At 34.9% G+C, this 230,686-nt stretch carries 192 protein-coding genes, 3 tRNA genes and 1 pseudogene (2 of these 196 only partly in view); 111 read left to right on the forward strand and 85 right to left on the reverse strand.

Annotation, left to right across the window (positions count from 1 at the left end; genetic code table 11):
* The 4 genes from proS to rpsT all read left to right on the forward strand — a co-directional run.
* A protein-coding gene (gene proS, locus BW936_RS07195; RefSeq protein WP_076547659.1) for a proline--tRNA ligase crosses the window boundary here: on the forward strand, positions 1–881 show its 3' portion. It extends 595 nt beyond the left edge of the window; the window shows 881 of its 1,476 coding nt (coding positions 596–1,476); the start codon falls outside the window, past its left edge; it ends in the stop codon at positions 879–881.
* 78 nt (positions 882–959) lie between these two features.
* Positions 960–1,031 (forward strand) — tRNA-Glu (locus tag BW936_RS07200).
* 39 nt (positions 1,032–1,070) lie between these two features.
* Positions 1,071–1,142 (forward strand) — tRNA-Glu (locus BW936_RS07205).
* A 48-nt stretch (positions 1,143–1,190) separates the two neighbouring features.
* Positions 1,191–1,442, forward strand: a complete 252-nt coding sequence (gene rpsT, locus BW936_RS07210; RefSeq protein ID WP_076547660.1) for a 30S ribosomal protein S20 — start codon at positions 1,191–1,193, stop codon at positions 1,440–1,442.
* A gap of 220 nt (positions 1,443–1,662) precedes the next feature.
* Here the strand turns inward: rpsT and BW936_RS07215 are convergent, their stop codons facing one another.
* From BW936_RS07215 to rho, 3 genes are all read right to left on the reverse strand, one after another.
* Positions 1,663–2,346 (reverse strand): hypothetical protein, encoded by a 684-nt coding sequence (locus BW936_RS07215; protein WP_076547661.1) that lies wholly within the window; start codon positions 2,344–2,346, stop codon positions 1,663–1,665.
* Between the two features lie 9 nt (positions 2,347–2,355).
* Positions 2,356–3,033: a hypothetical protein gene (locus BW936_RS07220; RefSeq protein WP_143744064.1), complete on the reverse strand. Its 678-nt coding sequence runs from the start codon at positions 3,031–3,033 to the stop codon at positions 2,356–2,358.
* Between the two features lie 190 nt (positions 3,034–3,223).
* A complete protein-coding gene (gene rho, locus BW936_RS07225) occupies positions 3,224–4,870 on the reverse strand; it encodes a transcription termination factor Rho (RefSeq protein ID WP_076547663.1) in 1,647 nt (548 codons plus the stop codon).
* 196 nt (positions 4,871–5,066) lie between these two features.
* Between rho and BW936_RS07230 the strand changes: the two genes are divergently transcribed.
* The 3 genes from BW936_RS07230 (at position 5,067) to BW936_RS07240 (ending at position 7,200) form a co-directional block, all read left to right on the forward strand.
* On the forward strand, positions 5,067–5,477 hold the full coding sequence (locus BW936_RS07230; RefSeq protein WP_076547664.1) for a DUF4293 domain-containing protein: 411 nt from the start codon (positions 5,067–5,069) through the stop codon (positions 5,475–5,477).
* Between the two features lie 264 nt (positions 5,478–5,741).
* Entirely contained in the window at positions 5,742–6,221 is a 480-nt protein-coding gene (locus tag BW936_RS07235; RefSeq protein ID WP_076547665.1) for a DM13 domain-containing protein, read from the forward strand.
* Between the two features lie 118 nt (positions 6,222–6,339).
* Entirely contained in the window at positions 6,340–7,200 is an 861-nt protein-coding gene (locus BW936_RS07240) for a hypothetical protein (protein WP_076547666.1), read from the forward strand.
* Positions 7,201–7,244: 44 nt separating this feature from the next.
* Here the strand turns inward: BW936_RS07240 and BW936_RS07245 are convergent, their stop codons facing one another.
* Entirely contained in the window at positions 7,245–7,739 is a 495-nt protein-coding gene (locus BW936_RS07245; RefSeq protein WP_076547667.1) for a metallophosphoesterase family protein, read from the reverse strand.
* Positions 7,740–7,873: 134 nt separating this feature from the next.
* Between BW936_RS07245 and truA the strand changes: the two genes are divergently transcribed.
* Complete coding sequence (truA, locus tag BW936_RS07250; protein ID WP_076547668.1) at positions 7,874–8,623, forward strand: tRNA pseudouridine(38-40) synthase TruA; 750 nt, start codon at positions 7,874–7,876, stop codon at positions 8,621–8,623.
* Positions 8,616–10,382, forward strand: coding sequence for an ABC transporter ATP-binding protein (locus BW936_RS07255; RefSeq protein ID WP_076547669.1), 1,767 nt, complete (start codon positions 8,616–8,618; stop codon positions 10,380–10,382). Before truA ends, BW936_RS07255 begins: the two co-directional genes overlap by 8 nt.
* A 215-nt stretch (positions 10,383–10,597) precedes the next feature.
* Here BW936_RS07255 and cdaA read toward each other — a convergent pair whose 3' ends face one another.
* Entirely contained in the window at positions 10,598–11,383 is a 786-nt protein-coding gene (cdaA, locus tag BW936_RS07260) for a diadenylate cyclase CdaA (RefSeq protein ID WP_076547670.1), read from the reverse strand.
* 54 nt (positions 11,384–11,437) lie between these two features.
* Complete coding sequence (gene folP / locus BW936_RS07265) at positions 11,438–12,262, reverse strand: dihydropteroate synthase (protein ID WP_076547671.1); 825 nt, start codon at positions 12,260–12,262, stop codon at positions 11,438–11,440.
* Between the two features lie 103 nt (positions 12,263–12,365).
* On the opposite strand from folP, the gene BW936_RS07270 reads away from it, so the two are divergent.
* From BW936_RS07270 to BW936_RS07290, 5 genes are read left to right on the forward strand one after another with little or no spacing between them, the layout of a single operon-like run.
* Positions 12,366–12,917, forward strand: coding sequence for a DUF1599 domain-containing protein (locus BW936_RS07270; RefSeq protein WP_076547672.1), 552 nt, complete (start codon positions 12,366–12,368; stop codon positions 12,915–12,917).
* 5 nt (positions 12,918–12,922) lie between these two features.
* A complete protein-coding gene (locus tag BW936_RS07275) occupies positions 12,923–14,020 on the forward strand; it encodes a BT_3928 family protein (protein WP_076547673.1) in 1,098 nt (365 codons plus the stop codon).
* A 39-nt stretch (positions 14,021–14,059) separates the two neighbouring features.
* Positions 14,060–14,809 carry a triose-phosphate isomerase gene (gene tpiA, locus BW936_RS07280; protein ID WP_076547674.1) on the forward strand — a complete coding sequence of 250 codons (750 nt, stop codon included), beginning with the start codon at positions 14,060–14,062 and terminating at the stop codon, positions 14,807–14,809.
* Positions 14,810–14,824: 15 nt separating this feature from the next.
* Complete coding sequence (prmA, locus tag BW936_RS07285; RefSeq protein WP_076547675.1) at positions 14,825–15,661, forward strand: 50S ribosomal protein L11 methyltransferase; 837 nt, start codon at positions 14,825–14,827, stop codon at positions 15,659–15,661.
* Between the two features lie 20 nt (positions 15,662–15,681).
* Complete coding sequence (locus BW936_RS07290) at positions 15,682–15,957, forward strand: ATP-dependent Clp protease adaptor ClpS (protein WP_076547676.1); 276 nt, start codon at positions 15,682–15,684, stop codon at positions 15,955–15,957.
* Between the two features lie 110 nt (positions 15,958–16,067).
* Here the strand turns inward: BW936_RS07290 and BW936_RS07295 are convergent, their stop codons facing one another.
* Positions 16,068–16,289 (reverse strand): hypothetical protein, encoded by a 222-nt coding sequence (locus tag BW936_RS07295; RefSeq protein ID WP_076547986.1) that lies wholly within the window; start codon positions 16,287–16,289, stop codon positions 16,068–16,070.
* Positions 16,290–16,814: 525 nt separating this feature from the next.
* Between BW936_RS07295 and uxaC the strand changes: the two genes are divergently transcribed.
* The 7 genes from uxaC (at position 16,815) to BW936_RS07320 (ending at position 23,355) form a co-directional block, all read left to right on the forward strand.
* Positions 16,815–18,233 carry a glucuronate isomerase gene (gene uxaC / locus BW936_RS07300; protein ID WP_076547677.1) on the forward strand — a complete coding sequence of 473 codons (1,419 nt, stop codon included), beginning with the start codon at positions 16,815–16,817 and terminating at the stop codon, positions 18,231–18,233.
* 151 nt (positions 18,234–18,384) lie between these two features.
* On the forward strand, positions 18,385–19,362 hold the full coding sequence (locus tag BW936_RS07305) for a TRAP transporter substrate-binding protein (RefSeq protein ID WP_076547678.1): 978 nt from the start codon (positions 18,385–18,387) through the stop codon (positions 19,360–19,362).
* A 6-nt stretch (positions 19,363–19,368) separates the two neighbouring features.
* Positions 19,369–19,827, forward strand: coding sequence for a TRAP transporter small permease (locus tag BW936_RS07310; RefSeq protein WP_076547679.1), 459 nt, complete (start codon positions 19,369–19,371; stop codon positions 19,825–19,827).
* The gene (locus BW936_RS07315; protein ID WP_076547680.1) at positions 19,827–21,122 is read left to right on the forward strand and encodes a TRAP transporter large permease; all 1,296 of its coding nucleotides are present in this window, start codon (positions 19,827–19,829) and stop codon (positions 21,120–21,122) included. Before BW936_RS07310 ends, BW936_RS07315 begins: the two co-directional genes overlap by 1 nt.
* 196 nt (positions 21,123–21,318) lie before the next feature.
* Entirely contained in the window at positions 21,319–21,453 is a 135-nt protein-coding gene (locus BW936_RS20050; protein WP_262493993.1) for a hypothetical protein, read from the forward strand.
* Between the two features lie 123 nt (positions 21,454–21,576).
* Positions 21,577–21,729, forward strand: a complete 153-nt coding sequence (locus BW936_RS19615; protein WP_159439007.1) for a hypothetical protein — start codon at positions 21,577–21,579, stop codon at positions 21,727–21,729.
* Positions 21,730–21,738: 9 nt separating this feature from the next.
* Positions 21,739–23,355 (forward strand): UxaA family hydrolase, encoded by a 1,617-nt coding sequence (locus BW936_RS07320; RefSeq protein ID WP_076547681.1) that lies wholly within the window; start codon positions 21,739–21,741, stop codon positions 23,353–23,355.
* A 13-nt stretch (positions 23,356–23,368) separates the two neighbouring features.
* Here the strand turns inward: BW936_RS07320 and BW936_RS07325 are convergent, their stop codons facing one another.
* Both BW936_RS07325 and BW936_RS07330 read right to left on the reverse strand, forming a co-directional pair.
* Positions 23,369–24,397, reverse strand: coding sequence for a LacI family DNA-binding transcriptional regulator (locus tag BW936_RS07325; RefSeq protein ID WP_076547682.1), 1,029 nt, complete (start codon positions 24,395–24,397; stop codon positions 23,369–23,371).
* Between the two features lie 75 nt (positions 24,398–24,472).
* A complete protein-coding gene (locus tag BW936_RS07330; protein ID WP_076547683.1) occupies positions 24,473–25,165 on the reverse strand; it encodes an NUDIX hydrolase in 693 nt (230 codons plus the stop codon).
* A 1,137-nt stretch (positions 25,166–26,302) separates the two neighbouring features.
* Here BW936_RS07330 and BW936_RS07335 point away from each other — a divergent pair.
* Positions 26,303–27,121, forward strand: coding sequence for an SDR family oxidoreductase (locus BW936_RS07335; RefSeq protein ID WP_076547684.1), 819 nt, complete (start codon positions 26,303–26,305; stop codon positions 27,119–27,121).
* Between the two features lie 61 nt (positions 27,122–27,182).
* Here BW936_RS07335 and BW936_RS07340 read toward each other — a convergent pair whose 3' ends face one another.
* Entirely contained in the window at positions 27,183–27,719 is a 537-nt protein-coding gene (locus BW936_RS07340) for a lipid-binding SYLF domain-containing protein (RefSeq protein ID WP_076547685.1), read from the reverse strand.
* Positions 27,720–27,994: 275 nt separating this feature from the next.
* Between BW936_RS07340 and BW936_RS07345 the strand changes: the two genes are divergently transcribed.
* On the forward strand, positions 27,995–28,186 hold the full coding sequence (locus BW936_RS07345; protein ID WP_076547686.1) for a hypothetical protein: 192 nt from the start codon (positions 27,995–27,997) through the stop codon (positions 28,184–28,186).
* Positions 28,187–28,359: 173 nt separating this feature from the next.
* Here the strand turns inward: BW936_RS07345 and BW936_RS07350 are convergent, their stop codons facing one another.
* Complete coding sequence (locus BW936_RS07350) at positions 28,360–29,190, reverse strand: DMT family transporter (protein ID WP_317042880.1); 831 nt, start codon at positions 29,188–29,190, stop codon at positions 28,360–28,362.
* 349 nt (positions 29,191–29,539) lie between these two features.
* On the opposite strand from BW936_RS07350, the gene BW936_RS07355 reads away from it, so the two are divergent.
* Both BW936_RS07355 and BW936_RS07360 read left to right on the forward strand, forming a co-directional pair.
* Positions 29,540–30,358, forward strand: coding sequence for an SDR family oxidoreductase (locus tag BW936_RS07355; protein WP_076547688.1), 819 nt, complete (start codon positions 29,540–29,542; stop codon positions 30,356–30,358).
* 190 nt (positions 30,359–30,548) lie between these two features.
* Complete coding sequence (locus tag BW936_RS07360) at positions 30,549–32,783, forward strand: DUF7133 domain-containing protein (RefSeq protein ID WP_076547689.1); 2,235 nt, start codon at positions 30,549–30,551, stop codon at positions 32,781–32,783.
* Between the two features lie 12 nt (positions 32,784–32,795).
* Here the strand turns inward: BW936_RS07360 and uxuA are convergent, their stop codons facing one another.
* Genes uxuA through BW936_RS07375 form a run of 3 tightly spaced genes read right to left on the reverse strand, consistent with a single transcriptional unit; the run spans position 32,796 to position 36,756 of the window.
* Positions 32,796–33,974 (reverse strand): mannonate dehydratase, encoded by a 1,179-nt coding sequence (gene uxuA, locus BW936_RS07365; protein ID WP_076547690.1) that lies wholly within the window; start codon positions 33,972–33,974, stop codon positions 32,796–32,798.
* A gap of 32 nt (positions 33,975–34,006) precedes the next feature.
* A complete protein-coding gene (locus BW936_RS07370) occupies positions 34,007–35,362 on the reverse strand; it encodes a Gfo/Idh/MocA family protein (protein WP_076547691.1) in 1,356 nt (451 codons plus the stop codon).
* 5 nt (positions 35,363–35,367) lie between these two features.
* On the reverse strand, positions 35,368–36,756 hold the full coding sequence (locus BW936_RS07375) for a 3-keto-disaccharide hydrolase (protein ID WP_076547692.1): 1,389 nt from the start codon (positions 36,754–36,756) through the stop codon (positions 35,368–35,370).
* Between the two features lie 310 nt (positions 36,757–37,066).
* Between BW936_RS07375 and BW936_RS07380 the strand changes: the two genes are divergently transcribed.
* The 10 genes from BW936_RS07380 (at position 37,067) to BW936_RS07425 (ending at position 56,743) form a co-directional block, all read left to right on the forward strand.
* A complete protein-coding gene (locus BW936_RS07380; protein ID WP_084182001.1) occupies positions 37,067–40,006 on the forward strand; it encodes a SusC/RagA family TonB-linked outer membrane protein in 2,940 nt (979 codons plus the stop codon).
* A 34-nt stretch (positions 40,007–40,040) separates the two neighbouring features.
* Positions 40,041–41,666 carry a RagB/SusD family nutrient uptake outer membrane protein gene (locus BW936_RS07385; RefSeq protein ID WP_076547693.1) on the forward strand — a complete coding sequence of 542 codons (1,626 nt, stop codon included), beginning with the start codon at positions 40,041–40,043 and terminating at the stop codon, positions 41,664–41,666.
* Between the two features lie 344 nt (positions 41,667–42,010).
* Positions 42,011–44,047: a glycosyl hydrolase 115 family protein gene (locus tag BW936_RS07390; RefSeq protein WP_159439008.1), complete on the forward strand. Its 2,037-nt coding sequence runs from the start codon at positions 42,011–42,013 to the stop codon at positions 44,045–44,047.
* 10 nt (positions 44,048–44,057) lie between these two features.
* On the forward strand, positions 44,058–46,385 hold the full coding sequence (locus BW936_RS07395; protein WP_076547695.1) for a GH92 family glycosyl hydrolase: 2,328 nt from the start codon (positions 44,058–44,060) through the stop codon (positions 46,383–46,385).
* Positions 46,386–46,413: 28 nt separating this feature from the next.
* The gene (locus tag BW936_RS07400; protein ID WP_076547696.1) at positions 46,414–47,475 is read left to right on the forward strand and encodes a phosphatidylinositol-specific phospholipase C1-like protein; all 1,062 of its coding nucleotides are present in this window, start codon (positions 46,414–46,416) and stop codon (positions 47,473–47,475) included.
* Positions 47,476–47,738: 263 nt separating this feature from the next.
* Entirely contained in the window at positions 47,739–47,945 is a 207-nt protein-coding gene (locus BW936_RS07405; RefSeq protein ID WP_076547697.1) for a hypothetical protein, read from the forward strand.
* Positions 47,946–48,095: 150 nt separating this feature from the next.
* A complete protein-coding gene (locus tag BW936_RS07410) occupies positions 48,096–49,931 on the forward strand; it encodes a metallophosphoesterase family protein (RefSeq protein WP_143744065.1) in 1,836 nt (611 codons plus the stop codon).
* Between the two features lie 75 nt (positions 49,932–50,006).
* The gene (locus BW936_RS07415) at positions 50,007–54,041 is read left to right on the forward strand and encodes a hybrid sensor histidine kinase/response regulator transcription factor (RefSeq protein WP_076547699.1); all 4,035 of its coding nucleotides are present in this window, start codon (positions 50,007–50,009) and stop codon (positions 54,039–54,041) included.
* Between the two features lie 152 nt (positions 54,042–54,193).
* Positions 54,194–55,072: an inositol oxygenase family protein gene (locus BW936_RS07420; protein ID WP_076547700.1), complete on the forward strand. Its 879-nt coding sequence runs from the start codon at positions 54,194–54,196 to the stop codon at positions 55,070–55,072.
* 93 nt (positions 55,073–55,165) lie between these two features.
* Positions 55,166–56,743, forward strand: coding sequence for a solute:sodium symporter family transporter (locus BW936_RS07425; protein ID WP_076547701.1), 1,578 nt, complete (start codon positions 55,166–55,168; stop codon positions 56,741–56,743).
* 511 nt (positions 56,744–57,254) lie between these two features.
* Here BW936_RS07425 and BW936_RS07435 read toward each other — a convergent pair.
* The 4 genes from BW936_RS07435 to BW936_RS07450 form a co-directional block, all read right to left on the reverse strand.
* Positions 57,255–58,796: a RagB/SusD family nutrient uptake outer membrane protein gene (locus BW936_RS07435; RefSeq protein WP_076547703.1), complete on the reverse strand. Its 1,542-nt coding sequence runs from the start codon at positions 58,794–58,796 to the stop codon at positions 57,255–57,257.
* Positions 58,797–58,811: 15 nt separating this feature from the next.
* Positions 58,812–62,252, reverse strand: a complete 3,441-nt coding sequence (locus BW936_RS07440) for a SusC/RagA family TonB-linked outer membrane protein (RefSeq protein ID WP_076547704.1) — start codon at positions 62,250–62,252, stop codon at positions 58,812–58,814.
* A 103-nt stretch (positions 62,253–62,355) separates the two neighbouring features.
* Entirely contained in the window at positions 62,356–63,507 is a 1,152-nt protein-coding gene (locus tag BW936_RS07445) for a FecR family protein (protein ID WP_076547705.1), read from the reverse strand.
* Positions 63,508–63,627: 120 nt separating this feature from the next.
* Positions 63,628–64,188: an RNA polymerase sigma factor gene (locus BW936_RS07450; protein ID WP_076547706.1), complete on the reverse strand. Its 561-nt coding sequence runs from the start codon at positions 64,186–64,188 to the stop codon at positions 63,628–63,630.
* Between the two features lie 270 nt (positions 64,189–64,458).
* Here BW936_RS07450 and BW936_RS07455 point away from each other — a divergent pair, with 270 nt between their 5' ends.
* Genes BW936_RS07455 through BW936_RS07465 form a run of 3 tightly spaced genes read left to right on the forward strand, consistent with a single transcriptional unit; the run spans position 64,459 to position 72,664 of the window.
* Positions 64,459–66,501, forward strand: coding sequence for an MGH1-like glycoside hydrolase domain-containing protein (locus BW936_RS07455; protein WP_084182004.1), 2,043 nt, complete (start codon positions 64,459–64,461; stop codon positions 66,499–66,501).
* A complete protein-coding gene (locus BW936_RS07460; protein ID WP_076547707.1) occupies positions 66,491–69,517 on the forward strand; it encodes an aminotransferase class III-fold pyridoxal phosphate-dependent enzyme in 3,027 nt (1,008 codons plus the stop codon). Before BW936_RS07455 ends, BW936_RS07460 begins: the two co-directional genes overlap by 11 nt.
* A gap of 9 nt (positions 69,518–69,526) precedes the next feature.
* Complete coding sequence (locus BW936_RS07465) at positions 69,527–72,664, forward strand: beta-galactosidase, LacZ type (protein WP_076547708.1); 3,138 nt, start codon at positions 69,527–69,529, stop codon at positions 72,662–72,664.
* A gap of 507 nt (positions 72,665–73,171) precedes the next feature.
* Here BW936_RS07465 and BW936_RS07470 read toward each other — a convergent pair.
* On the reverse strand, positions 73,172–74,182 hold the full coding sequence (locus BW936_RS07470; protein WP_084182005.1) for a LacI family DNA-binding transcriptional regulator: 1,011 nt from the start codon (positions 74,180–74,182) through the stop codon (positions 73,172–73,174).
* Positions 74,183–74,520: 338 nt separating this feature from the next.
* Here BW936_RS07470 and BW936_RS07475 point away from each other — a divergent pair, with 338 nt between their 5' ends.
* The 8 genes from BW936_RS07475 (at position 74,521) to BW936_RS07510 (ending at position 88,387) form a co-directional block, all read left to right on the forward strand.
* Positions 74,521–77,550, forward strand: a complete 3,030-nt coding sequence (locus BW936_RS07475) for a SusC/RagA family TonB-linked outer membrane protein (RefSeq protein WP_076547710.1) — start codon at positions 74,521–74,523, stop codon at positions 77,548–77,550.
* A 24-nt stretch (positions 77,551–77,574) separates the two neighbouring features.
* Positions 77,575–79,362, forward strand: a complete 1,788-nt coding sequence (locus tag BW936_RS07480; RefSeq protein WP_076547711.1) for a RagB/SusD family nutrient uptake outer membrane protein — start codon at positions 77,575–77,577, stop codon at positions 79,360–79,362.
* A 108-nt stretch (positions 79,363–79,470) separates the two neighbouring features.
* Positions 79,471–80,430, forward strand: a complete 960-nt coding sequence (locus BW936_RS07485) for a family 43 glycosylhydrolase (RefSeq protein WP_076547712.1) — start codon at positions 79,471–79,473, stop codon at positions 80,428–80,430.
* A gap of 87 nt (positions 80,431–80,517) precedes the next feature.
* A complete protein-coding gene (locus BW936_RS07490) occupies positions 80,518–82,728 on the forward strand; it encodes a TIM-barrel domain-containing protein (RefSeq protein WP_076547713.1) in 2,211 nt (736 codons plus the stop codon).
* A gap of 7 nt (positions 82,729–82,735) precedes the next feature.
* A complete protein-coding gene (locus BW936_RS07495; RefSeq protein WP_076547714.1) occupies positions 82,736–83,065 on the forward strand; it encodes a hypothetical protein in 330 nt (109 codons plus the stop codon).
* A gap of 10 nt (positions 83,066–83,075) precedes the next feature.
* On the forward strand, positions 83,076–84,173 hold the full coding sequence (locus BW936_RS07500) for a glycoside hydrolase family protein (protein WP_076547715.1): 1,098 nt from the start codon (positions 83,076–83,078) through the stop codon (positions 84,171–84,173).
* A gap of 171 nt (positions 84,174–84,344) precedes the next feature.
* A complete protein-coding gene (locus BW936_RS07505; protein ID WP_076547716.1) occupies positions 84,345–86,021 on the forward strand; it encodes a sodium:solute symporter family protein in 1,677 nt (558 codons plus the stop codon).
* Between the two features lie 77 nt (positions 86,022–86,098).
* Complete coding sequence (locus BW936_RS07510) at positions 86,099–88,387, forward strand: FAD-dependent oxidoreductase (protein WP_076547717.1); 2,289 nt, start codon at positions 86,099–86,101, stop codon at positions 88,385–88,387.
* A gap of 560 nt (positions 88,388–88,947) precedes the next feature.
* Here the strand turns inward: BW936_RS07510 and BW936_RS07515 are convergent.
* Positions 88,948–89,021: transfer RNA gene (locus BW936_RS07515), tRNA-Arg, on the reverse strand.
* Between the two features lie 75 nt (positions 89,022–89,096).
* On the opposite strand from BW936_RS07515, the gene BW936_RS07520 reads away from it, so the two are divergent.
* On the forward strand, positions 89,097–89,609 hold the full coding sequence (locus tag BW936_RS07520; RefSeq protein WP_076547718.1) for an adenine phosphoribosyltransferase: 513 nt from the start codon (positions 89,097–89,099) through the stop codon (positions 89,607–89,609).
* Here the strand turns inward: BW936_RS07520 and BW936_RS07525 are convergent.
* On the reverse strand, positions 89,606–89,758 hold the full coding sequence (locus tag BW936_RS07525; protein WP_076547989.1) for an SsrA-binding protein: 153 nt from the start codon (positions 89,756–89,758) through the stop codon (positions 89,606–89,608). The two genes, BW936_RS07520 and BW936_RS07525, sit on opposite strands and share 4 nt — an antisense overlap.
* A gap of 557 nt (positions 89,759–90,315) precedes the next feature.
* Here BW936_RS07525 and BW936_RS07530 point away from each other — a divergent pair.
* Positions 90,316–91,254, forward strand: coding sequence for a calcium/sodium antiporter (locus tag BW936_RS07530; RefSeq protein WP_076547719.1), 939 nt, complete (start codon positions 90,316–90,318; stop codon positions 91,252–91,254).
* Between the two features lie 84 nt (positions 91,255–91,338).
* Here the strand turns inward: BW936_RS07530 and BW936_RS07535 are convergent, their stop codons facing one another.
* The gene (locus BW936_RS07535; protein WP_076547720.1) at positions 91,339–92,355 is read right to left on the reverse strand and encodes a glutamine synthetase beta-grasp domain-containing protein; all 1,017 of its coding nucleotides are present in this window, start codon (positions 92,353–92,355) and stop codon (positions 91,339–91,341) included.
* 188 nt (positions 92,356–92,543) lie between these two features.
* On the opposite strand from BW936_RS07535, the gene BW936_RS07540 reads away from it, so the two are divergent.
* From BW936_RS07540 to pyrF, 6 genes are all read left to right on the forward strand, one after another.
* Positions 92,544–94,730: a glutamine synthetase III family protein gene (locus tag BW936_RS07540; RefSeq protein ID WP_076547990.1), complete on the forward strand. Its 2,187-nt coding sequence runs from the start codon at positions 92,544–92,546 to the stop codon at positions 94,728–94,730.
* A 93-nt stretch (positions 94,731–94,823) separates the two neighbouring features.
* Positions 94,824–96,002 (forward strand): AIR synthase related protein, encoded by a 1,179-nt coding sequence (locus BW936_RS07545; RefSeq protein ID WP_076547721.1) that lies wholly within the window; start codon positions 94,824–94,826, stop codon positions 96,000–96,002.
* Between the two features lie 52 nt (positions 96,003–96,054).
* Complete coding sequence (locus BW936_RS07550) at positions 96,055–96,498, forward strand: Rieske 2Fe-2S domain-containing protein (protein ID WP_076547722.1); 444 nt, start codon at positions 96,055–96,057, stop codon at positions 96,496–96,498.
* 87 nt (positions 96,499–96,585) lie between these two features.
* A complete protein-coding gene (locus BW936_RS07555) occupies positions 96,586–97,572 on the forward strand; it encodes an FAD:protein FMN transferase (RefSeq protein WP_244156177.1) in 987 nt (328 codons plus the stop codon).
* An 85-nt stretch (positions 97,573–97,657) separates the two neighbouring features.
* A complete protein-coding gene (gene prfA / locus BW936_RS07560) occupies positions 97,658–98,734 on the forward strand; it encodes a peptide chain release factor 1 (RefSeq protein WP_076547724.1) in 1,077 nt (358 codons plus the stop codon).
* Positions 98,735–98,737: 3 nt separating this feature from the next.
* Complete coding sequence (gene pyrF / locus BW936_RS07565) at positions 98,738–99,559, forward strand: orotidine-5'-phosphate decarboxylase (protein ID WP_076547725.1); 822 nt, start codon at positions 98,738–98,740, stop codon at positions 99,557–99,559.
* On the opposite strand, the gene BW936_RS07570 is transcribed toward pyrF, so the two are convergent.
* Positions 99,551–99,742: a hypothetical protein gene (locus tag BW936_RS07570; protein ID WP_076547726.1), complete on the reverse strand. Its 192-nt coding sequence runs from the start codon at positions 99,740–99,742 to the stop codon at positions 99,551–99,553. The genes pyrF and BW936_RS07570 overlap by 9 nt on opposite strands.
* A 225-nt stretch (positions 99,743–99,967) precedes the next feature.
* On the opposite strand from BW936_RS07570, the gene BW936_RS07575 reads away from it, so the two are divergent.
* The gene (locus BW936_RS07575; RefSeq protein ID WP_076547727.1) at positions 99,968–100,750 is read left to right on the forward strand and encodes an alpha/beta fold hydrolase; all 783 of its coding nucleotides are present in this window, start codon (positions 99,968–99,970) and stop codon (positions 100,748–100,750) included.
* Between the two features lie 97 nt (positions 100,751–100,847).
* Here BW936_RS07575 and BW936_RS07580 read toward each other — a convergent pair whose 3' ends face one another.
* The 6 genes from BW936_RS07580 to BW936_RS07605 all read right to left on the reverse strand — a co-directional run bounded on the left by BW936_RS07580 (position 100,848) and on the right by BW936_RS07605 (position 109,698).
* Complete coding sequence (locus BW936_RS07580) at positions 100,848–102,443, reverse strand: SusD/RagB family nutrient-binding outer membrane lipoprotein (RefSeq protein WP_076547728.1); 1,596 nt, start codon at positions 102,441–102,443, stop codon at positions 100,848–100,850.
* Between the two features lie 6 nt (positions 102,444–102,449).
* Entirely contained in the window at positions 102,450–105,659 is a 3,210-nt protein-coding gene (locus tag BW936_RS07585; RefSeq protein ID WP_076547729.1) for a SusC/RagA family TonB-linked outer membrane protein, read from the reverse strand.
* A gap of 316 nt (positions 105,660–105,975) precedes the next feature.
* A complete protein-coding gene (locus BW936_RS07590) occupies positions 105,976–107,424 on the reverse strand; it encodes an AraC family transcriptional regulator (RefSeq protein WP_143744066.1) in 1,449 nt (482 codons plus the stop codon).
* Positions 107,425–107,680: 256 nt separating this feature from the next.
* Positions 107,681–108,397, reverse strand: a complete 717-nt coding sequence (locus tag BW936_RS07595) for a DUF4197 domain-containing protein (protein WP_076547731.1) — start codon at positions 108,395–108,397, stop codon at positions 107,681–107,683.
* A gap of 33 nt (positions 108,398–108,430) precedes the next feature.
* On the reverse strand, positions 108,431–109,282 hold the full coding sequence (gene purU / locus BW936_RS07600) for a formyltetrahydrofolate deformylase (RefSeq protein ID WP_084182008.1): 852 nt from the start codon (positions 109,280–109,282) through the stop codon (positions 108,431–108,433).
* An 86-nt stretch (positions 109,283–109,368) separates the two neighbouring features.
* Positions 109,369–109,698, reverse strand: coding sequence for a hypothetical protein (locus tag BW936_RS07605; protein WP_244156178.1), 330 nt, complete (start codon positions 109,696–109,698; stop codon positions 109,369–109,371).
* A 179-nt stretch (positions 109,699–109,877) separates the two neighbouring features.
* Between BW936_RS07605 and BW936_RS07610 the strand changes: the two genes are divergently transcribed.
* Positions 109,878–110,327: an Lrp/AsnC family transcriptional regulator gene (locus BW936_RS07610; protein WP_076547734.1), complete on the forward strand. Its 450-nt coding sequence runs from the start codon at positions 109,878–109,880 to the stop codon at positions 110,325–110,327.
* 107 nt (positions 110,328–110,434) lie between these two features.
* Complete coding sequence (locus tag BW936_RS07615; protein ID WP_143744067.1) at positions 110,435–111,850, forward strand: alpha/beta hydrolase; 1,416 nt, start codon at positions 110,435–110,437, stop codon at positions 111,848–111,850.
* On the opposite strand, the gene BW936_RS07620 is transcribed toward BW936_RS07615, so the two are convergent.
* Positions 111,837–112,580, reverse strand: coding sequence for a DJ-1/PfpI family protein (locus tag BW936_RS07620; protein WP_076547736.1), 744 nt, complete (start codon positions 112,578–112,580; stop codon positions 111,837–111,839). The two genes, BW936_RS07615 and BW936_RS07620, sit on opposite strands and share 14 nt — an antisense overlap.
* Before the next feature lie 89 nt (positions 112,581–112,669).
* Between BW936_RS07620 and BW936_RS07625 the strand changes: the two genes are divergently transcribed.
* Positions 112,670–113,314, forward strand: coding sequence for a DUF1684 domain-containing protein (locus BW936_RS07625; RefSeq protein ID WP_076547737.1), 645 nt, complete (start codon positions 112,670–112,672; stop codon positions 113,312–113,314).
* Between the two features lie 85 nt (positions 113,315–113,399).
* On the opposite strand, the gene BW936_RS07630 is transcribed toward BW936_RS07625, so the two are convergent.
* From BW936_RS07630 to BW936_RS19460, 5 genes are all read right to left on the reverse strand, one after another.
* A complete protein-coding gene (locus BW936_RS07630; protein ID WP_076547738.1) occupies positions 113,400–114,413 on the reverse strand; it encodes an outer membrane beta-barrel protein in 1,014 nt (337 codons plus the stop codon).
* Between the two features lie 94 nt (positions 114,414–114,507).
* Complete coding sequence (locus BW936_RS07635) at positions 114,508–115,752, reverse strand: ammonium transporter (protein WP_076547739.1); 1,245 nt, start codon at positions 115,750–115,752, stop codon at positions 114,508–114,510.
* Positions 115,753–115,782: 30 nt separating this feature from the next.
* On the reverse strand, positions 115,783–116,121 hold the full coding sequence (locus tag BW936_RS07640) for a P-II family nitrogen regulator (protein WP_076547740.1): 339 nt from the start codon (positions 116,119–116,121) through the stop codon (positions 115,783–115,785).
* A gap of 286 nt (positions 116,122–116,407) precedes the next feature.
* On the reverse strand, positions 116,408–116,779 hold the full coding sequence (gene crcB, locus BW936_RS07645; protein ID WP_076547741.1) for a fluoride efflux transporter CrcB: 372 nt from the start codon (positions 116,777–116,779) through the stop codon (positions 116,408–116,410).
* Positions 116,780–116,797: 18 nt separating this feature from the next.
* Positions 116,798–116,977, reverse strand: coding sequence for a hypothetical protein (locus BW936_RS19460; RefSeq protein WP_143744068.1), 180 nt, complete (start codon positions 116,975–116,977; stop codon positions 116,798–116,800).
* Positions 116,978–117,329: 352 nt separating this feature from the next.
* On the opposite strand from BW936_RS19460, the gene BW936_RS07655 reads away from it, so the two are divergent.
* Positions 117,330–117,716 (forward strand): pyrophosphohydrolase domain-containing protein, encoded by a 387-nt coding sequence (locus BW936_RS07655; RefSeq protein WP_076547743.1) that lies wholly within the window; start codon positions 117,330–117,332, stop codon positions 117,714–117,716.
* Positions 117,717–117,745: 29 nt separating this feature from the next.
* Here the strand turns inward: BW936_RS07655 and BW936_RS07660 are convergent, their stop codons facing one another.
* Positions 117,746–118,819 carry a branched-chain amino acid aminotransferase gene (locus tag BW936_RS07660; protein WP_076547744.1) on the reverse strand — a complete coding sequence of 358 codons (1,074 nt, stop codon included), beginning with the start codon at positions 118,817–118,819 and terminating at the stop codon, positions 117,746–117,748.
* 108 nt (positions 118,820–118,927) lie between these two features.
* On the opposite strand from BW936_RS07660, the gene BW936_RS07665 reads away from it, so the two are divergent.
* The 10 genes from BW936_RS07665 to BW936_RS07710 all read left to right on the forward strand — a co-directional run bounded on the left by BW936_RS07665 (position 118,928) and on the right by BW936_RS07710 (position 128,457).
* Positions 118,928–119,407: a DUF4920 domain-containing protein gene (locus tag BW936_RS07665; protein WP_076547991.1), complete on the forward strand. Its 480-nt coding sequence runs from the start codon at positions 118,928–118,930 to the stop codon at positions 119,405–119,407.
* A complete protein-coding gene (gene mnmD, locus BW936_RS07670) occupies positions 119,408–120,070 on the forward strand; it encodes a tRNA (5-methylaminomethyl-2-thiouridine)(34)-methyltransferase MnmC2 (protein ID WP_076547745.1) in 663 nt (220 codons plus the stop codon).
* 113 nt (positions 120,071–120,183) lie between these two features.
* Positions 120,184–121,146: a TIGR01777 family oxidoreductase gene (locus BW936_RS07675; RefSeq protein ID WP_076547746.1), complete on the forward strand. Its 963-nt coding sequence runs from the start codon at positions 120,184–120,186 to the stop codon at positions 121,144–121,146.
* Positions 121,147–121,285: 139 nt separating this feature from the next.
* A complete protein-coding gene (locus BW936_RS07680) occupies positions 121,286–121,840 on the forward strand; it encodes a nucleotide exchange factor GrpE (protein WP_076547747.1) in 555 nt (184 codons plus the stop codon).
* Between the two features lie 9 nt (positions 121,841–121,849).
* On the forward strand, positions 121,850–122,968 hold the full coding sequence (dnaJ, locus tag BW936_RS07685; RefSeq protein ID WP_076547748.1) for a molecular chaperone DnaJ: 1,119 nt from the start codon (positions 121,850–121,852) through the stop codon (positions 122,966–122,968).
* 238 nt (positions 122,969–123,206) lie between these two features.
* Positions 123,207–124,145, forward strand: a complete 939-nt coding sequence (locus tag BW936_RS07690) for an ABC transporter ATP-binding protein (RefSeq protein ID WP_076547749.1) — start codon at positions 123,207–123,209, stop codon at positions 124,143–124,145.
* A complete protein-coding gene (locus BW936_RS07695; RefSeq protein ID WP_076547992.1) occupies positions 124,138–125,484 on the forward strand; it encodes an ABC transporter permease in 1,347 nt (448 codons plus the stop codon). Before BW936_RS07690 ends, BW936_RS07695 begins: the two co-directional genes overlap by 8 nt.
* Positions 125,481–126,416: a mechanosensitive ion channel family protein gene (locus tag BW936_RS07700; protein WP_076547750.1), complete on the forward strand. Its 936-nt coding sequence runs from the start codon at positions 125,481–125,483 to the stop codon at positions 126,414–126,416. The genes BW936_RS07695 and BW936_RS07700 overlap by 4 nt, the downstream gene beginning before the upstream one ends.
* Complete coding sequence (locus BW936_RS07705; RefSeq protein WP_076547993.1) at positions 126,403–127,284, forward strand: DUF6268 family outer membrane beta-barrel protein; 882 nt, start codon at positions 126,403–126,405, stop codon at positions 127,282–127,284. Before BW936_RS07700 ends, BW936_RS07705 begins: the two co-directional genes overlap by 14 nt.
* A gap of 9 nt (positions 127,285–127,293) precedes the next feature.
* Positions 127,294–128,457, forward strand: coding sequence for a sigma-54-dependent transcriptional regulator (locus BW936_RS07710; RefSeq protein WP_076547751.1), 1,164 nt, complete (start codon positions 127,294–127,296; stop codon positions 128,455–128,457).
* A gap of 10 nt (positions 128,458–128,467) precedes the next feature.
* Here the strand turns inward: BW936_RS07710 and BW936_RS07715 are convergent, their stop codons facing one another.
* Complete coding sequence (locus BW936_RS07715) at positions 128,468–129,103, reverse strand: hypothetical protein (RefSeq protein WP_084182011.1); 636 nt, start codon at positions 129,101–129,103, stop codon at positions 128,468–128,470.
* A gap of 244 nt (positions 129,104–129,347) precedes the next feature.
* Between BW936_RS07715 and BW936_RS07720 the strand changes: the two genes are divergently transcribed.
* From BW936_RS07720 to BW936_RS07730, 3 genes are all read left to right on the forward strand, one after another.
* A complete protein-coding gene (locus tag BW936_RS07720; RefSeq protein ID WP_076547753.1) occupies positions 129,348–130,229 on the forward strand; it encodes a PPK2 family polyphosphate kinase in 882 nt (293 codons plus the stop codon).
* Entirely contained in the window at positions 130,201–131,595 is a 1,395-nt protein-coding gene (locus BW936_RS07725) for a M20/M25/M40 family metallo-hydrolase (protein WP_076547754.1), read from the forward strand. The genes BW936_RS07720 and BW936_RS07725 overlap by 29 nt, the downstream gene beginning before the upstream one ends.
* A 111-nt stretch (positions 131,596–131,706) precedes the next feature.
* Positions 131,707–132,639: a peptidylprolyl isomerase gene (locus tag BW936_RS07730; RefSeq protein WP_076547755.1), complete on the forward strand. Its 933-nt coding sequence runs from the start codon at positions 131,707–131,709 to the stop codon at positions 132,637–132,639.
* 323 nt (positions 132,640–132,962) lie between these two features.
* Here BW936_RS07730 and BW936_RS07735 read toward each other — a convergent pair whose 3' ends face one another.
* Together BW936_RS07735 and BW936_RS07740 are read right to left on the reverse strand one after the other, a co-directional pair.
* Positions 132,963–133,157, reverse strand: a complete 195-nt coding sequence (locus BW936_RS07735; RefSeq protein WP_027064347.1) for a cold-shock protein — start codon at positions 133,155–133,157, stop codon at positions 132,963–132,965.
* 129 nt (positions 133,158–133,286) lie between these two features.
* Complete coding sequence (locus BW936_RS07740; RefSeq protein ID WP_076547756.1) at positions 133,287–133,925, reverse strand: peroxiredoxin; 639 nt, start codon at positions 133,923–133,925, stop codon at positions 133,287–133,289.
* A 113-nt stretch (positions 133,926–134,038) separates the two neighbouring features.
* On the opposite strand from BW936_RS07740, the gene BW936_RS07745 reads away from it, so the two are divergent.
* Positions 134,039–134,575, forward strand: coding sequence for a YfiT family bacillithiol transferase (locus BW936_RS07745; protein WP_076547757.1), 537 nt, complete (start codon positions 134,039–134,041; stop codon positions 134,573–134,575).
* Between the two features lie 5 nt (positions 134,576–134,580).
* On the opposite strand, the gene BW936_RS07750 is transcribed toward BW936_RS07745, so the two are convergent.
* Positions 134,581–135,108 carry a GNAT family N-acetyltransferase gene (locus BW936_RS07750; protein ID WP_076547758.1) on the reverse strand — a complete coding sequence of 176 codons (528 nt, stop codon included), beginning with the start codon at positions 135,106–135,108 and terminating at the stop codon, positions 134,581–134,583.
* A 26-nt stretch (positions 135,109–135,134) separates the two neighbouring features.
* A complete protein-coding gene (locus BW936_RS07755; RefSeq protein WP_076547759.1) occupies positions 135,135–135,698 on the reverse strand; it encodes a thioredoxin family protein in 564 nt (187 codons plus the stop codon).
* Positions 135,699–135,786: 88 nt separating this feature from the next.
* On the opposite strand from BW936_RS07755, the gene BW936_RS07760 reads away from it, so the two are divergent.
* Genes BW936_RS07760 through BW936_RS07775 form a run of 4 tightly spaced genes read left to right on the forward strand, consistent with a single transcriptional unit; the run spans position 135,787 to position 138,398 of the window.
* A complete protein-coding gene (locus tag BW936_RS07760) occupies positions 135,787–136,089 on the forward strand; it encodes a phosphoribosylpyrophosphate synthetase (protein ID WP_076547760.1) in 303 nt (100 codons plus the stop codon).
* Positions 136,089–136,427 (forward strand): tRNA-binding protein, encoded by a 339-nt coding sequence (locus BW936_RS07765; protein WP_076547761.1) that lies wholly within the window; start codon positions 136,089–136,091, stop codon positions 136,425–136,427. The genes BW936_RS07760 and BW936_RS07765 overlap by 1 nt, the downstream gene beginning before the upstream one ends.
* A 4-nt stretch (positions 136,428–136,431) precedes the next feature.
* Entirely contained in the window at positions 136,432–137,352 is a 921-nt protein-coding gene (locus BW936_RS07770; RefSeq protein ID WP_076547762.1) for a bile acid:sodium symporter family protein, read from the forward strand.
* Positions 137,349–138,398, forward strand: coding sequence for a lysophospholipid acyltransferase family protein (locus BW936_RS07775; protein WP_084182012.1), 1,050 nt, complete (start codon positions 137,349–137,351; stop codon positions 138,396–138,398). The genes BW936_RS07770 and BW936_RS07775 overlap by 4 nt, the downstream gene beginning before the upstream one ends.
* Positions 138,399–138,469: 71 nt before the next feature.
* On the opposite strand, the gene BW936_RS07780 is transcribed toward BW936_RS07775, so the two are convergent.
* On the reverse strand, positions 138,470–138,853 hold the full coding sequence (locus tag BW936_RS07780; RefSeq protein WP_076547763.1) for a PUR family DNA/RNA-binding protein: 384 nt from the start codon (positions 138,851–138,853) through the stop codon (positions 138,470–138,472).
* Positions 138,854–138,918: 65 nt separating this feature from the next.
* The gene (locus tag BW936_RS07785) at positions 138,919–140,670 is read right to left on the reverse strand and encodes an ABC transporter ATP-binding protein (protein ID WP_076547764.1); all 1,752 of its coding nucleotides are present in this window, start codon (positions 140,668–140,670) and stop codon (positions 138,919–138,921) included.
* Positions 140,671–140,935: 265 nt separating this feature from the next.
* Here BW936_RS07785 and nusB point away from each other — a divergent pair, with 265 nt between their 5' ends.
* From nusB to yajC, 3 genes are read left to right on the forward strand one after another with little or no spacing between them, the layout of a single operon-like run.
* Positions 140,936–141,883 (forward strand): transcription antitermination factor NusB, encoded by a 948-nt coding sequence (nusB, locus tag BW936_RS07790; protein ID WP_076547765.1) that lies wholly within the window; start codon positions 140,936–140,938, stop codon positions 141,881–141,883.
* Between the two features lie 43 nt (positions 141,884–141,926).
* Positions 141,927–142,397 carry a DUF1573 domain-containing protein gene (locus tag BW936_RS07795; protein WP_076547766.1) on the forward strand — a complete coding sequence of 157 codons (471 nt, stop codon included), beginning with the start codon at positions 141,927–141,929 and terminating at the stop codon, positions 142,395–142,397.
* A 24-nt stretch (positions 142,398–142,421) separates the two neighbouring features.
* Positions 142,422–142,709 (forward strand): preprotein translocase subunit YajC, encoded by a 288-nt coding sequence (gene yajC, locus BW936_RS07800; RefSeq protein ID WP_036152840.1) that lies wholly within the window; start codon positions 142,422–142,424, stop codon positions 142,707–142,709.
* Positions 142,710–142,785: 76 nt separating this feature from the next.
* On the opposite strand, the gene BW936_RS07805 is transcribed toward yajC, so the two are convergent.
* Together BW936_RS07805 and pepT are read right to left on the reverse strand one after the other, a co-directional pair.
* On the reverse strand, positions 142,786–143,385 hold the full coding sequence (locus BW936_RS07805) for a YdeI/OmpD-associated family protein (RefSeq protein WP_076547767.1): 600 nt from the start codon (positions 143,383–143,385) through the stop codon (positions 142,786–142,788).
* A gap of 4 nt (positions 143,386–143,389) precedes the next feature.
* A complete protein-coding gene (gene pepT, locus BW936_RS07810) occupies positions 143,390–144,613 on the reverse strand; it encodes a peptidase T (protein WP_076547768.1) in 1,224 nt (407 codons plus the stop codon).
* A 75-nt stretch (positions 144,614–144,688) separates the two neighbouring features.
* Here pepT and BW936_RS07815 point away from each other — a divergent pair, with 75 nt between their 5' ends.
* Together BW936_RS07815 and BW936_RS07820 are read left to right on the forward strand one after the other, a co-directional pair.
* Positions 144,689–145,135, forward strand: coding sequence for a hypothetical protein (locus BW936_RS07815; protein ID WP_143744069.1), 447 nt, complete (start codon positions 144,689–144,691; stop codon positions 145,133–145,135).
* Between the two features lie 58 nt (positions 145,136–145,193).
* Positions 145,194–146,240, forward strand: coding sequence for a quinone-dependent dihydroorotate dehydrogenase (locus tag BW936_RS07820; protein ID WP_076547770.1), 1,047 nt, complete (start codon positions 145,194–145,196; stop codon positions 146,238–146,240).
* Positions 146,241–146,313: 73 nt separating this feature from the next.
* Here the strand turns inward: BW936_RS07820 and BW936_RS07825 are convergent, their stop codons facing one another.
* A complete protein-coding gene (locus BW936_RS07825) occupies positions 146,314–146,724 on the reverse strand; it encodes a Dabb family protein (RefSeq protein WP_076547771.1) in 411 nt (136 codons plus the stop codon).
* 88 nt (positions 146,725–146,812) lie between these two features.
* Here BW936_RS07825 and BW936_RS07830 point away from each other — a divergent pair, with 88 nt between their 5' ends.
* The 6 genes from BW936_RS07830 (at position 146,813) to guaB (ending at position 152,264) form a co-directional block, all read left to right on the forward strand.
* Positions 146,813–147,433: a LysE family translocator gene (locus BW936_RS07830; protein ID WP_076547772.1), complete on the forward strand. Its 621-nt coding sequence runs from the start codon at positions 146,813–146,815 to the stop codon at positions 147,431–147,433.
* 53 nt (positions 147,434–147,486) lie between these two features.
* A complete protein-coding gene (locus BW936_RS07835) occupies positions 147,487–148,356 on the forward strand; it encodes a hydroxymethylglutaryl-CoA lyase (protein WP_076547773.1) in 870 nt (289 codons plus the stop codon).
* 145 nt (positions 148,357–148,501) lie between these two features.
* Positions 148,502–149,680: a hypothetical protein gene (locus BW936_RS07840; protein WP_076547774.1), complete on the forward strand. Its 1,179-nt coding sequence runs from the start codon at positions 148,502–148,504 to the stop codon at positions 149,678–149,680.
* Positions 149,681–149,703: 23 nt separating this feature from the next.
* On the forward strand, positions 149,704–150,240 hold the full coding sequence (locus BW936_RS07845; protein WP_076547775.1) for an FMN-binding protein: 537 nt from the start codon (positions 149,704–149,706) through the stop codon (positions 150,238–150,240).
* On the forward strand, positions 150,240–150,752 hold the full coding sequence (locus tag BW936_RS07850) for a hypothetical protein (protein WP_076547776.1): 513 nt from the start codon (positions 150,240–150,242) through the stop codon (positions 150,750–150,752). The genes BW936_RS07845 and BW936_RS07850 overlap by 1 nt, the downstream gene beginning before the upstream one ends.
* A gap of 39 nt (positions 150,753–150,791) precedes the next feature.
* Entirely contained in the window at positions 150,792–152,264 is a 1,473-nt protein-coding gene (guaB, locus tag BW936_RS07855; protein ID WP_076547777.1) for an IMP dehydrogenase, read from the forward strand.
* A 56-nt stretch (positions 152,265–152,320) separates the two neighbouring features.
* On the opposite strand, the gene BW936_RS07860 is transcribed toward guaB, so the two are convergent.
* The 3 genes from BW936_RS07860 to lysA form a co-directional block, all read right to left on the reverse strand.
* The gene (locus BW936_RS07860; RefSeq protein WP_076547778.1) at positions 152,321–154,903 is read right to left on the reverse strand and encodes a M1 family metallopeptidase; all 2,583 of its coding nucleotides are present in this window, start codon (positions 154,901–154,903) and stop codon (positions 152,321–152,323) included.
* A gap of 124 nt (positions 154,904–155,027) precedes the next feature.
* Positions 155,028–155,564, reverse strand: coding sequence for a thioredoxin family protein (locus tag BW936_RS07865; protein WP_076547779.1), 537 nt, complete (start codon positions 155,562–155,564; stop codon positions 155,028–155,030).
* A gap of 61 nt (positions 155,565–155,625) precedes the next feature.
* The gene (lysA, locus tag BW936_RS07870) at positions 155,626–156,864 is read right to left on the reverse strand and encodes a diaminopimelate decarboxylase (protein WP_076547780.1); all 1,239 of its coding nucleotides are present in this window, start codon (positions 156,862–156,864) and stop codon (positions 155,626–155,628) included.
* A 151-nt stretch (positions 156,865–157,015) separates the two neighbouring features.
* Here lysA and BW936_RS07875 point away from each other — a divergent pair, with 151 nt between their 5' ends.
* The 3 genes from BW936_RS07875 (at position 157,016) to BW936_RS07885 (ending at position 159,705) form a co-directional block, all read left to right on the forward strand.
* On the forward strand, positions 157,016–157,654 hold the full coding sequence (locus tag BW936_RS07875) for an LON peptidase substrate-binding domain-containing protein (protein WP_076547781.1): 639 nt from the start codon (positions 157,016–157,018) through the stop codon (positions 157,652–157,654).
* Between the two features lie 151 nt (positions 157,655–157,805).
* Positions 157,806–158,999, forward strand: a complete 1,194-nt coding sequence (sucC, locus tag BW936_RS07880; protein WP_076547782.1) for an ADP-forming succinate--CoA ligase subunit beta — start codon at positions 157,806–157,808, stop codon at positions 158,997–158,999.
* Between the two features lie 370 nt (positions 159,000–159,369).
* A complete protein-coding gene (locus BW936_RS07885) occupies positions 159,370–159,705 on the forward strand; it encodes a hypothetical protein (protein ID WP_076547783.1) in 336 nt (111 codons plus the stop codon).
* Positions 159,706–159,749: 44 nt separating this feature from the next.
* Here BW936_RS07885 and BW936_RS07890 read toward each other — a convergent pair whose 3' ends face one another.
* Positions 159,750–160,127, reverse strand: a complete 378-nt coding sequence (locus BW936_RS07890) for a DUF1456 family protein (RefSeq protein WP_076547784.1) — start codon at positions 160,125–160,127, stop codon at positions 159,750–159,752.
* Positions 160,128–160,527: 400 nt separating this feature from the next.
* On the opposite strand from BW936_RS07890, the gene BW936_RS07895 reads away from it, so the two are divergent.
* Both BW936_RS07895 and BW936_RS07900 read left to right on the forward strand, forming a co-directional pair.
* Positions 160,528–160,920, forward strand: a complete 393-nt coding sequence (locus BW936_RS07895; protein WP_076547785.1) for a hypothetical protein — start codon at positions 160,528–160,530, stop codon at positions 160,918–160,920.
* Positions 160,921–161,035: 115 nt separating this feature from the next.
* The gene (locus BW936_RS07900; protein WP_076547786.1) at positions 161,036–161,437 is read left to right on the forward strand and encodes a hypothetical protein; all 402 of its coding nucleotides are present in this window, start codon (positions 161,036–161,038) and stop codon (positions 161,435–161,437) included.
* Here BW936_RS07900 and BW936_RS20170 read toward each other — a convergent pair.
* Positions 161,434–162,701: pseudogene (locus BW936_RS20170) on the reverse strand (DUF2254 domain-containing protein). The gene BW936_RS07900 and the pseudogene BW936_RS20170 overlap by 4 nt on opposite strands.
* A gap of 205 nt (positions 162,702–162,906) precedes the next feature.
* Between BW936_RS20170 and BW936_RS07910 the strand changes: the two are divergent.
* Positions 162,907–163,332 carry an Hsp20/alpha crystallin family protein gene (locus BW936_RS07910; RefSeq protein WP_076547787.1) on the forward strand — a complete coding sequence of 142 codons (426 nt, stop codon included), beginning with the start codon at positions 162,907–162,909 and terminating at the stop codon, positions 163,330–163,332.
* Positions 163,333–163,981: 649 nt separating this feature from the next.
* Here BW936_RS07910 and uvrB read toward each other — a convergent pair.
* The 5 genes from uvrB to BW936_RS07935 form a co-directional block, all read right to left on the reverse strand.
* A complete protein-coding gene (gene uvrB, locus BW936_RS07915; protein ID WP_076547788.1) occupies positions 163,982–165,970 on the reverse strand; it encodes an excinuclease ABC subunit UvrB in 1,989 nt (662 codons plus the stop codon).
* Positions 165,971–166,380: 410 nt separating this feature from the next.
* Complete coding sequence (locus BW936_RS07920) at positions 166,381–167,214, reverse strand: ABC transporter permease (RefSeq protein WP_076547789.1); 834 nt, start codon at positions 167,212–167,214, stop codon at positions 166,381–166,383.
* Between the two features lie 12 nt (positions 167,215–167,226).
* Positions 167,227–168,129: an ABC transporter ATP-binding protein gene (locus tag BW936_RS07925; RefSeq protein WP_076547790.1), complete on the reverse strand. Its 903-nt coding sequence runs from the start codon at positions 168,127–168,129 to the stop codon at positions 167,227–167,229.
* Positions 168,130–168,196: 67 nt separating this feature from the next.
* Complete coding sequence (locus tag BW936_RS07930) at positions 168,197–170,218, reverse strand: DUF11 domain-containing protein (RefSeq protein ID WP_244156179.1); 2,022 nt, start codon at positions 170,216–170,218, stop codon at positions 168,197–168,199.
* 163 nt (positions 170,219–170,381) lie between these two features.
* Positions 170,382–183,245, reverse strand: a complete 12,864-nt coding sequence (locus tag BW936_RS07935; protein WP_076547792.1) for a T9SS type B sorting domain-containing protein — start codon at positions 183,243–183,245, stop codon at positions 170,382–170,384.
* A gap of 160 nt (positions 183,246–183,405) precedes the next feature.
* Between BW936_RS07935 and BW936_RS07940 the strand changes: the two genes are divergently transcribed.
* Positions 183,406–184,494 carry a hypothetical protein gene (locus BW936_RS07940; RefSeq protein WP_076547793.1) on the forward strand — a complete coding sequence of 363 codons (1,089 nt, stop codon included), beginning with the start codon at positions 183,406–183,408 and terminating at the stop codon, positions 184,492–184,494.
* 84 nt (positions 184,495–184,578) lie between these two features.
* Here the strand turns inward: BW936_RS07940 and BW936_RS07945 are convergent, their stop codons facing one another.
* The 12 genes from BW936_RS07945 to BW936_RS08000 form a co-directional block, all read right to left on the reverse strand.
* Complete coding sequence (locus tag BW936_RS07945; protein WP_076547794.1) at positions 184,579–185,637, reverse strand: nucleoid-associated protein; 1,059 nt, start codon at positions 185,635–185,637, stop codon at positions 184,579–184,581.
* 149 nt (positions 185,638–185,786) lie between these two features.
* Positions 185,787–186,284, reverse strand: coding sequence for an IS1096 element passenger TnpR family protein (locus BW936_RS07950; RefSeq protein ID WP_076547795.1), 498 nt, complete (start codon positions 186,282–186,284; stop codon positions 185,787–185,789).
* Between the two features lie 26 nt (positions 186,285–186,310).
* Positions 186,311–187,345, reverse strand: a complete 1,035-nt coding sequence (locus BW936_RS07955) for a COX15/CtaA family protein (RefSeq protein WP_076547796.1) — start codon at positions 187,343–187,345, stop codon at positions 186,311–186,313.
* 14 nt (positions 187,346–187,359) lie between these two features.
* Positions 187,360–188,784 carry a CCA tRNA nucleotidyltransferase gene (locus tag BW936_RS07960; protein ID WP_076547797.1) on the reverse strand — a complete coding sequence of 475 codons (1,425 nt, stop codon included), beginning with the start codon at positions 188,782–188,784 and terminating at the stop codon, positions 187,360–187,362.
* Between the two features lie 4 nt (positions 188,785–188,788).
* Positions 188,789–189,358, reverse strand: a complete 570-nt coding sequence (locus tag BW936_RS07965; RefSeq protein ID WP_076547798.1) for an L-threonylcarbamoyladenylate synthase — start codon at positions 189,356–189,358, stop codon at positions 188,789–188,791.
* A 10-nt stretch (positions 189,359–189,368) separates the two neighbouring features.
* Positions 189,369–190,130 carry a glycosyltransferase family 2 protein gene (locus BW936_RS07970; RefSeq protein WP_076547799.1) on the reverse strand — a complete coding sequence of 254 codons (762 nt, stop codon included), beginning with the start codon at positions 190,128–190,130 and terminating at the stop codon, positions 189,369–189,371.
* Positions 190,123–191,190 carry a glycosyltransferase gene (locus BW936_RS07975; protein WP_076547800.1) on the reverse strand — a complete coding sequence of 356 codons (1,068 nt, stop codon included), beginning with the start codon at positions 191,188–191,190 and terminating at the stop codon, positions 190,123–190,125. The genes BW936_RS07970 and BW936_RS07975 overlap by 8 nt, the downstream gene beginning before the upstream one ends.
* Positions 191,190–192,302: a glycosyltransferase family 4 protein gene (locus tag BW936_RS07980; protein ID WP_076547801.1), complete on the reverse strand. Its 1,113-nt coding sequence runs from the start codon at positions 192,300–192,302 to the stop codon at positions 191,190–191,192. Before BW936_RS07980 ends, BW936_RS07975 begins: the two co-directional genes overlap by 1 nt.
* A 98-nt stretch (positions 192,303–192,400) precedes the next feature.
* Complete coding sequence (locus BW936_RS07985; protein WP_076547802.1) at positions 192,401–193,204, reverse strand: glycosyltransferase family 2 protein; 804 nt, start codon at positions 193,202–193,204, stop codon at positions 192,401–192,403.
* Positions 193,205–193,397: 193 nt separating this feature from the next.
* A complete protein-coding gene (locus BW936_RS07990) occupies positions 193,398–194,201 on the reverse strand; it encodes a glycosyltransferase (protein WP_076547803.1) in 804 nt (267 codons plus the stop codon).
* Positions 194,202–194,948, reverse strand: a complete 747-nt coding sequence (locus BW936_RS07995) for a glycosyltransferase domain-containing protein (RefSeq protein WP_076547804.1) — start codon at positions 194,946–194,948, stop codon at positions 194,202–194,204.
* A gap of 62 nt (positions 194,949–195,010) precedes the next feature.
* Positions 195,011–195,826: a 2,3,4,5-tetrahydropyridine-2,6-dicarboxylate N-succinyltransferase gene (locus BW936_RS08000; RefSeq protein WP_076547805.1), complete on the reverse strand. Its 816-nt coding sequence runs from the start codon at positions 195,824–195,826 to the stop codon at positions 195,011–195,013.
* Positions 195,827–195,925: 99 nt separating this feature from the next.
* On the opposite strand from BW936_RS08000, the gene ruvX reads away from it, so the two are divergent.
* The 3 genes from ruvX to BW936_RS08015 are packed head-to-tail and all read left to right on the forward strand — an operon-like array spanning position 195,926 to position 197,416.
* Positions 195,926–196,336, forward strand: a complete 411-nt coding sequence (gene ruvX / locus BW936_RS08005; protein WP_076547806.1) for a Holliday junction resolvase RuvX — start codon at positions 195,926–195,928, stop codon at positions 196,334–196,336.
* The gene (def, locus tag BW936_RS08010; protein WP_076547807.1) at positions 196,337–196,927 is read left to right on the forward strand and encodes a peptide deformylase; all 591 of its coding nucleotides are present in this window, start codon (positions 196,337–196,339) and stop codon (positions 196,925–196,927) included.
* A gap of 60 nt (positions 196,928–196,987) precedes the next feature.
* The gene (locus BW936_RS08015) at positions 196,988–197,416 is read left to right on the forward strand and encodes a DUF5606 family protein (RefSeq protein WP_076547808.1); all 429 of its coding nucleotides are present in this window, start codon (positions 196,988–196,990) and stop codon (positions 197,414–197,416) included.
* Positions 197,417–197,487: 71 nt separating this feature from the next.
* On the opposite strand, the gene BW936_RS08020 is transcribed toward BW936_RS08015, so the two are convergent.
* The 6 genes from BW936_RS08020 to BW936_RS08045 all read right to left on the reverse strand — a co-directional run bounded on the left by BW936_RS08020 (position 197,488) and on the right by BW936_RS08045 (position 203,365).
* A complete protein-coding gene (locus tag BW936_RS08020) occupies positions 197,488–199,101 on the reverse strand; it encodes a family 20 glycosylhydrolase (RefSeq protein WP_076547809.1) in 1,614 nt (537 codons plus the stop codon).
* Positions 199,102–199,110: 9 nt separating this feature from the next.
* Complete coding sequence (locus BW936_RS08025; RefSeq protein ID WP_076547810.1) at positions 199,111–199,800, reverse strand: GDSL-type esterase/lipase family protein; 690 nt, start codon at positions 199,798–199,800, stop codon at positions 199,111–199,113.
* A gap of 6 nt (positions 199,801–199,806) precedes the next feature.
* Positions 199,807–200,682, reverse strand: coding sequence for an alpha/beta hydrolase (locus BW936_RS08030; protein WP_076547811.1), 876 nt, complete (start codon positions 200,680–200,682; stop codon positions 199,807–199,809).
* Between the two features lie 10 nt (positions 200,683–200,692).
* Entirely contained in the window at positions 200,693–201,424 is a 732-nt protein-coding gene (locus BW936_RS08035) for an MIP/aquaporin family protein (RefSeq protein ID WP_076547812.1), read from the reverse strand.
* 195 nt (positions 201,425–201,619) lie between these two features.
* A complete protein-coding gene (locus BW936_RS08040; RefSeq protein ID WP_076547813.1) occupies positions 201,620–202,522 on the reverse strand; it encodes an SMP-30/gluconolactonase/LRE family protein in 903 nt (300 codons plus the stop codon).
* Positions 202,523–202,531: 9 nt separating this feature from the next.
* Positions 202,532–203,365: a sugar phosphate isomerase/epimerase family protein gene (locus tag BW936_RS08045; RefSeq protein WP_076547814.1), complete on the reverse strand. Its 834-nt coding sequence runs from the start codon at positions 203,363–203,365 to the stop codon at positions 202,532–202,534.
* A 168-nt stretch (positions 203,366–203,533) separates the two neighbouring features.
* On the opposite strand from BW936_RS08045, the gene mazG reads away from it, so the two are divergent.
* Positions 203,534–204,310 (forward strand): nucleoside triphosphate pyrophosphohydrolase, encoded by a 777-nt coding sequence (gene mazG, locus BW936_RS08050; RefSeq protein ID WP_076547815.1) that lies wholly within the window; start codon positions 203,534–203,536, stop codon positions 204,308–204,310.
* 2 nt (positions 204,311–204,312) lie between these two features.
* Here mazG and BW936_RS08055 read toward each other — a convergent pair whose 3' ends face one another.
* Positions 204,313–204,717: a response regulator gene (locus tag BW936_RS08055; protein WP_076547816.1), complete on the reverse strand. Its 405-nt coding sequence runs from the start codon at positions 204,715–204,717 to the stop codon at positions 204,313–204,315.
* Between the two features lie 341 nt (positions 204,718–205,058).
* On the opposite strand from BW936_RS08055, the gene BW936_RS08060 reads away from it, so the two are divergent.
* From BW936_RS08060 to BW936_RS08075, 4 genes are read left to right on the forward strand one after another with little or no spacing between them, the layout of a single operon-like run.
* Complete coding sequence (locus tag BW936_RS08060; protein ID WP_076547817.1) at positions 205,059–206,426, forward strand: MATE family efflux transporter; 1,368 nt, start codon at positions 205,059–205,061, stop codon at positions 206,424–206,426.
* 55 nt (positions 206,427–206,481) lie between these two features.
* Positions 206,482–206,709 carry a hypothetical protein gene (locus BW936_RS08065; protein ID WP_036152971.1) on the forward strand — a complete coding sequence of 76 codons (228 nt, stop codon included), beginning with the start codon at positions 206,482–206,484 and terminating at the stop codon, positions 206,707–206,709.
* Positions 206,710–206,714: 5 nt separating this feature from the next.
* Positions 206,715–207,284: a phosphatase PAP2 family protein gene (locus tag BW936_RS08070; protein ID WP_076547818.1), complete on the forward strand. Its 570-nt coding sequence runs from the start codon at positions 206,715–206,717 to the stop codon at positions 207,282–207,284.
* Entirely contained in the window at positions 207,281–208,939 is a 1,659-nt protein-coding gene (locus BW936_RS08075; protein WP_076547819.1) for an ArnT family glycosyltransferase, read from the forward strand. Before BW936_RS08070 ends, BW936_RS08075 begins: the two co-directional genes overlap by 4 nt.
* Positions 208,940–208,945: 6 nt before the next feature.
* Here the strand turns inward: BW936_RS08075 and BW936_RS08080 are convergent, their stop codons facing one another.
* The 5 genes from BW936_RS08080 to BW936_RS08100 form a co-directional block, all read right to left on the reverse strand.
* Positions 208,946–209,836 (reverse strand): lysylphosphatidylglycerol synthase transmembrane domain-containing protein, encoded by an 891-nt coding sequence (locus BW936_RS08080; protein ID WP_076547820.1) that lies wholly within the window; start codon positions 209,834–209,836, stop codon positions 208,946–208,948.
* A complete protein-coding gene (locus BW936_RS08085) occupies positions 209,820–210,779 on the reverse strand; it encodes a glycosyltransferase family 2 protein (protein WP_076547821.1) in 960 nt (319 codons plus the stop codon). The genes BW936_RS08080 and BW936_RS08085 overlap by 17 nt, the downstream gene beginning before the upstream one ends.
* An 83-nt stretch (positions 210,780–210,862) precedes the next feature.
* Positions 210,863–211,852, reverse strand: a complete 990-nt coding sequence (gene meaB, locus BW936_RS08090; RefSeq protein ID WP_076547822.1) for a methylmalonyl Co-A mutase-associated GTPase MeaB — start codon at positions 211,850–211,852, stop codon at positions 210,863–210,865.
* Positions 211,853–211,893: 41 nt separating this feature from the next.
* Positions 211,894–212,466 carry a DUF2911 domain-containing protein gene (locus BW936_RS08095; RefSeq protein WP_076547995.1) on the reverse strand — a complete coding sequence of 191 codons (573 nt, stop codon included), beginning with the start codon at positions 212,464–212,466 and terminating at the stop codon, positions 211,894–211,896.
* A gap of 28 nt (positions 212,467–212,494) precedes the next feature.
* Complete coding sequence (locus tag BW936_RS08100) at positions 212,495–213,409, reverse strand: aldose epimerase family protein (RefSeq protein ID WP_076547823.1); 915 nt, start codon at positions 213,407–213,409, stop codon at positions 212,495–212,497.
* 104 nt (positions 213,410–213,513) lie between these two features.
* On the opposite strand from BW936_RS08100, the gene BW936_RS08105 reads away from it, so the two are divergent.
* From BW936_RS08105 to BW936_RS08115, 3 genes are read left to right on the forward strand one after another with little or no spacing between them, the layout of a single operon-like run.
* On the forward strand, positions 213,514–214,059 hold the full coding sequence (locus BW936_RS08105; RefSeq protein ID WP_076547824.1) for an RNA polymerase sigma factor: 546 nt from the start codon (positions 213,514–213,516) through the stop codon (positions 214,057–214,059).
* Complete coding sequence (locus BW936_RS08110; RefSeq protein WP_076547825.1) at positions 214,043–214,624, forward strand: hypothetical protein; 582 nt, start codon at positions 214,043–214,045, stop codon at positions 214,622–214,624. Before BW936_RS08105 ends, BW936_RS08110 begins: the two co-directional genes overlap by 17 nt.
* Positions 214,608–216,014 (forward strand): hypothetical protein, encoded by a 1,407-nt coding sequence (locus BW936_RS08115; RefSeq protein ID WP_076547826.1) that lies wholly within the window; start codon positions 214,608–214,610, stop codon positions 216,012–216,014. Before BW936_RS08110 ends, BW936_RS08115 begins: the two co-directional genes overlap by 17 nt.
* Before the next feature lie 620 nt (positions 216,015–216,634).
* On the opposite strand, the gene msrA is transcribed toward BW936_RS08115, so the two are convergent.
* A complete protein-coding gene (msrA, locus tag BW936_RS08120; RefSeq protein WP_076547827.1) occupies positions 216,635–217,342 on the reverse strand; it encodes a peptide-methionine (S)-S-oxide reductase MsrA in 708 nt (235 codons plus the stop codon).
* Between the two features lie 561 nt (positions 217,343–217,903).
* Here msrA and BW936_RS08125 point away from each other — a divergent pair.
* Positions 217,904–218,143, forward strand: coding sequence for a hypothetical protein (locus BW936_RS08125; protein WP_076547828.1), 240 nt, complete (start codon positions 217,904–217,906; stop codon positions 218,141–218,143).
* On the opposite strand, the gene BW936_RS08130 is transcribed toward BW936_RS08125, so the two are convergent.
* The gene (locus tag BW936_RS08130; protein WP_076547829.1) at positions 218,140–218,865 is read right to left on the reverse strand and encodes an arylesterase; all 726 of its coding nucleotides are present in this window, start codon (positions 218,863–218,865) and stop codon (positions 218,140–218,142) included. The two genes, BW936_RS08125 and BW936_RS08130, sit on opposite strands and share 4 nt — an antisense overlap.
* 62 nt (positions 218,866–218,927) lie before the next feature.
* Between BW936_RS08130 and BW936_RS08135 the strand changes: the two genes are divergently transcribed.
* The 4 genes from BW936_RS08135 (at position 218,928) to BW936_RS08150 (ending at position 224,313) form a co-directional block, all read left to right on the forward strand.
* Entirely contained in the window at positions 218,928–219,617 is a 690-nt protein-coding gene (locus BW936_RS08135) for an ABC transporter ATP-binding protein (RefSeq protein ID WP_076547830.1), read from the forward strand.
* Between the two features lie 47 nt (positions 219,618–219,664).
* On the forward strand, positions 219,665–222,163 hold the full coding sequence (locus tag BW936_RS08140) for an ABC transporter permease (RefSeq protein WP_076547831.1): 2,499 nt from the start codon (positions 219,665–219,667) through the stop codon (positions 222,161–222,163).
* Positions 222,164–222,424: 261 nt separating this feature from the next.
* Positions 222,425–223,780, forward strand: coding sequence for a DEAD/DEAH box helicase (locus tag BW936_RS08145; RefSeq protein ID WP_076547832.1), 1,356 nt, complete (start codon positions 222,425–222,427; stop codon positions 223,778–223,780).
* 275 nt (positions 223,781–224,055) lie between these two features.
* Positions 224,056–224,313, forward strand: coding sequence for a hypothetical protein (locus tag BW936_RS08150; protein ID WP_076547833.1), 258 nt, complete (start codon positions 224,056–224,058; stop codon positions 224,311–224,313).
* A gap of 171 nt (positions 224,314–224,484) precedes the next feature.
* Here BW936_RS08150 and BW936_RS08155 read toward each other — a convergent pair whose 3' ends face one another.
* The 3 genes from BW936_RS08155 to secA form a co-directional block, all read right to left on the reverse strand.
* On the reverse strand, positions 224,485–226,044 hold the full coding sequence (locus BW936_RS08155) for an amidohydrolase family protein (RefSeq protein ID WP_244156193.1): 1,560 nt from the start codon (positions 226,042–226,044) through the stop codon (positions 224,485–224,487).
* A 146-nt stretch (positions 226,045–226,190) separates the two neighbouring features.
* Positions 226,191–227,411 carry a sensor histidine kinase gene (locus BW936_RS08160; RefSeq protein WP_076547835.1) on the reverse strand — a complete coding sequence of 407 codons (1,221 nt, stop codon included), beginning with the start codon at positions 227,409–227,411 and terminating at the stop codon, positions 226,191–226,193.
* Positions 227,412–227,728: 317 nt separating this feature from the next.
* Positions 227,729–230,686: the 3' portion of a preprotein translocase subunit SecA gene (gene secA / locus BW936_RS08165; RefSeq protein WP_076547836.1), read on the reverse strand. It continues 402 nt past the right edge of the window; 2,958 of the gene's 3,360 nt are visible here — the last part of the coding sequence; the start codon falls outside the window, past its right edge — the gene reads right to left on this strand; its stop codon occupies positions 227,729–227,731.

A 230,686-nucleotide genomic window follows, 5' to 3' on the forward strand; every position in this document is an offset into this window, starting at 1 on the left:
AAAATCATATGGCTGTACCTGTTATAAAGGGAACGAAAACAGAAAGCGAACGTTTTGCAGGTGCTATTGAAACCTATTGTATTGAGGCTTTAATGCAAGATGGTAAAGCTTTACAAGCAGGGACTTCTCATTTTTTAGGTCAGAATTTTGCAAAGGCTTTTGATGTGAAATTTGCAACCAAAGAAGGTGGTAAAGAACATGTTTGGGCTACTTCATGGGGAGTGTCAACAAGATTAATGGGGGCGTTGATCATGACGCACAGTGATGATAACGGATTAGTAATTCCTCCAAAATTAGCGCCTATACAGGTTGTTATCGTACCCATCTATAAAGGATTGGATCAGTTGGATAAAATTTCAGAAACTGTTAATCCGTTGGTAAAAGAATTAAGAGCTAAAGGTATTTCTGTGAAATTCGACAATAGAGATACACACAAGCCAGGTTTTAAATTTAATGAATATGAATTACGCGGCGTTCCAGTTAGGCTGGCAATAGGTCCAAGAGATCTTGAGAATGGTACTTATGAGCTAGCTAGAAGAGATACGTTGCAAAAAGAAACGGTTGCGGCAACAGATGTGGTAGCTAAAATTGAGTTTTTAATGGTAGATATTCAAAAAAATATGTACCAAAAAGCACTTGATTATAGAACTAATCATATCACAGAGGTAAATTCTTATGATGAATTCAAAAAAGTTTTAAAAGAAAAAGGCGGATTTATTTCTGCGCATTGGGACGGTAGTAAGGAAACGGAAGAACGTGTTAAAAACGAGACAAAGGCAACAATACGGTGCATTCCCATAGATGCAAAAGAGGAAAAAGGGACTTGTATGGTAACCGGTAAGCCGTCAAATAAAAGAGTGTTATTTGCTAAAGCCTATTAATTTTTTGAAAAAATAATAAACAGGTGTTGTGTTAGTGAAAAATATTTGTATTTTTGCATCCGCAATTGCGCAAATTATGGTCCGTTCGTCTAGGGGTTAGGACGCCAGGTTTTCATCCTGGTAACAGGGGTTCGATTCCCCTACGGACTACGAATAAAAATTGGATGTGTTTCCAAGTATTGACATAATGGTCCGTTCGTCTAGGGGTTAGGACGCCAGGTTTTCATCCTGGTAACAGGGGTTCGATTCCCCTACGGACTACAAAAATTGAATGGATGAGAATCCGAAGAAATTATAACAAATAATAAAATGGCAAATCACAAGTCGGCATTAAAGAGAATTAGAAGAAACGAAGCAGTTCGTTTACGAAATAAATATCAGCATAAAACTACACGTAATGCTATTAAAAAATTACGTGCAGAAGAATCTAAGAAGGATGCAGAGGCTCTTTTTCCAAGTGTAGTTAGTATGATTGATCGTTTAGCTAAACGTAATATTATTCATGATAACAAAGCTGCCAACTTAAAGAGTAAGTTAGCAAAGCACGTTGCTGCATTGTAATACTTTGCCTTATAATTTTAAAAGCCTTTCATTAATGAAAGGCTTTTTTTGTTTCGTTACATTGGGTTATTTTACCTAGGTGGAATATTAAGTTCTTTTATTTATAAGACATTTTTACCTTGGCAAATCAATAAAGTTACCTTTTTGAAACTGTGAAGTTTAATTCTTTCCGCACTCAATAAAATTAGAGTAACTATTTTTTTATTTTGGTAAAACAGTTTTAATTAAAAGCAAGCCTTCTGCCTTTTAAAAAGCCGACGATTAACAACAAGTACATGATAACGATTAGAGCTCTTAAAACGGCTCGCAACCCAAAAGAAACCCAAGTTTGGTAATCCGTATAACCTATGATGTATATAATTGGAAATATGGAATAAAAAGTTAGTAATGAAACGCTAACCCAAAACATTAAATTGTGTGGTTGTACTACATTAAAATCCTTTTCTCTTTTGTCCTTAAAATAGAGAATGATACAAAATACTAATATGTAAGATCCAATAGCTAGAGCGTAATAGAGGTTAGTGTCTAATGGGTTTTGAAACAGCGTACTAATTATGTAACTGGCCAGCATTAAAAATGTTCCGTAGAAAATCCACTTTTTGTACTTGATATTGGTTATCAGTTTTCTGTAAACGTGGTAAAAGAAACAAAAGAATATAATGGCATAAATATTGTAAATTACATCATTGTAATTGCTGAATTTTAATTCATTGAAGAAGGTGATTTCATCATAAGTTCTAACCAAGTAGCCTAGTACTTCATTAAGTAAAGTGTAGGTAATGATCATTGGAAAGTACTTTAGTGCAGTATCATAATATTTACGGTAGGTTGCAAGAGAGACAAACAGTGTCATTGCATATACTACCATGTAATAATTCTCCTGAATAAAATTCCAAATCTTCATGCTTATGAATTAAAAGTCGGTTTTTGGAGGTGGACCGCCTTGCCCAAAATTAAATGCGAGACTCTTACTGCCTTGTAGATTGGAGTTTAATTTGAAATTAGGAACAAAACCTGCATATGCTTTATTTTTTTTATCTAATTGAAAGCTTAAGCCATCACTGTTGTTTTCTTTCCAATTTTTAATAAGTTCCGCTTTACCGTCGTCTCCTATATAAAATCCATAATTAATGCCTTCTTGATCTAAAGTAGGTACCATGAAAATAGAGTTTTGTTTTTTGTGAACGACCGGTTTTCCATTTGGAAATTTTTCCTCGTTCGGGTAGTTTGCAAAATATAACCTCAATTTAGTAATTTTATCCACGCCGCCTGCGGCCGCTTCTTGGTCTAAATAGGCAATATACTGTTTCAGTGTTTTATAGTCGAAATCAACAAAGCGTGAAGCTTCAAATTTTTCTTCTGAAGGTCTTTCTTGATTTTCATAATCTTCTATGATTTGTACTCTATGTTTAGTGTAGTTGTTATAAATAGCATCTGCTTCGTTCAGTGAAATTATATTGGTTGGTGCTTTTACTTTGGTAGGTTCTTTAATTTCTGGCTCCTTTTCTTTTTTGGGCTGATTACAACTAAAACAAATTGAGATTAAAATTGCGCACAAAATTTTACTGATGATGGTGGTTGGTCTTTTCATTTTCTGAGAATTGTTATTATTAATAAGAAAATACATAAAAGATTGGGGAGAGTTCTTTTGTTCTGCACTAAAGATATTAAAAATATAATAGTAGTGAAGTAATACCTTTTGACTATTAAGTAAATAGGTGTAAAATAAAAATCCCAATTTCTAAAAGAAATTGGGATTTTTAATGATGGTATATAAAGTGTTATTGATTCATTGTCATCAAGAACTCTTCGTTATTCTTGGTTTGTTTAAAACGTTGCTCTATAAATTCCATAGCTTCTACCGGGTTCATGTCGGCAAGATATTTTCGCATGATCCACATACGTTGTAAAGTGCTTTCATCTAATAGCATATCATCTCTACGTGTACTAGAAGAGGTAAGGTCAATTGCAGGGAAAATTCTTCTGTTCGCAATTTTACGATCTAACTGAAGCTCCATGTTACCGGTACCTTTAAATTCTTCAAAAATAACTTCGTCCATTTTAGATCCAGTTTCTGTTAATGCCGTAGCAATAATAGATAATGATCCACCGCCTTCAATATTACGAGCGGCGCCAAAGAATCTTTTTGGTTTGTGCAATGCGTTTGCATCCACACCGCCACTTAATACCTTGCCGGAAGCTGGTTGTACGGTATTGTATGCTCTGGCCAAACGGGTTATAGAATCTAGAAGGATTACCACATCATGTCCACATTCTACCAAACGCTTCGCTTTTTCTAAAACGATGTTTGCTACGCGTACATGTTCTGTAGGTTCTTTATCAAAGGTAGAAGCAACAACTTCGCCTCGTACATTACGTTGCATATCGGTAACCTCTTCTGGTCGTTCGTCAATCAATAAAATAATTTGATAAACTTCTGGGTGATTTGCTGCTATACCGTTTGCAATATCTTTTAATAGCATGGTTTTACCAGACTTTGGTTGCGATACGATCATGCCTCTTTGTCCTTTTCCGATAGGGGAGAACAGGTCAATAATACGGGTAGATATAGTGCTTTGGCGTTCTGCCAAATTAAATTTTTCTTGAGGGAATAACGGAGTTAAATGCTCAAATGACACACGATCACGTACAATTTGAGGGTCAATGCCGTTAATTTTATTTACCTTAATAAGCGGAAAATACTTTTCACCTTCTTTGGGTGGTCTTACATTACCCAATACGGTATCTCCAGTTTTTAAACCGAAAAGACGAATCTGCGATTGAGAGACATATATGTCATCTGGCGACGATAAATAGTTGTAGTCAGAAGAACGTAAAAATCCGTACCCGTCTTGCATGATATCCAATACACCTTCACTGGCAATAATCGAATCAAACTCGTATTCAGGTTCTTTGTATCTATTTTTTAAATCCTTGTCAAAATTGCTTTTGTCATGAGTGGATCTAGGGTTAGGTTTTTTATTGTGGTTGTTCTGAGAAGAGTTCTTTTTGTTTGGCTGGTTTGCAGCTTTTGGTCTTGGTCTAGGTCTTTTTTGTTCTACGGGTTCTTTGGAGGTAGTTTCTGTATCGTTCTCTTTTTTTACCGGAGCAACTTTTTCAGAAGTATTTTTTTCTAGAACAGGTTTTGCCTTATCATTGGCTTCTTTAGTCTCTTTGTTCGTTTTTGTGGCAACACGTGGTCTAGGCCTTGGCTTAGGTTTCGGTTTTGCTTCAGCAGGTTTATTGACCTCTTCCGTTGTTGCGGGAGCTATTGCGGCAGCAACTTTCGGATTCGCAGCTTGTACGTCCAAAATCTGATAAACTAAATCTAGTTTTTTTAAAGTCTTGAATTTAGGAACCTTTAGTCCTTTAGCAATTTCCTGAAGCTCAGGTAGCTTTTTTGATTTTAAATCTGAAATCTCAAACATTAAGTATTAGAATAAATTATATGTAGTTTGTATTGTAAGAAGTAACTATTTAATTTGGATAATCTCAAGGAGATACTTTCCTTACTGGTAGGCGTTATGACGTGATAACGTAGCAATATTACAAATTATTTTGAATAAAATGGTTATAATTTTTGAAAAGACATGTATTTTTGCATTGTAAACAGGTAAATATTTTATGATTCAAAGAATACAAAGCCTTTATTTGATAGTTGTAGCAATACTTACGGGTGTGTTACCGTTCTTCTTTAACCTATGGATAGATATCGATGGTATTGAGGTATTTGCAAATAATGAAATGCTTGTTTCTATTGCCTTTTATGCAAGCGCTGTTCTCGCTGTTTGGGCCATAGTGCAATTTAAAAATAGAAAATCTCAGTTTGTAATTAACAGGCTGAACATGATATTGAATGTTTTTTTATTAGGATTTTTCGTTTATCGATCACTAAACTTATCCGGAGAGACCTTGGTCTCAGAGAAGGGTATTGGGATGCTGATTCCAGTATTTTCTATCATTTTTTTGGTTCTTGCAAATAGAGCTATAAAAAAGGATGAAGATCTTGTAAAATCTGTCGATCGCTTACGTTAAACCTATAATCTTAGTAGTATTAGTGCGTTAAAACCCGGGGTAGTTTCCGGGTTTTTTTATGTCTTTACTTTTTAAGCCTAAAGCCATCTTTCTTTAATTATCACAGAAACATTGCAGTTTTTCTACCCGCTGTGATACACAGTTTACTTTTTCTTGAATTCTTCGTGATACCCCATTTCTATGTTTGTTTCAAGAAGCAGCAAGGTTAGCGATTGTCGTTAATTGCCCTGTTTTAAAAACTAAACGATTTAAAAAATTACGATTATGAAAAACAGTAAATTTACTATTGTATTGCTAGCTAGTGTTATGACCACTTTCTTTATCAGTTGTTCAGATGATGATGGTGAAGTGGTGACGGTTACAGAAACTGTAGAAGTAGATTCTTCACAGCCGGTTGGCGATTTAATGGTAACCTTAAGTGGCAATCTGGTTGCTGAAAGCGGTACACCCACCCAAGGATTGGTAGAAGTTGGTATTGATGACGAAGATGAAAACTTTGTTCGTTTTGCCGAAAACTTTACAACGGAACTGGGTACGGGTACTGTAGGTATCTTTTTATCTACTTCTGAAGTTTTTACCGCTGATCCGGCAAACGGAAATCCAGATTTAATGTTAATTGGCAACGTAACCGGGAATGGTGAAATGATCATTAAGTTAGATGCTGCGCCAGGCGCTAAATACACGCATATAATACTTTGGTGTGCTACCGCAAACATACCGTTTGGTAATGTTGCTTTAAACTAATATAATGTATTACTGCCTTTGGGAATAGAGACACATGATTCTGTTTTTCTATGTCTCCCAAAGGTTTTTTTTGTGGGGTTTGTTTAATGTCAACCTTATAACTAAATATCACAGAATTATGGAAAAAATAAAAAACATCATATTCGTTTGCTGTTGTTTCTTCGCTTTATATACCCAGGCCCAAAGTGGGTGGACCAGAGAAGCAAAAGGATTTTATCTACAAGCATCTGCAGCTCATTTTTCTTCTAGTAACTATTACACTACAGAAGGTAGATTGGCTGATCAAGGAAGTATCTTTAATACCAACGCATTGCTAATTTATGGTGAATACGGAATTTCAGATAGGTTTACGGCAATTGTTGATTTGCCATTGGTACGCTTAAACAGTTTTAATACTACCGAAACTATTGGCGGTGTGGGTAATATTCAATTGGGTGTAAAATATAAACTTTTAAAAAGCTTCCCGTTATCATTACAAGTTGCATTAGATATACCAACTAATGATGGTAGCAATTTTGCACAATCTAAAAGCCCAAACGCATTTGGTGAGTTGGATGAAATTAATCTACCGGTTTCTGATGGAGAGTTTAATGTTTGGACAACCCTTGCCGCTTCGCACAGCTTTAAAAATGGTAAAACCTACGCTTCTGCTTTCTCAAGTGTTAATTTTAGAACAGAAGATTTTAGTAATCAATTTCAGGCGGGTGTAGAGCTGGGTCATTTGTTATTTGATAAACTGTATCTAATCGGTAAGCTTAAAATTCAAGAAAGATTATCTTCAGAAAACAATGTAGAAAGCGGATCGTTCTTGTTTGGCGAGGGTACTACTTTTACCAACTACGGCATAACCTCAATGTATAAAGTAACCAATCATTTTAATGTTGTTGCACAATATTCTGATTACGCTGGCTTTCTAGTTGAGCGTAAGAATATATATGACGGCGGTACATTTTCTTTAGGTGTTTCGTTTGAATATTAATTAATTAGATACAGGATGTGTATAATTAAAAACATCCTGTGTTTTTATCTTTTTCCTAGTTCTATAACTTCTAGGTCTTTAATGTTATCGCCTTCTATTGTAAAACGTAACATGGTGCGTACTTGGTGAAAACCATGTTTTCCACATGCTCCTGGGTTCATGTGTAAAACGCCTAATTTTTTGTCCATCATTACTTTCAAAATATGCGAGTGTCCACAAATAAACAATTTTGGTGGATTTTCCTTTATAATACCTCTGGTTCTAATATTGTATTTAGGGGGGTATCCTCCTATGTGGGTAATAAATACATCTACACCTTCGCAGAAAAATCTAGTATTCTCAGGGAATTCTTTTTGAATGATATGGTCGTCAATATTACCATGAACCCCTTTTAAAGGCTTTAGTTTGGCTATAGCATCTGTAACTTCTAAAGAGCCAATATCACCGGCATGCCAAACTTCATCTGCCCATTTCACATGCTTTAAAATGGCATCGTCTATATGCGAATGAGTATCGGAAAGTAAGAGAATTTTAGTCATTTTTAGATTTCAATTTGATTTGGGGATATATTTGTTTTCTCGAGCAATTATTATTTTTATTTGACTTTGCTGGATTGAATGTTAAAACGTAAGCTTTTTAATACCTTTGTGAGATACAAAACTAGCACATACTTTTGAGATTCTTCATTCAATTTTCATACTTCGGTAAAGCATATCATGGCTGGCAAAACCAACCTAATGCCATAACCGTACAAGAAGTGCTAGAGAATGGCATGTCTAAACTATTAAATTCTAAGGTCTCTCTTATGGGTGCGGGTCGTACAGATACCGGTGTTCATGCTAAAGAAATGTATGCCCATTTTGATGTTGATGCTCTTGAGAATATTCCTGAATATGTTTTTAGATTAAATTCTTTCTTGCCAAATGATATTGCTGTTGAACGCATATTTGAAGTAGAAGAAGATGCTCATGCCCGTTTTCATGCCACAGCAAGAACGTATGAATATCATATCGATAAAAAAAAGAATCCGTTTGCTACAGATTTAGCTCATTTTGTAAAGAAAGAGCTTGACTTGGAACAAATGAATAGTGCAGCAGCATTGTTGTTGGGTAAAAAGGATTTTGAGTGTTTTTCAAAATCCAATACAGATGTTTTTACTAATATTTGCGATTTAAGAGAAGCGCAATGGAAGCTGGATAATAACAAACTTATTTTTACCATTACAGCAGATCGGTTTCTTAGGAATATGGTCAGAGCCATTGTGGGTACGTTAATTAATGTGGGGTTGGGTAAATATCCGGCACACTATGTTAATACCATATTAAAAAGCAAGGATAGAACAAAGGCAGGTGTTTCTGTTCCTGCAAAAGGACTATATTTGACTTCTATTGTTTACCCCAATACTATTTTAAAGAATGGATAAGGATTCTGGCAAAGCATTTGACACTCGTCTTTTTAAACGCTTACTCGCCTACACAAAACCGTACAAAATCACCTTTTATGGCGTCGCCTTGGCTGCTATACTATTATCCGGTTTTGCCATTCTTACACCTTTGATCGTTAAGGAAATCATAGATACCGCCATTAAGGGTAGTAATGATGAAATGTTACTATACCTAACCATTGCCATGTTGGTAGTGCTGCTGGGTCAAGTAATTTGTCAATTGGCTTTTAATTATTATGCCAACTGGTTGGGAGAGTCTGTTATTAGAGATGTGCGTATCAACTTGTTTAAGAAAATGCTCTCTTTTAAAATGACCTATTTTGATAATTCGTCTTTAGGAGTGTTGGTGACCAGAGCTGTTGCCGATATGCAAAGAATTGGCGAGATTTTTAGTCAAGGTTTTTTTGTTATTGTAGCAGATTTATTGAAAATGGTCGTTGCTGCCGTGGTTATGCTTTTTATTAATTGGAAACTCTCGCTTATCGTTTTTGCATTATTACCCATTATCATATATGCTACAAGATGGTTTCAAAAAGCTATGAAAGTAGCTTTTACAGAGGTTAGGGCAGAGGTTTCAAATTTGAACTCCTTTGTTCAAGAGCGTATTACGGGTATGAAAATAGTACAACTGTTTACACGCGAGAAAATTGAGAGCGATAAGTTTAGGAAAATTAATGAGAAGCATAAAAAAGCATGGTTGAAAACGGTGTGGTATAACTCCATTTTCTTCCCTATTGCAGAAATTGTTTCTTCTATTACCGTGGGATTAATTGTTTGGTACGGTGGTTTGCAGAATGTCGCAAATATTTCGACGGATATTGCAGGTACTATTTTTGCATTTATTATGTTGATCGATTTGCTTTTTAGACCACTTCGTCAAATTGCTGATAAATTCAATACTCTACAAATGGGGATGGTCGCAGCAAATAGGGTGTTTAAAATTTTAGATACAAATAGCCAGATACAAGATGTGGGTTCTTATGAAAAGGAAACCGTTAATGGTGATATTAGTTTTGAAAATGTTCATTTTGGATATTTAGAAGATGAAGAAGTTTTACATGGAATTTCTTTTGAGGTAAAAGCTGGTGAGACAGTTGCTATAGTTGGTGCAACAGGAGCAGGAAAAAGTACGATCATCAATTTATTGAATAGGTTTTATGAAATTAACTCCGGAGCAATATCTGTTGACGGTGTAAACATTAAAGATTACAATTTAGCGTCTTTACGTTCGCATATAGCGGTAGTGCTACAAGATGTATTTTTATTTGCCGATACCATTGCCAACAATATCTCTTTAAAAGACCCCAATATTACGGTTCATGATATTGAGAATGCAGCTAAAGCTATTGGTGTAGATGAGTTTATTTCTAGCCTTCCTGGTGGCTATCATTACAATGTGAAAGAAAGAGGTACCATGCTTTCCAGCGGACAACGGCAATTGATTGCTTTTTTAAGAGCATACGTTAGTAACCCTAGTATTTTAATTTTAGATGAAGCTACATCATCCGTAGATACCTATTCTGAGCAGTTAATACAATTGGCTACGGATAAAATCACTCATGGCAGAACATCTATTGTAATCGCCCACCGTTTGGCTACCATTAAAAAAGCCGATAAAATTATTGTGATGGATGCCGGTAATATTGTAGAAACAGGTACACACAAACAATTACTTAAAAAAGGTGGTTACTACAGTAATCTTTATGAAGCGCAGTTCTTAGCAGAGGAGGTAGTGTAAAAGAGAATAGTAATATCTGATGTTTTATTTCTTGTAAATTATGTTTAGCCTTAAGGCTTATAAAAGTAAAGATGGGTATTTGTTATCATTCCTAATTGTGTGGGTAATGAACGATATAATTGCTTATAGATTCTAAATCTATTCTTTCTGTAAAGTGATTGTTTAAATTTTGTCTAATAGGTATTAAAATGAATGATTCAACTTACCGTTAAGGTTTAAATCAAATCTTGCTTAAGCATATTGCCTAATTGTGTAATTGAATCATATAGAACAAACTCTCCGTTTTTTATATAGGAGATAAGTCCGGTTTCTTCACTGACCACTATGCTCAATGCATCGGTCTTTTCACTTATACCAACTGCAGCTCTATGTCGTAATCCAAAACGCAACGGAATATTTCGTTCGTTGGAGACTGGTAAAATTACTCTAGTGGCAACTATATAATTTCCAACGATAACAGCGGCACCATCATGTAGTGTACTATTTTTATAAAAGATACTTTCTAAAATAGGTTGGTTAATTTCAATATTCATACGGTCGCCCGTACTCTTAATGAAATCTAATGAGTTGTTTCGTTCTATAACCAAAATAGCTCCGGTTTTATTGCTGGCCATCTTTTCACAGGCTTTTAATATGGCATCTACATCAGTATCTGTCGATAAGCCTTCTTGCTTTAAAAATTTAAAATGCTTTACAAAGTTTCTCTTGTTCGCAAAATTGGTAGATCCGATCATTAAGAGGAATTTTCTGATCTCTTGTTGAAAAACAATGATTAATGCAATAAGTCCTACCTGCATAAATGCGCCAACCATACTGCTGATCATTTGCATGTCTAACAATTCGGTCAATTTCCAAAAAGCCCAGACGATAACAATCCCAATAAAAATATTGATGGCAACAGACCCTCTAACAAGTTTGTAGATGTAGTAAAGAAGTACGGCAACAAATATGATGTCTAGAACATCCGTAATCTTAAAGTCAATAAAATTTAAAAAATCCAATAAGTACCGTTTTAGTAAAATTAAGAAATTAGAAGACAAGAATTCAATTTAATCTTAGGCATTTAATTGATGGTATAGTTTTATACATTCCACAGCTTCCTTAACATCATGAACCCGTACTATTTTTGCTCCCTTTTGCAAACAGACCATATGTAGTGCCGTAGTGCCGTTTAATGCTTGTGCTGCAGTAGTGTCTAATGTTTTGTAAATCATAGATTTTCTACTAATACCGGCTAGTAAGGGGTGTTCAATACTTTTCATTTGGTCTAATTGCTTTAACAGTTCATAGTTCTGTTCCAAGTTTTTTGCAAATCCAAAACCTGGATCAATAATAATATCGTTTATGCCTAAAGCTTTTGCTGCTGCCAATCTTTCAGAAAAGAAGTAAAGTACTTCTTTTAAAATATCTTCATAACCTGTTTGTTGTTGCATACTTTTTGGTGTTCCACGCATATGCATCATAATGTAAGGGAAATTTAATTTAGCAACTATACTTAGCATTTTATCATCTTGTAATCCTGCAGAAATATCATTAATTATCGCAGCACCACTATCTATGCATTCTTTTGCAACCCTACTTCTAAAAGTATCTATAGAAATTATGGTGTTTGGGAAATGTTTTAGAATTAAACTGACAATGGGTAAAATTCGTTTTAATTCGGTTTCTTCATCAACTTCTAAAGCGCCAGGTCTAGAACTGTAGGCACCAAGATCAATAAACGTAGCACCTTCAAGAAGCATTTTTTCAACCTGACCTAAAATACTAAATTCGTCTTTATATTTTCCACCATCAAAAAAAGAATCTGGAGTAACATTTAAAATACCCATAACCTTAGGTTTGTCTAGTGCTATAAGTTTACCGTTGCAATTTATTGTCATTATCAATTATTATCAGGAAATTGTGGCATTTCTCAAGTTTAAACCATCTATCTTGATGGTTACATATTTTTAAGCGAAATTTACACAAATTAGATAGAATTACATGCTAGATACGGCAAAGGAATACGATGAGGTCATTCAGGTTTGTTTAAATCTGTACCAGAAAAAAATGTCAGATTATGGTAGTGCTTGGCGCATATTAAGGTTACCGTCGTTAACTGACCAAATTTTTATAAAAGCCCAGCGTATTCGAAGTCTACAGGAAAATGATGTCCGCAAGGTGGATGAAGGTGAACGCTCAGAGTTTATTGGGATCATCAATTATTCCGTAATGGCTTTAATTCAGCTAGAATTGGGTGTTGCAGATCAGCCAGATTTAACTACTGAAAAAGCTGTTGAACTATATGCGAAGCATATTAAAATAACTAAAGAGCTTATGCTCAACAAAAACCATGATTATGGTGAAGCTTGGCGAGATATGAGGGTGAGTTCCCTGACAGATTTAATTTTGCAGAAATTACTTCGTGTGAAACAAATAGAGGATAATAAAGGTAAAACTTTGGTAAGCGAGGGTATAGATGCCAATTATCAAGATATGATCAATTACGCGGTTTTTGCGTTGATACATTTAGGTTCAGAATTAGAAAAACAATAGTAAGCATGAAGTATTTAGTTGGTGTCGTTAGAATTTTTGTTGGTGTACTTTTTATTATAAGCGGATTTATAAAACTGAACGATCCGGTAGGTTTTTCTTTTAAGTTAGAAGAGTATTTTAGTCAAGGTGTTTTAGATCTCCCTTTCTTAACTCCGTTCGCATTAACCATTTCCATACTTGTGGTAATCGCAGAAGTGATGGTCGGTATTATGTTAATACTTGGGTATAAGCGAAAAATTACCATATGGACATTGATTGCGATGATCGTATTCTTTACGTTCCTGACCTTCTATTCTGCTTATTTTAATAAAGTGACGGATTGTGGATGCTTTGGCGATGCCATAAAACTAACACCGTGGGAGTCTTTTACAAAAGATGTGGTATTGTTAGTTTTGATATTGATCATTTATGCCGGTAGAAAATTCATTACACCATTGGTAAATTCAAAAATATTAATGACCGTCTTAGCGGCGTCGTTTTTTGCTTGTATAGGTTACGTATATTATGTTTTAAACCATTTACCTGTCATTGATTTTAGACCATATGAAATTGGTAAGAATATAGAAGAGGGTATGAATACACCAGAAGGTGCCCCTAAAGCTATATTTGAATATAGATGGAAGTTCAACGTAAACGGTACCGAAGAAATTCATATTACTACAGGAGATTACCCTACGGTAGACGGGGAATTTATAGATGTGGAAACAGAAGAAATTCAGGCAGGTTATGAGCCTCCTGTACATGATTTTACCATAGAACAAGAAGGGGAAGATTTTGCCGCCTCTTTATTGCAAGAGCCTAAATTGGTCATGGTAATCGCGTATGATTTAAGAAAGTCAAACTTAGAAGAGTTTCAGAATGTTAAATCTATTACTGACAAAGCATTAAAAGCTGGGTACAAAGTAATAGGAATGTCGGCATCCGGTCCTGATCAAACAGATACATTGACCAAAGCGTATGATTTAGATTTTGATTTTTACTTTACCGATGAAACTACATTAAAGACCATTGTAAGGTCCAATCCAGGGGTATTGGTTTTAGAGAAAGGTACTGTTAAGCAGAAGGTCCATTATAACGACTTAGAAACGTTAATTTTCAATTAAGATTTTAAACTGAAATATTATAATTAGAAATACAATAAGATGAGAGCAAAAATAGTAGCAGGTAACTGGAAGATGAATAAGAATTTGGCGGAGACTGAAACACTTTTGGCGGAGTTGTCGGCAAAATTGCCAGATACGAATGCAGAGATTATGGTAGCACCAACCTACGTAAATTTGGCAAGTGCGGTACAAGCTTTAGAAAGTTCTAAAATTGAGGTTATAGCTCAAAACATGCATTATGCAGAGAGCGGAGCTTTTACAGGTGAAATTTCTGCAGATATGTTGTTAAATATTGGTATTGATACAGCAATTATTGGACACTCGGAAAGAAGAGCCTATTTTGGAGAAGATGATGAAATTCTTTCAAAGAAAGTGGCTACCGCTCTGAGCAAAGGAATTCGTGTTATGTTTTGCTTTGGTGAAGAATTGGAAGATCGTAAATCTGGAAATCATTTTAATTTAGTAGAAAGCCAATTGAAGAATGTGCTCTTTAATTTAGAGCCGTCTGCTTGGTCTAATATTGTCTTGGCCTATGAACCTGTATGGGCAATTGGTACAGGTGAAACTGCATCTCCTGAACAAGCGCAAGAAATGCATGCTTTCATTCGTAAAACTATTTCTGAGGCATTTGATGATACCATAGCAAATAACGTAACTATTCTTTATGGTGGTAGTGTTAAGCCGGGCAATGCGGAAGAGATTTTCTCTAAACCAGATGTAGATGGTGGTTTGATCGGTGGTGCCTCTTTAGTTGCAGATGATTTTATTGCTATCATAAAAGCTATTTAAGGACAGTATTTAATAATGAGCGATACAGTATATATTGAATACCGTTTTACGGTAGAACCAAAAGATCCGGCTTCAGACCTTCTCATTGCAGAATTGGGTGAAGCCGGTTTTGAAAGTTTTGTTGAAGATGAAGATGATGTTTTGGCATACATTCAAAAAACTGATTGGTCTGAGGGTATGTTAAAGGATCTGCCAATTTTGCATAATCCTAGATATAAATTTACCTACGACTTTAAAGAAATTGAGCAAGAAAATTGGAATGCTACTTGGGAGCAAAATTTTCAACCAATTATCGTTGATGATGTGTGTATGATAAGAGCCCCTTTTCATGAGGCTATAGATGTGAAGTATGATATTGTTATTGAGCCTAAAATGAGTTTTGGTACAGGCCATCATGAAACTACACATATGATGCTACAACATATTTTACAGTTAGATATAGAAGGAAAGACTGTTTTAGATATGGGTAGCGGTACTGGTGTTTTAGCAATTCTAGCTGGCATGAGAGGTGCCACCATTATTGATGCAATAGACATTGACAATTGGTGCTATTTAAATGCCAAAGAGAATGTTGAGCGTAATAGTATGGATTTTATTTCTGTATATGAAGGCGATGTAGCATTACTAGAGGGCAAGAAGTATGATCTAATTATCGCAAACATCAATAGAAACATTTTATTGGCAGATTTACCTAACTATGCAGCATCTTTAAATACAGGGGGTGTTTTGTTGTTAAGTGGTTTTTATGCGGAAGATTTAGAAATGATTTCACAAAAATGCACTGATTTAGCGTTAAAGTTCAAAAAAAATCTTGAACGAAATAATTGGGTTGCCGCAAAATATGTAAATTAGAAGGTATTAATTGGGGTATAATGAGCACAAGAGAAGAAATTTCCGAAGAATTACTTTTAGAAGAAGAAACGGTTCAGCAAAATGAAATCGTTCTTTTTAATGATGAAGTCAATACTTTTGATCATGTTATAAATACATTGATGTTGGTTTGTGAACATTCGCCTGAACAGGCAGAGCAATGTTCATTAATTGTGCATTATAAAGGTAAGTGTACTGTTAAGACCGGTGAATATGAAGAGTTGAAGCCACAGTGTTCTAAATTGTTACAGGCAGGACTTAGTGCGGAGATTGTTTAGAATTTTGCAACAGTATTGAATAAAAAAATCCCTTGAACTAGTTCAAGGGATTTTTTTATTTCAATTAAACTCTTAAAAGAAATTTCAGTAAATCTGTAAAATTATTAAGCTTATACTAAAGGAACTCCGTTCAATCGTTTTTCAATTTTTTTCTTTTTGGCTGTAACCTCTTTCATTACATCCATTAAGTTAGAATCTTTCGTTTCCTTATAAATTTCATTAATGCTTAAAATAAGGGCTTTTGCTTCTCTCGATGCCTCTACTCGATCACTAGTAGACATATTACTCATTTTTCGACCTATAAATTCTTGAGCTTTTTCAAGTAACTCCATGTGCTTCTTTTTTTTCAAAGTTAACATAATATTCAAATTACGCAATTCTTTGGCAATTGTATATAGTTATGGGGCTATTAGATAATAGTATTTATGAACAATTTAACGAATTTAAGGTGATTTTACCTCTTTTTTCTGATTTTAAAAGATATTTGGTCACATTCTATTACCTGAAGTAATAAAGTAACCTAATGTTACCTCAATAAATGCAGATAGTTTAATATAATAAGGGCCTGTGCTAATAAATAGATAAATAGTGTTTATAGAATTATATTTTATCATATTTTTTAAACGATTTACTTGCTGAATATCTAAAATAGGATATATTTGTGCAATCGATTACATAAATTTTTTCATTTCTTTATTAGTTTAAAGTTTGCTGATACGGACTTAAATATCGGATCAGCGAACCAGGGAAAATGAATATTAAAAATATAAACTCCAGTTTTAAAACTTATTGGGGTGGGATTAGAATAGAATCGTATAAATCATTAATATAAAGCATCAACTTACAAATAAAAATTAATGAGTAATTCCATTAAAAATAATAGCACATTCATTACAGATAATTTTCTTTTAGAGAGTGAATTCTCGCAAAGATTATTTCATGATTATGCATCAAAAATGCCTATCATAGATTATCATTGTCACCTGCCTCCAGATGAAATTGCAAATAATAGACAGTTTGAAAACTTGACCAAAGTGTGGAATGACGGGGATCATTATAAATGGCGCGCAATGAGAACTTTTGGTATAGATGAAAAGTATATAACCGGTAACGCACCGGATAAAGAGAAGTTTCTTCAATGGGGCAAGGCTGTACCATATACTTTAAGAAATCCATTATATCATTGGACGCACTTAGAACTACAACGTTATTTTGGTATAGATTTGTTATTGAATGAAAATACCGCTAGTGATATTTACGATGATGCTACAGCAAAGCTTCAAACACCTGATTATAGCTGTCAAAGTCTGGTTAAAAAAATGAACGTAGAGGTTATCTGTACTACTGAAGATCCAATTGATAGTTTAGATCATCATGTTAAATTAAAAAATAGCAATTTCAATGTAAAGGTAAGTACTGCCTTTAGACCGGATAAGGCTATTGTAATTTCTAATGAATCTTATCTTGAGTATGTAAAAAAACTCTCAGTAGTAAGTAAGGTTACAATTAATTCATATAAATCGTTGTGTGATGCACTTGTACTACGTTTAGATTACTTTGAAGAGAACGGTTGTACCTTGTCTGATCATGGTTTAAGCTATGTTCCGTTTAGAACATTTACAGATACCGAGATTGAAAATATTTTTCAGAAACGTACAGAAAGAAAGCAATTAACTTTAGAGGAAGATGAAAAATTTCAAACCGCTATCTTATTATTCTTGTGTGAGCAATACCATTCTCGTGGTTGGATACAGCAGTTTCATTTAGGCGCATTACGTAATAATAATGCAAGAATGAACCGTATTCTGGGCCCTGATACCGGTTGGGATTCAATAGGGGATTATTCGCAGGCTAAAACACTATCAGGATTTTTAAATGCCTTGGATTCAAAAGATAAGCTTACTAAAACTATTTTATACAATCTAAATCCGGCAGATAACGAAGTTTTAGCTACCATGATCGGTAACTATAATGATGGTAAGGTAAAAGGCAAAATGCAGTTTGGTTCTGGCTGGTGGTTTATGGATCAAAAAGATGGTATGACTAGGCAGCTCAATGCATTGTCTAATATGGGGTTAATTAGTTGTTTTGTAGGGATGTTGACAGATTCAAGATCATTTCTTTCATTCCCAAGACATGAGTATTTTAGAAGAATTGTATGCAACCTATTTGGACAAGAAATGCAGAGAGGAGAACTGCCCCAAGACTTTGAATTGGTGGGTAAAATAATACAGGATATCAGTTATAATAATGCCAAAGAGTATTTCAAATTTTAATCCCGCATTGAGGGTTTAATTTTCTGATTATTGCTGGACCGCCCTTTTCTGGCAGTTTTTAGAATAAATTAAAACGCATTTCTCCTATTATTAGGAGTGAGGTTGATCATTTAAAAAATTACGGAAATTAAAAGCCGTTTAATCCAATACTATGAAAAGTATAAAAATACTATCGCTCTTTATTCTGGTAATGGCCTTTTTGGGATGTGAAATACAGACCGAAGCAAAGGTATTACGTTTGGGGCATGGTCTAGATGTCAGTCATTCTGTGCACAAAGCCATGGTTAAAATGGGAGAAGATTTATTGCAACGATCAGGAGGGAAATTAAAACTTGAAATATATCCTAGTCAACAATTAGGTACTGAGAGAGAATGTTTAGAACTATTACAAATAGGTAGTTTGGATATGACCAAAGTTTCAGTGGGAGTTTTGGAAAATTTTGCTCCTAAAATGAAAGTTCTGGGTCTCCCTTTTCTATTTAGGGATCGTCAACATTCCTTTAACGTGCTTGATGGACCAATAGGTGAAATGTTATTGAACGATGGGGAAAAGTATTGGTTAAAGGGTTTAGGGTATTATGATGCCGGTAGTCGTAGTTTTTATACTATGAATAAACCTATTGAAAAACCAGAAGATCTAGTCGGTGAAAAAATACGTGTAATGGAAAGTGCCACTGCTGTAAATATGGTAAAGGCTCTAGGAGGTTCACCTACACCTATATCATGGGGAGAATTATATACCTCATTACAACAGGGTGTCGTTGATGGGGCAGAAAATAATCCACCAAGTTTTTACTTGTCTAGACATTATGAAGTATGTAAATATTATTCTTTAGATGAACATACCGTATTACCAGATGTTTTATTGATAGGGACATATGCTTATGATAAATTGAATGAACAAGAGCAGAAGTGGTTGAATGAATCGGTAAAAGAATCTGTAAAATATCAACGTATACTTTGGGCAGAAGCAGAGGCGGAAGCTTTACGCGAAGTTCAAAAAGCGGGTGTGGAAGTTATACGACCAGATAAATCGCTTTTTGCAGAAAAGGTGAAAGGTATTTTTGAGGGTTATAAGAGTGATCCAGAAATATACCCGCTAATCAAACAAATCCAAGAAACCAACTAGTTTACTATGCGCAATAAAATAGATTCCATCTTAGGCAAGACATTGGTACTTATCATGTCTGTCATGGTCATAAATGTACTTTGGCAAGTTTTTACAAGATTCGTTACCGGCAACCCTAGTTCATTTACAGATGAGCTTGCTCGCTATCTAATGATTTGGATAGGAGTTCTAGGGGCAGCTTATGTTTCGGGTCGTAATCTTCATGTCGCCATTGATATTTTACCACTTAGGCAAAATGAAAAAACTCAGAAAAAATTAAAGGTCATTGTTACTTTATTAATTATCCTTTTTGTCTTTTTCGCATTTGTAATTGGCGGGTCAAGGTTAGTGTATATCTCGTATGTGTTGGGGCAACAATCACCAGCTCTACAGTTACCCTTGGCAATCGTATATCTTATCATTCCTATTAGCGGCTTGTTAATTATGTATTACAAAATATCTGACTTAAAAAATATGAACTCATGATGGAGCATTTACCTATTCTTGTTTTAGTAATAAGCTTCATATGCTTATTGTCTATAGGCACACCAGTAGCTTGGAGTATAGCAATTTCATCTTTACTGACCATGTTGGTCAGTATACCTGCAATGCCAGCATTTACTACAGTATCTCAGCGAATGGCAACCGGACTAGATAGTTTTGCCTTATTGGCAATTCCATTTTTTGTATTGTCTGGTGAACTCATGAATAAAGGTGGTATAGCCCATAGACTCATTGCATTTGCCAAAACCTTGGTAGGTTCTTTTCCTGGCGGTTTGGCATTGATAAATGTAATAGCTGCTATGTTGATGGGCGCCATTGCAGGATCTGCTATGGCATCTGCATCTGCCATGGGAAGTATTTTGGGACCTGAAATGGAAAAAGAAGGGTATTCTAAAGAATTTGGTGCAGCGGTCAATATCACTTCTGCAACTACAGGTTTAATAATACCACCTAGTAATGTTTTAATTGTCTACTCTTTGGCTAGTGGAGGTGCTTCTATTGCAGCCTTGTTCTTGGCAGGATATATTCCCGGAATTATGACAGGACTATTTCTTATGATCGTAGCGGCTTTTTGGGCTAAAAAAAAGAAATATAATGTAGGTAAGCGTAGTAGTTTAAAACAAGTAGGTAAAACATTTATAGATGCACTACCTAGTCTTTTTATGTTGGTAGTGGTTATTGGGGGTATTGTAACAGGAATTTTTACGGCTACAGAGGCATCGGCCATTGCGGTATTGTATAGTTTGGTTCTTGGCTTTATATATAAAGAAATTTCCTTACCCAAGTTACCTCAGATATTGTTAGATTCGTCTGCCACTACAGCAATTGTAATGTTATTGATAGGGTCTTCTATGTGTATGTCGTGGGCATTATCTTATGAGAATATTCCGCAAGATATAAGCTCGGGGCTTTTAAGTTTAAGTGATAATAAGATTATCATTCTTTTGATTATTAATTTACTTTTATTGTTTGTAGGTATTTTTATGGATATGACACCTGCAGTGCTAATTTTCACCCCAATATTCTTGCCAGTGGTCACTAAATTAGGACTTGATCCTGTTCATTTTGGAATTATCATGGTATTGAATCTTTGTATTGGTCTGTGTACGCCACCCGTAGGATCGGTATTGTTTGTTGGTGTAGGCGTTGCTAAAACAACCATAGAAAAGGTGTTTAAACCGTTGTTGCCGTTATTTATAGCAATGATAATTGCACTATTCTTGGTGACTTACATTCCGCAATTAAGCCTGTGGTTACCTAGCTTGTTTGATCTTTAATATGTAGTTGGTGCATCCAGTTGTATTTTTATTATGGTGAAATATTTTTTTTGAATCTTATCTAAGAAGCTTAAAATTATTTTCTCAATATTTCATAGACTACCTACTATGGGTTTCAATATATTTTAAAATATGACATAGTTAAATAGGAACAGTATCGTAGTCTCTACTACCTTGCCTATCAAAATAGTCTAGTTTGGAGAAGGTAATTTTTTTCAGAACTTTTGTTGATTTTGCCATTAAGGCACTACAGAAGGAAATTGATTCTAATGTAGGTATAGCAGTGGTGAAGCCTATAGACAAAGGTTTGATGTTTATGCAGAATGATTAGATGGATTTATATCCGCTACTTGCTAAGGGTATAGCAAATGATCTATATATAGAGAGAAGGTCTGTAAATGATGATGAAAATACCTTGATAGAAATATCTAAAATTTAACAAACATCAGATTTTATGACAGTAGCTAAAGTTGTTTTAGGTATAGTTGAATTCTGGCAACTAGATTTAAATGTGATAGAAAAGGTAACTAAGACAATTGCCGCCTCATTAGGGTTAATTGAGGAATTCAGCGTTCAGAAAAGTGTTAAAAGATTGAAAGTTTTATAATATACAAGTATGCAGAAAAAGTTAATTAAAGTGCAAGCAGAGGACAATGTTGCTATTGCATTGGTAGATCTAAAAGAAGGAGACCGGGTAGAATATGAAGGGGAAGAAATATTAATTTTATCTGATACCAAGGCAAAACATAAAATAGCATATATTGATTTTCATGTTAATGATTTAATTTATATGTATGGTGTACTTGTAGGTAAGGCAATGTTTTCTATTAAAAGAGGTGATTTGTTGACCACTGAAAATGTAAAACACCAAAGTGATTTGGTAGAAGGGAAAACCAATACGATATTATGGAATGCACCTAATATAACCAACTGGAAAGATAGGACCTTTATGGGTTATCATAGGTCTGACGGACAGGTTGGTACAAAAAATGTATGGTTGTTTTTTCCATTAGTTTTTTGCGAAAATAGAAATATTGAAATACTAAAAGATGTTTTTGAAAAAGAGCTTTCTTTGGGTAAACAACGCAATCAACGTCAATTGCTACGAAATTTGATTGAAGAAAAAGATACGGATTTTAGCGATGTAGTTGATGTAGACAAAAATAGAACTTTTGATAATATTGATGTAAAGTTCATTACACACCAAGGTGGTTGTGGTGGTATAAGACAAGACGCGCAAGTTTTAGCAAAATTATTGGCAGGGTATGTTAAGAACCCCAATGTAGCTGGAGCAACAGTATTAAGTTTGGGGTGTCAGAATTTGGAAATAAATTTGTTCAAAGAGGCTTTGAATACAATTGACCCTCTGTTAAATAAACCGGTTCTGATTTATGAGCAGCAACAAATGGGATCACACGATGATATGCTGAATATAATAATAAAAGAATCGTTTGCTGGTATAAAAAAAGCGAATACTATTGAACGTAAGCCTGCTTCTATTTCAAACTTAAAATTAGGATTGGAATGTGGTGGGTCTGATGGTTTTTCTGGTATATCTGCAAATCCGGCCTTAGGTTATGTTTCAGATATCTTAGCTGCCGTTGGTGGTTCTCCAATTCTATCGGAGTTTCCGGAATTATGTGGTGTAGAGCAAGAACTGGTCAATAGATGTGTCAATATGTCTGATGCGGAAAGATTTATAGATTTAATGAGAGATTATGAAAAATCTGCTATTGCCGTGGGTTCTGGTTTTGATATGAATCCGTCGCCAGGGAATATCAAAGACGGCTTAATTACCGATGCTATGAAATCTGCAGGTGCGGCTAAAAAAGGAGGGACTTCTCCAATTCAAGCTGTTTTGGATTATGGTGAATATGTAACCAAACCAGGATTGAACCTTCTTTGTACACCAGGTAATGATGTTGAAAGTACTACTGGTATGGTAGGTTCAGGAGCTACTGTAGTAGTTTTTACAACAGGCTTAGGTACACCAACCGGAAATCCAATAGCACCTGTATTAAAAGTTTCATCAAATACGATATTGAAAGAGCGAATGCAAGATATTATCGATATAGATAGTGGAGGGATTATTAAAGGCGAAAAAACCATACAGGAAATGGGAGAAGAGATATTGGAATATATTATTCAAGTAGCTAGTGGAAAAGTTGAAGCTAAAGCCGATATTTTAGGTCAAGATGATTTTATACCTTGGAAGCGAGGGGTCTCATTATAGCCAAAGTGTTTATTTAATTCTTTTTGGTTTTGCATGACGATTTTCTTACAATTAATTTTGCAGGAAGAATAACATCGTTCTTACTATTTACAACAGGGTTCTTTTCAATTTGCTCCAACAATACTTTGGCGGCCATTTTTCCCATCTCTAAAGGTGATTGGTCTACAGAACTTATAGAGGGTTCCAAAAACTTTGTAAAAGGTTCATTACTAAATCCTACAACACAAAACGTTTCGGGTATAAGAACAGATTGACTTTGTAAATATTTAACAGCACCTAATAAACCGTTGTCCGTAGAGGAGAATATGGCATCAGGTGGTACGGGTAGTTTCATAAGTTTTTCTGCAGCTTCTTTACCAGCTTCCATATTACTTTTAATTGATATAACATATTCCCCTTTAAACTTAACGTTATGTTTTTTCAAGGCATCTTTATACCCTTTAAATCTATTTTTATAAAGTTCAATGTTCTGATCAACATCAAAATGGGCAATTCTTTTACACCCTTGTTGTATTAAATGCTCTGTTGCATCAAATGCACCTTGGTAATCATCAATAGTAACTGAACTTATATCCTTAAAATTCAGAGTTCTATCAAAAAACACAAACAGGGAAGGTTTTTTTAATTCGAAACGTAACTCATCTTTATTGATATTAGTGAAAGAAGTGGATAGTAATATACCATCTACCTGGGCGTTTATTAAGTTTTGAATGATTTTCTTTTCTCGTTCTTTGTCCTCATGGGTTTGAGAGATGATTACATGAAACCCTTTAGGGTAAAGTTCATCCTCAATACCACGTATTACAGAGGCAAAAAAGTTTTTGTTTATAAAAGGTACAATTACACCTACATTATTGCTTTTACCGCTTTTAAGTGCTACAGCAAGCCTGTTTTGTTTGTAGTTTAATCTTGTTGCGGTGGCAAGAACGAGCTCGCGGGTTTTCTCGCTAATTTTTGGATTGTTGTTTAAAGCTCTGGAAACAGTAGCTGCAGTTATTTTCAGCTCTTTTGCAATATCGTAAATAGTGGCTTTCTTGCTCATAGAAAAGTGTACAACGAATTTACGATTATTGACGCATAAATGGTAATAGAAAGTAGCTTTAAAAGCTATTGGCTATTATACTTTAAAACAAAAGCCTTCTGCTACTTTTCTTAAGTATTTAACTTCATCAAACTCAAAAAGAAAAGCACCTTTTTTTGAAGAGGTCATATCTTTTTCATTCAGCTTATTTAAGAGATCTAAAGAATTGAATTTGTTGATGAAATTTCTCTTATCTAATTCAGTACCTAAAATTACCTCGTATATTTTTTGTAGTTGACGCATGGTAAATTTTTCGGGTAAAAGCTCAAATGCTATAGGTCTATTGGATATTCTATTGCGTAATAAGGCAAGCGAATCTTTTATCATCTTATTGTGATCAAAAACTAAACTTGGGATATCTTTAATAGCAAACCATTTAATTGGATTTTCTTTTAAAATATTTTTACAGTAATTTTCTATATTTATCAGTGCAATGTATGAAACTGATATAATTTTTTCTTCTAGGATATGATCCGGTTTAGAATAGGAGTGAACCTGTTCCATATACATATTATTTAAGCCTGTTAATTGATTTACAATTCTAGAAGCTGCATTATTCAATTCTTCTTCATTTTTAAGAAAATCACCTATTAACGACCACCTGTCCTTAGTGGAACCAAATTCTCTTTGAATGAGTAATATTTTTAATTCGTCTTGATAAAAACCGTATATAATACATTCTATAGAAAGTAGAACTTTATCTTCTTTGCGATAATTATTCAAAGTCATGGTCAACTATTTGCGTTCCTAATGTAGTAAGTTTCACTGAAAATTAAATCATTAAATGCATAAAACACACTTTGTTTTGTAGATATAGTAGGCTGTTAATAAATAAATTAGTGTAGAAAGAATAGCTTTTTTTTAAACTGAAATCGTGTTATTTTAAGCGAAAGGAAATTACGGGAATAGGTGATAAATACAGAGCGATGTAATTTTATGGCTATATTTTAAATAGCCGATTTACGATATAAAAATTGGAGTGATGCAGTAATTATTTATTTTGAAAAAAAATCAATTTTATTTTTACATAAAAGGGTGATTTTTTTGTCATTTTATCGATTATTAGCCTGTTTTGTTAAACAGCATGTACATTTTATAGCCAGTAGTAGGTTACAAATGGTGTCATGAGTATTATGTAAATCTAAAGAACGTTCTCAAATTAATTGACCATGAAATGTTTTAGAAGTAACATGAAATTATATGTTGATATAGCATATGGTGTTAGCTTGTATTGGTAATTGAATCATGAATACGGAGCCATAGATTAGGTTCTACCTAGAAAATGCTTTTTAGTTTAATAACGACTTTGTTTAAAGTGGAGATGTAAATGATTTTTATAGGTTTAATATGATGTAACTTATCGGTATTGTTTAATAGCTATAGTATATTATTTAGTGGTAATAAATGCGATGAATGTATGTATGGATCATCATTAAATGAAATTGTATATCTATATTTTTTCTTTCATTTTTGGTTTCGAAAAGGAATAGTTGATGAAAAGTGAAGCTAGTTGCTACCTAGGTATTTCAAATTAATGGTAGTTTGTAAGTACTATATTAAATGATATTGTGCAAAAAGAATGTTGACGTTTTCTGGAAAAAAGAACAATGGAGATAAAATTTATAATTTAAGCTTTGCCAACGTGGGAATAAAAATAGCAATTTAATAGTTGAGATGAGGCAGGTGTATTGGTCTTTATGTTTCGTAGGATGCTACTCTTTAAATGAAACCAACCTTTTCATTTTAAAACAATTCTTTCACTTTTAAACTGTAATTTTTATGTAGAAATGGTGTGTTATTAATCTAGGTTTTTGGGATAATTAAAACCGTAAGTTTAGAATATATTAGTTCATTAAAAAAAACATTATGCAAAAACCAAACAAAAGATTAGAAAACCAAACGTGTATTGTTACCGGTTCTAGCGATGGCATAGGTGAAGCTGTGGCAAAAGCAATGGGTATGGAAGGCGCTAATATTGTAGTTAATTATCACAGTAGTAAAGAAGAGGCAGAAGAAGTGGCACACTGGATCAATGAAAATTCTGACTGTGGTCATGCAATGGTTGTAAAATGCGATGTTAGCAAGGAAAATGAAGTTCAACGTATGTTCAAGCAAACCATTGCCGAGTTTGGAACTGTAGATATCTGTGTAGCAAATGCTGGTATGCAGTTAGATCATCCACTTCATAAAATGCCTTTGAAAGATTGGCAGCGCGTAATAGATGTAAATTTAACCGGTCAATTTCTTTGTGCCAAAGAAGCTATTTTAGAATTTAAAAGAAGAGGAATGCGACCTGAAGTATCTAAATCACTAGGAAAAATCATTCATATGAGCTCGGTTCATGAAGTAATTCCTTGGGCAGGTCATGCAAATTATGCCGCATCAAAAGGCGGTTTGGTCATGTTAATGCAAACTATTTGTCAAGAATATGGTCCTGAAAAAGTTAGATGTAATTCCATTGCACCGGGTGCCATAAAAACGGATATCAATAAAGATGTCTGGAGTACCCAAGAGGGGAGGGAAGGTATGTTAAAACTTATTCCATATAAGCAAATAGGTGTGCCAGATGATATTGGTAGTGTAGCAAGTTGGTTAGCATCAGATGAATCTGAATATATAAATGGCACTACCATTTTCGTAGATGGTGGAATGACGTGTTACCCTGGATTTACGGCTAATGGGTAAATAAGAAACATAAAAATGCCACCCAATTGGGTGGCATTTTTTTATGTCATGTGAAGATAAATTATTTCATCATTGGCTTGTAATCAAATTTTTGTCCGCCAACAGATGCATCTGCCATTAATCCTGCTTTAGGTAATGCAAAAACAGCAACACCATCTCTATATTTAGCATTTACTGAAATCCCAGATTTTAATGCAACAGCTGAAGCTTCAGCTGAAAACTCAAAATCCCCATCTTTAAACTCGGCTAAATCATCCGGAGTTTCAAAAAATATAACTTCCGTAATTGCTTGTCCACCTGCTTGTAGGCCTACACTTAATTTTTTTAAGTCTGCCATACCTACTTTTGTTCCATTTTCATAAACTACGCCATTTCCTGATGCACCACCTATGATAAAGCCACCTTTACCTACGTTTGGAAAGATTACATATCCTGCAGAATTATTGAAAAAATGGCCTAGACCAACTTCCATAGTCTTTAACTTTTCTTTCGCTTTATCCGCATCCTTTATGACTTTCTTGTCTTTACTATTCTGTGCATGTACGCCAACAGCTAAAAATAATAGCGTTGCGAATGTTATTGATTTTAAAATTTTCATTTGTTCTGATTTTATATATTAAAAAGAATTATTTCTATACCTCAAAATTAAAGTGAACTAAAGGGATTGCTTGTTGTTATCCATATAAATTTTAATGCGATTGCATGTTAACCAAATGCAAATCAGTTAATTATAAGTTAAAAATAATAAATGCTAATAGTTCAATTTTTATTAACCGAATAACTTGTAGTGTTTTGCAATCGAAATCTATTTCTTAAAAATTTGTTAATTAATGTAGGAAGTTCTATATTCATAGCATAATTAAATGGAGAGCGATGGATAACCAAGAGATATTTTTTGATTCTAAAATGATAGCGAACCTTTTAATTGCTTTCGCTTTGCTTTTTTCTGCTATTTATTACTTTAATAATGCTGAAGAAATTGAAGGAGAAGTTAATACGGTAATTGTTAATGCATTGAAAGATGCTAACAATAGCTTGGCAGAGCATGATACGCCTCGTAAATAATTGAAATTTCTGACCATAACTATAGGCTGTCAATTCATTGTAATTGGCAGCTTCTTTTTTGTTGAGTAAATAAAGATTTTACTCGATAATCGATATTTAAAAGTGGTTGCGACTATGTAGAAATATTAATTATGTTTTCAATTCAATGCCAGGTAAGCTCATCTAAGGGTTATCTACTTATTACCAATTATTACGTTGGTAATTAAGGCAGTTATAATCATTATTATTCCCAATAGACTCCAAAGAGAGTATACATCTGCAAACCAAAAAACACCTACCAATAAGGTAAATATAACCTCAATATATTTTAAGGGAGCCACCAAATTAGTCTTGGCGATCTGAAAAGCTTTGGTCATGAACACTTGACCAAAAAAGCCGAAAATTCCCAAGCTAGATAATAATAACCAATCTTTACCTTTTGGGGCAACCCAATTATTAATGCTTAAAACTCCTCCTATAACAGTACCTGTGAACATAAAATAATTTACAATGACTAGCGGGTGATCACCATTTCCTATTTTTCTAATTAGGACATATACCAATCCGCTGAAAACGGAAGCGGCCAATACGAGAAAAAGACCGGTAGAACTTATGTCCTTATCAAAGCCTTTTAACACGATAACACCGGCAAAGGCAAATAAAAATAGAAACCATTGAATAGGCTTTAATCTTTCTTTTAACAATAAAACAGCAAATAAGGCAGCATAGATAGGGGCTAGGTATCGTAATGATACTGCAGTACCAATAGGTAAATATTTTAAGGACATAAAGAACAAACTCATTGCAATCAAACCTGTAAGTGCCCTAAATATCATAAACTTACGGTTGTTTCCTAGTAGGGGAATTCCCTTTAATAAAATATATGATGTTCCTAAAATTAAGGAGCCAATAGTTCTAAAGAATACAAGTTCAAAAGTTGCAATATGATCTAAGTATTTTACAACAGAATTCATTAAACTAAATGAAAGTGTACTAATAATCATAAATAGAAATGCCTTCTTCACTGTGCTATCATTGTACTGGTAAAGTTAAAGGGGGCAATTTGAAATCTATCTATCTTTTCTGGCAATTTGCTTATTAGTTGGTATTTTTATCAAAGTCGTTAATTTAAAATATAAATAATAAGGGTTTCTTCAAATAAAGTTGAGTTAAGTCTATTAGTGAAAATGAAAATGTCTTTAATTATGATTTTATTTTTAATAGTAAATATTTGAGAATTTGTAATAATAACGTGGACATTAGAGCTGGTTTTTAAGAATTCACTTAACTTGGCAGAACAAACCAATCAGGTTAAAATTGGTCTTTTAATTTTGAGGACTTATTTTATTCCTTTTTTAAAAAAATCAAACAAAAATGAACGAATTATTGTCCTTGAAAGATAAGAATTTTGCCCTTTCTGGGGGAACAGGAACCTTAGGTGGGTCTATTGCCCAATATCTAGTGGAGAATGGAGCTAAAGTACTTTTGTTGGGAAGGTCTGAAGATAAATTAAAGGATAAACAGAAAACCTTGAATTCTATTGCTCCTAACAGCACATTTATTTTTAAGGTAGATGTAATGGATGAAGGTGAGCTTACCAATTTAAAGAATGCTATTAAAAAAGAATTTAATCATCTAGACGGACTAGTAAATTTAGCTGGTGGTAATTTACCAGGGGCTACCCTTACACCTGATCAGACGGTAAGGGATATTTCTATGGCAGATACTAAAAAAGTAGTCGATATTAATTTATTCGGTACCGTTATTCCTACAGTTGTTTTGAGTGGGTTAATGGTTGATCAAGGCTATGGTTCTATTGTAAATATCTCGTCAATGGCTGCAAAACAAACAATATCTAGAGTTCTAGGGTATTCAATGGCTAAAAGTGCAGTGGACATCTTTACCAAGTGGATGGCAAATGAATTGGCATCAAAACATGGAGATAGGATTAGGGTAAACGCCGTTGCTCCTGGGTTTTTTATCGGTAATCAAAATAAACGCTTACTTACAAATGAAGATGGTTCGTTTACAGAAAGAGGAAACAGTATTATAAAAAATACACCTATGGGAAGGTTTGGTGATGCATCTGAATTAAACGGTATGATCCATTACCTTCTTAGTGATGCTTCTAGTTTTGTTACAGGAAGTGTTTTTGATGTTGATGGTGGTTTTACATCTTTTTCAGGGGTATAGTCATAGACAAATTTTTTATTTCAAAAAGGGTTGGTTATATAATATTTTAGCTGTTTTGTTTATTTTATGTAATCGATTACCTAAATTTATATAGTATATTTAATACTTGGATTTCAATACTATGAATTAATCCTGCCATTAAATTTGTTCTATTTAAATTATAAATCCTCCTATCATATAATTTATTTTCATGCGATTTTATCTATTTATATTTCTTATTTCCTTTAGTGTATTAATTTCTTGTAAAAATAATTATAAGGAGACTGAAGTTTCTTTAGAACCTTATACCATTGAAGATGGTTTCAATTTAGAAGTTTTAGCCGCTGAGCCCTTGTTAAAAGCTCCCGTGTCAATAGATTTTGATTCTGAAGGAAGAATCTGGGTAGCTCAAATGCCAGGTTACATGAATGACTTACAGGGGTCTGGAGAAGAAGACGCTTCTGGTAGTATTTTAATTCTTGAAGATTTAGATGAAGACGGAACTTTAGACCATTCTAAAGTTTTTATTGATAGTTTGGTCATGCCAAGGGCACTGGCTCATGTTTATGGTGGCCTGTTATATGCGGAGCCTCCTTATTTGTGGTTTGTTGATATAGAAGATGACAAACCGGTGAATAAGGTTATGGTAGATTCTATATATGCTGTAGAAGGAAATCCTGAACATCAACCAAACGGATTGGAGTTAAATATTGATAATTGGATCTACAATGCAAAATCTAATTTTAGATATAGAAGACAAAACGGAATTTGGAAAAAGGAACCAACAACTTTTAGGGGGCAATGGGGCATTACTCATGATAATTTCGGTAGACTATATTACAACGATAATTCAAGAATTTTACTGGGAGATTATGTCTTACCAAATACCTTGATAGATAACAAATTTTTTACTCCAAAATCTAGTGTAAATAAACTGCTTACCAATGATCAAAGGGTATACCCGGTTTTTGCGGGATCGGTAAATAGAGGGTACGCAAAAGGAGTTTTAAATTCAGATAGTATTTTGGTTAATGCAACGGCCGCGTGCGGTCCTTTGGTATACCGTGGGGGGGCGTTTACAGCGTCATATGAGGAGAATGTGTTTGTTTGCATTCCTGAGGGTAATTTGGTAAAACGTGCTCTTTTGACTTTTACGGGAGATTCTATCAAAGCTAAACAAGCTTGGCAAGAAAAAGAGTTCATAACCTCAACAGACGAAGGCTTTAGGCCTGTTAGTTTAAAAAACGGTCCTGGAGGAAATATGTATATTGTTGATATGCACAGAGGTATGATTGGTCATCATGCGTACATGAGTCCGTATCTAAGAGACAATGCGAAAGCTAAGGAACTAGATACTATTGTAAGTTTTGGAAGGATTTTAAAAGTTTCTCATGACCATACAGCAGTAGCGCCTACGCCTAATTTTAATGAGTTAAATGGAAGTCAACTTGTGTCTTTGTTATCTGATGAAAATGGATGGGTTCGCGATCGGGCTCAACATTTTTTAATTTTTAAAGAGTTTAAAGATGTCATGGGTCAGGTGAAAGAACTTGCATTATTTACAGAAAACCCTTTTAGTCAAATACACGCGTTATACGTGTTGGAAGGGTGGAATGCACTGTCTTTCGATTTTCTTACCAATGTAATTGAAAAGAGTGGAAGCAAGGTGTCTTCTCATGCACTTGTGCTTTCTAGAAAATTTATAGCTGATAAAAATATTAAAAAGGCAAATAACATTTTTATTGATATTCTAAACAGAAATGATTTAGGTCTTGATGTTTACTTAGGAAATTTAATGGGTAATTGGATAGAACTGGATGAAAAACGGTTTATGCCGATCATGATGGAGATTTTATCACGTAGAAAAACCAATGCTACTGTTAATGAAGCTATAGTTAGTGGATTGGGACAGATCGATTCTCTTATTTATAATAATGAAGCTATCATGAATGACGTAAGAGACACTCCTTTTAATTATATGTTGGCTAATAGTATAACTAACAAGAGAGCAGACAAAATGAATCCCATTTTTACACGTGATAAAATTAATGAAGATACACGTACTAGTGGAGCTAAAATGTTTTTTCAAATCTGTGCTTCATGTCATGGGGCGGATGGTAAAGGAATAGAGGGGTTGGCACCTCCATTAATGGGGTCTGAGCATGTGAAAAATACAGAACGTTTAGCATTGATTATTTTACATGGCCTTGAAGGACCCGTTCATGTAAATGGCAAAAAATATACTATAAATTTGGCAATGCCGGGACTTATTAGAAATGAATCTATAAGTGATACGGACATTGCCAATATTATATCTTACGTAACCAATGCTTTTTCTGACCACCCTAAAGGGTTGAGTAAAAAACGTATCAATGAGTTGAGAAGTGTAAAGTCATCAACCGGAATGGAGTTTACAGAGCCTGAATTACAAGCTTTGGATAAATAATAGGAGGTAATGCTAATTCAAGCTTTTTCTAATCCCTACTTCCAATCCTCTTAATTCGGCTAAACCTCGTAACCTTCCAATACCAGAATATCCAGGATTGGTTTCCTTTCTTAGGTCATCTAACATTTTATGTCCATGATCTGGTCGTAAAGGCATTCTGGTGTCTTTTCTTCCGTTAGCTTTCCTTTTTTTCTGCTCTTTGATCAATGCTGTCATCACTGAAAACATATCTACATCTCCTTCTAAATGGTTGGCTTCGTGAAAATTACCTTTAGCATCACGTTGCGTACTACGAAGGTGAATAAAATGGATGCGATCTCCTAAGCGTTCTACCATTCCCGGTAAATCATTATCAGGTCTGACACCGAATGAACCTGTGCAAAATGTTAATCCGTTATTTGGGCTATCAACAGCCTTATACAAATCCATAATATCTTGCTCTGTACTTACAACGCGTGGTAATCCTAAAATAGGGAATGGCGGGTCATCTGGATGTATGCACATCCGTATACCTGCCTTTTCCGCTACGGGAATTATCTGCGATAAAAATTCAAATAGATGGGCTTTTAATTCTTTTGTCCCAATTGCATCATAGGTTGCTAGAATAGTATTGAATTCTTCTAGGGAATAGCCTTCTTCAGCACCTGGTAAACCGGCAATGATATTGCTTATTAACTTCTTCTTTTCTACTTCGGAAAGTTGACCAAAATATACCTTTGCAGCAGATTTCTGAGCATCTGAATATGTGCTTTCTGCTCCAGGTCTTTTCAATAAATACAGTTCAAAAGCAGCAAATGCATCAGCTTCAAAACGAAGTGCGGTTGAACCGTCTTCTACTTCATAATCTAAATTTGTTCTTGTCCAATCCAGTACCGGCATAAAGTTATAGCAAACCGTATCTATACCACATTCCCCTAAATTAACAAGTGTTTGTTTGTAATTCTCATAGTAGGTTTTATAATTGCCTTTTTGTGTTTTGATCTGTTCGTGAATAGGAACGCTCTCTACAACCGACCATTTTAAGCCAGCTGCTTCTATAATATTTTTACGTTCCATAATTTCATTTACTGACCAAATAACGCCATTGGGTATGTGGTGCAAAGCGCTAACAACACCGGTGGCACCTGCTTGTTTAATATCTGATAATGATACTGGATCATTTGGTCCGTACCATCGCCACGTTTGTTCCATTATTTTTTAATTTTTAAGATAAAGTAGTTCAATTAAACGTCTTTAATTTCCCAACCCGGCTCATATGACCTTGACCATAATTTCATAGCTTCTCTATTGAATATACGACCTGTATTTTCATCAATTTCAAAAGAATCATCTATTCTATAGGCTATATTGCCGTAATGGGTTAATATTTGGCTAATTGCGCCCTCATCTATTGGTGATGTTAATTCGGCTTTACCTCTTATTGCATCGAAAAAGTTTATACTGTGCAATGTAGACATATCGCCACCGCCACCAAGTGCTGTGCCTGCCTCTTTTCCAGAAGAAAGGTTTTCTTTAATGATATTACCTTTTTGGTCAAACAATTTGTATCCATCACGGTCAATATATGCGGTACCTTCAGAGCCTGAAACTATGGTGCCTCTACCGTATTTATGTCCAAATTTATGATAGCCAGCTCTACTGTTACCATCCCATTTTATAGTTTTGTTTCCGGCGAATTTAAAAGTTGCCTCCATGGTATCGTACATTTCCCAACCATCATCTTTAAAATGATATTTGCCAGCATCTACGGATACATGTTCAGGATAAGTAACACCTAAAGCCCAACGAGCAATATCTAGTTCATGGGTAGCATTATTGCCCATTTCGGCCGTACCATAATCCCATCCGTACCAATGCCAGTTATAATCCCACGTATTATCAGTGTACGCTCTACGTGGAGCCGGTCCTTGAAAAAGATCCCAGTCTAAACCTTGGGGTGGGGTCGCTTTAATTTGTTTGGGCACACGACCTCTAGCACTCACATAAAAGGCAGTAGCTTTATATACATCGCCAATAACACCGTTGTGAATTTCTTTTATTATTTCTTGTGATTCTGTTGCTGATCGTTGTTGGTTTCCCATCTGAACCACTTTATTGAATTTTTTTTGATAAGCAACTAGTAATTCGCCTTCACGTGGATTATGGCTACAAGGTTTTTCTAAGTAAACATGCTTGCCTGCTTGCATTGCCATACAGGCACCCGGTGCATGCCAATGATCGGGGGTAGCCATATATATGGCATCTACCTTCTTGTCATCTATAATTTTACGAATATCATTTTCTAATTTAACTTTATAATTGATTTTTGATGAAATGGACTTCGCTGCGTTATCTCGCTGACTTTTCATCACATCACATAAATAAGTAAGCTCTACATTATTTTTTTTGTGCGAAATAGCAGGTATGTAGGCTCCGTATCTTCTTCCTAAACCTTGTATTGCTACATGAATTCTATCGTTTGCGCCAATAATTTTAGAATAACTTTTGGCGGTCATGGCATTTGCCGTAGTAGAACCTAATGTAACACCAACTGCACCGATTGCAGTTTTCTTTATAAAATTTCTTCTATTTGAACTCATGTCTATTATTCTTTTGTATTACCGATTGGACGTATTTTTACATTTTTGAACGAAACCAGGTCACCATGATCCTGTAGAAGGATCTGACCCTTATCAAGTTCTCCAAAATTTGGCCATTTAGCATACTTGCTTTCAGAAACCAATTTTCTATAGGCATCACTTTTTCTTTCATACTCTAAAACCTTGGTACCGTTTAACCAATGCTCAACATGGTTGTCTTTAGAGATAATGTATGCAGAATTCCACTCTCCAATTGGTTTAATAGGTTTGTTTACATCGGCTTCAATTAGGTCGTATAATGAACTTACGGTTCTGCTGCCCTTATGGTTCCCTAATTTTGCATCTGGATGTAGGTTATCATCTAAAATTTGGTATTCAAGACCTATAGATGAGCCGGCACCTTTATTTATTTCCGTGTCAACATAATATTTTATACCACTATTGGCACCAGGTGTAAGTTTAAAATCGACCTTTAGTTCAAAATCTCCGTAAAGCTTTTTGGTTACTATGTCACCACCGGCAGCAGATTCTGCACCACCAGAAGAAAGCACACTTAATACGCCATTTTCAATTTTCCACCCTTTATCTGGAAATTCTTCTAATTTAGCTCCTTTCCAGCCGTTTGTAGTTTCTCCGTCCCAAAGTAATTCCCAACCATTATTCTGCTCATTTATCGTTAACTGATTTTTAGTTGAAATAGGAGTCAATGGAGAAGTTCTAGAATATTCAGAAACATTTTCAGTAACAATTTTTATATTTTTCCAAAGAATTTCCGTTCCTTCTTTTTGTTTGTTATTAATTCCATGTACCTGTAAACTTATAAAGCCTTTAGCGGTCATTTCATCTATTAAATATGCTGCAGGTACATTGTTTACCCATGTTTTAATGGTATCGCCAATAGCTTCTATTCGGTAATGGTTCCAATCATTTTGTTTAAAGGCCTTTTGTGCCGCAGGGTTATCGGTCAAAGGGTTTAACCAACCACGTCTGCCTTCATCATAAATACCACCGCTCCATGCTCTTTTAGAGGGGTCAATTTCTACTTGGTAACCATGTACTCTACCGTTTAAATAAGACGGTATGCTATTACTTCGAATTTGAATACCAGAATTCATGGTAGAGTCTACCTTGTAATCTAATTCTAATATGAAATCGCCATACATTTTATTGGTAGTTAAAAATGTATTTGGAGTATTATGGACGGTAGCGCCAACAATTGCACCGTCCTTAACGGTATAATTTGCAATACCCCCAAGCTTATGCCATCCATTTAAGGTTTCGCCATCAAAAAGATTAACCCATGGCGTGTTGTCTTTTGGGTTTTCAGTACAGCTAAAGATTAAGGTCAGTGCTGCAATTAGTAATAATCTGCTGTTTAATAAGTAATTTTTCATTATTGATTTATTGGTTTCAAAAGATTGAGTAAAATACTAGATATACGATAAAATGATATGGATATATTGATAAAAAGTATGGATTACGTGTTCTTGTCAAAAAATTAGGTGATACTAAGAAAAATAAAAATATGAAATTTCGGCTCTACGGACTATGTGAATAATGTAATTATTTTACTAGTATTTTGTGAAATTATCAATGTCGGAATAATGATTTTTTTGACTACGTCCATATTTTAGATGAATATGTCCATCCCTTAACAAGGTCTTAACAATACATTAGTGACCAATTAACTAAACATTATAAAAAATGAAAAAACTAAAATCATTAATGGTATTCCTTTTAATGGGCATGTCATCAGTACTTTGGGCGCAGACGAGCGTTACAGGTATGGTGGTAGATGACCAAGGTTTGCCAATTCCAGGGGCAACTGTGGTAGTAAAAGGAACATCTAATGGTACCGTAACCGATTTTGATGGCAATTTTAGTATTTCACTAGAAAATGGGGACATTTTAAGTTTTTCCTATTTAGGTTATACTTCGGTCGAGGTTGCTTACACGGGTCAACCTAACTTGTCTATATCCTTAATGGAAGATGCAGCACAACTAGATGAAGTTGTGGTAATCGGTTATGGCGGTGTAAAATCTAAAGATTTAACAGGTGCTGTAAAAGTGATAGGAACCGAAGATTTTAACAAAGGTATTTCAAATTCACCGGGTCAATTATTACAGGGTAAAATTGCAGGTGTAAATGTAACTACTGGTTCTGGTGAACCGGGTAGTGCTATCGATATTAATATTAGAGGGGTAAATTCTATAAGTGGTTCAAGTAACCCTTTATTTGTTGTTGATGGTGTACCGTTAGACGGTGGGTCTTCTAGTTCAGATGGTCTTGAAGGTATTGGAGGTACTTCTAGGCCTAAAAGTCCTTTGAATTTTATTAATCCTCAAGATATAGAAAGCATAACTATTTTAAAGGATGCTTCTGCCACTGCAATTTATGGAACTAGAGCATCCAATGGTGTGGTTCTTATAACAACAAAAAAGGGTAAAATAGGGAAAACGAAAGTTACTTTTAGTACTTCAAGCGGTTTTTCAACCGTAGAAAGGAATATTGATTTATTAAGTGCAAGTGAATATCGAGAGCAAACAGCGCGTTTAGCACCAATTGTTGGTAGAGAAGCTAGTAGTTATATTGATTTGGCAAATGCAGAAACTGATTGGCAAGATGAAATTTACCGTACTGCGCAAATCAATAATTATAATTTAGGATTTTCTGGTGGTGCAGGTACCACTACCTATAATGTGTCTTTAGGGTATCTAGATCAAGAAGGTGTGGTAAAAACAACGGGTCATGAAAGTTTTACAGGAAGAATAAATATTGGCACCTCGCTATTGGAAGATAGATTAAAGTTAAGAGCTAATGTTACTGTGGCTGACCTTACAGATGAAAGTCAGGCTTTAGGTAGTGTAATTATTGGAGCACTTAGGGCAAACCCAACAGCTGCTGTTTTTGGTGGTGATGGTGAGGTAACCACTAGGGCCGGCGCAACAGATAACCCAGTGTCATTTTTTGATTTGTATCGTGACAGGGCAGAAAGCAAAAAAGTTCTCGCTAACTTTTCAACTACTTATACTATTATTGAAGGCTTAGACTATAAATTGAACTTGGGTTATGAAAATTCTGATACCGACCGTATTTTCAGACTATTCAATAACTCAGAAGATGGAGGGGATATAACCCAAGATCAAGTGGTTTTAGATTCGAGAGAAGACACTAATTTATTGGTCGAAAACTTTCTTACCTATAAAAAAAGTTATGATACATGGAATTTTGATGTTCTTGCAGGGCACTCTTATCAAACTTTTACTAATACAGGTTTAAGAATTGAACGCTTTGATTTTAGTACCACTGAAATAGATCCTATTTATAATTTAGGAGTTGCTTCTCAAGATAATACTACCGTGTCTTCAGGTAATTCTGAACGAAAACTGCAATCGTTCTTTGGGAGGGCTAATGCCAATTTTTTGGATAAATATCTGATAACAGCTTCCTTTAGAGCTGATGCTTCATCTGTATTTGGAGATAACAATAAGTATGGCTATTTCCCTGCTGTGGGCTTGGGATGGAAAATTAATGAAGAAGCGTTTCTTAAAGACGCTGAAGTATTTTCCAATCTAAAATTAAGATTAGGTTGGGGACAAACGGGTAACCAGGCCATTCCTGTAGGATCTTCACAACCTTCTGTAGGAACTAGTTTTAATGATAGTTTTACCTTTGATGGAACATCTGTAGTTAATGGTGTTAATACCTCACGTACGGCTAACCCAGATTTAAAATGGGAAGTAACCGAGCAATACAACGTAGGGGTAGATTGGGGTATATTAAATGGTAAAATCAATGGTTCACTCGATTATTTTAATAAAACTACTACCGATTTGTTTTTAGAAGTTTCTGCTCCGGTTCCTGCTTTAACGAATTCTATTTTTATTAATTCAGATGCAGAAATCACTAATAAAGGTTTTGAATTTGCATTAAATATCAATGCAATTAAAACCGATAATTTTTCACTTGATTTTTCCGGTAATATATCTTTCATGGATAATACTATTGAAGGACTTGAAACTGATGTATTCGTAGGTGGTATTACAGGTCCGGGAACATCAGGGGAAACTAGTAGTATTTTTACCAATGGAGAATCTGCAGGGGCGTTCTTTTTACGAAGATTCGACGGTTTTGATGCTGAAGGTTTAGAGATTTTATCAGATGACCCAGAGGTAGTTGGAGATGCATTACCAAGTACTATATATGGTTTTAATATTAATGCGGCGTATAAGAATTTTGATCTTGCATTAGGTTTTAACGGTGTTGGTGATATTGATATTTTTAACAATACCGCTAGAGCTTACTCAAGTGCTGCTTCTTTAAGTCAAAACGGAAATAACATTTTTAGAGACTATCTTGATGTTAATGAAGGTCCGCTTATTGCACCTGTTTCATCATCAAGATATATTGAAGATGGTTCTTTCTTTAGGTTGAACAACGCAACATTGGGATGGAACATAGAAAACAAAACTTTCTTGGACACTCTAAGAATATACATTACAGGACAAAATCTTTTTGTATTAACAGATTATACAGGTTATGATCCAGAGATTAATACTGGTGGAGGAAATGTTTATGGAGTAGATTTTGGAGGTTATCCACGTCCTACAACTTTTCTATTAGGTTTAGATCTTTCTTTTTAATAAAAAATTACACAGTAATATAACAATCTAGGTTATGAAAAAACATTCTATTATTTTAAGTTTAATGATGGTGCTCCTCTTAGGATTTCAATCATGCGATATTGAAGAAGAAATTATCGATGAAGCTCTTGGTGAAGAACTATTAACCAATGCTGATGCTTTAAGTTTATTGGCACCGGCGTACAATAATATGAGAAGGGTTTATGGTCACCGCTGGTTCTTTGCATTACAGACCTTTTCTTCTGACGAAGGTATGTTGCCAACCAGAGGAAGTGATTGGTTCGATGGTGGTGTTTTTCAGGAGTTACATACACATAATTGGACCCCTACTCACAGATATACCACAGAAACGTTTGAACATATTACAGCGGGTTTGGCAACTTCATCTCAAGCAATTAGTTTTTTGAACGAAGGAACGCAGGAATATGCAGAAGCAGTAGCGCTGTTATCTCATTTTATGTGGGTCGCTTTAGATGCTTACGGTCAGGTACCTTACCGTGGCATTACTGATATTAACTTTAATGATGATCCTCAAATACTTACAGGTAGTGAAGCAATAGCAACTATTGTTACGAATTTAGAATCGGTTATGCCAAGCCTTCCTACTGGTAAAAACACAGTGCGTTATACGCAAGATGCAGCAAAATCTCTTATGGCAAGGATGTACTTGAATAAAGTAGTTTATGAAGATCGATATGGTTCTAACTATTCTTTTTCAAACGAAGACATGCAGCGGGTTATAGATTTGACGACTGAGGTAATCAATAGCGGTTCACATGCTTTAGAAACCAATGATTATTTCAGTATGTTCGATCCTGATAATGAAAATCATCCAGAAATTATATGGGCGGTAAAAAATGAAAAAACTTCTGTTCGTATTGGTGGTAGAAGTGTTTCAAGAAATACTACAAACGGTTTATCGAGAGGACTTTTATATAAAGTCGATGGTGGTTGGGAAGAAGGCTCAGATGCCGGGTGTGCATTACCAGGGTTTTTAGATACGTTCGATCCAGTTAATGATCCTAGGTACTTTAAAGAAAACTACCCTAATGAAGAGGGTACCATAGCCTTGGCAGATTATGAGATTAACAGAGGGTTTCTTGAAGGACAACTATATGGTATTAAAACAGAAGACGGTTCACCGGTAATCAATGAAGATCAAACTGTTGATATTGTACCTGTACAATTGTTTACAAGAGATTTTACCTTGGCAAACCATACACGCCAAGTGTCTTTAATTGCAGAGAACCAATCTGTAGGTGTACGTGTCTCTAAATGGAGTATTGAAGATTTAGGAGCAAACCGAGATGATACAGGTGTAGATATTGTGGTTTTTAGATTAGCAGATTTATATTTAATGAGGGCAGAAGCTCAATTAAGATTAGGATCTGGTGATGCTTTATCTGATATCAACGCTGTTAGAGTGGCGCGTGGTGGTTCTGATTTTGCTAAAGGTAATGCAACATTAGAAGATGTATATTTAGAAAGAGGTTTTGACTTTTATTGGGAATATCATAGAAGAACGGATCAAATCCGATTTGAAAAATGGGAAGATTCTTGGGTAGATAAAACAGATTCAGATCCAAATAAAAGAGTATTTCCAATACCTCCTGGACCCCTTGCACAGACCCCCGGTTTAGTACAAAATCCTGGGTACTAATTCTATATATTATAAAAAAAATTGGTTGAGTAGTTAGTTTGTATGGAGTTAAAACAGGCAGGTTTTAAACCTGCCTGTTTTTAACTTTTATTATTACTATTGACTATACTATTCTTATTAACCCCATACAATTCATTTTTTTTCAGTTTTCACCAGACATTGGTTAATAGTTGGCTATCATTAATTTTTAAAGTATAAAGTCTTTTAAATTAAGGTAGTAGATTACGGGTATTTTTTTGTTTTAATGTATCAACATTGAAATATTTAATGTAACGCAATAGTAATTAAGACCACTTTCCTAGATATTGAATAGATCTAAGCGAATGATTAAAAAATATAGCTATATGAAATACTTCTTTTTCTTTACCATTTTTATCGCTTTTTGTATGTCATGTAATGGTAAAGAAAATAGCCGACCTGTTTTTTTGATAACAGGTGAAAAAGCTAGTGATATAGAAATTTCTACAATTAAAGATTTAAAAAAAGACCTTGAAAAGGTATTGAAGGATGACATAAAAATTGTAAAAGATGATGTCGCCATACCAAAAAACGGTATTGTTTTTATATTGGGAACTCCAGATTCCAGTACACTTATTAAAGATTTAGCATTAAATGGTCAACTAGTTATTTCTAAAGTAATTCCAGGTTCTAGAGGAGGGGTTTGGGCAAAAGCCACATATGCCGAAACCAATGAGGGCATTGTTATCGCTGGATCTGATGTTCAAGGTTTGCAATATGCTATTTATGATTATGCTAAAGAAGTATTAAGTATAAATCCATTAGAATATTGGACAGGAAAAATACCTAAGAAAAAAACAATAGACGACCTTTTCAATTTCACTGCTAAAACCATTGCACCGCCTAAGGTACCTTTGCTAGTTTATTTTGAAAATGATGTTGATGAGCTTGCAAATTATAGAGGTAAACTTCTCGAGTATGATTGGGAGAGCTATACAGAAATGATCAATTCTTTGGTGCGTCTTCGTTATAATGCCATTCAGTTTTTTGACATGCTTGGTAGACCAGAGTTTTATGTGAGACCAGAATATAAAAAATTAAATCCAGATTATCAGATAGATATCGATTATCTCAATAAGATGATGGACTATGCCAAATTGAAAGGCATGAAAATTCAAATTGATTTTGAGTTAGGGTATCAAATACATCCTCTGGATGAAAGTAAGGCAGATTGTTGGTCTAAATATAAAGAAGATTGGCTTAATGCGTGGAAATATTATTTGGAACAAACACCATTAATTAAGACAGATATTTTTGTCTTAAGACCTCGAAACCAAGTGTGGGATTGGGAATATAAAAGCTCTTGTGGTGAATCTAAAATTGAAGTTTTTAACGAAGTGTATGAAGAATTTGGAAAGTTAGTGGACCAGTATAACAAAAATGCTATAAAAGTTGCTATATGTTATAGTGATGGAATGGACATGTTTAACGAGGGCTTTAGCCCGCCAAAAGATTGGAAAGTGATATGGTCTGATCACGGATTTGGAACTTTTGATCATGAAATAATAGATACAAAGGGTTATGATTTCGGTACTTATATGCATGCAGGCTATTGGTTGAACCATACCGTTCACAATCCTTATCCTGAGAAAGTAGGGTCTGTTATGAAAGAAATGTTTCAGAAATATGATGCTGATAATTATTGCTTGGTAAACGGACAAAATTTTAGACCTTTTCTATTAAATCTTGAAGCGTATAGTCAAGTATGCTATGACCCTGAGAAATTTAATGCAGATAATTTCTATAAATCATGGACCAAACAATACTTTTCCGAAACGGCAGCTGAGTATGCCGTTTCATCAATGAAATTGCTGCATGAAGCACAGCAGGGTAGAAAAGGTTACGTAGAACATTTATGGGAGATTAGAGAAGCTGTTTCTTACTTGTCTAATACGCCAATAATTAGGCCTGGTAAAACACCCATTCCTTATGATTATAATCGTGTTTTGGGTGATATAGATAACACTGGTAGGGTAGAGAAAGTGCTACATAAATCACTTTCTGAAGCAGAATTGGGTTACGGGGCAATGCATGAAAACAGTAATTTCTATCACGCCTATATTCTGCTTCCTGTACAGTTGTATTCAGATTTAATTGCTTTTGAGAGACAACTTCATAAAATGTCATTACTGAAAAAGCAGTTCGAGATAACCAAAAATCAAAAATTTTTGAACGCAGCAATAGCAAATTTACCAACAGCAAAAAACAAGCTTAAAACCATCTTTGATCGTAGAAAATCTGGCGATTTAGATGATAAATGGAAAAACTGGTATTCTATAGAAATTAGAAGACAGAATAACGGTTTTCCAACTTATGATATGCTTGATGCAATAGAAGCTAACCTGATTAAAATGACACTTTAATTTTACATTGATGATACTAACAAATACATATAAGAATAGTTTTGCGATGCTTGCTCTATTGCTTCTTTTTCAAGTTTCTTGTAAAAATGATATTACTTCGACCAAAGATGAGGTTGTTGAAAATATTGATTATACGGCTAAAGTATATCCATTATTAGATTCTGAGAATTCTAGATGGTTCTACTTTTCATCTGCCAGTAGACCATTTGGTATGGTAAATTTGAGTCCAGATACTCAAATAGGTGGTGCTTGGGGTAGTGGCTATCGTTATAAAACCGATACCATAAAAGGTTTTAGCCATATTCATGCATGGCAAATGTCTGGGGTATCGGTTATGCCCGTCACCACTAAAAATGAAACTAAAAAAGAAATTTTTAAAAATTTTCATTCAAAATTTAGTCATGAATCCGAGACGGTGACACCAGGTTATCATAAAGTGGAATTAGACAGATATCAAATTCAGGTAGAACTTACAAGTTCTAAAAGGGTGGGGCTTCATAAATACAGATACCCTGAAAACGACCAAGAAAAGGCAGTACTTTTTAATTTGAATACCCTTTTAGGTCCAAGCAAAAATGTCAATGGTTTGTTACGTCAAATATCTAAAAATGAACTTTCTGGAAATGTTACAATGGCAGCTACGCATAGAAGACCTAAACCTTTGACCGTTTTTTTTAAAGTGGTATTAAATAGTACTATTACTTCGTTAGAACATGATAAAGAAACCGGTAATTATATGGTTGTTTTAGATGAGCATCAGAATAATGTATTAATGAAAGTTGGTATTTCTTATACCTCAATAGCTAACGCTTCTATTAATATTGAATCTGAGTTGCCTCATTGGAATTTTAATGAGACTAGAGATTCAGCTAAGCAAGAATGGAATGGTTTATTACAAAGAATTGAAGTTGAAGGAGGCTCTGATCAAGACCAGAGAAGGTTTTATACAGATTTATGGCATGCTTTACAGGGTAGAAGGATTATTAGTGATTATAACGGTGCTTATCCAGATAATACAGGAAATGACTTTAAGGTAGGGCAATTGCCTTTAGATGAGAATGATAGACCTAAATTCAATCATTTTAATTCAGACTCTTTTTGGGGGGCACAGTGGACTTTGAATACGCTTTGGGGATTAGTATATCCTGAAATTATGGACGAGTTCTCAAATTCATTAATGCAGTATTATAAAGATGGCGGATTTATACCTCGTGGCCCTTCTGGAGGAAATTATACATATGTAATGACAGGGGCAAGTGCTACACCTTTTATTGTTACGGCAATTCAAAAAGGTATTATTAAAGATGATTTGGAAACTATTTACCAAGCATTAAAGAAAAACCATTTAGTTGGTGGTATTATGGGGAAATCAGGTTATGAGCATAATACCACTATTGGCGGCGGACTAAAATATTATACCAGTCAGGGTTATGTGCCATATCCTTTGCCAGAGGGGTATTATGGTAGCCATCAAGATGGTGCTAGTTTAACCATGGAATATGCGTACCAAGACTGGACGTTGGCACAATTAGCGAAAAAGATGGGTTATAAAGAAGATTATGATTATTTCTTAGGGAGGTCTTCTAATTACAAAAATGTTTTTGATTCTGAAATTGGATGGATGCGTCCCAAAAATGTTGATGGTCAATGGAAAGTGGATTATGATGCCTATCAAGCAGAACATGGTTTTATAGAATCTAACGGAGCACAATCTACTTGGTTTGTGCCACATGATTTGGTTGGACTGGCTAGTTTAATGGGAGGGAAAGACGCTGCTGTTAAAAAGCTAAACGAACAGTTTGAAACTGCAGAAGATTTAGGTTTTACGGCAGGTACATCGCATGCAGTGGAACTACACCCAGAGTACAGTAGAATTCCGATCAATTTTGGTAATCAACCCTCTATACAAACAGCATTTATTTTTCATCAATTGGGTAGACCTGACTTAACTCAGGTATGGTCAAGAAAAGTGGCAAAAACTGTTTTTGGCGGTTTGTCACCATCCACCGGATACAATGGAGATGAAGACCAAGGATTAATGGGCAGTTTAGCTGTGCTTATGAAAATAGGGTTGTTTCAAATGAATGGAGGTACGGAAGCAAATCCTGAATATCAAATAGGAAGTCCTATTTTTGATACCATTCGTATAAAATTAAATCCTGATTATTATTCTGGAAATGTATTCACAATCAATGCAAAAAATAATAGTGCAGAAAATGTCTTTGTATCAGAAGTTGCGTTTAATAACAAAAAATTAGAAGAGAATAGTCTTAAACATGACGAAATTGTAAAAGGTGGATCGTTAAATTTGCATATGGTGCCTACACCTCCAAATTAAAATTATTGTTTGTCAAATTCCAAAATTTATGAGATTTATTCCTTTTTGTATTATAACTTTTGCGGTTTTCAGTCTAATAAGCTGTAAAAGCGAATATGTAGCATTAAACCATATTCAGGTAATTGGTAGTCACAACAGTTATAAAATAGCTATAGAAAAACCGTTGTTTGATTACCTGTTCAGGGTAGATGAAGAAAAATTAAAAAGCCTAGAGTACACTCATATTTCTTTAGAGGAGCAATTGAATTTGGGTTTAAGAAATTTAGAGCTAGATGTTTTTTATGATCCCAAAGGTGGTCATTTTTCAAAGCCAAAAGGATTGGAAATTGTTAGATCTTTAGGGCAGGAACCTTTAGGGTACGATGAAGAATTAAAGCTTAATCAACCAGGGTTGAAAATGTTTCATATTCAGGATATTGATTTTAGAAGTCATGCACTTTTGTTCACAGACGGATTAAAAGCATTGCGTAATTGGTCTGATCAAAACCCCAATCATACGCCTATAATCATACTAATAAATACCAAAGATCAAGAAGTACCGCAAACTAGAAAACCGTTAGCTTTTGATAAGAATGCTTTTAATGCGCTTGATAATGAAATTAGAAGTGTATTTAAAGCTGATCAAATAATTACTCCAGATAATGTTCGCGGAAATTTTGAAACTCTTGAAGAAGCGGTTTTAACTAAAGGATGGCCCAGTTTAAAAAAGGTAAAGGGTAAATTCTTATTTGTATTGGATGAAAATGAAGCAAAAATCAATACCTATTTAGAAGGAGATGAAACGCAAAAAGAAAGAGTACTCTTTGTAAATAGTAAAGAGGGAAATGCCAACGCAGCATTTAGAATTGTAAATGACCCGGTTAAAGACTTTGACTATATCAAAGAATTGGTTAAAAAAGGATATATGGTTCGTACACGTGCAGATGCTGCTACTAAAGAAGCAAGAACTAATAGCTATGATAAATTTGAAAAAGCAAAAGCAACTGGTGCCCAGGTGATTTCTACAGATTATTATCTGCCTTCTACTTTATTTAATTCTGATTATAAAGTGATTTTTGAGAATGGAACCTATGAAAAAATTAAAAAGTAATTTTAAGATAGGAAGAATTGCTTTCACTACAACTAGCCTTCAAATGTCAATGGTATTGGTATAAAAGAAGATTTATTAGGTTTTAATAATGTTGTGTATTGTAAGGTTGTTATAGCTCATTTTTTACTTGTACTAAGGATGAAAAAGAGGCGAATTGACAGGTAAATACAGGGTTGGGAAACTTAAGTTTAGTAATTACGGCTTAACCAAGAACCTTTAAATCTATAGTTTTAGTAAGAGATATTATAGCGAATAGTACGGTTTTGGAGTATGATTTTTATACATTTATTTTTGATGAACTCAAGGTCCGTTTACCGCCGGTTACAACTTACGATTTACATGCAGGTGTGAGCGTGCTTTATACCATTGCTATTACTGTTGCCATTTCCGTAATTGTTGGCTTTACACTAAAGGGTGTAGTTAAGAATGAAAAAAGAATTTGCTGGAAAGTGCGCCAGTTTTTCAACTAAATAAATGATAAATCAAGATGTTAGGTGTACTTTAATAAAAGGTATAACAGGTTCAGTTATCTTGAATGATCAAGTAGAGAAAGATTTACAAGTATGGAAAAAGAGTTATGCGTTTACAAAAGAAACGTTCAAAAAATAAAAATAATGTCAATGAGATCAATAGGTAAGTTTCTATGTGTATTTCCTTTGATATTTATATGTTCATGTTCTAACAATAAGGGGAAAGAGTTGGCGAATGTGAAAATCGCCTTCATTGCAGATGCACATTTTCAAGATATATATGCACATTTTGAAGATGCCGATTATAAAGGTATTGAGAATCCCAAAACTGGTGATTTTGTAAATATTAGAACAATGAATGCGCAATTACAATCTACTAGAATATTCAATGAAAATTATTTTGCTTTTATAGAGGCTTTAGATGACATTGTAGCAAGGGGAATAAAATATGTGGCATTGCCTGGAGATTTTAGTGATGACGGGCAACCCATACACGTAAAAGGATTACGCAAAATTTTGGATCAATACGCTAAAGATCATGATATTTTATTTTTTGCAACGACAGGTAATCATGATCCTGTAAAACCATTTGCCCATGATGCCGGTAAGACAGATTTTTTGGGCAAGGGAGGTAGAGAGCAAATTATAACAAGTGTTGAAGATAAAAATAGCGCAGATGTAGATGGGCGATTAAAACCTATAATAACTTCAGAAATTCAAAAATGGGGCTATAAGGATATACTGAACGAAATGTCTGCTTTTGGGTTTTATCCGCAGAAGGATTATATCTATTGGGAAACACCTTTTACGAAGTATACTTATGATAATTATAGTTATAATAAGGCAGAAAGGGCATCAGTTTTAGACCAAAGAACATACGCCATAGATGCATTTAATAAACAACCGGATGCAAGCTATCTAGTAGAGCCGGTAGAAGGTGTTTGGCTTTTGGCCATTGACGCTAATGTATATATGCCCAATAAAGAATTAACAAAAGTATCTAACGATCCAAAAGATTTTTCAGGGGCAAGTATTGGTTATAATAATGTCTTGTTGCAGAAAACGCATTTAATTGCTTGGGTGAAAAAAGTAGCTGAACTAGCGAAGAAAAAAGCCAAGGTTTTAGTTGCATTTAGCCATTACCCTATGGTAGATTTTAATGATGATGCTTCAGAAGAAATGAAACAGTTTTTTGGTCCAGGAAAAATGCAACTACACCGGGTACCAAAAGAAGAAGTAGCATCAATTTTTGCCGATGCTGGAATACAAATTCATTTTGGAGGGCATATGCATATTAATGATACGGGGGTGAGAAAAAGTAAGGAAGGGAATACATTATTTAATATTCAGACCCCTTCACTTGCAGCTTATGCGCCTGCATATAAAATATTAACAATTAAATCCAGGTCAGTATTTGAAATAGAAACCGTGGTGGTAGAAAAGGCTAAAAACTTCAACAGCTTATTTTCTTTGTATGAGCAAGAACATAAATTTAGACAGCGTACAGGAGCTAAATTAAACTGGAATAAAGCTATTTTAACTTCTAAAAATTATATGGAGTTTACTCAATGGCATTTAAAAGAACTAGTACGCTTGCGTTTTTTGCCAGAAGATTGGTCTAAAGAATTTACAGAAGAGTTTATAAGTAAAACAGGTTTTGACCTATTAACGTTATCAGAAAATTTGAATGCTGTTAAAACACAGCTATCATCTAAAGAAGTTGTCTTAGATGATTTTAGAAGCTGGACGGGTTTTGATATGATTTATGATTTTTATAGAATTAGAAGTGCAGATGAGCTGGCTTTTTCAGATATAGCCGAGTCTAGATTATTGCAGTATAAAATGGTCTGTCAACAATTAAAAAAATCTACTAATGTAAATTACAGAATTTGGGCTGAAATTTTTGATAAAAGTAGTAAGGGCAAACCTTCTGATCATTTCAAAATAGATTTGAATACAGATTCTATAAGTAGGTTGTCACCTTAAAATAAAAATAATTTATCATGGATTACCGCTTTTTAATCTTATAAAAAAACGTCACTCAACCACTTAAAACAATCAATGCGATATATTTTTAGTGTATTAATAAGCATCTTGTTCTTCATTAATAGCTTGGTTGCGCAAGATATTAAATTTGAGCACTATAATGATGACAGTGGATTGTCTCATAATGCTGTACGCCATATTGTTCAAGATAAACATGGGTTTTTATGGCTAGGTACTTTTGCAGGTTTAAACAGGTTTGATGGTTACGAGTTTAAATCTTATTTAAGCTCATCAACAGCAAAAAATAAGTTATATAATGATGATATAACCGATCTAGAACTTGATGAAGACTCTAATAGCCTTTGGATCGGTACCAGAAAGGGACTGTCACTTTTTAAAACAGATACTCAGTTGTTTACAACATATTTGCCTAGCAAAGATGATGAAAATAGCCTGCCAGAAGCGGAAATTAGATCGGTTTTAGTAGATAAATTCAAAAAAGTATGGGTGGGGACAAAAAACAGCGGACTCTATAAATTTAATCCAGAGACCCATGTTTTTAAAAGAGTTGAATTAAAGAATCTGAATTATATAAAAGAAATATTCGAAGACAAAAACGGAGATATTTGGGTAGGTAGTTATGAGTTTGGTGGTGTTGCAAAGTTAACTTTAGATAATAGAGGTGAAATTGCCAGCAAATTTTATTATGATTTGCCCATACCAAATTCAATAGAGAAGAACCCATATTTAAATTTTATTTATGAAGATGCCAAGGCAGCTATTTTTGTTGGTACTAGAGAGGGTTTGTATAAGTTAGACAAGACTACAAATGAATTTGTACACCTAGGCATTGAGGATGCCAAAATAAAGGATAGTTTAGGACCCTATTTTTTATCTGTAGTACGGGCCACGGATGGCAAATATTGGTTAGGTACTTTAGGGGGTTTAATTGTTTGCGATCAATTGGAAGATATTCCGTCTGGTAATTTTAAATGGCATTACTCCGTATTATCAGATGATACATCGTTAGTTGATAATTTAGTGTCGGCTTTATTTTTTGATACTTCCGGTGTACTGTGGGTGGGTACAGAAGACGGACTAGATAAATATGATCCCTATAAGAATCAATTCAATATCAACAAAGATATTTCTAAACATATTAACAATCAAGCCCCTAGAATTCGTGGTTTTGCAAAAACATTTGATGGACAGCTAATTGTAGCCACTAGGCATAATGGACTTTTTATCTCGAATAAAGAACATTTTGTACCGCTTTATAATAACCAAAAAGATATTGCAAGTATTTATTCTAATGACGGAATTACTTTTTATTGCGGTTTGTGGAACGGCAAGGTGTTGGTATATGATTATATGAAGAATACATCAAAAGAGATACAGATGGGTTTTGAGCAATCGCCCATATTTGCTTTTGAAAATATTGGGGAGAATCAATTGTTGGTAGGGTCTTTTGGTGAAGGGGCAGTGATCTTAAATACCAAAAGTCTTAAGAAAGAGAAAAATACCGAAGTGATGTTAAGTGGCTATCAAATTAATGAAATAGTCAAAGAAGATGATCATAGTATTTGGTTTGCAACAGAATCTGGCGTTGTCCATTATATGACAGACAAAAATAAGACTGAATATTTTACATCATCGGTAAAACCAGAAGAAGGTTTGCCCCATGATAATGTAAGTGATATCATGTTCGATAATAAAAATAGGTTATGGGCGGCAACTAGAAATGGAATAAGTAGGTTCAATTTCGATAACCAAAAATTTATGCCCTTACAGGAACCTAAAGAATTAAAAGGAAAATGGGTGACAGATATGTTAACCGATGCAAATGGTGATATCTGGTTTAATATGAATAGCAATGGTGTAGCTAGGTTAAAATCCAATTTAGAAGACTACAAGGTTTACGATGTTAAAAGTGGTAATAGGCTAGATGTTTTCAGTTCTAGTGGGTTCTATAGTTTTGAAGACTCTACTATTTATTTGGGTGGTAAGAATGGTATTATTTATTTTTCCCCAAATAAAATTAGTGAGAATAGCCTAGCGGAAAAACCTATGATTACCGAGTTTAAAATACAGAACGAAGTCATAAATCCAGGTTCAGAAATTAATGGTCAAGTTCCTTTAAAGAGAAATTTGAACGAAACACATGAAGTTATTTTAGACTATAAGAATAGAAATTTTTCTTTTCAATTCTCCACACCATCCTACGTAAATGAAAAATTGAACAAGTTTGAATATAAACTTGAAGGTTTTGATGAAAACTGGATTTCAACTACCAGTAATTCACGCACCGTACAGTATACGAACCTGTATCCCGGAGATTATACCTTTAAAATAAAATCTAGTAACAGTGATGGTTTCTGGAGTGATGTTAATTCATATAAAATAACCATAACACCTCCTTTTTGGCTAACATACCAGGCGCTACTAGTGTTTATTGCTTCTTTGATCCTAATAATATATTTAGTAAGAAAAGAAATGAAAAACAGACAGCGGTTAAGGCAAGAACTAGTTACTGAAAAAGTACTTAGGGAAAGAGATATTAAGCTTAATAATGAGAAACTTCGTTTTTTTACCAACATCTCTCATGAACTTAGAACACCATTAACCTTAATTCTGGGTCCTGCAAAACAATTATTAGAAGAAAGTAACGAGAATAATAGCGCGTATCAAAAAAGTAGATTTAATTTAATTCATCAGAATGCAAATAGACTTTTAAGCTTGGTGAACCAGGTACTAGATTTTAGAAAGGCACAAAGAGGAGAGTTAAAACTTAAGGTTTCTAAGACCGATATATTTTTATTTACCACAAATACTTTTGAGTTTTTTAAAGAGTTTGCCTTTAATAAACAAATTGAGCTTACTATCCATAGCGAGGTGGAATCATTATTTGGTTGGGTGGATAGAGATAAATTAGATAAAATACTTTACAATCTTTTGTCTAACGCAATTAAGTTTACCAACAAATATGGACATGTAAACCTGTCTATTAAATGTAAAGAAGACAATGGTAAAATATTGGTGATTAAGGTGAGCGATGATGGTATTGGTATACCTTTAAAAAGTCAAGAAAAAATATTTAAGCGTTTTTACCAAGCTACAAACAGCAAAGAAAACAATACGGGGTCAGGTATAGGGTTGTCCCTAGTGAAATCTCTTGTAGAGATTCATAAAGGTACAATTAGGGTAGATAGTAAGCCCAAAAAGGGAAGTGTTTTTACCGTTGAAATACCCATTGATCGCAATAATTATTCTAAGAAAGAGGTTTTTGAGCTTAAAGCTAATAGACATATAGAAGAATCAGAAACTTACATACCTGTTAAAAGAAAAACGACCAATACCGAGATTAAAGATAAAATTTTGGTCATTGAAGACAATATAGAACTGCGTAAATATCTTATTGATTATTTATCTAGAACTTACAAAGTTTATGAAGCTGAACATGGAGAAGAAGGGCTAGCCCTTTGTAGAAAAATAAAACCAATGTTATGCGTAGCCGATGTAATGATGCCCGTAATGAACGGCTTAGAATTTTGTAATGAACTAAAAAATGATGAGTATGTAAGTCATATACCCGTTGTACTGCTTACTGCATTATCTGAAAATGTAGACCAGGTTAAAGGTTATAATGCGGGCGCTGATGCTTACTTGGTTAAACCGTTTGATCCTTCGTTATTAAAGTCTGTAATTGTAAATACTATAAAGACACGCAGAGAACTCAAAGCAAAATTTTCAAATGAAATAGAAGGTGAAGTTGGTTTGCTGGCACATGCTCCAATAGATAGAGAATTAATAGCCCGGGTAACCGGTATTATAGAAGAGCGAATAGATGATGTGAATCTAACAGCAAATTACCTGTGTGAGGAATTAGGAGTGAGTTCCTCAAAATTGTATCGAAAGATTAAGGAATTAACAGATTTGTCACCAAATGAATTAATAAGGACTATAAGATTAAAAAAATCTGCACAATTATTAAAAACCAAAAAATACAATGTCTCTGAAATAGCAGTTTTAATAGGCTTTAACGATCCATTGTATTTTAGTAGGTGTTTTAAAAACCAATTTGGCTTTCCTCCAAGCAAATTATTGAAGTAGAATTTATTATATTAGGATGTTTTTTCATTGTCCATATTAAATATGATATAGTCCATCAAGTATTTATTCAAATTAGATAGATTGCAAGCGGTTATAGGCAATGATTATACAAGCAACAAATCAACTTACTCAAAAACTTAAACAACAATTTTATGAAAAAAACATTAAATAATGCTCAGGATAATCCCATGGATAATATTGATGATTGGGAAGATAATTTATTGGAGCGATACCCTGATCCGGAAGAAACCACAAAAGAAAAAGAAGAGTTTAGAAATTATGTAGACTCTGAAAGATTAGACACGGTAAAGGAGTTTTACAAGGTAAATCACCAATTTCAGACCTATGATTTTGTAGTAGAAAAGGAAAAGGAATTTCTACAGTTTAATAAAAGGGAAATGTCTATTTGGGAAGCTGTAGATTTTCTAAATACATTGGTAGATGATAGTGATCCAGATATAGATTTAGATCAATTACAGCACTTATTGCAGACCTCAGAGGCTATTAGGGCAGATGGGCATCCAGATTGGTTTGTGCTAACCGGTTTTATTCATGACTTAGGAAAGATTTTATGTTTGTTCGGTGAGCCGCAATGGGCTGTGGTCGGTGACACCTTTCCAGTAGGATGCGCATATTCAGATAAAATAGTCTATCCAGAATTTTTTAAGGCAAATCCTGATGCTACCAATGAAAAATATAATACCAAATATGGTGTTTACGAACCTAATTGCGGGTTGGATAAGGTGAAAATGAGTTGGGGGCATGATGAATATTTGTACCAGATCATGAAAGATTATTTACCAGAGCCTGCATTATATATGATTCGTTACCACTCATTTTATTCTCAACATAGAGAAAATGATTATACACATTTGATGACGGCCAAAGATATTGAAATGTTTGAATGGGTAAAAAAATTCAATCCATATGACTTATATTCAAAAGCTCCTGTGCCACCAAATGCAGAAGAGTTACTTCCTTACTACAAAGAGTTAGTGACCAAATACTTACCGGAAAAATTGAATTTTTAATTTAATTATCTTTTTAAAATAGGCAATGCTCTAGCATTAATTTACTAGAGCATTTTTTTGCGTTCATTATAATTACAAATTCAAGAACTATTTATGTATACAGCTATAACCTTTATTGCCTTTACAGCATTTGTGGCATTTTATTCATGGTATAAACTTAGAAAAGAAAAACTAGATTCTAAAGATGGTTATTTTCTTGGAGGAAGAAGTTTAACCGGTGTTGTAATAGCAGGGTCAATGTTATTGACAAATATCTCTACAGAGCATTTAATTGGTATGAACGGATCGTCATACAAAAACGGATTTATTATTATTGCGTGGGAAGTAACTTCTGCTTTGGCATTGGTTGTCGCTGCTATTTATTTTGTACCTAAATATTTGAAAATGGGACTGACCACCATCCCAGAATATCTTGAGAAAAGATTTGATAGCACAACTAGAACTTTGGTAGCCTTGTTTCTAATGATTTCGTTTATTGTTACTTTATTGCCTATAGTATTGTATACCGGAGCAATTAATATTGAAAGTATATTCAATATTTCTGAGGTTTTGAATGTGTCTAAGGAACAAGGACTGTGGATAACCGTTGTATGTATTGGTGTTTTAGGGTCTATCTATGCCATATTTGGAGGATTAAAAGCTGTAGCTATTTCTGATACCATTAATGGTTACGGACTATTAATTGGTGGCTTGGCAATACCTATAATTGCACTTGTAAGTATAGGAGATGGTAATCCAATGGAAGGTTTGACCAAAGTATATAACCATAGTCCAGAAAAATTTAATGTCATTGGGGCAAAAGATTCGGTTTTACCGTTTGAGGTATTGTTTACGGGTATGATAATTAATCAATTATATTTCTGGAGTATGAACCAAACTATAATTCAGCGTGCACTAGGAGCCAAGAACTTGGTGGAAGCACAGAAAGGGCTCCTTTATACGGGAGTTTTAAAGATTTTGGTGCCAATTATTATCATCTTACCCGGGGTAATAGCCTTTTATTATTTTGGCGATTCGCTATATGATAATCAAGATATGATTTATCCTGAATTGGTGAAAAAGGTATTGCCTATTGGTTTTGTAGGAGTATTTGCAGCAATTATAATGGGAGCCGTTTTAAGTACTTTCAATAGTGTTTTAAACAGTGCAGCTACAATATTTAGTTTAGATGTTTTTAAAAGATATTTTGGGAAAAATGCGAGCGATAAAAAATTAGTGAGAATTGGAAAGTTTACATCAACCATTCTAGCAGTTTTTGCCATTTTGGTGGCTCCTATGGTAGCAAACGCACCAGATGGTCTTTATCAACTTTTACAACAACTTAACGGTATATTCTTTATTCCTATAGCATCAATAATGCTAGCAGGATTCTTTTTGAAAAATATATCTGCAATGGCTGCTAAGGTAGCCTTGTTGGTAGGTTTAACGTTCTACATCTTAACAACATTTGTCTTTAAGGTAGATATTCACTTTATACATATTTGGGGAATTGAATTTGTATTGAATGTTCTGGTTATGTATGTGGTTTCTTATTTCTATCCTAATCATAAAATTACGGTAGAAGAGGGGCATGACTATGTGGAAATGAAAGAATGGAAGTATACAAAACCAATGGCTATAGTATTGTGTAGTATTACAGTTATAATTTATGTGCTTCTTGGTACAAATTAGTACGATTTTAATTGTAGAATATTGCTTGGAAGTTGACTTCTTCTGATAACACCTATGTAGTGAACACTAGGTTGTAATAGTAAAAATTATACGTTTAAAGGTATCATAATGTTACTTTAAACGTATAGTTTTTGCATTTCAATTAGTAGTTTAATCTTTTATATGAAAATAGATTTTACAAGATTCATAAATCTATACAGGATTCTACTATATTTAGACTAGTAGCAACCGGTATAGGAATCTCTATGGTGCCAAATTCATTACAAGAAGAATATAATAGAAAAAGCCGTTTTATAGAACTTGACAAAATTCAGCACACCGAGTTATTTGAAGTTTGGAAAAAGACCAACGACAACCCAGCTCTATCAAAGTTCTTAGCTGCAAATTGAGATTATTTCTAATGAATATGAACTTTAAATTAGAACACCCGATTTATTGTTAAATAAATCAGGTGCCCACTCGTAAACTAACAACAACTTTAGGTTTATTAGGCTAACATGAATGTAGAAGTCTAATCTACTTTTGGGTTAGCCTGTATTTCCGATAACGGAACCGGTAAATATGAATGTTCTGTAGATGTAAAGTTTGTTCTGCCGGCTGCGTTCATAGCCTGGTCTAACATGCCCCATCTACGCAAATCAAAGAAACGTACAGATTCTAACGTCAACTCCATAGTTCTTTCATGTACGATTTGAGTTTTTACTTCTGATTGTGAGCTTACCAATATCTCAGGCATCATTCCATGAACATCCCTAACTTCATTTATTAGATCGATTGCTTGTGGTGTTCTGTCTGTTTCATTTAATGCTTCTGCATACATTAAAAGAACGTCGGCATAACGCATTAAAACTACATTGACCCCAACATAACTATTGTCCCTAACAAAATTTGGCAACCATTTTCTAAAGTATACATGGTTGTCATAGGTGTCCTCATAGGTGCCATTCATCCAGGTATCCCAAGTGCCACCTTGCATTTCGTTTGTTTCGGTGTCATTATAAAATGGGTCTCTAAAGTATAATGACCCATATAATCTATTGTCATAAAGTCCATTAGCGGCAATCATACCTTCTTTTTTCATCTCGGTCAATAGGTCTTCGGTAGCTTCTATTCCTCCCCATCCGCCAATAGACCAATCGCCAATAAATGCATGAAGTCTTGTAGCGTTCCATGAGTTGGCATCTCCGCTTTTAAATTGAAGTTCAAAAACAGATTCTACATTATTTTCATTTTCTCCATTAAAATTTCCCTTAAAATCTTGAAATAGTGAATATTTTCCACTTTCTACAACCTGTTTAAATGAACTGGCAGCATTTGTAAAATCACTAGCTTCTGCAGCGGTTGTATCACCTGCTTTATATAAATAAGCCTTTCCTAAAAAGGAAAGTGCTGTTCCTTTAGTAGCTCTTCCTAATGCCTCACCAGGACTTCTTTCTGTCAACATATCTGCCGCCAGCTGAAAATCATCCAGTATAACTTGCCATGCTTCTGGTCTGGAGGATAAAGCTTTGTCTAAAGTTTCTGGCGTAATTTCTTCATTTCTTATTATAATCTGTTCAAACAAATTCAAGAGTTTAAAATGATAGTAACCTCTTAAAAATGTAGCTTCTCCAATAATTCGTTGTTTATCTGCGCTAGCAATTTGTTCTGAATTCATTTGTTCCACATTTGCTATCACTTGATTTGCAAAATTTAAGCCTTTGTAGTTAGTGGTCCATAGGACATTCAAGAATGTATGACCGTTAGTGTAGTTAAAATTAAAAATCGACATCCAATGACTGTAGTTAGAAGCATCGGGTCCTGGTAGCGTATAATCAGATCTAAAATACTCCACCACCGGTCTTCCTTCTTGCCAACCATCCCAAAAATTACTTCTAGCTTCTAGTTCAGAATAAGCGGCGGTCAAACCTGCTTCGGCATCTTCAAGGTTTCTCCAATAAGAAGAAGTGGTCAACTGGTCAGGAGACTCTTGGTCTAAAAATTCTTCATCATTGCAAGAGAAGAACATTAGGGTTACAAATAATATTGATATAGTTCTATAATATGTTTTCATCTTTATTTTTTTAAATTAAAATTCCACTTGTACACCTAGAATAAAGGACTTGGATTTTGGATAGAGCGTTCTATCGATTCCCCTGGACAAAATGCCTTGGTTCTGTCCCGCAATACTAGAACTGACCTCTGGATCTAGGCCGTTGTAATTAGTGAAAGTAAATAGGTTTTGACCAGACGCATAGAGTCTTAATCTGCTCATTCCGGCACCTTCTATGATATCTTTTGGTAGTGTATATCCAATTTGTATAGACTTTATTCGAATATAATCGCCATCTTCTAAAAATCTTGTTGAAGCTCTATTATTTCTATTTGGATCCCCTAAAACTGCTCTGGGTATAGTTGTGTTGGTATTAGTAGGTGTCCAAGCATTTAAAGCTTCTGTTCTAAAATTTCTACCAGTATCTAGACTCATTAATGTAAAGTCATTACCGTTATAAATTTTATTTCCTCCAACACCTTGCAGAAATATGTTAAGATCAAAACCTTTGTATTCTGAACCTAATGATAAGCTGTATTCATATTTTGGTAATGCAGAACCTTGGTAGGTTTCATCATCTGAATTAATTTCACCATCTCCATTTTGATCTACAAAACGAATATCGCCAGGAGAAGCACTGGGTTGAATTGGGTTACCGTTTAAACTATGAGAGGCTATTTCTTCTTCACTTTGAAATATCCCATCAGCTACCGGTAAAAAATAGGCGCCAGGCTCGTAACCTATTTTTGTTTGATTAACAAAATGATCAGATCCAAATAAAAGTCCAATGCCGTACAAGGTTTGGTCTTCATTACTTAATTTGGTGACCTCGCTATTTATTGTCGTGAAAGTAGCGAAAGCAGAGTAGTGGAATTCGTTGTCTTTATTGACATAACCAAACTCAAATTCTACACCGTTGTTCTTGAACTCTCCTACGTTTACAATAGGGCTGTTCACACCTGCCGAAGGTGATACTACACGCGTAATTAGTAAGTCTTCTGTGGTGCCATTGTAATAGTTGATAGAACCCTTTAACTTATTGTTCATGGCATTAAAATCAAGCCCTATGTTAGATGATGTATTGGTTTCCCACTGAAGATTATCATTTTGTAAATCACGGGCAATTCCGCCAAGAAATGATGTTTGGGGGCTGCCAAAAACATATCCGCCATCGTTTTGACTTTTACCTTGGGCAATAAGTGCCACATAATCATAATAGCCCAAGGCACTATCATTACCTGCTTGCCCCCAACTATAACGAAGTTTCATGAAGTTGAAAAAATCTTGGTTCTTCATAAATTTTTCTTCGGATATTTTCCACCCAAGGGCAAAAGAAGGAAAGACACCATATTGATTATTTTTGCCAAATTTAGAGCTGCCATCTCTTCGTGCACTTGCCTGTAATAAGTACTTATTGTCAAAAGAGTAGTTAAGTCTTCCAAATTGTGAGACTAAATTATACTCTGCATTTGTACCTTCGCCAGCAAAAGTACCATCAGTGAATGCATCTAAGGTCTTGAAATTTGGATCAAGGATATTGGCGGGTACTTTTTCCTCATTAATTGATTCTCCATCAACTGTGCGAATAATTTTATAACCTTCAGCCTGTATATAGGTACGTTTAAAAGGTTCTGCAATTCTTTGATACCCTGCTAATAAATTGATGGAATGTTTATTAAGATCTACAGTGTAGTTTAAGGTGTATTCTTGGTTTATTCTTTTTAATTCACTATTATATTCTGAGGTAAATGCAAATTCACGACCTTCTTCTTGAACATCCCTAACTTGAAAAGGTTTATTAAAATTAGAACTTGAGGTACTCAAGTTAGAGTAGGCTAAATTTGCTTTTGCGGTAAGACCGTTTAGAACTTCGTAGTCTAGGCTCACATTCCCTAAAAAATATTTTGTTTTGGATAATTGTTCTAAGTATTTATTCTCTCCCACCGGGTTTCTATGGTCAGGTAAATCTCCATCCCTAAAACCAAAACCTGAAGGTTTAGAGGGGTCTAAAACAGGTATTAATGGAGAGATATAGTAAGTTTCTCTTAATGAAAATGTCTGTGGTCTTCTTTTGGTTTCACTATAGGTAAGGTTTGTATTGATGTTTAGCTTGTCCTTTGTTATTCCTAAACGGGCATTTATACCTTTTTTAGAAAATTCTGAGCCGATCAATAGCCCTTTTTCATCGGCAAAGTTTCCGCCAACACTATAGTTGATATTGTCAGAAGCTCCACTAACTCTAACATTAAGCAAGCTTAATTGTCCATCTCTATGCGTTTCGTCAATCCAATCTGTGTTAATATTAGAAGTGTTTTGAACATATAGCGGTAAGGTGGCACCGGCATTTTCATACATTTGACGATGTACGTTTACATACCCATCTGCATCAAGTAATTCCATTTCATTTCTTGTAGTATTTAAACTGATACTAGAACCTATTTCTACCTTGGGTTTGCCCGTTTTTCCTTTTTTAGTGGTAATTATAATTACACCATTTGCAGCACGTGTACCATAGATGGAAGCTGATGCAGCATCTTTTAAAACTTCTATAGAGGCAATGTTGTTTGCGTCAATATAATAGGGGTCGGCTTGAACGCCATCTATGATATATAGTGGTTGGTTGTTACCAAAGCTACCTACACCTCTTATCATAACATCGGCAGCTGCACCTGGGCTACCAGATGATGAACTTACCGTAACCCCAGATACTCTACCTTGAAGAGCGTCTGTTGGAGAAGTTGTAACTACTTGAGTTAATTCTTCTCCTTTTACCGTGCTTATTGCTCCGGTAACATCGCTTTTTTTCTGAGTTCCGTAACCTACAACCACCACTTCATCTAAACCTTGTGTATCTTCTTCTAAGAGAATAGTAAATTCAGTTTGGTTGCCAATTGTAGTTTCTTTTGTAACGAAACCAATATAAGAGACTACCAAAATTGCATTTGGGTCGCTTATATCTAACGAGAAGTTACCATCGAAATCTGCTTGAGTACCATTACTCGTTCCCTTTTCAAGAATATTTGCGCCAGGTAATGGGGTGCCGTCTTTATCTGTAACTAAACCGGTAACCACTTGTTGTACCTGTTTTATTTTCCCTAAGACAGCGTCTGGTTTTTTATTCAATAAAATAGCGCCTTCTTTAGAAAAGGTATATTCGATATCGCCAAATGACAAACTTTTTTTCAATAGTTCACTGGCGTTGATCCGTCCTTTCTTTACGTGTACTTTAGGGGCATTCGTAAATAAATCGGACCGGTAAATGAAAGCGTGATCCGTCTGTTTTTGAATTAAATCAAAAATTTCTACTACCGTGAGATGTGCATCTGATTTAATCTTAATGGTGGTATTCTGTGAGAAGCCTGTTTTAGGGGCAAACCCAAAGGTTGCAAAGCAGCATAAGAAGATAAATGTTCTCATAATAGTAATCAAAAGTTTTTTCCTATATGGTATAGGACTCCCAATAAATTTAGTTTTCATAAATTTGGTTGTTTTAGTTAGTTAAATTTTTAATTAATTAATCATGCTAGGGGATGGAGCTTTAAATTGTCCACATCTAAACTCCATTCCCATTTTTTTAAGGTTACTTCACTATTATTTTTTTTCCTATTGTTTCAAATTTTGCTTCGTTAGTGTTTTCAATAATTAAAAGTATATCGTCTAAATTTTGTTTTTTATTGAATACACCATTGAACTTTAAATTTTTAATATGTGTATTTTCGATAATTACCTCTATATCATACCAGCGAGAAAGTACTAGCATGATTTCCTTTAGGGGTTTATCTTTAAAACTGAAGAAACCACTTTTCCATGAAACCTCGTTATATACATCTACTTGAGCAACATTAATCTCATGGTTTTCCATATTAAATTGTGATTGTTGCCCAGGTAGTAGGTTTTCAGAACTAGCCCCGCTTTTGATCAGTACACTACCTTCAACTAAAGTGGTTTTAATTATAGCATCTTCTTTATACGCGTTAATATTGAATTCTGTTCCTAGAACGTCAATTTCTTGCTCGTGGGTAGAAACTATAAAATGGTTGCCGTTATGTTCTGTACTTGAAGACACTTCAAAATAGGCCTCTCCGTATACAAGTTCTACTTTTCTTGCCTGATCGCTTGTAAATGAAACGGGATACCGAAGTTGTGTTTCAGAATTTAGCCAGACCTTTGTGCCATCGGCCAGTATGATAAAAAATTCACCTCCTCTTGGTATTGTTAGAACATTGTATGCTATAGTGTTCTTGCTAGATTTTGAGCCCGATTTATAAATAAGTTTTTCTCCATTACTTGAAAGATTATTGGCTTTATAGTGTGCTCCCTTGCCTAGAATGATATTAGAACCATCTTCAAGAGTCAATGTAGCTTTATCGGTACCTATATTAATGATGTCTTCTGCTACTATAATTGGAGTGTTTTGAACTTCATGCTTTTCTTTCATAAGAAAAGGCAATGCACCTAGAATAAAAATAGCGGCAATTGCAGCTGCATATTTCCAGTAGTTAAATCCGTATCTGTCCTTTTTCACAAACTGAGGTTTTAAGTTTGTTTTGCTTGAAATTTTCTCCCACCCTTTTTGAGGATCAATGGCATCAGGTGATTTTAGAATGTTTTTTTCTACTTGAGCAAAGTACGCCCGGTGGCTATCCGATTCTAAAAACCACTCGTCAAAAATGAGCTCTTCTTCTTTCGTGAGTGTATTGTTCAGTTTCTTTAAAATGAGTTTGAACTCCATAGTTTTATTTTAAGCAACTTATAATTATGACAACAGAATAATTAAAATGGGTGACAATAAAATAAAGAAAATGTAAAATAAAGGTGTGTTAAAGATGAATTTAGTATTTAAAAGCCTTTTTTAATGAAATATTGATAGAAGGATAAGAATGGCGTGTAACAGTTGACCAATTTTTATTTTTGCCCGTTTAAGTTGGGTTTTTACGGTATTTACCGAGATTTTAAGTTCTTCCGCAATCTCTGCATACCTGTAATTTTCAAGATATCTCATTTTAACGATTACTTGCATTTTTTCTGGTAAGGTATCTATGATATTTAAAAGTTGGTTATGAATTTTATTAGTTGTCTCAATAGTATCTTCATGGTTATATGTATCGTCTAGTATTGCCTGTAACTCTAAAACTTGTGTGCTATCTGTAATTTTTATAGATTTTAAGAGGTTTAAGCTCTTATTTCTGACCATAGCGTATAAATAACCTTTTAATGTAGTATTGATCTCAATGGTATCTGCTTTTTCCCATAAGGTTATGAAAACATCTTGCACCATATCTTCGCTTCGACCCTTATCAAAGAGATAGCCATGTGCATAATTGACCAAATCTTCATAAAATTCATAAAAGATTTTTTTGAAGACGAAATGGTTTTTATTTTGTAATTCCTTTAGTTCTGAATTAGTTTTCAAAATAGTTTGCTCATATTTAATAAAGCTATGTAAATGTAGCGAATCATTATTTCATTAAGAATTGATTGAATAATTCAATAGTTGGCATATTTTTATGATTTTTTTTAGCTGCTACCTAAAAATCGTTTTTTTTTGTACATTGCGTTCGTCCACACAAAAAAGGTGAATCCGTTTTTTTAACGGCTGATATCTTCTTCACTATTGTATAAAATAGTATACATAATAAAATTCTTTAGAGGAAATTTCTATTGAAACTAAACCTTTGATACGATGGACAAAAAAAGTATTCTTTCTATTATTCTTATTTTATTATTGTTTGCTTGTAAGCAAAACAAAATTAAAAAGATAGATAGGCCTAATAATAGGGACTACCACGCTTTATACAGTAATATTTTGAATTTTAGTGGCATTCCAGAAACTAGAATAGATAGAAGTATGTTAATGTTTTCTGATCAAGGAGCATGGTTTGCGTATAGTTTGCCTGATTCCCTAACCACCTACGGTGGTTTCTCGGGCCCTTTTTTAATGACCCAGGAAAATGGAGTGTGGATTAGTCCAAATTTAATGCAGTTGAAACTTTCTTATGGTTCTAAAGAAACAACGGTTATGGATTGGGAAAATAATTTGATACACCAAAAAAGCTATACTAGTCATTTAGAGCAAAAATTTAAGAACAAAGACCTTAGCATAGAACAGTCTTTGGTTTATATTTCTGGTCATACTGCCATGCAGCGTATTACCATTACCAATGATGCTGAAGCAGCTCTCACTTTAAATGCTAGTTTTTCAGGAAAGCTATACAACTCGGGAATTCATGTTACCAAAGATAATGGGATGATCAAACTAAAGTCGTCTAAAAGTGATGCTGTAGGTTACGCACAATTATTGAATATGCCCAACGATGTTTTCATACAAGATAGTTTATCTTATAAAATTAACTATCAGACGTTTGTTTTACCTTCAAAAAAAGCGAAAGAAATTATAGTATCACAGACATTTATTTTTCCAGAATATTCATGGGAAAATGAACAACAGCTCATTTCCAGTATCAACTTTGATTCTGTCTTAAATGCGCGTAAATTGGAAAAGAATAATGAGCTGTCAAAGTTGATAGAAAAGAGAAAAGATAACTTTAAAAATGATAAATACGCATCCGTTCTTGCCAAAGCACATTTAACCTTACAGAATAATTGGCGTATAGCTGCCGGAAAATTACAACATCAAGGTCTTTTTCCAAGCTATCATTATGAATGGTTTCACGGTTTTTGGTCTTGGGACTCTTGGAAACATGCTGTGGGTCTGTCCTGGTATAATATACCCTTGGCAAAAGATCAAATACGGGCCATGTTCGATTATCAAAATGATGATGGTTTTGTTGTTGATTGTATCTATAGGGATACAACCATAGAACCTTTTAATTATAGAGATACCAAACCACCACTTGCAGCTTGGGCCGTTGCTGAAATTTTTAAAAAAGATTCAGATGTTGATTTTATAAAAGAAATATATCCTAAGCTAAAAAAATATCATTTTTGGTGGTATGCTAAACGTGATCATGATCAAGATGGGCTGTGCGAATATGGGTCTACGGATGGAACCGTTTTAGCAGCAAAATGGGAAAGTGGTATGGACAACGCCATTCGTTTTGATGATTCTAATATTTTAAAAAATGGAGAAAATGCTTACTCCTTAAATCAAGAAAGTATAGACCTAAATGCCTATTTATATGCAGAAAAGTTATACTTGGCAACATTGGCAGAGGCGCTTGGTTATAAAGAAGATGTGGCTATATATAAAACAGGAGCAATGATTTTAAAAAAGGCTATTCAGCATCAATTTTATGATACTAGTGATGGGTGGTTTTATGATACCAATTTAGAGGGCACCTCTTTTATAAAAGGAGCAGGGAGTGAAGGTTGGATTCCTCTTTGGGCAAACGCCGCTACCCAAGAACAAGCCATTACGGTAAAAAACAAAATGATGGATCCAGAGAAGTTCTTTACCAAAGTCCCTTTTCAGACGATGGCGAAAGATCACCCAAAATTTGACCCTTTAAATGGATATTGGCGCGGACCAAACTGGCTGGATCAAGCTTATTTTGGTGTAAAAGGATTGCGCAATTATGGTTTTGGTGCAGAGGCAGATCTTGCAACCGAACAAATTATTGAAGGAGCAGAAGGGTTATTGGACGATGGAAAAGCCATAAGAGAAAATTATCACCCTATAACTGGAGAAGGGCGCGAAGCTAGAAATTTTAGCTGGAGCGCAGCACATATTATCATGCTTTTAACTGAAGATAAGAATGAATTATAACTCAATTAAAATATCAACACAACAAGCTGAGAAAATTGCATTCAATTTTTTTAACGTTACCGGAAACGTAACGGTGTTACCTGGAGAAGTTGATTTCAATTATAGAATTAAAGTGACCAATAGTGAAGGCTATATTTTAAAAATATCACGACCTAATGAAGATGTAGATTATTTAGATTATCAACAGAAACTTTTACAGTATGTGGCACAAATTGGAAATAATTTAATATGCCCAAGAGTTATTACCGATATTAATGGAGCATCTATTTCTTTATATATAGATCAACATGGAAACCAAAGAATGGTACGTTTGCTATCTTGGGTTTCGGGCAGAATTTGGAGCAATGTTAATCCACAATTAAATCATCTTAGATTTAGTTTAGGTGAGCAATGTGGTAAACTGACCCAAGCGCTACAGGGATTTGACCATGAGCAAGCCCATAGAAAATTTGATTGGGATATAGCACAATCGCTTTGGACCAAAAAACACCTTAATTTATTTAAAAATGAAAAAAAGAAAATTATTGCTTTTTTCCAAAATGAATTTGAAACCTCACTTACCAAATACGAAAAACTACGTAGCGCTGTAGTTCATAACGATGCAAATGATAACAATGTAGTGGTGTCTAATGAACTTATTAACCCCAAAGTCAAGGCCGTAATTGATTATGGTGATGCCGTTTACACTCAAATAATCAATGATCTTGCCATAGCGTGCGCCTATGCCATTATGGGGCACAATGACCCTTTAGAAGCCGCATTGCCTATTGTGAAAGGATACCATACTACGTTTCCGTTACAGGAGACTGAATTGGAACATTTGTACAATGCCATAGCAATGCGATTAGTAATTTCAGTTACTAAAGCGGCTCTAAATAAAATAGAAGAACCAGATAATGCCTATCTATTGGTGAGCGAAAAACCAGCATGGGAAGTTCTTGAAAAATGGTATGCTACAAATTCAGATTTTGCCTTGTATTGTTTTAGACAAGTTTGTGGTTTTACAGCCCACCCAGATCAAACTAAATTCAGCAAATGGGCAGCTAAGAACGATTTTAACACTTGCAATTTATTCCCAAACCTAAACAAAGAGGGGATACATTTATTAGATCTAAGTGTTTCTAGTACTTGGCTAGGACATCAACAAGATTTTAATGATCTGGATTATTTTCAGTATAAAATTAAAGGGTTGCAAAAAAGATATCCCCAAAAAATTATGGCAGGTGGGTATCTTGAGCCACGTGCATTATATACTTCATCAGAATATGATAAAATAGGTAATAATGGAAGGGAAAGTAGAACCGTTCATTTGGGGATAGATTTTTGGTTGCCTGCTAATACACCGGTTCATGCTCTTTTACAAGGAGAAATAGTGGTTGTAGAAAATGATGCCGGATTTAAGGAATACGGTGGACTTATCATTTTAAAACATACTGTAGGCACCCTAGTGTTCTATACCTTATACGGTCATTTGTCCTTGGTTTCATTACAAGGCAAAGAGGTGGGGCAAATTCTTGAAAAAAATGAATGTATCGGTTTCTTGGGCACACCCGAAGAAAATGGAAGTTGGTCACCTCATCTTCATTTTCAGATAATGTTGTCTATGTTGGGGGATAAAAAAGATTTTCCAGGTGTGGCCTATTACAAGCAAATAGCGGTTTGGAAAAGTATTTGTCCGGATCCAAATTTACTGTTTAAATCCAATGAGCTTCAAAAAAGCACACCAATTTCAAATACCGATTTAATTAAATATAGAAAAGAACATTTAGGAAAAAGCCTTAGTCTTCAATACAAAATACCCATTAAAATGGTACGAGGTTCTGGACAATATTTAATAGATGAATATGGTCAAAAATACTTGGATACGGTGAACAATGTTGCCCATGTGGGACATGAGAATTATGCCGTTGTAAAGTCAGGTCGAGAACAAATGAGTCTGCTTAATACCAATTCTCGTTACCTACATGATAATATAAACCAACTTGCTAAAGAGTTAATTGAAACTTTACCATCAGAATTAAGCGTATTACATTTTGTAAATTCAGGTAGTGAAGCAAATGAACTGGCTATTCGCATGACCAAAGCTGCTACTGGAGAACAAGATATTATAGCTTCAGAAGTCGGTTACCACGGCAATACCAACATGTGTATTAACATAAGTTCGTATAAATTTGATGGGAAAGGCGGAAAAGGAGCACCAGAGTATACCCATATTTTTCCACTTCCAGATGCATACAGAGGTAAGTTTAGGGGGCAGGCGTCAGGTGCTAAGTATGCAGAGGAGGTTCAGGATCAAATAGATAGTATCCATAAGAAAGGGCGTGGTGTTGGAGCTTTTATTATAGAACCTATAATTAGTTGTGGCGGACAAATAGAATTGCCAGATGGTTTTTTGTCCAAGGCCTATGCAATGGTGAGAGCAGCTGGCGGACTCTGTATTTCAGATGAGGTTCAAGTGGGTTGTGGTCGTCTTGGGAAGACTTTTTGGGGTTTTCAATTGCACAATGTAGTACCTGATATTATAACTATTGGTAAGCCTTTAGGTAATGGCCATCCTCTGGCAGCAGTAGCTTGTACCCAAGAAGTAGCAGAAAAATTCGCAAATGGTATGGAGTATTTTAACACCTTTGGCGGTAACCCGGTTTCATGTGCAATTGGTACGGAAGTATTGCGAACGGTAAAGCGAGAAAAACTACAAGAACACTCCTTTGTTGTTGGTGAGTTCCTTAAAAACAAACTTCACCTTTTAGCTAAGGATTTTCCTATCATTGGTAATGTACGCGGGCAAGGACTTTTTCTGGGGTTTGAGTTGGTTGACATTGCAATGAATCCTCTTGCTGATCAAGCAGATTATTTGGCTAACCGCATGAAGGATCATGGTATTTTAATGAGTATTGACGGACCAGATCATAATGTCATTAAAATAAAACCTCCCATTATATTTACACAAGAGAATGCAGAAGAATTGATTTTATATTTAAAAAAGATACTAGCAGAAGATTTTATGAAACTTTAAACTGAACTAATGAAAATCACCTATTTTTTATGCATCATTATTTTGGCAATTTTTAATAGTTGTAATAATGAAAAACAGCCAAAAGTAGTAGCACAGGTTAATCATTTTAATCATAGGATAGTTGAAGAAAACAGGCTACCGCCACGAGCTACTTTTTTTGCCTTTGAAACAGATGATATTTCAAAAAAAGAAGGTTCAACTCGTTTTTTAAGTTTAAATGGCAATTGGAAATTCTCTTTCGTAAAAGATCCAAAACAACGCCCCACCACTTTTCATAATATAAATTTTGATGATAGTAATTGGGATACTATTCCTGTACCTGCCAATTGGGAGGTAGAAGGTTATGACCACCCTATTTATTTAGATGAACGTTATCCTTTTGATACTGAATGGCCAAACGTACCAACAGATTATAATCCTGTAGGTACCTACCGTAAAGAAATAAACCTTTCGTCATCTTTTTTATCCCAAGATGTTATTCTTCATTTTGCCGGAGCAAAATCAGCTATGTACGTCTATATTAATGGAAAATATGTAGGGTATTCACAGGGCAGCAAAACACCGGCAGAATTTAATATTACCCCATACCTTTTTGAAGGGAAAAATCTTATTGCCCTACAACTTTTTCGTTGGAGCGATGCTAGTTATTTAGAAAGTCAAGATATGCTTAGAATGAGTGGTATTGAGCGCGATGTGTACCTCTATAACCAACCAAAAGTTTTTATTACAGATTATTATGTAAGTTCCAACTTAGATGGCACGTATACAAATGGCATTTTTAAAGGTGAGGTTACCATTACTAATTCATCTAACAAACCAGCTACAAGAAGCATAGAAATTGAGTTGTATGAGGGTGCTAATTCAGTTTATAAAACAAGTAAATCTATAATGCTCCCTGCTGAAAATACAGTTGTTTTCACGGCGGACGAAATATTAGAAAATATAAAACCTTGGTCGGCAGAAATACCCGATCTGTACCATTTAGAAATCCGGCTAATAGATAATAATGAGCCAGTTAATAATGAATTTATAAAAAGATGGGTAGGTTTTAGAAGCGTAGAAATTAAGGATAGTCAAGTACTGATAAATGGAAAGGCTATTTACATAAAAGGAGTGGATCGTCATGAGACTGACCCAATAAAAGGGCATGTGGTCTCTAAAGCTTCTATGGAAAAAGATATCATGTTGATGAAACAACATAATATCAACGCAGTACGGAGTTCACATTACCCTAATGACCCTTACTGGTTAGAATTATGCGATAAGTATGGACTTTACGTAGTTGATGAAGCAAATATAGAAAGCCATCCTCTGGCAATAAATGAAGAAACTCAGATTGGTAATGAAATGAGTTGGTTACCTGCACATATGATACGTACGGAACGGATGTATTATCGCGATAGAAACCATCCCTCAATTTATTCTTGGTCTTTGGGAAATGAAGCTGGTGAAGGTGAAATTTTTAGAACAACATATAAATGGCTAAAAACACAGGATGATAATAGAATAGTGCAATATGAGCCTGCAGGAAAAGAAGCATATACAGATTTATATTGCCCCATGTATCCAAAACCTGAATACCTTATAGCACATGGAAAGTCAAATTCGCCCAAACCGGCAATACTGATAGAGTATGCCCATGCCATGGGAAATTCAGTTGGTAACTTGCAAGATTATTGGGATATAATTGAAAAATATCCTAATCTACAAGGTGGTTATATATGGGATTGGGTAGATCAGAGTTTAGAATATAAAGATGAGCATGGCAAAGCATATTTTGCATATGGTCATGATTATCACCCCAATTTGCCCACGGACGGAAATTTTTTAAACAATGGTTTAGTAGATCCATTTAGGAATCCTCACCCACACCTATCTGAAGTAAAAAAAGTATATGAACCCGTTCAATTTAATTATTTAGGGAAGGGATATGTGGAAATTGAGAATAAAAATTTCTTAGCTGATTTTTCTGATAAAGAATTAGAATTTAAAATCTTAAAAGATGGAATTGAAATGTTTCATCAGTCAATTAAAACGCTGGATTTGGGTCCACAGCTGTCTCAGAAAATTCATATAGAGAATTTTCCCAACAGTTTCAATGCTGAAAATGAATATATATTGCAAGTAAGCCTTATTCAAAAAGAGGGCTCTTCTGTAATTCCAGTAAGACATGAAGTAGCATGGGATCAATTTGTGCTTCAAAAAAAGAGTTTGGTCACCCAAGAAAAAAATATAGGTTTACCATTAACAATTATTAATTCTGAAGATTCCATTCAAATAAAAAACGATAAGGTTCAACTAATCATCAATGCTAATTCTGGCGAGATTATTTCATGGGCCTTTATGGGGAAAAAAATTACGGAGCTACCTATACAGCCTAATTTTTGGAGACCCCCAACAGATAATGATTTAGGGAACGGTATGGATAAATGGGCCAAAGTATGGCAAGATGCCACCTATAATTACTCAAGTAAGTTGGTCATAAAACCCTATCAAGAAAAAAATGGTGTTTTATATAGTGTTGACTATACACTGCCAAATGCTATAGCCACTCTTAAGGTTGATTATAAAATAGAGAATAATGGGAGTTTGAATGTTGATTATCATTTTAAACCTAATCAAAAAAGTCTTCCCATAATTCCAAGATTGGGTATGTATTTAACCTTGCCTACAGCTTATACAAGTACTTCATGGTACGGAAAAGGTCCTGGTGAAAGTTATTGGGATAGAAAAACAGGTGTTAAAATTGGTGTGTTCCAGGGAGAAGTTAACGAGCAATTTCATAGATATATGAGACCTCAAGAAACCGGTAATAAGACTGAAATTCGTTGGATGACAGTTTCTTCAAGTGCATTAACGTTACATCTAAGAAGTAATATATTGTTAAATTCAAGTGTATGGCCTTTTTCCATGAAAGAGATAGATTTCAATAGTGAAGATGCGGGTGTTTCAGCTTCTGGGTTGGTTCCGGTAACCAAAAAACACGGGGCAGATATTAAAATAGGGGAAAACGTTCAATGGAATGTAGATTTGATGCAAATGGGTGTTGGCGGTGATAATTCTTGGGGTAGACGGGTGCATAGTGAATATACTATTCAACCTAAGCCTTATCATTATTCATTTTCTATTAGGCCGGTTTTAAACTAAAAAGATTTCTATGTTAGCAAAGGACAGCGCACATGAGCAGGATATGTATTTTAATTTAGTGTGATTTAATGTATAGTTTAATTCTCTAACTGTTCAAGAGATAAATTTAGGAGTCGCAATACCAATTAAATTTATACTATAAACTAGAAAGAAGAGGAGTTAAAAAGAAGAATAGGAACTAGGTGCCTTGGGAGAAATATTGCCCCAATTCAAGGACAACCCGTTAGGGGAGGTAGCAAGCAGTATTTTTGGTCCAATTGGGTTCACGTTAATACCTATTGGACCTGTTCGTACCTGTTCGTACCTGTTTGTGCTATTGTTGTTTAACCATTTTTCTCTCTAACCTATCTAGTATTGAACTGATCGGTATTGCAGCATTTGTTGTTTTCTTACCTGTATTTTATTTTTTCATAAAAAAAATGAATAGCAATGAATAGACTTGTATCATGGTTTTGCTACGGGTGTCCTATAAACCGTAACCTTACTCATTTTCAAGGATGTTTTTTATTAATTTCTAACCGTAGATTTTCTAATATTCAATACACCATCCATAATAATAGTTTCTTGATCAGAATTGCCGTTATTAATATGTTTTAATAGAAGCTCTGCTGCTTTTTTGCCTATTTCGTGGGTAGGTTGCCGTACGCTGCTTAACTGTGGCGTTATAAGTTCTGCCATACGCGTTTCGGTAAAACCCATTACGGTAATATCTTCCGGAACTCTATAACCACTGTCCTTTAAAATTTTTATCGCTCCCATGGCCACATGGTCGTTTTCACAAAATAAAGCATCTGGTAGGTTCTGGCTATTAATTAATTCTTTAACGGTATCAATACCTTGGTTAGAAAACAGTCCGGTTTCTATAATCTTATAATTTTCTTTTGGAATGTTATGCTTTTTTAATGCTCGGATAAAACCTTTTATGCGTTCACCAGAAACACATAAATTCTTGTGTCCCGCTAAATGAAAAATTCTCTTGTTACCTTGTGCAATAAGATGTTCTGTGGCAAAAAAGCTCCATTTTTCATTATCGAACAAAATTTTAGAAGCTTTTAGGCTTTTTTCCACCCTGTTCATGAATACAATAGGGAACCCGTTGTCTCTTTGTTTAAGGTAATAATCCATATTATCGTTCGCTGCTGTAGGTGCTATGATCAATCCATCCATCATGTTTTGCATCAGGGTTTTAACATTTGCTAACTCCTGTTCCTGATTTTCGTCTGACTGCATAACCAAAATTTGGTACCCTTGCGATGTGAAAATATCTTGTATTGCAATTATTATTTCTGAATAAAATTCATTTATAAATTCTGGAACTACGATACCAATATTAAAGGTTTTCTTCTGACTTAGTTTTTTTGCGATCGGATTTGGAAAATACCCCATCTCTTCTGCTGTTTTTAATATAAGCTCTTTGGTTTCTTTTTTGATATCATATTTATCGTTAAAAGCTCTTGATACCGAAGAAATTGAAACATTCAATTTTTTAGCGACATCTTTTATGGTAACGTATTTCATTATTTGCGGTGTTTTTCTTTTGACTAAAAGGAGGATTTGGAAATTTGGTAGATCATTAAAAAATTGACCTATTCTTATTAAAGTACATCTTATAATTTAAATAAAGTATTATTAGCTGCCTATAAATATACTTTTAATAAAAATTGCATTCTTTTTTAGATCTAAACTTTAGTAATCGGTACCGTTCTCGGTAATTTAAAACGTTTCCGGTACCCTTTCCGTAAATAGTTTTCTAGTTATCACAGCTTTGGGTAACATGAATATATAAATTGTTCCAGAATTTATTATTTAACCTGTAACAAGTTAAATAGAAGAGTAATAATTAAATCAAACTAAAAATGAAAAAAAACTATCTTTTATTAATTTTCTTTGTCTGCAGTTCATTTATATGGGCTCAGCAAAGAACGGTCACCGGTGAAGTTACCGATGCCCAAGGATTACCCTTAGCTGGTGCTAACATTATTGAACAAAATACAACCAACGGTGTACAATCTGATTTTGATGGCAAGTTTGCTATTAAAACCAGTGTTGGTCAAGTTTTGGTAGTTTCCTACATCGGTTTTAAATCACAAAATATTACCGTGGGTACCTCCAATACAATTAATGTAACTTTAATTGAGGATGCCGCAAGTTTAGAAGAGGTGATCGTAGTAGGTTATGGTACACAACAAAAAACCAGCCTTACCGGATCTGTTGCTACTATTGATGCAAATGAGTTAGAAAAGCAGCCCGTTCTACAAGCATCACAAGCCTTACAAGGTTTGTCACCTGGTTTAACTGCCATTCAAAGTAGTGGTCAACCTGGCTCTGATGGAGCATCTTTAAGGGTCCGTGGTGTTAATTCTATAAATAATTCAAGCAGCCCAACAATTATTATAGATGGTATAGAAGGAAGTTTAGATGGTTTAGAAATGAGTGATATTTCTAACATTTCTGTATTGAAAGATGCAGGTGCTGCTGCTATTTATGGAAATAGAGGTGCCAATGGGGTAATATTGATAACTACCAAACGAGCAAAACTTGGTAAAGCGTCTATCTCTTATAACAGTTATGTAGGTTTTCAGAAACCAACCAATCAGCCAAAGCCTGTTGATGCATTGACATATCTAGAAATTACAGAAGATGATGCTTTATTACAAGAGTATTTAGCCAACCCTAATGATAAAGACAACTATCCAGATACTGATTGGATCGATCTGTTGTTTTCTGAGTCTGGTTTTATGCAATCTCATAATGTAACTGTTTCTGGTGGATCTGAAGCAGTTAGAACTAGAGCTAGTTTTTCTTATCAAGAACAAGAAGGAAATATACCTAATTTTGGAACAGAGCGGTTTCAAGGTAGGATAAATACGGATTTTAAAGTATCTGACAAACTAAAAATAGGGACCGACCTTAATTTTAGAAGAACCGAAACTACATCGGCACGTGGGGGTAATGGAGTAAATGGGGCATACAGGCAGCCTGCCATTTTTCCGGCAATATATAGTGATGGTACTTTTGCGTTACCTTCTACAGGCGGTAATCCTATTTCTGATGTTAGGCAAACTGGACAGAACGTAGGTCAAGGAAATTATTTAAGGGCTTTATTGAAAGCTACCTATAGTCCTATACCTGAACTTACTATAAGTGCAACCTATTCTCCGGAACATGCAGAATCTTATTCTACAAATTATAGCCCACAATATGAGGTAGTTGAATTTTTTGGAAGTGACCCTATTCTAAGAAGTTCAGGAACCAATAACGAAATTCAATTAACAAATGGTAATTCAAGAAGTTTTACCGATAACTTTTTTGCTACCGCACAATTTTCAAAAAATTTCAAAAAACATTATGTAAGTGTTTTGGCCGGTTATGAATTCCTTAAAAATAAGAATACCAGTTTCAATGCAACACGTTATGGGTTTGCGATATCTGGCTTAGAAGTGCTCAATGCGGGGTCAGAGGAAAATGATAGTAACTCCGGTAGTGCAGATCAATATGGTTTAGAATCTGTATTTGGGCGTTTTAATTATGCTTATGACAATAAATATTTGTTAGAATTTGTTTTACGTAGAGATGCTTCTTCCCGTTTTTCACCAGAGAATCGAACTGGAAATTTCCCAAGTATCTCTGCAGGGTGGCGTATTACCGAAGAGAACTTTATGCAAGGAGATGATTTTTTTGATAATTTAAAACTATTTGGATCATGGGGTCAATTAGGAAACCAAGTTTTGTTAGACGGTAATGGAAACCTTATTAATTTTCCATATTCGGCATTAATTTCCTTAGGCAATGGTCACTATTTAAATGAGGGTGTGGTGCAAACTGCAGCACAAAGTGTTTTGTCAAACCCAGGTATTTCTTGGGAGACTGCAGAAAAAACGAATATAGGTTTAGATTTTTCTATCTTAAATAATCGGTTAAGTGGAACAGTTGAATATTATAATAATGAAACTAATGACCTATTAGGCACACAGCAAATACCTTCTACTACTGGTCTTGGTAGCCCTCAAGCTAACATATTTAGTTTAAAAAATTCAGGTGTTGATCTAGATTTACAATGGGAAGATACTATAGGTGAGCATTTCAATTACTTTGTTGGAGGAAATTTTGCCACTGTTAAAAACGAAGTAACCAACCTTAATGGAGTAGATTTCATTATAAATGGAAGTAGTATAACTCAAGTAGGAGAACCATTAGGGTCTATTTATGGGTATGAGACCGTAAGTATTTTTCAGACACAAGAAGAGATAGACGCCGCACCGGCACAATTTGGAACGCTTGAGCCTGGTGATCTTCAATATAGAGATATCAATGGACGTGATGCCAATGGAGAGCTGACAGGTGAACCTGATGGTATAATAAATAGTGATGACCGTAAAATTATTGGTAACTCGTTCCCTTCAAAAACATTTGCTTTTAATTTTGGCTTCAATTATAAAACTATCGACTTTTCTGTAAATGCCATTGGTGTTACAGATAGAGAAGTTTTTTTAACAAGAAACCTTGTACAGCCATTATTCAATGCAGGGAATATTTTTGAATACCACCTAACACAATCTTGGACACCAGAAAATCCTAACGCAAGATTTCCCATTCTAAAGAATTATAGTGGCGCCAGTAATAACAGTGTAACCAATTCAACGTATGTGTTCGATGCTTCTTACCTAAGAATAAGAAACATCACATTAGGGTATACCGTACCCAAAGTAGCGTTAGAAAAAGTTGATTTTCTGTCAAAGGTTAGAATATATGCAACCGGACAAAATTTATTGACCTTTAATAACGATCTGCCAGATGGTATAGATGTTCTCATACCTAACGGGAGCCAGGGTAATGTGTATCCTCTTACTACCTCATATACATTTGGAATAAATGTTACATTTTAATTATAAAATCTTAAAAGATATATCATGAAAAACATAATAAAGATATTTACAGGTTTAATACTTGTAACCATGGTGTCTTCCTGTTCAGAAGATGTGCTCGACTTAGAGCCGTTGGGTAATTCAACAGAATCAACATTTTTTTCTGATGCCGGGCAGATTAATTTAGCACTAAATGGACTTTACGGTGTATTTGCATCACCTTCAGTAGAAGGTTTGCCTCAGTCAGTATTTATGGAAAATATGTTGACCGATAATGCTCTCTATAGGCTTACTGATGATAATGATGGTCTAAGGGCCTTAAGTAATAGTTCGCAAACTCCTAGCAGTGGTTTTGGAGGACCTTATCGCAATTATTATGTTGCCATTGGGCGTGCCAACAATTTAATAAACAATATGGAGAAATCCATAGATTTGATTGAGCCGGCGGTATTTAATGATATTAAAGCACAAGCTTTAGCATTGAGGGCCTTTGCATATCATAATCTTACAGAATATTATGGAGATGTTCCGTACATTGATTTTTTGCCAAAAGATCCTCTAGAGGCTTTTATTCCTCGGAGCTCAAAGGCTACTATCGTACAGAATATATATAATGATTTGGATGAGGCGGCAAGCTTAATAGATGTAAGCGCTTCTGGAAACGAACGTATTACCTTAGCTACAGTTTACGGCATTAAGGCAAGAACGGCTTTGTATAATAAAGAGTTTGCTATTGCATTGCAAGCAGCAGATAAATCATTGAGTGCCGCAGCAAGTCAAGGAGCCACTTTATATGAAAATTATGAAGAACTTTTTACAATAAATGGCGAAGACGCAAACGAAATTTTATTTAAAATACCTTATGAAGAAGACTTTAGAGGTAATAGTTTTCCTTTGAGATATGGGTACCGTTTTGGAAGCCTTTTTAGTCAGGCTTTGCCAACACAGAATCTAGTGGATGCATATCCTACAGCCAATGGGCTTCCTATAGACGAAGATCCTTCATATGATCCTAAAGATCCATGGTCAAATAGAGATCCGCGTTTAAGAGCATCTATAGTTATACCACAAGACTTATGGGGCGGTTATATACATGAGTCGCATAGAGATAGTTTAGAAACCACCCGTTTTGTGGATGGTGTTGCTACCCGTGTGGTTAATGAGAATTCTCGTTCAGCACAATGGCCAGCTGGTCTATCAGGTTATTTATGGAGAAAATATACGCATGTAGAACAAGCTGAACAGAATATTGGCTCTGGCTTTATTGATTTTAGTTTAATGCGTCTAGGTGAAATCTACCTTATTAAAGCTGAAGCTGAAATTGAAACTTCTGGTAATTTAGATGCTGCTCGTCAAGCATTAAATAAATTACGAGAGCGCGCATGGGCAGGTAATGCATTTCCTGAAATTACCGAATCTAGTCAAGAGGGTTTAAGAAAGATATTGCGTATGGAAAGAAGAATTGAATTGGCAAGTGAAGGCTTCCGTTATTTTGATATGCTTAGATGGGGTATTGCAGAGAAGGTGAGGCAAGAGCCTCTTATTGGACGTGTTTTAGATCTTCCAAGTGCCACAGCTGCTTCTATACCAAATATTGATGAGGACGGCGTAGTAACATATGCTGATAGATCTGAGTATGATGATTGGCGATCAATTCTTGTTGATGGGGTAGTGGACCCAGCGGGCTATGAATCTAGATTATTTGGTAATTGGCAAAATGCCCAAGAAAGAAACTTTACCGCTCCTAGAGATTATTTGTTTCCTATTCCACAAAGCGAGATCGATCTTTATACAAGTGAAGGTTTTGAATTAAGTCAAAACCCAGGATATTAGTGAACGTAGTTGTTAGTTAGATTTAGGTTAGTAAGGGGACCTTTGCAGTGGGTCCCTTTTCTAGTCTTTCCATAATTTTAATTCAAATTGATCAAAGTCATGTATACTATGTATTGTAAAATATTTAAAATAGGATCACTTCTAGTTTTACTAGGATTTCTTGGTCAATGCAAACATGAAAAAAAAGAAAATCTGTTAATAAAGGATGCTAATAAAGCTTTAACGGTTTTAGATTCCATTTCGATAGGCAAAGAATTTACGTTATACAAATTACCTTATGCCTATGACCACACCATAATTTTTAATTCACGTTCCAATAAATGGCATTTATACGGAATTATAGCAGACAATAAAGAATTTATACATTTAACCGCAGATTCTTTAACCCAAATAGGTTGGGAAAAACAAGAATCTTTTAGGTACAAGGGACAAGAAATATGGGCTCCACATATTATAGAACATAAAGATACTTACTATATGTACTATACCAGTATAGGTGAACCCCGTCAAATAAGATATGCAATTTCCAAAGATTTATACAATTGGGAGCATCCACAAGATGAGCCGCTATTTGCATATGCAAACGAGTATACCGATAATCAAAAAAATAAGGATCCTATGGTGTTTAAAAACGGTAATCAATGGATCATGTACTTCAGTATGCTGAAAGATGATAAACATTGGGTAGTTGGCTATAGTACAAGTAATGATCTAATACATTGGGATGGTCCTAAAATTTGTTTCGATGAACAAACCGAAAACCCAGGGGTAGAATCGCCCTTTGTTGTACAACGTGGAGAGTATTATTATCTGACCCTATCGGCAAGACCTACCTGGCCACATGGAGGTCAGGATATTTTTAGAAGTAAATCTCCTTTTTCATGGAAGACCACAGATTTGGTTAAGCGCATTAATCCATGGCATGCCGCAGAAATAGTGAGAGATTTAGATGGAAAATGGTATTACTCTAGATCATCTGGTAATGAAAGTGATTTTAGAATGGCAGAATTGTTTTGGAACGATGGTCTAGATGATGAGGAAACCTCTATGCCAATACCTAATCAATAAAAGTTTAAATAAAGAAGACACAGTTATAAATACCAATAGTGAATGTTATTTTATACAAAGGCATGTAGAATATCTAAAATAAGAAGAATGAATTATATAAAAGGGATATTTTTTTTGAGCATTATTTTTTTAAGTCTTATCAACTTAAGTTGTAAAACGCAAGAAGATAAAGGGTATATATATATTAATGACGGTATTAATGTTTTAAAAATTAATACCTCAACATTTCAATTTCAGTTTGAAAATTTAGATAAAGAGATACTGGTGCCAGGTACAAGTTCTACCGGGCTGTTAATTAATGGGGACGCCATAACATCTTCATCTTTAATAAAAAGTACGAATTCTGAAAATTCAGTTTTCAAAGTCACTAATTCAAATGGGGAAAATGCTCAAGTTACGATAACCTTTAAAGAAGGTATTGTAAAATTTGTAATACTACCCGAGACTAAAAAGGAGTCGGATATTGTTTTGCGTTTAGGTGCAATGCCCGTTGCTCATGGTTTGGGTGATGCAGGTGCTTTTAGGGAGTCTTTTAATTTACTTGAAAATAAAAATAAAAAATATGCCATTGAAAATAACGGTGGCGGGCAACGTTGGTCAAGTTCTTTTACTATTTTTCCTCCAAACAATTTTGCCGGAGTTTTTTTTGATAAAGGAAAAAAAATAGTAACCCTTAATGAAGAAGAATATGCAATGCACATTACCAAAAAAGGTACTGCAACTTTCTACTATTTCTTAGGAACGTTAAAAACAATTTACGCTAACTATAAAAAAGTACGTGAAATTGAAGGTTATGACGATGTAAAACCAAAATCCAGATTGTTTGAATTAGGATGGGAATCTTGGGATGCATTAGGGTGGAATACAAATCAGAAAACAGTTCAGGAGATTCTTGAAAAATTTCAGCAAAACAATTATCCAATTCGCTGGGCGGTTACTGGGTCAGGTTTTTGGGATCAAGGGGGTACTACTACCAGTTTTGGAAAATGGGGAAAGAAATTCTCAAATCCATCAAATTTAAAAACTTGGATGCACGGAAAGGATATAAAATGGATGATCGGACTCAGAACCAATCTTATACCTGAGGGTGGACCATATTATCCGGCAACATTAAAACGTGATAAAAACCTGGTGGTAAATTCTTTTTATGGAAATGAACTTACCTCGTTTGCTAAAGAACAGGGGTATCTGGTGACCGACAAAAATGGGGCGGTCGTAGATTATACTTCTTCCATATTCCCTATAGTGCCAAGTAATTTATTGAACGGCAGCGCCCCTGGAGCAGCACAATGGTATCAACAACAATATGCAAAATGGGGAGTGGATGGCATTAAAGAAGATACCATGATGGACTTGGATTCACTAACCAATATATTTAATGCTCCTATTACGGAAATAGCAAAAAAAGGAGGTTTGGTCATGGCTAGAAACGGTGAATTTTCTTCTCCGGGAACGCTCTTAAGAATTAATGATACAGGAGTAGGTGATTTGCATAAAAGGTTACCTATAAACTATTTTCAATATGCGGCAAGTGGTTTTCCTAATGTATATTCTGATGTGGCAGGGGTACATAATATGCATAATATAAAAGATGTAGATAGAAATATAAGACATACATGGTTGTTGTCACTTACCGCAGGTCTTGCAGTTGGTGCATATCCTGAAAAATGGACAGATAATAAAAGAGAAATATTCAAAAAAGCGATAGACTTTCATTATAAGTTAGCACCATATATGTTCAATGAAGCCATGGAAGGGTACCGATCTGGTTACCCGCAAACATTAACACCAATGACCATAGCTTACCCAAATGATCCACGTGTAGCCAAACTTCAGAACTATCAATGGATGATTGGAGAATCTATTTTGGCAGCACCTTTATTGAAGAACTATAAGTCCGGTAAAATGGATGTATACTTGCCAGAAGGAGATTGGTTTGATTATGAAACAGGTGAAAAATATCAAGGGCCTGTAATGTTAAGTGATTATCAAATACCGTTAGAAAAGACACCTTGTTTTATTGGTGGTAAAGGAATTATTGTACTTAGAGATGTTAAGAGTTCTCTTTTACAAGCTAAAATCTACCCCATAGCTAAACAAGAAACCCTCTATACATTTGGCTACCCAGATGAGCAATCAACCAGTAAAATAAGATATAAAAAATGGAGCGCTAATGATGAAATTAGTGTAATAGATGTGACGTTGAATAAGCAAATTGCATTTAAAAAAGACAGGGAAAATGGAAGTATTAGTTTTATTATAATACCAAATCACAATTATAAAGTACAATTAAATTAATAGGATAATGGGCATGAAGGTATTGATCAATTTTTTGTTTGTCGCAACTATTGTAGCATTTCAACAATATAAAGGAAATGACCAAACTGAGTTTGTTATTGAAAATGCATCACTATCTAGAACTGTAAAGAATAGTAATGGTAAGCTTCATAGAAGTAAAATAGTCAACAAAATAAATGGTCAAGAATTAGTTTTTCAGGGAAATGAAGAGTTCAGGATTCGTATATATAAAGGAACTCATATAGAGTGGTCAGATGTACAGCTTACTTCAAACGATTTTTCTTTTGTTCGTGTATTAAAAAATGATGGCGATATCAAAAAATATCTAATCCACTAAATGAAATCTTATGAAGAAAAGACCTTATACTAATATAGCATTGATTATCATTTTTACAATACTAATAAGCTGTAAGACAGAAAATAAAAAAGCTATTGAGAAAACTGTTGAGATAACGGATTTTTCAAAATTGTTACAACCTGTACCGCTACACTCTAAGGTAGTGGAAGATGGGTATTATGTATGGGGTGGATCGGTAGTTAAAGGCAAAGATGGGTTATACCACATGTATTATTCCAGATGGCTTAAAGAATATGGTTTTGATGCTTGGGTAACCCATTCAGAAATAGCTCATGCCACTTCTGAAAATGCAGCAGGTCCGTTTAAATTTAAAGAAGTTGCTTTGCCTATTAGAGGCGCTGAATTTTGGGACGGACTAACGACCCATAATCCAACTATTCATAGGTTTAATGATAAATACTATCTGTACTATATGGGAACTACCGGTGATGGAAAAGTTAGTACCAATGGCCTAAACTTTATGCACCGCAACAATCAGCGAATAGGAATGGCTTGGGCAGATGACCCCAGCGGACCATGGCATAGATCGGAGAGCCCTATAATTGATGTGTCACAAGACAAACAAGCCTATGATGCACTTATGGTCAGTAATCCATCGGTCAGTAAAATGAAAGACGGTAAAATCTTAATGATATATAAAGCCGTAGCAAAACATAAAAAAATGCCATTTGGTGGCCCTGTAACCCATTTAGCAGCCATTGCAGATAGCCCAGAAGGTCCTTTCAATAAAAAAACACAACTTATTTTCTATAAAGAAGGAGAAGCATTCCCGGCCGAGGATCCTTATATATGGTATGAAAAAAAAGATAATAGGTACTATGCAATTGTGAAAGATATGACAGGAACTTTTACAAACCAAGGTATGTCGTTGGCTTTGTTTACCTCTATGAATGGTTTAGACTGGAAGCCTGCAAAAAACGCTTTGGTTACCAAGAGAGAGATAGAATGGGCTAATGGAGAATTAGAAAAAGTAGGTAGGCTGGAAAGACCTCAGTTACTGATAGAAAATAATCAACCTGCGATGCTTTATTGTGCCGTTCAAGTTAATGGAAATACCTTTAACGTTCATATTCCTTTAAAAAAATGAACAAATAAAAAGCCGACGACTACAATAGTATTTAAATAAAAAATAATGAGTTTTAGTTGATGAAAATATTTCAATTATAAAATATAGACAGAAAAAATTGAGCCTACTGTAGGTTAAAAGATATAAACGTAAAGAAAGAAACATAAATAAGTAATAACCAGAAATTAAACTATGAGTAACATTGATTATATAACCATATTAGTATTTTCCCTAGTTATTGTAATGGCCGGGCTTGCCTTTAGAAAGAGAGGTAGTGATATGAAATCTTATTTTGCTGCAGGGGGTGCGGTACCATGGTCTATAAGTGGGTTGTCCTTATTTATGAGTTTCTTTTCTGCGGGTACTTTCGTCGTTTGGGGGTCTATAGCCTATGAATTAGGTTGGGTAGCAATTACTATTCAAATGGCCATGTGCTTAGGTGGATTTTTTGTAGCCTATTTAATAGCTCCAAAATGGCGTAATACCAATAGTTTAACTGCCGCAGAGTTTGTAAGAAAGAGGCTAGGGGGCAAAACACAAAATTTTTATACCTATTTAATATTAATAATATCGTTAGGGTATTCTGGAGCTTTTTTATATCCTGTTGCCAAAATAATTAATGTATCTACAGGTTTTTCTATCACCGCTTGTGTAATTGTTTTGGGGCTTCTTATTTTATTATATACCGTAGTCGGTGGTTTATGGGCGGTCATCATTACAGATGTTTTACAGTTTGTAATACTCACAGCGGCCGTTCTTATAGTAGTATACTTGTCTTTGCAAGAAGTAGGAGGTTTAGATGCTTTTATTGATAAAGCTCCAGAAAACTTTCTTGATTGGACTACCAGTGAATATTCTTGGGGCTTTATAGTCGCTTTTGCAATATATAACACCATTTTTATAGGAGGTAACTGGGCTTATGTACAACGTTATACCAGTGTGAAAGATGCTAAAAGTGCTAAAAAAGTGGGGTTGACTTTTGGGTGGCTCTATCTTTTAAGTCCGTTTATTTGGATGTTACCACCAATGATCTATAAAGTGTTGAACCCTTCGCTTACAGGTCTAGATATTGAAGGAGCCTATTTGTTGATATGTAAAGAAGTATTGCCATTAGGTATGCTAGGGCTTATGCTTGGCGGTATGGTGTTTGCAACTGCTAGTTCTGTAAATACAACGTTAAATTTAGCGGCATCAGTTATTACAAATGATATTTTTAGGGTTTTAAAACCTAATGCATCGGTAAAACAAACTATGAACGTAGCCAAGATATCAACATTGTTGTTTGGGTTAGGAACCATAGGTGTAGCTCTTTTAGTACCCTCTGCTGGGGGAATCGTTAATATGGTATTAAGTATAGGTGCTGTAACCGGTTGCTCCTTATATGGACCACCAATATGGGCGCTTTTCTCTAAACGGCATACAGGAAAATCTATTTTAGGAGTCACCTTGATAAGTCTTAGTATTAATTTACTATTTAAATTTTTTGCTGATAGTTTATTAGGAGAAAGTTTATCAAGGGCAAATGAGATGCTTTTAGGGTCCATATTACCTTTTGCCCTATTATTGGCATACGAATGGTATGCTAAATTCAAAGGGGTGAACGAAAGTGAAGATTATACGAAGTATCAATCAAAAGCACTAAAAGTTGTAGAGGATGAAGAAGAAAAAGATTCTGCTGAACAAAATGTGTTTGGCTTAAAAGTGTTGGCAGTCACACTGATAGCGGTAGGGGTTTTAATATTGATTTTAGGCATTTTTGCACAAGAATCTAATGGCATCGTATTAGCTGTAGGGTCCATAATCGTAGTGATCGCATTAATAATTTATCCCAATTTCAAAAGGTTATTGCGGTTTCCCAAATCAAGTTAGTAAATCATAGCAACAATTTAAACAATACAATAATACTCCAAGTGCTCCCTAACTTGGAATTTAAAAACAAATAAAAAATGATCAAAAGTGAATTTAGTAGTGCAAGAGACAATAAACTTATGGCGCTTAATACAGACCTTGTCGTTATTGGTGGGGGCTTATCGGGTGTTTGTGTCGCTATTACCGCAGCAAGAGAGAACTTAAAAGTAGTTTTGATCCAAGATAGACCGGTACTTGGTGGTAATGCTTCAAGTGAAATAAGGTTATGGGCTCTTGGCGCAACATCGCATATGGGAAACAACAATCGCTGGTCAAGAGAAGGGGGATTGATCAATGAAATTTTATTAGATAATCTTCAACGCAATAAAGAAGGTAATCCGCTTATTTTTGATACGATTCTTTTAGAAAAAATTTACGAGGAAAAGAACATTACACTGTTACTTAATACGGCGGTATATGAGACAATAAAAATAGATGATAGAAAAATTAAGAGTGTAAAGGCATTTTGTAGTCAAAATTCAACTACGTATAATGTAGCGGCACCTTATTTCTGTGATGCCTCTGGAGACGGAATTGTAGCCTTTCAATCTGGGGCTTCTTTTAGAATGGGAGCAGAAACCTCAGATGAGTTTGATGAAGGTTTTGCCCCAAACATTGAAGACTATGGTAATTTGTTAGGGCATTCACTCTATTTATATACTAAAGATCTAGGGAAGCCAGTTAGCTATACAGCACCCTCTTTTGCCATTACTAACGCCGAAGATTTACCGCGAATTAAAAATTATCAATTGGGAGATCACGGCTGTAAACTTTGGTGGGTAGAATATGGGGGTAGATTAGATACGGTACATGAATCTGAAGATATTAAGCTTGAACTATGGAAAGTGGTGTACGGTATTTGGGATTATGTAAAGAATAGTGGTAAATATCCCGAAGCAGAGAATTTAACACTAGAATGGGTAGGTACCATTCCCGGTAAGCGTGAGAGTAGACGATTTGAAGGAGATTATATTTTGTCACAAAAAGATATTGTTGAGCAAAGAGATCATTATGATGCGGTAGCTTTTGGAGGATGGGCGATGGATTTGCACCCTGCTGATGGTATTTATAGTAAACATAACTCTTGTACGCAATGGCATGGTAAAGGAGTGTATTCCATTCCGTATCGTTGTTATTATTCAAAGGACCTTGATAATCTTTTTTTAGCAGGTAGAATTATTAGTGCCAGTCATGTTGCCTTTGGGTCTTCAAGGGTAATGTTAACTTGTGCCCATGGTGCTCAAGCGGTAGGTAAGGCGGCAGCAATTTGTTTAGAGCAAAATCTTTCGCCAAGAGATCTATCCCAGAAAGAAAACATAGAAAAATTGCAGTTGGCATTGAATAGAGATGGACAGAGTATTCCCCGTCTAGATATTACGGACCGTGAGGATCTGGCGCAACTTTCTCACATTAGTGCAAGTTCTACTTTGGTTTTTAATGGTTTTACACCTGGTGAAGAGTGGTATACCCTTAAGTTTGGAATTGCCCAATTATTGCCATTAAATTTAAATGAAAATTACAGTTTTGAATTTGAGGTAGAAGCTGAAACGGATACAACCTTAGAAATACAATTGAAAAGCAGTGCGCTTTGTTCTCATTTTACACCCGATGTTGTTGTTGATGGCAAAACCTTCAACCTTAAAAAAGGAAAGCAAAAAATTACATTTAACACGACAGAGGCGCAAAATATCCAACATTATTCATATTGCTGTATCTTGAAAAATGAAAAAGTCAAGGTAAGACTTTCAGATGAGCGTATAACGGGGTTAATGACCGTACAGAATAAAGTGAATAAGGCGGTTTCAAATTTTGGTAGACAAGACCCGCCAAAAGATATTGCCGTTGATAGTTTTGAGTTTTGGACCCCTGAAAGAAGACCGGGAGGAAAGAATTTGGCGCTGACGCTTAACAAGCCTTTACCCATTTTTGAAGTTAATAATTTATTAAACGGCAAAGTAAGGCCAGAATCAAACGGTAACACTAATGCTTGGGTGGCAGAAATAGAAGATAAAACACCCCAAGTTAGGCTAAAATGGGAAAAACCAGTAACAGTAAAAACAGTAAAACTGTATTTTGATTGTGATTTTGATCATGCTTTAGAAACAACCCTTATGGGACATCCAGAAGATACCATACCATTTGTAGTTGACGAGTATAAGATTAAAGACGGTTCTGGCACTATTCTAAAAGAAGTTAAAGGAAATTTTCAAGCTATTAATACACTTACCTTAGATAGTGCAATCTCAACAGATGTGCTAACTTTTGAGTTTTCTAAGAATGATAGAAACATACCGGTTTCAATATTTAAAATTTCCGTATTTGAATAATTTGGTCAGAACTTATATATGACCTTAAAGCCTAATGTGGTTAATGAGGGTAAACTATTATAGGGGAGAAGAAAAAAATTGAATACCACGTATAGAAAGCGTTGAAAGTAAGTTTCAATAAAAAGTAACTTATTGGTTACAGACCAAGATTCAGTAATACATAAAAGCCTTTCTTTCTTGTAAATTATATAAGAGCAAGAAAGAAAGGTATACTAACTGTGCGTATTAAAATAAGAGGTTAAGTTTTAGTCTGCCATAGTCAAATATGAAATAGACGTTTATAGAAAATTTAGGATTAGGGTAATCCATTAGAAGATTAAAAAATGTGTTTGTAGAATGGTAACTATCGTCTTTTAATGACACAAATTATAAAGGCATTAGTACAATTAATGATTCCTTATAAATACGATCAGCTTTATTCAATTAACGACAAATGTTAGCGATTACTATTGCTATTGCCAATTTTTGAATATTTCAATTTATAGGATACTCTTAAAAGCAATAAACCCTGCAAATTCTAGAATTTGCAGGGTTTTGACTCTTAAAGCGAGTTAAACTTGTGACCTCGACAGGATTCAAACCTGTAACCTCTTGAGCCGTAATCAAGTGCGCTATTCAGTTGCGCCACGAGGCCATTTTGTTTTTCCCTTAACGGGGTGCAAATATATTTCTTTTTACATTTACCACAAAATAAAGAACATATTATTACATGGATTTTAAAAGCTTAATTAGAGATGTACCTGATTTTCCTAAAGAAGGGGTCGTTTTTAAGGATATAACTTTATTACTTAAAAACCCCACAGCCCTAAATAAAACGCTAAAAGCATTGTATGATTTAACTGGCGGACAGAAAATAGACAAAGTGGTGGGAATGGAAAGTAGGGGATTCATTTTTGGACCTATGTTAGCAAAAAAACTGAATGCTGGTTTTGTACCAGTGCGCAAATCGGGTAAATTACCATCTACAACGCTCAAAGAAACTTTTGATTTGGAGTATGGTACCGATACTTTGGAAATTCACATAGATGGGATAGAAAAAGGAGACAAGGTCTTAATTCATGATGACGTTTTGGCTACAGGTGGTACCGCAAAAGCAACTTGTAAACTAGTAGAACGTTTGGGTGGAGAAATAGTACAATGTAATTTTCTTATAGAACTTACATTTTTAAAGGGTAGTTCTAAAATCAGTGATCATGCCATAAAATCTTTGATAAAATATTAGTCTAACGCTTTTGTAGTAATAAAGTAGCGCCAACCAATTAAAGCTAGTTGTAGCTTACTGGCTTTAGATAAATCTAGCTGCTTTTTGCTGTAAGATGGTAAAATAGCTTTGTTCAGCCTGGCAATAAATTTAAAAAGCTTCTTTTTCAAGTTGAAATTTTTACAAACATACATAAATAACTTTATGCTTTATAAAATGGTTAGGTTTCCGTTATAGTAGTACCTATAAATAATTAGAGCTATACTATAGTTACTATGATACTTAAGAGTAAGAAAACAATGATTTTTATTAAAGTAATCATATGTGAAAATTCTTGAGTTCGATAATGTTGTTTTAATCTTTTAGAAAGATAGAATAGTAGTAAGAGGGCAACAAATGAATTTTGTTAAAACAATAAATTTGAATATAGGTGTCTAAGGTAAATATGTTGCCATTGTTAACTGTTAATTTACAGATCGTTTTTGTCTTAAATTCATATTTTGGTTTTATGTTGTGTTTAGTGATAATTGTAGCGTTTCTTTTAAATTATTTAAAAAGCTGGGCTAAAAATGATGAAGCGCTAACTTTTCATTCTTTTATGTAAAAACACAAAGTTTTATGAGTATTGAGATACACTATTAAATGAAATATTGTTTTAGTTTTTAGATGACATCAATTGTCATATGAGATCACATTTCTTCTATTTATATTTGCGAAAATTATTTTTATGCAAGATTTCTTATTTATCGTTGGCGGATTAACTTTATTGATAGCAGGTGGAAATTGGCTGTTAAAAGCTGCGGTAGATTTATCATTGAAACTAAAGATCCCAAAAATAGTTATTGGTATGACAGTGGTGTCCTTTGCCACATCTGCGCCAGAGTTGATCGTGAGTATTAACGCTGCTTTAGATGGTTTTCCAGATTTGGCCCTTGGTAACGTGGTGGGATCAAATATTGCTAACCTAGGGCTAGTGTTGGCAATTACTATTTTACTTAGCCCTATAGATGTTAGTAAAAGTTTTTATACTACAGATTGGCCTGTAATGACGCTTGCTTCTTTACTCTTTTTCTTTTTCATATATTTTGACGGTGTGCTTCAGCAATATGAAGGTATTGCTATGGTAGTCTTTCTTTTTATATTTTTGGTATATCTGCTGCGTTTTCAAAAACCAGCGGTTATAGATGACGAAGATGAACCGGATATTATGCTACCAACGTATAAGACAGCTTTATTCCTAGGCTTGGGTGGCGGAGCGTTATGGGGAGGTTCTGAGTTGCTAATTAATGGTGCCGTAGGTATGGCTACAGTATTTGGGGTCAGTGAGCGTGTAATTGCGGTTACTATAGTTTCTGTGGGCACAAGTATACCTGAATTGGCAGCATCAATTATTGCAGTGATTAAAAAAGAGAAAGCAATATCATTAGGTAACCTCATTGGTTCTAATATATTTAATCTACTTGCAGTTCTCGGTATCACTTCAATAATTACACCAATACCCGTTATGGATCAAGGATTATTGACAAATGATATTTTCTGGATGTTGGGTATCTCTTTTCTTATTTTACCTCTTGTTTTTATACCTAAAGGATTACGGTTGGGGTGGAGAGATGGTTTAATTCTTGTGAGTGTTTATCTGTTATTTATCTATTTTACAATAGCATAAAATCAGTTTAGCATTATAGTATATATCAAAAACGCCCTGAATTAATTCAGGGCGTTTTTAGTATAATCAACAATTAATTTGGTATTAAATATCTGCAGATTTAACGGTTTGAACGATTCTACCTGCAATTTTATAAGGGTCACCGTTAGAGGCTGGTCTTCTATCTTCTAACCATCCTTTCCAGCCGCTTTCAACAGTTGCAATAGGAATACGAATAGATGCACCTCTATCAGAAATACCGAAACTGAAATCTGTAATAGCAGCAGTTTCATGTAAACCTGTCAAACGTTGGTCGTTAAACTCACCATAAACGGCAATATGTTCTTTAACAACTGGTCTAAATGCCTCACAAATTTTTTCGTAAGTAGCTTGGTCACCACAAGTTCTTAAGGTTGTATTAGAGAAATTTGCGTGCATACCAGAACCGTTCCAGTCCATGTGTTTACCTAAAGGTTTTGGGTGATAATCTATGTAATATCCATAAGATTCAGTTAATCTATCTAAAAGGTAACGTGCTACCCATAATTCGTCACCAGCTAATTTGGCACCTTTAGCGAATAATTGAAATTCCCACTGTCCACATGCAACTTCTTGGTTAATACCTTCAAAGTTTAGACCAGCAGCGATACAAAGATCAGCATGCTCTTCTACAATATGTCTTCCGTGTGTGTTTTTTCCTCCTACAGAACAGTAGTACATACCTTGTGGGGCTGGGTAACCACCTCTTGGGAAACCTAAAGGTAATTCTGTAGCCGTATCCATAATAAAATATTCTTGCTCAAAACCGAACCAGAAATCTGAATCTTCATCATCGATACCAGCTCTACCATTAGATTTATGTGGAGTACCGTCAGCATTAAGTACTTCTGTCATAACTAGAAACCCATCCTTTCTTGCTGGGTCTGGAAAAATAGCAACTGGTTTAAGCAAACAGTCAGAAGAACCACCTTCGGCTTGACGTGTTGAGCTTCCATCAAAAGACCACATTTCGCAATCCTCTAATTTACCACCAAAGTCATTAACCACTTTGGTTTTACTTCTCATGTTTTGGGTAGGAAAATATCCATCTAACCAGATATATTCTAATTTTGTTTTGCTCATAATGTGATCGTTATAAATTTAAAATAGTTGTAAACAAAAATATGTTTTTTATCAATCGGTATGAATTTTTAAGGGGGTTAATGTTTAAAAATTGAATTTATTATTATCTACCCCTATTTTTTGTTGGGTATTTTGCCATATATCTATTTATAGAACGTAATTTTGTCAAATTAATAATGAATTTAATTATGAAATCATCAAGATTTACCGCCATTACTGAAAGTCAGAAAAGAACTAGCATCGCCATAGAAGAAAAAGGTAGGCGTTCTGATCTGTTCGGTGTTAACGTGTTCAATGAAAGGAAAATGTTGCAATACCTTACCAAAGATGCCTTAGCCAGTTTAAAAGGCGCAATGGTTTCAGGTTCTAAGATTGATCGTAAAATTGCCGACCAAGTTGCAGAGGCAATAAAGGGGTGGGCAATAACCATGGGTGCTACTCATTATACGCATTGGTTTCAACCCTTAACAGGATCTACGGCAGAAAAACATGATGCATTTTTTGATCTACTGCCAGATGGTACGGCGTTAGAGAAATTTGGTGGCGGTCAATTAGTGCAGCAAGAACCAGATGCTTCTAGTTTTCCTAGTGGTGGAATTAGAAACACGTTCGAGGCACGAGGTTATACGGCATGGGATCCTTCTTCCCCCGCGTTTATATATGGCACTACCTTATGTATACCTACCATTTTTGTTTCTTATACCGGCGAGGCCTTAGATAACAAAGCACCTTTGTTAAGGGCTTTGAGTGCCGTTGATGACGCTGCTACGGCCGTTGCTAAATATTTTGATAAAACGGTAACCAAGGTTAATGCTACTTTAGGATGGGAGCAAGAGTACTTTCTAATAGATAAGGCACTTGCGCATTCTAGACCAGATATCATGATGACCGGGCGTACTTTGGTGGGGGAAACTCCAGCGAAAGGACAGCAGCTAGATGATCATTATTTTGGTGTAATACCTGATCGTGTACTTAGTTTTATGAGTGATTTGGAACAAGAATGCACCAAATTGGGTATACCTGTAAAGACCAGGCATAATGAGGTAGCTCCAAATCAGTTTGAGTTGGCACCTGTTTTTGAAGAGGCTAACCTGGCAATTGACCATAACCTTCTTTTAATGGATGTGATGGATAAAATTGCCGATAAACATCATTTTAAAGTGTTGTTCCATGAAAAACCATTTGCAGGTATCAATGGATCTGGTAAGCATAACAACTGGTCTTTGGCTACGGATACGGGTGTAAACCTTCTTAGTCCTGGTTCTACGCCTATGAAAAACCTTCAATTTTTAACTTTCTTTATCAATACGATAAAAGCAGTAGATACTTATGAAGAGCTTTTGCGTTCTTCGATCGCATCGGCAAGTAATGATTATCGTTTGGGAGCCAATGAAGCTCCACCGGCTATATTCTCCATTTTTGTAGGCTCTCAGTTAAGTAATGTGTTAGATGAGTTGGAGGGTGTTTCTAAAGGGAAATTGTCTCCTGAAGAAAAAACAGAGTTGAAATTAAATGTAGTAGGTAAAATTCCTGAAATTTTAATGGATAATACCGATCGTAACAGAACTTCCCCTTTTGCGTTTACCGGTAATAAATTTGAAATGAGGGGTGTTGGGTCTAAAACAAATTGTGCAAAACCCATGACTATTTTAAATACTATTGTAGCCAAGCAATTGAAAGATTTTAAAAAGGAGGTAGATGCATTGGTCGATAAGAAAAGCTTGAAAAAGGATGAAGCTGTTTTCAACGTACTTCGTGAATATATAAAAACTTCTAAACGCATTCGTTTTGATGGCGATGGCTATAGTGTTGAATGGGAGAATGAGGCAAAGAAAAGAAAGTTAAGTAATAATAAGAATACTCCAGATGCGCTTGAGGTATTGACATCAAAGGACAGCATTGCGTTGTTCCAGTCTATGAATGTAATGAGCAAGGTAGAGGTTGATGCGCGCCGTGAGGTAGATTTGGAAAATTACATCATGCATGTACAGATAGAAGGTAGGGTGTATAATGAATTGGTCTATGGCTATATTATACCTGCAGCATTAAAATATCAGAATAAGTTGATGAAGAATGTAGCGGGGCTTAAAGAAATCTATGGTGCCGCCCATAAAAAATTCTCCGAAGGTCAATTGACCATGATAGAGGAAATTGCAGAGCATGTGGTGAGTATTAAAAAAATGGTAGATGCTATGGCAGACGCCCGGAGAAAGTCAAATGCCCTAAAAGACACGAAAAGGAAAGCAGAAGCTTATTGCCATAACGTAAAACCATATTTTATGGAAATTAGAACCCATAGCGATAAGCTAGAAAAGTTGATGGATAATAAGATATGGCCATTGACAAAGTACAGAGAATTGTTATTTATTGAGTAAGTCTTTATGATAAATAAAAAAAATGAGGGAATATTAAGCTCTTCTACGGTTGCAGTTTTAATGATTCCCTTATTTTTGCCACAAATTTAAATTATGTCTACATCAAGTAGTGAAAGATATCAGCAACGCGGTGTGTCTGCCTCTAAAGAGGATGTGCACAATGCAATAAAAAATATTGACAAAGGCCTTTTCCCGAAAGCATTTTGTAAAATTGTTCCTGATTATTTAACCGGAGATGATAAATACTGCCTTGTTATGCATGCAGATGGTGCAGGTACCAAATCTTCTTTGGCATATATGTATTGGAAAGAAACCGGAGATATTTCTGTTTGGAAAGGTATAGCACAAGATGCTTTGATCATGAACATAGATGATTTGATCTGTGTTGGTGCTACTGATAATATTATGCTTTCGTCTACTATTGGTAGAAATAAAAACAAGATCCCAGGAGAAGTACTTTCAGCTATCATCAATGGTACGGAAGAATTGATCAATGACTTGGGTAAGTTTGGTATTACCATACATTCTACTGGTGGGGAAACTGCAGATGTAGGTGATTTGGTGAGAACCATAATTGTAGATTCTACGGTTACAGCAAGACTAAAAAGAAGTGATGTTATCGATAATGCCAATATTAAAGCTGGTGATGTTATTGTTGGTCTTGAATCATTTGGTCAAGCAAATTACGAGAAAGAGTATAATGGAGGAATGGGAAGTAACGGTCTAACTTCTGCTAGACATGATGTTTTTTCCAATTACTTGGTAGAAAAATTCCCAGAGAGTTTTGATGCTGAAGTACCTAAAGACCTTGTTTATTCCGGTAATGTTAAATTGACAGATACCGTTGAGAATTCACCTGTAGATGCCGGTAAATTGGTGTTGTCACCAACAAGGACATATGCACCGATCGTAAAGAAGATACTTTCTAAGTATAGTTCAAATGAAATTCATGGAATGATCCATTGTAGTGGTGGGGCACAGACCAAAATTCTTCATTTTATTGATGACTTACATGTGGTAAAAGATAATTTATTTGAAGTGCCACCTCTTTTTAAATTAATTCAAGAACAATCTGGTACAGATTGGAAAGAGATGTATAAGGTTTTTAACTGTGGTCATAGGTTAGAATTCTATCTTCCTGAGGAGGTAGCTAACGATGTTATCGAAATTTCTAAAAGTTTTGGTGTAAATGCTCAAGTTATTGGTAGGGTAGAAGCATCAGATTCAAAAAAACTAACTATTTCCAGCAACTATGGCACCTTTATGTACTAGCACATACGATTAGTGTAAATAAATCGTTCTTTTGGTATAAACCTATTTTGCTATGGAACGAAAAGATTTTTTACGAACGCTAGGAGCTGGTGCTGCTTTTGCAATAACCTTTCCATGTCTTGGAAGTTGTTCAAAAGATAGTGAAGTGGAAGGCGATATCGTAACTCCACCAACAGATGTCGATTTTACGATTGACCTAAATTCTCCTGAAGCGGCAAAATTAGCAAATAATGGAGGATACATTCTAAAGAACTTAGTCGTTGTCGTTAAAAATTTAGAAGGTGAGTTTGTTGCCGCAACTCAAATATGTAGTCACGAGCAATACGATCAGGTGCGATTTGTAAATCGGGATGGTGGTTATTTTTCTTGTGAAGTTCATGGGTCTAAGTTTTCACAAACAGGTACCCCTTTAAATGAAATTCCGAATAGTACTTCAAAGGCATTAAAAATTTACAATACATCTTTAGAGGGTTCGATCTTGCGTGTTTATGAATAAATAAAGCACTGTAACCTAAATAATTAAATAATTCTGACCTAACATAATATTCATTGTACCTATAATTACCCCCAATTAGAGAAGTAAGTGAAAAACTTTATAGCCTTATTACTATGTGTAATGGCCTGCTATGCGTACGGTCAAGAAAAAAAGTATGTTACTGTCAAGAAGTCTTACCCTGTAATGGGCGGTGAATTTGATATTACCGTAGTTTCAGAAGATGAAGAATTGGGGTATATTTATATGCAAGAGGCTTTGGCAGAAGCGCAAAGAATAGAGAAACTCATTTCTGCTTGGGAAGAAGATTCTGAAACAAGCTTAATCAATAAAAATGCAGGTATTAAACCTGTTCATGTCAGTTGGGAGCTATATAAATTAATTGAAAGATCCATACAAATTTCAGAAATAACCAATGGTGCTTTTGATATAACTTTTACCGCACTAAACGATATCTGGTTGCTTGATGGTACAATGGAGAAAATACCAACATCAATTGAAATTCAAGAAGTAAAACATAAAATTGGTTATAAGAACATAGTCCTAAATAATAAAGATCAAACTGTATTTTTGAAAAAAAAAGGAATGCGTATTTCCTTTGGAGGTATAGGTAAAGGCTTTGCCGCAGATAAAGCAAAGGCTTTGTTGGTTTCTAAAAATGTAAAGGCAGGTATACTTAACATTGATGGTGACATCACTACTTGGGGTACAAAAGTAACTGGAGACAAATGGCTAATAGGGATAGTGAATCCTGATTTAAAAGGAGGTATTTCTTCTTGGATTCCTATTTTAGAGTCTTCTGTAGCTACCACTGGTGGCAACGGTAATTTTATTATGTCAGGAAATAAAAAATATACCCATATAATAAATCCAAAGACAGGCTATCCGGCTACAGGTATCAATAGCGTTTCGGTTTTTGCTAAAAGTGCCGAATTATCGGACGCACTGGCGACCTCTATATTTGTAATGGGTATTGATGCCGGTCTCGCTTTAATTAATCAACTGGGAGATACGGAAGTGATTGTCGTAGATAGTGCCAATAAAATGTATAAAAGTAATGGTATCTTACTTAAATAGCTTCCAATTTTAATTCTTACTGTAATAATCCCTTTAATGTGTCTGTAATTTTATTGTAAATTTGCGATACAAGTGAAGTAAGCATATGATAGACAAGTTAAACATCGTAAAACAACGTTTTGATGAGGTTTCAGACCTTATAATTCAGCCAGATATTATATCTGACCAAGAGAAATATGTAAAACTCACAAAGGAATATAAAGATCTTAAAGATTTAATGGATAAGCGCGAAGAATATCTTGAGCTTACCAATAATATTGCCGAAGCAGAAGAAATTATTGCCGATGGCAGTGATGCAGAAATGCTAGAAATGGCAAAAATGCAAATGGAAGAGGCGAAAGGCGGATTGCCAAAGCTTGAAGAGGAAATTAAATTGATGTTGATTCCTAAAGATCCTGAAGATGCAAAAGATGTAGTTGTTGAGATTAGGGCCGGAACAGGTGGTGATGAAGCAAGTATTTTTGCCGGTGACCTATTTAGAATGTACACTAAGTATTGTGAAGGCAAAGGATGGAAAACAAATGTGATTGACCTTAGTGAAGGTACTAGTGGCGGTTATAAAGAAATCCAATTTGAGGTTTCTGGTGCAAATGTTTATGGTACTTTGAAATTTGAAGCAGGTGTACACCGTGTACAACGTGTGCCACAAACAGAAACACAAGGTAGAGTACATACTAGTGCGGCTACAGTTATGGTTTTGCCTGAAGCTGAAGATTTTGATGTGCAGATAGACCCCAAAGATGTGCGTATAGACTTCTTCTGTTCTTCTGGTCCTGGAGGTCAGTCTGTAAACACAACATATTCAGCTGTTCGATTAACGCACATACCCACAGGGTTGATTGCGCAATGCCAAGATCAAAAATCGCAGCACAAGAATAAAGACAAAGCATTTAGGGTACTTCGTTCTAGATTGTATGATTTAGAATTGGCAAAGAAACAAGAGGAAGATGCTGCCAAACGAAATTCTCAAGTAAGTAGTGGTGACCGTTCTGCTAAAATTAGAACCTATAACTATCCACAAGGTAGGGTAACCGATCACCGTATTGGTCTTACCTTGTATGATTTGTCTAATATTATAGATGGGGACATTCAAAGAATAATAGACGAATTAAGTTTTGTAGAGAATACAGAGAAATTGAGGGAAGCCTCTGAGATATTTTAAGTTATGACCACGCAAGAATTAGTTGCCCAAATACATAAAAAACAATCTTTCTTATGTATTGGTTTAGATACTGATCTAGAAAAGATTCCTTCCTTTTTATTAGAAGATGAAGATCCTATTTTTGCATTTAACAAAGCAATAATTGATGCAACCCATGATTTGTGTGTAGCATACAAACCAAATATTGCTTTTTACGAGGCATATGGGGTGCAGGGATGGTCAGCGTTACGTAAGACTATTACCTACTTAAACGAAAATTATCCTGATATATTCACTATTGCAGATGCTAAGCGTGGAGACATAGGAAATACATCAACCAGATATGCTAAGGCATTTTTTGAGGATTTAAATTTTGATTCTATAACTATAGCTCCTTATATGGGGCAAGATTCTGTTGAGCCATTTTTAGCGTTTAAAGACAAGCACACTATTTTACTTGCCTTAACTTCTAATCAAGGAGCTTTTGATTTGCAAACCAAAAAAATAGAGGGTAAAGAATTGTATAAAGAGGTATTGTCAGTTTCTACAACATATGAAGGTGCTGAGAATCTAATGTATGTAGTGGGTGCTACAAAAGCAGAATATCTAACTGAAATACGTGAAATTGTACCAAATAGCTTCTTATTAGTGCCTGGTGTTGGAGCACAAGGCGGAAGTCTAGAAGAGGTATGTAAATACGGAATGTCTGAAAATGTGGGACTACTAATTAATTCTTCACGAGGTATAATATATGCGTCTGATCAAGAAAATTTTGCAGATGCCGCAAAAGCAAAAGCAAAAGAATTACAGCAAGCAATGAAAATAGAGCTTGAACGATTACACTAAATCTTCTAAAGTTCTTTTTATTCTTTGTGCTTTTAATTCAAAAAATTCACCTAATTGGGTGTTGGATTGAATGTTAGAGGCTTTTTCTAAAAAAATCTGATATTGATACTCCAATAAGCTGATAATGTCATTATTTGCTTTCATTGGTGTTACCGATCCTACTTTGCAATACTGCTTGTTCATGATACTATATTTATATTCTTACAAATATACGTTCAGAATCATGTTTTGGATGTGGGTATGTTGGGCTATACACCTAATTAATGGGTAATATGTCTTTTTTTTAACACTTTTGTAGGTGAAAACTTAAAAGGATGTAGATTTTGAATGAAATATGACTATCCTAAATTTTATATCAAAAAGAATTAATACATTGTAATTTAACCGGGTCTTAATCATATTTGCAATTTGCTTCATTATATAACGTACCAACATAAAACGTCTACTACATGGGTTACCTTTGTGCATGGTGCAGGTGGTAGTTCTTCTATTTGGTATAAACAGATAAGAGAGTTTAAAAAACATTTCAACGTACTACTCTTAGATTTAAGAGGTCATGGTAATTCTAAATTTGGGCTTCAGAAGGTTTTTGATGAAAAGTATACTTTTGATGTAATCACAAATGATATTGTAGAGGTAATTGATTATGAAAAGATTGAAAAAACCCACTTTGTTGGTATTTCCTTAGGCACGATTCTTATTAGAAATTTAGCAGAAAATTATCCTGACCGTGTAGAAAGTATGGTCATGGGGGGTGCTATTATGAAATTAAATTTGCGTTCTCAAATACTAATGAAATTAGGCATTATTTTCAAAAGTGTTATACCCTATATATGGCTGTATAAATTCTTTGCGTTTATTATTATGCCAAACAAGAACCATAGGGAATCTAGGCTTCTTTTTGTTCGTGAAGCTAAGAAATTATATCAAAAAGAATTTATACGATGGTTCAAACTAACCTCTGAGATAAACCCATTGTTACGCTTTTTTAGGTCAGCAGATATCAACATACCTACACTGTATGTAATGGGCGAAGAAGATTATTTGTTTCTGCCAAGCATACGAAAAATTGCAAAGTCGCATCAAAATTCTCAGTTAGTTGTAGTTGAAGACTGTGGTCACGTAGTTAATGTTGAGCAGCCTAATTTTTTTAACGAAAAGGTGGTGGCTTATTTAATAGGTCAGAAATAAATACTTAAGTCCTCTTCTTAGTAATTAGGATTAAAAAGAAAAAGACCGATGCATGTACACCGGTCCTTAACCATTAAACTAAACTATAACTCAATATTTAATTTACGTCCCAAAATAACTTACTGGTAATTAAATCACCATTAGGTAATTTTGCAGCAGCTGATGTTCTATTGCTGCCGTTTAAGGTTTGTAATATCTGCGGATATCTTAATCTGAAAGGAATTTCAGATACTGATGGATCTACAGGGCCTGGTTCAAATACATATGAATTAACTCTGTTATCTGGAGCTAACCCAGCTACCTGCTCTGCAGGTAAAGTAATTGTTTCACCTGGTAATACTATAGTGTTAGGGAATCCTGTTCTTCTATAATCTGCATAAGCTTGATGCGGTTGCATATATAATGCAACATACTTCTGGTTAAGTACAGTTTCTTGGGAGGCTGCTGGTAAACCGCTAACAAAACTATCAATGTCTGCTTGGGCAACTCCCCATCTTTCCATAGAAGCCCTAACTCCGGCTGCATAATTTTCTTGAGAGAATCCGTTTCTTTCAGAAATTATGAACTGTACTTCTGCATACTCCATTAAAACCTCTTCATAGTCTGGTTTAAGTATATTGCTACTCATAAATGAATATGTAGTACGGTCTAAGAAGTTTGTATTTCTAAAGGCGTAAGGTATACCCAAATAGTCGTCATAATCTTCGCTTCTTGTATAGGTGTTGTTTTTCACCTGCTCAATAGTTGCGCTTATAGGGGCAGCCATTTCAAATAACCTAGGGTCAGGACCAAAAGAACCGGTTTCACCTTTTAATAGTTGTACAAATGGTGCTGCAACTGCAAAATCAGTTCTTGTAATATGAGCTCTCCAAAAAGGCGAAGCATTATCATCGGCAGTGTCATATGCTTGTACTGCATTATCTTCATTTGATAACATGACGCCAGCTGCAATAGCAGCATCTATTTCTGCATTAGCTAAAGAAGGGTCAACAGCTCTTAAGTTGTTTGCAACCCGCATTCTTAAAGAATTTGCGAATTTTTTCCATTTCCCTGCATCGCCGTTAAAGATATTATCTCCACTGATAAATACTGGTTCTGAAGTGTTGATCATATCTGAAGATTCAGTTAATTCTTTCAAAATATCAGTGTAAATATCTTCTTGAGCCGCAAAAACTGGTGAAGAAGTATTATTTACGGATAAAGCTTGAAAGCTTTCATTATCACTACCGTAGGAGTAGTAAGGAACGTCGCCAAAGAAATTGGTCAATTCAAAGAACATGTAAGAAAGCATTATTCTTGACGCTGCAATTTGATTGTTATTGTTACCATAGGCAGCAGCTGACTCTCTAGTTTCTTCATCTGTGTTTTGATCTAAAATAGCTTTTAAGTCTGTAGCGACCAAATAGGTATTTTGATAGATGCTTTGTGCAGATGTTTCTCTGTAAAGGTAGCGGTCTTCATCAGCATACGCTGTTTGTCCCCAATACTGCATCCATGGCAATGTAAGTCTACCAGAATTAAAGTCATCTCTACTAAAATCTGTAAATCTTTTAGTAGAATATGCGAATATGTTATTTGTTGGTACAACCTCTGGTTCGTTAGGGTTGTTGTTTATGTCTTCTAGGCCATCATCACAGGAATAGAACCCTGAAACTAATAATGACATAAATACTATGATTAATTTATTTTTCATATTTCTTTAGAATTTTAATTGAACATTCAATCCGTAGCTTTTAGTAGAAGGTAGAGAACCACCTTCAGAACCTTGGATATTACCACTGCCTGATGTAGCCACTTCTGGGTCGAAATTGTCATTGTCCAAGCCCCATACTCCTAGGTTTCTACCAAAGGCAGATACTGTAATGGCAGCAAAATCTTTGAACCAATCAGCCGGAAGTGTATACGCTAAGGTTACCTCTCTTAATTTGATGTAATCTGCATCAAAAACATTCTGTGCATCATTACCAAAATAGAAATCCGTACCATATTGTTGAGCTGGGATCACCTGTGTGTTAGTAGCTGTATTGCTTACCGTATAATCACCATTTTCGTCATAAGTTACGGTACCGGTTACACCTGGTAATACAATACCTTCTTCACGAATGTTGTTAGCGGCAGTCTGCTCTAAAATACCAGAATAATTACCCCACATGTTGGTTAAAGATCTGTACTTACCACCTTTTTGTACATCAACTAAGAAGCCAAACGTAAGGTTCTTGTATTTAAAGTTGTTCCTGAATCCCATGGTGTAGTCAGGTAAAACACTACCTAAATTTTCAACATTCTGAGTTTCTGCATAGCTACCGTTAGAATTGACAACCTTGTTTCCTTGATCATCAAAAACATAGTTGGTACCTCTAATGATACCGTACGGCTGCCCTACTACTGCATTTACTGAAACTGAATTAAAAGGGAAAGATGCAATTTGTAATGTTTCTACACCGTCTATAATCTCTAATAATTCATTATCGTTCTTTGCGAAGTTCCAAATCAAGTCCCATGAAAAATCATTCGTTTGTACAGGGGTAACAGTTACCAAAGCTTCAATACCTTTGTTCTGAAGTTTACCGGCATTTGTGAAAGTTGAGGTAAACCCTGTTGCAGGATCAATTTGTACTGGTGTAATCAAGTCACTTGTTTCTTCATTGTAATAGGTTAAATCAAAGCTTAATCTACTTTTAAAGAAAGCCATTTCAAGACCTAGTTCCCAGGTTTGTTTTTCTTCTGGCAATAAATCCGGATTACGGTTAGTATTGCCCAAGTCGAAAGGAACATTACCTAAAAAAGGAATTCCGCCTGTAAAAGTGTTTGCTAACTGATATGGATCCGTGTCACTACCAACTTCTGCATAACCACCTCTAATTTTACCGAATGATAACCAATTGGCATCAACCAATGAAGAGAAAACAATACTACCACTAACAGAGGGGTAGAAATATGAATTACTATCTGCCGGTAATGTAGAAGACCAATCATTTCTTCCTGTTACCGTTAAATATGCAAAATTGTCATAGCCAAATGATGCAGAACCATAAAGGCTATTTACTCTTTTTTCAGAATCATATTCTGTAACCTGTGCTGGATCTGAAGAATTACTTAGGTTATAAAGACCAGGTACTACCAAGCCTCCAGATGTTTCACCAGTTATTCTATGGAATTCATTATCACGTCTGTTTAAACCTACGAAAGTATTGATGCTCAACTTGTCATTGAAAACATTTTTATCATAGTGTAAACGTCCTTCGTAATTGATTTCTTGAAAATCTCTGTCAATTTCAGTATAAAATGGTTGAGCTTGAGATCCTACAGCTACACGCGAATTAATTCTGAAATCATAGGTGTCTCCATATATTTTACCAACTACATATAAATCATCTGTTAGGTTATATTGAAGCCCTACATTACCGTACCATCTAGTTCTTTTATCTTCTGCAGTATTTTCATACAATGTCCAGTATGGGTTATCAGAATATCTTACGGCACCGTTGGTTGCAGATACTCTATTCCATGAGCGTTGTGCACCATCTGATAATTTGTATTTTTTTAACCTTTCATAATCTAATTGAGTTTGTCCAAACTGATAAAATTGCTGAATAACACCTTCACCCGTATAACCCACTGCTGGTCGGTTAAAACCATCTGTAATAGTTAAATTAACAGATGCATCCATTTTTAACCTGTCTGTCAATTGAGAGGTTCCGTTAAAATTTACGGTTGTTTTACTCAATTCTGAATTTGGTACAATACCGGTAGATTGAGTATTGTTCAATGACATTCTCATTGTAGATTTTTCTGTACCTTGAGAAAATGAAATACCGTTATTATAAGTTACCCCTGTATTAAAGAAGTCGTCTTTGTCATTTTCTGGATATACCCAAGCTCTTGGCTGTAAATAATCTTCACTGAATTCTGGATCAAAAGCGTCCCAATGAAGTACGCGGCTATTTGAATCATATCTTGGTCCCCAAGATTCATCTGTACCATAATCAGCAACATTGTATGTTGTTCCATTAATGGTAGCTTGCCCAAAACCAGATTGCCCAATTGTAGTAGCATCACCGGCACCACCACCATAAAGTTTTTGCACTTTAGGTAAAATATTCACTTGATCAAATGTTACGCCAGAATTGAATACGACTTCTGCTTTTCCTGCTTTACCTGATTTTGTGGTAATCAGAATAACACCGTTACTTGCTCTTGATCCGTATAGTGCAGATGCAGCACCACCTTTTAAAACGTTCATCGATGCAATATCGTCAGGGTTGATATCAAAACCAGCGTCACCGTAATCTCTACCACCGCCTCCGCTTTGTGCGCTGCTGGTGTTGTAATTTGAGTTGTCTAATGGAATACCATCAACTACAATCAATGGTCTGTTTTCTTGTGTAATAGAACCTGCACCCCTTATTAAGATACGTGATGAACCACCTAGGCTACCTGAAGAGTTAGAAACCTGAACACCTGCAACTTTACCACTTAAAGCATTTAAGGCATTGGTATTTCTTGTTTCAGAAAGTTGGTCGCCAGAAACCTCTTGGGTTGCATAACCTAGAGATTTTTTTTCACGTGTTATACCTAATGCCGCAGTTACTACAACTTCTTCCAAAGCTTGGGCATCATCTTCTAATTTTACGTTAATAACAGAAGAACTGCCTACTTGCTTAGTTACGGTCTTTTGACCCACGTAGCTAAAGCGTAGTTGCTGGCCTTGTGAAGCGCGAATTGAATATTTACCATCAAAATCTGTTTGCACACCAGTGGTTGTGCTTACGATTAAAACGGAAACACCTGGCAGAGGAATTCCATTTTGATCAGTTACTGTACCCGTTATGCTTTTGTCTTGTGCGAAACTAATGTACGCCACAAATGAAAGTAACAGAGTAAGAAAATTTCTCGTGTTTGTTCTCATAAATTTAATTTGAGTATTAGTTAGAAAATAGGTTAGCTAAACAGGTAAAGAAGAGCCGGTAGATTTTTTAGATAGCTAATTCTTAAAAATGAGATCAAAACTTATTATTTTTTTGACACTGACCGACTCTTAATACCTTTTGTGAAAATAGAATGATATCCGTGTTAAACGGGTGTCTCCCGACCTAAGTTAAAGACGATCTGACGTAAGTTAACCTTTACTGTTTATGTAAGTTTTTTAGTAACAGCATGTTAGGTTTTTTGAAGTAATATTGTGAAAAGTTTAGTAGAATTAAGTAAATATTACGATTTTGACCTTATTTATCTTTTTTCTCTATAAATTCTTTTGGAGTCATATGCATTCTTTTCTTGAATGCTTTGTAAAAAGATACTTTGTTGTTAAATCCACATTCGTAGATTAAATCTACTACCTGTATGGTAGGTTTGGTTTTTATTATTCTTACGGCTTCTTCTATTCTATGGTCATTAATTAATTCATAGAAATTTTTCTTTAATTCTTGGTTGATTACTTGTGATAAGCTATAGCGATCTACATTAATTTTGTTGGCAAGTTTTGTTAATGTAAGGGTGTTGTCCAAGTATATTTTATCAATATTTAAGCTATCAAGTACCTGGGCTTTTACGCTTATAGTCATATTAGCGGTCAGGCTTGAATTTTTATACTTGTTTTTAGGTTTGTTTGCTTCTTGAATTTGAATAGTGTCAAGTATTATATTGGGCTGGATAATCATTAATATTTCTAATGCAACAATGAATAGTATCAGGTACACCGCAATGAAGTATTTAGATATATAATCAAAAACATAGATATGCTCAAACGTGGCTCTTGCCACTATGAATATGGTTAGGATGGCTATAAAAACGATTAAGGTTAGCATCCAATTTTTAAAACCACGTGCTATATGTTTATTTATTTTTTCAAAATCAGCTATTATAAGTACTAGATATGCTGATAGGTGTATCGCTTTTACCCAATTACTATTCATAGCCCAATCCATACCGTTTAATAGCATGTTATTGGTATCGTGAAGGTTGTATAAAACGATAAGAAATAACAGTACTATGAAAAATGGAACGTAATGAAATATGATTTCTTTTCTAGCAGGGAAAGTTTCGGTATGCTTTGTTTTTAAATATAAATATAATGAAGGTGCAATAAGAAAAAATAAAACTCTGTAGATTGGTACGTTGGGTGTGTATGAAAAGAAATCTTGCCAGTAAAATACCAGTTCAATCAATGTTAGAGAAGTAACTATTAAAAAAAAGCCTAAAAACATATTGCTTTTTTCAGTTCTATGTTTGAAGATGAGGAGTGCTGAGGTTATTAATCCTGAAATAGCTATGAATATAAAAATGATGTTTAATAGATAAACTTGTACTTTATGTTTGTAATTATTTACCTCTAATTGGTTATTACTTTCTAAAATGGGCAACTCATTTTCAGATAAATTGGTGATTTTTTTTCTACATTCAGCAATGAATTTATGGAGTACTTTTTTATCTGCAAAACCTAATGATTTTGCAGAAATAAAATGATCGTATGCTTTAATGTAGTTGTTGCTTTGGTATTCGCATAATCCTAAAACATAAAAATCCTCTGCGCTATATTCATTTATTAATTTAGAGGATGTTGTAGTATATGCAAGATTACAGTCTATTAAACTTCCGTCAGCTGTTTGCGGAATTAAATAGATTGGTAGTAAAAGGAAAAAAATGACTACTAATGAATAATTTTTAGAAAGCACCAAAGCGTTTTAGACTATAAATAACTAAAATAGTATAAGCATAGATTGATTTAAAAGGTTTAATCCTTGCCTCTATAAAGTTATATTTCATTTAAAACTATGGATTATTTGTGAGAGTTAAACAAAAAAAAACCGATGCTCCCATCGGTTTTTAACTAACTAACTCAAAAAATAACTAACTCAAAAAATTGAAAATGAATGCTTTATATGATTTTAACGCATAACTTTTTAAGTTATTGTAAGAATTCTTACAAATCTATTTTTTATCTTGCATCGCAAATACCTTTTTAAGCACATCTGTTGTTCTAGAGGTGTATTTAGTTCTAATTTTTTCTTCTTCAACCGCTATCATTTTATATACTCCTGATAATGCTTCTTCAGTAACATAATCTGTTAAATCTGGATTTACATTATTTGTAAGTGGTATAGAATTGTACTTTGTAATGATAGAGCTCCAGATTTTATCGGCACCTACTTTTTTGAATGATTCACTTATTACCGGATTAAATTTTGCGTACAGTTCAGTATTTGTTTTAGTTTCTAAATAGGTAGTTGCGGCATCATTACTTCCTAATAATATATTTTTTGCATCTGCAAAAGACATTTCCTTAACGGCATTAACGAAAATAGGCGTTGCTTCAGAAACAGCATTTTCAGCTGCACGATTTAAAACCTTTAGGCCCTCATCTGCTAATTTGCCCAGCCCTAAATCTCGCAATGTTTTATCTACCTTCTGTAAGTCTTCGGGTAAAAGTATTTTAACCATTTCATTTTTATAGAAACCATCTGTTGCGGTCAATTTACTAACCTGTTTTTCAATGCCTTGGTCAAGAGCTTGTTTTAATCCGTTGGCTATTGTTTCGTTATTTAAAGCGCCTTCTGTTGAAGTTGGTAATTGATTTACAACTTGTTGTAGTTCTGCACATGAAACAGCTAGTAATATACATATGGCTAGGCTTAATTTCTTTATCATCTTAAATTTAATTTTTGTGAAGGTGTACTTTAGTTACGAGAATATTACTGTTTTATTGTTGTAAACCATGGTTTTACGTGCAATATGTAGCATAACACCTCTTGAGAGGACAATTTTTTCCAGATCTCTACCTTTGGCAATGAAATCTTTAATAGAATGAGAGTGGGTTACGGTAGTTACATCTTGCTCAATAATTGGACCTGCATCTAGTTCTTCTGTAACGTAATGACTTGTTGCTCCAATAATTTTTACGCCTCTTTTAAAAGCTGCGTGATAGGGTTTTGCTCCGGCAAATGCTGGTAAAAATGAATGGTGAATGTTAATGATCTTGTTGGGATATCTGTTAATGAGTGTACCACTTACAATTTGCATATACCTAGCCAATACAATAAAATCGGCTTCATATTTTTCTAGTAAAGCCAATTGTTTTTTTTCTGCTTCTAATCTGTTCTCTTTGTTAAATGGAATATGATAAAAAGGGATGTTGAATTGGTCTGCTATTTGTTTTAAGTCATTGTGGTTGCTTAATATAAAAGGTATTTCAACCGCAAGTTCTCCTGAGCGATACCTGCTTAATAGGTCATATAGACAATGTTTGTACTTGGATACGAAAATGACCATTTTAGGTAATTTATCATCTGTGTGTAAACTCCATTTCATGTTATATGCCGTAGCTAATTCTTTTTGAAACAGAGATTTAAAATGGTCTAAATGAGAAAAATGCTCCTCAAATTCCACTACGGTCCGCATAAAAAAGACATTGGCGGGTTTATCTACATGCTGGTCAAGGTAAACGATATTGCCCTCGTTTTTGCTGATAAAACTAGTTACGGTAGCTATAATGCCTGCTTGGTCCGGACAATGAATTAGGATTGTTGTTTTCAATATTTAAAAAATTATAGATCCAAAAATAGCCCATAATTCTTAAAATGTCTGCTATAAGTTGTAATTAGAAAAGAATTTGGAATAATTTAAGAGTGTTCAGATTTCCAAACTTTATATGATTTTCTAAAACTTTTTATTTCTTTTCTAAGTAAATTGATATACTCCGTTTCTTTAACACCATGCTTCTCTAGTCCCATACAGTAAGAATTGATGTTTCTAATAATAATATTGATATAAGTAATGGTCTCTAAGCGTTCATTACTGCAATTAGAGTATTCTACTTGTGCAATTTTTTGCGGTATTAAAATGGAATCAGTCAAGATAGAATTAGCCATAATATCCCTAAGACTTTTTGATTCGCAAAGGCGCATTAAATCTTTGTTGAAGGATACGTATGAAGCAATCTCCCTGCTCATTGTGCAGAGCTCTAAAGCTTTCCTGTAAATAGGTAAATGTTTTAAACTGCGATAGGCCATGATTTGGGGTGTAATTAGCGTTATATAAAATTACGTTAGTTATTTGTAATTTTTCTATTGATTGTAAATGAAATTTTTATTTTTACCTTTGATACTAAATAAAAAAACTAGATATACTTTTGAATCCAAAAATAGACGAGCTTAATTGGAAAATACTAAGACAGTTGCAGCATAATGCTAGAGAATCTTTCGCTAATATTGGTCGCACAGTAGGGCTGACGGCACCTGCAGTTGCTGAGCGTGTTAAGAAAATGGAAGACATGGGTGTTATACATGGATATAAGGCGACGGTATCTCATGCATTAACCGGTCATCAGTTAAAGGCTATTATAACCTTAAGGGCCTTTATGGGGAAATTGAAGCCTTTCTTAGCTGTAGTGCCAACATTACAGGAGGTTATCAATTGCTACAGGATTACTGGCAATGAAAATATTGTGATGGAGGTAGTATTGAAGGATCAATTCCATTTAGAAAAGTTTATCGATCAACTTATTCAATATGGAGAAACTAGAACTCATATTGTGTTGTCTCAGGTAATTTCAAATGCCCCTATGCACAAAATAAATTAGCTTAATACCTCATAGGGAAAGCTTGCTTGTGTTTTTATTTTTTATCAAACGATTTTAAAAGACTGCTGTTTTAATATTATTTTGGCTAGATTTTTGATACAAAAGAAATGATGAAAAAAATACTACTCCTTGTTTTTGTTTTAATTTCCTCGGTTTCCTATTCTCAAGAGCTAAGGCTATTAAGAGGTGCAATTACCGAGAATATAATTGTAAACGATTCTCTAAAAGAAACCTATTCCCTTTATTTGCCTACTAATTTTGAGGTAACTAGATCTTGGCCCATAGTTTTTGTAATGGATTTGGAGGGGAAAGGAAATGCGGCAATTTCTATATTAATGAATGCTGCCCAGGAAGAGGGGTATGTGTTGGCGAGTTCCAATAATACAAACGATTCGCTATCTATTTCAGAAAATGTACTTATTGCGAACAGAATGTTCAATTCAGTATATAATACTATACCAACGGCTAAAAACCGTACCTATTCTGCCGGTTTTGGTAGCGGAGCTATGTTTGCATCAATTTTGCCTATGATCGCAAGAGAAATTAAAGGAGTTATTTCTATAGGTGCACCTGTAGGAAATCTTGAAATTTTAAACTCTAAACAATCTTTTCAGTTCATTGGTTTGGTAAATAGGTCAGATTACAATTTCTCGGAAATGTATAATACCAAACGTATATTAAATAAATTGAAAATCCCTAATGAATTACTAGTGTTTGATGGTGACAGAAATCTGCCGGAGAAAGAAACCATTGCAAAAGCATTTAGGATGCTGACATTGAACAGTATGGCAAAAGGCCATTTGCAACGAAACGATAATTTTATCACCACATCTTATAATGAGTTTTTGGAAGATGTTAATGCTAATGTCTCTAACCAAAAACCCCTTTTGGCTACGTATCAAATGTCTGACATGGAGAAAATTTTTCATCCGTTAATGAATTTAGATTCTCTAAAGACTTTGCAAAAAACATTAAAACGTAGTTCTATGTTTAGGCAGGCAAATAGAAATCAGAATAGTTATTTTTTAAAGGAGTCGTTCACCAAAGAGGATTATGGTTACTTTTTAGAAGAAGATATTATTTCATATAACTATGCTAATTTAGGTTGGTGGAAGTATCAGATGGATGAATTAAATAAATTGAAAAAAAGTGCAAATATTTTTGAACATCAGATGTCTAGTAGGTTAAGAGGTTATATCAATGCATTAATTTCTGATAATATTGATTATATGGGAACAAATGAAAATACGGACTGGAAAGCTTTGAATTTATTATACATGATCAAAACAATAACTGCCCCATCAGAATATGAAGGGTATTTAAAAGTGATATCCACGAGCTCAAAAATGGAAGAATATGGAACTGCATTATTTTATTTAGAAGAACTATTGAAGACAGGATATACGGATAAGCAAGCGCTTTATTCCATAGAACACACGTCTTTATTTAAAATTATGCCTGAGTTTAACGACCTTGTTGAAAAATATCTAAAAGGTGCTAGGTATGAAGTTATTGAACAGTAAGGTGTGGTACTTTTTCTAGGTCCCAATCAATGACCAACCCCTTTGCAAGAGATTTGGTTATTTCTTTTCCATACAGCACTTCGCATACATAAAGTGCCGCTTCAAAGCTTTTGGCTCCACCTGCAGAAGTAATGTATTTTTCGTCATGAACAAATAATACATCATCTTTAATGTTCAAGTTAGGAAACATCTTTCTGTAATTTTCTACATCGCTAGGGAAAGTCGTAGAGGCGACAGAATCTAAAACCCCTGCCTTTGCTAAAAGAAACGCCCCGTCACAATGGCTGGTCATATAAAGTGCTTTTTCGTCCACTTTTTTAATGAAGTCCAACATTATTAGGTCTTTTAAATCACTGTCCATTGAATGTTCTGCACTAGGTACTACTAAAATATCTATTCCGGGAAGATCATCTTTTGTATAGTCGTAATCAGGTAGTATACGAACGCCTTCAAAAGTGGTTATTGGTTCTAAGGTGTTGGCAACGGTAAAGGTGTTCATCGCCTTTATGTTTTTTCTATATTTTGTGTGTTGAAAAATATCGAACGGTGCAGTAAATTCTGTGTTAAATGTACCGTCCATTATTAAAAAAGCAACATTGTAGTTTTTAGGATTAAGCTTGGGCATTATCCTTGTTTTTTCTAATAGAACCTCTTTTTCAAGTGCGGTCTTTTTTTCTTGACAATTGCAAAGAGTTAAAAGTAAAATGGGTAATAAGTATATGGTTTTCATATTCAAACAGTATAAGGTTCTAAAGTACGACTATATGTAAAAAAGGTACAATGAATAAATTGTATTTTTGAGGTGTAAAAGGAAGAGATATGAAATTATGTATTGCAGTTTTGGTTTTGGGAATGTTTGTTTCATGCGGACAAGGAAAGAAATACCATGATGTTAAAAATGAAGTGTCAACCACAATAACTTCAGATAAATTAGCAGATATTTTAATTTTTCAGGAAGAATTAAACGCTGAATTTAAAGACCCTGAAACCTCACCGTTGGCGGACCGTTTCCGTATTAACTTTGAAACTTTAGATTTCTTTGAGCCAGATACCAGTTATGTGATAGAGGCAGAGTTTGTAAGAACTCCCGAGGCGTTGCCGTTTTTAATGCCTACAACTACAGGTAGAGAGTCTAAGGAAGTGGTCTATGGTATTGCAAAGTTTACTATTCATGGAGAAGCACATGAATTGGAAGTTTACCAATCCCCAGATTTAATCACCCAAGAAAAATATGAGGACTATTTGTTTTTGCCTTTCACAGATAATACTAATGGAAAAGAAACATATGGTGGGGGTAGATACTTAGATTTAAGAATTCCGAATGGAAATACAATTATTTTAGATTTTAATAAAGCATATAACCCATATTGTGCTTATAATAAAAAATTTAGTTGCCCCTTAGTGCCTTCCGTAAATAGGTTAGAAACAGCTGTGAGGGCTGGAGTTAAGGCGTTTGAGCATTAAGTAGTGCTAATAAAAAAACCTCGGAAATACTAGCCGAGGTTTTAAAACTTATACTATAAAATTAATCTTTAATTCTAGGGAGAACTTAGAAAGAGTATATTGCCGCTACTAAGAAAGAAGATAAGCTTTTAGAAGCATCACCATCTGCATCAAAGTAAGGCTCCACATCATTACCCCAAGAATCTAATCTAATTTCTGGCTTAATAGTTAGGTTGTCAACAGAATAACTTCCTGTTAACGTTAAGCTTAATACACTTGGGTCGTCATCTATTAAATCTGATCTGGTAGCGAAGTACTCTCCTCTTAAACCAATAGTGAAATCATCTGAAGTAGTGTATTGTGGGTAAAGTGCTACACCTAAAAAACCTTCGCCTTCATTGTCAGCATAAGCAGCATTTATTCCTAAGAAAAAATCTTCAGATACATCAAAGCCACCTGTGTAATCAATTTCAAAACCTAAAGTTTCACCACCATCGTAGTAGAAGTTAAGGTATTGACCTGAGTATCCTAATTGAGCTCCTGCAGCGTATGTACCTGTTAGGTTGTTATTGGTGTCGGTTACATTCATAATGGCCAACATTAAACTGAAATCATCAGAAAGTGCAAAATCAGCTTTTAAACCTACGTGAGAGAAAGGACCGCTGGAGAATAGGCGAGAAGTACTATAGTTGAAATTGCCAACTGGTGAAATTACCTCATAGCCCAAGTACGTATTAAATCGCCCCATAGTTAATGTAGTACCTTCAGAAATATTCCAGTAAGCATAAAGTTGGTTTAAGTTGTAACCACCAACGGCTTCGTTCCCTCTAGGACCAAAAACGACATCTGCAACTACTCCTGTTTTTTCTCCTTCATAAGTAGCAACAAAGTTAGCCATGCCTAGAGCGAAACCTAATTCATTAGCAAAAGAGCTGCCAAATGATTGTGGTGTTGTGTCAGAAGCGTTTAAGTTTGTTTGATAATACGCATCGACAGAGCCACTAATGCTAATTTTTTTCTCTTTTTCTTCTTCTTGGGCTATTACACCAGTAATTGTAAAGAGCAATAGACCTGTTGCGAAAATATTTTTTACGTACTTTGTATTTATAATCGTTTTCATAAATTTTGATTTTTTGCCCGTAGGGGGTAAATTATTTTGAGTTATTTATTGATAGGTTATGTAGCGGAGCGTTCTGCAAAACGCTCCGTATTTTTTAGTGTTGATTCATTCTAAAATCGGCATAAGCATCCATACCGTGTTCGTGAATATCCAAGCCTTCAAGTTCTTCTTCCTTAGAAACTCTAAGGCCTATAGTTGCGTTAAGTACACCTAAAATTAGACCAGAGGTTATGATGCAGAACCCACCTACTATAAGTACACCGTATAATTGAGTCATGAATTGAGCACCGCTAGCTAGGTTTCCAAAAATACCTACAGCTAATGTTCCCCAGATACCACAGATTAGGTGAACTGCTATGGCGCCTACAGGGTCGTCCAATTTAATTCTGTCTACTAAAGCTACGCCGCCAACGATTATAATTCCAGCTATGAAACCAATTACAACTGCTTCATTAGGCGACATTAAATCTGCACCAGCCGTAATACCTACTAGTCCGCCCAGGATACCATTTAAGAACATGGTCAAATCTAAATTTTTGTAAAGAATAGTAGAGGTGATCATTGCGCCAAAGCCACCGGCCGCTGCTGCTAAACTTGTAGTCACCAATACTAATGAAGTTAATTCTGGATCTGCAGACAATACCGAGCCTCCGTTAAAACCGAACCATCCCAACCATAGAATTAATACCCCGGCAGTTGCCATTGGTATACTGTGACCTGGTATTGCTTTCGGCTTACCGTCTTTGCCAAATTTTCCAATTCTAGAGCCTAATATGAAGATAGCAACTATGGCTGCCCATCCACCTACTGAGTGTACTAATGTTGATCCTGCGAAATCGTAAAAACCCCAAGAATCCAAAAATCCGCCACCCCATTTCCAGGCACCTACTATTGGGTATACTAAACCTACGTAAATGACGGTGAATATCATGAAAGCGCCAATTTTCATACGTTCAGCTACTGCACCAGATACAATTGTTGCCGCTGTTGCTGCAAACATTCCTTGAAAAAGGAAATCTGTCCACCAGGTATAACCGCCATCTGCATATTCAGGTGTCATTCCTCCTTCGGGAGCACCAATACCAAAGCTATCCATGCTGAATTTTATAATTCCCATGTCACCTTCTTCAAAACCTGGGTACATTAAATAGAAACCCCATGCGTAATAAAGTAGAAGGCCGCCTGTAATAATAAAGATATTTTTGAATAATATATTAATTGTGTTTTTTTGTCTGGTTAAGCCAATCTCTAAAAAGGCAAACCCAGTATGCATGAAGAATACCAATGCGGTAGCTACCATCATCCATACGTTATTTGCTGTAAATAATCCTGCGTCCATTTCGTCTATTTTTATAATTAATTATTTTATTTAGTTGATACCGGCCAAACCATCTTCCTTGGTTCTTATTCTATATGCCTGAAGTACCTCTGATACAAATATTTTACCGTCCCCTACATTACCAGAATAAGCAGCATCAAGAATTGAATTCACAGTTTTGTCAAGAAAGTCGTCAGATACTACAATGGTCAAGTATCTACGCTGAATATCCGTAGTGCTATAAGAGATGCCACGGTAAACATGTCCTTCCTTTTCATTTCCAACCCCCGTTACATCCCAATAACTAAAGAAGTTAACTTCAATGTTATGCAATGCCTCTTTGACATCGTCAAACTTTGATTTTCTGATAATTGCCTCGATTTTTTTCATTTGAATAAGTTTTTGATATTGCCAAATATATGTTAAAAACGAATACACCCTAAAATTAAGAGGGTGTATGCAGGAATTTTTATTGGTATAACAATATAGACCCTTATTATTTTAGGGTATTGTTATTTATATAGTGTATTATTGAAGATGTTTAGGGTTGTTAACGGGGGGGCTAATAGTAGGATAATTGTCAAGAAAAGATGAGATTTTCTAACGATTGTTTAATTAATCGGTAAATACTTGAAAAAATGAATAAAAATAAAAAAGTGTTTGTGGAATGTTGATTTTATAACATTCTGCAAAGCCATAGGCCAAATGATATAGCCAATACGCCAATAGTGAAACTTAAGCCCATGTAAAGGGATGTTTGAAGTAATGAAGATTCTTTAAATAAGTAGTTACTTTCTAATGCGAATGTAGAGAAAGTGGTAAAGCCTCCGCAGAAGCCGGTGGCAAGTAGAAGTGTCTGATTTTCTGAAATGTAATTGCTTTTAAGAGATAGTCCTATTATTATACCGATTAATAAACAACCAATAATGTTCACTAAAAATGTACCTAAATAGAAATTTGAATAGTAGTCGTTTAGGTTTTTTGATATATAATACCTTAGAATACTTCCTAATCCACCACCTATAAATACGAGTAGTAATTGTTTCATACCTTATAAAGGTAAGAACTAAACAGCTTTTTTGTAGCTAGTTGTAAGTAAATCTAACGGATAGATAACTGGTGTAGGTTGTTTATCGGATTTTTGAGAACGTGTTTTTGTTTTTTGGGAAACACGAATTAAACTAACCGCTACCAGTGCAATGTTAATACCTACTAATACTAAAAAAATTGTAAGAAATGTCATCATAATTTATTGCACCTTTATAGATGAATAACGCAAAATTACGGTATTTGGTATATTTAACGTGGATAATCACCATTTTGTTGTGAAAAAGTTAATTTTTGTGGTGTAGGAAAAATTTTAACTATTCTTTTAGTAGAAACTTAACTACAAGGAGTAGAATTATGAATAATGTAAAGAATATGCCTATCCATTTAACACCTTTGAAATTTTTTTGATGTAGTTTAAGGTCTTTTCGATAAGATATGACAATAATGATGGCGAAAACCACAGCAAATACAATTGCAAAAATGATTTGTCCGGTGCTAAACATATTTTATATTTTTACGCAAAGCTAACGGAAAACAGTATAATAAAGATGAAAAATAAAATCAAAGCAGTAGAACAGTTTCATAATTCTTTTGGTCTAGGGGTTTCAGAAGATATGATTGCAGATTTAGGGGAGGCAAAGAATACGTTGCGTTTTAATTTAATGGATGAAGAGAATAAAGAGTATTTTGAAGCGGCGCAGAATAATGATCTTGTAGAAGTGGCCGATGCTTTAGGAGATATGCTTTATATATTGTGTGGAACTATTTTGGAGCATGGTATGCAGTATAAAATAGAAGAAGTCTTTAATGAAATACAAAGAAGTAATATGAGTAAGCTTGGTGAAGATGGTAAGCCTATTTATCGAGAAGATGGTAAAGTTCTTAAGGGACCTAATTATTCTAAACCTAATATAGAGGTAATTTTAGATAAATAAAAAAGGGGGCGTATCGCCCCCTTTTTTATTTATAATGCTTTGACTTTAAAGCGCCAACCAAACTTGTCTTCAGATTTGTTATACTGAATATCAGTTATGGTTTTCTTTAATTGCTCTCCATAACTATTTTCTAATTCAGGTAAATCGTAATCAATATCTCTGTACCCAAAACCTGCAATAGGTGAAATTACTGCAGCTGTTCCAGCACCAAACATTTCTTTTAACGACCCATTTTCTGCGGCCTCCACAACTTCCTTGACCGTAATTTTTCTAACCTCAGTTTTAATACCTTTATCTTCGGCAATTTTTAAAATACTTTTCCTGGTGATACCATCAAGTATGCGATCGCTAGTAGGTCCTGTTAATAAGGTGTCGTTTATTCTAATGAATATGTTCATGGCACCAGCTTCTTCAATAAATTCATGGTTGGTGTCATCTGTCCAAATTACTTGGTTGTATCCTTTTTCAACAGCTAGTTGCGTTGGGTAGAACTGACCTGCATAGTTACCACCGGCTTTAGCATAACCTACGCCACCATTTGCCGATCTAGAATACTTCTCTTCTATAAGAACTTTTACTTTGCCTGAAAAATAAGAGCCAGATGGCGCGCAAGCAATAATGAATTTATATTCATTGGCCGGTGACGCATGAAATCCATTTCCAGAAGCAAACATAAATGGTCTTATGTATAAAGAACTACCCTCTTTAGTTGGTATAAAATCTTTATCTAAATTTAAAAGCGTAGTCAAACCTTCCATAAAGTAATCTTCAGGAATTTGAGGTATACACATTCTTTCTGCCGAAATATTAAAACGCTTATGGTTGTCTAAAGGTCTAAATAAATAGATATCGTCATTATTATCCTTGTAAGCTTTCATTCCTTCAAAAACCGATTGTCCGTAATGAAAAATCTTTGAAGAAGGGTCTAATGTTATGGGTTGGTAAGGGGTTATTTTAGGAGTTTCCCATGCACCATTTTTATATGTACAGACTAACATATGATCTGTAAATACAGAACCAAAGGCAAGATTGTCAAAATCTACTTGATCAAATTTTGAAGTTTTTACCTTTTCTATTATAATATCTTTCGTTGCAATACTCATGAAATACGTAACTTTAGTTGATTAAAATTAAACAAATATCCCTACTAGTACTTCTTTTTTAGTTTTAAATTGATGAGTTTTGTAGGTATATCAACATTTTTAGGATTTATGAAAGAATTTAACATATTACTTGTCTTTTTATTTGGGTTTTTTACATGCCTTGCCCAGCAAAATAATGAAATTAATGCGTCAAAGTTATATGGTGAAGAGTTTGAAATCACTTCTTTAAGCCATAAAAATGAAGTTATGGCGCAATTTGCTTCTATGCCGGTGTCAGATTCTTTGAATCTTCAGTTTAAGACCAAGGTAAGGGAAGTCTGTAAGGTAAAAGGTTGTTGGATGGTTGTTGAGTTGCCAGAAGGTGAGCAAGCCATGGTGCGGTTTAAAGATTACGGATTTTTTATGCCAGCAGATATTCTGGAAAAAGAAGTAGTCTTGAACGGATTGGCGTTTGTTGAGGAAATGAGTGTTGATGATCAACGTCATTATGCAAAAGATGGTGGTAAAACCATAGAAGAAATAGCAAAAATAACAGCTCCTAAGAGAACCTATAGTTTTGAGGCAACAGGAGTAATAGTTCTAAATTAATTGAAAAGAGAAATTATAATTACCGGCGATGGTTCTAAGACCATCCAGATTATGGATTGGCAAGAGCAATACCATTCTAAACATGGTGCTATTCAAGAAGCTTATCATGTATTCATAAAATCTGGTTTAGACTTATTTAAAGATCAGGAATTGAGCATTCTTGAAATAGGTTTTGGTACAGGTTTAAATGCTTTTATCACCTTAATTGAATATGAAAAACGTAATCTTCAGGTTAACTATACTGGTGTAGAGGCGTACCCTGTATCGGCAGAAGAACTTGATCAATTAAATTACTTAGAAGAATTAGAGTCACTTTCAAGAAAAGATGACTTTGATTTAATGCATGCTGCTTCGTGGGGGCAGGAGATAGAAATAACTTCGAACTTCAAACTAACTAAACAACAAAAGCTTTTCAAGGAGATTGATGACATTAATACGTTTGACCTAGTGTATTTTGATGCCTTTGGTGCTCGTGTTCAGCCGGAACTGTGGACAGTTGAGATTTTTCAAATTATGTTCAATGCCATGAAAAGTGGTGGTATTTTAGTTACCTATGCCGCAAAAGGTAGTGTTAGGCGTGCTATGTTAGAGGTGGGTTTTCGGGTTGAGAAATTACCGGGACCTCCAGGTAAAAGAGAAATGCTAAGAGCTAAAAAGCAATAGCAGTGCTGGTATTAGTAAAATATTAACGCGTTGTACGTCAATAGCTTTGGCGACAATGTTAAATCGGAATTAAATAGTATATCAGGATGTATCAAAAATAATACCTTTAGTCCATGAAAGTATTGATAACAGGTGCAACAGGTTTAGTAGGTAGCGAGTTGGTATCTCAATGCCATGATATAGGTTATTCCGTTAACTATCTTACTACTCGTAAAAATAAAATCGTTTCAAAAGATAATTACCAAGGTTATTTTTGGAACCCGTCTACTGGTGAAATAGATTCAAAATGCCTAGATGGTGTTTCGGTAATCATTAATTTAGCAGGGTCCAGTATTTCTAAGAGATGGACCAGTAGTTATAAAAAGGAAATTATTGATAGTAGGGTCAATACCTTAGAACTTTTAAGGAAAACCTTGCTTGAAAACGAAAGCCATACGGTAACTTCTTTAATTTCTGCATCGGCAATAGGTATTTATCCAGATTCTTTAAGTAATTATTATACTGAAAATGAAGAAAAGGTTGATGATAGCTTTTTAGGTAAGGTAGTTACCATTTGGGAAAATAAAATAAATGAATTTAAATCTCTTGGGTTATCGGTTGCCAAAGTCCGTATTGGGCTTGTTATGTCAAAAAATGGCGGTGCGTTACCTGAAATGGCAAAACCGGTTAAATATTATGTAGGAGCAGCTTTTGGATCTGGGGAGCAATGGCAATCTTGGATCCATGTGACTGATTTGGCGGGTATATTTCTTCATATTGCAAAATACAATTTAAAAGGTACCTATAATGGTGTGGCGCCCAATCCGGTAACCAATCTGAAGCTTGTAAAAGAGATTGCGAAGGCATTGGATCAGCCGTTATTTATGCCAAATGTGCCCAAATTTGTAATGTATACCGTACTTGGGAAGATGGCTTATATATTATTTGCCAGTCAGCGTGTAAGCAGTAAAAAAATAGAAGAAGAAGGTTTTATATTCCATTATGTCAATATTTGTCAAGCACTTGGTGCTATTTATAATACGAATACGGCGTGTGTTGATGCTAAGAGTAATGTGACAAAACAATTTGTTTCATAGAAACTAAACTATTTGTTAGAGATAATTAAATCCGCTTTATGGCGGATTTTTTTTTAATCTATTGTGACATTTTGACATTTTTAAAGAATTGGCAGTACTTTTGCCTGCTTTTAATCAGCGATTTAAATTACAAAAAATTATGAGTGATAAAGAAAACACCGTAGATGATGAGTTCTTGGATGATGCGATATTAGATGGCGAAGAGCAAGAGCGTAAGTTAGAGGTAGAAGAGGAAGAAGAAAGGTCTGTAGAAGAAGTGCTTAACGAGGAGTTGGCAAAAGAGAAGGATAAATTTTTAAGGTTATTTGCTGAATTTGAAAATTATAAAAGGCGAACTTCTAAAGAGCGAATGGAGTTGTTTAAGACTGCTGGTCAGGAGGTAATTGTTTCATTGTTGCCTGTATTGGATGATTTTGATAGAGCAATTAAAGAATTGGCAAAGTCAGACGACAAGGAAGTATTTAAGGGTATCGAGCTAATTAATGTGAAGCTTAGGGAGACGCTTAAAGGTAAAGGCTTGGAAATGGTAGAAGTTAAAGCGGGTGATGTATTCGATGCAGAAATACATGAAGCAATAACTCAAATACCAGCTCCAGATAAAAAAATGAAAGGCAAAATCATTGATGTTATCGAAAAAGGATTTAAGTTAGGCGACCGTATCATTAGGCATCCAAAAGTAGTAGTAGGAAATTAAAAAATTGGAATGAAGGAAGATTATTATGAAGTATTAGGCATCAGTAAGAATGCAACTGCTGCAGAAATAAAAAAAGCATACCGTAAAAAAGCTTTGCAGTATCACCCTGATAAAAATCCAGGGGATAGTGCTGCCGAAGAGAAATTCAAAAAATCTGCAGAGGCTTATGAGGTTCTCAGTGATGCCGATAAGAAAGCTCGCTACGATCAATTTGGTCATGCTGCTTTTGAAGGCGGCGGTGGCGGCGGCTTTGGCGGCGGTATGAATATGGATGATATCTTCAGCCAATTTGGTGATATTTTTGGCGGCGGCTTTGGGGGTGGCGGTTTCGGCGGCTTTGGCGGTGGCGGTGGTCAACGTAGAGTAAAGGGAAGCAATCTGCGAATAAGGGTTTCATTGACCCTGGAAGAAATTGCAAATGGCGTAGAGAAAAAAGTTAAGGTAAAACGAAAAGTACAAGCCGAAGGGGTTACCTATAAAACATGTACTACCTGTAATGGTAGGGGGCAGGTGACAAAAATTCAGAACACGATACTTGGTAGAATGCAAACAGCAGCTGTTTGTAGTACTTGTGGAGGTAGTGGTCAAATTTTAGATGGTAAACCAGGTGATGCAGATGCACAGGGACTTAAGGTTGCAGAAGAAACCGTTTCTATTAATATACCGGCAGGTGTAGAAGAAGGTATGCAGTTGAAAGTGCCTAATAAAGGTAATGATGCTCCAGGAAATGGAGTGCCAGGAGATTTATTGGTTGCCATAGAAACCCAAGAACACAGTACTTTAAAAAGAGAAGGTGATAACCTTCATTACGATCTTTATGTGAGTATTTCTGAAGCCGTTCTAGGAACCTCAAAAGAAATAGATGCCGTAGGCGGTAAGGTTCGTATAAAGTTAGAAGCTGGTATTCAGTCTGGTAAAATATTGAGACTTAGAGGTAAAGGTATTACAAGTTTAAATGGATATGGTGCCGGTGATATTTTGGTACACGTAAATGTTTGGACACCAAAAGAACTGAATAAAGAACAACGAGAGTTCTTTGAGAAAATGCAGGGCAATGATAATTTTGAGCCTAAACCAGAGAAATCTGATAAGTCATTTTTTGAAAAAGTCAAAGATATGTTCTCTTAAATTCTAAATATTTAGTTTTTAAATAAAAAACGTATATTTGAGATAATATTGGGCGACCAATATTAATTTTCTTTTTCATAGCAATTTTTTTCCCATCCTTGATTTATTAAGGGTGGGTTTTGCTTTTTATAACAAAACTTATTACGGTACATAACGCTTTTAAAGCGTTGTCTTATAAAGGAATCATAAAGAGTGTAGCTAATCGAAACAATTCAATATCTTTGAAGAAATTGAGTACATGAGTCACATTTTGGTTGCTAATGAGGTCACCAAACAGTTTGGAAGCCATACGGCATTGAAGAACGTTTCCCTTGAAATACCTAAAAATAGTATCTACGGATTACTAGGTCCTAATGGGGCTGGTAAGACCACTTTGATACGTATCATAAATCAAATCACTTTTCCTGATCAAGGTGCTGTCTATTTTGATGGAGAGTTATTAAAGTCTGAGCATATTGCACAAATTGGTTATTTGCCGGAAGAACGCGGACTTTATAAGAGTATGAAAGTTGGTGAGCAGGCACTTTATCTAGCACAGTTAAAAGGGCTTTCAAAATCAGAAGCAAAGAAACGCTTGAAGTATTGGTTTGAAAGATTGGAGATTGGAGATTGGTGGAACAAAAAAATCCAAGAACTTTCTAAGGGAATGGCGCAAAAAATACAATTTGTGGTTACCGTACTACACGAACCAAAACTGTTGATTTTTGATGAGCCCTTTAGCGGTTTTGATCCAATAAATGCCAATATAATCAAAGAACAGATTTTAAGTCTTAAGGAAAATGGTACTTCCATAATTTTTTCGACACATAGAATGGAGTCGGTTGAAGAATTGTGTGAGTATATTGCATTGATTCATAAATCTGAAAAAATACTGGACGGAAAATTGTCCGATATTAAAAAAGCTTACAAGAATAACATTTTTGAAATTGGTTTAGAAACCAGGAATCAAGAAGCGCTACTACTTGAAATGAAAGATAAGTTTCAAATTCTAACACAAGAATACGATAGTACTGAAAATCAGTTAAACCTTAGAGTGCAATTGCCTTCTGACCAATCTGGTGAAATTTTGTCTTTTCTGGGGGCAAGGGCAAACGTAAACGGATTTATTGAGACCATACCGTCTGCCAATGATATTTTTATTAAGACCATTAAAAATAAAAATATTGACCATGAATAAGTTACCGCTAATTATAAAAAGAGAATACATAGCCAAAGTGCGTAATAAGTCTTTTGTGGTTATGACTTTTTTAAGTCCTATTTTAATGGTGGGTATGATATTGTTAATAGCATATTTGACCCAACTGAACGACACTGAAAAAAAGGTAATTGGTGTCTTGAACGAAAGTGATTATTTTGCTAATGAATTTGTAACGTCAGAGGCAACTTCGTACATCAACTTTCAAGATATCACATTGGCACAGGCAAAAGACTCTACCATGAATATGGGCTTTTATGGTCTAATTTATCTGCCAAATGAACCTAATTTGGAACGGGTTGCACAACGTGCTTTTTTCTATAGTAAAGATGCCCCAAGTGCTACGGTTCTAGATAAATTGGAGAATTCCATAACTGGAAGACTACGTCAAGAACGTTTGCAAGAACTTGGGCTATCACCAAAGGAGTACGCTGAAATGGACCGTAGCTACAATATAAATATTGAAACCTTTGATGGATTGCAAAACATTAAAGGGATCAACGAGATCAAGGCAATTATTGGCGGTGCATTTGGCTATTTAATTATGATGTTTATTATAATTTACGGCGGCTTTGTAATGCGTAGCGTTATTGAAGAGAAAACTAGTAGAATAATAGAGGTTATTATATCGTCTGTAAAGCCTTTTCATTTAATGATGGGTAAAATTATTGGTACTTCGCTTGCCGGTATTACCCAATTCGGAATTTGGATTATTTCTGGAACCATTCTACTGTTTATTGGACTGGCTATTTTTGATATTGATCCAGCTAGTCTTACTAATAATGATCGTATGACATCCGGTATGGTTAGTTCCGCCAATGTCGATGTAGATGCCCTTACCCAAAACATACAATTATACGCTCAAGAAATTTTTGATTTGCCCATTTTTGCAATGCTCTTCTTTTTTATAGTCTATTTCGTTTTAGGGTATTTAATTTATAGTTCTATTTATGCTGCTATAGGTGCTGCAGTGGATAATGAAACAGATACCCAACAATTTATATTTCCTGTTATTTTACCCTTGATGTTGGCTATTTATGTGGGGTTTTTCTCTGTTTTCAGTAACCCTAACGGACCTATAGCGGTGGCGTTTTCACTTTTTCCATTGACCTCTCCCATTGTAATGCTCATGCGCTTGCCATGGGGTATTGGTGAGGGTGGTGTGCCTGTTTGGCAATTAATTACCTCAATTGTAATATTAATAGCTACTTTTATTGGTATTGTTTGGGTGGCCGCAAAAATTTACCGAGTGGGAATTTTAATGTATGGTAAAAAACCAAGTTATAAAGAATTGTATAAGTGGCTTAAATATTCGTCATGATTCAAGAAAGTACAGAAACAATTAAGGAAATAATTGAGGATGATATTTGGGGAACTATTAAGAAATTTCTAGATCTAGGATATTATTTTGGCGAAGGTGAAAAATCTATTCATATAACTGTAGGTCTACTGCTATTGATTATTATTGCATTTTTACTGACCAGTACAATTTTACAGGCTATACGTAGGTTTTTTACCAGAAAAATGGAAGTAGATGATAAACTCAAGTTTATCAGCATATTCAAATTTATCAAATACTTGGTATATGTCATAGTTATTCTGTTTACCATGAGTGCCGCCGGTATTGATATTACCATCTTAATTACGGCATCCGCAGCACTTTTCGTAGGTCTTGGGTTAGCTTTACAAGAAATATTTCAAGATGTCATAGGAGGTATTTTCATCATTATAGATAAGTCATTAAGATTAGGGGATATTATTGAAATAGATAATAAGGTGGGTAAAGTTTTTGAAATAAAACTGCGAACCACTAGGGCAATAACTAGAGATGATAAAGTGGTTATTATTCCAAACCATAAATTTATTAGTGATATTGTTTATAACTATACCCAAAATCATAAAACTACTAGAGAGTTGGTACGGGTTGGTGTAGCTTATGGAAGTGATATTGAATTGGTTACCGCTATTCTTTTAGATGTGGTTAAGTCACAAAATACTATTTTAAAGAGTCCAAAGCCATTTGTAATATTTGAAGATTTCGGTGACTCTGCCTTAGTTTTTGCAGTTAATTTTTACATTTCGGATAGTTTTACCGACCCACGGGTAAAAAGTGAGGTGAGATATAAAATCGATGCTGAATTTAGAAAGCATAAAATTTCTATTCCTTTTCCACAAAGAGATGTGCATTTATTTCAACAAAGTTCAATTCAATACGGCAAAGAATCTAATGCAGGGAATAATGAAAAAGCATAGTCGTGTATTTTTGTTGGTATCTTGGTTGTTTTTTACTGTCAATTCAGTTGTGGCACAAACTCCAGATGTTTTTAGGTTAGAGTATATGCTTATGCCAGAAAATAGCGGTGAAGTTGAAACATCGCGTATTAAATTGGTGCTAAATGTTCCTATTGCGGTCCGTGATAAGATGGATTTTTTAGTGCTTGGTGCAGAATATAACCGTTATAATTTTGAGGTTCCAGATGATTTATTTCCCAATTCTGGGGACTTGAGCAAATTTCATGTGTTGGATGTGAACTTGGCCTACATGTATAAGTTATCTGAAAGTTGGCGCTTGATAGGAGTCGTTACTCCAAGATGGTCCACAAATTTTGTGCAAGAATTGCAGAACGAAGATTTCAATATGAACTATACCGTGGGTGCATATAAAAATGTGAAAGAAGTAGATAAGCCATATATGTTGGTATGGGGTATTTCATATAATGGTACATCTCCTATAGATGTACCGTTGCCATTTGTGTATTTTGAAAAAAGATTTCATAAGAATTGGGCTTATACCTTAGGAGTACCTAAGTCAGGTATGAAGTATTTTACAAAAAAGGGACACTTTTTTCAAACCGAGATATTTTTAGACGGGTATTATGTAAATATCCAGAACGATATTCTGCTGCCCGGTAATAATTTATCTACCGATGTCTCTTCTACGGCATTATTATTGACATTAGGGTACCAGTATAAGATAACTAAAGATATGTCCGTTTACTTTATAGGTGGGCGTTCTATTTATCAAAATAGTGCATTGCGTAATGAGGAAAGGGAAGATATATTTACGTTAAATGATGCGTCAGGTTTATATTTTAGAACAGGAATAAGAATAGGAATTTAAAAAGCAGATATGTCAAAGATTTTAGTAATTGAAGATGAAGCAGCAATTAGAAGGGTATTGGTTAAAATTTTATCTGAAGAAAATGATGTATACTCGGTAGAAGAAGCCGAAGACGGATTAAAGGGGATTGAGATTATCAAGAACAATGACTATGATTTGGTGCTTTGTGACATAAAAATGCCTAAAATGGATGGTGTAGAAGTACTAGAGGCTGCTAGAAAAATTAAACCAGAAATACCGTTTATCATGATCTCCGGCCACGGTGATCTAGACACTGCCGTAAATACTATGAGATTAGGGGCCTTTGATTATATTTCAAAACCGCCAGATTTAAATAGATTGCTTACAACTGTTAGGAATGCGTTGGACAGAAAAGTTTTGGTTGTAGAGAATAAAAACTTGAAGAAAAAAGTAAGTAAGAATTACGAGATGATCGGTGAAAGTAGTGAAATAGGTACGATCAAAGATATGATCGAGAAAGTTGCACCTACTGATGCTCGTGTTTTAATTACAGGCTCTAATGGTACGGGTAAAGAATTAGTGGCACATTGGTTACATGAAAAAAGTGCTAGAAGTTCAGGAGCTTTTATTGAAGTTAATTGTGCTGCAATACCTTCAGAATTGATAGAAAGCGAGTTGTTTGGTCATGTTAAAGGAGCATTTACATCTGCTGTTAAAGATAGAGCAGGTAAATTTGAAGCAGCCAATAAAGGAACCATATTCTTAGATGAAATAGGTGATATGAGCCTTTCTGCACAGGCAAAAGTTCTAAGGGCACTTCAAGAAAGTAAAATATCAAGAGTAGGTACAGATAAAGACATAAAAGTTGATGTTCGTGTGATTGCGGCTACGAACAAAGATTTAAAAAAAGAAATTGAAGAGGGTAACTTCAGAGAAGATTTGTATCACAGACTTGCGGTTATTCTTATACAGGTGCCTAGCTTAAATGATAGAAGGGATGATATTCCGTTATTAATAGAACATTTTTCTAAAAAAATTACAGCAGAGCAAGGTATGGCCCGTAAAACCTTTTCAGATACAGCGATCAAATTATTAAAAGCTTATGATTGGACTGGGAATATTCGAGAACTAAGAAACGTCGTAGAAAGGCTTATTATTCTTGGTGGTCAAGAAGTGTCAGAAGATGATGTAAAATTGTTTGCCAGTAAATAGTTTGCTATATCTATCTTTGACTAGGGCAGCTACCAATTTTATTTAAGGCTTCTTGGGTAATCTCTTTGGTGCGTAGATTATAATATTTACTGCCTTCAGAAATATTTGGTTGTAATAACTGCGCTTCGCATTCATTGAAGATTTTAGTTGCAAAAGCGCTGGCATCTTTGCAGTTAACACTTTGAACTACTTTGTCTAACGAACTACGATATTTTTCTAATGATTTATCGATAGTTGTAAATAGCTCATTTTGATGGGTGTTACTTATTGTGGGCGTATGCTTTGCAGATGAACTGGAATTTACAGAAAGTAGATCGTTAGCGTATATACTATTATGTATATCGTGTGATTCTAATACTATAATGGTGTTATCCGTTAATTCAATTGATGTATTCAAGTAACTTATTGTGCCAGCTAATGTTGTGGATTTTGTAGCAAGTAATAGCACTTCAATATTTTCTAATAAACTCTCTTTTGCATATTTACATCCGCAAATATGTAATTGGTTTTTAGATTTTTCTAAGGCACTTAGTGCCTTGTACGCATAAAATCGTGCTTTATTTATATCCTGGGCAAGCAATGCTGCATTTATCTGAGATTTGGCATAACCCATGTTAGAATTGGCGTATTCACACTCTATGTTCATGCTTAATGAGTATAGAGGAAATAGTGCAATAGCACAGAAAAAAAAGATGATTCTCTTCATAAGTAGGTAATTTGGGTGCAAGATTTGGGACCTTACATGTATAAATTTAGATGCTTTACCTTGTTGAAAATATTATTTTCGATACAATACACCTCAATAACGATGAACTGAATTGATCAAAAATGGATTACTTATCTTTTTGATTTGAATTAGTAATCATTCATATTAAATTATATATTTAAGAATGGATAAAATAAAAGTGGACAGATATAGGACCAACAAAAATTTTAAAATAGACGATAGTGAGACTTTTGAGGATTTTGGAATGTCTGATAAAGAACTCAAAAAAGAATTGTCTAAAATTAGAAGAGAACTTGGTGAATTTCAAGATACAATTTATGCCCATGGAAAATATAGTATTCTGGTTTGTCTACAAGGTATGGATACCGCAGGAAAGGATAGTTTAATACGTGAGGTGTTCAAGGATTTCAACGTAAGTGGGGTAGAAGTACATAGTTTTAAAGTCCCTACAGAATTAGAGTTAAGTCATAATTATCTTTGGCGCCATTACTTGGTACTGCCTGCAAAAGGTAAATTTGGCGTGTTTAATAGGACCCATTATGAAAATGTGTTGGTGACTAGAGTACATCCAGAATATATATTGAACGAGCATATCCCAGGAATACATACGGTAGATGATATTGACCAAGAGTTCTGGGATAAAAGGTTTAAGCAAATCAATGACTTTGAGAGGCACCTTGCCGAAAATGGAACCTTAATTTTTAAGTTCTTTCTAAATCTATCCAAAGAAGAGCAACGTCAGCGTCTATTAAGAAGATTAGCCTTAAAAGATAAGCATTGGAAATTTTCACCAGGAGATTTAAAGGAACGTAAATTGTGGAATCTTTATCAAGATTGCTATGAAGAAGCTATTTCTAAAACTACCCATGAGCATGCGCCTTGGTTTGCGGTGCCGGCAGATAATAAAAAAGCAACACGAATAATAGTTGCATCTATTTTGTTAGAATCGTTAAAAAAATACAAAGATATCAAGGAGCCTATGTTGAGCGAAAAAATAATAGCTAATTTAGACAGCTATGAAGAACAATTACAAAGTGAACGGTAAACTTACTTTATTTTTTATCATTGTTTTCGCATATGTGGGAGTATCTCAGATTAAGGATGAAGAACAGATAAAAAAACTATATGACACGGCACTTACAGATGGTGCTGGTTATGATTGGTTAAATTACTTGTCTAACCAAATTGGTGGTCGGTTATCTGGGTCTATTCAAGCGCAACAAGCTGTAGATTATACAAAGGCTCAATTAGATTCTTTGGGGTTGGACAAGGTTTGGTTACAACCCGTTATGGTTCCTAAGTGGGTTAGGGGTACACCGGAATTCGCTTATTTTGAAACATCGCCGGGCACGACTACTAATGTGCCTATTTGTGCTATAGGTGGCTCCGTGGCTACTTCGCCCAACGGTGTAAAGGCAAATATTGTAGAAGTGCAAGGTATAGAACAACTGGCAGCACTGGGTAAAGATAAAATTCAGGGAAAAATAGTGTTTTTTAATAAACCGATGGATCCAACTCAGATCAATACATTTACTGCATATTCCAGTTGTGTTGATCAGCGTTATGCCGGTGCCTTGGAAGCTTCTGAATATGGGGCAGTTGGGGTAATAATACGTTCAATGAATCTCCGTTTAGATGATTACCCACATACAGGTGCAATGAGTTATGGGAACCAGATAGTATCAGAGAGGATTCCTGCTGCGGCAATTAGTACAAATGCTGCAGAATTATTGAGTACTTCTTTGAAGTTAAATCCTGAAATCAATTTTTATTTTAAACAAAATTGTAAACAATACAATGATGTAGAATCATATAATGTAATAGGGGAAATTAAAGGAACAACGAAACCAGAAGAGGTGATTGTTGTTGGTGGTCACCTAGATTCTTGGGATTTGGGGGACGGTTCTCATGATGACGGTGCTGGTTGTGTTCAAAGTATGGAGGTTTTAAACCTATTTAAGAAAACGGGGTACAAGCCTAAACGTACGGTTAGGGTCGTTCTTTTTATGAATGAAGAAAATGGGTTAAGAGGAGGTAAGAAATATGCTGAAGTTGCAAATGCTAAAAACGAAAAGCACATATTTGCTCTAGAAAGTGATTCTGGCGGATTTTCTCCTCGCGGATTTACTTTTGAAGGATCAAATAAAGGCTTTGAGAAAGTATTGGAATGGAAAAGTCTTTTTAAACCATACTTGATACACTATTTTGAACAAGGGTTTAGCGGTGCAGACATAGGTCCGTTGAAAAAAGAGGGGATGCTATTGGCAGGTTTACGACCAGATTCTCAACGTTATTTTGACCATCACCATGCAGAGAACGATACCTTTGAACATGTAAATAAAAGAGAACTACAGCTAGGGGCCGCTTCTATGGCAAGTTTAATATACCTAGTAGATAAGTACGGATTTTAATCTGTGAAGACTATTTTGGTTTGATCAGATACTCAATTTCTGGTTTTGAAGGTGATCAAATGTTCTAATCGTTAAAATTCTTTACCTTTGACACACATTAAAAAAAATAAAATGGAAGACGGAATTTACGCCAAGTTCAATACAAATAAAGGCGAAATACTAGTAAAATTAACTCACGAAAAAACCCCTGGTACAGTAGGTAACTTTGTAGCCCTAGCTGAGGGGGATAAGGAAAATAGTGCAAAAGGTAAAGGTGAACCTTATTATAATGGTTTAAAATTTCATAGGGTTATTCCAGATTTTATGATTCAAGGTGGTTGCCCACAAGGTAGAGGAACTGGAGATGCCGGTTATAAATTTGATGATGAATTTCATCCAGAGTTAAAGCATGATGCCCCTGGTATACTTTCAATGGCCAATTCTGGTCCTGGTACCAATGGTAGTCAGTTCTTTATTACTCATGTACCTACGCCTTGGTTAGATAACAAGCATACCATTTTTGGTCATGTAGAGACAGGTCAAGAAGTTGTAGACGCAATAGCTCAAGATGACATTATTGAATCTTTAGAAATAGTTAGAATTGGTGATGCTGCCGAGAAATGGAATGCATTAAAAGCTTTTGAAGATTTCAATGCTTCTGGTGAAGCAAGATTAGCAGCGGAAAAAGCACAACAAGAAGCTGAACTTGATAAAGTAGCAGCTGGATTTGAATCTACATCATCTGGACTTCGTTATAAAATGATTCAGAAAGGTGATGGAGCTAAAGCCGTAAAAGGTGAAAAAGTTTCTGTACACTATGAAGGTTCTCTTTTAAACGGTCAAGTTTTTGACTCTTCTTACAAGCGTAATTCTCCAATTGATTTTCAATTAGGTATTGGTCAAGTTATACCAGGTTGGGATGAAGGTATTTCTTTACTACAAGTTGGTGATAAAGCACGTTTTGTAATCCCTTCGGATTTAGCTTACGGATCAGCTGGTGCAGGTGGTGTAATACCGCCAAACGCTACACTGATTTTTGATGTAGAATTAATGAAGGTAGGCTAAAAGACCTAATCACTTTAAAATACGAATGAAACACCTATATCTTTTTGATATGGGTGTTTTTTTTGATGTCTACTTTTTACGAGTAACAAAACTGCTTAAAAGCAAAATAACGTTAACTATCATCAAAACTAAAAATACGGTTAAAAATGTGGTCATAAATACATAGTATAAGGTAGGGGAACCATTCTTGTTTAATCAATAGATATGTATTTATAGAAAAGGTTGCGTTAAAGTTGAACAATTTTTTTTAAAAAAAGTATGAGTATAAAAAAACCCGAACCAATTGGTTCGGGTTTTATACTATAAAAAAGTTAAATCGTTACCTAGTCAATTACTTTCACATTAACGGCGTTTAATCCTTTTTTACCTTGTTGTAGTTCAAATTCTACAACATCACCTTCTCGAACTTCATCGATTAAGCCAGAAATGTGTACAAAATGATCTTCGTTTGAACCATCTTCAGTGATAAAACCGTAACCTTTGGAATCATTGAAGAATTTTACTGTTCCTTTACTCATAATAGAAAAATTAAATATTAATTAAAAAGCGAAGATAGTTTTTTTTTGTTAAAAAACTTAAATTCTTGTACGTTATCTTAAGGTTAATAATTTCTGTCTAATGTATTGAGAATGAACTTGTTTTTAGGGCTATGCCGTAGGGTCTGGCGTCATTCTTAAATAAGGTTTTACCTCTGTAACTCCCCTAGAAAACATACCTTTTGCATCATCAGTTGATATTGCCGGACTCACCACAACATCTTTGCCATGTTCCCAATTCGCCGGTGTGGCAACCTTATGATTAGCAGTAAGCTGCAAAGAATCTATAACTCTTAATAATTCATAGAAATTTCTTCCCGTAGATGCTGGGTAGGTTAATGTTAGTTTCACAGTTTTATCTGGAGCAACAATAAATACAGAACGAACAGTTAGGTTATTATCTGCATTTGGGTGAATCATATCATATAAATCAGAAACTTTTTTGTCCTCATCAGCAATAATTGGAAAATTTACTACCGTGTTCTCTACTTCGTTAATATCCTTGATCCATTCAGCATGTGAAGCTGCGCCATCAACACTTAATGCAATCATTTTAACATTGCGCTTATCGAACTCATCTTTGAACTTGGCAGCTGTACCTAATTCGGTTGTACAAACTGGAGTAAAATCCGCAGGATGCGAAAACAAAATACCCCAACTATCCCCTAAATAATCGTAAAAGTTGATGGATCCCATGGAGCTATCTGCTGTAAAATTAGGTGCTTTATCACCCAAACGTATTGTTGACATAATGAAATGTTTTTATATGTTTATAATATACTATCCTATAAAATTAGTAGATTAATTGACTATGTCTAAAGTTTTTGGGTTAAAAGTCTATTAAAATTTTTTACTTTTAGTTTATGGAAGATTTAGAAAAATTAAAGTATCCGATCGGACGTTTTACATGTCCTGACCACATTTCTGATGATGATATTAAGCAATGGATTGCTGATTTGGAGATATTACCTAAAAGGGTGCTGAATTTAGTAAGGGATTTTTCTGAATCTCAATTAGAAACTCCGTATCGTAATGGTGGTTGGACGGTAAAACAGGTAATTCATCATTTAGCAGATAGTCACCACCATAGCTATACTCGTTTTAAATGGGCGCTAACAGAGAATAGACCTCTTATAAAAGTTTATGAAGAAACGTTATGGAGTGATCTTATAGATGCTAAAACAGCACCTATAGCTCTTTCACTTTCGTATTTAACAGCATTGCATGCCAAATTGGTCTATATGTGCGTGCGGCTAACGCCAAATGATTTAAAAAAGAGTTACATTCACCCAGATGGGAATGTGAATGTATCTGTTGCAGAAAATATAGGAAAGTATGCATGGCACGGTAATCATCATTTTGCGCATATTAAAACCTTGGCAGAACGAAAAGGTTGGTGAGCAACTTATATCATCTTCTTTAAAAGGTACATGGGTTTCTCGGTTTCAATAACATTTTTAAAAGGTACTTGAGTATTGGCAACTATTTTGAATCCACTTTTTTGGTAAAAAGGTAGTGCCAGCCCTTTCTGCATAGATTCTAAAAAGATGGCTTTTTTAGCATGGCTATGGGCAATTTTTTCCACAAACTGTAAAGATTTAGAACCAATACCATGACCTGAATATTCGTTAAGTATATAAATTTTATCAAGATATAATGCATCAGCTTTACTGTATTCTTGTAACTGTTTGTGCAAAGTTATTTTTAATAATCCTACATATGCAGCATCAATTTTAATTAAATAAAGAACGGTATCCTGATCTTTTTCCTCCTGTAATAACACCTTTTCCGTAAAGCTGTTTTCTATATAGGTTGCTGTGTCACCATTGGGCCATAGATGTGTATAATGTTGATTATAGGCTTTGGAGCCTATTTCAATATAGATGTTGTAAAGTTCTGGTTCCAGTAGTGTGAACTGAATAGTGCTCTCCATGATTTAAAATAAGAATTTCAACAATGTTAAGTGCTTGATTTCCATTTAATATTACAACCAATACTTGGTTTTTGATCAGAATCTATTTCTTTACCTTTTAATAGGTTTTCTATGGCATTTCTAAGGTCTTTACCGGTCAAGGATAAACCATTTCCGGGTCTAGAATCATCTAATTGACCACGGTACACTAATTTTAAATCTCCATTAAAAAGAAAGAAATCTGGTGTGCAAGCGGCATCATATTTTTTTGCTACAGATTGATCTTCATCATATAAGTAGGGGAAGGTGTAGTTTTCAGCTTTTGCCTTAATTCTCATAAAATGAGGAGCGTCTTCCGGATAGTTTTCAACATCATTACTAGATATAGCAATAAATTGTATGCCTTCTTTTTGGTACTCAATAGCCATTTTAGTGATTTCTGGATTTACGTGAACGACAAAGGGACAATGATTACAGATGAACATGATTACAGTTCCTTTTGTGCCACTCAACGTATGTAGGTTCATGGTTTTCTTGCTAACCGTATCCAATAAGCTAAATTCTGGAGCTATTGTACCTAATGCTAGCATTTTACTTTCTGTTCTTGCCATACCAACTAAAATTTTATTGTACTAAGTTAACAATTTATTACCCCTTGTATTTACTTTATACTATTCTTAAATTCAATAAATATATATCATGGAAAATTCATACGTATCATTATCTATAGCCATAAAAGCTTTACAAGAAGAAGGCTATATAGAAGATTTTAACTTGTGCGAAGCAGGTATTGAAAATAAAAGCAAAAAAAAGATTCATAAGGCTACTGAGTTAGAAGTAGTGAGATTTTATCGTTTTGAAGGTATGAGTAATCCAGATGATAATACTATATTGTATGTAATTGAAACAAATACCGGAGAAAAAGGTTTATTGGTAGATGCTTATGGTATGTACGCAGGTAATGTACCCAAAGATATGATTGAAAAATTAAGATTAACATAATGAAAGAAACAATTACATGGGCCGATTTTAGTAAAATAGATATTAGAGTAGGCACAATTATTGATGCTTTAGACTTTCCTGAGGCTAGAAACCCTTCTTATAAGTTACATATTGATTTTGGTACCGAAATAGGGGTTAGAAAAACATCTGCTCAAATAACGCAAAAGTATACTAAAGAAGACCTTATAGGTCTTCAGGTGACCGCTGTTGTTAACTTCCCCAAAAAACAAATAGCTAATTTTATGAGCGAATGTCTTATATTGGGAGCTGTAGAAAACAGTTCAGTGGTGCTGCTTCAACCGCAAATGAAAGTGGCTAATGGATTAAAAATCTCTTAAATTTTTGACTGAGAATATTTTAGATACCGTTCATATTAATTTTGATTCGGGTTTACTTTGGGTTATGAACCTTGTTTTAAGTTTGGTCATGTTTGGGGTTGCTTTAGAGATTTCAATTTCAGATTTTAAACCTTTATGGCAAAAACCCAAAGCGTTAGTGCTGGGATTAATAAGTCAGTTCATTTTACTTCCTGCATTTACTTTTTTGTTGGTACTGGTAATAGAGCCTTTGCCAAGCATAGCCCTTGGTATGTTTATGGTTGCAGCTTGTCCAGGGGGTAATATTTCTAATTTTATATCGTACTTGTCTAAAGCTAATACGGCGTTATCAGTAAGTCTTACTGCTATTGCAACCATGTTAGCGGTTGTTATGACTCCTTTGAATTTTCATTTTTGGTCTATGCTTTATGAGCCCAGTTCTAACCTAATTCAAGCAATTTCTATAACTCCTTTAGAGCTGATAAAAATAGTTTTTCTATTATTAGGTATGCCATTATTGTTTGGTATGTACGTAAATTATAAAAGACCAAAATTGGCATTGAAAATTGCAAAGAAACTTAAGGTAGTTTCCTTGGTGTTTTTTATCTGCTTAGTATTTATTGCTTTATATAGTAACCGTGTCATTTTCTTGGATTATAGCCTATATGTTTCATGGATCGTTTTAATTCATAACCTAATTGCATTTTTTACAGGATATAGTCTTGGACGAATTTTTAAATTACCGGAAGCTGGTGTGCGGTCTATTACTATAGAGACAGGGATTCAGAATTCTGGTTTGGGTCTATTATTGATTTTTACTTTTTTTGATGGATTAGGAGGTATGGCAATGCTTGCCGCCTTTTGGGGTGTTTGGCATATTGTTTCTGGCTTAATTTTGGCTGCTTTCTGGAATAGGAAATCAGTTGCAAAAGAGACTATAGCGTGAGCGGATTATTATATTATTTGGTTAAAATAGTAGTGAAAACCGGACTTTATGGTTATCATAAAAAGATAGTTATTTCTGGCTTGGAGAATATTCCCAAAGATCAACCGGTAATGTTTTTGCCCAATCACCAGAGTGCACTTGTAGATGTGTTATTAATTGCGACCGATTGTAATCGGAAACCTTACTTCTTAACTCGGTCAGATGTTTTTAAGGGTAAATTTCTAAAACGTGTATTCTCTTATTTTCAAATGTTGCCTATTTATAGAATGCGCGATGGTAGAGATACCTTATCTAACAACGATGCCATATTTAATTCATGTGCAGACATATTAAGTAGGGGTGAGGCTCTGTTATTATTTCCGGAGGCAAATCATAGTCTTGGACGAAAAGTAAGACCTTTGAGTAAAGGCTTCACAAGAATACTAATTAGAACATTTGAACGTCACCCAGAATTAGATGTTCTATTACTTCCTGTTGGTTTTAACTACAAGCATGCAGCACGTTTTCCAGATGAGGTTGCTATTCATTATGGTAGCCCAATTTCAGCTAAAAGTTTATATGACCCAGGTAATCTAAATAAAACTAGTCATGATATTAAGATGGAAGTATCTGAACGACTAAAGCAATTAACGGTACACATTCCAAATGATGATGATTATGACAAAATTTTAGATAGGCTGATTTTGGAGAAGGCAGATTTTTTGACTCCTACTAAAACTAATGAAAAAATTCAGTCATATACTGATCAAGAGCTAGATTTGGCAAATGATACTGAAACTAAAAAGCAACAACAAAGTAAATTCAATTTGCTATTTACGGTTTTAAATTTTCCTATTGTTCTAATTTGGAGAACATGGTTAAAACCAAAAGTACCTGAAGATGAGTTTATGGGTACCTTTAGATTTGCATTCGCAATATTATCTTATCCTATTTATATGATTTTGCTCTTTGCTCTATTATCATTGAGCTTTTCTGTATACATCGCATTTATTGTACTGAGTTTATTGACAATGGTAAATGTTGGGTTGGTGAAGTATGATTTTTGATAGTTAAATAGCTACAAAATAAAAACGGCCCTTAAAGAAGGGCCGTTAATTTTTAAAAGAAAGTACAATGATTAGATGTCTTCAAAACTTACATCTGTAAAACTAGATGTACTTGTAGTTGTATTTTCTACCGGTATTTCAGCTACAACTTCTTCTTTTTTAAAATCTTTTTGGTGTCTTTCAGAAATTACCTCAGAACCTTTTTCGTTAATGATGAAATCCATCATTTCTTCTACGTTCTCCTTAAAGGCTTCAAAGTCTTCTTTGTATAAATAAATTTTGTGCTTTTTGTAATGGAACGATCCATCATCATGCGTAAATTTCTTACTTTCTGTAATCGTTAAATAATAGTCCCCAGCCTTTGTACTTCTTACATCGAAAAAATACGTTCTTCTACCTGCGCGTAAAACTTTGGAGTGAATTTCTTCCTGATCTGATAAATCTCTTTCGCTCATTTCTAATGTTTAGTGTCGTTATACTATCAAAAATGAAAAAAAAATCGTTATCGGACAACATTTTTCTAACTTTCTTTCTCTGAGAGCTGTTTGTGGTATAGGTCTTTATAGTAACCATCCTGGGTATTTAATTCTTCATGTGTACCCTCTTGTATGAGTCTTCCATTATCTAAAACTAGAATTTTATCCGCATTTTTAGCAGAGGAAACCCTATGGCTTACAATTAACGTAGTTCTATTTTTAGAGGCTTTCTTAAGATTATTCAATATTTCTTCTTCCGTTTCGGTGTCAACTGCAGAAAGACAATCGTCAAATAAATATATTTGCGGTTTCTTAATTAAAGCCCTTGCAATAGAAACACGCTGTTTTTGTCCTCCACTCAACGTAATTCCTCTTTCGCCAAGTACAGTGTCATACTTTTTAGAGAAACCCATAATATTCTCATGAACAACGGCATCTTTGGCAATATCAACAATCTCTTGATCTGTAGCGTCTTCTTTTCCAAACTTAATATTGTTCTTAATGCTATCAGAAAATAAAAAGGCATCTTGCGGTACGGCGCCAATAGCTTCTCTTAAACTGGTGAGGTCAATATGTTTAATAGGTGCGTCATCAATCAATATTTCGCCAGAAGTTGTATCGTATAATCTAGCAACTAAATCTAAAATAGTAGACTTACCAGATCCGGTCTTACCAATAATGGCCGTGGTCTCGCCTTCATTTATAGTAAAGGATAAGTGTTTTAAGGCATTAATATTGGTGTCTTGGTACGTGAAATGAACATCTTTAAATTCAATTTTGCCTTTTACCTTATGTTCATGAGTGGGCGTATTCTTTATTTCCGACTCCTGATTTAAAAATTCATTAATCCGTTCTTGGCTGGCAGCAGCTCTTTGTACGATAGATGTAAGCCACCCTACAATGGCAACTGGCCAGGTTAACATGTTTACATATAATATAAACTCCGCAATGAGTCCAACTTCTATTTCACCGGCTAAATATTGTTTCCCGCCTATATAAATGACCAAAATATTACTGATACCTATTAGTAGAATCATTAAAGGGAAAAACCAAGCATTTACTCTTGCCAAGCTTACACTTTTCTCTTTTCCCTCATTGGCAAGTTTCACTAAATCATCATTGGTCTGTGGTTCTAAAGCATAAGCTTTAATGACAGATACTCCTGAAAATATTTCCTGAGTAAATGTTGATAGTGTAGATAGGTACTGTTGTACAATAGTACTTCTCTTATGTATAACCTTGCTAATTTGATAGATTAGAACAGATAAGATAGGTAATGGTAATAAGGTATAGGCAGCCAAGGTAGGGGCTTTTATGAACATTAATGGTATTAAACAAGCAAATAGAGTCAGTGTTTGTATACCGTACATAATTGCGGGTCCTGCATACATACGTACCTCATTAACATCTTCACTTATTCTATTCATTAAATCCCCGGTTCTATTTTTCTTATAGAAATTGAGACTTAGTTTTTGATAATGGTCAAATATTTCATTTTTAAGGTCGTATTCTATGTATCTAGAAATATTAATAATCAATTGACGCATTAAAAAGGTGAAAAATCCTGATAATATTGCAGCTCCAACGATAATAAGAATATACTCCATTAACAGTTCCTGTGCTGTTGATTTTTCTATTTCTGCCTTGATATATTGCTCAACAACGGTGATGGAGTTATTTACATAAGAAGGCATGATCAATTGAAATAACCTAGCCACTATGGTTATAATAATTCCGAGAAAAAGCTTAAGCCAGTATTTTTTAAAGTATTTATTTAGATGCTTAAGTTCTTTCATAGGTAGTTGAAAAGCTAATAGTATAAAATTTCTGTGGACAAAGATAGTTTTTTGACCTAAAACGATATGTTATAAATAAGCTAAGATAAATACGATTGCTATTGTGACCCTTTAAATAGATACTTACCTTTGCGGCTTTATTTCCTCGATAATCGAGATTTAAATGCTCTGACGCTTGCGTCAAAATATTAACTATGTTTTAAATTCAATGCCTTACGGGCTTGTCCCAAGGTTATTTACTAATATATTAAATAAGTTCTTTCAAATGCTTACAAGAAGGCACATTAGAGTTAAGGTTATGCAGAGTATTTATGCTCTAATTCAGTCTAAGGACGATTCATTACAAAAACAAGAGAAGTTTTTAAAGGTAAGCATAGAGAATACATATACGCTATACTTGTTGTGGCTTAGTCTATTTATAGAGATACAGAAAAGGGCAGAAGATCAAATATTTTTGTCTGCCAACAAATACATTAGCGATAAAAAGACTGCATTTCCAAACCCTAAGAAGTTTATTCAAAACAGATTGTTATTGCAAATTGTTGAGAATAAAACCTTAGAGGAAGAGCTTACGCACAAAAAATTAGATAATTGGTATTTGAACGAAGAGTATGTAAAGCTGATCTATAAAGAGATTTTGGCGAGCGACGCATATCAAGAATACATGTCTACACCGGCCAGTGACTATGCTTCAGATAAAGAATTGGTGATGACCTTGTTCAAGAACATCATTGCGCCTAACGAGAAAATCTACGATTACTTTGAAGATGATAAGTTAACTTGGGTAGATGATATCCCTATCGTAAATACGTTTGTTTTAAAGCATTTGAAAAAAGCCAAGCAGGTACATCCAGAATCTTACTTTTTACCTAGATTGTTGAAAGATGACGAAGATATGACATATGCCATGCAGTTATTATCAAGAACGTTATTGAAAAACGATGCTTTAGAGAAAGAGATTGAAGGCAAAACACCAAACTGGGATAAAGATCGTATAGCGGGCATTGATAGTATATTATTAAAAATGGCTATTTGTGAATTGTTACATTTCCCCTCTATACCGGAAAGGGTGACTATAAACGAGTACCTAGAAATTGCTAAAGAATATTCTACGCCAAAAAGTAGCATTTTTATAAACGGAATTCTCGATAAGCTTACTAAAGAATACAAGTCTGAAGGAAAGCTTAACAAAATGGGAAGAGGTCTATTATAAAAATATTTTATAATTTTACAGTTAATTGATAAATCTAAATAGTATGAAAAAATTAGTTCTAATCGTTGGTCTTGTATCAATGGTAGCTTTTACTTCTTGCAAAGACAATGCATCAAGTAAGATTAAAACGGATAATGTAGCTGAAGCTGCTGTAAGAGATGAGGCTGCTAAAGCAGTGCCTGTAATGTCTTTTGAGAAAGCAGAACATGATTTTGGTACAATTGAGCAGGGTGCGGCACAAGCAACAGTTTTTAAATTTACTAATACGGGTAACGCTCCATTAATTATTACTGATGCTAAAAGTAGCTGTGGTTGTACAGTTCCTAATCCTCCAAAGGATCCAATTGCACCAGGTGAAACAGGTGAGTTGAAAGTTAACTTTAACGGTTCTGGTCAAAACCAAGTTACTAAAACCATAACAGTTACGGCAAATACAGAAAAAGGATCAGAGCTTTTGAGAATTAAAGCTTTTGTTAATCCAAAAGGAGCAGCTCCATTAGGACCTGTTAAATAATTATAATTTACAGATATACCAAAAATGGGTGATATAGGGCAGTTTCTTCCGATGATTTTAATTTTTGTGGTCGCATATTTTTTTATGATCAGACCTCAAATGAAGAGACAAAAGGATGAAAAGAAGTTTTCGGCAGAATTGAAAAGAGGTGATCGTGTTATTACCAAAAGTGGTCTGCACGGAAAAGTAGTAGATTTGAATGACAAGGATACTTCTTGTGTATTGGAAACAATGGCAGGAAAGTTAAAGTTTGATAGATCTGCAATATCTATGGAAATGAGCGCTAAGTTAAACGCTCCGGAGAAAAAGTAATCTTTTATTCTGAATTTATATAAAAACACCGATGGAAACATCGGTGTTTTTTTGTTTTAAACTTTAAGAGAAAAGGTTATCTCTTGTATTGGTCATTTATGCCTTTACCTGCTAATATCAATGGAACTATCTTTTCTAACCTAGATAGTTTCGTTTTCTCTTGTTTGGCAGTTGCAATATACTTGGCGTAATCTTTTTGTTTGGAATAGGTCAATTGGCTAAAAGCAGCTTTAATATCCTCGTTGTTTTCTAATGCTATAGATAAATGTGCGGGAATCTCAAATTTGGTTTTAGAATTTTTTTTAACTTTTAGTGATAGTCCTTTTTTTTGATTTTCAATAGCTTCTTTGATATATGCCGTAACCATTTTTTCATCGATGTTTTCGGATGAAGAAAACTTCCAATGACGCATTGCCATGGTTTTACCTTCTTGTGCATTTACAAGTACTTTTTCCGGGTCGCTTAAAAATACCCCGTTAAAGAACCAAATTCCAAAATGGTTTTTGAATTTGTTTATGGCAATGATATTTTTATCATCAATCATGTAGGTGGGAAAACTCCATTTGTAAGTTTCGGTCATGCTACAGTCTAAAGCAAGGGTTCTTAATTTGGCTATACCATTTTTAAACTGATGTATTTCAGTATAAAATTTTTCTATTTTTTCCTGCTTTTCCATTGTATTACTGATGTGCTGTTAACTCACAAATGCGTACAATGACTTCTACCGCTTTTTGCATACTTTCAACAGGTACATACTCATACTTACCATGAAAATTATGTCCGCCGGCAAAAATGTTGGGGCAGGGTAAGCCCATGTAACTCAGTTGTGAGCCATCGGTTCCACCTCTTATAGGTTTAATAATTGGTTTTATGCCAATATCTTCCATTGCTTTCTTTGCCGTTTCTATAATATGAAAAACAGGTGTTACCTTTTCTTTCATATTAAAGTATTGATCATTTAATTCTAGATCAATACAATGGTTGTACTCATGATTATATTTTTTGACAATATCCTGTATCAGTTCTTTTCGTTTGTTAAAATGCTTTAAATCGTGGTCCCTAATAATAAGTTCTACAGTTGCATTTTCAATCTCTCCATTAAAATGGTGTACATGAAAAAAGCCTTCTCTACCGCTGGTTTCCTCTGGTACTTCATGTTTTGGTAAATCACTTAAGATCTTATTTGCAATTAAAAGCGCATTTACCATTTTGCCTTTTGCGTAACCTGGGTGTACACTTTTTCCTTTTATGGTAATTTTAGCTCCCGCGGCATTAAAATTTTCATATTCCAATTCGCCAATTTGGCTACCGTCCATAGTATAAGCCCATTCTGCACCAAACTTTTCTACATCAAATTTATGGGCACCACGACCAATTTCTTCGTCAGGGGTAAAACCAACTCTAACGGGACCGTGTTTAATTTTAGGGTTATTGATCAAATACTCCATAGCGGTTACAATCTCAGTTATACCGGCTTTGTCATCAGCGCCTAAAAGTGTGGTGCCATCTGTAGTAATTAGCGTCTGACCAATATATTGCAGTAAATCATCAAAATATGATGAAGATAAAATGATGTCTTTCTCTTTGTTCAGTACAATATCTTTGCCGTCATAGTTTTTGATAATCTGCGGATTTACATTGCTGCCCGAAAAGTCTGGAGAGGTATCAAAATGGGAAATAAAACCAATGGTGGGTACTTCATGGTCAACATTAGAAGGTAATGTTGCCATGATGTAGGCATTGTTGTCTATAGTAACATCTGTCATGCCTATAGCACGTAATTCATCCACTAGTTTATGGGCTAAATTCCATTGTTTTTCAGTGCTTGGGGTGGTTTCTGATGAGGAATCGCTCTGCGTATCAATAGTAATATAACTAATGAAACGGTCAATAATATGCTGCATGCTAAATGGGTTTTATCAAAAATAAGCTTATATATTGTAAATTAGTAGACGTAAGATTCGATAAATTCTATGACGATGAAATTTAGATATATAGTGTTGACGGTTTCTCTTTTACTTTTCGTAAAAATAAATGCACAGGCAGATTGTTTTCTTGGAGTTGGCGTCACAAGTGATACTATAATTTCAGATATTTTTCAATTGAACAAAATGCAGCATAAGAAATTAAAAAGTTATAGTGCAGAGTTGAAATATAGAAATGAGGTACTTACTAATGAACTACAAAATGTAATGGATCGACATCCTCAAACTACTGTGTCGGAATTACGCCAGCTTGCAGATAAATATAAAGAAGTAATGGATAGCGTTAATAGGGTTCAGGCCATGATTGACAAACGAATGTTGAGGTTGTTTAATATGAAGCAATATGAACTATATCAAAATTTGTGTAAAAAGGCGTATCGTTCTCCGTATGTGGTAGTGCCAACCATATATGCAGATAGTATAATTGATGAAAACAGGTAAGGTAAAACTTAACTTTTTCATTTACAGTTTGTATTTTTACAGCTTCTAAAATATATACATGTACAGGCTAATTATCAGACCTATTTTATTTCTGCTAAATCCAGAAAAAGTTCATTACCTCAGTTTTTCAATCATCAAGTTTTTTTCTAAAATAGGACTATCGGGTCTTATAAAATCTATGTTCGTTGTGGAGGATGAACGTTTGGAACGTGAGCTTTTTGGTTTAACATTTAAAAACCCCGTTGGTTTGGCTGCCGGTTTTGATAAAAATGCAGTGTTGTTTAATGAGTTGTCTGACTTCGGGTTCGGATTTGTAGAAATAGGAACACTTACGCCAAAACCCCAAGATGGCAATCCAAAGAAAAGATTATTCCGTTTAAAAGCTGATAAAGCTATTATTAATCGCATGGGCTTTAATAATCACGGTGTTTTTGAAGCTGTTGAGAATTTAAAGAAAAACCATAAAGTACTTATAGGTGGTAATATTGGTAAGAACAAAGTGACGCCAAATAATGAAGCTATTAAAGATTACTTAATATGTTTTGATGCATTGTTTGATCATGTAGATTACTTTGTAGTGAACGTTAGTTCACCAAACACTCCGGGTTTACGTGAACTACAAGATAAAGAACCATTGACGGCATTGTTAAATGAACTTCAGTTAGAGAATGCTAAACTAAGTGAACGTAAAGGAACAATTCGTAAACCTATTCTGTTAAAAATTGCGCCAGACCTTACTGATAGTCAATTGTTAGATATTATCGATATAGTTAGCGATACTACCATTGATGGTGTTATAGCAACCAACACTACAATATCTAGGGAAAACTTAAAGTCTCATGCGCTTATTACGGAAGAAGCTGGTGGATTAAGTGGCGCTCCATTAAAAGATAGAAGTACTGAAGTAATTCGTTTCTTAGCGGAAAAAAGTAATAAAGCATTTCCAATAATTGGTGTTGGAGGTATTAATTCTGCGGAAGATGCTATAGAAAAATTAGAAGCTGGTGCAGATTTAATTCAACTATGGACAGGGTTTGTCTATGAAGGTCCGGGTTTGGTGAAGCAAATTAACAAGGCTCTTTTAGAAAAAAAAGTTACTGCTTAGAAATAAAGGTATTGCCATAGAAAAAGCCCTTGCACAATGTGTACAAGGGCTTTTATGTTGAATAGCTATCTGCTTATTGTTTGGTCCAATAATCAATTACGAATACATCATCTAAATACGGCGACAATACGGCTCCAAAAGCTTTGTGGTCTGGGTGTGGTAAATAAATGGCACGATCTTCTTCGCTTTTAAATGTTAGAAAAAAAGCATGGGTAAACCCTTTGTCTAAGCCTTCTGGACTATTGTTTAATCCCCATTCATATCCTTTAATTTGTTCAATTTTAGAAGGTAATGCACTAAAGGCATCTTCAACTTTTTTTATTTGAGCAGGAGTTGTTCCTTCCTTAAACTTAAAAAAAACGGTATGTCTTAACAGACTATCGCTTTGAATCATTGTGGTTGTTGTCATGTTTTCATCTGTCTTGGCAAAAGCGTTTGAGACCAATGACATACTAATTAATAATAGAAGTACTTTAATTTTCATAAGTAATGTTAATTTGAAACAAGATATTAAAAAATGGCGTAAATCATTGTATTTTGTATTTTTGATGTTGAATTAAGTTTTTACTGAATTGAACTACGACATCTTATTGGCTTTTACAATGGCAACATTGGTGCTGTCACTTTCACCAGGTCCTGATAATATTTTTGTTCTCATACAAAGTATCACCAATGGAAAGAAGTTTGGATTAGCTGTGGTATTGGGATTAATGACGGGTTGTTTGGTACATACCTCATTATTGGCTTTCGGAGTTTCTGCGATTATTAAGAATAACCCTGCCATATTTACTTTTATTAAAATTTTTGGAGCTGCTTATTTAATGTATCTGGCTATCATGGTGTATAGAGGGGGAGATGCTATTTCTCTTGATGGTGGTACGAGGAATAAAAAGAGTATATCCAATTTATTTCGGCAGGGGTTTATTATGAATGTACTCAACCCAAAGGTAACTATTTTTTTTCTTGCCTTTTTTCCAGGTTTTTTGTTTTCAGATTCCTTAAGTCCTATAATTCAATTCTATATTCTTGGTTTTCTTTTTATTTTAGTGTCAACTATCGTATTTGGCGGTATGGCATTGTTATCAGGGCAGATTTCAACTTTTTTGGTAGATAATAAGCGTACAGGATTGGTTTTGAAATGGGTTCAAATTATTGTCTTCATTGGTATTGCGATTTATTTATTTATAGGATAGTTTATTTAAAGTATTAATAGTAGATACTTGTTTAGAGTTCGTATTTTTACGAAATGTCTAATTCAAAGGTTAAAATAGTTGAATGTCCTAGAGATGCCATGCAAGGCATTAAGAAGTTTATACCCACAGATGAAAAGGTGAGGTATATACAGTCTTTGTTAGGATGCGGATTTGATATGCTAGATTTTGGAAGCTTTGTTTCTCCAAAGGCCATACCACAGATGGTAGATACGGCTGAGGTATTATCTAAATTAGACTTGACAAAAACAGATTCTAAATTACTTTCAATAGTGGCAAATGTACGTGGAGCCAAAGATGCAGTTTCGCATTCTGAAATTGATTACCTAGGATTTCCTTTTTCGATTTCAGAGAATTTTCAAATGCGAAATACCCATAAAACTATTGCGCAATCTGTAACAACCTTACAAGAGATTTTCAATTTGGCAGATGCCGCGAACAAAGAAGTAGTAACCTATATTTCTATGGGTTTTGGTAACCCTTATGGAGATCCTTGGAATGTCGAAATTGTAGGGGAATGGACAGAAAAACTAGCAAAAATGGGAGCCAATATTTTATCGCTTTCAGATACGGTAGGGTCTTCTGATCCAGAAACCATTTCATACCTGTTCTCAAACCTTATTCCTAAGTACCCTGAAATCGAATTTGGGGCGCATTTGCATACAACACCGAGTAAATGGCATGAGAAAGTTGCTGCTGCGTACGAATCTGGTTGTAGACGTTTTGATGGGGCAATACAGGGTTTTGGCGGGTGTCCTATGGCTAAAGATGATTTAACAGGTAATATGCCTACAGAAAAAATGCTTTCTTATTTTACTTCAGAAAAAGTAAATTATGGTGTTAATTGGATGGCATTTGAAGCAGCATATAATAAAGCTACTCAACTATTTAGCGCGTATCATTAAAAGAGCCTTCCGTAAGGTGGTCTAAAATAAGACGAATATTACGTTTATTTAGATTTATTACAAATAAACTTTGGTAATTCCTTTTTACGTTATAAATTTGCGATCCGTTAATAAAACGTTAACGGATATTGTAAACTTATTGAAGATGAAACACTTTTACCTAATAATATTACTTTTAGCTTTTCCATTTGTACATGCCCAAACAAAAACAGATTCTATTACCCTTGTGCCGCAGACACAGATAAATGCTGCGCAAAGATTGCTTTCTGGTAACTATGGTTCCGCTGTTACTGTTGGTGCGTATGCTGAAATGTTATACAATCAACCAGAAGGAGATAATGGAGAGTTAGATGTTCAAAGAATGGTTTTACTTTTTGGATATCGTTTTAATGACAAAACACAATTTGTTACCGAAGTTGAGCTAGAGCATGTAAATGAAGTTTTTGTAGAACAAGCGTTTATTAATTATGCCGTAGGTAGCAATATTAGTTTACGCGGTGGTTTAATGTTGGTGCCAATGGGTATTGTGAATGAATTTCATGAACCAACAACTTTTAATGGTACAGAACGCCCAAGTATGGATAACGCTATAGTTCCTACAACTTGGCGTGAAATTGGAGTTGGGGTCGCTGGTAGGTTCAACGATATTAACTTGGGGTATCAGGCATATGTTTTTAACGGATTTAAATCTACGGAAGCAAATGGTGCCGGTGGGTTGTCTGGATTTTTAGGGGGGTCTAGCGGATTGCGTGGCGGTCGTCAAAAAGCAATTCAGTCTACGGTTGATAGTCCTACTTTATCTACTAAAATTGAATATTATGGTATTTCTGGTTTGCGTTTGGGTATGTCAACCTATTTCGGAAAAACACAGGCAGAAGATGATATTGAAACTTTAGACGGTGCAAATATAGGTATAGCCATGCTTGGTATAGATGCACGGTACGCCTATGATAGGTTTACGGCTAGGGGTCAATTTATTAATGCATCATTATCAGATACCGATGCATATAATACTGCTACAGGAAAAGATTTGGGTAGTGCGTTAAGAGGGTTTTATGTAGAAGGTGCTTATAATTTATTACCGATGGATAAAGAGCAAAAGTTATATGTGTTTACTAGGTATGAAGAATACGATACTCATGCAGGTACAGCAGGTAATCTGGTAAGGAATGATGCATATAATAGAACTGATGTAACTACAGGATTAACTTATCATCTTGCGCCAGGAGTTGTTTTAAAAGGTGATTATCAATTTAGAAGCAACGCTTCTGACGTTACTGATGTAAAAGACAGGCTTAATTTTGGTATCGGTGTTTGGTTTTAATCAATTTACTATAGATTATATAGATGAATAATAAGGTTCTAAGATTAATAGGTGTACTGTTCGTTGTAGCGGTAATGATGGGCTTTGGGATACCTAAGAATGTTCAAAAGAAGGTTGACAAGGCTGTTACATCGTACTTTGAAATAGAAGCTTTTACAATGCGGCCTATTACAGTACCTAGTTCGGTCAATATTAATTTACCTTGTAAGATTACAGGAGAAAATTTATTTCAATTATTTGATGGTCAAAGTCCTATTGGTTATATCTTTATTGAGCAAGCGCCAAGTAAAACAGCAAATTTTGACTATATGATTTTGATGGATGATAATTTTAAGATCCTTCATTCCAAAGTGCTTATTTATCGAGAGGAATATGGCGGGGAAATTGGAAGCAAACGATGGTTAAAACAATTTATAGGTAAAACACCAGGGGATAGGGTGGATCATAAAACAAATATAGATGGTATTGCCGGCGCAACAATTTCAGTGCGATCTATGACTAGTGCTATTGATAGTCTTTTGCAAACAGTTGCTATATTGCAGGCTAATAAAGTATTGTAATGGAAATTAATGGTTTGTTGTCTAAGCTGCCTAAGGGTATGCGTCTCTTTATAGGCACTTTTGTAATTGTACTATCCGTAGGTTTTTATACAGGGCTTTTGTTTGTTTCAGAAACGAGTACTACAAACCCCAAGGGTATAGAAGAAAATTATCTTGGCAATGAAGTAGATGAAGATGCCGAGATCATGAAATTTAAAAAAAGTGAAAGGCAAATGCTGACCATTGTGCACACCCATATACTCTCTATGTCATTAGTTTTTTTTCTTATAGGTGTGCTGGTGTGGTTGACCAACACCTCTATAAAGCTTAAACTTTTTTTAACTATTGAACCATTTTTGTCTGTTTTATTGACTTTTGGAGGTATTTATTTCTTGTGGTCAGGTGTAACTTGGTTTAAATATGTAATAATGTTTTCGGGGTTTTTAATGACTGCTACCTATTCAATATCTGCAATGTTGGTTTTGTATCAATTAACAGTATCAAAGAAACCAATGAATATCATTAACCAATAATATTCACTATATTTGCACGCAATTAAATTCTTAATTGCTATGCAAGCCCACCAAAATAAAATTCTAGGAGAAGGTCTAACTTACGACGATGTATTATTAGTACCCGCTTATTCTGAAGTACTTCCAAGAGAAGTTAATATTCAGACAAAATTCACAAGAAATATTACAATAAACGTTCCTATCATATCTGCAGCGATGGATACGGTTACGGAGTCTAGAATGGCAATTGCCATGGCCCAGGAAGGTGGTATTGGCGTGTTGCACAAGAATATGACTATTGAGCAGCAAGCAATGAAAGTAAGAAAAGTTAAAAGGGCTGAAAGCGGAATGATTTTAGATCCGGTTACACTACCTCTTAATTCTAAAGTGAAAGATGCCAAAGCCAATATGAAAGAATATAGCATTGGTGGTATTCCTATTGTTGATGCTGATGGTAAATTGCTAGGTATCGTTACCAATAGAGATTTACGTTTCGAAAAAAATAATGAAAGATCAATTTCTGAGGTGATGACCTCTGAAAATTTGGTTACTGCAGAGGAAGGTACTTCGCTGGCCGAAGCAGAGGATATTTTACAACAGCATAAAATTGAAAAGTTACCGGTGGTTACTAAAGATAATACTTTGGTAGGTCTAATTACTTTTAGAGATATTACCAAGTTAACGCAAAAACCTATCGCTAATAAAGATCAATATGGTCGTTTACGCGTTGCAGCGGCATTAGGTGTTACTGCCGATGCAGTCGATAGGGCAGAAGCTTTGGTCAATGCAGGTGTAGATGCTGTGGTTATTGATACCGCTCATGGTCATACAAAAGGCGTGGTTTCGGTATTGCAAGAAGTGAAAAATAAATTTCCTAACCTAGATGTTATCGTGGGTAACATTGCTACGGGTGAGGCGGCGAAATATTTGGTAGATGCCGGTGCAGATGCGGTTAAGGTTGGTATTGGTCCTGGTTCTATCTGTACTACTAGAGTGGTTGCAGGTGTTGGTTTTCCTCAATTTTCTGCAGTATTGGAAGTTTCAGCAGCTATAAAAGGTTCAGGCGTTCCCGTCATTGCAGATGGCGGAATTCGTTACACAGGTGATATACCTAAGGCTATTGCCGCAGGTGCGGATACCGTAATGTTAGGTTCTCTTTTAGCAGGAACAAAAGAATCTCCGGGAGAAACAATTATTTATGAAGGTAGAAAATTTAAGTCTTACCGTGGCATGGGTTCTGTAGAAGCTATGAAACAAGGAAGTAAAGACCGGTATTTTCAAGATGTTGAAGATGATATCAAAAAGCTAGTACCAGAAGGAATTGTAGGTCGTGTGCCTTATAAAGGAGAATTGTACGAAAGCATTCACCAGTTTATTGGAGGTTTAAAAGCAGGTATGGGATACTGTGGAGCCAAAGATATTGCCACATTACAGGATAATGGAAGGTTCGTGAAAATTACGGCTAGTGGTATTAATGAAAGCCACCCGCATGATGTAACCATTACAAAAGAAAGTCCTAATTATAGCAGATAGAAATTCTAATAGTATATACAAAAAAAGAGGTCTGTTAAGACCTCTTTTTTTATGCCTTAATTTAAGGAAGTGTTCATCTGTTTATTTAAAAGCTGAACTCTTCTTAGGTCATCTGAAGCTTGCAATACTTTAGATTTTAAAGATGAATTTAAGTCGGGATTTTCTTTTAGGAAATTCTGTAATGTTTCATAGGCTTCAGGTGAAGTATAATTGCCTATAGTGCTGCTGAGCCATCTTTTTGGAAAAAAGATATCCCCTGTTTTTTGAATTTCATCTAACAAATCAAGACTAAGTTTTAGATATTGAATGGATTCTTTTTGATATAAAGGATGATGTAAGTTGTTCATCGCATTTGCCACCCATGATTCTTTAGCTCTGTTTTCTTCTTTTTGAAGCGATTCGAAAAAATTATTTCTAGTCTGCTGATCTTTTGATAAAGACGGAAGTAAAAACTGAAATCTAGTTAATTTGTCATTGTTGCTTATTGCTTTTTCAGCTGCTTCTAGGATGCTCTCGCTTTCGGGATGTCCGTATAAGGCTAAATCCATTGCTAATTCAGTAAAATTATCATCGTTGAGTTTTAAGTTATTGATGGTGATGTCCTTGTTCCAAATACCGTATAGATTATCTAATGATTTATCGGTATATCCAATAGTTACATAAGTAGAGTATAGTGTCTTTTTAATGCTAGCAGGTATTTCTTTTTGAAGGTTAGACCATACTTGTTGGGTAATTTCTTTCTGATAAAAAAGGCGTTGTTCGTCAGTAAGGTATTTCCAAAATACTGAAGTGGTGTATCTGGATATGAGGTTAATTAATAATTCGTTTTTTTCATTGGCTAATCCTTTAGCAAATAGTTTAATGGCTGCACCGGGTGTTATGCTGCCATTGAGCATGTTCTCATATGCATTTATATAGGCGTAACCACGCGCCACTTGGTCATTTATGGTAGCTATAATGTCTAAATCTTGTTCCTGTATAGGGAAAACTCCATATCCTTCAGCATTAGAATTATAGAATATTGAAGTTGGTTTAGCAAGGCCAATAGCTTCATCTAGAACCAACTCATTGTCGATCATATTAACAGTCAATGTTTTTGTTTGATCAGGATATAGAAATAGGATTTCAAATGTTTGTGGCCATGAGTGCTCAGTGTTGTCTTCTGCTTTTTGTGATAGTTTAAATGAGATTATTTTATCATTATCATCGTATTCAATAGCATTACTGAAGATGGGTCTGCTAGAATTATTCACCCAAACATCGCTCCATGCAACCATATCAGTGGTTGATTTGTTATCAAAAATAGTTATCAATTCTCCCCAGATAGCATTCTTGAAAGCAAAGGCTTTTATATATTCTTGAATACCTATCTTAAATTCTTCTTTACCTAAAACAGCTTCAAGTTGCCGCATCATTATGGGTGCCTTATTATATATAATACTGCCATAAAGGGAACCTGCGTTATTGAGGTTTTCTAAACCTTGACGAATAGGGTTGGTGCCCAATGTTCTATCTTCTCCATATGCATTGGGGTAGTGGGTAATCATAAAAGCCAACTGATGATCAATATCTGGAAAAGCTGGATTCATGATTTTATCTGCCATAAAATTGGCAAATACTTCTTTCATCCAAACATCATTAAACCAATTCATGGTCACCAAATCTCCAAACCACATGTGAGAGGTTTCGTGGGCAATTAATTTTGCACGACTCAGTTTTCTGTTAGCGGTAGCACTTTCGTCTAAGAAGAGTGAACTTTCTCTATACTGTATGGCTCCCACATGTTCCATGCCGCCATATTGAAAACCAGGTATAGCTGCATAATCCATTTTTTGAAATGGAAAAGGATACGCTGTGTAGGATTCTAAAAATGATAGGGATTGCTGATGAAGATCAAAAATGGAACCTAGACTATATTCAATTTTGGTAGTATCCGTTTCACGGTATAATAGGGTCATTTCCATAGTATCCGGTTTTTGGGTTACGGATTCAAATTTACCTGCTACAAACGAAAATAGATAGGTGCTCATTTGATCAGAGGCTTCAAAGTTATGCTGCGTGTAGTCACCTTCAGTGGTCTGATTTATTTCTTTTGCACCACATAAAACTTTCCATTCTTTAGGTGCGGTAATGCTAAGGGTGTACACTCCTTTAATATTCGGTTGGTCAAAACAAGGGAAAAGTGTTCTTGCTCTGTCCGGGACTAATAACGTGTATAAATAATCTTCATTTCTATTTAAGGAAAGTTCACCGGCATTAAACTCAATTGTGATCGTATTTTTTCCTTCAACTAGAAATTCTTTGGATAAAATGATATGTTCCTTTTCATGTAGAATAGCAACGTTGGTTTCGTTAATAATAACCGATTTTATTTTAGATGAATCTTCTTTAAAATCTAAGTATACGGGCTTTTGAGGTAGTCCTAAATCAAAATTTAAAACTAGTTGAGATGGTATTGGAGCTTTCTGTTCTTTAGGAATTGCAAAGCTTAGTTTGTAATGTACATTTGAGACCTGAGAAGACCTGTAGTTAGCCAGTTCTTCTGAAACACCTAATGCTAAAGGTGCCGATGTTCGCTTTTTATTGTTGCAGGAGTAGAAAAGAGTTACTATAAAAAATAGAGGTAACAGGTGCTTCATAAAATAGAGTTATACGCTGTAGTGAAAGTACTTTATTGAAAAATACTTTCCAATTTTTAAACAGTGTATAACTCTAAAAGAGAATAAATTTATGGATGTCTTTGCCTAGAATCAAGCATAAGAACTATTTACCAGTTTTGCTGGTGTAAGCTTTCCAGTCTTTTTCTTTGTAAACATTACTTCCAAAATAACGAGCTATTTCTAAAAATGGCTCTGGCTTTTGATAACCAGGAACCGGTGAAAGCATGTTTAGCTCTTCATCTAAGAATATGGTAGTTGGGTAACTTAGACGACCTTGCATTAAGGCTGCTGCAAATTCATGATATCCCTTTCTTCCTGATGGAATAAATTTGTATGTTTTGCCCTTATATTCTACAGGATCTTTACCTTCTCCATCAAATTTTACCATGTAGTAGTTTTCATCCATATAGGCTGCTACTTCAGGGTTTTGAAAAGTGTCCTTATCCATTTTTTTGCACCACCCGCACCAATCTGTATACACATCTATAAAAACTTTCTTAGGGTTCTTGTCAGTAGAGGTTAATTTTACGGCCTCTTCCCAAGAAATCCAATTGACTTCTTGTGCAATGCTTGTTGTTGAAACAAAGAGTACAGCTAAAAATAAAAAGGATTTTGATACAGATAAAGAATACGATTTCATGTGTTATTTTTTGTGTGTATAGTCCAACTATTATACCAAAACTAACGTATTTTTTATTGCTTTATTTCACTTTTGCAGTTTGTTTAACATTGAATAGATCTTTTACGTCTACTTGATTGCGGATTAAATCATCAAAAGTTTCTCTTTCGCGTATAAGAATAGCTTTTCCTTTATGCCATAGTACTTCTGGCGGTCTAAATCTTGAGTTATAATTGCTTGCCATGGTAAAGCAATATGCACCGGCATTTTTAAAACAAAGAATGTCACCTTCAGTAATCTCGTTAATTCTTTTATTGCTGGCAAAAGTATCTGTTTCGCAAATATACCCAACAACAGAATAATAGCGTTCTCTACCTTCTGCATTAGAGATATTTTTAATAGTATGGGTAGCACCGTAAAGCATTGGTCTGATCAAATGGTTAAAACCAGAGTCTATACTTGCAAATACTGTTGAAGTCGTTTGCTTGACTACATTCACTTTGGCGAGAAAAACACCAGCTTCACTGACCAAAAATTTACCAGGCTCGAAAGCTAAGGTCAAATCTTTACCATATTCTTTACAAAACTCGTTAAAACGGGTACTTAATTTTTTTCCTAATTCTTCAACATTTGTTTCAATATCACCTTCTTTATAAGGTACTTTGAAACCGCTACCGAAATCAATAAAATCCAGATTCTTAAAATTACGTGCTGTTTCAAATAATATTTCAGATGCGTATAAGAATACATCAATATCTAAAATGTCACTACCGGTATGCATGTGTATACCGTTAATGTTCATTTTTGTTAATTCTACAATACGAAGTAAATGAGGGATCTGATGAATACTGATGCCGAATTTAGAATCTATATGACCCACGGATATATTAGAATTGCCGCCGGCCATAACATGCGGATTAATTCTAATACATACAGGGATATTAGGATGTTTGCTGCCAAATTGTTCTAAAATAGATAAGTTGTCAATATTAATACGAACCCCTAGTTTAGCAGCTTGCTCTATTTCTTCTAAAGAAACGCCATTTGGTGTAAATATGATCGATTCTGGTTTAAAACCAGCTAATAACCCTAATTGTACTTCTTGGATAGAAACGGTATCTAATCCACTACCAAGACTGTTCATTAGTCTTAAAATGGTAATATTAGATAGTGCTTTTGCCGCATAATTAAGTTTCAATTTCTTTACAGAACCAAATGCCTTGGTCAATCTATTAAATTGTGAAACTATTTTCTCCGAGTCATAAACATACACCGGATCACCATAGGTTTTTGCGATTTGCAACAAATCCTCATTTCTCATGCTATCTATTTTTTAGCGAATTTACTTTTCTAAATCATTAACAACAAAAATAATAACATAAAAACAATAAAAATAACAAATTGTGATATTTGAAACAGTTAGATATTCTATTTATTTTGGAGCTAAATAAACCTCTTTGTACATTTAACATATGAGATTACCACTATTTCCATTACAGTCTATTTTCTTTCCGGGTGAAACAGTGCCGCTTCATGTTTTTGAAGATCGTTATAAACAATTAATACAAGATTGTAGAAAAGAAGCCATCACTTTTGGAATACCTGTTTTTATCAATAACAATATGGAATATGGTGTGGAAGTACAGTTGGTAGAGGTGGTTACCACTTATGACAGCGGAGAGATGGATGTGGTCTGTGTAGCTCGGCAAGTATTTAAATTATTGGCTTTTGATAATGTAATGGAGAACAAATTATATGCCGGAGGTATTGTAAAGTTGATGGAGTACGATTACGAAGCATCAGAAGAAAAAAAGAAAACAATTATTAAGGGTATAGAAGAGTTGTATGCCATTATGGATGTGCCATATCCCCAAATCAACATTAAAGAATTTAATAGTTTTTCCTTGGCTCACAAAATAGGGCTGTCTTTTGAGCAAGAGTACCAATTGTTACAGATACCTGTAGAAAATGACCGTCTTAATTTTATCGGTTTACATCTAACGGCTACCATAACTGTGTTGTCAGAGGTAAATCGCACCAAAAAAACCATAGAACTTAATGGACATTTTAAAAATTTTGACCCTCTAGATTTTAAAGATTTAAAGATTTAGTTTGTTTTTGGCCTTTGAAATTCAATCCCATTCTAAGGATTTTGTGTTTTTATCAGGTTAATTATACCAGATATTCTAATTAATCATCAGTATTTTTAAATAATTACTTCCTGTTTCCTATTTTTGCTTAACATTTAAATTCACCATATATATGAACCTTCACGAATATCAAGGAAAAGAGATATTAGCAAGTTTTGGGGTGCGCATCCAAAGAGGAATAGTTGCCCAAAATGCAAAAGAAGCTGTTGAGGCTGCAAAGCAATTAACTGCTGAAACCGGAACGGGATGGCACGTTATTAAAGCGCAAGTACACGCAGGTGGTCGTGGTAAAGGTGGTGGTGTAAAATTAGCCAAAAACCTAAAGGAAGTAGAAGAAATCGCAAACCAGATTATAGGAATGAACTTGATTACACCGCAAACTTCTGCGGAAGGTAAAAAAGTACACCAAGTATTGGTTGCCGAAGATGTGTATTACCCAGGCGAAAGCGAAACTAGTGAATTCTATATGTCTGTTGTATTAAATAGAGCTACCGGTAAGAATATGATCATGTATTCTACAGAAGGTGGTATGGACATAGAAGAAGTTGCCGAAAGTACTCCGCATTTAATTTTTACGGAAGAAATTGACCCAGCTACAGGTTTGTTAGGTTTTCAAGCAAGAAAGATTGCTTTTAATCTAGGTCTTTCAGGTACTGCGTTCAAGGAGATGACAAAATTTGTTGCATCATTATATAAGGCATATGTAGAAAGCGATTCTAATATGTTTGAAATTAACCCTGTGTTAAAGACATCTGACGATTTGATCATGGCTGTCGATGCTAAGGTTTCTATTGATGACAATGCACTTTATCGTAGAAAGGAATATGCTGATATGCGTGACCTTAGAGAGGAAAATGCTATTGAGGTAGAAGCAAGAGAAGTTGGTCTTAACTATGTAGACCTTGACGGTAACGTTGGTTGTATGGTTAATGGTGCAGGTCTTGCCATGGCAACTATGGATTTAATTAAAATGGCAGGTGGTGAACCAGCTAACTTCTTAGATGTGGGCGGTACTGCAGATGCTAAAAGAGTTGAAGAAGCGTTTAGAATAATTTTAAAAGATCCTAATGTTAAGGCCATTCTAATTAACATATTTGGTGGTATTGTTCGTTGTGATCGTGTTGCACAAGGTGTTGTTGATGCATACAAGAATATGGGAGACTCAATGAATGTGCCAATTATTGTTAGGTTACAAGGTACTAATGCTGAATTAGCAAAAGAAATTATTGATAATTCTGGTCTGGCGGTTCAATCGGCCGTACAGTTCCAAGAAGCTGCAGATAAGGTGAAGGCTGTATTGGCTTAAACGAATTTGCTTATATTAAATTATAAAAAAGACCATTCATTATGAATGGTCTTTTTTTTTGATATGATAAATGTGGATTTTATATATATGTGTTTATTGTAATTGTGGTTTTTATTTTTTGTAATGATAAGAGCCATCAACCTTTATTGTAAGATACCAAATTAGAATAATGGTTAAGAGCTATGAACCGTGTTTTTTCAACGATTTATATTTCTGAATGTGAGGCTGATTATTGAAGAATTAATATTAAAGAGATGTTAAAATGAGGTTTGCTTGTAACATTCTTATTTTACAATCGTCTTTTTGGTAATTCATCATCAATCAATTAATAATCATACTTCAGAAAAAATGAAGTAAAAAACAAAAAGTCATGAGAAAATTAAGTTTAGTAGTGGTAGCTGTAATGCTACTTGCAACCGGTAATGTATTCGCCAACGATGTAAAAGGTGAAAACCCTACAAAAAACCTTTCAAAACAAATTTCAGAAATGTTAATGGAGAATGAGTTCTCTGCAAAAGATGACGACCTAACTGCTCAAGTGCGTTTTACATTGAATGCAGATGGGGAAATTGTCGTCTTATCTGTAAATTCTAAATTTGCTAGAATGGAAAGTTTTGTAAAATCCAAATTAAACTATCAAAAGGTTAATTTGACAAATATTAAGGAAGGTAAAATATATACCATACCCGTACGAATAAAAGCATAAATTTTAAAAGTACGCGATAAAAAATCTTAATACAAAACGTTGTATTAAGATTTTTTCTTGTTTTTATACTTTACAGAGCTAATGGCAGAATCTACCTTTTTCATCTGCTTAGTTTTGAAATCTCTTCTTTCTATATTTTTTACTGCTGGTTTTGTAGTAGCTCCTGACATGGCTAATAGAACTTCTCCCGGTATTTTTGGGCTATCCTTTGTTCCGCGAAGGTGTAGAACCAATCCGTTCAAAAAGTTGCGTAACACTTGATCACCGCATTCCATGTAATTTGGATGGTCTTCTTTTCTGAAGAAAGCACCTAATTCACTTTTAGAGATCTTAAAATCTACCAATTGTAGAATGTCTACAATATCATCATCCCTAAATTTTAAAGCAACTCTTAATTTTTTAAATATATCATTATTGGTCATAGCAAATTTTTAAGGACTGCAAGTTATTATAAAAATCTGACGTGCTCAGGGCTATGCGGTATTAATAGATGTTTTTACTCGCTCAGGAGGCTAATTCAGGCAATATTATAGATTGCCGTCTGGACTAATTGCTGCAAATGAATTTAATTTTGTAAAATGAGATATACTTTTTAAACAAGATATTGTTTAATGTTGGAATCAAAAGAATACATATGCTTAGTATTTAATCGGTTTTACATGTATTTCATCGTTTTTTCTATATGTTTTATCGTAATGTGTATAGGATGATATAGGTTATTCGTTGAGATATAGTTAAAATTGTAAGAATTATCTTTCATATTTGTAATGAATTATAATTCCCTGAATCCGGTACTCTTGATTTTAATTTTGATTGTAAATTATGAAAGTAGAGGATAATAAATTAAAAGTTGTTTCAGATATGATTCAATCCTCAATGGTTCATAATGGCTTGGAACAAGCAGAATATGAATTTATCTGTAGCTTAGGAGAGCAATTGGGGTTGCATCAACATAGTATTGATGGCTATATAGAGGAAAATGAAATATTTATTCTCCCTAATTCTATGGAATGTAAAATTCTAAAATTTTATAAAAAAGCGCTACGTGATAAGAACTTATGTAGTAGCTATTATAAATGGATCCGAGAGTCTTATAGACAAGGTATGGCAATGGGTTTGTCTCAAAAAGTGATTCGAAAATTTTTATACGATTTACATTTTTGTGAAGATTTTTCTGAAGGTCAGCAACTAATTAAAAATTATTTTACAAAATGAAAAGTACACTATAATTGGGGTTAGGGTGTTATGATCGTAGCCCAAATGAAATAAAATAGCTGAATTATACGTTTAAGTGGTGTAGCAGCAGAATATCAAATAGATACACATTTATATGCCTACTAATAAAGAAAAGTTAAGTATTTTGTCAGAAATGATTTCTTTTGCCAAGCTTAATGATGAGGTAAAGAAATCAGAATATGATTTTCTTTTTTCGGTTGCCCAACAATTACAAATAAGTAAAAAAACTTTTGACAGTCTCTTTACTTCTAATGTTGAGCACGTAATACCCAAGTCACAGTCAGAGCGTCTTTTACAATTTCATAGGTTAGTATTATTGATGAACGTTGATAATGAGCAGGATATAAATGAAGTCAAGGGAATTTATGATATTGGTTTAAAGATGGGATTGCCACCAGGTGCAATTCAGCAGGTATTGGCTATAATGCACAAGTACGCTAATAAAATAGTACCACCAGAGGTATTGATTTCTATTTTCAAGGCACATTATAATTAAGACCAAGAAATATCTTTGGCATCTAATTTGCTAAGGTCTCTTTTGTTTTTAATATTGGCATTGGCATCTGTTCTTAATTCGCTGATTTCCGCTTCTAAAATTGTTAACTGATTAGAATTAATTACGTGATTTGTAAGTGTTTTTAACATGTGCATTAGTTTTCTCAAAACCGTAATATCATGTCTACTGTAAAGTCTGTATGTGGCCATTACATTATATAATAATTCGGAAAATTTTGAACATCTAATAAGTACCCAGTTTTCTTGTTCATCATCGGTAAGGTATTCAAAGTCTGCTTTGAGCATTAAATCTAGAAAAAGGGAGGTTAGATAGTCAATAGTATTTAAAGCCGTTCCTGGATCGTTAATTCCTGGAGACATTGCTTTTACTCCAATTTCAGATATTTGTCTAAAACCGTAGATGTAATTTTCTCCAATGAGCTCTTCGTGACTAAAAAGTAAAGTGTCTATCACCTTTTCTTTTAATTCATTATTTAAAGGTTTTTCGGTTTTAAAACCAATAGTTCCCTCTAAAATGAATTGTCCTTTGCGCAATTGTATGATGATTTTTATTGCGTTTTTTTGCATAGTTTAAGTAGGTCATCGTTTAATACTCCATAAAAATAGCCTGTTTTGTTTATTTCATGCGCTTCCCAATATTGTCCACTTGAAAACTCTAGAGTATGCTGTTCTTGCTGTTTTATAATCGAAGTTATTTCAGACTTTGTTCTAGAATGAATTGCTGTTAGAATATTTCCTACTTGTATAGCTTGAGAAATATGATGTATAAAATAGATAAAAGCAGCTAAACAAACTACTGCCAGTATAATACCAAATAGGACGGCGAACCCTGGTGTTTGATAAGCATTCTCTGTGGGCTCAATGGAGATAAGAACAAAAATATTGTATAGTATGGTAGCAATATAAAGACCTAGTACAATTTGATGTTTTTGATCGGAAATAATTCCAGGTAGTACACGGGGTGAGAAGTTACTAGAGGCTTGATTCAATAATACCATGACCATAGAAAAACTAAATACGGTCAATGATATTAAACCACCAATTAATGTGCTTAGAATAGTTTTAGCCGTATCGGTATTGTCAATTACCAGGGCCGGAGCCACGTTGATGAGGTAAGCCGAAATGTTATTTTGCTCAAGATAGATCATTAAAAAGGCCAATAATAGTCCTGCAAGTGAGATTACTGTGGGGAAAAAGGCTATTCTGGTACGTATATGTTTAAAAAGATTGTTTAGTCTATCCATTGGTATTAATCTAGCCGTAAAACTAGTGAATGCGACAAGGTAAGGGTGGCTGATATGCTAAAATTACAGGCTCTTATCAATAAAACACGTCAAAATGACACTATCTTGTAGATATTATGTGTCAAAATGGCATAACACTTGTGTTGGTACATAAGTTGTTCTATACCAATCAACTATTAAATTAATTTATTAAAAAAATACGACTATGAGTTTAACTAAGAGAAATGATGTTTTGTTCCCGGCGTTGATGAATGAAATTTTTAGACCAGATTGGTTTGGTGGAACTGAGAATTCACGTTCATCTATACCGGCAGTAAACATTAAAGAGAATGAGAAAGATTTTGAATTACAGCTTTTTGTCCCAGGTAGGGTAAAAGATGATTTTAAAATTGAAATTGATGATGCCATCTTAACCATTTCGGCAGAAATAAAAGAAGAGAGTGAAGAGGTAAAAGAAAATTTTACACGTAGAGAGTTTAGTATCTCATCTTTTAAAAGGGCATTTACATTGCCTGATACAGTAGCCACAGATAAAATTGAGGCAACGTATGAGGACGGAATTTTAAAATTTAATCTTCCGAAAAAAGAAGAGGCTTTACCTAAGCCAAAAAGAATGATTGAGTTAAAGTAAGTTTTGGTAACTACCTTTTTTAGGTTGGTTTGAGTTGTTTAGTTGGAGTGCTTTGAGAAATCAAAGCACTTTTTTTTTGCGTTTTATATGCGTTATTTCAATCTTAAAATTCAGGAAAAAATAAAGCGAATTGCGCTTTTAAATAATTCATTGATTAACACTTTCAAGGTTGCTTTCTGTATTGGTAAACGCTCTTTTTATTCCTTGTGTTCAAGTTGTTTTAATTTAAATTTAGAAGTTGATCTTGTGATATAAAATGGGAATCTTAATTCTTTTTTAAAGGTACTTCCGGACTCTTGGCAATAGGTTTTTAAACTATAAAAATGAACGGTATTATTGAGCATAAAACCGCCCATTTTATTGTTCAAAAAATTAGCGTAAATTAGTACTATCTGCTTAACTATTTTTCTTATGCTCAGGTACTGGCTCTTACCATCCAGTTTTAGTATTTGAAGAACAGTTGTTAATCTAGAATTAGATGAGAATCTACTGAAAAACACCTTATAAAGCAATTTTAATAAGAATATTATCCTTTTAGCCTTGTCTAAAAAATTTATTTAAATCATTGTATTCCAATGATATATGTGTGGTAATATAAAGTTGATATAGAAATTTTTCTTATTTTAGTGTAATGGTATTAAAACTTGGTTTATTCTTGCTCTTGTAGCAACTTTATTTCATCTCTTAGCTTCGCTGCCTGCATGAAATCTAATTCTTTTGCAGCTTTTTCCATAGCCTTTCTTTTGTCCTTTATCAGCTTTTCAGTTTGTTCTTTTGTAAGATAGTCCATGTCTGGTTCTGCTGCTCTTAGCTCCTCTTTAATGAAGTGATAAGTGGATACTGAGTTCTTAGAAAGTACACTGTCCAAACTTTTGTTCAAAGCTTTGGGCGTTATGTTATTGTCTGTATTATATTGTATCTGTTTTTGTCTTCTATAATTTGTTTCGTCAATTGTTTTTTGCATGCTTGCCGTTATCTTATCTGCGTACATGATAGCAAGTCCATTTAAGTTTCTTGCAGCTCTACCAACAGTTTGTGTTAAGGATCTATTACTACGTAAAAAACCTTCTTTATCAGCATCTAAAATAACCACTAATGAAACTTCTGGTAAGTCTAACCCTTCACGTAATAAATTAACTCCAATTAGTACATCAAAAATACCTTTTCGTAAATCTTGCATAATTTCAACACGCTCTAAAGTGTCAACATCGCTATGAATATATCTACATCGAATATTAATTCTATCTAAATATTTTGCCAACTCTTCTGCCATTCTTTTTGTTAAAGTGGTTACCAGGGTCCGCTCATCTTTTTCTACACGAATTTGTATTTCTTCTACCAGATCATCAATTTGGTTTAAGCTAGGTCTTACCTCAATAATGGGATCTAGAAGTCCGGTTGGTCTAATTACTTGCTCTACATAAACACCCTGACTTAATTCTAATTCATAATCTGCGGGTGTTGCACTTACATATAAAACTTGATTTTGCAATGCTTCAAACTCTTCAAATTTTAAAGGTCTATTGTCCATTGCGGCAGGTAATCGAAAACCATAATCTACCAAGTTTACTTTTCTTGATCGGTCACCACCGTACATGGCATGTACTTGAGGAATGGTAACGTGGCTTTCATCAATGACCATTAGGTAATCATCTGGGAAATAATCTAACAGACAGAAGGGGCGAGTACCTGGTTGACGACCGTCTAAATACCGAGAATAATTCTCAATACCAGAACAATAGCCTAACTCACGTATCATTTCTAAGTCAAAATTGGTACGTTCTTCTAAACGTTTTGCTTCTAAAGGTTTAGCAATATCTTTAAAGTAGTCTATCTGCTTCACCAAATCATCTTGTATATTATGAATGGCATTTTGTAATACGTCTTTTGACGTTACAAACATGTTAGCAGGGTATATGTTCAAATTCTCATATACTTCTATGACCTTGTTGTTAAACGGGTCAAAAGCCTCTATTTCCTCTATCTCGTCTCCAAAAAAGTGAATTCTATAGGCATGGTCCGCGTAACTGGGAAAAACGTCTACAACGTCTCCCTTAACCCTGAAATTTCCATTTTTAAAATCAGCCATGGTTCTAGAATAAAGGGACTGCACTAATTGATGCATTAGTTTTGTTCTAGCAATTACTTGATCTTTTTGTATAGAAATAACATTTTTTTGAAATTCAATGGGATTACCAATACCGTACAAACAAGAAACCGATGCGATAACGATTACATCTCTGCGACCTGATAATAAGGAAGAGGTAGTGCTTAGACGTAGCTTTTCAATATCTTCATTGATAGAAAGATCTTTTTCAATGTACACACCACTTGTTGGTATAAATGCCTCTGGTTGGTAATAATCATAGTAAGACACAAAATACTCAACCGCATTGTCAGGGAAAAACTGCTTAAATTCTGAATATAGCTGTGCGGCCAACGTTTTGTTGTGGGCTAATAACAATGTAGGTTTTTGGACCTCTTCTATAACATTGGCGACGGTAAATGTTTTTCCTGAACCGGTAACACCCAGTAATGTTTGAAATTTTTCTTTTTCATTTATACCCTTTACCAATTCTTTTATAGCATTTGGCTGGTCACCAGTGGGTTTGAATTCTGATACAACTTTAAATTTCATGCCATAAAATTACGAAAGAAGTACGATTTTAATGGGCTCAAAAAAAAGATTAGTTGTAGTTATCGTTTTAATGAATAATGACCACCAAAAATGCTATTGGTTGCGGTCTATCAAATTGGTTCCAATATTCTAAAGATGGTATTCGTTTGCACTAAAGGTGTTGTTTAAATTTCTATTGAAACACAGGAGCGGTTAGGTGTTATACATTTTTTATATTATAGGAAAAGTTTACAGATACCTCTGTTTAGTCATTCGTTGTAAACGAAATAAAATAGCCTAGAAATTAAAGGTAATACCTTTCTGTTAATTACAGCATCTAAAAGTAGTAGTGTTAAAACGCAACTTGGGCTCTTTAATAACAAACATTCTTGAGCAATGAATAGATCTAAGTGTCTTTGTTCATAGTTGTATTAGAGATCGCGTCTTTTTAGAATAGCATATGAACCATAAATGAAAATAGCGATCCAAGCTAGAACAATCACTATTTCATACCAATGAATATAGTAATCCAATGCTAGTTTTTCACCCATTTGGTTAGCTACAGATTGCACGGCACCTAACCTTGAAAATGGTTCTTTTATAAGATTGAACATGGCTTGTAACGGAAAAAATCCCATGATGATATCTGTGGTTTCACCATCAAAAAACTTCCATCTAATAATGCCTCTAAATATACCTTCTAAAACTTGCCAAAGTATTAGAAAACCAAGGGCGAATGCTGAACGTTTTACCAAAACGCCTAAGAAAAGACAAAAGGAAAAGAATCCTGTTAGTTTTACAAAAAAGGCTAAAAGGAACTCTAAATTGGTGAAAATGATAGATAATTCATTAAAATCTGAGTAAACAAGCCCCAGAATTAAAGAAACTATAAACACGAATATGGTAGAAACTAACGAAAAAGTAATGACGGTCAAGAATTTTGAAAGGATGAATTCCTTCTTTGACAATCCGTCAATTAAATTTTGTTTTATTGTTTTATTACTGTATTCATTGGACATCATTGAAACAATGACTATCGCCAAAAATAGTTTAAAAAAAGCGGTGATGAAGGTGTTGAAATGCCAGATATATGGGAAGTTGAAAATACCCTGATCGGCCAAATGAAACTTTATGGGGCCAATATCGAATTTTATGGCCGCTACCAATGCTATAGAGGTTAAAAGAGCGAAGTAAGAAATAATCAACACCTTGCTTGCCCTGTTATTCCATAATTTTATAAATTCTATTTGAAGTAATCGTATCATAATGGTAGGTTGTTAGGCGTTAACATTTTTGGTTAGGGCTAAAAATTGCTCTTCTAAACTTTCTTTTCGTTTTACTAAATGAGATACAATAATCCCTTTATCAAAAAGTAGTTTATTCAATGTGTGAGCATTTAACTCTGAAGTTAAAATTGCCGTAACCAATCCATTTTCTTGTTTTATGCTGCCAAAATGTTCATTAGTACTCAAGTACGATTTTAGTTTTTCTAAGTCATCAGATTTTAATTCAAAAAAGCCGAAACTGGCTTGTAAGCTATCTACCCTGCCAGAGTATAATTTTTCTCCTTTTCGTAAAATGACTACATGTGAACAAACTTTCTCTACCTCATCTAATAAATGCGATGCCAACAAAATGGTAGTTCCTTTAGCGGCAATCGTCTTTATGATTTCCCTGATTTGATGAATACCTTGTGGATCTAGACCATTGGTAGGTTCATCCAAGATTAATATTTCAGGATCGTTCAATAGGGCAGAAGCAATAGCTAAACGCTGTTTCATCCCAAGGGAAAAAGTTCTGAATTTGCTGTTTTTTCTATCCAGAAGTCCAACTAAATCTAGCTTTTCTTCAATTTTACTTTGGGTAACATCTTTAATTTTGCAAACTAATTTTAGGTTTTGCAAAGCAGTCATATACGGATAGAAGTTTGGGCGCTCAATAATTGCACCTACTTTTTTTAAAGCCTCATGTGTCGAGGTATTACCACCAAACCAAGCGAATTCTCCGCTAGTTTTATTGACCACGTTTAATACAATGCCAAGAGTAGTTGATTTGCCACTGCCGTTTGGTCCAAGAATACCATATACATTACCTTTCTCTATAGTAAACGATAAATCTTTTACAGCAGTAAGGTGACCGAATTTTTTGGTAAGATGATTGACTGTTAGAATAGTACTCACGTCAAGTGTTTTTTTGATTGGTTACCTCTACTTGACGAGTAACTTGATGGATTGTTACAAATTAGTTTTAAAATCTTGTTGTTCTGTAGGTTATTCTTCTATTAGTAATAACTGTTGTTGGTGTATTTAAATTTACTGTTATTGTTTCGGATGGGTCATCTGTAGTAATATTAGTGTCGGTTTGATCCTGAGAATTACTAATATTATTTGTGTATGTAAAGGTTGATGTGTTTACATCGGGTAAAGTTGCACGGGTTACCAAAGTTAAAGTTTCAAGGTCACCACTGTACATATCGTCTATAGACCAGTTTGGGTACGTAAAGCTACCTTTTGAAAAAGATGCAGAAACAAAAAGTAAGCCATTAGGCAATACGTCTGTTAATACAATATTTGTAATAGGATCTACACCTAAGCTCTCTACGGTGATTGTAAAAGTGACCAAATCACCGTCAATAACTGTATTTGTATCTGCAACTTTTTTGATAATAACATCAGATAAACAGTAATATGCAGCAATAGGTTGAGAATCATAAGAGCACCCCCCCTTGGTTACTCTAACGAAAAAATCACCGGCTTCAGTTGGGGTGTAGCTTGAGTATATTGCTCCAGGAACAATTGTTCCATTTTGATACCATTGATAGGCATCGAAATTAGCATCAATGACATTAATTATGGCTCCAGGTAAGCATCCTCCACCGTTGACTTGAAGGTCAACTTCAGGTACGGTATCAAACCCTGAGAAGTACCCTGCAATACCACGGGCACCATTGAACCCTAAAAATCCTACTGCTATAGGTCCAGAGGAATTTACGCTAACATCTCCGGTAAGCCCTGAGATATAGAATGTTTTCCATTCTGTAGTACCGGTGACAGGTATTGATGTGGGTAGAGCTACTGCTCCGCTTTCATCGGTGACAATTATGTTCTCATCTGGAGTTGAGGTTGAGGCGATAAGAGTAATACCTCCTGTCATTGTAATACCGGCAGCATCTTGAATATGGCTAATATTATCGACAGAATCAGGTAATAGACAATTTACAGGAGCAATAAAGTTTAGCCCGATGGTGTGAATTGCAGAATCACCTGCCATGCATTGGTATGCATAAGCATCCTTAGAGGTTGTGACAAACATATTTGAACCAGGAATATTACCGGAATAGTTTGAGGAAGGAATTTCATAATAATCTCCATCATTAATGGTTGCAATTGGTGTTGTGTTACCATTAACATAAATATTGGTATTATTTTGAGTACCTATTATAATTGGAAATTCTGTTTCAGTTGTACCGTTTCCTCTAATAAAAACATATTCTTTACCAATTTTATCTTGTGGAACAGGTTGGTCAATGGCGGCATCTCTATTAGGAGCGCCGCTTCTTATAGCAACATTAAGACCTCCATTGCTGATTGCAATAGGTTTGTTTGCTATGATATCGGCACCAATCCATCCATCAATATTGGCATTAGTTTCAGCTTTGTATGCTTCAAAAACGAAAGTTTCATTAGCATTTAAATATATGGTATAAGAATTTGATGTTATTCCGTCTCGATCATTTTCAAGTCTAAACTCACAATTTGGGTTATATCCGGATAGTGTTACGGTTGTACCGTCTTCGGTTGCCATTATACCTAGAACATTTGACAAACTACTATGAGTACCACGATTTGGAATGCCACCCCATTTAAAATGTGTGCCTAAAGCCTGTCTACCCTTGCTGGTGAGTGATGTAGCTTGTGCACTTGAACGTCCTCTATAGTTGACATAGTATTTTTCGCCTCCAGAAGATTTAAATCGTAGACCTGCTGTTGATAATATGATACCTGTATTGTTATCGGTTAAAAGAGTTATATTATTATTACCATTTCCTAAAACGATTTCTTTTGGTGTTGTGTTGGATAGACTTAAGGTAGTAAAAGGAGTTGTTGAGGATCCTTGAAATACACTTACTGTAAATGATGTGGTTTCAGGAGTAGATAGATATATGTATTGTTCTTTAATTGCATTATTATTGCCCCCTTGTTTTAATGGCGGTAAATAGTGAAGGTCACTCAACTGGGAATATCCAGTTACAGAGACTGTTATGAACACAATAAATAAAATTAACTTTTGCCTCATTATATGTTTGGGGTATGAGCATTTAAAGAAACTCACTATATTTTTAAATGACAATTAATAGTTGTCAAACACCGTTAATATGTTGTTTTCATAAAAAAAGTAGAGGTGGTAAATTTTTACTACCTCTACTTTTTAGTTATCTGTAAAGTGTAAAATTACCTACAAATTCTCTAGTATCGGTTGCGCCATTTAATTTGATGACGTACCAGTAATCTCCTGTTGGAAGCTCGTTTTCCTGATAGAATCCATCCCAACCGTCTTCATTATCCTTGAAGGTGTAAACTGAACGACCATACCTATCATATATAGAAATAAAGATTTCTGGATATATTTCAATGTTATCCGGCTTCCAAAAATCGTTTTCTCCATCACCATTTGGTGTAAAGAAATTAGGGATTTCTATATCAATGAATTCAATGAATATACTTGCCGTGGATTCACATCCGTTCTCATCTACTACGGTTACATCATAGGTATTGGTTTCGGTAATGTAGAATACATTTTCAGCCCCCATTTCTTTATCACCTAAATAATAGGTGTAGTTTTCTCTACCGCCGGTTACGGTAGCGGTAATCTGATTGATATTACTTTCTTCAGCAGTAATTTCAAGAGGGTCAAATGCCAATATTTCAATATCATATGTGGTTAAACATCCATTAGCATGTGAAATACTGATGTAATGTGTACCCGGAGCCAATTCTCTGAACATAGGTGTTAATTGCATTTCTAATGGATCTACAGTATCTAAACCAAATAACACATCTTCTTCTATACTTGGGTCATCAAGAACAATATTGACATAGGTACTTGCTGAAATACCATTACAACCATAGATGGGCTCAACGGTTGCCCCAAGATTAATACCTGGTTCTATAGTAACGATTAATGTTTCATCACAACCTTGTGCATCTTCTATGTATATGATGTAATCACCGGCTGCCAAGTTGGTAAAGCTCAATCTATCTTGAACAAAGTCTGTTTCGCTTTCTAAACGAGTGCTATATGGTGCCGTACCACCAGTTAGGGTTAAGTCAATTGTACCATCTTCTTCACCAACACAAATTTCAGGAGTGCTGGCTATGGTCACCTCAAGAACTTCCGGTTCGGTTATGGTTGCTTCTGTTATTTCAAAACAGCCGTTGGTATCTTGGGCTATGATGATATAATCACCAGGTGCCAAATTGTTGAACGTATGGTCTTCGCTAAATCTATCTAAATTTGGTGATATTGCATATTGGTATGTACCAGAACCGCCAATCATATTCACCGTAATACTACCATCGTCTTGTCCATTACAAGTTACGTTGTTAATAGTGGTATTGGCGGTGTCAATAAGAAGTTCATTTGGCTGGGTTATCGTAATTAATTGAGAGGTTTCTTCACAATCATCGCTTTGCACCCTTACATAATATGGCCCTGCCAATAGATCTGTAAACAAACCAGTGGTTTGATTTGGACGAATTTCGTTGATTAAACCTGCATCAGAAAATAATGCATATTGATAATTTCCTAATCCGCCTTGCGCTTCCGCATTAATAACTCCACTATTGTCACCGTAACAACTAATGGTAGGGTTATCGTTATCTAACGTAATCGTTAAAGGAATGATTGGATTGATAGTAACACTATTACTTAATACCGAAATACAACCAAAACTATCTTGAATATAGTACTGGTAGGTATTTGGCAGAACACCTGTAAATAAATGGGTGTTAGGTCCGTTGATTTCATTCATGGCATTGAATGTTGAAGTACCATCAGTATTCCACATATATGGTCCTGTACCGCCAGATGCGGTTAATAATAGTTCAGCTTCATTTAAACATGTAGCTCTTTGCGCAGTGACTAATTGACCTTTAACTTCTACAGGCTCTACAATTTCTACAATAGCAGTTTCGTCTGAACAATTATAATCGTCTAATATTGTAATACTATAGTAGCCGGACCTTAAGTTGCTAAATGTAGGGGAGGTTTGGGTGCTGGATGTCTGTAAAAGATTGGCACCCGTAGTATTACTATCATACGTTTTAAGCATGTACCTGTAATTTGTAACTACTGATCTTGGTATAAATCCTGCGGTAATTATTCCGTCCGTATCACCTTCACACTCTAAACCTACAACAGTTTGAATATTGGCAACAATTGGTTCTGGCGGAGTCAACGTAAATGCATTGGTAAAGGTTTCTGTACAACCTAAACTATCGGTAATTTCTACAGTATACTGACCATCACTTAAACCGGTAAATAAATTACTGTATACTTGATTAGCCGTGTAAGTAGTTGAACTAGCATGTGTTAATACAATATCGAAAGGTCCTTCACCTCCATTTGGTGTAATGTTTGCAGTACCCATGTCATTACTACAACCTACATCTGTGGTTGCTATGGTCGCTAATGTTATTGCAGCACTAGGAGATGTAATCGTAAATGCTCTTTCTTGAATACATTCAGGAGTTCCAACTTGTGAAGCTCTCAAAATATAACTACCCGCAGCTACTGGAATAGAAGCTGTTGTACCTGTTCCTGCAAAGGTGTCGGCATCATCTGTACGTGCAGTAGCTGTTCCATCGGCATTTATAACTTCCCAGTTAAAATCGCCAGTATAGGTAGTATCGGTAAAGGTCACCTCAATAGCCCCGTCTGTTCCAAAACAAACCACATCTGAAAGTTTATTCACTTCAATAGTAAATGTGTTAGGATCTTCAACAATATGGGTTCTTGTTATTTCACAACCTGTAGTTACATTTCTAATACCAATAGTATATGTGCCAATTGCCAAGTTGGTAAATACATTATTACCTGTTTGGTAAGTAGCAGATGGTAATAATCTAAACTCATAGTTAGCAAGATTAGCAGTCGTATTGGTAACTGTACTAGTTACATCTATGGTTATATTTTCACCACTGTTAACACAATCTAAATCTCTATCTACTATTACTGTTGCGTCAATAAAAGTATCATAAGGGTCTATGGTAACTATGTGTTCTGCAGAACAACCTTCGTCATCATATACACGAACAATGATATCACCACCAGCCGCATCGGTGTGTGTGTACGTTAAATCTCTGCTGTTTTGAAGTACGGTAGAAGTTGCATCATCAATGAATTCAAAACGATTGTGCGTACCACTACCACCATTTATTAAACTTACGTCTATTGTTATTGTGGCATTATCACCGTCATTACCGGTAGCACAACCAAATTGTACTGGAACCGGAGCAGTAAATGTTATAGCTGTATTTTCATCTACAACTACTGTTTTTACTGTGGTGCAGTTATTCGGACCTCTTGCGGTTACCTCATACGAACCACCAGGTAAACCAATATATGATTGTGTAGCTACGTCCCAATGGGTAGCTGCATTCCAACCTACTATAGCTGGAACTGGATTTAAATCATAGGTCAACGGATTGTTGCCGTTATTCACTTGAACCAATTCTATGCTACCATCATCAGCACCTGAACAACTAACCTCAATTGGGGTTGCCGTAAAATCTGGACGAATAGCCGCAGGTATGGTCACCGTAAATGTTCTAAAACAATTAGGAGAAGCGGTATCAATATCATAAACATTGATCGTATAATCTGTATCTATAGTATTATCTGGAACGCTTACTGGAACGTTCATTGCACCACCTGCAAGAGTTTGTTGAGCTTCAATTGGTAGAGATGCACTGTCAAGAATTTCGAACTCATAGTTTCCTGAACCTGAAATACCTTTAATAGCTATTTCGGCTTCAAAACCAATGCCACAACCTGACTGCTTGGCTAAAGTTGCCGATGCTTGTAGGGTAGGATGAACATCTATATTTATTGTATCTGTACAACCGCTTTCATTTTTGATAAATACATCATAATTGCCGGCAGGTACTGAATCGTATATGCCGCCATTGTTTTGATATGTACTACCACCATCTATAGAATAAAGAATTGTACCTGTACCAGTGGCAGTTATATGAACCGATGCATTGGTATTACAATTAACAATAGCAACATTAGTTATAGTTGGTGCTGGCATCATATTCATGGTAACATCGTTAAGTGGATAAGAGCAACCATATTGGTCTTCTACCTCAACCGTATAAGTTCCGGCAGGTGAATTTGCAGCTATTTCTATAGGGTTGTCACCGGTTGCTGTAATAGTAGCAAAAGGAGCAGGACCTGAAATGGTAAAGAAATAAGTACCCCCACCACCTTGTACATTCTCGATTAAAATTAACCCAGGGTTTTCACAAGAAATATCTTGATCAGATTTTACGACTCCTGTTATACTTTCTAACTCATCTAAAATAGCATTTTCACTTGCACTTATACATGTTTGATTTCCGGAACCATCAATTTGCTTAACCTCAATATAGTATTCGCCTGGCGCAAGGTTTTTTATTTTAATTTCATCTTCATATGGAATTATACTTGGGTTATTTGCTAAATCTACACTTTGAGCTACAAGGGAACCGCTGAGGTCGTATAAAAACCACTCCATATGCGATTCAGTAATAGAATCTTCATCAACTATCGTATATGTAATTTCACCGTTGTTTGCTGCACTACAGGAAGGGCTAATGTCAGCGGTAATTGTCATTGGTAAATTATCGGCTTCTTCGTTAACATTTGCAGTACTTTGACGTATACAAGATACAGGTGAATTGTTATCTCTTACGTAAAATACATATGTTCTACCAGGTATTAAATTTGTAAACTCATACATGCCATGACCTGCTGATACCGCACTGCCATCTAAATGGAAGCTTCCTCCTGGATGCCAGATAGCCGTACTTTCGTCAAAGTTTGCGGGGTCGTTGGAAACAGCATATTCGTATCCTGGTAAACCTTGGTCACCTTGTACTTTTACTTTTAGTTCATCGCAATTTTCAACAATTGACGTTGTTGTAATATCCAAATCATCAAGAGGATAAGGTATTATTTCTCTTGGAAAATCTGTTTGACAGATTAAATTGTTACTACCATCTAGTGTACGAATGGAAGGGAAAACTTCATCTCCAGAAATATACCCTCTAAATGCTGTTGATGATTGCCAAGTTGTACCTCCATCGTCACTGTATTCTAGTGTTCCTGTAAGACCTGTGGTTACCATGCTAAAATCGAAACCAAAGTCAGTATCGGACCCATTACAATCACTAGCATAGGCTAATATAATATCTGCAGTCAATTGATCTGGAGCGGTAATAGTTACCGTTTCTGTTTCTGAACAACCAGCTTCGTCCTTAATAACAACGTCATACTCACCTGGTGTCAGGTTATAGTATGTTTTGGTAGTTCCCACTACATCAGTTTGTACTTGATCTGGTGTACCATTGGTTTTATCTACCAATCTATAATCGAAAGGAGAAAGACCATCGTTAATAGTTACTTCAATATTACCGGTACCATCATGACAATCTGGGTCTGTGGCTACTGCTGTAATATCCAATACCGGATTGGCAGCAATAGTTTCTGTTACCATGGTCTGGCAAGCATCTGTGCCATTTGCTTTATCTCTTACGTAAATATCGTAATCATCTATGTCCGCCAAAGGAATATTTGTAGTACTACTAGCAGAGAAATCAGCATCGGTTACTGTATTCCCAGAAGGTATAAATGCATACATGAAATTGTTGTCTCCGCCAGAAGCAGTTGCCGTTAAACTACCAGCGGCACATGAACTTGCATTTACGGCCACTACGCTAAGCGATATTGTAGGCGCAATAGTTATAGATTGAATAGAAGTTGCACAACCAAATTGGTCATTTACTTCCACATCATATGTACCTTCTGATAAATTGTTGAAAGTGTAACTTACATTGGTAATAGGAGATGGTGTTTGCCACGCTCCGCCGTTTATTCTAAAGGAGTAATTGCCGTTACCATTTGTTACTGTAGTAGTTACCGTACCATTGTTTTGACCATCATAACATTGTGTCGCCGTTAAATCAAAAGCAATAGTTTCTGGTTGAATTACGGTCACTGTTGTAGTTGATACCACTTCACAGTTATTCTGATCTCTAACCCTAACATGGTAACTACCAGCTGGTACGTTCAAGAATTGAGGAGAGGTAGTAAAAGCTCTTTCGATAGTATTATCGGTCAGCTCTAATTGGTACTCATAACCAGGTGTACCTTCCTCTGCAGAAGCCTGTAACGTTGCACCTGTATTGAAACAACTGTATTTTGTCATTTTTTGTAAATCTGCAGTCAAAGCAGTAGGTGATGTCAACGTAACCGAAGTCGCAGAGGTTGCCGTACATGTATTATCGTCAATTTTTTGGACCATAACGGTATACGTGCCATCGGCAAGAGTTGTCGGTGTAGTAATCGGTGATGTTGTTTCCGTAACCCAAGTTGCTCCATTATCAATAGAATATTGATAACCTACAGTTGAATTAAAATTAGAAACTTCAAATCGAATACTTCCATTGTCACTACCGCTACATGTAGGGTCGGTACTACCTAAAATAGCGACTTCAAATCTTTGACCAGACTCTACAATAACTGTAATATCTTTAGTTTTTTTGCATAACTCAGGGGTCTGTGAAGCCTGAATATCATCTAGTACTAAGAAATTTCCATTGTCACTATCAAGATTGGTACGTAATACAACACCAACTGCAGTATTTGCTCCAGGATTAAACGTAACGGTTCTTAAATGCCAGTCGTCTGCGTTGTTGTTTTGTGGAATAGCTGCGGTAGCCTGACTACTGATTACAGTACCGGAACCATCAACCAATTCTACCAATACTTCTGGATCGTTACCTGAAGCATTATCTTTTAAAATATTATATGCGTAGAAAGATATGGTGATATCTTCATTGGCAAGAGCTTCCAATCCTGTTCTTGACCATAAAATATTGTTGTTTCCTGCTGAGGTACTTACACCAATTGCCATAAACCTACCATCGGTTACACCTGTATGGTCATTTGGACTTCTCCAAGAAGCATTTGGATTGGTTATTCTATTGGTGACCGCATATTCAGCATTTACAAGAATTCCTGCAGGTCCTAAATTACAGTCCGTTTCCGTACCGTCTTGTGGCTCATAGCAATACCCTGCACCAATTTCTGCTATCTGTGTAGTAACACCGGCTCCAAAATCTTCAAGGAACAATGTGCTTTGCTCAGCAGCAATAGAACTGGTATAGCCAACTGTTATTGTTTGAGTGCCCGATGCCACATCATTGAATACATTACTGTCTAACGGAGAATTGTCGCTACCGTTTAATTTATAAGTATATGTAAAGTCTGTAGTGTTAGAAGGGGTAATGGTTATTACACCGTCACCATCGCACTCATACGTAATATCATTAGTGAAAGTAGGGGCTATAGCGGCTGTAGGTACGGTTATTTCTAAATCTGTAGAACATCCTAAAGCATCTTTTATAGCCAATTGATACGTGCCTGGTGTTAAACGTTGTTCGTCAACTGAAGAGAACGTACCACCACCGTCAAAACTATATTTATACGGAGCTTGACCGCCACTACCATTTAAAATCTTCACTAAAGCAGTGGGTGTCGCCGCACCAGATGTATCACATGACGCATCTTCTATAATAGAAGGGGATGCCGTTAACGTAAATGGTTGGGTAACTTCATACTTTAAAGTTTCTGTACAAGCATTACCAGGATTGCTATTGGTATCCTTAACTGTAATAGTATAAATACCGGCAGCTAGATTATTAAAGAAGTTTTCCGTTTGGTACGTGGTACCACCATCTAGACTATATTGGTAGGGTGCATTACCACCAGATGCGGTAATGGTTAATACAGCTGTAGAAGAATCTGCACATATAATATCCGTATTTGATGCACTAATGGTTATAGTACCCAAATCTTCCATTTGTACAATATTAGAAAATCCGTAACAGCCATTATCATCTCTAATTACAAATACATATTGGCCATCTTCATTAGGTACATATGTAGAAGGATTACCTTCATATCCAAATAAAAATGAAGGATTAGATGAGAAGTCGGAATCTGGAATGGTAGTTTCGTCCGCATATGGAGCCACACCATCTTTACTGTAAATAGCATATTCATAACCTGTTGTACCACCAGTGGCCGTTAAATTAATTACACCGGAAGTACATGTAATGTTATCTTGATTTGTAGCCGTTAATTTTAGTTCTGGAATTTCATCTACAGTAATGGTACGCTCATCTGAACAACCGTCTACGGTAGAGGTTACAATAACGTAATCATCTGCTGCAAGACCAGTAAACGTATGAGTGTTGTCTGATGAAACCAAGTTATTTGCCACTAATGCACCTTTGCCACCGCTACCATTGTCAAAGTATAATTCATAGCTATATTCTGGAGAAACGTTCAATGCTTGTATAGAAATCGTACCTGCATCTGAACAGTCAAATGGAGTAGTGCTAGGCGTCACTTTAAAAATTCTTTCAGAAATACCAATTTCTTCGGTTTCAAATACACAACTGTTCTCTATTGGTACACCTGTTGATGGATTAAGCTGTGTGATCTGTACTTTATATGTACCGCTAGTTGCAATAGCAAAGTTTGGACCCTCGCCTGCGCTGAACGGTACTGCTATATTATTATTTTCTACATCAAATAACTGATAACCATAACCGGAACCTAAATCTATTACCCTTATAGACCCTTCTGTATTACAAATGATATCAGAGGAATCTGGCTCTGGAATATCTAACGTATTTTGGTATACATTGAAATAGAATCTACTGAAACAGCCGCCTTCATAACCAATAACTACTCTGTATTTACCACTTTCGGTTACGGTAAAATTATCGGTATCCGTTACCTCGTTCCATGTCCATCCGCCATTAGTGTTCGCACAATCATCACTTACATCACCACAAGTAGCCGTATTACAGCTGGCTTCGTCAAGTTTTTCCCATTTAATACTTAAAGCATCCGTTATACCTAATTGTATAAATGCACTATCAGTATCACCACAAAGGAAAATATGTGGCATTGAACTGTTATCATTAGAACAAGTAACGGTTTCTCCCTGAATATCATTATCTGGATTACTGTCGCTATTTACTTGATTTAAATAGCTGATAATTGGGTTGGTCTGTGTTTCACCATAACGCTCTACGGTGATTAATTCTGTATGATTGGCACAACCAGAAGTTGATGTTTTTTCAACGATATAGTTACCTACGGTAGTTACTGTTAATGTGTTTGAAGTACCGTCATCTAAGATGGTATCTTCTGAATCTATAGATCCATTATTGTTGGTGTCAATTGCCCAAGTGTAGGTATCAAAACCTAGACCCGCAGAAAGCGTTCCACTAGCGCCACAAAGTTCTACTGTTCGTGCACTATTACAATTTGTTAAAGCATCAGAAACATTATTGGCCGGGACTTCTAAAGTGGTGATACAGGCACCTGCGGGGTTACTGCCATCTTCATCAGAAAAGGTGTTGGTGTTTAAAGTACCTGAATAAGTTGCATATGCATGGTTTTCTAATAGAGAGGCACATGCCGCTACAAACTCAGAACAGTCGCCTGCTACGGATACGGTTATTTTTATCTTGTACTCTGGGTCATCAATCTGAACCAAATCATTGGGTATGGTAAAGGTTATAGTTTTAGTACTCTCTTCATAACTACTACTTACTCCCGGGGCATCATCAAAGTTTATTGCGTCTAGGCTTACATTGTCTGGTAATACATTTTTGATGGTAAAACCAGTTGCATGGTCATCACCGGTATTTTGAAATCTTAATACATAATTATAAGTGTCGCCTAAATCAACATTTTGTCCATTAATATCCGTATCACTTAATGTTTCTGAAGTGTTGCCCAAAACAATTACCGGAGCAAATACCTTATTGTAAGATGCATCGTTTACGGTACCATCCGTTGGGTCTACAACAGGAACACCTGTGCCATATTCACCACCATCACCACCGTCGGCGTTATCATCTTTATAATATTCGTTGGCATCACTACAGCCATCGCCATCGCTATCTAAGTCTAAATGATCGGGAAAGCCATCCATATCGGTATCTAGATTCGCACAAAATCCAGAAAAGGACGCTGTATTATAGGATAAAAAGGCAACATCTGCATTTGAACTAAGTTCTAATCGTAGATAGGATACATCCCCCAAATTAGTAACAGGAATACCAAATTCTGACAATTCAACCGTGGCCAAGCGATAATCTCTAGTGGTTTTATTAAAGAAAACGCTTCCGTTTTCATGGTAAACATCTAAGCTGTATGAACCAACTACATTGTCAAGCGCTCCACCACCTGTGGCCTGCACGCGTACTGCATTACCAAGTGGAGCACCCGTTGCATCATAAAGACTTACGGTATGGGCTACACCATTGGGATCTGCAACCTGGGTCAGCAAAATATCAGGTATACCATCACCCACGTTAGTAGCTACAATAGGGTCAATCTCATAAGTCCATGTATCACCAATGTTCGCAATTCCGGTACCAAGATCTAATCCGTTCTGTCCGTTGGTCAATAAAGGGTTTAATGGGTCTGTTGTAGGATTGTTTACTACCGTTAATCCTACTGCGTTATTAAGGTTACCATCATTAAGACTGGCTTCTATAGTTGCCTCATTATAAATGTTTTTTGAAGGGGATAAGGCCATCCATTTAGATGCTGTGGCCGAAATATTTGGAATACCATCATTATTAGAATCTATACCGTCTAATAAACCATTTCCGTTAGTATCATAGAGGTCATCGTCTAACACCCCGGTGGTAAAAGTGGTACCCGATGAGGTGAATGCCAATAATTCATGCGATAAGTTAGGTAATACCGGGTTCTTTGAAGAAGATGAACTTCTCCAAAAATCATTAAAATTCGTGAAAATTTCGGTAACGGCACTTCCACCTTGTACCGTAGTCGATGGCAAAGTGAAGACTACATCATCAGAAATGATGCACATTTGTTCAACGGTATCAAAAATTCCATCATTATCATCATCCAAATCAACACTATCCACTACGCCGTCCTTATCAAAATCGTTATGCACAATTAATCTAGCAGAGGGCTTGTCCGTTGTAATATTGGCATCCGTTTGGTCTTGAGTATTGGTAACCGTATTAGTGAGGTTGAGCAAAGGTAACGTGTCAATTTCGTCTGCAGAGACCTTTAAGGTTAATAATGCTACTTCTCCAGGTTCTAATGTGCCAATATTCCAAACGCTTCCGTTGAAAGATCCCGTAATCGTAGATGCAGATACTAATGTTAAACCTGCAGGGATATTGTCTGTTATTTGTAGATTGGTAATATCATTAAAATAAAGATTTTCTGCCCTAATGGTAAAAGTAGCAGTTTCGCCTTCAATTATTTCCGGTTTATCTACGGTTTTTTCAATTAGAACATCAGGTTCACAATAGAAAATTTTAATAGTTTGGGAATCGTAGGTGCAGGGTCCTTTTGTTCCTCTAACATAATAATCACCGGCTACAGTAGCTGCATAATCATATGCATTTGCACCAGGAATTATTTCTCCATCAAAGAACCATTGGTAAGCGTCAAAATTATCATCTGAAGCTTCAAAAATACTGGAGCCGGAAAAGCATTCTCCCTCTACACCTCCGTTGATCTTTAAAACTACCTCTGGTACAGTATCAAAACCAGAGAAATAGCCAGCAACACCTTGTGCCCCGTTGAATCCAAAAAAACCAATGGCCATTGGGCCTGTTGAAGTCACGTTGATGTTGCCATTTAAGTTTGGAACATAAAATGTTTTCCAGTCATCTGATCCGGCAACGGGGTCAGAGGCAGGTTTGGAAACTTCAACACCATCTTCATACACTTTAATATTGGCATCTGAAGTATTTACAGAAGCAATGATGGTAAGGCCACCGGTAACAATACTACCGGCAATGTTTCTAATATTTGGTATGTTGTCCATTACATCTGGCAACAAACAGTTTACCGGGGCTACAAAATTAAGCCCTTGTGTGTACAAAGCACTTGATCCGGCAATAGATTGATAAGCATAAACATCTTTAGAGGTCTGTACAAACATATTTGCACCAGCTGAATTATTAGAGTAATAGCTACTTGGTATCTTAAAGTATTCACCATTATCAATGGTGGCAATAGCGGAAGTACTGCCATTTATGAATACTTGAGTATTATCTGCTGTAGCAATAACCAAAGGAAACTCCGTTAGACCGTTAGTGTTACCGTTACCTCTAATAAACACATAATCTTTACCTAGTTTATTAATAGGTACTGGTTGGTCTATACCTGCATCTCTATGACTTTGACCATTTTCACTACCAAAGTTTATAGCGCCATTGCTTATCACAATATCTTTTGTAGCAACTATAGAAGCACCGATCCAACCATCTTCATGTGCTTTTGTGGGAGCTGTACCTATGTAGGTTTCATATACAAAAGATTCGTTGGCATTTAATGTTATCGTATGTGAATTTGTAGTAATGCCTGCTCTTTGGTTACCTACCCTAAATTCACAACCAGGATCATAACCAGATAAAACTACGGTAGTATTATCTTCCGTAGCCATAATACCAAGGGTGTTAGATTTAGATGAATGACTACCCTTGTTAGGTACACCGCCCCATTTAAAATTAGTACCCATTGCTTGCCTGCCCTTTGCCGTTAATGAAGCCGCTTGTGCATTGGACTTACCCCGGTAATTCACATAAAATTTTTCACCATTGGCAGCTATAAAACGTAACCCGCTATTGGTAAGTACGGTTCCAGTATTAGCATTGGTTACTAGCGTAATATTGTTATCACCATTGGGAAGTGTCCAAACACCGGGATTTAGATTATCTATCGTTATCGTTCTTAAAACTGTGTTAGAGGTACCTCTATAGACATAAACATTGAATGGAGATGTTTCTGGTGTAGATAAATGAATTGCTTGGTTCTGAATACCTGCGTTATTTTGACCTTGCTTCATTGGTGGTAAATAATGAAGGTCACTTAATTGCGAAATTCCTGAAAATGAATTAAATGCAATTAGAATAAATAGTAAAAACTTTAGGATCGTTTTAAGCGAAGTATTCATTGGTATGGTTTCAAGTAGTAAAAAACAAATAAAGTGAGCTTTCTTCTTCTGGCTAAAAAAATGTTGTCTATACCCGATATATGTCGTCGTAGGCATAAATTCTATATGCTTGTTGAAATTTATTGATATGAAATGTTTATTTTGGAAGTAAATTTGTAGCATGTCAGAAGAAAGATTAATGTCAAAGAAAAAACCCGCTTATCCTGTAAGTGAGGCCTTAGACGGCTATTTGGAACACTATAGCAGAAAGATTGAAATTCCCATTTTTTATGATGATCTGCTTCGCTTTTCTGGTTCTGTTGTAGTGTATGATAAAAATGATGAAGACACCCTTTGGGTACGTGCTTATTACTCTGAATTTGATAGGAAAGAAATTGACGATAGTTTAAAGAAAGTCTATTCCATTTTACATTCTGATGGAAGTGATAATATTCACCAATACTTAAATGTAGATGCTGTAGATTTTTGTACGTTCGGTAATTCCAAACCTTTTAGAATCAAGATCCGAAACATATTGAATGACAATTTTACTTATTTCTACGTAAAAAAAACCGACGCTTCTCGTATCTATGGCCTGGAACTTGAGCATATGCTTTCTCCGTACCACCTTAATTTTTTGGTGTATAAGGACACGCTAATTGAAGAGCATATTGCAGGTATACCTGGTGATGAATTTATTAAACATAATTTACCAAAGTGTACGCCTCGTGAAAAAGCCCAGTTGGCAAAAGAATTTGTAAAATTTAATGAACGTTGCATGATTCGTTTATTGGGTGATATGCGTTCATATAATTATGTTATTGTGCCTACTCATGACTTTGATCATGTAGTGTATAAAATTAGAGCCATAGATTTTGATCAGCAGTGTTTTGAAGGTAAATTGAAAGTTTATAGGCCTCAATTTTTCAAAGAAAATTTTCAAATGGTAGAATTGGTTCGAAATAAATTAACGCATGATTCTGTTGATCAATATAAGCTAGAAGAACGTTCAATGGTGGCGAAAAGAATTTTAAGCTCAGGTAACAGAATAAAAAAATTACGAGCTATTTGTAAAACTGATGCCATTTCTACACCTAAAAACATAGCTATGTTAAGAGCACAAATAGAAGTACTTACTATGGATATGGCCTTTCAAACTTGTAAAACAATGGGTGAGGTGCTAGATTTGGCACTTAATTTTGTGCGAAGAAATTACGAAGATGTAAGTGTAAAACAGATAATTGAACACAATATAAAAGTCAACAATTAGCGTTAAGAGGGCAAACAAAAAGCCCAATTTTCAATAGTGAAAATTGGGCTTTTTGTTTGCCTATAAAGACTATTATAGTATTAATTAACTCTTTTGTTCTTTATTAAAGTAAACCAAGTAGTAATACATTTGTCGCTCTTCATCCCATCCTTTTTCTACGAATTTTTCTGCAGACTCTGGATTAATGAAATCCATTTTTATCTGGATATTGGTGTCCAAATTAATGACATTTTTAATTTTTTTACGAGCATCTGATACAGCTTTATTAGCAATATCAAAAGTGGATACATCTTCAATACTGAATTTAGGACCTTTCTCAGTTTTATAATGTTTGAATTCAGGAATCAACTCTGGATTTTCCATTACCTCGTTCAAAAAAGTAGATTCTTCAAAAGCATCGTTCTTTGCAAAGTGGTTAACAGCGCGGTTCATAAACAAAACCTCTTGTTGCTTATCTTCTGCAGGTAAAACAACCTCTTTGGCAAAGTCTTGACAAAATTTTAAATAGTTTTTAGTCTTAAAATTGTCATCTGAAAGTGGTTCAACACCTAAAAAGTTTTCTATCCAGTATTTAGTATCGTACTTATTACTATCTACTGAAAGGACCTTGTAACCTTCTTCTTTCTCTACATTGAAAATTAAACATCCTTTATCTAATTTATTGATATTGATACCTTGTTGAATAACAATATCTAAATTACTGTTCTTTTCTTCGAACTGAATAAAATCATGTTTTAGCTCACTCTTGAATATCCCTATGGCGTCTACCTTTTTATTGTCTAAAAGTAAACCAGATAGATAAGCAACATAAACTTCTCCACTTTTAATATGTGGGTGGTTAGATTGTTCAAACAATAAAGAAGCTACTTTTTTAGAATTCAAATGAGCCTTGGAAGGATCTTCAAAAACTTCACTTACAATTTTGAACAATTCGTTGAATTCAACATCAACCTCATTTGTCAACTTGTAATAGTTCTCTTCTTTTTCCCTAAACGGTTTAAAAAAGTATTCTTTTAGTAAACCCGTAGTTTCATCATTAAGTCTAAAAGGTTCTTCTGAAAGAAATACACCTTCGTTTTTATTTTTGTTACCAACTCTATGTATAGAAATACTTTCAATTTGGGTTGCATATAGGTTAATCATAAAATATTCTAAATTAAATGGTTAGTAAGCTAAGACGTATTTGTTCTCTCGATAATCGAGATTTAAATACTTCAACGTTTACGTTGAAATATAAATTATGTTTTGAATTCTATACCACGTGGGTATACCCTGAGGTCATTTACTGAAATTTAGTTCCAATTTTCATCGAAATCTAAATCGTCGTAATTATCAAAAGTATCATCAAAATCAAAGGCACTGTTTTCTGCCTCAAAATTCTTTTCTGGCGGAGTTTCCGGAAGTTCGCCAAAGGTAAATAGAACATTGGGGTAGGCGCGGCCATCTTCATTTTTTTGAATATCTGCAAGTTCAACAAAAAATGTCCACATGTTCATGAAATCATATACATAAATCAATTTAGGATTGTTCTCTGTAATGACATCCTCTAAAAAGGTCTCGTTCATTAAACGTACATCAGAACCAGATTCGCTCATATCAAAAAGCGCAATTTCTTCATCTTGTTTCCACTCCTCATCACATGTGTAAAAAGAGGCCATTTCATTTCCTAAAAATCCAAATGCCTGAGTAATGGCATTATGGAACTCTTCTAATGAATTATGGGACTCAATCTCTAAATCTCTGAAAATATCTTCTTCAGCGTCTAGAATTACACGAATTTTATAAATCATACCTTACTATTTGCGGGAGGGCAAAGTTACAAAGTTTTAGAGTCTTTTCTAGGCTTTAATGCATCTAAAAGTATGTAGCATTGAACTGCGAATAGAATAGAGGCAATAACTAGATGCAATGGCTGACTAGCAAAAGGGAAGTCTAGATAATTCATAGCTATCCCTGTTAAAATTTCTGCTAATAATAAAAACAAGACCCAGTAAATTTTTAGATGACCTAAGTTCAGTTTGGTAATCCTGTAGGCTAAATAAGAATTTACTAAAATGACTATGATAGAGAATGACCGATGTATGTAAAATAATAAATCGGCATTTTGAAGCCATTTACCTTTTTCTGCATATCCATAAACATCTATTTGTTCATCTACAAACTGGCGTACCTGTGTTCCCATGGCAATTTGTAAAAGGGTCATGACCATGGCTATAATACTAAGATTCAATACTAGTTTGTCATACTTAATACGTTTATTTTCACTGTTTGCCAAATATATGATGTAAAGAATAAACGCTACAATTACTAATGCCATGAGCATATGTACGGTAATCTTAGCCGGTTCTAGAACTGAATATACAACGGTTGCACCTAGCCAAGCTTGAAAAACCATGCCTACAACTACCAACCATGATAGTATTGGTATGCGTTTTTTCTTTTTCCAGAACTTAATGGACATGATAGCTAGTAATAGTGTTGATAGACCTGCCAAGGCGCCAAAAAGTCTATTTATATATTCTATCCAGGTATGCCAAGGGTTAAACTCAGCATAGTCATGTTTGGTATAAAGCTCCCAATTAGCTGCATTGAAAGAATCTGTTGTAGTAAATGTTTCTTTAGAAACCTGTAAGGTTTCCTGCCAAATGATTACTTGTCCTTTTTCAAATAAACGATCAGGTTGCCATTGTATTTCGGTTACTTCTGTAGGTGGAATGTAGTAGCCAAAACACTTGGGCCAATCTGGGCATCCCATACCACTACCGGTCATTCTAACAACAGCTCCGGCGACTATTACTAAATACACTAATATCAAAGAAATCTTGGCAATTTTTCTAAAGGTAATATCCATAAACAATATCCATTCTATTTTGTGCGCTGCAAACCTAGTTCTGCACCTTTAAGGTACATGAATTCTAGAGCCGCTTTATATTCATTTGGTATTTCTCCTTCTAAAATGGCTTCTTTGATCGCTTCTTTTATAATACCGATTTCCTTAGATGGTTTCAGCGCAAAAGTTTCCATTATTTTTTCGCCGCTTATAGGCGGTTGAAAGTTTCTTATGTGGTCACGGGCTTCAACTTCTTCAATCTTTTGACGAACAACTTTGAAGTTTTGATGGTATTTACGTTGCTTTCTTGGGTTTTTGGTCGTAATATCTGCCTCGCATAAAGTCATTAAATCTTCTACATTATCACCGGCATCAAAAACCAATCTACGTACGGCAGAATCTGTCACATAATCTTCAGATAGTATAATTGGCCTGGAACTCATTAATACCATCTTTTGAACAAATTTCATCTTTTCGTTCAAGGGCATGCGCAAGCGTTTAAACAGTTTAAAGACCATTTTAGACCCTACGAATTCATGTCCGTGAAATGTCCAACCAATTTTTTTATGAAATCTTTTTGTCGGTGCTTTCCCTATATCATGTAATAAAGCGGCCCAACGCAACCAGAGATCGTCTGTGGCTTCAGATATATTATCAACAACCTCTAAGGTGTGCCAAAAGTTGTCTTTATGTTTTTGACCTTCAATTTCTTCTATGCCTTGTAATGCGGTAAGTTCGGGTAGAATTAGTCCTAACAATTCTGTTTTATGTAACAGAGAAAATCCTAAAGAAGGTTTTTTGCACAACATGATCTTATGTAGCTCATCTAAAATTCGTTCATTAGAAACAATCTTTAGTCGGTCTTTATTTTCTGTAATGGCTTGTAAAGAGGGTAGAGCAATCTGAAAATCTAGCTGTGTGGCAAAACGAATGGCCCGCATCATACGCAACGGGTCATCTGAATATGTTATGCCCGGTTCTAGCGGAGTTTTAATAATCTTGTTCTCTAAGTCGGCAATACCGTCAAAAGGGTCAAGAAGGGTTCCGTAATTAGATTTATTTAGCGATAAAGCCAAAGCATTTATAGTAAAGTCCCGTCTTTTTTGATCATCTTCTAAAGTGCCGTCTTCAACAATTGGTTTACGGCTATCCCTATTATAACTTTCCTTACGCGCACCAACAAATTCAAGTTCAATACCATCGCTTTTGATCATGGCGGTACCAAAATTCTTAAAAACAGAAACTTGTGGTTTTCCTTCTAATTTAGAAGCAACTTTTTCGGCAAGTTTAATGCCACTACCAATAGCAACGACATCTATATCTTTTGGTATGTTCCGTTTTAAAAAATAGTCTCTTACAAAACCACCAATAACATAACTATCTACAGAAAGTTCTTCTGCAGCTTCTGATATCATCTTGAAAATAGGGTTGTTTAAAGCGTCTGTATAGCTCTTTTGCATGTTCTTAATCTCGAATAATCTTCACCGTACCATCATTAGCTAGTCTAATAATTGACGAGGCGGAGCTATTCTGTTTCTCACGATGCAAATTTACCACATAGTCTACACCTTTTAAAATGGCTGAATCTATATTTTGGAAAGATTTTGGCGTGCTTTGGCCAGAAATGTTGGCAGAAGTTGATACAATTGGCTTTTTGAACTTGCCGATCATGTATTTGCAAAATTTATCTGAAGCAACTCTAATTGCCAAGGTGTTGTCTTCTGCAATTAAGTTTTTAGCTACACCACGTGGCTTATCAAAAATTATGGTGGTTGGTTTAGTTGAGAGATCAATTATATCATATGCAAGGTCAGATACTTGTTCTACGTGCTTTTCTAACATTACATCATTGGCGACCAAACATATTAAGGCCTTACTGTCATGGCGTTGTTTTAGTTGATACACTTTTTCAACTGCTTTTTCATTGGTAGCATCACAGCCAATGCCCCATACCGTATCGGTAGGGTAGAGTATGAGTCCGCCATTTTCTAAAATTTCTACGCATTTATTGATTTCAGTTTGAGTTTCGGGCATAGTTGTAATTTTAGGATTGTAGTTGCTTAAGCTCTTTATACCGGGCGTATACCCCCAATGCATTCAAATAACAAATGATGAGCCCTTTTTTTCCGTCTAAAATACCCAACCTAATAATATAATGATTAATGAATTTATATAATGGCCTAAATATAAAATGATACCATCTTGCTTTCTTACCTTTTTTAGCTTCTTCCTTGGCTTTCATTCTACCATACTTCAGCATTTTTCCTTTATAGTCTTCATAATTTTTATAAGAAAAGTGAAGTAGTTTATGTTTCATTGTTGCAGATGCGCCATCTACAACCAATGTTTCATGAACAATTCTATCTTGATCAAAATGTACTTTACTTTTTCTAAAGAGCCTATAATTTTTATCACTTTGCCAACCACTAAAGTATATTTTCTTCGTTTTGAACATAAAAGTTCTTTGAAAAAAATAAGCTGATGCCGCATCAGGTTCAGTTATGACCTTTAAAATTTCATCTTTTAGAGATGGTGTTATTCGTTCATCTGCATCAAGAAATAAAATCCAATCATAGTTGGCCTGCTCAAGTGCATATTTTTTTTGATCCGTATAATTAACAAATTTTCTACAAATTAATTTAACGTTCTTATTTTCTCTAATTAATTTCAAGGTATTATCTGTGCTGTAAGAATCAACAACTATAATTTCATCTGCGAAACTAAGGTTAGCTAATACCTCATTGATATTATCCTCCTCATTAAAGGTGATTAATAAAGCTGATATTTTAGGCGTTGCTTTATTCATGGATTATATAGTCTTCAATTTTTTGTAATTGGGTTTTCTTGTCAAAATTTTGAATAATATGTTCAAAACCTGCATTTCCCATCTGTTCCCGAATATTCTTATTATGATATAAAAACTCAATTCTATCCGCAAATTTATTAACATCACCAATTTCTGTTAAGTAGCCGCTTTTGTTATCTAAAATTATCTCAGGATTACTACTGATATTAAAAGCAACTATTGGTTTTTTGCAAAGGGCGGCTTCTGCCAAGACGTATCCAAAACCTTCCCAGAAAGAGGGTAAAACAAATACATCTGCTTTATTTATAAATTCTAAAGGCTTTTCTATAAAGCCAGGGAGAGAAACCTGGTTTGCTACGTTTAGCTTTTTAATTAACTCTTCTAGTTTATTTCTTAAACTACCTTCACCACCTATAATTAATTTAAAGTGTAAATTTCTTTGTTTTAATTCCGCAGCTAATTCAATTAAAAAGAGTTGGTTTTTTTGATATTCTAAGCGCCCTAAATTTACAATAGTGAAAAGGGGTTGTTCCTTGGCTTTTTTAATAGATGTAGTTTCTATGCCGTTATAGATAACTGTAATTTTATCTTTTTTGAAAAGGTTATGGTTGTTACTATTGATTGTTTTTTTTGTTGCTTCAGAATTAGCAAGTACGTCTGTTAACACATTTCTAAAATAGTACCTATTGAGAATTGAATTCTTAATGGGTATAGCACTCCCTCTTCTGTAAATAATTCGTTTTATACCTGCTTTTTTAGCGCAAGGTCCTGCAATTTTTACATCACGTGAAAGATTCATGATAATAGTAGAAACCTTTAATGAGCGTAATTTTGTCGTTAGAGATTGATGTTGAAATGGATTTAGGAAGCTAAAATTTGAGATACAAATTCCTTCACAAGGAACATTATTTAATTTTAAACGCTTAAATAATTCACTTTCAACATGTGCAAATACAAATACAGGATAGCCTTTTTGATGCAAATATGTACTTATTTCTAAATGCCATTTTTCGCCTCCGCCCCAAGCTTTAGCAGTATTAAAGAAGCAAATATTATGCATTATAAAACTTTTTTATAGAGGTTCATCAAGTTCTTGGCAACATTTTCATCACTGAATTTTTGAACATATGCCAGCCCTGATATTTTCATTGTAGTTCTCAGCTCTGGGTCATTAAACAATTGTTTAATTTTAGTTTTGATCTGATTTTGATCGGTAGGATCGACGTATAAAGAAGTTGGACCGGCCGCTTCAGGAAAGCATCCAAAATTGGTAGTGATTACTGGTAAACCACTAAAAAGAGCTTCTATGATCGGTATTCCAAAACCTTCACATAACGATGGATAGCAAAAAACGGTAGCTAATTGGTAGATAATTGCTAAATCTTTAGTAGGTACATTTTTTAAAAAAGAAACCTGAGACTGCATATTATTTTCTTTAATAAAGTTATGGACCTTAGTAGCATATCCTTTTTCTCCGCCAACTAATATTAAATGAAAACCAGTATCTTTAATAGCCTTTACTAAGGTTAATACGTTTTTACGTTCTTCTATAGTGCCTACATTTAATATAAATTCTAACGGAAGATTGTATTTGTCCTTTACTTCTTCTTTTTCATTATCTCCATATGTTTCTTTGAACGCATTGTTACAGCCTTGGTAGATAACTTCTATTTTCTTTTTATCGATATTTAAATATTTTATAATATCCCTTTTTGTTTGTTCGCTTATGGCAATTACCTTATCCGCTTTATGTACTGCATGGTTAAATTTCTTTTTATAAATGAATCTATCAAAAAAAGAATAATATTGTGGATGGCTGAGAAATATTAAATCGTGAATGGTCACCACGGTAGGGACATTATTTTTTTTAAGCCCGTATGGTACTTCACCAGATAAGCCATGATAAATATCTAGATGGTCATTTTTTATCTGCTTTATAACAGGACCTAACCGCCATAAAGATGAAAATTTTTTCCAAAAAAAACTTATAGGATATATAGTCTCTATATTTCTACTGTTTTCAATGCGTTTTGTTTTTGGGGGTTTAGTGTTGTAAAGTAAAAAATTGCAAATAGGGGAGTGTTCTTTAAGAATACGAATGACGTCTCTACCATAGTTACCTAAACCAGTATTATTGTGAAAAACCCTTTTAGCTTCAAAACCTATTCTCATCTCTTAAATCTGATATATTTGACAAATATATGTTTTAAGGCTTTGGTGTATTATTGTAATTACCTTTAATTGTAATTTTTATTACAATTAGTTTGTTTTTAGGTGCTTTTTAATGCTGTTTGTAAGGTAGGAATTTTAGTGCTCTCTTCCTGTTCTATTTCTTTTAGAGTTCTAAATCTTTTTATTTCGCCTAATGCATAAATATAACAAAGGGTGGCTCCGTTTAAACCATCTAGAAATCCTAATCTTATAAAATAGGAGTAAAAGAATTTCCAAAAAGGTTTTAGTATTAATTTGAAATAGGAAAATTTTTTATTTTTTCTAAAATCCTGTATTGCTTTCATGCTACCATAAGAATCTATTTTGTTTTTAAAATCCTTATAGTTTTTGTAGGAGTAATGAATAAGTTTACTTTCTAGAGCGCCAATTTTACCATCTACAATTAGTTTTTCATGTACGATTTTATCTTTGGCAAATTCGACTTTGCTTTTTCTGAAGAGACGTTGGTTTTTATCAGTTTGACAGCCGCAAAAATTGATTTTTTCATCTTTAAATATGAATGTTCTGTAAAACCAAAAAGAACTATGTTTGGTAGTTTTAATGGTTTGAAGAATTTCATTTTTTAAATTTTCCGTAACCACTTCATCTGCATCAATAAATAATACCCAATCATTATTTGCTTGTTTTAAAGTATAAGATTTTTGGGAAGTATAATCCTTGAAAGGATGTTGCTTTACTGTTATTTTTGGATGGTTTTTTAAGTACTCGTAAGTGCCATCTGTACTAAAAGAATCAACAACAATAATTTCATCTGCAAAGGATACACCGTTAATGCACCTGGCAATGTTGTCAATTTCATTATAAGTAATGATAAGAGCAGATATTTTTTTGTCTTGTAACATATTTAAATAGATGTACTAACCGGAAAAAGGTTGCGCATGTAAGTAAATAACGTGTACTATACTAAAATAGTATAAAGTAAAGTTAAATGTTTTGGTCGTTGCAACTTGTTCATTTGCAAAGGTTAGTGCAGCGGAAAAGGGTTTTTGTGTAGCAAAAATAAAAATCCATATGAAAGAAAAATCTGTCTTACTATTACTGTTTTTTTCTTTCTAGCCCATTTATACAAACAAAATTATTTTCTTGTAGCTTGGTTTTTAACAATTCTCTATTATGTGCAACATCTTCAGCACTATATCCTTTTTCATGATATAAATGGTATACAATTGCTTTGTTCTTTACTGAAATAGATTTAATGCCGTTTGCTTTTAAGCGCCATTCAATATCTGTGTCTTCGCCAACTGCTGCCTTAACATAATCTTCGTCAAATCCGTTTATAGCAATGAGGTGTTCTTTGCTAATGCCCCAATTGCAACCAAGTAGGCCTTTGTTTGTCATGGACCATACCAGACTAAAAGGAGCAGTATAGAGTGCCTCTTTTTTCTTTTTGGAGTCAGATTTAAAAATACGTATTAAATTTAGCAGACCAATATCATTATTTCTGTGTATCTCTTTGGTTATTTGTTCTCCTAAGTTTACACGCCTTCCTTTTAACATAAACCCTTTCTGTATGTTGTTTATGTAGGTTTTTGCAAAATGTTTATGAGGAATACAATCACCATCTATAAACGCAAGGGTATCGGCATTGGAGATTTTTATAGATTTATTCAGCATTTGGTTTTTTCTAAAACCATTATCTGTCTCTTGATGTACATGTAATATGCTAAAAGAATAGTTTTTTTGTTCTTGATCTAAAAACTTAATAGTTTCTGAATTATTGTCATCTTCAGAAATAATAGCTTCAAACTCAAAGTTACTTTGGTTATTTAATGCTTTAAGAATTAGTTTTAATTTGTCCAATCCTTTGTAATAAGATATAATTATAGAAAGTTTTACCATTTATGGATGTTTTTTTATACCTAAAAACTTCTTAATCTTATATTTTAAAAGCTTTTTTGTGTAATTCTTTTGAGCCATTGATAGGAAGTAAAAGTAAGGGTTTCCTCTTCTTAGGTCTCCTGGTATAATAGTAGGTTTAAAATTATTTTTCCAGGCCACATAATCAAAACTGAGTTGGTCTCTTTTACTCATAGTAGACAGTATTTGCCACCAATCTTCCATAACCTTAATGACTTCTTTGTCATTATGCTTTCGGATTAATACGCCTGCAGATATTAAACCATTGTTTTTTGGATAGTTTTCCTTTTTTAAGAAATCTATTTGTTTTTGCATGATTTCTGGGGCATCTTTATACTTACCTCTTTCTCTTCCTAATTTAAGAAGGGCATCAAATTCATCATAGATACAATCTCTTTTGTCATCACATTGATTGTGGTCAAATATTGCCATCTTAAAACCTTTTAGTTCATTGAGTAATTTGTAGATATCTCCTATTATTAAAAAGTTGTTATCAATGTATATGCTTATATCGTAGTCTTTAAAATATAAATGAGGTAATATTTTTGGATGCCTATTTTTTCTTCCCTCATCATCGTCATCTTTTATAAGTTCAATAGGTTTCCATGGCGATTTAATTTTATTAGGATCATCCGTAAAACAAAAAAAGTCTATTCCCTTAACTTTTTTTTGAGGAATTAACCCATAATTTTCGCCAAAAGCACCAGTATATACTACTATTTTCTCCATACAAAAAGGCAAATATATCTTATATATTTGCCTTTTATTAATTTATAATTTAGATTTTTATTCTATACCGCAACATCATATTCTCTAAGAGCATCGTTCAATGATGTCTTTTTGTTTGTGCTTTCTTTTCTTTTTCCAATAATTAACGCACATGGTACTTGAAACTCACCTGCGGGGAACTTTTTGGTATAACTACCAGGGATTACGACTGAACGCGCAGGGACTACACCTTTTGTTTCAACAGGTGTTTCTCCTGTAACATCAATTATTTTGGTACTCATTGTTAGAACAACATTAGCGCCCAATACCGCTTCTTTTTCAACTCTAACACCTTCTACAACAATACAGCGAGAACCAATAAAGGCACCATCTTCAATAATAACAGGAGAAGCTTGTAATGGTTCTAAAACACCACCAATACCTACACCACCACTTAGGTGAACATTTTTGCCAATTTGAGCACAGCTACCAACGGTTGCCCAGGTATCTACCATAGTGCCTTCATCAACATACGCACCAATATTTACATAACTAGGCATTAAAATGGTTCCTGCAGAAATGTATGCACCATGTCTTGCAACGGCATTTGGTACTACACGAATTCCCTTTTCTTTGTACCCTCTTTTCAATGGCATTTTATCGTGGTACTCAAAAATACCTGCTTCTAGGGTTTCCATTTTCTGAATAGGGAAATACATTACTACCGCTTTCTTTACCCATTCATTGATCTGCCATCCGTCTTCTGTTGGCTCCGCACATCTTAATTTTCCTAAATCTAAAAGGTTTACGACTTCTCTAATACTATCTTGGGTAGCAGACTCTTTTAAAAGATCTCTATTGTCCCATGCTTTTTCTATTTGTGCTCTTAATTCTGTCATTTTCGTAAAATTTCCTCAAATATAAGTTGAAGTACAGTAATTAGCCATGCGCAACTACACATATAACAAATTATACTTTATTTTTGCCAAAAATTTAGTTTGGGAAAAATTCTTGCAATTGATTACGGAGAAAAACGTATTGGACTAGCAGTTACCGATGATATGAAAATGATAGCATTTGGTTTAACTACGGTCAACACTCCTGAAATATTTACGTACTTATCTGACTATATTCCTCGTGAACATGTCGAAACTATAGTAGTAGGTGAGCCCAAACAAATGGATAATACCGCTTCTGAATCTGAAGTGCATATTGCGCCATTTTTAGTAAAGTTGGCAGAGAAATTCCCAACAATACCTATTAAAAGGCATGATGAGCGTTTTACATCTAAAATGGCTTTTCAGACCATGTTGGATAGCGGCTTAAAGAAGAAACAAAGAAGGAACAAGGCATTGGTCGATGAGATCAGTGCAACGATTATTTTACAAGATTTTTTAAAAACAGTATAAATGATTTTACCCATTATTGCATACGGTAATCCCGTATTAAGAAAAGTAGCGGATGATATTGACGAAGATTATCCAAAGCTGAAGGATTTGATTGCTAACATGTGGGAGACCATGTATAATGCTAGTGGTGTAGGTCTTGCGGCTCCCCAAATAGGTTTGCCAATTCGTATTTTTTTAGTAGATACCACGCCGTTTTCAGGTGATGAGGATTTAAGTAAAGATGAGCAAAAACAATTAGACGGTTTTAAACGGGTTTTTATCAATGCTACTATTGAAGAAGAAACTGGTGAAGAGTGGGCTTTTAACGAAGGTTGCTTAAGTATACCTGATGTTCGTGAAGACGTAAATAGAAAGGGTACTATTAAAATTACATATTTAGATGAAAATTTTAATAAGCATGAAGAAACTTATGACGGTCTATTGGCACGTGTTATTCAACATGAATATGATCATATAGAGGGCGTTTTGTTTACCGATAAGTTATCTGCTTTAAAGAAGAGAATGCTAAAGGGAAGGTTAACCAACATTTCTAAAGGAAAAATAAACGTAGACTATCGTATGAAATTTCCTGCGATGAAAAAAGGACGTTAAAATACCTACATAATTAATAGAAAAGTATAATATTTGTCGACTAAAATTTTAAAAGAATTTATGGGTTTAGAGAAAATTTTATCCGTTGCAGGAAAGCCAGGTTTATATAAATTAATTACCCAAACAAGAACAGGGTTTGTGGCAGAATCTTTATTAGATGGAAAAAGAATTACAGTTAGCTTACGAAGCAGCGTTAGTGTATTGTCTGAAATAGCTATTTACACTCTTGAAGAGGAAGTGCCTTTAAGAGATGTGTTCAAGAAAATACAAGAAAAGGAAAATGGTGGTAAAACCGCTATTGGCCATAAAGCAGAGAAAATAAAATTAGAAGAGTATTTCTTTGAAGTACTACCTAATTATGATGAAGATCGTGTTTATGTTAGTGATATCAAGAAAGTTATTCAATGGTATAATATTCTAACAGAAAATAAAATTACTGATTTTTCCAATGAAGAAGTGGTAAGTGAAGAAGCTTCTGAAGAGGAATAGTTGTTAATATTTGTAATAAAAAAAATGCCTTAATCAACGATTAAGGCATTTTTTTTATGGATAGTTATGAATTAATCCTTTTCAATAGTCTCATAGGTGTAGTCACTCTTTTTCCAATCTATTAATGCTGATGGATAATACTTTACATCCATTCTATCTAAAAATGGAGCTTGATCTGCCAATCTAACTTTGTAATTTTCCCAATCTCTGTTCTCTTTTGTACTCCAACTTAATTCAGAATACCCAATAATTCTAGGGAAAGCTAAATACTCAAGTTCATCTATATTACTAATTGTTTCTGACCAAAGCGGAGCTTCTACTCCTAAAATGTTTTCTAATGGAATACCGTATTCTTCAGGTGTCCAAATGTAAGCGGTATCCACTGGTATGTAGGCTGCCCAGTGAAGTCCAAATTTTGAAAGACTATCATATTCCATATCCAAATAGGCTTTTTTTGCCGGTGAGACTATGATTTGCATGCCTTTGTTCACCGCTTTTTTAGCATTCTCTTCGCTTGCCCACCATTGAGAGATAGAAGTGGAATCTACATCTGCAATAGCAACTTCGTCCCAGCCTATCATGCGTTTACCGTGTTTTTGTACTATTTTTTCAACCTTGTTGATGAAATGAATGTAGTCTTTCTTTTTGGTTACATGGCTCTCATCTCCACCAACATGAAAATAAGGTCCAGGAGTAATAGCGGATATTTCCCTAACAACATCGTCAATAAATGCATACACGGTATCTTTACGGGTATCGAACGTACTGAAACCTACTTGAGTGCCCTCGTATAATTTAGGTGTTTTTCCATTACCGTTTAAGAAAGGATATGATACTGATGCTGCGTTGGTATGACCGGGCATATCGATCTCTGGGATAATGGTCATGTATCTTTCTGCAGCATAACGTACAATTTCCTTGTAATCTTCTTGGGTATAGAACCCGCCAGACTCACCGCCAACTTCTGTACTGCCACCAACTTCTGTTAGTTTGGGCCATGATTTAATTTCAATTCTCCAACCTTGGTCATCACTAAGGTGTAGGTGAAGTACGTTTATTTTGTAGTAAGCTAATAGGTCAATATATTTTTTTACATCCTCAACACTAAAAAAGTGTCGTGCCACATCTAACATAGAGCCTCTATACGCAAAATTAGGGTTGTCCGTAATTTTACCTGATGGTACTGGCCATATTTTTTGTAAAGCTAAAGTATCGTTACTTTTTAAAGGAACTAATTGTCTTAAGGTCTGTATACCTCTAAACGCACCTTCAGCGGTATTTGAGTTGATAATAATAGAATCTTGATTTATGTATAACTGATAGGCTTCTGGTGATGCTAAATCTGTGCTATCGCTCTGGTTAATGTAAATTACCCTTTCTACCGTATTGGTACCTTCACTGTTCACCGGAATAGTAAGGTTAATTTTGTCCTTTAATTTTTCTGCCAAAAATGTACCCACCTTGTCAAAGCCAGTAGCGTTTTTAGAGGTGTAAATTGCCGTAAACTGATCTAAGGCAAAAGCGGAGTTGGTTGGTATTGTTTTTAAAGGCTTTGGTATTAAGCTTGCCTTAGACAGATCTGTCGTAGGCATTGCAATTCGTTCTTTCTTTTCGTTGGCACAAGCAATGAACAGTAGTGTTAAGCTTGTAAAAAATAGACTTCGAATACAAAAGGTTTTGATCATCTTTTTTAATTAGGGTTGGTTTACTAAATCTTTCATGGCTTCATACCAAATATCGTAACCTTTTTGGTTCATATGAAGTCCGTCTTCAATAAATATATCAGTTTTTAGTTTTCGTTTGTTCAACATAGGTTTCCAAACGTCTACATAAAATAGGGTAGGATCGTTTTGGGTAAAACGATTCATTTTTCTATTTAGCCTTTTATATTTTCCACGAATTTTCCATCGGCTGATACTTGGTTTTGCCGCAATTAAAATAATCTGTGTTGATGCATTTTTTGCTTTTATTCGACGGATGATCTCTGCAATGGTATCAAGAACATTAGTAGGTCTTTTTTTAGCCCATAGGTCATTATCGCCCTCATAGATAAAAACCTTTTTAGGGTTATAAGATAAAACCAATTCATCTATAAATAGCAATAAATCTGATGCCTGAGAACCGCCAAAACCGCTATTTACAATTTGATGTTCAGGAAATGCATCTTGTAAATTTCGCCATAAACGCACACTAGAGCTTCCGGTAAAAACTATGGTTTCTTTATTGGGGTCCCATATACTGTCATAGGTAACAGTGATATCTTTAACCTCTTTTGTAAATACATTTTCTGTTTGGGAAAAACTTGATAGGGAAACTATAATTGCAAAAACGGTAAGTATTTCTATTTTCTTAAAGCTATTTAAAAGCGGTGATATCTTAAGCATATTTTGTTATTTTTTGGCAGTTGCGGTAAATCCTTCGGTTAACGCCCATTCGTAAAATCTTGAAATCCAATTGTCAGATGGCAGGTTTTGTGCTTTCATTCCAAAACCATGCCCACCTTTGGCGTACATGTGCATTCCTGTATTTTTTCTATTTGTCAACCAGGCGGAATATAGATCTGCACTTGGTTTTGCTAATTCTAATGGATCGTCTGAAGCACAAATAACCAACATTGGCGGTGCATCTTTTGGCACGGTGTATTCGCCAACAACCGTCATCCAAGGGTAAACAGGTACTATGAAATTTGGTCTGGTGGCTTCCGTGTAGTTAAAAGTGACCCCCATGGTTACCGCACCACCGGCAGAGAAGCCCATAAATCCAATTTTGTTAGGATCTAATTTCATTACATCGGCATTTGCTCTAACATAGGAAACTGCAGAAAGACCATCTGCAATTGAAAGCGGTAAAACGGGAGTTACCCGTTCACCGATTTTGGTTGGGTTTGTTGCGCCTTCATCCGTAATTTCTTTAATTCCATCAATACCTGTAGGCACTAATCTATATTTTAATACAAAAGCTGTAATGCCTTTTTTGTTCAGCCATTTTGCTACAGCTCTTCCTTCACTTTCAATACTTAAACCGTAAAGACCGCCGCCGGGAGCCACAATGACACTTGTGCCATTTGGTGTGTCCGCTTCAAAAACTTCTAATCTTGGAACAGAAACATTGGTGATCACTTCATTTTTCCAGATGTCAGAATAATATTCCCTTTCTGATGTTGACCATGTTACATCAGCACTTTTTTCATAAGGTAAGTCTACCGTTTTTTGCGCAATTACATTCATAGGGATAAAAATACTGGTGAGTAAAATGAAAAGCTTCATATTTTATTTTTTATTGTATTGTTTCAATAACCATGAATAATAGCGCTGCTAAAACACCACCTATTATTGGTCCTACAGTTGGTATCCAAGCATAGCCCCAGTTACTGTTTCCCTTATTTTTTATTGGAAGAATTGCGTGTAATAGCCGTGGACCTAAATCACGTGCAGGGTTAATGGCATAACCTGTAGGTCCGCCCAAACCAAAGCCAATACCCATAACTAGTAAAGCGACGGGTAGTGCATCTAGGGATCCTAATGATACAGCATTGTCGCCTATGCTGCCGCTGGCAATGTAGAATACACCAAAAACGAGCGCGAATGTCCCAATTATTTCAGTGACCAAGTTCCAAAACGGACTTTTAATAGCTGGTGAAGTGGAGAAGGTGGCTAGTATGGCATCTGTATCTTTTGTAGCTTCATATTGTTTTTTGTAGTTGAACCATACAAAAAGGTTGCCCATCATAGCACCTAAAATTTGGGCAATTATATAACCGGGTACCAATGTCCATGAAAATTTTCCTGCAACGGCTAGGCCTATACTAACTGCAGGATTAAGATGAGCACCACTTGTATCGGCAGAAATAAAAACACCGATGAATACCGCAATACCCCAAGCAATAGAAATACCTGTCCATCCGGCATCTGATCCTTTTGTTCCTTTTAAAACAACGTTGGCGACAATACCATTTCCTATTAGAATTAACATTGCAGTGCCGATGAATTCAAAAATATAGGTATTCATGTTTTAATTGGATTTTAAGTTGTTTAAGATAAAGAAAATTGATGAATTACGAATGGTTAATATCGTTAGTTGAAGTATTGACAATAGTTAGTTTATAATTATTTGAAAAGGATTGCTTAAAGACTTTTCTATGTCAAAAAAGTAATCAAAAAAATGTAGTGCGCTTTGTATTGACTTAATTCATAAATGAACTATTTAGTATCTTACACCTTTTACGTTCATCTTTAAAGTATACACTGATCCCATTGCCGTAATAAATAGGATATCTTGATTTTTACCACCAAAAGTTACATTGGCTGTCCAATCTTCCTTAATAGGTATGTGGTGTATCTGTTGCCCTTTGTTATTAAATATGGTAACACCATTACCGGTCAAGTAAATGTTTCCTTTATTGTCCACGGTCATACCATCGGAACCCATAGCTGTAAATAATTTTTTATCCGTTAAAGAGCCGTCTTTTTGAACGGAGTAGGAATATGTTTTTTTATCTCCTATATCTGCAATATAAAGTGTTTGGCCGTCTGCAGTGCCAATGATGCCATTAGGTCTTACAAAGCCACTGGCAATTATGTTAACTTCATTTGTGTCTGGTAATATGTAATACACGTTCTTTTCTTCAATTTCAGGTTCAGACCTGTCCCAATATTCTCTTTGGTAGTACGGGTCGGTAAAGTATATGCCTCCTTTTAAATCTACCCAAATATCATTTGGTCCGTTCAACTTTTTTCCTTCATAAGAGGTTACTAAAGTGTCCACATAGCTATTTTCATCTATTTTCCATAATTCATTTTTTTCATCTGCGGCAGCCAATAAATTTCCTTCATGGTCAAAATACAGGCCATTTGCTCTGCCAGCCGGTTCTTTAAATATGCTTAAAGAGTTATCAGTTGCGTTCCATTTTATAATTTGGTTATTAGGCTGATCGGTGAAATAAACATTGCCCAATTTATCGGCTGCAGGTCCTTCGGTAAAGCTGTACGCATTGGAAACTTGAACCAATTTGGCTTCATCTTTCACTAGAGAAGATTGTTGGGCTTTACAAGAGCAAATAACCATACTTATTGTAATAGCACTGAAGAATGTATAGTTGATTTTCATTTTTTCTACTTATATATTCTTCAAGTAATTCATATTGTGTTGCATGCTTTTAAAGGGAGTACTGGCATATTCCTCTTGTTCAATATAAATATGCTCAACGCCAGAAAGCTCTTTTAATTCAAGCATTAACGGTACATTAAGTACGCCTTTTCCAAATTCGGTACTTACTTTTTCATGTATATTCATATCTTTTAAATGCCATAGTGGAAACCTACGGGGGTATTTTTTAAAATAGTGTAGAGGGTCTTTGCCTGCAACAACTACCCAACCCAGATCTAGTTCCATATGTACCAAATCTTTTTGGGTGTTATCCATAAGTACATCATATAGTACTTCTCCGTTTTCAGAATCAAATTCATATTCATGATTGTGATAACCAAATTTTAAACCTTGTTTTTTACAAGCTTCACCGGCTATATTAAATTGTTCTGCCACCCTTTTGTAGTTTTCTACGGTTTGTCCGTTAGAAGGTAGTGATGAACATATTAAATATTCTTGTCCGGAGATTACGGCATTGGCCATTGTTTGTTCAAATTTGTCATCTAAAAGTACATGACCACTTGTTAGGGACATTCCTAGCTCTTTGCATATGGTAGCCATTTCTTTAGGAGATAATCCATAATAATATCCTTTACTAGAACCTGCACTTTCTATCTCCTTAAAACCTAAACTTGCAATTTGTTCTAAAGTTTTTATTGGGTTTGCTAGCATGCCATCTCTAAAAGAATAAAGCTGAACGCCATAGCCTGAGTTTTTAGTTGCCGCTAAGCTAATTTCTGGCATCAAGAAGGTGGTAGCACTGAACAGAGCTGCATTTTTTAAAAAGTGTCTACGTGTTTTCATCAGTATGTCGTTGTTTGTTGTTGTGTTTAAAAAAGCTGATTTTATTTAGGAAGATTGCCTGAGTAATGAAAATGGTCATACCATATTTATGTTTTTAAAAGTACGAAATCTAAACGGTATTTTTAGCGAGACGATGTAGGGTTATGTACTTTTGTGAAAAGAGCATTCATGAATAGCAGAAAAGAACAATTAGAAGCAATAGATAGACTTTTGACCATTATGGACGAGTTGCGAGAGCAGTGCCCGTGGGATAAAAAGCAGACCATGCAATCTTTACGACATTTAACTATTGAGGAAACGTATGAACTAGGTGATGCTATTTTGGATAATGACCTCAATGAAGTAAAATTAGAGCTGGGAGATGTATTGTTGCACATTATGTTTTATGCTAAAATAGGCTCTGAAACCAATGATTTTGATATTGCCGATGTGGCCAATGCAATATGTGATAAACTTGTGAACAGGCATCCTCATATTTATGGTGATGTTAAGGTAATAGATGCTGAAGATGTAAAGAGAAACTGGGAACAAATCAAATTAAAAGAAGGTAAAAAAAGTGTTTTAGAAGGGGTGCCACGAAGTTTGCCCGCCTTGGTAAAAGCTAATAGAATTCAAGATAAAGTCTCTGGTGTTGGATTTGATTGGGAGGAGCCACAACAAGTTTTCGAGAAAGTAAAAGAAGAACTGGAGGAACTGCAGGATGAGGTGAAGGCTGGTAATAAAGAAAAAATAGAGGCAGAATTTGGTGACGTACTTTTTTCTATGATCAATTACGCTAGGTTTTTAGGGGTAAATCCTGAAAATGCTTTGGAACGAACCAATAAGAAGTTTATAAAACGTTTTCAGTACCTAGAAACTAAAGCACAAGAAATAGGTAAAGTAATGAACGATATGTCATTAGAGGAAATGGATGTGTATTGGAACGAAGCAAAAACTAAAGAGTAATTTTATTGCTTTAATTCTACACTCATAATTCTAGCTAAGTCGCCATGTTTTATAGGCTTAATAAAGTAATCAGTTATTGCAGGTAAAGTTTTGGCATAATCAACATCTTGGGTGTTAATAGAAGAGGTCAACATAATTATATGTATTTGTTTATCAATCTTGTCAGCTACCAATTGATAGTCCCTAATAAAGTCAAAACCATTTAGAACAGGCATATGTAGGTCTAAGAAAATAATGTCGGGTAATTCATCTATTGAATTGTAGTTGTTTTGTATAAATTTTAAAGGTTGAACTGAGTCGGGGAAATCGGTAATTCTGGTTACCGCTAACTGATTTAAATACCGCCTCATTACATATTTGGATATATCGTCATCATCGATAATCCATACCAAAGGATTTTGAATCATATTAATGGAGTTAGGTGTGTTTGACAATATAACGACATCCAAACACATAATAGTATTTTTTTGAGGTGCCGATTGTAATTTTTTAAAGTTTTTTTATATCGTTCAAGGTATGCATGGTTAAATTTTAGTTGGTGTAATGTATTGAAAATTAGATATATAATTTTGATTTTTAATGTGTTTTATAGAAATTGGTTGTAGGTTAAAATAAAATAAAATAGTACTCTTTATTTTACATTTTTGGGCGTTTATATTATTAGAACCTACATTTTATTTTAACTCTTTTTTACAACATATTAATCGTGCAATTATCGATACCTTTGCCCAAAATTTTAGTTTAAGTTTTGTTACAGAATTACACCAAAGAATTTCGTTATAATATTAAGCTCTCCGTTCCGGTCATTTTAGGAATGTTAGGGCACACTTTTGTACAATTGGCAGACAATATTATGGTAGGTCAATTAGGAACCGCAGAATTGGCAGCGGTATCTTTAGGCAATAGTTTTGTGTTCATAGCCATGTCCTTAGGTATTGGTTTTTCAACGGCAATTACCCCTTTGGTGGCAGAAGCTGATGGTGCTGGACTTAAAGGAAATGCGAAAAGTGCTTTAAAACATGGTTTGATACTATGTACGGTTTTAGGGCTAACGTTGTTTGGAGTCATTTTACTGGCAAAGCCCATCATGTATGCTATGAAGCAACCTCTTGAGGTCGTTGAGTTAGCCATGCCATATTTAGACTTAGTTGCCTTCTCATTGGTGCCTTTAATTATTTTTCAAGCATTTAAACAGTTTTCAGAAGGTCTATCACAGACCAAATACCCCATGTATGCAACTATCGTTGCTAACGTTATTAATATTCTATTGAATTATCTTTTGATCTTTGGTAATTTTGGATTTCCAGAATTGGGTATTGTTGGCGCAGCTATTGGTACATTGGTTTCAAGATTTTTTATGGTATTTTATCTTTGGTTTATTTTGAGAACCAATATAAAGTTCAAGTACTATGTTACTGGATTTAATTTTGCGAAAATTGAAAAAACGGTCATGAAAAAGATTGTTGAATTAGGTTTTCCTTCTTCTTTACAAATGTTTTTTGAGGTAGGTATCTTCACCTCGGCAGTATGGTTAAGTGGTGTTTTAGGTAAGAACGCTCAAGCTGCCAACCAGATAGCTCTTAATTTAAGTAGTATGGCCTTTATGTTCGGTATGGGACTCGGTATTACAGCGATGATAAGGGTTGGTAATCAAAAGGGATTGTCAAACTTTAAAGAATTGCGCCGTATTGCACAGTCAATATTTCTACTTACTTTCTTGTTGGAAATTCTTTTTGCGGCTTTGTTTTTCATCGGTAGGCACTGGTTTCCAACCTTATATTTGGACTTTGAGGATATGACCAATTTTGCCGACAATACCGAAGTGTTGGTTATTGCTGCGGAACTGTTGTTGGTAGCAGCTTTCTTTCAAATATCAGATGGAGTGCAGGTAGTTGTTTTAGGAGCCTTACGTGGCTTGCAAGATGTAAAAATACCAACAGTAATTACTTTTATCTCTTACTGGTTGATCGGGTTTCCTACCAGTTATTATTTATGTCTCCATACAGATTTAAAAAGTACAGGAATTTGGATAGGTTTGCTTACAGGTCTATCGGTATCAGCTATTATGTTGTATCTTCGATTTAATTATTTAACTAAAAAATTAATTGCCGCATAACGGTTTTTTTACCGCTGTGAACAATTATGTTTTCAATATATAGATTACAATTTTTATGGAATTTCCAAAATTTTTATTAGGTGATAATACTGATTACCCAACAGCAATATTTGTAGTACATACAGAGTTTCCAAGATTTATCATCAATCTTGAAGATGATGAGGTAGAATGGCTAGAAGAGTTTTCAAAGGAAGATGAAAAAGAGTTGGAAGAAGAGGCTGAAAACCTAATTAAAGCTGCAACGGCATTTTACGATCGCGAAGTTTCTAGATACGAAGATTAACGATTATGTTAGAAGAGCTTTTACAGTTAGATAAAGACTTTTTTTTGTACCTCAATGGATTAGGAACGCCCAAATGGGATGGTTTTTTTCTATTTTTATCCAATAAGTTCAGTGCTATTCCTCTCTATGTATTTTTGCTTATTCTTTCATTTCAGAAGTATGGAAAAAAGCGAAACCTGGTTCTTTTGGTTTCGGTAGCTCTTTTGATAACGGTTACCGATCAATTGGGTAACTTTTTTAAGTACGGTGTTGCTAGATTAAGACCTTGCCATGACCCGGAAATAGAGCCATACATGCGTTTGGTTAAAAGTTACTGTGGTGGTAAGTTTGGATATTTCTCTGCGCATGCTTCAAACTCATTTGCATTGGCTGTTTTTTTTGGAAGCATTTTAAAATCTAGGATGAAATATGTAGGTTTCTTTTTAGTACTGTGGGCAGCTTTGGTCGCTTATAGCCGCGTCTATATTGGTGTACACTTTCCTCTTGATATTATTACAGGAGCCCTTATAGGCTCGTTATGTGGTTGGTTATTTGTAAAGTTATTTATATTGGCACTTCGCAAATTCTCCCTATGATATATAATCTAAGGTATTGGTCTTTAATAGTTCTGGTTATTTTGGTATACGTTGCCGGTATGTTTGTAACGTTATTTGAAAATGATTCAGCGCAATTTTCTGTGATGGCCATGAGAATGGTACAAGAGAATGATTTTTTTAGCCTCTTTAAGGGGCCTGAAGAGTATTTAGACAAGCCACACATGCATTACTGGCTTGCTGCCTTATCCTATAAAGTATTCGGTATTCACGAATGGTCTTATCGTATTTCTGGCATATTGGCCACCTTATTGGCGGCTTATAGTTGTTATGGATTAGGAAACCTTCTTTATAATAAATACGTTGGTAAACTTGCTGCGCTGATTTTTATGACCGCGCAAACCATTATTTTAGGAGCAATAGACGTGCGTACCGATGCGGTTTTAACGGGTTTTAGCATTTTAGCTATTTGGCAACTTGCTAAATATATTGAAAAAGGAAGTGTATCTGCTATAGTAATAGGAGGTTTTGCAGCGGGTATTGCATTTTCTACAAAAGGGCAGATTGCCCTTTTGGTTATAGGGCTGCCTATTTTATGTCACTTATTTTATACCGGTAAATGGAAGGCATTTATAAGTTGGAAAGTGCTACTGGCACTTTTGGTTTTTGCAGTTTCCATTACGCCTATGTTATATGCCTATTACTTGCAATTTGATCTGCACCCTGAAAAGGTAATTCGTGGCAAAGACCACAGAAGTGGTATATTTTTTATCTTCTGGGAACAAAGTTTTGAGCGCTTAAGCGGTGAAGGAATTGGAAAAAATAGTAGCGATTACTTTTTCTTTTTTCATACGTTTCTTTGGGTTTTTCTACCTTGGACTATTTTAGGAATCGCGGCATTTTACACTAAAATACAGGCATTTATAAAACATAAATTTAAGAACGTTCAAGGTTCTGAATTCTTGACCGTAGGTGGTATCACCCTAATATTTATCATCATTAGTTTTGCCCAATTTAAATTACCGCATTACTTAAATATTACCATTCCGTTATTTGCGGTAATTACTGCGGCATATATTTATAACTTGTATACTTTAGATAAGGTTAAAGTTTTGAAATACTTAATGATCGGGCAATACTTTGTACTTAGTATAGTTTTCATAGCCTCGGCATTGATATGCCTCTATGTCTTCAAATTAAATAGTGTTGTAGCATACGTATTCTTAATAGTAGCGGCTATTATAATCATATATTTTGTTTTTAAAAAAGAAGGTGTTTGCATGAAATTGATAACCATTTCTGTCTGTGCTTCATTACTTCTAAATGCGGTTTTAAATCTACATTTTTACCCTAATCTATTAGATTATCAGGGAGGGTCGTCTATGGCTAAGGTTATCGCTGAGAAAGATATTCCGGTAGACCGTATTTATAAAGTAAATAGCAATCATACTTGGTCCTTAGATTTTTATAATCAATTTCCTGTTCAGATCACTACGCCAGAAGTCTTAAAAGGTATAACGGATGTTTGGGTTTATGTCAACGAGGATGAAATGGCTATGTTAAAGGAAAGGGGTTTTGATTGGGATTCCCAACTTTCCGTAGATCAATTTAGAATTACACGTTTACAGGGGAAGTTTTTAAACCCTAATACACGGAAGAAAGTGACCCGAAAAATGCACCTGTTGCATCTTCACTAAAACTAATTAGTCTATTGAACTGGTAGTACTGCCCGCCAGTTCTAATTTAATTTTCTTGAAATGATACAATACTCCGGTCAAAGAAACCAAAGCGGTTATTAGAAAGAAGAGTACACTTGTCCCAACCGATACATTTTGATCTAACCCTAAAAACTTTGCTCCATAAAAAAAGGTTACTTCTCGACTTCCAATTCCGCCTAAAGTCAAAGGAACTACCGCTACAATGGAAGAAATTAAGAATATAATAAGATACGAAATCTGATTAGTATCTATATTCAATGCTAATAATATAAACCAAATGCTTACCAATTGTGCTGCTTGTACCAATGCGGATAGTGCTGTAGTTTTCCAAAAAATGGGTAGTACATAATTAAAGAACTTCTTGTTCAATAACCAAAAGACAATTACTGACAAGGGTATGGCTATCATAAGCAACCAACGATAACCATTTAATATTTCTAACTCAATAAAGACAAGTAGGGTACAAGCGTAAATGAACAGTAGCAACAAACCGCTTAAACGATCTAGTATAAGGACACTTACCATTTTTTTTGTTTTTACATCAAAGGTTTTCTTTAAAATGTAGCCTTTGTAAGCATCGCCACCTATACCACCCGGTAAAAATAGATTGTAGAACATACCCAGTAAGTACAATTTAAAATTGCTTTTATGGGTAAGCATAATAGAAAGTTGATGAAAATATAAATTAAGGCGTATGGCCCCAATGAATTTAGATAGTATAAAGAATATGGCTGCTAATATCAAGTAAAACGGATTACTTGTGATCAGTATGTCTTTTATCTCACCTACATTTATTTTTGTAAAAATGAAATAAATTAAAATGGCACTGATCAGTACTTTTAATCCGGTGGTTACTTTCTTATTTAACTTCTCCACCTACACTTATTTTTTTAATGCGGTACGGTCTTTTGTTCTGAGATTCATAATAGGTACGTATTAATAATTCCATTACAATACCTATGGTGAATAATTGAATACCTGCAAAAATAAACATCATACCTACGGTCAACAAAGGTCTTGTGCCAATATCTTCGCCCAAGCCAAACTTAACGATCATGAGGTAAATGTTGATAAAAACACCTATAATGATCATTAATGAGCCAGAAATACCGAATAGGTGAATGGGGCGTTGAAAGTATTTGCGAATAAAGAGTAATAGCATCATATCTGCAACTACTTTAAAGACACGTTCTAATCCGTATTTGGATACCCCGGCATTACGTGCGTGGTGCTTTACGGGTACTTGCTTTATTTGTCCGCCTTCAAGAAATGCCAGGAGGGTAATAAATCTGTGCATTTCTCCATATAAATTTAGGTCTTTGGCAATATCTCTTGTAAAAACCTTTAAGGCACAACCATTATCTTTAATATCTAATTTAGTTACCCGGCGTACCAGAAAATTAGCAATTTTAGAAGGTATTTTTTTAACCAAAGAATCTTTTCGTTTTTGCCGAATACCGGTTACTACATCATACTCACCGCTAACCGCATAGGTCAGCATTTGTGGAATATCAGACGGGTCGTTCTGTAAATCACCGTCCATGGTAATAATATATTCTCCTTCCGCATAGTCAAGACCAGCAGCCAAGGCTAGACTTTGACCATAATTTTTCTTTAGTTCTATTAAATGAACTTTATCATCCTTTAGATCTTTGACTACTTTTTTAGTCTTATCCTTAGAAAAATCATCTATGTAAATGATTTGATAATCATAGCCTACCAAGCTTTCGTGGATTTTTTGTGTCAAAAGAGTCACATTATCTTCCTCGTTATATAAAGGGACAACGACCGAAAGTAGGGAAGTGGTAACAGGTTGCATTGAGTTGTTTTTTAAATCGCTGCAAAGTTATGTTTTTTATCCTTAAGATAATGTACATGAACCGGGGTAAGATAATAAACGATTTACTGCTCTTTTAAAGCTTTCAACAGCTTTTCTGCAGCTAAAAAAGGCGAAGCATTACCGCTAATAACTTCTTTTTTTAATTGGGGTAACATTTCTTTGGTCTTTGGGTGATGGTAGAATTCAGATAATAGCTCCTGCTCTAAATATTGAATTAGCCAATTTTCATTTTGCTGCTGTCTGTTGGTGGTAAAGAATCCGGATGTCTGCATGTTTTTGCAATAGTTGTCAATCAACTCCCAAATCTCATTCAATCCTTTTTTTTCTAATGCAGAACAGGTTAACACTTCTGGAGTCCAACCATTTTCTTTTGGGGGAAACATATGCAGTGCCCGTGCAAATTCCATTTTGGCAAGATCGGTGCGCTGCATGTTATCACCGTCTGCTTTTGTAATGACAATAGCATCGGCCATTTCTATAATGCCTCTTTTTATACCCTGTAATTCATCGCCGGCACCGGCCAATTTTAATAGTAGAAAGAAATCTACCATATCATGAACAGCTGTTTCGCTTTGCCCAACGCCAATAGTTTCTATTAAAATACAATTGAAACCTGCTGCTTCTAAAATAACAATACTCTCTCTTGTTTTACGGGTTACACCACCTAATGAAGCACTAGAAGCAGATGGTCTTATATATGCATTTGGATTTTTAACCAGATTTTCCATTCGGGTCTTATCACCAAGTATACTACCTTTTGTTCTACTGCTAGAGGGGTCTACGGTAAGTACGGCCACTTTTTTGCCAAAATCAGTGAGCATGCCGCCAAATTCCTCAATAAAAGTACTTTTACCTGCGCCTGGTACACCTGTAATACCAATTCTAATGGTGTCATATTTTTTTGAAATACAACCGGCAATTATTTCATTGGCAAGTACGCGGTGCTCTGGTTTTGTACTTTCTACTATGGTGATAGCCTTACTTACTATGGCAACATTGTTGGCATAGATACCTTCAAGAAAATCTGATGTGGTAAGTTTGGCTAAATTCATTGTAATTACATTACTTCAATTCTAAAAGAGGAATAAAGATACTATTTGTAGATAGGAACCATAATTTTTGTAGCATCCCAGGCTAAACTTAAAAAATCTTGCGTTTTTTGATCCTCTTCTATATGTTCAAAATTTATAGATAAATGTTCTACCGGCTCTTCTAATTTTCTAACGGGTACTTCAACGGCAAGGTAATCGAACTTGTTTTCATGAGTGGTTTTGTTGCCATCTATGCGAGTAACGCCCCAATCAGGAATTTTAGAATTGAAGATGACCTTCCAGCTATCTTTATTTGGTATGGTCCATAATGAATATTTACCCGCAGGTAACGTCTTATCTATAATTTTAATAGGTAGAGAGGTAGTAAAAGTTGTGGGCTCATTGGCACCTGTTCTCCATATTTTATTGAAGGGTACCAGGTCTCCGAAAATAGACCTTCCCTTTTTTGACGGACTGGAATAAGCCACCGCTAACTTACTTCCCTGTAAATCTAAAAGAGCCGTTTTTGCGGGACTAATTTTTTTAGCTTCGCTGTGTATATAGGGTATAGCAACCAAATAAACGAGTGCTATAATTACTAAAACACCTATAATAAGATTTTTTAATAGCTTCATATAAAAAATAGAAAGGATAAACTTAGGCTTAGCTTGGTGTGCTTGTTCCAAATTTAAAAATAGATATATTGTTGTAAATATCACCAGGCCTTAAGAGGCTTTTAGGAAAATCTGGTTGATTAGGGGCATCTGGGTAATTTTGTGCCTCAAAACAAATACCGGGAAAGTCTGGCGGAGTATATACAACCAATGCTGGTTGATTGGTGTATACTTTCATGTTAATGCCAGATGTCTTTGAATGTATTTCTGCGACCTTCTCATTCCCTATATCTTTTACAAAAATTGTATCTAAGCGTTGTACACCTATTTTTCTGGGAAGTAAAAAATCGTACTCCGTTTTACGAACAGGTATAATATCTCCTGTTGGCAATAAATTTTCTTTTGTTTCTACTCTGTAGGGACAATTTAATTGTAAATCATACTCATCTATATACGGATTTTCATCTAATTTAAAATAAGAATGATTAGTTAGATTAATTACCGTACTTCTATCGGTAATTCCTTCATAAATAACCTGTAAGGCATTATTCATTAATTTATAGGTTACACTGACAGATAAATTACCTGGGTAGCCTTCTTCTAAATGTTTGCTTAAGTAGGTAAGTTTTACAAAAGGTTTATCACTGTTGTCAACCTCTTCTATGGTCCAATATTTTTGGTGAAATCCCTCTTTACCGCCATGTAAGTGTACCCCATCTTCTTGAAATAGATCATATCTAGCTCTATCAATTTCAAAGCCACCATTAGAAATTCTACCTGCATAACGACCTACACTAGCTCCTAATACATTGTCATCTAAACGATATCTGCTAGGGTGATTGAAACCCACGACCACATTGGTGTAGTTGCCGTCTTCCCCTTTAACAAGCAATTTTTGAATGGTAGCTCCGTAATCAAGCACCATTAAGGTTAAATAGTTATTGGAAATTGTAACTTGTTTCAAAGGAATTATTTAATTGTGTGGTGTAAAAATATAAATTTTTGCAACATTCTAATTTTTATGTCGTCCTTATTATAACAACAAACTAAAACCAATCAATTTAACCAATGCTTCAAAGCAATGTTGTAGAGAAATGCAAAGCAAACGACCGGGTTGCGCAGTTACAGTTATATCGTAAATATTGCGACGGAATGTACATTGTAGCAATGCGATTTGTAAAAAATGCCGATGATGCAGAAGACATCTTGCAAGAATCCTTTATAAAGGCATTTGAAAAAATACATCAATTTAAAGGTGATGTTACTTTTGGAGCTTGGTTAAAACGGATAGTGGTGAATAAAAGTATTGATTTTTTAAAATCAAAAAAGGATAAAGAGGTCTCGCTAGATGATAGTTACGTGCAGGTTGTTGCAGAGGATGATAATTGGAATGTACCGGTAACAATAACTATAGCGCAGGTAAGATGTGCCATTAATGAATTGCAGGAGAAATATAAATATGTGGTACTGATGTTTTTGGTAGAAGGGTATGATCATCAAGAAATTGCAGAGGTGTTAGATATTTCGGCATCAGCTTGTAGAACCAGATTGTCAAGAGGAAAGGGTCATTTGAAAGAATTATTAAAAGGAAAAAAATATGGAACAGGATCTTAGGGAGATGTTCAATAAGGATAGGAAGGCGCAAAAGCATACCATTAAACCAGGTCATGAAGAACGCTTTCTTAAAAAACTAGAAGAAGCATTGCCAGCAGAGCGTAAATCTGTAAGTGGCTGGTTTAAGATCGCAGCATCTGTAGCGGTCATCATAAGTATGGGTTTGGGCTTCTTATACTTTAATAATGATGGTAATACAACGGTAGTGGTAGATACCACTTCAGCTGAAGAACAAAAGCCTGAATTTACTTTCGGTGACCTCTCACCAGATCTTAAAAAGGTAGAGAATTTTTACGTTGCCAATATTAATATGGAATTGGCAAAGCTAGAAGTATCTCCAGATACTAAAGGCTTAATAGACAGTTTTATGGAGCAGCTTAATAATTTAAATGTAGAATACAAAACGTTACATATCGAACTAAAAGAATTAGGACCTAATGATCAAACCATTACGGCTCTGATAGAGAATTTACAATTACGATTACAATTATTACAGAAATTAAAAAGAAAATTAAACGAATTAAAATTATCAAAAAATGAACAGATCAATGAAAACAGTATCTAAGCAACTCATCATTGCATTGGGGCTTTTAATTTCTACGTCTTTTATGGCGCAAGAAGAAAATAAAACATATCAAGAGCGGTTTATTGTGGCAGAAGATGCCGTTGTAAATATCAATACCAGTTATGCTGATATTGAGTTTGAAAGTTGGGATAAGGATGAAGTGGCCATTTCGGCCACTATTACCCTAGAAGGAGCTACCAAAGAAGAAGCTGAGAGCTATTTTAAAAATAGCCCTATTGAAATATTAGGGAATAGCAAGGAGATTAAGATTTCTTCTAAGTCAAAAAATAACGACTTCTTTGCCAGTTTTGATGCTGATCATATTTTTAATCACGGCGGTATGGGTATTGAAGTGCCTGAAATTGCATCGTTTGTTGTGAATGTACCACAAATTGCTCCGTTCCCAGAAATGCCACCATTACCACAGACTGAAGCTTTTATCTTTAATTACGAGAAGTATCAAGAAGAGGGAGATAAGTACATGAAAAAATGGCAAAAGAATTTTGAAAAGAGCTTTGATAAAAAACATCAAAAGCGATTGGAAGAATGGGCAGAACGAATGGAAGAAAAAGCTGAGGCTATGGAACAAAGATTGGAAGCACATAATAAGAGACGAGCTGAATTAATGGAGCGGCATCATGAAAAAATGGAGAAAAGACAAGAGGAGTTGCAAGAGAGACAAGAGAAAATGGAAGAAGAAAGAGAAGAACGTAGGATTATTATTCAATCTAATGAAAATTCGCCTAATATATTTTATTACTCCAATGAAGGGGAGCAAAAGAACTTTAAAATTAAAAAGACTATAAAGATAAGCTTACCAAAGTCTACCAGAATTAAAATGGATGTACGCCATGGGGAGGTTAAATTAGCTGAAAACACCAAAAATTTGAATGCGAACCTTTCGCATTCAAGCCTTTGGGCAGTTACAATTGAAGGGGAAGAGACTACTGTTTCTGCTTCGTACACTCCGGTAAGTGTTCAAAAATGGAACTACGGACAATTGAGTACTTCGTATTCAGAAGAAATTTCGTTGTCAGAAGTGGTGCAATTACAATTACAAGCAACTTCATCTGACGTTACCATTCAAAAATTATTCAAAAATGCATTTATAAAGAATGATTTTGGTGCCGTACATGTACTTGAATTGGGTAACGATTTTAAGGAGTTGGATGTAAGTGTAAAAAATGGAGAGCTAAATGTAAATGTGCCTAATGTTGCTGCCAATATTTATGTAAAAGGAAATTCATCTACATTGAAGCTACCAAAAAGTGTTCAAATGGTAGAAACTAAAAATGGTAACACAACAATTCATAAAGGACATCATATTAAAAATGATAGTAAGCGATCCATTGTAATCACATCAGATTATAGCGAAGTGGTGCTACAGTAGTTTTTTGGCAATGGTAAGGTCTTAAAAACCATTAGTAGGTAACCTTTCCATGTTTTATTTTCTCCTACAACGAATTCACATCTTATATAATTCGCAAGCTTTTCGCTGTTTTCATTGTCTGCATAAGCGAGGGCAAAACCAATTTTTTATTTTCTTTTAGCACAACCGGCTTTATGTTTGGTTCATCATTATATTCACCAAGGTATAGCTTTGCAACTATTTAGCAGTAAGTAATGTGGCCTACTTTTAGGTGTTTAGTCACATGATTATTTTATAGCGTAGGTTTTTTGTTAATACTTAAAGCTTAAAAATTACCATCTAAGGCTACATATTTAGTAAAAACATTTTGATTAAATCTGTGCTGTATTCCATAATTATCTTGATCTACCGAAACTATAGCACAGGTATCCTTTTAGCAGAGTTTTAAAGAATCTTTCGACTTATCTAAACTGCAGTAAGATCTGTAGTGTTTAAGTATGTAGCAGAGAGATGGCATAAAGTAAATATGACCCAACTCTTATTGAGTAAATTATTTTGGTATTACGTTTCTAAAACCAAACGGGTAATAAAAAAGCACCCCGTTTTGGGTGCTCTTATTTTGAAATTTCTTGGGAGATCTTTTAATGGGCACTCTTCTTCAGATAATCTCCAAAGTTTTCTTTAAACCTATTCAGTCTTGGTATAGATACATTTCTTATATATGAGTTGTTAGGATTGTTCTTTTCATAATCCTGATGGTATGACTCTGCTTTATAAAATACAGTATAAGGTACAACTTCTGTCGTAATTGGATCGTTATCATACACTTTATTATCAGTTAGTGCTTGCATATAGCGCTCTATAATCTGCTTTTGTTCATCAGTTTTATAAAAAGCGATAGAACGATATTGTCTTCCACGATCAGGACCTTGTCTATTTAACTGTGTGGGATCATGAGATCCAAAAAATACTTGAACCAATTGGGTAAACGAAATTTCATTAGCGTCATAATACACCTCTACAGCTTCTGCGTGGTCTGTTTTACCATAGCCTACTTCTTCATAGGTAGGGTTCTTTTGTTTACCACCAGCATAACCTGATACCACCTCTTTTACGCCTTTAACACTTTCAAAAATAGCTTCAACGCACCAAAAACATCCGCTTGCAAAATAGGCAGTTTCATATTTACTTAATTGTCTTGGAGTCAATTTTATTTCCTCCTCTATTTCCACTTGTTCATTTTCCATCGTATTAGGGTCTTCTACAATGGTATTTTTCTTGGCCTTAGATTGGCAACTGGTGGCAACTAAGGTAGCACAGACCAATAATGTTATTTGTAAAAATTTCATAATAATTTTCTTTTAGCAATTGGTAGGTAATTTACAAAGACCTTACAGGGTAAACGGTTAAAAAATGTTAATACCATTGAAGAAAATTATATTTTTCGATAAAATTATGTACATATTCTAGTCGTTGATTCTTACTTGATATAAGGCACAAGCATGTTAGATACTAAAATGTTTAAAGGTGCTAAAACATCTCTAAGTATTTTAAGACTATAATTAATTTTGATATTGAGGGTCTTTTTTTGTAATTATTAAATGGATAGGTTTCTAACAACTACTTACCAAGTTCAACTTGATTTTTGAGTTTGTATTTGCATTTAACCTTTCTCTTGTAGGTGTGTTATCTAATTGAAATAATATTTTGTAAGAAAAAGCTTATTAATCCGATAAAGTGTATAATTGTAACGTTTAATGGGAAATATTTTTGTAGGAAACGGACTACAAAAATCAGTAGTACATCGATAAGTATGCATTTCATCGTTAAAATTAAACTTTTTGTCGAATGAGAAATACGTTTACTTACGAGTAAGTGGTTCTTTATATACCAAATTTACCTACTTAATTATGCGTACAATTATTTTTTTACTCCTTGTTATCTGTTTAGGAACTCAGTCCCAGGCACAATCAAAATCACCAGACATAAAAGTACAGTCCGTTGTTATGCCTATGTTAGATGTAACCATTAAGTCTGACGTAAACATTCAGGGTTTCCAAACAGCTGCAAGGTTTTATAAAGTTAAAAATGCAAGGGTTAAACAAGCTTTACTTTTTAAAATAGGAGTGAAAACAGTTTCTTTCGCCTAGTTTAATTCTTTTACATGATCTTCGGTTTCGCGTGGTAACACAAGTGTTTTCAAGATTTCCCAGACATTTTCTGCTACTATGCGCTGACCTTCAGCAGTAGGGTGTATTCCATCTTCTAAGTTTAAACTAGGAATACCGGCAACACCTTCCAACAAAAAAGGAATCAACAATATATTATTAGATTTTGCCAAAGTAGGATACATCATCTTAAATTGCGATGCATAATCTGCGCCCATATTTGGTGGTATTTGCATACCTGCCAATATAATTTGCGTTTCAGGATTTTTATCTTTGACCATATTGATCATCAATTGTAAATTATTCATGGATTCAGTAATGGGTATTCCCCGTAATCCGTCATTGGCACCTAACTCCAATACAAAAATATCTACAGGTTGATTTAGCACCCAATCTAACCGATTTAATCCGCCAGAGGTGGTTTCTCCGCTTAATCCGGAGTTGATAACTTTGTAATCTAGTCCCAAAGAATCTAATTTTAATTGAATTCTATTAGGAAACCCTTCCTTGGTATCTAAGCCATACGCAGCGGTAAGGCTGTTTCCGTAGAACAAAATCACTTTGTCATCGGCAGAAATAGTCTCTTTTTCAGGGCTGCTAACTGCTTCGGTTTGGGTGTCAGTTTGCTTTTTTTCTGGCGTTTCTCCACATCCAAGGAACAACAATACCACTAAAAAATAACGAAACTTTAATACTTTCAACATAGGCTTAACTTATTAGATTCCAAATCATTTGTTTATTTTGTTGACTTGTACCAAATTAATTTATGACAAAGATATTAAACGTACGTAATCTAAAGAAAACGTATACCAGCGGATCTAAGAATTTGACAGTAATTGATGATATTTCTTTTTCTATTGAAGAAGGCGATACTTTTGCTATTGTGGGTCCGTCAGGAAGTGGAAAAACAACCTTACTAGGACTTTGTGCCGGATTAGATGAAATTAACGAGGGCGTAATAGCACTTTGCGGAGAAGATTTAAGTGCCTTGAACGAAGATCAACGTGCACTTTTAAGAAATGAAAAGGTAGGATTTATTTTTCAAGACTTTCAATTACTACCTACTTTGACCGCATTAGAAAATGTAAGTGTTCCTTTAGAATTACAAGGCGCTGCCAATGCTTCTAAAGATGCGATAGAGTTATTGGCAAAGGTAGGTTTAGGAGATCGTCATGATCATTATCCATCTCAATTATCTGGTGGTGAACAGCAGCGAGTTGCTTTGGCAAGGGCATTTTCAAACAAACCTTCTATTCTTTTTGCAGATGAGCCTACTGGTAATTTGGATGAAGAAACAGGTGAAAAAGTCATAAAGCTTTTATTTGACCTGAATAAAGAAATGGGAACCACTTTGGTTATTGTTACCCATGATTTAGAACTGGCCAACCTGAACAAACATGTATTACGACTTAAAGGTGGTAAAATAGTAATTAACGAAACCACGGCAATATCTTGAGTATAATACAAAGAACTTCAAAAGCGTCAAATAGCTGGTTGTTGAAAATGGCTTGGCGCGATGGTAAGGCAAGTGGTAAACGCTTGTTACTTTTCATGGCTTCAATTATTCTGGGTATTGCCGCGGTGGTGTCTATTCAATCTTTCAGCGATAACCTAAAAGATAATATTGGTTTGCAATCAAAAGCACTTATGGGTGCAGATTTTCTTGTAGATAGTAATCAACCGGCAAATGAAAGGGTAACGGAATTAATGGATTCTTTAGGCGGTTATGATGCCCGTGAGGTCAAATTTGCTTCAATGGCGGCATTCCCCAAAAGCTTGTCTACAAAATTGGTTCAGGTTCGTGCTATTGAAGGTGCTTTTCCTTTTTACGGTGAGTTAGAAACAGAACCGGCCATTGCCGCACAACAGTATTTGGAAAAAGGCGGGGCACTTGTTGATGCTACGGCAATGTTGCAATACAATTTAAAACCTGGCGATAGCGTAAAGCTTGGTACTATAACTTTCCCTATTGTTGGCTCATTGATTACCGCTCCTGGAAGTACAGGCATTGGTGCCACTGCTGCGCCACCCATTATTGTGCCTTTTCGTTTTATGGAAGAAAGCGGTCTCCTGCAACGTGGTAGTCGTTTAGGGTACAATTATTATTTTAATAATGACAAGGCAAATTTAGAAGTGCTAAGTGAAGAAGTTGATCTGTTACTAGATGCTGAAAATGCAGATATGGACACCCATACGGATACTAGCGAACGCATGGGGCGTAGATATGATAATGTAGGTAGGTTTTTAAACCTGGTCGCATTTATTGCACTGCTCTTAGGATGCGTTGGTATTGCCAGCTCTGTACATATCTATATAAAAGAGAAATTAAAAGCGGTAGCAGTGCTAAAATGTTTGGGTGCTACAAGAAAACAAACCTTTTTAATATACCTGATTCAAATTGCAGGTATGGGATTGTTGGGAGGACTCATTGGTACAGTGATAGGATTGTTGTTGCAACAGACCTTTCCACTTATATTACAAGGGTTTTTACCTTTTCAAGTTGAGATATCTACCTCATTTCAAGCCATATTCGTTGGGTTGTTACTTGGTGTTTGTATGTCCATATTATTTGCTTTGTCTCCGTTAATACATACTTGGTTTGTGTCTCCATTACAAGTATTACGGGTACAGGAAGATACGGGTAAAAAAGCTAGACCTTATCAAATTTGGGTAATCGTTGCTGTAGTACTTTTTATATTCTTATTCGCCTTTTGGTTATTGGGCAGATGGGTGTTTGCATTGAGTTTTGTTGCGGGTATATTGGTGACATTTTCAATTTTGGCGGGAGTGTCAATTTTATTCATGCGATTGATAAAAAGATACTTCCCCAAGTCTTGGAGTTTTGCCGCAAGACAAAGTTTACTGAATTTATACCGACCAAATAATCAGACCGTAGTGCTGATTTTAGCTATTGGGATAGGTACATTTTTAATTAGTACATTATACTTTACAAAAGATTTTCTCCTTGCCAAAACCTCGTTCGAGGCAAGTGCTGAAAGTCCGAATTTAATAATGTTTGATGTGCAAACAGACCAACGTGATGAAGTAGCAAATACCATCACCCCAAAAGGTCTTCCTGTGATAGATAATATTCCTATCGTGACTATGCGTTTAGAACGAATAAAAAATAGAAATGTCAATGATATTCGATTAGATACTACCACCCGTGTGAACAAATGGATTTTGAACCATGAGTTTAGAACTACCTATAGGGATTCTATGATCGGTTCCGAAAAGTTGTTGCAAGGGGAGTGGATACCATCTGTGGATCCTAATGATAAAGTAATACCAATTTCATTGGCAGATAATGTGGCAAATGATGCGTTGGTAACTTTAGGAGATACCTTGCTTTTTAATGTTCAAGGGAAATTAATGACTACCGTAGTAGGTAATATTCGCCAAGTAGATTGGGCACGTATGCAGCTCAATTTCTCTATAGTATTCCCAAAGGGAGTATTAGAAAATGCACCTCAGTTTCATGTGGTGACTACCAATGCCCCAGATAAAAAATCATCGGCCGTTCTGCAGCGAGAGTTGGTGAAGAAATTCCCTAATGTATCCATCATTGATTTAAGACAGGTAGTTACCTTGGTCGAGGATATACTAGATAAAATTTCATGGGTCATTTCCTTCATGGCATTTTTCAGTATTCTAACGGGAATTATTGTTTTAATTGGCTCTGTGCGTAACAGTAAATATCAGCGAATTCGTGAAAGTGTATTGTTAAGAACGCTAGGTGCACAGAGTAAACAGATATTGAAAATTAATGCTTTAGAGTATCTTTTTCTTGGTGTTTTGGGTAGTGGAGTAGGGGTTTTACTTTCTTTACTAAGTAGCTTTCTACTGGCATATTTTATTTTTGATACGCCATTTGTGCCTTCATGGGTTCCATTTTTAGTGGTATTGCCGGGTATTACCTTACTAGTCTTAGCTATCGGATTAATGAACAGTAGAGGGGTATTAAATAGTCCGCCATTACAGGTTTTGCGAAAAGAAGGGTAATAAAAGAATGTGTAATCTTTATTTTATGAGCTTAATTATTTGTTGAGGTGGGTTTGCCTATGTAAGTATAGTAAATGGGTTCTGTTCTTTTATTTAACAAAAGGGAAAAGCAGGCGTATTTTAAAGGTTTAACTTTAAACTCCTTATATTATTTTAAGCTTTCATAGCCACTTTTGACTTAATTACCGATAAATCTCTTACTATGCGTGATTTGTCAACTAATCAGCATAGCTTTGCACCAGAAATACAAAAGTGATTGTTATGCCGTTGTTTACCGATTTAAAAATATCTAGAAACTTAGAAAAAGCACTTGAGGATTTAGGTTTTGAAAATACTACTCCCATTCAAGAGAAAGCTTTTCCTATTGTAATGAGTGGTAGTGATGTTGTAGGTATAGCACAAACAGGTACCGGTAAAACATTCGCTTATCTGCTTCCCATTTTGAATACGCTTAAGTTTTCTAAGGAAATACATCCTAAAGTGATAATTCTTGTACCTACACGTGAGTTGGTGGTACAAGTGGTAGAAGAGGCTGAAAAGCTGGCTAAATACGCAGGAATTCGTGTTCTGGGTGTGTTTGGTGGTAAAAGTATGCTACGCCAAAAAGATGCGTTGGCATTGGGTACGGATGTTCTGGTAGCAACACCGGCTAGGTTGTATGATTTAATTTTGACCAAAGCGGTTCAATTAAAACAAGTGAAGAAGCTTGTTATTGATGAGGTCGATGTTATGCTTGATCTAGGTTTCAGGTTTCAGCTCGTAAATATTTTTGAGCTATTACCAAATAAGAGACAGAATATTATGTTTTCTGCTACCATGACCGATGATATTGAATTATTTATTACCGATTTCTTTACGGGCGTTCAAAAAATTGCCATTGCGGTTAGTGGAACTCCTCTAGAGAATATTACCCAATACGGTTACGCTACACCTAACTTTTATACAAAAGTGAATTTGTTGGTCCACTTATTACAGGATGTAGAAACCTACCATAAGGTGCTAGTCTTTGTATCAAGTAAGCGAAGCGCAGATTTATTATTTAAAGAACTGGCAGAGTTTTTTAGTGAAGAAATATGTATTATTCACTCTAACAAAACGCAAAATTACAGACTACGCTCTATTAATCAGTTTGATGAAGGTAAGAACCGTATTTTGGTAACTACCGACGTTATGGCCCGTGGATTGGATCTACAGGAAATATCTCATGTCATAAATTTTGATACACCAACGTACCCAGAAAACTATATGCACAGAATTGGTAGAACGGGTAGGGCAGAGAAAGAGGGTACCTCTATATTACTATTTACGGAAAAGGAAGAAGAAGCTAAAGATGCTATAGAAGATTTAATGTCATATAAGGTAAATGAATTACCATTACCTAATGGCGTTGAAATTGCCACGCAACTTACTTTTGACGAGCAACCTAAGCATAGAGAACGTGAGAATCCGCTTAATATAAACGAAGAGGAGCGTGGGGCAAGTTTTCATGAGAAATCTGATAAGAACAAAAAAGAAAACCAAGGAGGTTCTTATAAGCGTATCATTAAAAAGAAATATAGTAAACCCAAAACCCGTGGAGATAAAAACTACGGTAAACGTGGTAGAAACAAAAAATAAGTTTCAACTTTTTCATTTTGATTAATTCTATTTTTTTACATAAAAGTTAGTCTTTTAACTTGTAATTTCTTGGTGTTGTAAATTTCATATATTTAAAAATACCGATGAAATACATACCGTATCGGTGTGGTGTTTTTAGACCAAAAACCATTCGTCGGCACTATTTATCTGTTTGTCAAAGTTTCTTACACTAGCCGAAAATTAGCGCAGTTCAGCGAGGGGAAGAGGTTTACTTTTTGGTCTGAAAGTACTTTTGTATTGTTCAATATTACAATATGAAAACATTATTTACCTTACTAATAGTCATTTTCGCCGGAGCATTGGCATTGGCACAAACTCCCCTAACAGATGATGAAATTAACACTACTGAAGTGGGTGTTGTTTTGGCTGATAGCTTTGGCAATACTGGCAACGAAAAAACGATTGAAATCACTGATAAAACGTCTGTAGCTCGTTTGTACAGGTACAAAAATGCAAGGGTAAACAAAGAATTAGCATTTATTGCTACTAAAAACTATGTTAAGTTGGCATAATCTTTGCTCAATATAAAATGGTGCAATGAAGCACTTTTTAAATTTTAAAATTATGATGTTACTTTCAATTATAGTACCAACAGTTATTGTTATTGCAACTATTGCTTTTACTTCATCAAGAAACGAAAAAAAAGTACGTCCGGTTAAAATACCAGTGAACAAGCGTAAGTTTTAATTTTTTATGCCAGGTTGCTTAATAGTATAATTACTTTTAGCCTTGGCCACGTCTACTTGGCGTTTTACATCTGCCAGTAGTGCTTTGGAATCATAGACGATTCCGTCCTTTATGGTGTATTTTACACCACCAACCCGAACCACCTCGTTGTCCTCGGTAAGTTTAATAGCTCCCGTACCATACAACACTTTTAAATTTTGAAGCGGATTTTCCTCAACAATAACAAAATCGGCTAATTTACCAATGGTTACTGAACCTAATTTATCATCCATACCTAATGCTTCTGCGCCTTTTAATGTTGCAGATTGTATAATTTCTAAAGGATGAAAGCCAGCTTCACGCATTAACTCCAGTTCTCTTATGTAAGCGAAACCATATAATTGAAAAATGAATCCGGAGTCTGAGCCTGTAGTTACTCTACCACCTCTGTTTTTATATTCATTGATAAAGGTCATCCAAAGTTTATAATTTTTTCTCCAAGCGACTTCTTGTTCTGTACCCCAATCATGCCAGTACGATCCATGAGACACTTTACTAGGTTGATAAAATTCCCATAAAGACGGTAATGTATAATCTTCATGCCATTCTGCTCTTCTAGTACGTTGTAAATCTCTACTGGCTTCATAGATGTTGAAAGTAGGATCCAAGGTGAAATCAAGTTCCAATAGTTCGTTCATTACGTTATTCCAATGTTCTGAATACGGTTCTGCAGCTTGTGCCCATAGTTTTCCGGCATTTTCAAAGCGATGTTGTTCGTTTTGGTAATTATAGTCCAACGGAAAATCTTGTACTGTTCTATTGCTGAACAAAGCTTCTGGTAAACCGTACCAATGCTCCATAGAGGTTAAACCTGCTCTGGCAGAATGTAAAACATTCCAACGGGCAACGCTCATTTGTGCATGATGGCAAGCAGAACCTAACCCCAATTTCTTATTCTCCTCTAATGCCGCTGCCATAATTTCCCGTTCGGCTCCAAAAAACTTAATACCATCAGCTCCTTTTTTAGCATTTGCACGTACCCATTCCCTCGCTTGCTCGGGAGTAGAAATAGGTATGTCGTTCAAGGGATTAAATGATGCACTGGTTTGTCCAAAGGCAGTATACGATATAATGCGCGGAGCGATGATTTCATTTTTCTCACTTTTGCGTTTTAAGTTGAGCGTAACATCAATGCCTCTTCCGGCAACCTCACGGACCGTAGTAACCCCATGCGCCATCCAAAGTTTAAATACATAATCAGGGTCTGCACCTTGTGCATCACCGCCAATATGTGTGTGCATATCAATAAAACCGGGCATTAAATACATGCCGGTACAATCTAGTTCTTTTCCACCAGCTTTTAATTGAGGTCTTTTGGCATCATCAATGGCGACACCCGGGTAGCCAACAACTTTTACGTCTTTAATAATATTGTTTTCTACCACAATATCAATAGGGCCTTGTGGTGGTGCACCGTTGCCGTTAATAAGCATAACGCCTCTAATAATCAATTGCGAATGTGGGCCATCGCCTTCTAATGATTGGGCGTTGACGGAAAGCAAAACAGAAAAAGTCATTGCTGTGGTAAGCAGTAATTTGCGGAACATAAAGTGGTGGTTTTAGTTAGTTACATTAAATATAGCTAAAGCACCAGAAATTGAGGTGATTACAAAGGAATTTTAAGTGTTCAAATAATGAATTTGGTATTTTAGGGATATGCCCTTTAGGCAACAGGAAACAATTGCTGTTTAATTTCTCGAAACTTTATAATGTAGTTGGTTCCTTTTTTAGAAGTATCCCGTTGTATAGTTCCTCTTAATTGACGTGTTAGGTTATGTATTAATTTTAGTCCTAAAGACTTTGTGTTTTTATGACTAACGGTTTCAGGGAATCCTATTCCGTTATCACCAATTTCTAGTATATAACAATGTTTTTGTTCAGTGTCTTTTTTTAGTTTTATACTAATTTCGCCTTCGTTATCACTTTCAATACCATATTTTAGTGCATTCGTCAAAGTTTCATTAATTAACAGACCTAGCGGAATAGCGGTATCTATACCCAGCTTAATATCAGGAATATCAATTTTTAAATCTACTTTATTGTCGTTTCCTTTTATGGATCGAATTAAATAATCACCTAATTCTTGCACGTAAGACTCGTACTCAATATGGCTGATATCATTACGCATGTATAACATTTCGTGTACCATAGCCATAGCAATAACCCTATTCTGCGTACCTTTTAAAAGACCTTTCATAGGTCCTGATTCTATGTTTTTAGATTGTAAGCTTAAAAGACTAGAAACTGTTTGTAGGTTATTTTTTACCCTATGGTGAACTTCTTTTAATAAATTCTCTTTTTCATATACTTGAATAGCTAAAGCCCGTTTTGAATTGTACATGGCATTATAGGTTTTTAGTAAGGTTCTACCTAAAGTATTACCTAAAATGAAAACGGCAAGTAAAACGGAAACCAAACTAAAAATTGAATTTGATTCTTCAGGTACTAAATTTTCTGTAATACGTAATTCAGGTATGGTCTGTGAAAAAACTAATAGAATAAGAATAGTTATGATATTAAAATATACGCTACCATATTTTGCACTATTTATGAAACCACCGAAAGCAATTAAAGGAATCATGAAAATAAACGGACTGTTAATTCCACCGCTATAAACTGTTACCGCTAAGGCTGTAATTAAGCCTATAATAAAAGAAAAATTAAAAGTAGGTATGATGTTTTTGTGAAACTTGAAGTATTGTAAATTGATAATATTTAAAATAGCAAAGCCGACAAGAACAAAAGGAATTACTTGGGTGATATTCAAAAAGAAATAGCATAAACCTCCAAAAAGAATGGAAATAATGCTCGTGGTATAATTTACCCTTATAAAAAGTTTGGTTTTATCCTGTAGACGTTCGTTGTCAATGGTAAATCCGGGCATAGAAATTATTTATGTACTAGAAAACATACGAATTACGTACTGTAAATCTAATTATGTTTTTATCATTATACTAGTATTTTTCTACTTTAGTATGATAAAAACCACAATTATTTTTCTGATTTACATATTTTTTTTGCTTAAATAATGGTTAAAAATATAAATGATATGATCAATTGCTATTGGAATTGATTTTTAAAGGAATCTACTATTAGATAATAAATGTAACATATACACTTAACATATAGTTGGTTATATGTAGACATTAAAAAAAGGCATCTGATAAAGATGCCTTTTTTTGAATTGATTTTTAGACAATATCAGTCTTGGGTAAGTACCCATGATCCATCTTGTAATAGTGGTTCTGCTTGTTTATACTTTACCGTTTTACTTTCACCGCTCATTATATTTTTAATGGTAACGCGCTCATTTCTTCCAATTTTAGGCTGTTCCCTTGTTATAGTTTCTGTAACTGCAGGGCGTTCAGCTTGGTTTTGGCTAACTGCTCTACTACGTGCCGCCAATTCATCGCTATTAGGAATTTCCTCTTTTGTTGTCTGTAAATTATCTTTACGCTGAACATTTCTTTCTTCTTGAATAGCATTAGGATTTTCTGAAGGTAATTCACCTTTAAACAAGAAAGAGACTACCTCTTTGTTTACTTTCTCTATCATTGATTTAAAAAGTTCAAATGCTTCGAACTTATAAATTAATAAAGGATCTTTTTGTTCGTGAACCGCTAATTGTACAGATTGTTTCAGCTCATCCATTTTACGTAAATGTGTTTTCCATGAATCATCTATAATGGCCAAAGAAATGTTCTTCTCAAAATCTGTGATCAATTGCTTACCGTTACTGTCATATGCCTCTTGAAGATTGGTAACAACATTTAAACTTTTTATTCCATCGGTAAAAGGAACTACAATACGCTCAAAGTTATTGGCATTATCTTCATGTACCTTTTTAATTACTGGGAAAGCTGCAGCGGCATTACGCTCCATCTTATCATTATAATGCTCATATGCGGCTTTATAAATTTTACCGGTAATTTCTTGGGCAGACAATTTGCCGAATTCGGTTTCATCTACAGGTGCCGTGATAGAGAAGTATTTGATCAATTCAAATTCTAGATTCTTATAATCACTGGCAGCCTTATTGCTCTCTACGATAACCTCACAGGTATCATAGACCATATTTGCAATATCTAGTTTTAAACGCTCTCCTTGCAATGCATGGCGTCTTCTTTTGTATACAACTTCACGTTGCGCGTTCATAACATCATCATACTCCAATAAACGCTTACGTACGCCAAAATTGTTCTCTTCAACTTTTTTCTGTGCACGTTCAATAGATTTTGTCATCATGCTATGCTGAATAACTTCACCATCTTCCAAGCCCATTTTATCCATCATCTTAGCAACTCTGTCAGAACCGAATAAACGCATTAGGTTATCTTCTAATGAAACATAGAATTGTGAACTTCCTGGGTCTCCTTGACGACCAGAACGACCACGTAATTGTCTATCTACACGACGAGAATCATGTCTTTCCGTACCAATAATTGCTAATCCGCCTGCTTTCTTAACAGCATCAGACAATTTAATATCAGTACCACGACCTGCCATGTTGGTTGCAATGGTTACAATACCGGCATTACCTGCCTCAGCAACAACATCTGCTTCTTTTTTGTGAAGTTTTGCGTTCAGTACATTATGTGGCACTTTACGAACACTCAGTAATTTAGATAACAATTCAGATATCTCTACAGAAGTTGTACCAATCAAAACAGGTCTTCCTGCCTTACTAATTTTGGTAACCTCTTCAATAATAGCATTGTATTTTTCTCTTTTTGTCTTGTAGATTAGATCATTTTTATCTTGTCTGGCAATAGGTCTGTTGGTGGGGATTTCCATGACATCTAACTTGTAGATTTCCCAAAATTCACCGGCTTCGGTAACAGCTGTACCTGTCATACCTGCAAGTTTGCTGTACATTCTAAAGTAGTTCTGCAGGGTAACCGTTGCAAAAGTCTGTGTTAAAGCTTCAATCTTTACATTTTCTTTTGCTTCTATTGCCTGGTGTAATCCGTCAGAGTATCTACGACCGTCCATTATACGACCGGTCTGTTCATCTACGATCATTACCTTATTGTCCATTACCACATACTCGGTATCTTTTTCAAATAACGTGTATGCCTTAAGTAATTGGCTCATAGTGTGTATGCGCTCACTCTTAATAGTGAAATCTTTAAAAAGCTCTTCTTTTAATTCTGCTTCTTTTTCAATTTCAAGATTTTGATTTTCAATCTTGGCAATCTCGCCACCAATATCCGGCATTACGAAGAAATCTCTATCCTGCTCACCAGAAATATAATTGACCCCTTTGTCGGTCAGCTCTATTTGGTTGTTCTTTTCATCAATTACAAACAGTAAGTCTTCATCAACAACCGGCATTTCCCTGTTGTTATCTTGCATGTAGAAATTTTCTGTTTTTTGAAGTAATTGTTTTACCCCTTCTTCACTTAAGAACTTAATTAAAGCTTTGTTTTTGGGTAAACCTCTGTATACTCTTAATAATAAGAAACCACCTTCTTTGGTGTCACCTTCTGAAATTAATTTTTTAGCCTCTGCTAAAACTCCCGTTAAATGCTGGCGTTGCTTTCTAACAATTTCGTCAACCTTTGGTTTTAGTTCATTGAACTCATGACGGTCTCCTTCTGGCACTGGTCCAGATATAATTAAAGGAGTACGGGCGTCATCTACCAAAACTGAATCGACCTCATCTACCATGGCATAATTATGTGGACGTTGTACCAAATCTTTAGGTGTGTGCGCCATATTATCCCTTAGGTAGTCGAACCCGAATTCATTGTTCGTTCCATAGGTAATATCCGCATTGTAGGCTGCACGTCTACCATCAGAGTTTGGCCTATGGTAATCTATACAATCTACAGATAATCCATGAAATTGAAATATAGGAGCCATCCAAGCACTATCTCTTTTTGCCAAATAATCATTAACGGTTACTAAATGTGCACCTTTACCGCTTAATGCGTTTAAATATAACGGTAGGGTTGCAACTAGGGTTTTACCTTCACCTGTTTGCATCTCTGCAATTTTTCCCTGGTGCATGGCTATGCCGCCAATAAGTTGTACATCATAATGTACCATATCCCAGGTAACTTCTTTACCTGCGGCATCCCAAGAATTTTTCCAAATTGCATTGGTTCCATCTAAAGTGACATATTCTTTAGTACCTGACAAGGTTCTGTCATATTC

Source organism: Maribacter ulvicola, assembly GCF_900155985.1.
GTDB classification, from domain to species: Bacteria; Bacteroidota; Bacteroidia; order Flavobacteriales; family Flavobacteriaceae; genus Maribacter; species Maribacter ulvicola.

Bases quoted from the DNA above. Each gene is read 5' to 3' on its own strand.
- rpsT (WP_076547660.1), top strand. From the start codon at position 1,191: ATGGCAAATCACAAGTCGGCATTAAAGAGAATTAGAAGAAACGAAGCA.
- BW936_RS07215 (WP_076547661.1), bottom strand. From the start codon at position 2,346: ATGAAGATTTGGAATTTTATTCAGGAGAATTATTACATGGTAGTATAT.
- BW936_RS07220 (WP_143744064.1), bottom strand. From the start codon at position 3,033: ATGAAAAGACCAACCACCATCATCAGTAAAATTTTGTGCGCAATTTTA.
- rho (WP_076547663.1), bottom strand. From the start codon at position 4,870: ATGTTTGAGATTTCAGATTTAAAATCAAAAAAGCTACCTGAGCTTCAG.
- BW936_RS07230 (WP_076547664.1), top strand. From the start codon at position 5,067: ATGATTCAAAGAATACAAAGCCTTTATTTGATAGTTGTAGCAATACTT.
- BW936_RS07235 (WP_076547665.1), top strand. From the start codon at position 5,742: ATGAAAAACAGTAAATTTACTATTGTATTGCTAGCTAGTGTTATGACC.
- BW936_RS07240 (WP_076547666.1), top strand. From the start codon at position 6,340: ATGGAAAAAATAAAAAACATCATATTCGTTTGCTGTTGTTTCTTCGCT.
- BW936_RS07245 (WP_076547667.1), bottom strand. From the start codon at position 7,739: ATGACTAAAATTCTCTTACTTTCCGATACTCATTCGCATATAGACGAT.
- BW936_RS07255 (WP_076547669.1), top strand. From the start codon at position 8,616: ATGGATAAGGATTCTGGCAAAGCATTTGACACTCGTCTTTTTAAACGC.
- folP (WP_076547671.1), bottom strand. From the start codon at position 12,262: ATGACAATAAATTGCAACGGTAAACTTATAGCACTAGACAAACCTAAG.
- BW936_RS07270 (WP_076547672.1), top strand. From the start codon at position 12,366: ATGCTAGATACGGCAAAGGAATACGATGAGGTCATTCAGGTTTGTTTA.
- BW936_RS07275 (WP_076547673.1), top strand. From the start codon at position 12,923: ATGAAGTATTTAGTTGGTGTCGTTAGAATTTTTGTTGGTGTACTTTTT.
- tpiA (WP_076547674.1), top strand. From the start codon at position 14,060: ATGAGAGCAAAAATAGTAGCAGGTAACTGGAAGATGAATAAGAATTTG.
- prmA (WP_076547675.1), top strand. From the start codon at position 14,825: ATGAGCGATACAGTATATATTGAATACCGTTTTACGGTAGAACCAAAA.
- BW936_RS07290 (WP_076547676.1), top strand. From the start codon at position 15,682: ATGAGCACAAGAGAAGAAATTTCCGAAGAATTACTTTTAGAAGAAGAA.
- BW936_RS07295 (WP_076547986.1), bottom strand. From the start codon at position 16,289: ATGGAGTTACTTGAAAAAGCTCAAGAATTTATAGGTCGAAAAATGAGT.
- uxaC (WP_076547677.1), top strand. From the start codon at position 16,815: ATGAGTAATTCCATTAAAAATAATAGCACATTCATTACAGATAATTTT.
- BW936_RS07305 (WP_076547678.1), top strand. From the start codon at position 18,385: ATGAAAAGTATAAAAATACTATCGCTCTTTATTCTGGTAATGGCCTTT.
- BW936_RS07310 (WP_076547679.1), top strand. From the start codon at position 19,369: ATGCGCAATAAAATAGATTCCATCTTAGGCAAGACATTGGTACTTATC.
- BW936_RS07315 (WP_076547680.1), top strand. From the start codon at position 19,827: ATGGAGCATTTACCTATTCTTGTTTTAGTAATAAGCTTCATATGCTTA.
- BW936_RS19615 (WP_159439007.1), top strand. From the start codon at position 21,577: ATGACAGTAGCTAAAGTTGTTTTAGGTATAGTTGAATTCTGGCAACTA.
- BW936_RS07320 (WP_076547681.1), top strand. From the start codon at position 21,739: ATGCAGAAAAAGTTAATTAAAGTGCAAGCAGAGGACAATGTTGCTATT.
- BW936_RS07325 (WP_076547682.1), bottom strand. From the start codon at position 24,397: ATGAGCAAGAAAGCCACTATTTACGATATTGCAAAAGAGCTGAAAATA.
- BW936_RS07330 (WP_076547683.1), bottom strand. From the start codon at position 25,165: ATGACTTTGAATAATTATCGCAAAGAAGATAAAGTTCTACTTTCTATA.
- BW936_RS07335 (WP_076547684.1), top strand. From the start codon at position 26,303: ATGCAAAAACCAAACAAAAGATTAGAAAACCAAACGTGTATTGTTACC.
- BW936_RS07340 (WP_076547685.1), bottom strand. From the start codon at position 27,719: ATGAAAATTTTAAAATCAATAACATTCGCAACGCTATTATTTTTAGCT.
- BW936_RS07345 (WP_076547686.1), top strand. From the start codon at position 27,995: ATGGATAACCAAGAGATATTTTTTGATTCTAAAATGATAGCGAACCTT.
- BW936_RS07355 (WP_076547688.1), top strand. From the start codon at position 29,540: ATGAACGAATTATTGTCCTTGAAAGATAAGAATTTTGCCCTTTCTGGG.
- BW936_RS07360 (WP_076547689.1), top strand. From the start codon at position 30,549: ATGCGATTTTATCTATTTATATTTCTTATTTCCTTTAGTGTATTAATT.
- uxuA (WP_076547690.1), bottom strand. From the start codon at position 33,974: ATGGAACAAACGTGGCGATGGTACGGACCAAATGATCCAGTATCATTA.
- BW936_RS07370 (WP_076547691.1), bottom strand. From the start codon at position 35,362: ATGAGTTCAAATAGAAGAAATTTTATAAAGAAAACTGCAATCGGTGCA.
- BW936_RS07375 (WP_076547692.1), bottom strand. From the start codon at position 36,756: ATGAAAAATTACTTATTAAACAGCAGATTATTACTAATTGCAGCACTG.
- BW936_RS07380 (WP_084182001.1), top strand. From the start codon at position 37,067: ATGAAAAAACTAAAATCATTAATGGTATTCCTTTTAATGGGCATGTCA.
- BW936_RS07385 (WP_076547693.1), top strand. From the start codon at position 40,041: ATGAAAAAACATTCTATTATTTTAAGTTTAATGATGGTGCTCCTCTTA.
- BW936_RS07390 (WP_159439008.1), top strand. From the start codon at position 42,011: ATGAAATACTTCTTTTTCTTTACCATTTTTATCGCTTTTTGTATGTCA.
- BW936_RS07395 (WP_076547695.1), top strand. From the start codon at position 44,058: ATGATACTAACAAATACATATAAGAATAGTTTTGCGATGCTTGCTCTA.
- BW936_RS07400 (WP_076547696.1), top strand. From the start codon at position 46,414: ATGAGATTTATTCCTTTTTGTATTATAACTTTTGCGGTTTTCAGTCTA.
- BW936_RS07410 (WP_143744065.1), top strand. From the start codon at position 48,096: ATGAGATCAATAGGTAAGTTTCTATGTGTATTTCCTTTGATATTTATA.
- BW936_RS07415 (WP_076547699.1), top strand. From the start codon at position 50,007: ATGCGATATATTTTTAGTGTATTAATAAGCATCTTGTTCTTCATTAAT.
- BW936_RS07420 (WP_076547700.1), top strand. From the start codon at position 54,194: ATGAAAAAAACATTAAATAATGCTCAGGATAATCCCATGGATAATATT.
- BW936_RS07425 (WP_076547701.1), top strand. From the start codon at position 55,166: ATGTATACAGCTATAACCTTTATTGCCTTTACAGCATTTGTGGCATTT.
- BW936_RS07435 (WP_076547703.1), bottom strand. From the start codon at position 58,796: ATGAAAACATATTATAGAACTATATCAATATTATTTGTAACCCTAATG.
- BW936_RS07440 (WP_076547704.1), bottom strand. From the start codon at position 62,252: ATGAAAACTAAATTTATTGGGAGTCCTATACCATATAGGAAAAAACTT.
- BW936_RS07445 (WP_076547705.1), bottom strand. From the start codon at position 63,507: ATGGAGTTCAAACTCATTTTAAAGAAACTGAACAATACACTCACGAAA.
- BW936_RS07455 (WP_084182004.1), top strand. From the start codon at position 64,459: ATGGACAAAAAAAGTATTCTTTCTATTATTCTTATTTTATTATTGTTT.
- BW936_RS07460 (WP_076547707.1), top strand. From the start codon at position 66,491: ATGAATTATAACTCAATTAAAATATCAACACAACAAGCTGAGAAAATT.
- BW936_RS07465 (WP_076547708.1), top strand. From the start codon at position 69,527: ATGAAAATCACCTATTTTTTATGCATCATTATTTTGGCAATTTTTAAT.
- BW936_RS07470 (WP_084182005.1), bottom strand. From the start codon at position 74,182: ATGAAATACGTTACCATAAAAGATGTCGCTAAAAAATTGAATGTTTCA.
- BW936_RS07475 (WP_076547710.1), top strand. From the start codon at position 74,521: ATGAAAAAAAACTATCTTTTATTAATTTTCTTTGTCTGCAGTTCATTT.
- BW936_RS07480 (WP_076547711.1), top strand. From the start codon at position 77,575: ATGAAAAACATAATAAAGATATTTACAGGTTTAATACTTGTAACCATG.
- BW936_RS07485 (WP_076547712.1), top strand. From the start codon at position 79,471: ATGTATTGTAAAATATTTAAAATAGGATCACTTCTAGTTTTACTAGGA.
- BW936_RS07490 (WP_076547713.1), top strand. From the start codon at position 80,518: ATGAATTATATAAAAGGGATATTTTTTTTGAGCATTATTTTTTTAAGT.
- BW936_RS07495 (WP_076547714.1), top strand. From the start codon at position 82,736: ATGGGCATGAAGGTATTGATCAATTTTTTGTTTGTCGCAACTATTGTA.
- BW936_RS07500 (WP_076547715.1), top strand. From the start codon at position 83,076: ATGAAGAAAAGACCTTATACTAATATAGCATTGATTATCATTTTTACA.
- BW936_RS07505 (WP_076547716.1), top strand. From the start codon at position 84,345: ATGAGTAACATTGATTATATAACCATATTAGTATTTTCCCTAGTTATT.
- BW936_RS07510 (WP_076547717.1), top strand. From the start codon at position 86,099: ATGATCAAAAGTGAATTTAGTAGTGCAAGAGACAATAAACTTATGGCG.
- BW936_RS07520 (WP_076547718.1), top strand. From the start codon at position 89,097: ATGGATTTTAAAAGCTTAATTAGAGATGTACCTGATTTTCCTAAAGAA.
- BW936_RS07530 (WP_076547719.1), top strand. From the start codon at position 90,316: ATGCAAGATTTCTTATTTATCGTTGGCGGATTAACTTTATTGATAGCA.
- BW936_RS07535 (WP_076547720.1), bottom strand. From the start codon at position 92,355: ATGAGCAAAACAAAATTAGAATATATCTGGTTAGATGGATATTTTCCT.
- BW936_RS07540 (WP_076547990.1), top strand. From the start codon at position 92,544: ATGAAATCATCAAGATTTACCGCCATTACTGAAAGTCAGAAAAGAACT.
- BW936_RS07545 (WP_076547721.1), top strand. From the start codon at position 94,824: ATGTCTACATCAAGTAGTGAAAGATATCAGCAACGCGGTGTGTCTGCC.
- BW936_RS07550 (WP_076547722.1), top strand. From the start codon at position 96,055: ATGGAACGAAAAGATTTTTTACGAACGCTAGGAGCTGGTGCTGCTTTT.
- prfA (WP_076547724.1), top strand. From the start codon at position 97,658: ATGATAGACAAGTTAAACATCGTAAAACAACGTTTTGATGAGGTTTCA.
- pyrF (WP_076547725.1), top strand. From the start codon at position 98,738: ATGACCACGCAAGAATTAGTTGCCCAAATACATAAAAAACAATCTTTC.
- BW936_RS07570 (WP_076547726.1), bottom strand. From the start codon at position 99,742: ATGAACAAGCAGTATTGCAAAGTAGGATCGGTAACACCAATGAAAGCA.
- BW936_RS07580 (WP_076547728.1), bottom strand. From the start codon at position 102,443: ATGAAAAATAAATTAATCATAGTATTTATGTCATTATTAGTTTCAGGG.
- BW936_RS07585 (WP_076547729.1), bottom strand. From the start codon at position 105,659: ATGAGAACAAACACGAGAAATTTTCTTACTCTGTTACTTTCATTTGTG.
- BW936_RS07595 (WP_076547731.1), bottom strand. From the start codon at position 108,397: ATGATAAAGAAATTAAGCCTAGCCATATGTATATTACTAGCTGTTTCA.
- BW936_RS07605 (WP_244156178.1), bottom strand. From the start codon at position 109,698: ATGAGCAGGGAGATTGCTTCATACGTATCCTTCAACAAAGATTTAATG.
- BW936_RS07615 (WP_143744067.1), top strand. From the start codon at position 110,435: ATGATGAAAAAAATACTACTCCTTGTTTTTGTTTTAATTTCCTCGGTT.
- BW936_RS07620 (WP_076547736.1), bottom strand. From the start codon at position 112,580: ATGAAAACCATATACTTATTACCCATTTTACTTTTAACTCTTTGCAAT.
- BW936_RS07625 (WP_076547737.1), top strand. From the start codon at position 112,670: ATGAAATTATGTATTGCAGTTTTGGTTTTGGGAATGTTTGTTTCATGC.
- BW936_RS07630 (WP_076547738.1), bottom strand. From the start codon at position 114,413: ATGAAAACGATTATAAATACAAAGTACGTAAAAAATATTTTCGCAACA.
- BW936_RS07635 (WP_076547739.1), bottom strand. From the start codon at position 115,752: ATGGACGCAGGATTATTTACAGCAAATAACGTATGGATGATGGTAGCT.
- BW936_RS07640 (WP_076547740.1), bottom strand. From the start codon at position 116,121: ATGAAAAAAATCGAGGCAATTATCAGAAAATCAAAGTTTGACGATGTC.
- crcB (WP_076547741.1), bottom strand. From the start codon at position 116,779: ATGAAACAATTACTACTCGTATTTATAGGTGGTGGATTAGGAAGTATT.
- BW936_RS19460 (WP_143744068.1), bottom strand. From the start codon at position 116,977: ATGATGACATTTCTTACAATTTTTTTAGTATTAGTAGGTATTAACATT.
- BW936_RS07655 (WP_076547743.1), top strand. From the start codon at position 117,330: ATGAAAAATAAAATCAAAGCAGTAGAACAGTTTCATAATTCTTTTGGT.
- BW936_RS07660 (WP_076547744.1), bottom strand. From the start codon at position 118,819: ATGAGTATTGCAACGAAAGATATTATAATAGAAAAGGTAAAAACTTCA.
- BW936_RS07665 (WP_076547991.1), top strand. From the start codon at position 118,928: ATGAAAGAATTTAACATATTACTTGTCTTTTTATTTGGGTTTTTTACA.
- BW936_RS07675 (WP_076547746.1), top strand. From the start codon at position 120,184: ATGAAAGTATTGATAACAGGTGCAACAGGTTTAGTAGGTAGCGAGTTG.
- BW936_RS07680 (WP_076547747.1), top strand. From the start codon at position 121,286: ATGAGTGATAAAGAAAACACCGTAGATGATGAGTTCTTGGATGATGCG.
- dnaJ (WP_076547748.1), top strand. From the start codon at position 121,850: ATGAAGGAAGATTATTATGAAGTATTAGGCATCAGTAAGAATGCAACT.
- BW936_RS07690 (WP_076547749.1), top strand. From the start codon at position 123,207: ATGAGTCACATTTTGGTTGCTAATGAGGTCACCAAACAGTTTGGAAGC.
- BW936_RS07695 (WP_076547992.1), top strand. From the start codon at position 124,138: ATGAATAAGTTACCGCTAATTATAAAAAGAGAATACATAGCCAAAGTG.
- BW936_RS07700 (WP_076547750.1), top strand. From the start codon at position 125,481: ATGATTCAAGAAAGTACAGAAACAATTAAGGAAATAATTGAGGATGAT.
- BW936_RS07705 (WP_076547993.1), top strand. From the start codon at position 126,403: ATGAAAAAGCATAGTCGTGTATTTTTGTTGGTATCTTGGTTGTTTTTT.
- BW936_RS07710 (WP_076547751.1), top strand. From the start codon at position 127,294: ATGTCAAAGATTTTAGTAATTGAAGATGAAGCAGCAATTAGAAGGGTA.
- BW936_RS07715 (WP_084182011.1), bottom strand. From the start codon at position 129,103: ATGAACATAGAGTGTGAATACGCCAATTCTAACATGGGTTATGCCAAA.
- BW936_RS07720 (WP_076547753.1), top strand. From the start codon at position 129,348: ATGGATAAAATAAAAGTGGACAGATATAGGACCAACAAAAATTTTAAA.
- BW936_RS07725 (WP_076547754.1), top strand. From the start codon at position 130,201: ATGAAGAACAATTACAAAGTGAACGGTAAACTTACTTTATTTTTTATC.
- BW936_RS07730 (WP_076547755.1), top strand. From the start codon at position 131,707: ATGGAAGACGGAATTTACGCCAAGTTCAATACAAATAAAGGCGAAATA.
- BW936_RS07735 (WP_027064347.1), bottom strand. From the start codon at position 133,157: ATGAGTAAAGGAACAGTAAAATTCTTCAATGATTCCAAAGGTTACGGT.
- BW936_RS07740 (WP_076547756.1), bottom strand. From the start codon at position 133,925: ATGTCAACAATACGTTTGGGTGATAAAGCACCTAATTTTACAGCAGAT.
- BW936_RS07745 (WP_076547757.1), top strand. From the start codon at position 134,039: ATGGAAGATTTAGAAAAATTAAAGTATCCGATCGGACGTTTTACATGT.
- BW936_RS07750 (WP_076547758.1), bottom strand. From the start codon at position 135,108: ATGGAGAGCACTATTCAGTTCACACTACTGGAACCAGAACTTTACAAC.
- BW936_RS07755 (WP_076547759.1), bottom strand. From the start codon at position 135,698: ATGGCAAGAACAGAAAGTAAAATGCTAGCATTAGGTACAATAGCTCCA.
- BW936_RS07760 (WP_076547760.1), top strand. From the start codon at position 135,787: ATGGAAAATTCATACGTATCATTATCTATAGCCATAAAAGCTTTACAA.
- BW936_RS07765 (WP_076547761.1), top strand. From the start codon at position 136,089: ATGAAAGAAACAATTACATGGGCCGATTTTAGTAAAATAGATATTAGA.
- BW936_RS07780 (WP_076547763.1), bottom strand. From the start codon at position 138,853: ATGAGCGAAAGAGATTTATCAGATCAGGAAGAAATTCACTCCAAAGTT.
- BW936_RS07785 (WP_076547764.1), bottom strand. From the start codon at position 140,670: ATGAAAGAACTTAAGCATCTAAATAAATACTTTAAAAAATACTGGCTT.
- nusB (WP_076547765.1), top strand. From the start codon at position 140,936: ATGCTTACAAGAAGGCACATTAGAGTTAAGGTTATGCAGAGTATTTAT.
- BW936_RS07795 (WP_076547766.1), top strand. From the start codon at position 141,927: ATGAAAAAATTAGTTCTAATCGTTGGTCTTGTATCAATGGTAGCTTTT.
- yajC (WP_036152840.1), top strand. From the start codon at position 142,422: ATGGGTGATATAGGGCAGTTTCTTCCGATGATTTTAATTTTTGTGGTC.
- BW936_RS07805 (WP_076547767.1), bottom strand. From the start codon at position 143,385: ATGGAAAAGCAGGAAAAAATAGAAAAATTTTATACTGAAATACATCAG.
- pepT (WP_076547768.1), bottom strand. From the start codon at position 144,613: ATGCAGCATATTATTGACCGTTTCATTAGTTATATTACTATTGATACG.
- BW936_RS07815 (WP_143744069.1), top strand. From the start codon at position 144,689: ATGAAATTTAGATATATAGTGTTGACGGTTTCTCTTTTACTTTTCGTA.
- BW936_RS07820 (WP_076547770.1), top strand. From the start codon at position 145,194: ATGTACAGGCTAATTATCAGACCTATTTTATTTCTGCTAAATCCAGAA.
- BW936_RS07825 (WP_076547771.1), bottom strand. From the start codon at position 146,724: ATGAAAATTAAAGTACTTCTATTATTAATTAGTATGTCATTGGTCTCA.
- BW936_RS07835 (WP_076547773.1), top strand. From the start codon at position 147,487: ATGTCTAATTCAAAGGTTAAAATAGTTGAATGTCCTAGAGATGCCATG.
- BW936_RS07840 (WP_076547774.1), top strand. From the start codon at position 148,502: ATGAAACACTTTTACCTAATAATATTACTTTTAGCTTTTCCATTTGTA.
- BW936_RS07845 (WP_076547775.1), top strand. From the start codon at position 149,704: ATGAATAATAAGGTTCTAAGATTAATAGGTGTACTGTTCGTTGTAGCG.
- BW936_RS07850 (WP_076547776.1), top strand. From the start codon at position 150,240: ATGGAAATTAATGGTTTGTTGTCTAAGCTGCCTAAGGGTATGCGTCTC.
- guaB (WP_076547777.1), top strand. From the start codon at position 150,792: ATGCAAGCCCACCAAAATAAAATTCTAGGAGAAGGTCTAACTTACGAC.
- BW936_RS07860 (WP_076547778.1), bottom strand. From the start codon at position 154,903: ATGAAGCACCTGTTACCTCTATTTTTTATAGTAACTCTTTTCTACTCC.
- BW936_RS07865 (WP_076547779.1), bottom strand. From the start codon at position 155,564: ATGAAATCGTATTCTTTATCTGTATCAAAATCCTTTTTATTTTTAGCT.
- lysA (WP_076547780.1), bottom strand. From the start codon at position 156,864: ATGAGAAATGAGGATTTGTTGCAAATCGCAAAAACCTATGGTGATCCG.
- BW936_RS07875 (WP_076547781.1), top strand. From the start codon at position 157,016: ATGAGATTACCACTATTTCCATTACAGTCTATTTTCTTTCCGGGTGAA.
- sucC (WP_076547782.1), top strand. From the start codon at position 157,806: ATGAACCTTCACGAATATCAAGGAAAAGAGATATTAGCAAGTTTTGGG.
- BW936_RS07885 (WP_076547783.1), top strand. From the start codon at position 159,370: ATGAGAAAATTAAGTTTAGTAGTGGTAGCTGTAATGCTACTTGCAACC.
- BW936_RS07890 (WP_076547784.1), bottom strand. From the start codon at position 160,127: ATGACCAATAATGATATATTTAAAAAATTAAGAGTTGCTTTAAAATTT.
- BW936_RS07895 (WP_076547785.1), top strand. From the start codon at position 160,528: ATGAAAGTAGAGGATAATAAATTAAAAGTTGTTTCAGATATGATTCAA.
- BW936_RS07900 (WP_076547786.1), top strand. From the start codon at position 161,036: ATGCCTACTAATAAAGAAAAGTTAAGTATTTTGTCAGAAATGATTTCT.
- BW936_RS07910 (WP_076547787.1), top strand. From the start codon at position 162,907: ATGAGTTTAACTAAGAGAAATGATGTTTTGTTCCCGGCGTTGATGAAT.
- uvrB (WP_076547788.1), bottom strand. From the start codon at position 165,970: ATGAAATTTAAAGTTGTATCAGAATTCAAACCCACTGGTGACCAGCCA.
- BW936_RS07920 (WP_076547789.1), bottom strand. From the start codon at position 167,214: ATGATACGATTACTTCAAATAGAATTTATAAAATTATGGAATAACAGG.
- BW936_RS07935 (WP_076547792.1), bottom strand. From the start codon at position 183,245: ATGAATACTTCGCTTAAAACGATCCTAAAGTTTTTACTATTTATTCTA.
- BW936_RS07940 (WP_076547793.1), top strand. From the start codon at position 183,406: ATGTCAGAAGAAAGATTAATGTCAAAGAAAAAACCCGCTTATCCTGTA.
- BW936_RS07945 (WP_076547794.1), bottom strand. From the start codon at position 185,637: ATGATTAACCTATATGCAACCCAAATTGAAAGTATTTCTATACATAGA.
- BW936_RS07950 (WP_076547795.1), bottom strand. From the start codon at position 186,284: ATGATTTATAAAATTCGTGTAATTCTAGACGCTGAAGAAGATATTTTC.
- BW936_RS07955 (WP_076547796.1), bottom strand. From the start codon at position 187,345: ATGGATATTACCTTTAGAAAAATTGCCAAGATTTCTTTGATATTAGTG.
- BW936_RS07960 (WP_076547797.1), bottom strand. From the start codon at position 188,784: ATGCAAAAGAGCTATACAGACGCTTTAAACAACCCTATTTTCAAGATG.
- BW936_RS07965 (WP_076547798.1), bottom strand. From the start codon at position 189,358: ATGCCCGAAACTCAAACTGAAATCAATAAATGCGTAGAAATTTTAGAA.
- BW936_RS07970 (WP_076547799.1), bottom strand. From the start codon at position 190,130: ATGAATAAAGCAACGCCTAAAATATCAGCTTTATTAATCACCTTTAAT.
- BW936_RS07975 (WP_076547800.1), bottom strand. From the start codon at position 191,190: ATGCATAATATTTGCTTCTTTAATACTGCTAAAGCTTGGGGCGGAGGC.
- BW936_RS07980 (WP_076547801.1), bottom strand. From the start codon at position 192,302: ATGAGAATAGGTTTTGAAGCTAAAAGGGTTTTTCACAATAATACTGGT.
- BW936_RS07985 (WP_076547802.1), bottom strand. From the start codon at position 193,204: ATGTTACAAGACAAAAAAATATCTGCTCTTATCATTACTTATAATGAA.
- BW936_RS07990 (WP_076547803.1), bottom strand. From the start codon at position 194,201: ATGGTAAAACTTTCTATAATTATATCTTATTACAAAGGATTGGACAAA.
- BW936_RS07995 (WP_076547804.1), bottom strand. From the start codon at position 194,948: ATGGAGAAAATAGTAGTATATACTGGTGCTTTTGGCGAAAATTATGGG.
- BW936_RS08000 (WP_076547805.1), bottom strand. From the start codon at position 195,826: ATGACAGAATTAAGAGCACAAATAGAAAAAGCATGGGACAATAGAGAT.
- def (WP_076547807.1), top strand. From the start codon at position 196,337: ATGATTTTACCCATTATTGCATACGGTAATCCCGTATTAAGAAAAGTA.
- BW936_RS08015 (WP_076547808.1), top strand. From the start codon at position 196,988: ATGGGTTTAGAGAAAATTTTATCCGTTGCAGGAAAGCCAGGTTTATAT.
- BW936_RS08020 (WP_076547809.1), bottom strand. From the start codon at position 199,101: ATGATCAAAACCTTTTGTATTCGAAGTCTATTTTTTACAAGCTTAACA.
- BW936_RS08025 (WP_076547810.1), bottom strand. From the start codon at position 199,800: ATGCTTAAGATATCACCGCTTTTAAATAGCTTTAAGAAAATAGAAATA.
- BW936_RS08030 (WP_076547811.1), bottom strand. From the start codon at position 200,682: ATGAAGCTTTTCATTTTACTCACCAGTATTTTTATCCCTATGAATGTA.
- BW936_RS08035 (WP_076547812.1), bottom strand. From the start codon at position 201,424: ATGAATACCTATATTTTTGAATTCATCGGCACTGCAATGTTAATTCTA.
- BW936_RS08040 (WP_076547813.1), bottom strand. From the start codon at position 202,522: ATGAAAATCAACTATACATTCTTCAGTGCTATTACAATAAGTATGGTT.
- BW936_RS08045 (WP_076547814.1), bottom strand. From the start codon at position 203,365: ATGAAAACACGTAGACACTTTTTAAAAAATGCAGCTCTGTTCAGTGCT.
- mazG (WP_076547815.1), top strand. From the start codon at position 203,534: ATGAATAGCAGAAAAGAACAATTAGAAGCAATAGATAGACTTTTGACC.
- BW936_RS08055 (WP_076547816.1), bottom strand. From the start codon at position 204,717: ATGATTCAAAATCCTTTGGTATGGATTATCGATGATGACGATATATCC.
- BW936_RS08065 (WP_036152971.1), top strand. From the start codon at position 206,482: ATGGAATTTCCAAAATTTTTATTAGGTGATAATACTGATTACCCAACA.
- BW936_RS08070 (WP_076547818.1), top strand. From the start codon at position 206,715: ATGTTAGAAGAGCTTTTACAGTTAGATAAAGACTTTTTTTTGTACCTC.
- BW936_RS08075 (WP_076547819.1), top strand. From the start codon at position 207,281: ATGATATATAATCTAAGGTATTGGTCTTTAATAGTTCTGGTTATTTTG.
- BW936_RS08085 (WP_076547821.1), bottom strand. From the start codon at position 210,779: ATGCAACCTGTTACCACTTCCCTACTTTCGGTCGTTGTCCCTTTATAT.
- meaB (WP_076547822.1), bottom strand. From the start codon at position 211,852: ATGAATTTAGCCAAACTTACCACATCAGATTTTCTTGAAGGTATCTAT.
- BW936_RS08095 (WP_076547995.1), bottom strand. From the start codon at position 212,466: ATGAAGCTATTAAAAAATCTTATTATAGGTGTTTTAGTAATTATAGCA.
- BW936_RS08105 (WP_076547824.1), top strand. From the start codon at position 213,514: ATGCTTCAAAGCAATGTTGTAGAGAAATGCAAAGCAAACGACCGGGTT.
- BW936_RS08110 (WP_076547825.1), top strand. From the start codon at position 214,043: ATGGAACAGGATCTTAGGGAGATGTTCAATAAGGATAGGAAGGCGCAA.
- BW936_RS08115 (WP_076547826.1), top strand. From the start codon at position 214,608: ATGAAAACAGTATCTAAGCAACTCATCATTGCATTGGGGCTTTTAATT.
- msrA (WP_076547827.1), bottom strand. From the start codon at position 217,342: ATGAAATTTTTACAAATAACATTATTGGTCTGTGCTACCTTAGTTGCC.
- BW936_RS08125 (WP_076547828.1), top strand. From the start codon at position 217,904: ATGCGTACAATTATTTTTTTACTCCTTGTTATCTGTTTAGGAACTCAG.
- BW936_RS08130 (WP_076547829.1), bottom strand. From the start codon at position 218,865: ATGTTGAAAGTATTAAAGTTTCGTTATTTTTTAGTGGTATTGTTGTTC.
- BW936_RS08135 (WP_076547830.1), top strand. From the start codon at position 218,928: ATGACAAAGATATTAAACGTACGTAATCTAAAGAAAACGTATACCAGC.
- BW936_RS08140 (WP_076547831.1), top strand. From the start codon at position 219,665: ATGGCTTGGCGCGATGGTAAGGCAAGTGGTAAACGCTTGTTACTTTTC.
- BW936_RS08145 (WP_076547832.1), top strand. From the start codon at position 222,425: ATGCCGTTGTTTACCGATTTAAAAATATCTAGAAACTTAGAAAAAGCA.
- BW936_RS08150 (WP_076547833.1), top strand. From the start codon at position 224,056: ATGAAAACATTATTTACCTTACTAATAGTCATTTTCGCCGGAGCATTG.
- BW936_RS08155 (WP_244156193.1), bottom strand. From the start codon at position 226,044: ATGACTTTTTCTGTTTTGCTTTCCGTCAACGCCCAATCATTAGAAGGC.
- BW936_RS08160 (WP_076547835.1), bottom strand. From the start codon at position 227,411: ATGCCCGGATTTACCATTGACAACGAACGTCTACAGGATAAAACCAAA.